Origin of the sequence: Polaromonas sp. CG_9.11 (assembly GCF_015752225.1) — a bacterium.
In the GTDB taxonomy this organism is placed as follows: domain Bacteria; phylum Pseudomonadota; class Gammaproteobacteria; order Burkholderiales; family Burkholderiaceae_C; genus Polaromonas.
The window spans coordinates 1-203,560 of sequence record NZ_JADOVE010000005.1; the positions used below are offsets into that span (position 1 = coordinate 1).

185 protein-coding genes, 4 pseudogenes and 1 riboswitch are annotated in these 203,560 nt (G+C 60.5%); of the genes and pseudogenes, 110 read left to right on the top strand and 79 right to left on the bottom strand.

From position 1 onward, the window contains the following. Nucleotides 1-64: 64 nt before the first annotated feature. The 4 genes from IWX85_RS05595 to IWX85_RS05610 all read left to right on the top strand — a co-directional run bounded on the left by IWX85_RS05595 (nucleotide 65) and on the right by IWX85_RS05610 (nucleotide 4,806). Nucleotides 65-1,465 carry a hypothetical protein gene (locus IWX85_RS05595; RefSeq protein WP_231379563.1) on the top strand — a complete coding sequence of 467 codons (1,401 nt, stop codon included), beginning with the start codon at nucleotides 65-67 and terminating at the stop codon, nucleotides 1,463-1,465. A 741-nt stretch (nucleotides 1,466-2,206) separates the two neighbouring features. Continuing rightward, entirely contained in the window at nucleotides 2,207-2,902 is a 696-nt protein-coding gene (locus IWX85_RS05600; protein ID WP_196869047.1) for a zinc-binding dehydrogenase, read from the top strand. A gap of 336 nt (nucleotides 2,903-3,238) precedes the next feature. Further along, entirely contained in the window at nucleotides 3,239-4,159 is a 921-nt protein-coding gene (locus IWX85_RS05605; RefSeq protein WP_196869048.1) for a hypothetical protein, read from the top strand. A 62-nt stretch (nucleotides 4,160-4,221) separates the two neighbouring features. Further along, nucleotides 4,222-4,806 (top strand): DUF2726 domain-containing protein, encoded by a 585-nt coding sequence (locus IWX85_RS05610; protein WP_196869049.1) that lies wholly within the window; start codon nucleotides 4,222-4,224, stop codon nucleotides 4,804-4,806. A gap of 193 nt (nucleotides 4,807-4,999) precedes the next feature. On the opposite strand, the gene IWX85_RS05615 is transcribed toward IWX85_RS05610, so the two are convergent. Continuing rightward, the gene (locus IWX85_RS05615; RefSeq protein WP_370584227.1) at nucleotides 5,000-11,515 is read right to left on the bottom strand and encodes a hypothetical protein; all 6,516 of its coding nucleotides are present in this window, start codon (nucleotides 11,513-11,515) and stop codon (nucleotides 5,000-5,002) included. A 308-nt stretch (nucleotides 11,516-11,823) separates the two neighbouring features. Here IWX85_RS05615 and IWX85_RS20325 point away from each other — a divergent pair, with 308 nt between their 5' ends. The 4 genes from IWX85_RS20325 to IWX85_RS05630 all read left to right on the top strand — a co-directional run bounded on the left by IWX85_RS20325 (nucleotide 11,824) and on the right by IWX85_RS05630 (nucleotide 15,603). After that, a complete protein-coding gene (locus IWX85_RS20325; RefSeq protein ID WP_231379564.1) occupies nucleotides 11,824-11,940 on the top strand; it encodes a DUF4113 domain-containing protein in 117 nt (38 codons plus the stop codon). Nucleotides 11,941-12,287: 347 nt separating this feature from the next. Beyond that, nucleotides 12,288-13,070, top strand: coding sequence for a hypothetical protein (locus IWX85_RS05620; RefSeq protein ID WP_196869050.1), 783 nt, complete (start codon nucleotides 12,288-12,290; stop codon nucleotides 13,068-13,070). A gap of 179 nt (nucleotides 13,071-13,249) precedes the next feature. Further along, nucleotides 13,250-14,425 carry a hypothetical protein gene (locus IWX85_RS05625; RefSeq protein ID WP_196869051.1) on the top strand — a complete coding sequence of 392 codons (1,176 nt, stop codon included), beginning with the start codon at nucleotides 13,250-13,252 and terminating at the stop codon, nucleotides 14,423-14,425. A 689-nt stretch (nucleotides 14,426-15,114) separates the two neighbouring features. Further along, nucleotides 15,115-15,603: a hypothetical protein gene (locus IWX85_RS05630; RefSeq protein WP_196869052.1), complete on the top strand. Its 489-nt coding sequence runs from the start codon at nucleotides 15,115-15,117 to the stop codon at nucleotides 15,601-15,603. A gap of 578 nt (nucleotides 15,604-16,181) precedes the next feature. On the opposite strand, the gene IWX85_RS05635 is transcribed toward IWX85_RS05630, so the two are convergent. From IWX85_RS05635 to IWX85_RS05710, 16 genes are all read right to left on the bottom strand, one after another. Then, entirely contained in the window at nucleotides 16,182-16,784 is a 603-nt protein-coding gene (locus tag IWX85_RS05635) for a hypothetical protein (RefSeq protein ID WP_196869053.1), read from the bottom strand. 73 nt (nucleotides 16,785-16,857) lie between these two features. Beyond that, complete coding sequence (locus IWX85_RS05640) at nucleotides 16,858-18,306, bottom strand: DUF6880 family protein (protein ID WP_196869054.1); 1,449 nt, start codon at nucleotides 18,304-18,306, stop codon at nucleotides 16,858-16,860. Nucleotides 18,307-18,347: 41 nt separating this feature from the next. Further along, nucleotides 18,348-20,447 carry a protease Lon-related BREX system protein BrxL gene (brxL, locus tag IWX85_RS05645; protein WP_231379565.1) on the bottom strand — a complete coding sequence of 700 codons (2,100 nt, stop codon included), beginning with the start codon at nucleotides 20,445-20,447 and terminating at the stop codon, nucleotides 18,348-18,350. Nucleotides 20,448-20,455: 8 nt separating this feature from the next. Then, complete coding sequence (pglZ, locus tag IWX85_RS05650; RefSeq protein ID WP_196869055.1) at nucleotides 20,456-23,062, bottom strand: BREX-1 system phosphatase PglZ type A; 2,607 nt, start codon at nucleotides 23,060-23,062, stop codon at nucleotides 20,456-20,458. A 55-nt stretch (nucleotides 23,063-23,117) separates the two neighbouring features. After that, complete coding sequence (locus IWX85_RS05655) at nucleotides 23,118-23,840, bottom strand: DUF1016 N-terminal domain-containing protein (protein ID WP_196869056.1); 723 nt, start codon at nucleotides 23,838-23,840, stop codon at nucleotides 23,118-23,120. A gap of 11 nt (nucleotides 23,841-23,851) precedes the next feature. Next, nucleotides 23,852-24,454, bottom strand: coding sequence for a Fic family protein (locus IWX85_RS05660; RefSeq protein ID WP_196869057.1), 603 nt, complete (start codon nucleotides 24,452-24,454; stop codon nucleotides 23,852-23,854). Further along, nucleotides 24,432-24,653, bottom strand: a complete 222-nt coding sequence (locus IWX85_RS05665; RefSeq protein WP_196869058.1) for an antitoxin VbhA family protein — start codon at nucleotides 24,651-24,653, stop codon at nucleotides 24,432-24,434. Before IWX85_RS05665 ends, IWX85_RS05660 begins: the two co-directional genes overlap by 23 nt. Nucleotides 24,654-24,656: 3 nt before the next feature. Then, nucleotides 24,657-28,256: a BREX-1 system adenine-specific DNA-methyltransferase PglX gene (gene pglX, locus IWX85_RS05670; protein ID WP_196869059.1), complete on the bottom strand. Its 3,600-nt coding sequence runs from the start codon at nucleotides 28,254-28,256 to the stop codon at nucleotides 24,657-24,659. Between the two features lie 92 nt (nucleotides 28,257-28,348). Further along, nucleotides 28,349-29,707, bottom strand: a complete 1,359-nt coding sequence (locus tag IWX85_RS05675; protein ID WP_196869060.1) for a type II toxin-antitoxin system HipA family toxin — start codon at nucleotides 29,705-29,707, stop codon at nucleotides 28,349-28,351. A 1-nt stretch (nucleotide 29,708) separates the two neighbouring features. Further along, nucleotides 29,709-29,924: a type II toxin-antitoxin system Y4mF family antitoxin gene (locus tag IWX85_RS05680; RefSeq protein WP_196869061.1), complete on the bottom strand. Its 216-nt coding sequence runs from the start codon at nucleotides 29,922-29,924 to the stop codon at nucleotides 29,709-29,711. 137 nt (nucleotides 29,925-30,061) lie between these two features. Continuing rightward, nucleotides 30,062-33,724 carry a BREX system P-loop protein BrxC gene (brxC, locus tag IWX85_RS05685; RefSeq protein WP_231379566.1) on the bottom strand — a complete coding sequence of 1,221 codons (3,663 nt, stop codon included), beginning with the start codon at nucleotides 33,722-33,724 and terminating at the stop codon, nucleotides 30,062-30,064. A 31-nt stretch (nucleotides 33,725-33,755) separates the two neighbouring features. Continuing rightward, nucleotides 33,756-34,343: a DUF1788 domain-containing protein gene (locus tag IWX85_RS05690; RefSeq protein WP_196869062.1), complete on the bottom strand. Its 588-nt coding sequence runs from the start codon at nucleotides 34,341-34,343 to the stop codon at nucleotides 33,756-33,758. Next, nucleotides 34,340-34,933, bottom strand: coding sequence for a DUF1819 family protein (locus tag IWX85_RS05695; RefSeq protein ID WP_196869063.1), 594 nt, complete (start codon nucleotides 34,931-34,933; stop codon nucleotides 34,340-34,342). The genes IWX85_RS05690 and IWX85_RS05695 overlap by 4 nt, the downstream gene beginning before the upstream one ends. Nucleotides 34,934-35,084: 151 nt before the next feature. After that, on the bottom strand, nucleotides 35,085-36,260 hold the full coding sequence (locus tag IWX85_RS05700; RefSeq protein WP_196869064.1) for a hypothetical protein: 1,176 nt from the start codon (nucleotides 36,258-36,260) through the stop codon (nucleotides 35,085-35,087). Nucleotides 36,261-36,791: 531 nt separating this feature from the next. Next, nucleotides 36,792-37,598: a hypothetical protein gene (locus tag IWX85_RS05705; protein WP_196869065.1), complete on the bottom strand. Its 807-nt coding sequence runs from the start codon at nucleotides 37,596-37,598 to the stop codon at nucleotides 36,792-36,794. 49 nt (nucleotides 37,599-37,647) lie between these two features. Then, nucleotides 37,648-39,117 (bottom strand): tyrosine-type recombinase/integrase, encoded by a 1,470-nt coding sequence (locus IWX85_RS05710; RefSeq protein ID WP_196869066.1) that lies wholly within the window; start codon nucleotides 39,115-39,117, stop codon nucleotides 37,648-37,650. A gap of 246 nt (nucleotides 39,118-39,363) precedes the next feature. Between IWX85_RS05710 and mutS the strand changes: the two genes are divergently transcribed. The 3 genes from mutS to IWX85_RS05725 all read left to right on the top strand — a co-directional run bounded on the left by mutS (nucleotide 39,364) and on the right by IWX85_RS05725 (nucleotide 43,723). Next, complete coding sequence (mutS, locus tag IWX85_RS05715; protein ID WP_196869067.1) at nucleotides 39,364-41,916, top strand: DNA mismatch repair protein MutS; 2,553 nt, start codon at nucleotides 39,364-39,366, stop codon at nucleotides 41,914-41,916. A gap of 41 nt (nucleotides 41,917-41,957) precedes the next feature. Next, nucleotides 41,958-42,785: a proteasome-type protease gene (locus tag IWX85_RS05720; protein ID WP_036810288.1), complete on the top strand. Its 828-nt coding sequence runs from the start codon at nucleotides 41,958-41,960 to the stop codon at nucleotides 42,783-42,785. Between the two features lie 95 nt (nucleotides 42,786-42,880). Further along, nucleotides 42,881-43,723 carry an alpha/beta hydrolase gene (locus tag IWX85_RS05725; RefSeq protein WP_036810284.1) on the top strand — a complete coding sequence of 281 codons (843 nt, stop codon included), beginning with the start codon at nucleotides 42,881-42,883 and terminating at the stop codon, nucleotides 43,721-43,723. 986 nt (nucleotides 43,724-44,709) lie between these two features. Here IWX85_RS05725 and IWX85_RS05730 read toward each other — a convergent pair. Continuing rightward, on the bottom strand, nucleotides 44,710-45,543 hold the full coding sequence (locus IWX85_RS05730; protein WP_036813628.1) for an undecaprenyl-diphosphate phosphatase: 834 nt from the start codon (nucleotides 45,541-45,543) through the stop codon (nucleotides 44,710-44,712). A 379-nt stretch (nucleotides 45,544-45,922) separates the two neighbouring features. Between IWX85_RS05730 and IWX85_RS20330 the strand changes: the two genes are divergently transcribed. Then, nucleotides 45,923-46,279, top strand: coding sequence for a DUF924 family protein (locus IWX85_RS20330; protein WP_231379567.1), 357 nt, complete (start codon nucleotides 45,923-45,925; stop codon nucleotides 46,277-46,279). Between the two features lie 8 nt (nucleotides 46,280-46,287). Beyond that, on the top strand, nucleotides 46,288-46,878 hold the full coding sequence (locus IWX85_RS05740) for a DUF3455 domain-containing protein (protein WP_051984330.1): 591 nt from the start codon (nucleotides 46,288-46,290) through the stop codon (nucleotides 46,876-46,878). Nucleotides 46,879-47,002: 124 nt separating this feature from the next. Here the strand turns inward: IWX85_RS05740 and IWX85_RS05745 are convergent, their stop codons facing one another. After that, a complete protein-coding gene (locus tag IWX85_RS05745; RefSeq protein WP_196869068.1) occupies nucleotides 47,003-47,560 on the bottom strand; it encodes a hypothetical protein in 558 nt (185 codons plus the stop codon). Between the two features lie 135 nt (nucleotides 47,561-47,695). Between IWX85_RS05745 and IWX85_RS05750 the strand changes: the two genes are divergently transcribed. The 7 genes from IWX85_RS05750 (at nucleotide 47,696) to IWX85_RS05785 (ending at nucleotide 53,574) form a co-directional block, all read left to right on the top strand. Beyond that, nucleotides 47,696-49,552 carry a glutamine--tRNA ligase/YqeY domain fusion protein gene (locus IWX85_RS05750; RefSeq protein ID WP_196869069.1) on the top strand — a complete coding sequence of 619 codons (1,857 nt, stop codon included), beginning with the start codon at nucleotides 47,696-47,698 and terminating at the stop codon, nucleotides 49,550-49,552. Nucleotides 49,553-49,571: 19 nt separating this feature from the next. Then, the gene (locus tag IWX85_RS05755; protein WP_196869070.1) at nucleotides 49,572-50,798 is read left to right on the top strand and encodes a DUF262 domain-containing protein; all 1,227 of its coding nucleotides are present in this window, start codon (nucleotides 49,572-49,574) and stop codon (nucleotides 50,796-50,798) included. Continuing rightward, nucleotides 50,795-51,334: a hypothetical protein gene (locus IWX85_RS05760; RefSeq protein ID WP_196869071.1), complete on the top strand. Its 540-nt coding sequence runs from the start codon at nucleotides 50,795-50,797 to the stop codon at nucleotides 51,332-51,334. Before IWX85_RS05755 ends, IWX85_RS05760 begins: the two co-directional genes overlap by 4 nt. A gap of 2 nt (nucleotides 51,335-51,336) precedes the next feature. Beyond that, on the top strand, nucleotides 51,337-52,203 hold the full coding sequence (locus tag IWX85_RS05765) for a GIY-YIG nuclease family protein (protein ID WP_196869072.1): 867 nt from the start codon (nucleotides 51,337-51,339) through the stop codon (nucleotides 52,201-52,203). A 108-nt stretch (nucleotides 52,204-52,311) separates the two neighbouring features. Beyond that, complete coding sequence (locus IWX85_RS05770) at nucleotides 52,312-52,947, top strand: nucleotidyltransferase domain-containing protein (RefSeq protein ID WP_231379568.1); 636 nt, start codon at nucleotides 52,312-52,314, stop codon at nucleotides 52,945-52,947. 149 nt (nucleotides 52,948-53,096) lie between these two features. Next, the gene (locus tag IWX85_RS05780; protein ID WP_081932685.1) at nucleotides 53,097-53,339 is read left to right on the top strand and encodes a DUF4160 domain-containing protein; all 243 of its coding nucleotides are present in this window, start codon (nucleotides 53,097-53,099) and stop codon (nucleotides 53,337-53,339) included. Beyond that, nucleotides 53,323-53,574 carry a DUF2442 domain-containing protein gene (locus IWX85_RS05785; protein WP_036810268.1) on the top strand — a complete coding sequence of 84 codons (252 nt, stop codon included), beginning with the start codon at nucleotides 53,323-53,325 and terminating at the stop codon, nucleotides 53,572-53,574. Before IWX85_RS05780 ends, IWX85_RS05785 begins: the two co-directional genes overlap by 17 nt. 419 nt (nucleotides 53,575-53,993) lie before the next feature. On the opposite strand, the gene IWX85_RS05790 is transcribed toward IWX85_RS05785, so the two are convergent. Both IWX85_RS05790 and IWX85_RS05795 read right to left on the bottom strand, forming a co-directional pair. Then, on the bottom strand, nucleotides 53,994-54,701 hold the full coding sequence (locus tag IWX85_RS05790) for an SOS response-associated peptidase (protein ID WP_196869075.1): 708 nt from the start codon (nucleotides 54,699-54,701) through the stop codon (nucleotides 53,994-53,996). A gap of 72 nt (nucleotides 54,702-54,773) precedes the next feature. Then, on the bottom strand, nucleotides 54,774-55,712 hold the full coding sequence (locus IWX85_RS05795; RefSeq protein ID WP_196869076.1) for a M14 family metallocarboxypeptidase: 939 nt from the start codon (nucleotides 55,710-55,712) through the stop codon (nucleotides 54,774-54,776). Nucleotides 55,713-55,774: 62 nt separating this feature from the next. Between IWX85_RS05795 and IWX85_RS05800 the strand changes: the two genes are divergently transcribed. From IWX85_RS05800 to IWX85_RS05810, 3 genes are all read left to right on the top strand, one after another. After that, the gene (locus tag IWX85_RS05800) at nucleotides 55,775-55,939 is read left to right on the top strand and encodes a hypothetical protein (RefSeq protein ID WP_196869077.1); all 165 of its coding nucleotides are present in this window, start codon (nucleotides 55,775-55,777) and stop codon (nucleotides 55,937-55,939) included. A 10-nt stretch (nucleotides 55,940-55,949) separates the two neighbouring features. After that, nucleotides 55,950-56,654 (top strand): phospholipase D family protein, encoded by a 705-nt coding sequence (locus IWX85_RS05805; protein ID WP_231379569.1) that lies wholly within the window; start codon nucleotides 55,950-55,952, stop codon nucleotides 56,652-56,654. A gap of 297 nt (nucleotides 56,655-56,951) precedes the next feature. Continuing rightward, the gene (locus tag IWX85_RS05810) at nucleotides 56,952-57,179 is read left to right on the top strand and encodes a hypothetical protein (RefSeq protein WP_036810258.1); all 228 of its coding nucleotides are present in this window, start codon (nucleotides 56,952-56,954) and stop codon (nucleotides 57,177-57,179) included. 28 nt (nucleotides 57,180-57,207) lie between these two features. Here the strand turns inward: IWX85_RS05810 and IWX85_RS05815 are convergent, their stop codons facing one another. Continuing rightward, a complete protein-coding gene (locus IWX85_RS05815) occupies nucleotides 57,208-57,678 on the bottom strand; it encodes a hypothetical protein (protein WP_051984329.1) in 471 nt (156 codons plus the stop codon). A 226-nt stretch (nucleotides 57,679-57,904) separates the two neighbouring features. Here IWX85_RS05815 and IWX85_RS05820 point away from each other — a divergent pair, with 226 nt between their 5' ends. From IWX85_RS05820 to IWX85_RS05830, 3 genes are all read left to right on the top strand, one after another. Then, nucleotides 57,905-58,798: a M23 family metallopeptidase gene (locus tag IWX85_RS05820; RefSeq protein WP_036810255.1), complete on the top strand. Its 894-nt coding sequence runs from the start codon at nucleotides 57,905-57,907 to the stop codon at nucleotides 58,796-58,798. Nucleotides 58,799-58,916: 118 nt separating this feature from the next. Next, nucleotides 58,917-59,522 (top strand): DUF938 domain-containing protein, encoded by a 606-nt coding sequence (locus tag IWX85_RS05825; protein WP_196869078.1) that lies wholly within the window; start codon nucleotides 58,917-58,919, stop codon nucleotides 59,520-59,522. Nucleotides 59,523-59,629: 107 nt separating this feature from the next. Beyond that, complete coding sequence (locus tag IWX85_RS05830; protein WP_196869079.1) at nucleotides 59,630-60,058, top strand: hypothetical protein; 429 nt, start codon at nucleotides 59,630-59,632, stop codon at nucleotides 60,056-60,058. Nucleotides 60,059-60,092: 34 nt separating this feature from the next. Here IWX85_RS05830 and IWX85_RS05835 read toward each other — a convergent pair whose 3' ends face one another. After that, complete coding sequence (locus IWX85_RS05835; protein ID WP_196869080.1) at nucleotides 60,093-61,049, bottom strand: YcjF family protein; 957 nt, start codon at nucleotides 61,047-61,049, stop codon at nucleotides 60,093-60,095. A 226-nt stretch (nucleotides 61,050-61,275) separates the two neighbouring features. Between IWX85_RS05835 and IWX85_RS05840 the strand changes: the two genes are divergently transcribed. The 4 genes from IWX85_RS05840 (at nucleotide 61,276) to IWX85_RS05855 (ending at nucleotide 64,994) form a co-directional block, all read left to right on the top strand. Further along, nucleotides 61,276-62,358, top strand: a complete 1,083-nt coding sequence (locus tag IWX85_RS05840; protein WP_196869081.1) for an SPFH and helix-turn-helix domain-containing protein — start codon at nucleotides 61,276-61,278, stop codon at nucleotides 62,356-62,358. A gap of 75 nt (nucleotides 62,359-62,433) precedes the next feature. After that, nucleotides 62,434-63,552, top strand: a complete 1,119-nt coding sequence (locus IWX85_RS05845; RefSeq protein WP_196869082.1) for a zinc ribbon domain-containing protein — start codon at nucleotides 62,434-62,436, stop codon at nucleotides 63,550-63,552. 165 nt (nucleotides 63,553-63,717) lie between these two features. Then, the gene (locus IWX85_RS05850) at nucleotides 63,718-64,428 is read left to right on the top strand and encodes a haloacid dehalogenase type II (protein ID WP_196869083.1); all 711 of its coding nucleotides are present in this window, start codon (nucleotides 63,718-63,720) and stop codon (nucleotides 64,426-64,428) included. Next, nucleotides 64,428-64,994: a pseudouridine synthase gene (locus tag IWX85_RS05855; protein WP_036810237.1), complete on the top strand. Its 567-nt coding sequence runs from the start codon at nucleotides 64,428-64,430 to the stop codon at nucleotides 64,992-64,994. The genes IWX85_RS05850 and IWX85_RS05855 overlap by 1 nt, the downstream gene beginning before the upstream one ends. 3 nt (nucleotides 64,995-64,997) lie before the next feature. Here IWX85_RS05855 and IWX85_RS05860 read toward each other — a convergent pair whose 3' ends face one another. Next, the gene (locus tag IWX85_RS05860; protein WP_196869179.1) at nucleotides 64,998-65,540 is read right to left on the bottom strand and encodes a DUF2242 domain-containing protein; all 543 of its coding nucleotides are present in this window, start codon (nucleotides 65,538-65,540) and stop codon (nucleotides 64,998-65,000) included. 163 nt (nucleotides 65,541-65,703) lie between these two features. On the opposite strand from IWX85_RS05860, the gene trxC reads away from it, so the two are divergent. After that, entirely contained in the window at nucleotides 65,704-66,141 is a 438-nt protein-coding gene (trxC, locus tag IWX85_RS05865) for a thioredoxin TrxC (RefSeq protein ID WP_196869084.1), read from the top strand. Between the two features lie 189 nt (nucleotides 66,142-66,330). Here trxC and IWX85_RS05870 read toward each other — a convergent pair whose 3' ends face one another. Continuing rightward, nucleotides 66,331-66,939: a hypothetical protein gene (locus tag IWX85_RS05870; RefSeq protein ID WP_036810231.1), complete on the bottom strand. Its 609-nt coding sequence runs from the start codon at nucleotides 66,937-66,939 to the stop codon at nucleotides 66,331-66,333. A 369-nt stretch (nucleotides 66,940-67,308) separates the two neighbouring features. Between IWX85_RS05870 and IWX85_RS05875 the strand changes: the two genes are divergently transcribed. Beyond that, the gene (locus tag IWX85_RS05875) at nucleotides 67,309-67,773 is read left to right on the top strand and encodes a TerB family tellurite resistance protein (RefSeq protein ID WP_036813614.1); all 465 of its coding nucleotides are present in this window, start codon (nucleotides 67,309-67,311) and stop codon (nucleotides 67,771-67,773) included. 68 nt (nucleotides 67,774-67,841) lie between these two features. Here IWX85_RS05875 and IWX85_RS05880 read toward each other — a convergent pair whose 3' ends face one another. Then, complete coding sequence (locus IWX85_RS05880; RefSeq protein WP_196869085.1) at nucleotides 67,842-68,258, bottom strand: TerB family tellurite resistance protein; 417 nt, start codon at nucleotides 68,256-68,258, stop codon at nucleotides 67,842-67,844. Between the two features lie 38 nt (nucleotides 68,259-68,296). Continuing rightward, nucleotides 68,297-68,644, bottom strand: coding sequence for a hypothetical protein (locus IWX85_RS05885; protein ID WP_036810225.1), 348 nt, complete (start codon nucleotides 68,642-68,644; stop codon nucleotides 68,297-68,299). A gap of 105 nt (nucleotides 68,645-68,749) precedes the next feature. Here IWX85_RS05885 and IWX85_RS05890 point away from each other — a divergent pair, with 105 nt between their 5' ends. Continuing rightward, complete coding sequence (locus tag IWX85_RS05890; protein WP_196869086.1) at nucleotides 68,750-69,637, top strand: LysR family transcriptional regulator; 888 nt, start codon at nucleotides 68,750-68,752, stop codon at nucleotides 69,635-69,637. 114 nt (nucleotides 69,638-69,751) lie between these two features. On the opposite strand, the gene IWX85_RS05895 is transcribed toward IWX85_RS05890, so the two are convergent. The 3 genes from IWX85_RS05895 to IWX85_RS05905 all read right to left on the bottom strand — a co-directional run bounded on the left by IWX85_RS05895 (nucleotide 69,752) and on the right by IWX85_RS05905 (nucleotide 72,924). Next, nucleotides 69,752-70,153 carry a SirB2 family protein gene (locus tag IWX85_RS05895; protein WP_036810220.1) on the bottom strand — a complete coding sequence of 134 codons (402 nt, stop codon included), beginning with the start codon at nucleotides 70,151-70,153 and terminating at the stop codon, nucleotides 69,752-69,754. A gap of 142 nt (nucleotides 70,154-70,295) precedes the next feature. Then, nucleotides 70,296-70,559: a DUF2249 domain-containing protein gene (locus tag IWX85_RS05900; protein WP_036810218.1), complete on the bottom strand. Its 264-nt coding sequence runs from the start codon at nucleotides 70,557-70,559 to the stop codon at nucleotides 70,296-70,298. A gap of 88 nt (nucleotides 70,560-70,647) precedes the next feature. Continuing rightward, entirely contained in the window at nucleotides 70,648-72,924 is a 2,277-nt protein-coding gene (locus tag IWX85_RS05905; protein WP_196869087.1) for a nitric-oxide reductase large subunit, read from the bottom strand. A 216-nt stretch (nucleotides 72,925-73,140) separates the two neighbouring features. On the opposite strand from IWX85_RS05905, the gene IWX85_RS05910 reads away from it, so the two are divergent. From IWX85_RS05910 to IWX85_RS05930, 5 genes and pseudogenes are all read left to right on the top strand, one after another. Continuing rightward, a complete protein-coding gene (locus IWX85_RS05910) occupies nucleotides 73,141-73,632 on the top strand; it encodes an Rrf2 family transcriptional regulator (RefSeq protein ID WP_196869088.1) in 492 nt (163 codons plus the stop codon). 202 nt (nucleotides 73,633-73,834) lie between these two features. Continuing rightward, nucleotides 73,835-75,235, top strand: a complete 1,401-nt coding sequence (nirK, locus tag IWX85_RS05915; protein WP_196869089.1) for a copper-containing nitrite reductase — start codon at nucleotides 73,835-73,837, stop codon at nucleotides 75,233-75,235. A gap of 205 nt (nucleotides 75,236-75,440) precedes the next feature. Continuing rightward, nucleotides 75,441-75,914 (top strand): annotated as a pseudogene (locus tag IWX85_RS05920) (type IIL restriction-modification enzyme MmeI); the annotation flags it as partial. Nucleotides 75,915-75,974: 60 nt separating this feature from the next. After that, nucleotides 75,975-76,595, top strand: coding sequence for a class I SAM-dependent methyltransferase (locus IWX85_RS05925; protein WP_196869091.1), 621 nt, complete (start codon nucleotides 75,975-75,977; stop codon nucleotides 76,593-76,595). Nucleotides 76,596-76,828: 233 nt separating this feature from the next. Beyond that, nucleotides 76,829-77,179, top strand: a complete 351-nt coding sequence (locus IWX85_RS05930) for a hypothetical protein (RefSeq protein WP_196869092.1) — start codon at nucleotides 76,829-76,831, stop codon at nucleotides 77,177-77,179. A gap of 35 nt (nucleotides 77,180-77,214) precedes the next feature. Here IWX85_RS05930 and IWX85_RS05935 read toward each other — a convergent pair whose 3' ends face one another. From IWX85_RS05935 to ettA, 3 genes are all read right to left on the bottom strand, one after another. Further along, nucleotides 77,215-79,557 (bottom strand): DUF1631 family protein, encoded by a 2,343-nt coding sequence (locus IWX85_RS05935; protein WP_196869093.1) that lies wholly within the window; start codon nucleotides 79,555-79,557, stop codon nucleotides 77,215-77,217. A gap of 88 nt (nucleotides 79,558-79,645) precedes the next feature. Further along, nucleotides 79,646-80,194: a DUF1415 domain-containing protein gene (locus IWX85_RS05940; RefSeq protein WP_036810199.1), complete on the bottom strand. Its 549-nt coding sequence runs from the start codon at nucleotides 80,192-80,194 to the stop codon at nucleotides 79,646-79,648. A 123-nt stretch (nucleotides 80,195-80,317) separates the two neighbouring features. Continuing rightward, nucleotides 80,318-81,979: an energy-dependent translational throttle protein EttA gene (gene ettA, locus IWX85_RS05945; protein ID WP_036810195.1), complete on the bottom strand. Its 1,662-nt coding sequence runs from the start codon at nucleotides 81,977-81,979 to the stop codon at nucleotides 80,318-80,320. 339 nt (nucleotides 81,980-82,318) lie between these two features. Between ettA and IWX85_RS05950 the strand changes: the two genes are divergently transcribed. From IWX85_RS05950 to IWX85_RS05960, 3 genes are all read left to right on the top strand, one after another. After that, on the top strand, nucleotides 82,319-84,055 hold the full coding sequence (locus IWX85_RS05950) for a DEAD/DEAH box helicase (RefSeq protein ID WP_196869094.1): 1,737 nt from the start codon (nucleotides 82,319-82,321) through the stop codon (nucleotides 84,053-84,055). A gap of 285 nt (nucleotides 84,056-84,340) precedes the next feature. After that, nucleotides 84,341-84,853 (top strand): hemerythrin domain-containing protein, encoded by a 513-nt coding sequence (locus tag IWX85_RS05955; RefSeq protein ID WP_036810189.1) that lies wholly within the window; start codon nucleotides 84,341-84,343, stop codon nucleotides 84,851-84,853. A gap of 13 nt (nucleotides 84,854-84,866) precedes the next feature. Further along, on the top strand, nucleotides 84,867-85,517 hold the full coding sequence (locus IWX85_RS05960) for a YitT family protein (RefSeq protein WP_196869095.1): 651 nt from the start codon (nucleotides 84,867-84,869) through the stop codon (nucleotides 85,515-85,517). 107 nt (nucleotides 85,518-85,624) lie between these two features. Here IWX85_RS05960 and IWX85_RS20805 read toward each other — a convergent pair whose 3' ends face one another. After that, nucleotides 85,625-87,148, bottom strand: coding sequence for a methyl-accepting chemotaxis protein (locus IWX85_RS20805; protein WP_196869096.1), 1,524 nt, complete (start codon nucleotides 87,146-87,148; stop codon nucleotides 85,625-85,627). Between the two features lie 12 nt (nucleotides 87,149-87,160). Here IWX85_RS20805 and IWX85_RS05970 point away from each other — a divergent pair, with 12 nt between their 5' ends. Both IWX85_RS05970 and IWX85_RS05975 read left to right on the top strand, forming a co-directional pair. Continuing rightward, on the top strand, nucleotides 87,161-87,469 hold the full coding sequence (locus IWX85_RS05970; RefSeq protein ID WP_196869097.1) for a hypothetical protein: 309 nt from the start codon (nucleotides 87,161-87,163) through the stop codon (nucleotides 87,467-87,469). Between the two features lie 144 nt (nucleotides 87,470-87,613). After that, nucleotides 87,614-88,396 (top strand): SDR family NAD(P)-dependent oxidoreductase, encoded by a 783-nt coding sequence (locus IWX85_RS05975; protein ID WP_036810182.1) that lies wholly within the window; start codon nucleotides 87,614-87,616, stop codon nucleotides 88,394-88,396. 4 nt (nucleotides 88,397-88,400) lie between these two features. Here the strand turns inward: IWX85_RS05975 and IWX85_RS05980 are convergent, their stop codons facing one another. The 3 genes from IWX85_RS05980 to IWX85_RS05990 all read right to left on the bottom strand — a co-directional run bounded on the left by IWX85_RS05980 (nucleotide 88,401) and on the right by IWX85_RS05990 (nucleotide 91,988). Further along, a complete protein-coding gene (locus IWX85_RS05980) occupies nucleotides 88,401-90,368 on the bottom strand; it encodes an ATP-binding protein (protein ID WP_196869098.1) in 1,968 nt (655 codons plus the stop codon). A gap of 8 nt (nucleotides 90,369-90,376) precedes the next feature. Then, nucleotides 90,377-90,910, bottom strand: coding sequence for a methanogen output domain 1-containing protein (locus tag IWX85_RS05985; protein WP_036810180.1), 534 nt, complete (start codon nucleotides 90,908-90,910; stop codon nucleotides 90,377-90,379). Nucleotides 90,911-91,268: 358 nt separating this feature from the next. Then, nucleotides 91,269-91,988: an HAD family hydrolase gene (locus tag IWX85_RS05990; protein ID WP_231379570.1), complete on the bottom strand. Its 720-nt coding sequence runs from the start codon at nucleotides 91,986-91,988 to the stop codon at nucleotides 91,269-91,271. Nucleotides 91,989-92,397: 409 nt separating this feature from the next. On the opposite strand from IWX85_RS05990, the gene IWX85_RS05995 reads away from it, so the two are divergent. Then, a complete protein-coding gene (locus IWX85_RS05995; RefSeq protein WP_051984325.1) occupies nucleotides 92,398-93,006 on the top strand; it encodes a hypothetical protein in 609 nt (202 codons plus the stop codon). Between the two features lie 46 nt (nucleotides 93,007-93,052). On the opposite strand, the gene IWX85_RS06000 is transcribed toward IWX85_RS05995, so the two are convergent. Both IWX85_RS06000 and IWX85_RS06005 read right to left on the bottom strand, forming a co-directional pair. Then, entirely contained in the window at nucleotides 93,053-93,295 is a 243-nt protein-coding gene (locus IWX85_RS06000; RefSeq protein ID WP_196869099.1) for a hypothetical protein, read from the bottom strand. Nucleotides 93,296-93,403: 108 nt separating this feature from the next. Beyond that, the gene (locus IWX85_RS06005) at nucleotides 93,404-93,862 is read right to left on the bottom strand and encodes a MarR family winged helix-turn-helix transcriptional regulator (protein ID WP_196869100.1); all 459 of its coding nucleotides are present in this window, start codon (nucleotides 93,860-93,862) and stop codon (nucleotides 93,404-93,406) included. 101 nt (nucleotides 93,863-93,963) lie between these two features. Here IWX85_RS06005 and IWX85_RS06010 point away from each other — a divergent pair, with 101 nt between their 5' ends. Further along, nucleotides 93,964-94,515, top strand: a complete 552-nt coding sequence (locus IWX85_RS06010; RefSeq protein ID WP_196869101.1) for a PaaI family thioesterase — start codon at nucleotides 93,964-93,966, stop codon at nucleotides 94,513-94,515. Nucleotides 94,516-94,740: 225 nt separating this feature from the next. Here IWX85_RS06010 and IWX85_RS20810 read toward each other — a convergent pair whose 3' ends face one another. Continuing rightward, nucleotides 94,741-95,496 carry a general secretion pathway protein GspB gene (locus tag IWX85_RS20810; RefSeq protein WP_036810176.1) on the bottom strand — a complete coding sequence of 252 codons (756 nt, stop codon included), beginning with the start codon at nucleotides 95,494-95,496 and terminating at the stop codon, nucleotides 94,741-94,743. A gap of 4 nt (nucleotides 95,497-95,500) precedes the next feature. Beyond that, nucleotides 95,501-97,225 carry an AAA family ATPase gene (locus IWX85_RS06020; RefSeq protein ID WP_196869102.1) on the bottom strand — a complete coding sequence of 575 codons (1,725 nt, stop codon included), beginning with the start codon at nucleotides 97,223-97,225 and terminating at the stop codon, nucleotides 95,501-95,503. Nucleotides 97,226-97,508: 283 nt separating this feature from the next. On the opposite strand from IWX85_RS06020, the gene IWX85_RS06025 reads away from it, so the two are divergent. The 13 genes from IWX85_RS06025 to IWX85_RS06085 all read left to right on the top strand — a co-directional run bounded on the left by IWX85_RS06025 (nucleotide 97,509) and on the right by IWX85_RS06085 (nucleotide 114,808). Then, nucleotides 97,509-98,729 (top strand): 6-phosphofructokinase, encoded by a 1,221-nt coding sequence (locus IWX85_RS06025; protein WP_196869103.1) that lies wholly within the window; start codon nucleotides 97,509-97,511, stop codon nucleotides 98,727-98,729. A gap of 61 nt (nucleotides 98,730-98,790) precedes the next feature. After that, nucleotides 98,791-99,201, top strand: coding sequence for a lactoylglutathione lyase (gene gloA, locus IWX85_RS06030; protein WP_036810169.1), 411 nt, complete (start codon nucleotides 98,791-98,793; stop codon nucleotides 99,199-99,201). 927 nt (nucleotides 99,202-100,128) lie between these two features. Continuing rightward, a complete protein-coding gene (locus tag IWX85_RS06035) occupies nucleotides 100,129-102,327 on the top strand; it encodes a multicopper oxidase family protein (RefSeq protein WP_196869104.1) in 2,199 nt (732 codons plus the stop codon). 15 nt (nucleotides 102,328-102,342) lie between these two features. After that, nucleotides 102,343-102,825: a hypothetical protein gene (locus IWX85_RS06040; protein WP_196869105.1), complete on the top strand. Its 483-nt coding sequence runs from the start codon at nucleotides 102,343-102,345 to the stop codon at nucleotides 102,823-102,825. 84 nt (nucleotides 102,826-102,909) lie between these two features. Then, complete coding sequence (locus IWX85_RS06045) at nucleotides 102,910-103,890, top strand: SCO family protein (RefSeq protein ID WP_196869106.1); 981 nt, start codon at nucleotides 102,910-102,912, stop codon at nucleotides 103,888-103,890. 306 nt (nucleotides 103,891-104,196) lie between these two features. Beyond that, entirely contained in the window at nucleotides 104,197-106,050 is a 1,854-nt protein-coding gene (locus tag IWX85_RS06050; RefSeq protein ID WP_196869107.1) for a hypothetical protein, read from the top strand. 634 nt (nucleotides 106,051-106,684) lie between these two features. Beyond that, nucleotides 106,685-108,448: a hypothetical protein gene (locus tag IWX85_RS06055; protein WP_231379571.1), complete on the top strand. Its 1,764-nt coding sequence runs from the start codon at nucleotides 106,685-106,687 to the stop codon at nucleotides 108,446-108,448. A gap of 188 nt (nucleotides 108,449-108,636) precedes the next feature. Further along, a complete protein-coding gene (locus IWX85_RS06060; protein ID WP_196869109.1) occupies nucleotides 108,637-110,763 on the top strand; it encodes a cytochrome-c peroxidase in 2,127 nt (708 codons plus the stop codon). Nucleotides 110,764-110,818: 55 nt separating this feature from the next. After that, complete coding sequence (locus IWX85_RS06065; RefSeq protein ID WP_036810154.1) at nucleotides 110,819-111,313, top strand: hypothetical protein; 495 nt, start codon at nucleotides 110,819-110,821, stop codon at nucleotides 111,311-111,313. Nucleotides 111,314-111,939: 626 nt separating this feature from the next. Next, complete coding sequence (locus IWX85_RS06070) at nucleotides 111,940-112,494, top strand: RNA polymerase sigma factor (RefSeq protein ID WP_036810151.1); 555 nt, start codon at nucleotides 111,940-111,942, stop codon at nucleotides 112,492-112,494. Beyond that, complete coding sequence (locus IWX85_RS06075; RefSeq protein WP_051984320.1) at nucleotides 112,495-113,118, top strand: hypothetical protein; 624 nt, start codon at nucleotides 112,495-112,497, stop codon at nucleotides 113,116-113,118. It begins immediately after the preceding gene. A 44-nt stretch (nucleotides 113,119-113,162) separates the two neighbouring features. After that, a complete protein-coding gene (locus tag IWX85_RS06080; protein WP_196869110.1) occupies nucleotides 113,163-114,380 on the top strand; it encodes a sulfite oxidase in 1,218 nt (405 codons plus the stop codon). A gap of 50 nt (nucleotides 114,381-114,430) precedes the next feature. Continuing rightward, complete coding sequence (locus IWX85_RS06085; protein ID WP_196869111.1) at nucleotides 114,431-114,808, top strand: cytochrome c; 378 nt, start codon at nucleotides 114,431-114,433, stop codon at nucleotides 114,806-114,808. Nucleotides 114,809-115,058: 250 nt separating this feature from the next. On the opposite strand, the gene eda is transcribed toward IWX85_RS06085, so the two are convergent. The 3 genes from eda to IWX85_RS06100 form a co-directional block, all read right to left on the bottom strand. After that, nucleotides 115,059-115,721, bottom strand: coding sequence for a bifunctional 4-hydroxy-2-oxoglutarate aldolase/2-dehydro-3-deoxy-phosphogluconate aldolase (gene eda / locus IWX85_RS06090; RefSeq protein WP_081932680.1), 663 nt, complete (start codon nucleotides 115,719-115,721; stop codon nucleotides 115,059-115,061). Continuing rightward, entirely contained in the window at nucleotides 115,706-117,553 is a 1,848-nt protein-coding gene (gene edd / locus IWX85_RS06095) for a phosphogluconate dehydratase (protein ID WP_196869112.1), read from the bottom strand. Before edd ends, eda begins: the two co-directional genes overlap by 16 nt. A 198-nt stretch (nucleotides 117,554-117,751) precedes the next feature. Beyond that, nucleotides 117,752-118,300, bottom strand: a complete 549-nt coding sequence (locus IWX85_RS06100) for an OmpA family protein (protein WP_196869113.1) — start codon at nucleotides 118,298-118,300, stop codon at nucleotides 117,752-117,754. 107 nt (nucleotides 118,301-118,407) lie between these two features. On the opposite strand from IWX85_RS06100, the gene IWX85_RS06105 reads away from it, so the two are divergent. The 3 genes from IWX85_RS06105 to pdxH all read left to right on the top strand — a co-directional run bounded on the left by IWX85_RS06105 (nucleotide 118,408) and on the right by pdxH (nucleotide 120,252). Further along, on the top strand, nucleotides 118,408-118,956 hold the full coding sequence (locus IWX85_RS06105; RefSeq protein ID WP_051984319.1) for a gamma-glutamylcyclotransferase: 549 nt from the start codon (nucleotides 118,408-118,410) through the stop codon (nucleotides 118,954-118,956). Between the two features lie 86 nt (nucleotides 118,957-119,042). Beyond that, on the top strand, nucleotides 119,043-119,558 hold the full coding sequence (locus IWX85_RS06110; protein ID WP_036810136.1) for a superoxide dismutase family protein: 516 nt from the start codon (nucleotides 119,043-119,045) through the stop codon (nucleotides 119,556-119,558). Nucleotides 119,559-119,604: 46 nt separating this feature from the next. After that, nucleotides 119,605-120,252, top strand: coding sequence for a pyridoxamine 5'-phosphate oxidase (pdxH, locus tag IWX85_RS06115; protein WP_036810133.1), 648 nt, complete (start codon nucleotides 119,605-119,607; stop codon nucleotides 120,250-120,252). A 175-nt stretch (nucleotides 120,253-120,427) separates the two neighbouring features. On the opposite strand, the gene folK is transcribed toward pdxH, so the two are convergent. The 4 genes from folK to hda form a co-directional block, all read right to left on the bottom strand. Then, on the bottom strand, nucleotides 120,428-120,967 hold the full coding sequence (gene folK / locus IWX85_RS06120) for a 2-amino-4-hydroxy-6-hydroxymethyldihydropteridine diphosphokinase (RefSeq protein WP_196869114.1): 540 nt from the start codon (nucleotides 120,965-120,967) through the stop codon (nucleotides 120,428-120,430). Between the two features lie 16 nt (nucleotides 120,968-120,983). Continuing rightward, nucleotides 120,984-122,630, bottom strand: coding sequence for a polynucleotide adenylyltransferase PcnB (pcnB, locus tag IWX85_RS06125; protein ID WP_196869115.1), 1,647 nt, complete (start codon nucleotides 122,628-122,630; stop codon nucleotides 120,984-120,986). A gap of 111 nt (nucleotides 122,631-122,741) precedes the next feature. Then, complete coding sequence (locus IWX85_RS06130; protein ID WP_231379572.1) at nucleotides 122,742-123,533, bottom strand: HAD family phosphatase; 792 nt, start codon at nucleotides 123,531-123,533, stop codon at nucleotides 122,742-122,744. Further along, nucleotides 123,530-124,216 (bottom strand): DnaA regulatory inactivator Hda, encoded by a 687-nt coding sequence (gene hda / locus IWX85_RS06135; protein ID WP_036810127.1) that lies wholly within the window; start codon nucleotides 124,214-124,216, stop codon nucleotides 123,530-123,532. The genes IWX85_RS06130 and hda overlap by 4 nt, the downstream gene beginning before the upstream one ends. 276 nt (nucleotides 124,217-124,492) lie before the next feature. On the opposite strand from hda, the gene purM reads away from it, so the two are divergent. Both purM and IWX85_RS06145 read left to right on the top strand, forming a co-directional pair. Beyond that, complete coding sequence (gene purM / locus IWX85_RS06140) at nucleotides 124,493-125,524, top strand: phosphoribosylformylglycinamidine cyclo-ligase (RefSeq protein WP_196869116.1); 1,032 nt, start codon at nucleotides 124,493-124,495, stop codon at nucleotides 125,522-125,524. Between the two features lie 273 nt (nucleotides 125,525-125,797). After that, nucleotides 125,798-126,166 (top strand): hypothetical protein, encoded by a 369-nt coding sequence (locus tag IWX85_RS06145; protein WP_231379573.1) that lies wholly within the window; start codon nucleotides 125,798-125,800, stop codon nucleotides 126,164-126,166. A gap of 178 nt (nucleotides 126,167-126,344) precedes the next feature. Here the strand turns inward: IWX85_RS06145 and IWX85_RS06150 are convergent, their stop codons facing one another. Beyond that, nucleotides 126,345-126,677, bottom strand: coding sequence for a type II toxin-antitoxin system PemK/MazF family toxin (locus IWX85_RS06150; RefSeq protein ID WP_231379574.1), 333 nt, complete (start codon nucleotides 126,675-126,677; stop codon nucleotides 126,345-126,347). Then, nucleotides 126,674-126,976: a hypothetical protein gene (locus IWX85_RS06155; RefSeq protein ID WP_196869118.1), complete on the bottom strand. Its 303-nt coding sequence runs from the start codon at nucleotides 126,974-126,976 to the stop codon at nucleotides 126,674-126,676. Before IWX85_RS06155 ends, IWX85_RS06150 begins: the two co-directional genes overlap by 4 nt. Nucleotides 126,977-127,031: 55 nt before the next feature. Here IWX85_RS06155 and IWX85_RS06160 point away from each other — a divergent pair, with 55 nt between their 5' ends. Both IWX85_RS06160 and IWX85_RS06165 read left to right on the top strand, forming a co-directional pair. Next, nucleotides 127,032-127,244, top strand: coding sequence for a hypothetical protein (locus IWX85_RS06160; protein ID WP_231379575.1), 213 nt, complete (start codon nucleotides 127,032-127,034; stop codon nucleotides 127,242-127,244). A 172-nt stretch (nucleotides 127,245-127,416) separates the two neighbouring features. Next, a complete protein-coding gene (locus IWX85_RS06165) occupies nucleotides 127,417-128,610 on the top strand; it encodes an MFS transporter (protein ID WP_196869119.1) in 1,194 nt (397 codons plus the stop codon). A 1-nt stretch (nucleotide 128,611) separates the two neighbouring features. Here the strand turns inward: IWX85_RS06165 and IWX85_RS06170 are convergent, their stop codons facing one another. The 3 genes from IWX85_RS06170 to murJ form a co-directional block, all read right to left on the bottom strand. Further along, nucleotides 128,612-129,475, bottom strand: a complete 864-nt coding sequence (locus IWX85_RS06170) for a CAP domain-containing protein (protein ID WP_196869120.1) — start codon at nucleotides 129,473-129,475, stop codon at nucleotides 128,612-128,614. Between the two features lie 197 nt (nucleotides 129,476-129,672). Beyond that, complete coding sequence (locus IWX85_RS06175) at nucleotides 129,673-130,524, bottom strand: SirB1 family protein (RefSeq protein WP_196869121.1); 852 nt, start codon at nucleotides 130,522-130,524, stop codon at nucleotides 129,673-129,675. A 92-nt stretch (nucleotides 130,525-130,616) separates the two neighbouring features. Further along, nucleotides 130,617-132,182 (bottom strand): murein biosynthesis integral membrane protein MurJ, encoded by a 1,566-nt coding sequence (murJ, locus tag IWX85_RS06180; RefSeq protein ID WP_196869122.1) that lies wholly within the window; start codon nucleotides 132,180-132,182, stop codon nucleotides 130,617-130,619. A gap of 190 nt (nucleotides 132,183-132,372) precedes the next feature. On the opposite strand from murJ, the gene IWX85_RS06185 reads away from it, so the two are divergent. The 7 genes from IWX85_RS06185 (at nucleotide 132,373) to rpsT (ending at nucleotide 139,848) form a co-directional block, all read left to right on the top strand. After that, nucleotides 132,373-134,499, top strand: coding sequence for a TonB-dependent receptor (locus tag IWX85_RS06185; protein ID WP_231379576.1), 2,127 nt, complete (start codon nucleotides 132,373-132,375; stop codon nucleotides 134,497-134,499). Between the two features lie 59 nt (nucleotides 134,500-134,558). Continuing rightward, on the top strand, nucleotides 134,559-135,224 hold the full coding sequence (locus IWX85_RS06190) for an ankyrin repeat domain-containing protein (RefSeq protein WP_196869123.1): 666 nt from the start codon (nucleotides 134,559-134,561) through the stop codon (nucleotides 135,222-135,224). Between the two features lie 231 nt (nucleotides 135,225-135,455). Continuing rightward, the gene (locus tag IWX85_RS06195; RefSeq protein WP_051984317.1) at nucleotides 135,456-137,216 is read left to right on the top strand and encodes a PQQ-binding-like beta-propeller repeat protein; all 1,761 of its coding nucleotides are present in this window, start codon (nucleotides 135,456-135,458) and stop codon (nucleotides 137,214-137,216) included. Between the two features lie 8 nt (nucleotides 137,217-137,224). Continuing rightward, a complete protein-coding gene (locus IWX85_RS06200) occupies nucleotides 137,225-137,851 on the top strand; it encodes a cytochrome c4 (RefSeq protein WP_196869124.1) in 627 nt (208 codons plus the stop codon). A 17-nt stretch (nucleotides 137,852-137,868) separates the two neighbouring features. Continuing rightward, the gene (locus IWX85_RS06205; protein ID WP_231379577.1) at nucleotides 137,869-138,429 is read left to right on the top strand and encodes a cytochrome b; all 561 of its coding nucleotides are present in this window, start codon (nucleotides 137,869-137,871) and stop codon (nucleotides 138,427-138,429) included. A gap of 39 nt (nucleotides 138,430-138,468) precedes the next feature. Continuing rightward, nucleotides 138,469-139,416 (top strand): beta-propeller fold lactonase family protein, encoded by a 948-nt coding sequence (locus IWX85_RS06210; protein ID WP_196869125.1) that lies wholly within the window; start codon nucleotides 138,469-138,471, stop codon nucleotides 139,414-139,416. A 111-nt stretch (nucleotides 139,417-139,527) separates the two neighbouring features. After that, the gene (gene rpsT, locus IWX85_RS06215) at nucleotides 139,528-139,848 is read left to right on the top strand and encodes a 30S ribosomal protein S20 (protein WP_196869126.1); all 321 of its coding nucleotides are present in this window, start codon (nucleotides 139,528-139,530) and stop codon (nucleotides 139,846-139,848) included. A gap of 138 nt (nucleotides 139,849-139,986) precedes the next feature. On the opposite strand, the gene IWX85_RS06220 is transcribed toward rpsT, so the two are convergent. Next, a complete protein-coding gene (locus tag IWX85_RS06220) occupies nucleotides 139,987-140,304 on the bottom strand; it encodes a DUF3579 domain-containing protein (RefSeq protein WP_036810102.1) in 318 nt (105 codons plus the stop codon). A gap of 241 nt (nucleotides 140,305-140,545) precedes the next feature. Between IWX85_RS06220 and IWX85_RS06225 the strand changes: the two genes are divergently transcribed. Together IWX85_RS06225 and argF are read left to right on the top strand one after the other, a co-directional pair. After that, on the top strand, nucleotides 140,546-141,760 hold the full coding sequence (locus tag IWX85_RS06225) for an aspartate aminotransferase family protein (RefSeq protein ID WP_036813554.1): 1,215 nt from the start codon (nucleotides 140,546-140,548) through the stop codon (nucleotides 141,758-141,760). A gap of 8 nt (nucleotides 141,761-141,768) precedes the next feature. Further along, on the top strand, nucleotides 141,769-142,698 hold the full coding sequence (argF, locus tag IWX85_RS06230; RefSeq protein WP_196869184.1) for an ornithine carbamoyltransferase: 930 nt from the start codon (nucleotides 141,769-141,771) through the stop codon (nucleotides 142,696-142,698). Nucleotides 142,699-142,726: 28 nt separating this feature from the next. Here argF and IWX85_RS06235 read toward each other — a convergent pair whose 3' ends face one another. The 5 genes from IWX85_RS06235 to IWX85_RS06255 all read right to left on the bottom strand — a co-directional run bounded on the left by IWX85_RS06235 (nucleotide 142,727) and on the right by IWX85_RS06255 (nucleotide 147,079). Next, the gene (locus IWX85_RS06235; protein WP_196869127.1) at nucleotides 142,727-142,963 is read right to left on the bottom strand and encodes a hypothetical protein; all 237 of its coding nucleotides are present in this window, start codon (nucleotides 142,961-142,963) and stop codon (nucleotides 142,727-142,729) included. 1 nt (nucleotide 142,964) lies between these two features. Further along, nucleotides 142,965-144,854 carry a ferrous iron transporter B gene (locus IWX85_RS06240; protein WP_196869128.1) on the bottom strand — a complete coding sequence of 630 codons (1,890 nt, stop codon included), beginning with the start codon at nucleotides 144,852-144,854 and terminating at the stop codon, nucleotides 142,965-142,967. Next, nucleotides 144,851-145,153 carry a FeoA family protein gene (locus IWX85_RS06245; protein ID WP_196869129.1) on the bottom strand — a complete coding sequence of 101 codons (303 nt, stop codon included), beginning with the start codon at nucleotides 145,151-145,153 and terminating at the stop codon, nucleotides 144,851-144,853. The genes IWX85_RS06240 and IWX85_RS06245 overlap by 4 nt, the downstream gene beginning before the upstream one ends. A 174-nt stretch (nucleotides 145,154-145,327) precedes the next feature. Then, nucleotides 145,328-146,080: an SDR family oxidoreductase gene (locus IWX85_RS06250; protein ID WP_196869130.1), complete on the bottom strand. Its 753-nt coding sequence runs from the start codon at nucleotides 146,078-146,080 to the stop codon at nucleotides 145,328-145,330. Nucleotides 146,081-146,338: 258 nt separating this feature from the next. Next, on the bottom strand, nucleotides 146,339-147,079 hold the full coding sequence (locus IWX85_RS06255; protein WP_196869131.1) for a hypothetical protein: 741 nt from the start codon (nucleotides 147,077-147,079) through the stop codon (nucleotides 146,339-146,341). Nucleotides 147,080-147,304: 225 nt separating this feature from the next. On the opposite strand from IWX85_RS06255, the gene kynB reads away from it, so the two are divergent. The 3 genes from kynB to kynA are packed head-to-tail and all read left to right on the top strand — an operon-like array spanning nucleotide 147,305 to nucleotide 150,126. Then, on the top strand, nucleotides 147,305-147,976 hold the full coding sequence (gene kynB, locus IWX85_RS06260) for an arylformamidase (RefSeq protein ID WP_196869132.1): 672 nt from the start codon (nucleotides 147,305-147,307) through the stop codon (nucleotides 147,974-147,976). A 22-nt stretch (nucleotides 147,977-147,998) separates the two neighbouring features. Next, nucleotides 147,999-149,276: a kynureninase gene (gene kynU, locus IWX85_RS06265; protein ID WP_196869133.1), complete on the top strand. Its 1,278-nt coding sequence runs from the start codon at nucleotides 147,999-148,001 to the stop codon at nucleotides 149,274-149,276. 1 nt (nucleotide 149,277) lies between these two features. Further along, complete coding sequence (gene kynA / locus IWX85_RS06270; RefSeq protein ID WP_196869134.1) at nucleotides 149,278-150,126, top strand: tryptophan 2,3-dioxygenase; 849 nt, start codon at nucleotides 149,278-149,280, stop codon at nucleotides 150,124-150,126. Nucleotides 150,127-150,157: 31 nt separating this feature from the next. Here kynA and IWX85_RS06275 read toward each other — a convergent pair whose 3' ends face one another. From IWX85_RS06275 to IWX85_RS06285, 3 genes are all read right to left on the bottom strand, one after another. Further along, a complete protein-coding gene (locus IWX85_RS06275; RefSeq protein ID WP_196869135.1) occupies nucleotides 150,158-151,180 on the bottom strand; it encodes a glycosyltransferase family 2 protein in 1,023 nt (340 codons plus the stop codon). 83 nt (nucleotides 151,181-151,263) lie between these two features. Beyond that, complete coding sequence (locus IWX85_RS06280) at nucleotides 151,264-151,650, bottom strand: hypothetical protein (RefSeq protein ID WP_196869136.1); 387 nt, start codon at nucleotides 151,648-151,650, stop codon at nucleotides 151,264-151,266. An 80-nt stretch (nucleotides 151,651-151,730) separates the two neighbouring features. Beyond that, the gene (locus IWX85_RS06285) at nucleotides 151,731-154,607 is read right to left on the bottom strand and encodes a DUF349 domain-containing protein (RefSeq protein ID WP_196869137.1); all 2,877 of its coding nucleotides are present in this window, start codon (nucleotides 154,605-154,607) and stop codon (nucleotides 151,731-151,733) included. On the opposite strand from IWX85_RS06285, the gene IWX85_RS06290 reads away from it, so the two are divergent. Further along, nucleotides 154,576-155,034 carry a hypothetical protein gene (locus tag IWX85_RS06290; protein ID WP_196869138.1) on the top strand — a complete coding sequence of 153 codons (459 nt, stop codon included), beginning with the start codon at nucleotides 154,576-154,578 and terminating at the stop codon, nucleotides 155,032-155,034. The genes IWX85_RS06285 and IWX85_RS06290 overlap by 32 nt on opposite strands. A gap of 158 nt (nucleotides 155,035-155,192) precedes the next feature. On the opposite strand, the gene IWX85_RS06295 is transcribed toward IWX85_RS06290, so the two are convergent. From IWX85_RS06295 to IWX85_RS06305, 4 genes are all read right to left on the bottom strand, one after another. After that, nucleotides 155,193-155,699, bottom strand: a complete 507-nt coding sequence (locus tag IWX85_RS06295) for a hypothetical protein (RefSeq protein ID WP_196869139.1) — start codon at nucleotides 155,697-155,699, stop codon at nucleotides 155,193-155,195. Next, on the bottom strand, nucleotides 155,650-155,766 hold the full coding sequence (locus tag IWX85_RS20345; RefSeq protein WP_370584230.1) for a hypothetical protein: 117 nt from the start codon (nucleotides 155,764-155,766) through the stop codon (nucleotides 155,650-155,652). Before IWX85_RS20345 ends, IWX85_RS06295 begins: the two co-directional genes overlap by 50 nt. Beyond that, a complete protein-coding gene (locus IWX85_RS06300; RefSeq protein WP_370584232.1) occupies nucleotides 155,712-156,014 on the bottom strand; it encodes a hypothetical protein in 303 nt (100 codons plus the stop codon). Before IWX85_RS06300 ends, IWX85_RS20345 begins: the two co-directional genes overlap by 55 nt. Nucleotides 156,015-156,105: 91 nt before the next feature. Next, nucleotides 156,106-156,489, bottom strand: a complete 384-nt coding sequence (locus IWX85_RS06305) for a hypothetical protein (protein ID WP_196869141.1) — start codon at nucleotides 156,487-156,489, stop codon at nucleotides 156,106-156,108. Between the two features lie 784 nt (nucleotides 156,490-157,273). Between IWX85_RS06305 and IWX85_RS06310 the strand changes: the two genes are divergently transcribed. The 19 genes from IWX85_RS06310 (at nucleotide 157,274) to tolA (ending at nucleotide 176,561) form a co-directional block, all read left to right on the top strand. Continuing rightward, entirely contained in the window at nucleotides 157,274-158,158 is an 885-nt protein-coding gene (locus IWX85_RS06310) for a lytic transglycosylase domain-containing protein (protein WP_196869142.1), read from the top strand. Between the two features lie 38 nt (nucleotides 158,159-158,196). After that, a riboswitch (ZMP/ZTP riboswitch) is annotated at nucleotides 158,197-158,327 on the top strand. Nucleotides 158,328-158,386: 59 nt separating this feature from the next. Next, nucleotides 158,387-159,631, top strand: coding sequence for a serine hydroxymethyltransferase (gene glyA, locus IWX85_RS06315; protein ID WP_196869143.1), 1,245 nt, complete (start codon nucleotides 158,387-158,389; stop codon nucleotides 159,629-159,631). Between the two features lie 100 nt (nucleotides 159,632-159,731). Then, the gene (gene nrdR / locus IWX85_RS06320; protein ID WP_196869144.1) at nucleotides 159,732-160,181 is read left to right on the top strand and encodes a transcriptional regulator NrdR; all 450 of its coding nucleotides are present in this window, start codon (nucleotides 159,732-159,734) and stop codon (nucleotides 160,179-160,181) included. A 140-nt stretch (nucleotides 160,182-160,321) separates the two neighbouring features. Further along, nucleotides 160,322-160,975 carry a type IV pilus modification protein PilV gene (gene pilV / locus IWX85_RS06325; RefSeq protein ID WP_196869145.1) on the top strand — a complete coding sequence of 218 codons (654 nt, stop codon included), beginning with the start codon at nucleotides 160,322-160,324 and terminating at the stop codon, nucleotides 160,973-160,975. Continuing rightward, complete coding sequence (locus IWX85_RS06330) at nucleotides 160,972-161,994, top strand: PilW family protein (protein ID WP_196869146.1); 1,023 nt, start codon at nucleotides 160,972-160,974, stop codon at nucleotides 161,992-161,994. The genes pilV and IWX85_RS06330 overlap by 4 nt, the downstream gene beginning before the upstream one ends. Beyond that, a complete protein-coding gene (locus IWX85_RS06335; RefSeq protein ID WP_196869147.1) occupies nucleotides 161,995-162,618 on the top strand; it encodes a PilX N-terminal domain-containing pilus assembly protein in 624 nt (207 codons plus the stop codon). A 16-nt stretch (nucleotides 162,619-162,634) separates the two neighbouring features. Further along, the gene (locus IWX85_RS06340) at nucleotides 162,635-167,131 is read left to right on the top strand and encodes a pilus assembly protein (RefSeq protein WP_231379579.1); all 4,497 of its coding nucleotides are present in this window, start codon (nucleotides 162,635-162,637) and stop codon (nucleotides 167,129-167,131) included. Then, nucleotides 167,128-167,640, top strand: a complete 513-nt coding sequence (locus tag IWX85_RS06345) for a type IV pilin protein (RefSeq protein ID WP_196869148.1) — start codon at nucleotides 167,128-167,130, stop codon at nucleotides 167,638-167,640. The genes IWX85_RS06340 and IWX85_RS06345 overlap by 4 nt, the downstream gene beginning before the upstream one ends. Continuing rightward, nucleotides 167,637-168,218: a GspH/FimT family pseudopilin gene (locus tag IWX85_RS06350; protein WP_196869149.1), complete on the top strand. Its 582-nt coding sequence runs from the start codon at nucleotides 167,637-167,639 to the stop codon at nucleotides 168,216-168,218. The genes IWX85_RS06345 and IWX85_RS06350 overlap by 4 nt, the downstream gene beginning before the upstream one ends. 2 nt (nucleotides 168,219-168,220) lie before the next feature. Further along, complete coding sequence (gene ribD / locus IWX85_RS06355) at nucleotides 168,221-169,339, top strand: bifunctional diaminohydroxyphosphoribosylaminopyrimidine deaminase/5-amino-6-(5-phosphoribosylamino)uracil reductase RibD (RefSeq protein ID WP_196869150.1); 1,119 nt, start codon at nucleotides 168,221-168,223, stop codon at nucleotides 169,337-169,339. 102 nt (nucleotides 169,340-169,441) lie between these two features. Continuing rightward, the gene (locus tag IWX85_RS06360) at nucleotides 169,442-170,098 is read left to right on the top strand and encodes a riboflavin synthase (protein ID WP_196869151.1); all 657 of its coding nucleotides are present in this window, start codon (nucleotides 169,442-169,444) and stop codon (nucleotides 170,096-170,098) included. Continuing rightward, nucleotides 170,099-171,226, top strand: a complete 1,128-nt coding sequence (gene ribBA / locus IWX85_RS06365) for a bifunctional 3,4-dihydroxy-2-butanone-4-phosphate synthase/GTP cyclohydrolase II (RefSeq protein WP_196869152.1) — start codon at nucleotides 170,099-170,101, stop codon at nucleotides 171,224-171,226. A gap of 12 nt (nucleotides 171,227-171,238) precedes the next feature. After that, a complete protein-coding gene (gene ribH, locus IWX85_RS06370; RefSeq protein WP_196869153.1) occupies nucleotides 171,239-171,703 on the top strand; it encodes a 6,7-dimethyl-8-ribityllumazine synthase in 465 nt (154 codons plus the stop codon). Nucleotides 171,704-171,735: 32 nt separating this feature from the next. Further along, nucleotides 171,736-172,257: a transcription antitermination factor NusB gene (gene nusB / locus IWX85_RS06375; protein WP_196869154.1), complete on the top strand. Its 522-nt coding sequence runs from the start codon at nucleotides 171,736-171,738 to the stop codon at nucleotides 172,255-172,257. A 35-nt stretch (nucleotides 172,258-172,292) separates the two neighbouring features. Further along, on the top strand, nucleotides 172,293-173,489 hold the full coding sequence (locus IWX85_RS06380; RefSeq protein ID WP_196869155.1) for a pyridoxal phosphate-dependent aminotransferase: 1,197 nt from the start codon (nucleotides 172,293-172,295) through the stop codon (nucleotides 173,487-173,489). 304 nt (nucleotides 173,490-173,793) lie between these two features. Next, nucleotides 173,794-174,210, top strand: a complete 417-nt coding sequence (gene ybgC / locus IWX85_RS06385; protein WP_370584231.1) for a tol-pal system-associated acyl-CoA thioesterase — start codon at nucleotides 173,794-173,796, stop codon at nucleotides 174,208-174,210. Between the two features lie 19 nt (nucleotides 174,211-174,229). Beyond that, the gene (tolQ, locus tag IWX85_RS06390) at nucleotides 174,230-174,922 is read left to right on the top strand and encodes a protein TolQ (protein ID WP_036810038.1); all 693 of its coding nucleotides are present in this window, start codon (nucleotides 174,230-174,232) and stop codon (nucleotides 174,920-174,922) included. An 18-nt stretch (nucleotides 174,923-174,940) separates the two neighbouring features. Beyond that, entirely contained in the window at nucleotides 174,941-175,375 is a 435-nt protein-coding gene (locus tag IWX85_RS06395; protein ID WP_196869156.1) for a biopolymer transporter ExbD, read from the top strand. Between the two features lie 37 nt (nucleotides 175,376-175,412). Then, nucleotides 175,413-176,561 (top strand): cell envelope integrity protein TolA, encoded by a 1,149-nt coding sequence (gene tolA, locus IWX85_RS06400; protein ID WP_036810032.1) that lies wholly within the window; start codon nucleotides 175,413-175,415, stop codon nucleotides 176,559-176,561. Between the two features lie 68 nt (nucleotides 176,562-176,629). Here tolA and dnaE read toward each other — a convergent pair whose 3' ends face one another. Further along, entirely contained in the window at nucleotides 176,630-180,142 is a 3,513-nt protein-coding gene (gene dnaE, locus IWX85_RS06405; RefSeq protein WP_196869157.1) for a DNA polymerase III subunit alpha, read from the bottom strand. Nucleotides 180,143-180,238: 96 nt separating this feature from the next. Here dnaE and IWX85_RS06410 point away from each other — a divergent pair, with 96 nt between their 5' ends. Both IWX85_RS06410 and egtB read left to right on the top strand, forming a co-directional pair. Next, complete coding sequence (locus IWX85_RS06410; RefSeq protein ID WP_051984313.1) at nucleotides 180,239-181,033, top strand: sulfurtransferase; 795 nt, start codon at nucleotides 180,239-180,241, stop codon at nucleotides 181,031-181,033. An 11-nt stretch (nucleotides 181,034-181,044) separates the two neighbouring features. Next, nucleotides 181,045-182,361 carry an ergothioneine biosynthesis protein EgtB gene (gene egtB, locus IWX85_RS06415; RefSeq protein ID WP_196869158.1) on the top strand — a complete coding sequence of 439 codons (1,317 nt, stop codon included), beginning with the start codon at nucleotides 181,045-181,047 and terminating at the stop codon, nucleotides 182,359-182,361. Here egtB and IWX85_RS06420 read toward each other — a convergent pair. The 6 genes and pseudogenes from IWX85_RS06420 to IWX85_RS06450 all read right to left on the bottom strand — a co-directional run bounded on the left by IWX85_RS06420 (nucleotide 182,352) and on the right by IWX85_RS06450 (nucleotide 185,105). Then, complete coding sequence (locus IWX85_RS06420; protein WP_196869159.1) at nucleotides 182,352-182,588, bottom strand: hypothetical protein; 237 nt, start codon at nucleotides 182,586-182,588, stop codon at nucleotides 182,352-182,354. The two genes, egtB and IWX85_RS06420, sit on opposite strands and share 10 nt — an antisense overlap. 36 nt (nucleotides 182,589-182,624) lie before the next feature. Further along, a pseudogene (locus tag IWX85_RS06425) lies at nucleotides 182,625-182,795 on the bottom strand (pirin-like C-terminal cupin domain-containing protein); the annotation flags it as partial. Nucleotides 182,796-182,859: 64 nt separating this feature from the next. Continuing rightward, a complete protein-coding gene (locus IWX85_RS06435; RefSeq protein WP_196869161.1) occupies nucleotides 182,860-183,267 on the bottom strand; it encodes an OsmC family protein in 408 nt (135 codons plus the stop codon). Between the two features lie 53 nt (nucleotides 183,268-183,320). Next, on the bottom strand, nucleotides 183,321-183,899 hold the full coding sequence (locus tag IWX85_RS06440) for a flavodoxin family protein (protein ID WP_196869162.1): 579 nt from the start codon (nucleotides 183,897-183,899) through the stop codon (nucleotides 183,321-183,323). After that, nucleotides 183,899-184,312 carry a DoxX family protein gene (locus IWX85_RS06445; protein WP_036810022.1) on the bottom strand — a complete coding sequence of 138 codons (414 nt, stop codon included), beginning with the start codon at nucleotides 184,310-184,312 and terminating at the stop codon, nucleotides 183,899-183,901. Before IWX85_RS06445 ends, IWX85_RS06440 begins: the two co-directional genes overlap by 1 nt. A gap of 91 nt (nucleotides 184,313-184,403) precedes the next feature. Further along, nucleotides 184,404-185,105, bottom strand: a complete 702-nt coding sequence (locus IWX85_RS06450; RefSeq protein WP_196869163.1) for a pirin family protein — start codon at nucleotides 185,103-185,105, stop codon at nucleotides 184,404-184,406. 108 nt (nucleotides 185,106-185,213) lie between these two features. On the opposite strand from IWX85_RS06450, the gene IWX85_RS06455 reads away from it, so the two are divergent. The 6 genes from IWX85_RS06455 to IWX85_RS06480 all read left to right on the top strand — a co-directional run bounded on the left by IWX85_RS06455 (nucleotide 185,214) and on the right by IWX85_RS06480 (nucleotide 191,324). Next, nucleotides 185,214-186,167 (top strand): LysR family transcriptional regulator, encoded by a 954-nt coding sequence (locus IWX85_RS06455; RefSeq protein ID WP_196869164.1) that lies wholly within the window; start codon nucleotides 185,214-185,216, stop codon nucleotides 186,165-186,167. A 132-nt stretch (nucleotides 186,168-186,299) separates the two neighbouring features. Beyond that, the gene (locus tag IWX85_RS06460; protein WP_196869165.1) at nucleotides 186,300-187,373 is read left to right on the top strand and encodes an NAD(P)/FAD-dependent oxidoreductase; all 1,074 of its coding nucleotides are present in this window, start codon (nucleotides 186,300-186,302) and stop codon (nucleotides 187,371-187,373) included. Between the two features lie 357 nt (nucleotides 187,374-187,730). Next, entirely contained in the window at nucleotides 187,731-188,756 is a 1,026-nt protein-coding gene (gene gluQRS / locus IWX85_RS06465) for a tRNA glutamyl-Q(34) synthetase GluQRS (protein WP_196869166.1), read from the top strand. Between the two features lies 1 nt (nucleotide 188,757). After that, complete coding sequence (locus tag IWX85_RS06470) at nucleotides 188,758-189,651, top strand: DMT family transporter (protein WP_196869167.1); 894 nt, start codon at nucleotides 188,758-188,760, stop codon at nucleotides 189,649-189,651. Between the two features lie 51 nt (nucleotides 189,652-189,702). Then, on the top strand, nucleotides 189,703-190,419 hold the full coding sequence (gene trmB, locus IWX85_RS06475; protein ID WP_196869168.1) for a tRNA (guanosine(46)-N7)-methyltransferase TrmB: 717 nt from the start codon (nucleotides 189,703-189,705) through the stop codon (nucleotides 190,417-190,419). Then, nucleotides 190,416-191,324 carry an RluA family pseudouridine synthase gene (locus IWX85_RS06480; RefSeq protein WP_196869169.1) on the top strand — a complete coding sequence of 303 codons (909 nt, stop codon included), beginning with the start codon at nucleotides 190,416-190,418 and terminating at the stop codon, nucleotides 191,322-191,324. The genes trmB and IWX85_RS06480 overlap by 4 nt, the downstream gene beginning before the upstream one ends. 446 nt (nucleotides 191,325-191,770) lie before the next feature. On the opposite strand, the gene IWX85_RS06485 is transcribed toward IWX85_RS06480, so the two are convergent. The 6 genes from IWX85_RS06485 to IWX85_RS06510 all read right to left on the bottom strand — a co-directional run bounded on the left by IWX85_RS06485 (nucleotide 191,771) and on the right by IWX85_RS06510 (nucleotide 199,820). After that, nucleotides 191,771-192,889: a transglutaminase-like domain-containing protein gene (locus IWX85_RS06485; protein WP_036810008.1), complete on the bottom strand. Its 1,119-nt coding sequence runs from the start codon at nucleotides 192,887-192,889 to the stop codon at nucleotides 191,771-191,773. Nucleotides 192,890-193,274: 385 nt separating this feature from the next. Further along, entirely contained in the window at nucleotides 193,275-193,802 is a 528-nt protein-coding gene (locus IWX85_RS06490; RefSeq protein ID WP_196869187.1) for a TlpA disulfide reductase family protein, read from the bottom strand. A 220-nt stretch (nucleotides 193,803-194,022) separates the two neighbouring features. Next, complete coding sequence (gene boxA / locus IWX85_RS06495; RefSeq protein WP_036810006.1) at nucleotides 194,023-195,306, bottom strand: benzoyl-CoA 2,3-epoxidase subunit BoxA; 1,284 nt, start codon at nucleotides 195,304-195,306, stop codon at nucleotides 194,023-194,025. 246 nt (nucleotides 195,307-195,552) lie between these two features. Then, complete coding sequence (boxB, locus tag IWX85_RS06500) at nucleotides 195,553-196,980, bottom strand: benzoyl-CoA 2,3-epoxidase subunit BoxB (protein WP_196869170.1); 1,428 nt, start codon at nucleotides 196,978-196,980, stop codon at nucleotides 195,553-195,555. Between the two features lie 91 nt (nucleotides 196,981-197,071). After that, complete coding sequence (gene boxC, locus IWX85_RS06505; RefSeq protein ID WP_196869171.1) at nucleotides 197,072-198,730, bottom strand: 2,3-epoxybenzoyl-CoA dihydrolase; 1,659 nt, start codon at nucleotides 198,728-198,730, stop codon at nucleotides 197,072-197,074. Nucleotides 198,731-198,845: 115 nt separating this feature from the next. Next, the gene (locus tag IWX85_RS06510; protein ID WP_196869172.1) at nucleotides 198,846-199,820 is read right to left on the bottom strand and encodes a helix-turn-helix transcriptional regulator; all 975 of its coding nucleotides are present in this window, start codon (nucleotides 199,818-199,820) and stop codon (nucleotides 198,846-198,848) included. Between the two features lie 88 nt (nucleotides 199,821-199,908). Between IWX85_RS06510 and IWX85_RS06515 the strand changes: the two genes are divergently transcribed. From IWX85_RS06515 to IWX85_RS06535, 5 genes and pseudogenes are all read left to right on the top strand, one after another. Further along, nucleotides 199,909-200,376 (top strand): DUF4863 family protein, encoded by a 468-nt coding sequence (locus IWX85_RS06515; protein WP_196869173.1) that lies wholly within the window; start codon nucleotides 199,909-199,911, stop codon nucleotides 200,374-200,376. A 22-nt stretch (nucleotides 200,377-200,398) separates the two neighbouring features. Next, nucleotides 200,399-200,734, top strand: a pseudogene (locus IWX85_RS06520) (3,4-dehydroadipyl-CoA semialdehyde dehydrogenase); the annotation flags it as partial. 47 nt (nucleotides 200,735-200,781) lie between these two features. Then, nucleotides 200,782-202,353 (top strand): benzoate-CoA ligase family protein, encoded by a 1,572-nt coding sequence (locus IWX85_RS06525; RefSeq protein ID WP_196869174.1) that lies wholly within the window; start codon nucleotides 200,782-200,784, stop codon nucleotides 202,351-202,353. Then, a complete protein-coding gene (locus IWX85_RS06530; protein WP_196869175.1) occupies nucleotides 202,350-203,183 on the top strand; it encodes an alpha/beta fold hydrolase in 834 nt (277 codons plus the stop codon). The genes IWX85_RS06525 and IWX85_RS06530 overlap by 4 nt, the downstream gene beginning before the upstream one ends. Continuing rightward, a pseudogene (locus IWX85_RS06535) lies at nucleotides 203,143-203,400 on the top strand (transposase); the annotation flags it as partial. The gene IWX85_RS06530 and the pseudogene IWX85_RS06535, both read left to right, overlap by 41 nt. Nucleotides 203,401-203,560 lie beyond the last annotated feature (160 nt).

Sequence of the window (203,560 nt, forward strand, 5' to 3'; positions counted from 1 at the left end):
GAGTGATGTGAATGCGGTGTTCTGGTCATGAAATGAAGCTGTCGGGCAGTTAGCCATCAAAGAATTGGATGCGACAACAATTCTGACACCCGGGGTGCGTGAGAGTGCTGGTCTCACCCAGCAGCAAGTGGCCGATGAAGTTCATCACCGACTCGGGCACGTGAATGAGCAGCGTAGTCGAGAAACGGGGTATCAGCGGATCGAGCGTACTGGGGACACCAGCCGCAAGTTCGCCACTCAAATTGCTCAAGTCCTGGCGGAAAAACTCGACCGAGATCCCTCTGAAATACTCTCCATTCTATGCGGAGGGGCACCAGAAGCACCCCCAGATAGTGTCGAAGAACTCGAGACGCAATTGCAATCTCAACTCGATGGTGGTCGGAACGAGATACTGAAACACGCGTTGAAACGATACGATGGAGATGATAAGCCCGTATATGAGCTTGCCCGTCACTTGGGCACTTGCATTGAAATTGCACACCTGGAAAACCGCCAGGCTGATTTCACTGAGCTGGCAGAAATAACTGGTTGGTCAGTCGAGAAATTGCTCCGTCCAACAAGTTCTCTAGGCCACTGGTTGCTGATCAAGAGTACCAAGTGGGGGCGCGAGACCGAGGTCATCCTGGGCGTAAGCGATGTTCTGCATCGTATCGAAACTGCCGGTGCGAAATGGCTTGATGCTCTTCATGAAAGTGACGCCAGGGTCTTGCTTACCAATGACGGCTTATGGCAAGGCGTCAGCCTTCAGCATCCTCGTCATGCGGCTTTGTCCGTCTCGTTCAGTTTTGTTCGGTGCACTCCATCAAGTTCCGGATTAACTTGGGTGAAACCTACCTGGTGGGATCACTTCTGGATTGATCGACTGGAGGGATGGGCCCAGAGGCACTCTAATTTTGTGAAGGGCTTCAAATCACAGACTGCGGGGCCGGAGGATTTGCGCAATCTGAGGCTTGTAGTCGCCAGCCGAACATTGCCTCGAGATATCACTACAGATTTTGACGAGCGCGACTGGCTGAAAACACTGATTGTGCACTGCGGGTCAATCGAAGATATGACCCCCCAAATACTTGAAAACTTTCGCCAAGAGGGCACTTCGCACGACTTGGTCACGAACTGGCTGAGCAGTGACTTGTGGCAAGCGCTGGAGCCTTATCTGCACCAAATGCCCATGAGCTGGTGGCGCATTCAGTCTAATGCTGGCGAAATCAGCTTAGTGCTGGAGCCGAGCCTGAGAGAAATGAACCTTCATGGAATGGATTTGACAAACTTCCCGCGCGGGGGAGTCAAGTTCATCATTTACCTTGCTGAAGAGCTTCCATCCGGAGACTTGCGGAAAGTTGCTTGGAGGGCCAAAAGCACCGAAGGCGTTACACAGGATCGTCTTCGGAAAAACCTTCATCGCTGCCAAGAAGAGATTTCAGTGGGCCCGCCACGCCCCGCTTGGCTAAAGCAAGCCAAAACCTAAACGCCAACCTTAGATTCCACGGGCTGCGCGGGCGATTGTCCCGGGCTGGCGGAGCTCGTCTCATCAATTCCGGGACTTGGAGTTTTAAATGATCAATATCTACCTTGAAAACGCGCCGAGCAAGTCTGGCGGCCCGTCTGGCGGCGGGCGTGGAAACAACCCTCCGCGTAAGTAAGCAGTATCAGGTGCCTGGCGGTTCATCCTCCAGGCATTCCGAGCGTGCCATGAAATCCAGTACAAGGGAAATCAAATGAATTTGCAGAAGCATGAACGAGAAGGGCTTTTTGCCGTCCGCCGCATTTGCCTGGGAATCAGTGCAGAGTTAAATCCGGCAGGGAAGCACCCTCAAATGATTGCTCGATTTGCTGGCAAGCAGATCCGCGTAACCGTATCCAGTTCTCCGTCATGCGCTCATTTCGTAGCAGCGCTAACGGTGCGCCTCGTTCGACGGCGTTTTTATGATATAGGCGTCAGCCTTCCTCGCCGCGAGCAGCAGTAGAAATTATCAACTCGCCGCGCGGCTGAAATTAAACACTGACCGAATTTAAAGCGTTAGCCCATGCTATATCCGGCGCACCGATAAAGCTATACGGGTCAACAGCAGTTCGCGCTAGAACTGCCGCATGGAGAACTCATTGTCCCGCACAGCGACGGTGAGGGTGTCATACAGGCTGTCGGAGTGGGAATCTCGGAAAGGGTGGCCAGCGCGTATGGCTATGGAATGGTCAATGGCAGCGGCCAATGGGTACTGCGGCTGAATTCATCGCCCTCCCCCAATCACAGGCTGTTGCGCTCCCACTGGGAGTTGACTTTGAAGTGGCAGCATGCATTGGTATCCCGGTATTGACGGCCTTGCAGGCAGTGCGTCTTGCGGGTCCGCTGGAGGGTAAAACCGTGCTGGTTACCGGGGCAGGTAACGTGGTCGGGAACTACATCACGCAGTTGGCTGTACGTCGTGGCGCAACAGTGATTGGAACAGCCGGGTCAGCCCACCGAAAGTCGCATGCCAGCGAGGCCGGCGCCTTCCACGTGCTGAATTACAAATCCGAGGCCATCGCGGAAAGGGTCAAGCAAATTACAGCCGGCCACGGCGTTGATGTAATTATTGACATGGACTTTGCTTCAACGGCTGGGCTTTTAGGCCAGGGCGTATTGAAGGCTCATGGCACGCTGGTCACCTACGGCTCAAATAGCGTTGGCGCAATTCCAGTCGACTTTCGGGCCATGCTGTTCGGTTCCTTTGGAATCAAGGCATTTCTCGTCTACGACCTGAATGACGCAGAACGCAAAATGATCACAGCAGAATTGACGGCAACGTTGGAGTCGAACTCGCTGGTCCACAAAATCGGTGCCACCTTCAGTCTGGATGAGATCGCCTTGGCGCATAAAGCAGTTGAAAACGGCACAAACATTGGAAGCGTGCAAATTGTGATGTGAGGTTGTGATCGAGGCGAGATCAAATTCAGTTTCACCCCTGAAAAAAGTGCTTGAATCTCGCTTTCCTGCTGTCGCGAAAAGCTCGAACAACGCTCAGCCAGTTGGCCATTCTTCACGGCGCCCAACACCATCAAGCCAACCACTGTAATTGGTTGGTCGCTGTGCGGATTTGGCTTTTTACGATGGCAGGCAGCTTTTCCTAGACCTCACTCAACGCCGCAGTGATGGATAGTCGCGATCAAAGCTGTGGATGTGTGCCCTCTGCGCCTTCTATCTGCTTTGCCTTGGATTCCTGCTCTACCATAGCCCAATCCCACCAGCCGCCCAAGGAAAGCCATGTTTTTAGGCATCGACGACAACACCGGTCTTGTTTACGAAAGCGCGAGCTCCGCACCCGATCGGCCAGTACTTCCGATTCCTACAGTTTCACGGGCAAAGATCATCGACGCAGCGTCGGATTGGAACCTGCTAGGCTCTGGATTTCGCGTTGACGCGCACGCTTGGCTTTTCCGTGAGGATTCGTTCGATGCGGTCACCAGAACTAGGCGCGGTAGGCTCTATCAGTCGATGATGGGAGCGCCATACCCTGATCATCAAAGCCGTGTAATGCCCTTGCCTTTCGAGCAGCTTGCTCGCGACGACATTGGTACAGATGGAAAACTGAATCGCCCGCTGAACGTCTACGCGGCGGCGACGACTTTGCTTGGGCGCGATAATCGAGGACTTGGCGCGACGCTTGCGCTGGGTACGAGCATAGCTGCCTCAGCCTGGCGCATAGTGGGCGTGGAGATCACGGCGTCAGGCGACGTTATGTTGACTCTTAAAGCGCTCTCCCCCTATGGGATCCTCCCAAAGCTGGAGGTAGCAAAAATCGACGGGAGATTTCGCGCCGAGGTTGCACAGTCGTTGCAGCGGGTCGTCGATTCAGCATTCAAAGAGTCGGCCTCGGCCGTCGTTGATCAATGCCGAGACGCCGCAGCTCTCATCGCGTCACGTTGGATTTGGCAACATTCGGGTGACGAAGAAATTCTGCGCAAAGATTTGGCTAAGGTGGCCGAGACATTGGCAGCGGATCCATGGAAGAAGTTCGCTGCTTCGAACATCGCGAAAACAATCGCCATCCTGCACTCGCGCGGGAAGAGCAACGAGCAGTTCGCCAAAGGCCTCCGGACACCGACCGAGGAGGACGCGGAGTTCGCCGTGCATGCCGTAGGATTCTTGCTTCGAGAGCTAGACTGGGTTCTATCGCCTTTCTGATCAAGCGTGCCCCCGTCTCGACCCGCTTTAATCAAATCCAAATTCCAAATTCAGGGAAAACCATGAGCACGACATCCAACTTGATAACCTTGCTCGTCGTCGCCGGGGCCGGAGCTATTGGCCTCGCGGTGTTGAGGGCGAAACTCGCGGGCCATCAGACTGTCCGGGCAAAGTTCAAGAGCAAGACGCTACTGACTCCGAACGAGTTGGAGTTTCTCGGCCGGCTCGAGGCAGCAGCGCCGGAATTGCGGTTCTTCGCCCAAGTGGCGATGGCGGCGCTGTTGGACCCAGCAGTTCCGCGAAGCGACGGAAAGGCCTACTACCGCCTGCGTGGCATGTTCTCGCAGAAAATCGTTGACTTCGTGGCGCAACGACGACTTGACGGGGCCATCATCGCCGTCATCGAGCTCGACGACCGCACTCACGACTCTGACAAGGACTCGAAGCGTGATGAGATGCTGCAAAGCGCGGGCTACCGCATCGTCCGTTGGAACTCGAAAAATAAGCCAGACGCGAGTGCAATTCGCGCCGAACTTTGCGCTGCATCGCTGCCAGAGACCACAGCCAGTGCCACGTTGGGCAAACAGCCAGCCGCGTCAGAGTCGCCTTGGGGCGGCAGGTCAGGCGCCGTTAAGCCTTCTGTCTGAGCACCGCATCGACTAAATCGTAGCAGTGGCCCATTTGGGCTTTCGTGAGTGCAAGTAAAGAATGACGGCGGAGCTCCAGAGAAGCTCGCTCATAAACATAATATTCACGACGTTGTCCGCACAAAAGTTTTTGTCATGAGCGATCTCGGCGTTGCGGTGTATCTACAAGTCCGTGATCAAGTCTGCTTCGGTTTCAATTGCCAATCGGTTGAATGCTGCGGCGGGATAGCCATTTATCGGGCAGGCCGGAAATCGCGCGGAACCGCGGATAGAAATCACGCCGTTGATCAGGGTCGAGAGTTGTAAGAGCTTCCTTGGCTTGTCGAGAGAGGCCTCGCGCCGACCAAATCTGGCCGCATTCGTCTACGACCACCATCAACGACCGATGGGTAAAGCCGCTGGTGTCGCCAACACGACCGCTCGATTTTCCTTTGTGATATTTTTGGAGTGTGAGCGATACGACAAGACTACGTTCGGACAATTTGAGCAGAGCAAGCAATGCGCCATGACTGATGTGCAATCGGTACCCAGTCTCACTCCAGGCATACTCACCCCGTCCGCCATCAGCACCCCAAGCTTCTGCGCGATATGTTATTTTCCCATCGATTAACCAGCGACGTATCACATTGTCATCCGCGACTGTCCCCAACAGGTCCAGCGTCCAATGCGATGGGAAAGGCCTGTCGAGTGCCGTGGTAGCACCATAAGGATCATGCCGATCGAGTTGGCGCTCGATGTTCGGTGTCTTTGCGACCCATTGCTGAACCGTGTGGCCGTCGCCACCGAAATGACGAGTAATTTCATCTTCATCGTCTGGCAACCATCTAAAGAAAGCTTCAGCTGACAGCATAGCCATAACCACCGCTCGAGCATCGCCGGCATTCGCCATAACGCTTTGAAGCGTGACAGTTGTGTCTTGTCCAATCGACCAACGTCCCGCGACTGGAAGCCAATCCGTCGCCACCTTGCCGTTTACCAAGCCAAGCAACGGGGCCAGCAAATTACTGTCTTCGCGGACAGTTCCTCGCTCACCACTCTCTGGCATGGGCATGTTTGCTTCCTTGGTAAGGTCGAGCGGAAATAGATCGGTGAGATCGGCAAGCCAAAGACCGTCGTCTCGGGACAACATGTACTCCCTCAGGAATGAGGCCCAAGCATCGCCGTGCCAATCCTCGCCGACAATCGCCCGTGTAGCCAGCAGATCACCGGCAACAAGCATGAGCGCATGCCATCCGAGATATCCTCCGTACGGATCTCGGTCCGGAAGATAACCCGACGACCAAGATCCGTCATGGCTGCTACGACGTGGGCAATCGGACATTCCTCGAACGTTTTTGTCCCACTGTCGAACCCATGAATTGATGCGGTCTTCCACCTCCCAGCCTGGACAGGCAAAAGCACGGCATAAGCGCTCGACCTGATTTTTGTTAAATTCATAGTCAAGGTGGAAGCCATTCTCCTGTTGCGGAGAGGCGTCTGGCCTCGGGGCATACCGGAACTCGCGATGGTTGGCTTGAGGAGCAGATGGAAAGGGTGATTGGTTTGCCGAGCCAAGCTTGGCCATAAGAACTTCGCGCTCTTCGGGTGCCAGTTCATGAGCAATCTGGCGAAGTATGTCTATTGCGAATGCACGGATTACGACGTGCGGAACCTCGGCAGAAAAGGCGATCCTTTCAAAAAATGCGCGATGGGAGCCGAATGCGCAAGCATCGTCTTTCGCTACGCGAGCGAGGGCTATCAACAGCCACAGCCGCGCATGCATTCCGTAGAAAGGGAGCTTCGCATCGCCGAAAGGCAAACTCCAGGTAGAACCAAAGCACTCGATCAGTCTTTCAATCACATCGAAGCGCCCGGCCGCCACCAAGCGCCTTACCGCATGAGCAGCACGCCAGCGCATCGCTGCAACGGGGTGGCCAAGCCTAGCCCACACAAGTCCAGCTACGAATATTGCCTCGTCGGACGGAACTGCAAATTGAGCGTCCCACGGCCCGTCTCCAACTTCAGTCGGCAGTTTTTCGGCTGTGTTCGCCAGAAACCTGTCGAGGCCCTCGGCCACTGCATCGGCACTGACGTCCGATGCCAGCTTTGCGGCAAGCGCAAGCCAGGCATTTCCGCCAAGGCTATGCGCAGTGCTCCGAAGCGCGGCAACTACGTGCTCGACAAGGGTTGCGCGATCGGCATGAAAATATTGCTCCAACCCCCGCCAGCCGCTCCATGCGTCGGTGCTTGAACTAGCGAGTTCGGCAGCGTGCTTGGTCGCCAAGCGCAGTCCCAATTTAGGCAGCGCATCGCGCATTGCCGCAGACGACTTGCCCCACGCCTCCAAGTGATCCTCCAGCGCAAGGATTTTTTCGGCCAGTGTGGCGGCCATTGCTTCAACGACCGCGCGGACAAACCCGAGACGCTCGGCGGGAGAGTTTGCTCGCTTGGCCAAATCAAGCAAAGTCAGAACCGGCCAGCGCCGTCCCGACTGGTCAATATCCTCGTTGAGTATCTGACGGTCGATATCGTCTGAATCCGTGAGGTCTACCGGAAAGAGGGTCGGCGGTTCTGTCGCTGTCGGCGTGGAAATGATCGCGTGCGATTCGGATTTGGGTTCAAGGCGAGCGAGCAGTCCCTCGATTCGTATTCGAGCTTGGGAAGCAACGGGAAGACAGCGCTCAGCGAGGTCATGTAGACCTTCGATCGTCTTCCTTGCTGGAGACAGTTGATCGTCGCGATCAATCTCGACCAGGAGCAGATCGAAGAACCATTCCCGTCGCTCTTGAGGCAGGCGGCAAATGACCTCCGACGCGAAGTCCGAGATATGCCACGTCCAAGTTTCGATTGGAGCAGCCAATCCAAACAGAGCGATTGCAGCTTCAACTGAAAGCTTCGAGCCACGAACGAGGGCAGTTAACGCTGGGCCGAGTGACAGTCCGAGCCGAGCGACGTCACGATCGTCTAGCCTCGCCAGCGTAGCTAACGTCGCCCTACCGGCAATCGGCACCATCGTTTTGGCGTATTCAGTCCAGGGAAATTTGTCATCCTCGTTCTGATTCAGTTCAAGGATGCGTGCAAGGGTGTGCCCCGCCGAAGGCGAAAGTTCGGGACCGGAATACTGGCCGGTCAGCTCGAGCAAGTGGTTTGTGCGATCGAAGTCATCTGATCCAATTGCCTCGGCAAGGTCGAGCGCACGGCGAAAATAGGCCGCAGCCTCTTCAGTACTGACTCGCCAGACTGCGCGAGCCAGATCACCGTAGGATGAGATTCTGGTTCCGACATCGGTATCAAGCTGGATCTTGCGCTCGAGGTGGCCGGCAAGGAGGAGCGCAGCATCATGGCATTGGGGGATGCGCGATAGTTGAGCGACGGTATGGGTGAGTTCCGACGTTAACAGGCCCGGGGCGCTCGTCGCCCACTCGACCATGTGTTTCGCAAGTGAGGCATCAAGCGAACCTAACGCGTCGGCGACGTCGAAAATTACTTGGAAACCGATTCGCGCAAGATAGACCTTCCCGTCCCGATATGGATAGTTGGATGACTGCTCAACCTCGCGGACTAGCCGGTCAAAGGCCGCGGCCACCACCTCCCTGCGCGCCCTCCCGCGCGGCGGAAGAATGATGTCGGCGATATCCTGCGCGTAGTTCAGCATCGGCAAGATCCGGTTGCTAAGGGTGCGTGAATAGTTCGATCGCTTTTCCTCATCGAGACCATCGCGCCTTTTACGCCGGCGTCTGGTTCCATCGAACTTCGGAGGTGCCAACTTCAGGTTGAGTGCCCTTTCGAAGGCCAGAGCGCCCCGCGATCGCGCACCTACAGGTACCAACCCGATGAATTCTGCCGGCGCTATGTCGATCAAGGCGGCTCGCTTTCCGCTCAAGGCGGCTCGAACACCGGCGGCCAACACGGTCACGTGGATCGCGCGGTCGCTCGGATAGTGGCTTGAATATTCATAGACAGTCGGCGATGTAAGTGCAGCTCCAGCGAGGATGGTCGCTGCCTCGCTCTCCAAGCCAAGCCCAATCGCCAGTGCCGATGCCAGAACACAGGCCATCGACAGGCCTTCGCTTTTACCATTTTTAGAAGGAGCGGCCGCAAGTGCTTTAATAAGCCTTCTTGCATGGGACAGGTCACGACCGACGAATGTGAGCGCAGCGGCGTAGAGTGCTCGAAATGGCAGCTGGCAATGCGATAACCGTGTTGCGACCCCCGTTTCGGGCGGATGCAGGGAATGTTGATGTCGATCCAGAAGATCAAATAAGTCCTGGAATTTAGCGAAGGCCGTGCTTTCGTCTTTACGGGCGAAGAACTCAGCAATACGCACGTCATTGCCCGCCAGCATTTCCACATAGGCGAAGCCAATATCGTCCCGCTGTTGTGAGATCGTCGAATCGATAAAGCGTGCGCTGCGTTTGGCCTGCGCAGCCCAATTGTGCCAATCGATTGATCGACGAGCGTGGCGACGGGCCTCGTCTCGGTCGCCGGCAAAGGCGTTCGCAAGCGCAAGAGCGGCGTGTTTTCCCCCAGGCCAGCCAACGTTGGTCGCGGAAAGCCGTCGTAAGGCTTCAGGGTCGCCTACCACAGCAGTGAGATCGGGATGCTCATATAGGAAGCGGTCGGATCGCTCATGTCCCGCAGCCACGAGCGACGCTTCTAGTAGCAGGCGTAGAAGATCGTCGCGCCGGTTAAGCTGTCCCGTCAGTGCTATCGCAGCAGTAATCCTCGATAAACGGATATCACGTGTGCTTACTTGTGAAGCACCTCGGGGAACACGCAGATCGTATGCCAGTTGGATGAGCTGATCGGCATTGCGTAGGGAAGTGAGTAGCGCTGGCAAAGCCCGGGCTGCATAATTTGAGATGACTTGACGTTCTTGCAGAGCGGCGATAACGCGATCTCGATCGGTTTGGCTCGCGCCGTAGTTCGAGCGGATCAAGGTCTCAGTCGGCTCGTCGCGGAACATCAGGCCATGTGGCGTTCGCTCAAGCAAAGGGGCAAGGTCGGCTGCAAAGCTTTCAACCTGCTCCGCGATCAGGCCGTGTGCTGCTGCGAGCTCATTAATGGGAACTGGGGGCACCAGCAAGGCAATTCCCGCGAGCAAAAGATCGATGTCGGCGTCGCTTGCACCGCGAGCCCGTGCAGTTTCGCGAGCGTCCTTGAGACGCTTGCGAAGCAGCACATCGAGTAGATCTAACGGCTCTCCCCGAGCGTCAGGGAAGGTCACGGGATCAAACGGCCGCCCGGTCGTGATTAGATTGTCTAGACAGCGTGGGTTGCGACCTGACCGTGTCAAAAGAGCAGCCAACTCGTCAGCCGAAGCATCCGGCACGCGTCGCCCCACGAGGACACGTACTTCTGTGTCAGTGAACAATGGAACGGGAAAAGGACGATATGAAGTATCGCCGGTTGCCAGCGCGAGTCTTTCAGTCCTGCATGATGCGATGATGCGAACGCCATTGATCGGGTCAACGCTGATACTGCGCATGAGAAGATGCGCGAATGATGATGTCGCGGTTTCCTGCGCGGCAAGCCCAGCGTGGTCAATCGCGTCCAATACCAGTGAAACATATGCATCGCGGCGTGTTTGCCGCGCCGTCGCTACTGATTGCGCAAGCCGTCGGCGGAACGCCCTCAGCAAGCCCGTTACGTTCGTTACTGGCAACAGAATGTCGCACAGGCCTTGCCCAGCCATAAGATTAGCAAGATGGACGAGCGTCCTTTCCGGAAGGTGCCGACCGTCGGCAGGATCCCGCCAGCGACCAGCGCCGAACCCATCGAAGAGCACCACAGGTCCATCGGCTCTCAATCGGTCGGCGAGGCCTTGCATCAAAACAGTCTTGCCCATGCCCCCGGCAGCATGGATGACGAGAGGAAGACCAGATTCGTGGGAGAGGAATGCAATTGCGTCAAGAACGTTACGCTGAATGACTTCCTTAACCTCCGGGAACGCGTCAGGCGTTGGATACAAAATTTCCTCGTGCTCCACTCCGAGTTCAGCCAATACAGCTATTCGATCAACTCGTTTGTCCGTCTCGCTTCCTGGGCCGGCCTTGATCCTTATGAGATTACGTAATTTGAGCAGGCGTTTTTCCGCATCCGGATCCCCTGCTTCGCTCCATGCAGCAAGTGTTGTTGAGATTGCACGCTCAGCCTCCGTCAAGCTTCCCTTGCTCCCGACTAATTCCATTCGCCGAAGCAGATTAGCAAAGGAATGGGGATATTCTTTTAAAGCCTGAATGATTTGTTCAGCTTGGCGGCCTACATCACCGAGTCCTTGGGTGCCTGCGACAACCAATGAGATCGCCTTACCTAAGTTCTCGTGGATTGGCCTATTCGTGGCAAATTCATACCGGACTACAGCATGAACATGGTCATCGCCATGCTTGGTACGAAGCTCCGCATCAGTGACGGCAAACTTGGCAAGAGTTGATGCCAAGTCAGCAGCTCGAACTGCCGTTTCGGCGCTTGCAATCGAATATTTGAACTGAACGACTGTGACTCGATGCGCCCGGGCAACATCGGTGGCGCCGTGGTAACGGACAAGATCGGCAATTTCGACCGCGCCGATACCCAAGCTTTGTTCATCTCGTTCATCGAAACCCTCAAGCGTGATTGCGGTAAGGTCGGTAGACGGCGGCAGGAGTTCAAGAGCTGTGCGCGCAGCCCAAGCTTCATGAAATGCATGGCCCGCCTTTGACGCTCGAACTTTATCGATTTCTATAGGCACTTTTTTTGAATCGGTTTCACTTATGGCCAGCGTGATTTACATGGTCTATGTGATTTTTTCATTTCAATTCCAACCATTTACCACAATCAAATGAATACCGAGTGCTTTTTGTATTGGGGCGACCAGTTGCGAACGCTTCATTGTCGCCCACAGAGCATGACATGTACATTCTCACCACAAGTTACAGCCGTTTCGTCATCGTTCCGCAGCATCGCCCACGTGCTGACACTGGCGCAATCTGTTCCGGATGAGTGTTGGGCCTGCAATCGATCTATCGGTCAGGGTAGCAATAGGCAAAGGCTTCCGTCATGCTAGTGAATATCCAGCCAAATCACATCCAGCAAGACGAACTGGAGCTGGACGACCTGATCGATACGACACGTCTTATGTCAGCCCTGGACACCATCAATCAGCGTTACGGCTGAGGCACCCTAAAGACGGCCAGCGCCTGCCTTGGCGGTCACAGACGGATCTCGTCGATAAAGCAGGAAAGGCGCATGCTCCGGTACACGATCTGTATTGCCAAAAAGCCGATTTTCATAGCGTAGTTGACCATTTCGAATGTATTTGAATGGAGCAAATACATCCGCGTCAACGCGAGAAAACAGCTCTTCATTGAACGCAATCGAAAAACTCGAAATCGAGTGCAAACAGCCAAACTGAAATGGCGTTTTCGGGTCGTTTCAGCCCCCGGAAATCATTGAAGTCTTGACAATTGAAGAGCACAAGTATTTGTGTGTCCTCCTTCTCTTCTAAGCACTTCAAGGCCAACATGAAATCCAACGATACCGCCCAAAATTCCAACGTTTTTGTCAGCAACTTGCCTCCGAAAGCAGGCATCCAATCTGGTTATGACGCGTCACTCTTGCCCTTCCCCAAATCAACATTGCCGAAAAAGCGTCAAAAGATTTCCGATCTGGGGAGTGAGGTTTTTAAGATTCTCACTAGGACCGGAGTCAAGTTTCGGGATCAAGACTTGCGTCTTGACTACAACCTCACCGAAAAAACAGATGCATTCAGCATGCTCATTACAAATCGCGATTTCGATGTGCATCAAACAGCGCCTCAGTCGATTGCGACGGCAATGATCATTTCCGCAATTGCCCTTCAAGCAGAAAAGTTTCGAACCACTTTCAGGTACGCAATTCCGAAGCGATTGTCATTCGAGGACGTACTGGAGGCAATGGACAAAATTGCCTGCGTAATTGGACCTCTTGCAGACTATCGAATCTTCGAGATGAATGTCGAAACGGCAGCGACAGGCATTCACCAATGTCGAGATCAAGACGCTGCGCTGTTTGATAAAGACGGCAAATGCAACAAAGCCGTGCTTCAATCGCAAGCCGAAAAATTGTCGGTGGTACGTGGCGAGGGCCCTGTAGAAACCATCGAATTCATCAATGATGCAAAGCCAATCGAAATTGCGCGCGCGGTTAAACGCGCTGGCGTATTCGATTTCTCTGTGGGCACCGTCCCAGTCAATAACGTGCGGTTCATGAATAAGCTCGAGAAGCATTTGAAACAACAGAGACTGTTTGCAGCAAAAGCACACTGAGCGCAATGGCTGTTAACCACCATCGAATCGGCATCACAGAATTCCGTCGATGGCCTCCCAAGCAGCCATCTGGATACAAAGGAACTCCGTTTCCTTGTATCCGAGAAATCATCTCCTCTATTCGGATAGCACAGTGCAGATAAATTGCAATCTTCGCCGGATACAAACGAAACCGCATCATGAACGAAATCGCCATTCCGCCACGCTGCATCTTTATTCGCCAAATGACAGCGGCACCCGTCGGCGTGAAGATTCCGGCACGAGTCCGTAAAGGCCGAGCTGAGACTCACACTTGGAACGTTGCCCAATGGATTAACGAACTCATCCGAGTCCCCGCAAACTCTCACCACGTCACCAACAAACTCGTCCCCGAGTCAATTTTCGGACTCGAGATTGATGAGCTTCCTGCGTATTGCGAGGAACTCTTGAAGAAAGCGGCCGCGCAAACGGAGACATATCGGCGCCGTGGAAAGACTCACGTCCGCAAGCAAAAAGCTACGCAACCGATCCTCCTGTGCGTTGTGGCTTCTTACCCTGAACCCGACATGCAGGACACCGACAAGCGCAGGAAATGGCTGGCCCTGACATCGGAGACGATGCAAGCTTGGTATGGAGACAATTTGATTTGTGGCATATCTCACTCCGATGAAGCGTTTTTTCATGGGCACTACCTTGTCCAGTCTGGCAACGGCGGTGGCACCCCAGTTCGTCACATGCATGCAGGGCACGCGGCTGCGGATGCAGAGCCAGTGAAATCCAAAAAAGGTCAGGCCTATCGCGCCGGGTGCCAAAACCTGCTCGACGAATTTTGGGAACGTGTTGGCAATCCCATGGGTTGGCTTCGCATGTCCCCCAATCCCCGCCCCAAAGGCCGCGTCAGCCGCTCGCAGGCACAACGCAATCGCCAGCATCAGCAAGAAAACGAAGCCGCAGAACTTCGAAAACGCAATCTCGATCTCGAACAGAAAGCGGAAGCGTTGGCGGCTGCGCAGGCGGTCCACCACGAAAACGAAAAATACTTCGACTCCGACCTTGCCGAGGGTGAGTCTTATCTAAATCGGCGACTGGCGGAGATCGATGCCGCAGATGATGCCTTGCAACGGCAACGTGAACTGGTAAATGCGATGAAGGACGAATACGAGTCAAACAAGGTGCGCATCGAGTCAGAGGCCGCGGTAATGTGGAAGGTTATTGGCGAGGCCGCAGCGACCACGAAGGCGTGGCAGGGAGAGGTGCGGGACCAGGTTGCTCTTGAAGCACGGGTGGCGAGGATGCGGGGGAAGGTCAGGCTGGGTGGTGGGAGTAGACGTGCGGGTGGCGAGGACGATGACGATTTGTCCGATGTGCCGTTTTGAATTGCTTGAGACGATCAATGATGGCCATAGGGCTGACCTCATTAAAACCGAAGCAGGGCCTGTGCCGCACTTGGTGTTATGCGCTGTACTGCGAAAAGCTTCATCACTTAAGGCCATCGTCTTCCCGGAATCTACTTCGACTCACTCGAAAAGCCGATATGTTGTATTTGAACAACGTTTTTCGCATTTTTTCGTTTAATTGATGGACAAGCAGAAATATTGCAACAGTAAAAACCGCATATCCCCTACATTTCATTATGTCAAATGCGTAAGCAATTGATCAGTTTTCCAGATGAAGCGGCTGATCGAGCTGTTAATTTGGAAAGATAGTCCCCGATATACGGGGGCGCTTAATCGCTGACACGGTGATTAGGTTACTAGTCGATGTTGAGTCACACCATGTCCCGAGGCATGGCTTGAAGGATTATGAGTGGGACCATTGGTTTCACTGCGCAAATATGGCTTGCGAAAAATTGCCTAGTTCGTGTTGGCAGCTGAAAACTTCCAACATTATCAAGTCGTTACTTGACACGCGTGTCCGGCGTTCGAAGTAACAAAACCAATCGAAGAGATAGAGACTACTGTCAGTTCGCGCTTTCAATGCGGCTGGTTAACTGTCTATGCGTAATGCTGCGCATGGACAACCGTCTTTGTCTTTTCACGTGTGAAACTGCTTGAAAGGAAAAATTATGCGCACTACAGAAAATGAAACTTTAAGCCTCGCTTCCCAAATCACGAGCGATTGCTTCTATGGCCAACAGGCCGCGATGTTCTCCAAAAGTCGGGCTGAAAGGTACGAGGCTGAGCACAACAGGTTGAAGCTCTCTAATGAAACGGAAAGAATGTTGATTTCCCTCGGCCGGCTTCAAGCGCTTCAAATGCATGGAAGGGCCATGCTTGCCGGAAAATTTAATAAGGCGGAATTTGCCGACCTCCTGAGTTGCTTCCAAAATGAGATCTTCTTTCCGGATGCAATTGACGACATTGCAGGGGCATTGGTGGATGACGCTGATGAAAATCAGTTTCTGGCTCAGAAAGTGGCACAACTTTCTCACTTGGAGCGCTACGCATTAGCGGATCTCCTTGAGTTGACTTGGTATGGGCAGAACGATGAAAGTGATGTCTTTGAGATCGCTGAATCTCTGGGAATGAAATTTGCAAATTCCAACAACCGATAGCCGAGCAAGTGCCGAATAAAGGGGGCCTTAGCTGGCCCCCATTTGATGAGGCAAATCGCACGACTCCCGGTTTTTTGGTAATGGTGTCACGCCATACTCTCGGCTGCCGAACAGGCAGTTAAAAAAATGCCCCGTCTTCAGGGCCTTCACGAACAAAATGCTGCGCGCGCAGCCTGGACGACCGCTTTGAATCGAGCGCTGAGAGCTTGGCATTTCGCCCCGCGTGCCGGGGTTCACAAATGCTTGGTGACCACCGCTTGCGGACGAGCACACTGCCCCGCGTGCGGGGATAGGAAGTACGTCACCATCTTGGTGAATTAGAAGTTAGTTTTGATCTGAGTAATCGGAATGAATATTTCGTCACCACAACGGTGATTTAGAAGAGACTTGGCAACGAGGCTTGGAAACAAGCAAATCACCCCGCTCGCGGGGATAGTTCGCCACCATCCTGGTGGATAGATGGGCCGGCCCCTTAAAAGGCTGGCCCATCGCCTTTGTGTGGTGTCAATGAAAAACAAATCAACATCTTTTTAAACCGTCAAGGTTTTCACAAAGGTTCGGGCCAGCTCGTGAAAAATTCAATTATTCGGGTCGTCAATTGGATCTGCGATCTGTAGCTTGAACTGATAGCCCTCGAAGGTCATCAGCATGTGGCCAAATTCTTTCCACGTCACTTCTCGTCCATCAATGATGAGCATCGGCGCACGCGAATCGAAAAGACTACCCTCATCGGACAAGTCAGCCTCTATGTGACCGCGCACCTCCATATCTTTGATCTGCAAACCATGTGCCGTATCGGCAAGGTAGCCGATTGCCAATGAACGACGGATTTTCTGAACCAGCCGACCCAACTGGGTAAATCTGTCCTCATATGGATCGGCAACCATCTGAAACCGGTAACCCGATGGTGTACCTACTTCCAACTCAAAGGCCTCCAGCACCACCATGTCCGCGCCCATTAACCGAGTCCGAAAATGAAATATGTGGCTCACACCGGCCACATCTAGCAGCGAAATAGGATCTATGCCGTGGTTGTCAAAATTGTCGATGCCGGAGCGCTCAGCAACATCCGCATTGAAGCACTTGGTACAGAACTCCTGGCTACCCGATTCCGCGGTGTAGTGAATCACTTCATGGCTCGCCACATGATTTCCGCAGCGTTGGCAAATGGTTAAATCCACGTATTTCCTTCGTCTAGCACCCAGTGCATGGTGCATTCCCTGGTCTGGACGGATGAGGCGATGTGCATAATCGCTACTCTGAGTCTGTATTCATTCGGCCAGCGCCAAACGCGGCTGACAGGCGTTCGCCTGGGGCATTCACCCGCGCCCAAAAGCCCACCTTACGTGAATTTTTTGCACGCACGCCAGCTTCATATTCCGCGTGCGAAACCAAAGGCGCCAGCGTTTCACACCCGGCATCGATCTCTTTTAATTTCCACCAGTACCGGGCTGCATGTCCATAGGCGGGGCTGTTGGCGCGCTCCAGAATACTATTGAGCAGTGCCCGATACAACACGCTTGCACCCCGCAAGCAATGATGCACAAGCAGGGCTTCGGCCATCGCTGGCAAGGCGCCGTAGTGGCGACCATCGACAAGGTTAGCCGACCCAATCAGTTTGGCTTCTGCATCCTGTACCTCATCGAGTGCAAGCAATAGCTGCGCAGCGACGCACGGGTCGGAACAAACAAGTGCCAGTTGTCTTGCATGTTCGTGCGCTTGCGAGTGGTCCGCCACTGGCAATAATTCAAGCCAACGCTGGTAGTCGTACACCGCAAGCGACTTTTCAAATAACTTCTTCCGTAGTTCTGCACTCTCCTGACCGCGCCCCAGCCGCGCCAAGGTGTCAGAAAGCAAGCTTTGGCGACGGCCCTCGAATTGTTCCCAGGAATCTTGCAGCCATGGCAAAGCCTCCTCGGGTCGATCCGCTTTTAGGTAAGCCGCCACAAACGATTCCTTTTGCAGGCCATTGGGCTTCGGGCTGTAACTGCATACTGACCGAACCAGCACTTCGGGGTCATGCAAGGCCTCGGACAGCAACGAAAGTGCGCCCGACAACCGGTACACACCAGACGGCAAACTGGCGCGACTGTTTACGGCCGCATCAGATGCAAGCGCACCGGCCAATTCCTGTTCAAATTTAGCCACCAGCAGGCGCAGACCCGCTTCATCGAGCAGCAGTTCGGCACGTCGCAACAATGGCTCCCGAGCACCGTATTCGTCGCCGCAGTAAAGTACGACGAGCCGCTCTGGCCACTCGTCCGCCGGGCTCTCGCAACGACGTGCTGCCTGGAGCCAATGCACACAGGCACTGCGAACCGCGTCACCAACACAACCGTCCGAATCATCGGCACGCTCAAACCATGAGGCGTCGGATTCAATGAACAATTCAAATAACGCCAATGCCGCCGGCGGATCTTTGGGGAGCAACTCACTTTTGACCTGCGTTAACCAAAGTTCCAGTTCCTGCCCAAAAGCGGGCGACTCCCGGTAGGCATAAAACTTTTTAGAGCGGCGCCAGGCAGACAGGGTCTTGCGAAATCCTGCCGCCATCTTGTCGGGACGGTCCATCAATTTCAAGCGCGCCAGTCGTTCGTTCACACCGTCGTATTGCGATGCCAATTCCAGCAACACGTCCACCAGAAGGCCAGACTTTTGGCGCTTCAAAAAGGTTGCTAGATCTTCAGTCGCTTGTTTTTCCATGGGGCTTGGTCATTATCAATGCAGGGGCAATAGCCAAACAGCTACTCGACACCCAGCGCCTTAAACACCGCATCCACAGGATCAGAATAGAAACTGGTCTGAAACTTTGCAAACAGTTCCCCGGGCACAGAAGGAATGTCAGTCACGCTGGACATCGGCAACAGAATGCGTTTTGCGCCGGCATCAAAGGCCACTTGCATGCTCTCCGCCAAATTACGAACTTGCACGATAGTTCCCCCAAGACTCATGTCCCCAAGCACTGCCAACTGCGACTGCACAGGCTTGGTGAGCGCAGCGGAGCACAGCGCAATGAAGCTTGCCAGCGTCAACGATTGCGGAACTCCAGTGTTTTGGAGTTCCACCAGATGACTGTGAAAGTCTCGTTCGCCTGGTTTGATCGATGCGCTGACTCTGGACGAGTTGGCTTTGAAATAGTCAAACGCCACCCGCATGGCATCACGTGGCGCTGAACCGGACACGTTGATCTTGCCGCCACCTGGAATGGACTGGATCTCCATGCGGTAAATGCCAGGCATCTCACTTGACCCCATGCTGATCGTGTGCAAAGTGCCTGGCTGCAAGCGCCCTTCCGGCACCAGCGCTCCACCAGATTGTTCGGGCACCGTGACGAATCGTTCCACACCATCTTCCAGGTCGATGTAACTGAAGTGGACGTCATAAAACTCCATACCGCCAATTTTCTTGAGCTGTTCTTTCACGCGGCGGCGGGCCTCCAACGCGTATTCCAGGCACTTGCGCACGGTGTCTTTTGTGTATTCTCCGTTCGGCGACACCAGCTTCAAAAGTCCCGAGGTAGTACGGCGCACGGCGATCGTGTCGCGCTGATTCAGGTTATTGCCCATCTTGAACCACTTGTCTATGGCATCGGCAAAGCTGTGCTTGCGCATCTCCCGCAGGTACTCAGCCAGGTAGTCAACGATCAGGCCGTACTGGTTCGTGAAGAACTCAGGACGCATCTTGGGGATTTCCCAGCCAGGCACATAGGCATGGAAGCGGTCGAAGAAGGCCGAGTCAATCATGGCTTCAGGGAACGGGGCCAGCAGGTGGGACGTCTTGACCAGCGACTCAACACTCTGGTTAATATTGCCGACGAACACCATGGATGCGCTGGCATTGATCGACTCCCTGCCCCGGCTGAAAGAACCGGAAGCCATGTAATCCTTCATGATCTGCACGCCATCGTGGTCTTTGAAGTTGATGCCTGCCACTTCGTCAAAAGCCACGCAGTCCCACAAGCCCACCAGCCCAACTTTACGGGCGCCCATATTGTAAAACAAATTGGCCACGGTGGTCTGCCCACCAGACACCAATATGCTGTTCGGGCTGATTTCTTTGTAGATGTGGCTCTTACCCGTGCCGCGCGGTCCCAACTCGCAGAAGTTGTAGTTGTTCTCTACCAGCGGAATCATGCGGGCCAGCAGGTGCCATTTCGCGCGTTCCTTGAAATGGCTGGGCTCCATGCCCGTCGAGCGAATCAATGCGTCAATCCATTGCTCGTCCGTGAAAGCCTTGCGAGCTTCGAACAAGGCAGCCATGTCCATGTTGGGCATCTGGATCGGCTTTAACTCAGTCACCGAAAACGGCGAGCCCTTCTGGTCTTCTTCAAAGTGGTACTTCAAAGTGATGATGCACCAGATACCCCCCACCAGCAGCTTTTCGAATTGGCGCACATAGGTGTCGGAAACTTCAGCGTTCTTCACACCCAGATTCGACAGCAGGGCCTCGTAAACGTCGCGCTTTTCATTGAGCTTGACGGTCACTTTGTCGATAACTTTGTAAGTACCGCTCTCTCGCACCTTGGACTTCACCTTTTCGGCCTCGTCTGGTCGCACGTAGTTTTCGGCAAGGATGCGTTTCACGTTTTGCAGGCCATTTTGAATAACGCCTTCATCGTTGCTCGCGCAGTACATGCCCAGCAGGTACTCCAGCACGTACACCGGGACGTTGGCACCTTCCTTGATCAGCTTGGTCAGATCCTTGCGAACCACCTTGCCGGCAAAGTGGGTGTTCAGCAAGTCATCCAAACTGCTATTCAAAGGGAATTCAGCCAAGGGCTCCAGTACGGTGTCGAGTTCGCTACCGAGCACGACCTCGGGTTCGTTTTCAGGGCTTGTCGTCATATCAATTCTTAAAAATCATTGCCAAAGGCCAAATCCACCTTGATGGGGAGTCGCAGCACTTCTACCTTGGTCGCTGCGTCTCGCATTACCAGGTCATAGCGTTTGTGGGGGTCATGGGTACCGCTTTGCACCGTCAGGTAAACCGAACGCTTGCGTTCATCCAGTAACTGCGAAATGCTGTCGAACGTCAGGGACTGCTCATCGCTGATCATCGCTTCCCCGTCACGCAACGACACGACCACGCTGCGGGCCAGCACGCGCTCAGAAACAGCGTCGGTCTGGATAAACTCAAACCGCTGGGTGTTCGTGACCACTTTGTTGGTGGAACCCAGCAAGCTGATGCTGACCGAACGGGTTTTAGCCCCGTCGGCATCACTCACACGCACAGTGATCAGTGGCACCACCACTTCTTGCGGCATGGCACTGCCGTGCACAAAGCGTGCGCCACCGGCAAAGTGGAACCGGCTGGCACCCTTGGGCACCCAGAAGTCCAGACTGCCTTCAGCAGTGGTACCGGCAGTGACCGAAGTGTTGCCACTCCAGGCCTTGGGCGTCACGCCCAGGTCTCGGCCAATCAGATAACGCTTTTTGGCAATCACGGTACCCGCTGGCTTGTCGTTTAACGCCGACTTATCGGCTACATCCAAGGCGGGCTCTTGGTACATGAAGCCGTGGTCGGCCGTTACTAGCACGTTGGATCCATTCAACGTGTTGATGATGAAGCCCAGCACGCTCGACAGCTCTTGAACCGTTTGCGCCGCCGCCTCAAACGTCTTGGTCTCTGAGGCTTGTTTGTCGCCAATCATGTCGATGCGGTCATGGTAGACATAGACCAAGCGGTGATCGCGCACCAGGTCCCGGCCCTTGTCCTTGCCTAGAGACATCAGGTCTTCTGCCTTGATGGCCAGGCCACCAAAAGGCTTGAGGTGGTCGCTGCGTTGCTCCAGCGTGGCCACGGTGTGTCCATCGGCCAGCACTTCCACCGTGTTGCCCTCCCTATAGGCAAGCGTCTGGTGGGGCAACAAGGCCGCCATGCCCAAAGCGGTGTAGCTGGGTAACACGCCCAACATGCCCTCCAGCGTTGCCTTGAAACGGTTCTTGCTATTGGTGTGCTGCACCAGTTCATGCGCCACTTCAAAACGGAAGGCGTCCGAGATCACCACAAACACTCGTTTCACAGCCCCCTCGTACAAAGGCAGCACTCTTTGTGCAAAGAAGTTCTGCTGGGGCGTGACCTCCGGTAGCTGCCAAGTAGCCAGTAGCCCCTGCGGCCCTTCGACGACCTTAGCCCATGCAGTGCCGAGATGGGGGATGTACCAGCCGGAGTAAACGCTTTCAATTAAAGCCCGCAACTCATGCAGCACCGCCCAACCCGTGGGCTCCACCGCATCGGCAGCATTGTGAAAGTGCCGGTACAACTGGTCGAAGCGAAACAGCGCATCACGGTACTGGGCAAAAGCCGCTGCTGCATCCGTAAAACTGAAGCCCGCAGCATGCATGGACTTTAATGAGAAAAAATCAGCGGCCGCCGTCAATGCGTCATAGCACGCCGCCAAAGCTCGGGTGTGGTCGTGGGCGCTGACAAGCAACGGATTTGCCCAATGGCCATCGCGGCGACGTGCAATGTGCACCCGCACCACGTCCATATTGGCACCAGCGCCGTCCACAATGCGCTTTTTAAGGTCTTGCACCACACGCAATTCGACCTCTTCAAACGTCATGCACTCGACCAATTGTTCAGCAGACTGGCCTGCCAACAAGCTGTTCAGCTCAAGCTCTTGAGCAATCGCCTGCGCCAAGGCGTTGTAACTACCGAATTGAGCAATGTCTGAGCGCCAACGGGCAACAAAAACTGAGGCATTTGCAGCCAGGGAGCGCTCGGGCAACACAAAGTGCGTTAATTGTCTAGGTGCATCGCCCACCAGGCTTCGGCAAAAGTCTGTCACCAAAATGCGCACCAGCAGATCCCGCAAAGTGGGGTTTGGGTCCATGTACCCCAGTTGCTGCTGCACCAGATCCCAAAAGGCGGGCAACAGATCATTCGCACCAACGTCCTGCCATGCTTTTGGCTGCGCAGCCAGGTCGGCCACACCGTCAATGACAAAACCTGCATAAAGCCGCTGCAACATCACGAACAATTCTGGCGAATCCGCCCTGACCAACACCGCCAACATCTTGCGATCCATATCTTGCGCCGAGTCTCCAGGCAAAACCAGCCGCTTGAGCTTTTCCACACGGTCCTTGGCGCGCAGAAACTTGGAGCGGTCTTTTAGGTGGCTGCGCAAGGAAAGTGTTGTCAGTCCCAAGTCTTCCAGCAAGATAGAAGTTGAATCAGCGCGGAATGACTTGGACCGCAGGCGTACGTCCAGCAGCCAGTCTTTGGTCGGCTCGGGCTCGGGTTGGGTGCTGTAGACCAACCAACGTCGATCAGGAGAACGTTCCATGTCCAGCTTGATACGCAGCGCGGGCGTTTCATCCAACCGAACGAGACGCACACCATCCAGCGCAAAATCACCCACAGCCGTTGAAAACTCTGCATCAACGTCATGCCAAAACACCACTGAGTGGCTGGAAAAAAAAGCCTTCAGGCTGTCGGAAATGCGTTGTTGGCTCATTGAAACAATTTTCTAGTTACTTCGCGCAAGGGCCCAACGACTGCAAGCCGATATTTCACGTCATGCATGCCCAACTCCATTTGGCGAGGACACATTGGCGCTTCACATCCAGCTTGTTGTGCGGCGCTGTCATGGCCATGAAGTCGAAGGTGTAGGGGTCTTTCAGCGTTTGCTGGGCCAAGTCGGACTGTGGCAATGTCAGTGGCAAGGTGTGAGAAAAATTGGTCACCGCCTTGCCAGTGCGGGCAAACAAGCTGGACTTGAGTTGCAGCGCCAGTATGTCGCGGCTCCAGCCGTGCTCAAGCGTTTGGCCGAGGTAAAAATTGGCATTGGCCACGTTGGCGCACTTGGTGAAAATATGAATATTGTGCTCCCAGGGAATTCGGGCCAGCACGGTGGCCAGCTCGCCATCGACACCGATCCACGGCGTATCCGACGTAAGGGCCAATTTGGCAACGGCCTGTTGCCAAATTGCGGGGTCGCAGTAAAAGCGAAAGAAGGCCCGGCAGTAGCGCAGGTTTTTTGAAGAGAAACCGCCGATTTCCGGAAAAGTTTGTTGCAGGTCTTTGCTGAAGGCGTCGATGAATCCACTGCCCCAGTTCGACCGTGCCTCCCGATCCACAATTTGCGCGCCCAGCTCGTAGTAGAGGGCGATCAGCCCGCTGTTGGCTGCCAACGCCACCCGCAGGCGTGTGGACGCTACGCGCTGCTTGATGGCGGCAAGCCACTCTTGGTACTCGGCCAGCGCACTGGGCGGCAGAGTTAGGGGATGGGTCATGCTGAGTGCCGTCATGTTGCGGTGCCAATGATGGAAGTGATCTCCCACAACAGCGCCTCTAGCGGCAAGGCATTGCCGTTGAAGCTGGCCATCATCACCTCGTACATCCTGGCTTGATCAACGGTCTCAAAGTCGATGAAATAGCCAGCCTGCTCTGCCAACAGCACACAAAAAACCCTTTGTGTGCGGCCATTGCCTTCGCGGAAAGGGTGCGCCGCGTTGATTTCACCCATGTAATGCGCCAAACGGGCCACAAAGCGCTCTGGGGTTAATCCACGCAATCCGTTTTCATTAGCTATTTTGCCAAGCTCGCCCGCCAAATAGCCCTCGATCATGGGGGCATGGGCAAATCGACTGCTGTCGCGGCTGATGTCTACCGTGCGGACCTCACCGGCCCACTCATACACGTCCTGAAATAGGTGGCGATGAAGGCCGCAGAGATGCAAAAAGTCAAAGCAGCCTGCAATCGGCTGCTCCAATAACTCCAGCATCCTCACCGCTGTGGCATCGGCCTCAAACGCATCCAATGCATCGTGATCGCGTATATCGGCCTTATTGCGCAGTACCGTGGTGCCGGGGTAAACGTACTCGTCAGCCGCGTCGTAACGAGACATGGCGTTTCATCACTTGTTGATGCAAATTGGCCGTGGTTTCCTGGCCTGCCATACACGCGTTCAGGCCACGCACCACCTCAGCGCTGGGCTGGAGCTTTTCGATTCGCATAGACGCCAGCACATTGCCAACCACCTTGCGGCGAACCTCTTGCTTGCTAATGGTTTTCATCGATAAATCCTTGTCGTAGTCAGTGTGCACCTATTACTCATCCCCCGCCCCACCCGTCACCGCCTTCACACTATCCAGCAAATCCCCAAACTTCCCATAGTTCACCTTCACCCCATCATCCAGATCCAGGGTGATGCGCATGTCGGCGTAGTGGCGCAGTTGTTCGTCGTAGGTCAGTAACTCGACGTGCTTTTTCTTGAGCTTTTCGATCTCTTTGTTCAGCTTGTTGCGCCCGGCCGTGGTGCTGGCGGCCTCTTGGTCTTTTTGCAGCATGGCTATACGGGCTTGCAGCTTGCCGGTGAGGGGCACGACGTATTCGGCGCGCAGGCGGGCGAGGGTGCCCTCGGTGTAGCGGTGCAGATAGACCAGGGCCTGGAAGGCACCTTGTTTGCCGCTGGAAAAGAGCCAGTAGATCGGGCGCTTTTTATAGGTTTGCAGGTGGTCTTTGAAGAACTTGTCGGCCAGGTAGCGGCGGATGGTCTCGTCTGGGGTTTCACTCGCCCCACTGGTCGATTTCTTGCCCAGGCTTTCGGCCAGCCAGGCCATGTTTTCTTCCAGGGTGTCAGCGCCCCAGACGGCCAGCAGGAATTCGCGCACGCGGCTGGCGGCATCGTCGGTGAACCAGAGTTCGTCGGTGAGCGGCACGATGCCATCGGCATCTGCGGGGAAGGTGGCGTAGCGGCTGGTATCAAAGCCGACGTTGCCGGCGTGGGCATAAATCAGACCGGGCTCGTCCAGGCTGTAGCGGCCCATCATGCAGCCGATGGCGTAGGAGATGAGGCGCTGGCAGTCTTTTTCGCGGTCGGCGCGAGCCAGGGTGATTTGGGATTCGGGGACTTCGGGGGTAAGTTCGCTATGAAGGTTGTAGGCATTTATGAATAGGCTATTGTTCTCCTCTTCAAGCTTTTTTGTCCCAAGTACCCTGTGTTGACTGATGGCACTCCACGAGTCCCATGCTTCACTTAATTTACTGGATTCTGCAAAACTCGCTAAAGCATTCGCTTTAAAGTTCCACGATGTCTCAAAGGAATCCCAGTCATCTTTAGATAATGAAACAAGTTTGTCAGCAAGCGACAAATCCATATTTTTCAATTTCTCAGGGAAGGGCATCGTCGCGAAATATCCAACATGGAAATGAAGGGTTGGATTTAAAACTTTAGCAATAAAGTTATAGAAGCAGTTATTCCCAGCAAGGAGGAAAATCCTCAAATCTGCTTTTGACTCAAAGATTACTGGAGCAACTACATTTGGAATGAAACCCGGCCCATCGAACCTAAAGGAGTTTGATGATGAAGTTACATCAGACCAGCTTACGCAATTTTTGAAATAGTAGTCAGTTCCCTGTGGGCGCGATTTGACCTTTCCTGAACTATCTTTAAAGTTTCGTATGTCGTGGCCGTCTTCCTTCCAATCGACCAACCATTCGTGGTTCCCATACCACTTTCTAAAGTCTCCACCTTTCAAATGAGGAAACCAACGACGTTGTGATTGCAATGCGCTATTTCTGCTTTCAATGTTGAAAGCGATGCCGTTGAATGAGACCTCTGACCACATTCGAAGAAATCTGTCGTTGTCGGCTGTTGCCAATCCTTGCCTTGGCTCGCACATTTCTCCCATACTAGGATTTGAAACAAACAGTTCACGGATTTTGTCGCCAATCCAATACGCCACTGGACTTCCTGGGATCTTGTTGAAATCGTCTGGGCGACTTACAAAGAACCATCCACAATTCGGATTAGAAATCGCTTCTAGCGTTTTTGGACCCTGATTGTCATATCCACCGAATTCAGTGAGCCGTATGTAGGATCCAGCATAACTAGCTACGTGTGATCGCATTAATGTGAAAGTACATAGTGGCACCCGCACTTCCCCTGATGCGTTGTACTCTAGGTGTACGAGAGACGCGAGATTAGTATCCTCAATGATTTTTCGACGAAGCGGCTCATGCGAGGAGATGAACATCCAGACCATCGGAGACATAAAGCCTAAGAATCCCGCGTCTTTCGCGAAGGTGATGTTTCGGACCATGAAGGCAGAGAAAACGTCACCATCAAAATCAGAGTAGTGGCGAACTAAAAAAGCTTTCAAACTGGGCTCAACAAACTTCCTACCCATATACGGCGGATTCGCCACCACCGCATCAAACTGCATCCCCAGCACCAACGCCTGCTGCACCAAAGGCAACACATCTTGCGCGGCAGCTTGGGCGTAGAGATCGCCAGTTTGCAGATATTGCTGCACTATTGATAGCAACTCACGCAGGTTCGACGAGGGCTGCTGGCCGATTTGTATCAAAGACCCAAAGGTTTTGGCATGCTCGAAGGTATCGATCAACCATCGAAGCTGGGCCACGTCGACACGCTCTGTGCCACCGGCATTGATGGCCTGGACGAGCGCAGCGGCATCCAGCCCTTTGCTCTCTTGCAGCGACAGCACATTGAGCTTGGGCGGCTCATTGAACAGGCGGCGGTCATCCGCGCGGGCTTTCATCAGCAGAGCAAAGCCTGCCATCTGCGCGGCGCGGTCGTCAATGTCCAGGCCGTAGAGGTTTTTCTCCAGAATCAGGCGCGGTATGGCGCGGGGCTGGTAGCCGCGCTCCAGGTAGATGGCCTTGAGCACGTCGTAGGCCACCACCAGAATGTGGCCGCTGCCGCAGGCCGGGTCTAGCACGGTGATGGTTTCGGGATTCAAGCTGCCGCCATCTTCATCCATGCGGGTCTGGATGAGGGCATCCAGCTGCGCTTGCACCTCGGGCGTTTGGCTTGCGGGCTGGATGTAATACGGCCATTGGCTGGCAAGCAGGCTGGCCGGGTTGGCCATGAGCCACAGGCGGCCCACGCTGTTTTGCACCAGGTACTGCACGATCCAGTTGGGGGTGAAGAGCTGGGTGGCGGCGGGTATGTCCTCAGATTTGACCACTTTGCCGATGACCTGGTCTTTCTTCTCGCTGATGTAGAACTGGTAGAGCCAGCCGATGATTTCGACCTCGGCCCAGTCTTCTTCAGGGATGGCCTGCACCAGCTTGGCGATGACGGAGTCGGTGCGCAGCAGGTTGTCGGGCAGCAGCAGCTCGGTGTCGTCGTCGATGCGCTCAAACAAGAAGGGCATGGCCACGCTCAGGGCGTTGCACTGGGCCACCAGCAGCATGCGGTAGAGCTCGCCGTCGCGGTTGCCGGCCAGCTTCATCTCGGTCACCAGCGCGGGTTTGAGGCCGGGCAGGCCGGACTCGGCCCCTAAACTTGTGCTTTGGGCCAGCTCGGCGGCGTGGGTCAGGATGTCGGGCAGGTTGCCCATGCTACTTGAGAGCGCCCGGTGGCCGTGGCCCAGGTAGTCGTGCAGCTCCATGTAGCGCAGCGCTGCAAAGCGGTTGAACCAGGTGTAGGCCACGGCCTCGCAGGTGTGGGCAAAGCCTTCGCGCCGCATGCGGGTGATGAGCTGGTCGCGCTGGGTGGCCACTTTGGCGGGCCAGGCTTGGCCGGCGATAAGGGTGACGTCGCCTTGGGTTTGGGCGGGGGCGACCTGTAGCTGGCCTGCTTTGTCGGACAAGCCCAGCAGGTTGGCGCGGGCGGTGACGGCGGCGATGAAGTCTTGGCGGGCCTGGGGGGCGTAGGACTTTAGTTTGGCTTTGTTCATGGGTTCTCTGGCAGCGATTCTTGGTTTTATGGGCTAAATTGGGCTTTAGCGCTTTAGTAGATTGCGTCGGTAGCTACTACTTTTATAGCAATTCACGACGTGCCCCCTGGGGCATCATGTTCGGGCTCGTCAGCACCAGTGGCCGTGAGGCGGCGAATGGTCAGGGCGCAGCGCTGGTCGATCAGCGTGACGATCTGGCCTACGATGGGGTGGCCGTTGCCTTGTTCTTCAAGGACTTTTTCAGTGGCGAGAGCCAAGTCGGGCAGCCGTTTGGCGATGTCGAGAATGCGCTTTTTAACCAGCGCCGGGGACAGCTGTGCATCGGTTGCAAACTGCGTCCAGTGCCGTGCCTGCACTTCGGAAAACTTGTACTTGCTGCCAATCTTCATGGCCATTTTGTCGGTGAGCCCTGGATAAACAGCGGTGCACAGCACGTCATACAAGGGGGCCAGAGAACCGGTTAATAAAGCGCCCTGTGGCGTGTACAGCAGCGAGAAGTTTTTGGAGTGCGCATCGTGGTTGCCCACCAGGGCGTTGAAGATCACGAAGTCCAGCAGCCGCAGTGTGCTGGGTGCACTGGGGCGGGTAGCACGGCGCAACAGTTCAAAGGCTTGCGCTAGATCGGGACCCCCTTCGTTTTGGTATTTGGTCTCTGGAGGGAATCCCAACGCTTGGCAGAAATCTTCCTGGTGCAGGCGCACTGAAAGGGTTGTTGAATGGATTGCGGAATCGGCCTGCGCATGCTGACGGTCATAGCGCTCCACCAGCAAGAATTGCCGCTGCTGCGGATCCTCTTCAATATGATGGATGACGGCATTGGCGACATCCAGCTTGAGCGCGCGGGCCAGCGCCATGCAAAAGCCTTCGTTGAAAACGCTGCCCTCAATGCCAGGAATGGCGGGCTTGAGAATGTGGGTGCTGGGCGAGCCGAATCGGGGCAAGCCAATCTGCACCACGCCAGACTCAAGACGCACCACGACGGGCAGTTTGTCTTGCGCGCCTGCCAGCGACAGGCGCATGTCCTGCTCGCCTGCGAGCATGGGGCGGCGCGGCATGTCGTCAAGCACCGAAATCAGGTCAGCGTTTACCAGCCATCGCACGGCGTCTTCGGTAACGCCGACCTGAGGTGTTTGGCCCGGTTCGAGCAGGGTGACGGCGCCAGCGCACTCACCTCCGATACCGTCAAGCAAGGCGAAGTCGTTTTGCCTTGAAACGTGCAATGCCTGAGCTACCAATTTGCGCATGTCGCCTTCGGGCAAAAGACCGGCGAAAAATGGTCGGGTAGCACGGTCATCAAACGGATCCGGCTGGAGCGGTAGCGACTGTGACATGGGCACAGCATCGGTCTGGGCCAACCATTCAGGTGCGTAGCTAAAACCCAAGCGCCCGTCAATTTGCGCCAATGTACCGACGAGGCGGCCGAACAGCCAGACCGTGAGCTGCTTGGGCATGTCAGAGCCCTTCGACCAAGACCTGGCCGCCCAGGGCGTGCAGCACGCTCAGCACCTTTTCTAACCGCACGGTGGGCTTGCCTGCCTCCAGCTCCACCACAAACCGCACCCCCACGCCAGCAGCCAATGCAAGCTGCGGTTGGGTCAGGCCCAGCCGTTTGCGGGCAGCCTGAGCGGCGTTGCCAAGCGCTGCTGGAGTGTTGACGAGTGTGGGCATGGTTATTTCCTGTTCGGGAAATTATCAATCACTAAATCGTCGATTACAAAAGAAATTTCCTGATCGGGAAGTTTCTAGCAAATTCAGACTTCTCACCAACAGACATTCCCGAACGGGAAACTTAAAATTGTTCACGACTACTGAATGCGCGCGATATGGCCAGCACGGATAGCTTCAAGCAACTCAGCTCTCAGCTTGGTAAGGTAGTCCTCCACATCGGCACCAGTCTCAAGGTACGTTTTAATGGACAAATCGGCTGCGCGGATGACCTTGGTGGTTTTGGCCACGGGTGCAGGCACGTTGGGCTGGCCGGTGGTGATTGGTTTGGTGACATCGCCCGGTGTGGCCACATGGGATACAGGTTTAGCCGCAGCGGCTGCCGCAGTTTCGATGATGGCAACGGCATCGTCCATGGCATCACCGCCCTGCCCTTGCAGGTACAGGATCTGGGCAATGCTTGTTTGGCTCGCAATGCGGGTCTTGAGCTCTTGCAGCAGGCGAAGGGCCTTGTTGCTGGTGTCAGGCGTCGCAGCCGTATTGGCGAGCTTGGCTTGCACTTCAGCGATTTTGCCGTCGATGGAGAGCAGCGCTCTTTCACGCTTTTCGTTGGCCAGCTGCTCATTGACTGCCGTAACCGCCGACACCAAGGGCTCAATGCGATTGACTTGCCCATAAGGGGTGGGGTTGTCACGGATCTGGGTGAGCTCTGCCAATGCTGTGGCCGCCTGGGGCACTTTGTTAAGCGCCTCTCGGTTGTCAGCAAACTGGTCCAACGCAGACAGAAGCTTTCGCCAAGCCGTGATTTGGGTTTTATAAAAGTTGACCAGGTCGTGCACACCATCAGCAGCGTCCAGCCAGTCTTCTTTTGCACTCAGCAATGCTTCGATGAAGGCAAAGCTGTCGCGAATGGCAAGCTGCTGGCCCAGGTTGGTCAAGATCTTGTCAATGGCTGCCTTGCCGGGGTAATGAGGCGAGGCGGCGGTAAGGGCATAGCTTTTGAGGTCTGATTGCCAGTCAGCCAGCTGCGCCCGGAAATCGGCGACCAAGCTGTCTTCTTCTTCACGGCCCAGCTTCTGGAACAAGTCTTTGTACAGATCGCGGGCACGCTTGAGCGCATGGGCATCGGCTACTTTGCGCTTGAGGATGGAGACCTGCTTAAACCGGTTTGACTTGGTCAACGGCTCAACGGCAGAGGCTGGGTCCAGGTCAGAGCCATCGACCATCAGTTTGATTTCACCCGCCATAAGCAGGCGTGTGACCAGCAACACCGTTTCCCACTCGGGCTTCCATCCCCAAGGGATGCCAGCAAAGCGGTCCACCACGTCGGACAGCAGAACTCGAGATTGGCTTGCTGCCAGTTGCAGGTAATCGCGCAGTTCCTGGATCGCAAGCCCGTTGCCTTCATCGCCATTCAGCGGGAGGCCTGGTTTGGAAACGTCGCCCACCAAGAGCAAGGCTTTTATTTCAGCAATCGGGTCGACCTGGCGAACCTTGAGGTAGGGCAGCTTGCTGTAGGTGTTGGTAACCAGATAGTTAAGCAGGTCGTCCAGCACCTTGTCGGGGCCATTGGCCTTTATTTCTACGGTCTGACCCAGGGCGAAGAATTGGCCTTCGGCGATCTTGGTAGAAAGCTGATGCACCAGGCGCTGGCGACGTTCGCGGTTTTCGTCTTTGCGATTTTGCAGAATGCTTTTGAGCGACGCTGTGGCTTGATCGGCCTTGGGGCTGACGATGTATTTTTCAATCTGTTGGTAAAGGGTGAGCTCGATATCCAAACGTTCCGCCTCATCCAGTCGCACGATGGCGCGGCCATTGCCTTCGCTGCTGCGCAGGATGCACCTGGCCGCAGAGAGCTTTTCATAGTCGTCACCCAGTGGCGTCAAAACTTCAAAACTCAGCACTTGATTGGCTTGCCGCCACGGGGCGCCGTCGAGAAGGCGATTGAATTCGTAATCAGCCTTGGTGTCACGGTGCCGAACCTTGGTCTGGTTGCTGAAGATCTCGTCATAAATCAGTTCGGCCAGCAGACGGGACTTTTCTGCGGCAGACACATCAACATGGCCGATCTCGCGGGCCACGTCGCGCTCTTCGTTGGTCAGGAAAAACCACAGGTCGCCATTGCGGCTGACCAGGCGCTGTTGCTCCAGGCGGGCCAGGCTCTCCTGAATCTTGCGTTTGAGGACCAGCTTGTCCGCATCGATTTCGTCAATGCACAGAGTGGCCAGGTTGTCGATGGTAGGTTTGACGATGTCGGGGATGTACCGGATGAGGAACATCGCCTTCAAAAGCTGGGCATCAAAGTGTTGCAGGGCTGGGTTGAGTGGCGCTTCATCAATAGAGCGCTTGGCCATGCCGTCAATAAAGCTCTCAATGGACGGATAGAAGTCGTACAGCGGGATGAGGATGTCAGTGCGCTTGCCCAGATTTTGCACGGCCGCATGTTGAAAAGCATCCAGCAAAGAACGCTCCCCGCGTGACAGGTGCTTGCCCGTGGCACCGACCTTGCGGATCGACTCGAAGATTTTTTGCAGCAGGGTGAACTGGTACGGGGCGAACGGGTAGAAGTCCACGAACTCAACCGCATCTTTGAAACCCCTGAGGCTGACCGCAGTGCCGACAAAGGAGATCTGGTTATTGATAACGTCGCCTTTGCTGGCAAAGGCATCGCGCAGCTTCACATGCGCGGCTTCAGTTTTGGTCAATAAGCGAGTACCGATGACTTCATCGGTGTTGCTGCTGGCCAGCGACAAGCGGGTGTGAAAGCGCCCCTGAATCTTGGAGAAATCCTGCGAGCGGGCTTTGTTGGCCTCGCCAATAGCGGCGTCAATGTCTTCCTGGCTGGTGACGATGACCCACGCCCTGCCCTTGCATTGGGTGCCCAACTGCTCGGTGATGGTCTGCAAGCTGAGCATCAAAGGTGAACTGGCGCCAATGAACTGGCCCACTTCGTCGACCAGAAAGATGACTTTGTGGTCGGCCGGTTTGGTCAGCAGGTAGTCGTTGACGATCTTGGCAAAGCCTTCGATGTTGATGCTGTAACTTTCCCTGGCACTGTCGAACCAGCGACCAGCGGAATCGGGCGTCATTTTGAGCGCTTTGGCCAGGCCTGCCACGATGTCGTCGCGCAAAAAATCCACAGCGTCGCGCTCTTTTTCCCAGGTATTGCCATTGAATTCGGCAAAGGTCTGCTTGAAGACGTCGAAGCTGCCCTTGGAAACCAGGTGGCGCTCCATGTCGGCAATGTGGGGGGCATCACCGGAGTAGCCCAGCTTTTCATTGAAGACGCGCAAGAACACTTGCAGGATCGCGTCCCGCTCGGCTTTGTTGTCAGCTTTGGCATCAATGTTGAACAGGATGACGTCGGTAGTGCCTTGGGTCGCACGCTGAATGTCGGCCAGCAGCATGGCGTCTTTGATCTTTTGGAGATCAAAAAACTGGTTGGCTCGCCGTTTCTCGCCAGTTTGGGGGTTGTTTGCTTCCAGGTTTTCCAACAGGTAAGAAAGGATTTTGATGAAGTGCGACTTGCCCGAACCGAAGAAGCCAGACACCCACACGCCCATCCGCTCCGTGATCGCAGCATCATTGGGACGGTCCATCGCCGCCAGGTAAGCATCAAAAAAGCGGCGCAGGTAATCGCTGATTTGCTTGGTGACAACGTACTCCTCCAGCTCCTGCCATACGCTGGCGGCATCCATCTGGTCGGCTTTGATGACGCCGTTGATCGGGCGGTCGATGGGCTTAAGAAATAGCTCGCGAATTTTCATTTGTATGCGCTTCTTCGGGTTGTCGATGTCTGGCAAAAGTTATGCGTGATCAGTGACGGGAGATCAATCAGGTGGACTCAGGTACCAATCGAAAAGCGCGGTAGTAATGGTCTTCTGCAAGGGTGTTAAAAAGTCGCAGGGAATGGCCGTCGTACTTGCCCGGAAAAAACATCAGCAATGGCGTGTCGCCCATGACAGGGTGCAGGGCAGAAAGCAGGGTGTGTGTTCGCAGCATGGGGTAGACCGCGCCCACGCCGGTCAGGATCATCAAATCAAGACTGGCAATGTCGTGCTGGGAAGCAATTTTTTGGGCCAGTTTGTCTTCTTTCAGCACCGAGCGCAGGGCTGCCAGGGTGCGGTCGTTGCCTTTGCTGGCCTGCATTTCCATGGCTTTGTCGAGCAGATTGCGCTCTTCCAGCAGCTCAGTGACCAGGCTCAGCAGGTCTACGGTAGCCGCCTTGATGTGCGGCACTTGTTTAGTCAACGCGGGAAACACCGTACCCGACAAGAAGCCGCGTACATCCATTTCGCGTTCGGGCGGATAGTCGAACACCCAGAACCCGATTTCATTACCCAAACCCTTGCTGTCCAAAAATTCTCTTGACGTGATGCGCGGCAGGATCTGATTCAGACGTTCGTCAAGACTCAAAATCATTGCGCGCGCTCCAGGCAATCAAGTACATAGGTTTCGTTTCGATCCGAGAGGTAGCGTCGCACTGCGGGGTGCAAAGAGCGCGGAGACAGTTTCATCGAGCGAGCGTTTTCCAAATATTTAGATTCCACCAAAATGCGGATGATGACCTGAAAAAGTTTGGCCTTGGTCGAATCAGACCAACCGGTAACGGCGGGATCTTGGTGAGCACACTCTGCCAGGAAGTCGTGCCAGTCCGAAGCGGCTATGAATAGTTCTAAACGCCGCTGGTGGGTGGCGTAGACATTTCGGACGAAATCGCCCAAAAGTTGGCTGTGTTTGACGGCGCCGGCCAGCAAAAGCTGGGTCACAACCTCGCTTTCGCGTTCGGTGATCATCGTCCAGGCTTGGGCATCCATAGCGGATAGGCGCTTGCGCAAAAGCGTAGCTTGTCGACGGGCGGTGGCTGGCGTCTTCTTTTGCAGGATGTTTTCCACCTCAATCGCATATGCCCATGCAACTTCGTCGGGACGAGAGAGCAGCAACGCCGCTACTCGCTTGCTTTCAAGTGGCATCAGGGAACCGGCGGAGATTTCAGCGTTGTAAGGCGGCATAACCTAGCATTCTTATTGCAGATGACTGGCAAACGCAATATCGCTACTGAGCCTCCTGAGATTTGACATTAAAGCTGCAAATCATAGGGCTGAACTGTTGAGTTGCGCGCAACAATGATGGATATGTGCAGCCGACCCCTCATGGGTGACGCTAAGCACGCATCCCAAGTGAGGGCGAGGGTCTGGCAGCGACCTTCTCTTTCTTAGCCTCAAACTGAATACTTTGATTCAAGCCAGTGACGTCTAGGTGGTATTCATCTTCCAATAAATGCATTAGCCACTGGCGGTACTCATGCTCAGTGTCCATAAGCGCCGCCCAGGCTTCTTTGACGCCTAGGTTCTTAGCGTTTTTTACACGATGACTGAGCCGATACACCCCCGCCACTCCGACCGGGGTTCCAACTTGTGAGATGACAACGAATTTGTTCTCGACCACACCTTCATGGTCAAACACCTCAATATCAGCGCAAGTGGCTGCCTTGAGTGTGAGGTGGGAAACTCCAACCTCGTCGTCTGACAATTTCCCGCCGTACTTGCGAACATGCAGTTGATACAGCGGCAGAGATCCAACGTCAATATACGGTTCATCCGTTGTGTAGTTTGGATAACGAACAAGTGGCTTATCCCAGACCATGATCACTTCGTAAAGAAACCCTTTTCTCAGCAAAGTGTCTACAGCCCTTTCGAGTTTTAGATGGTCGTAATTCAGCACCAAATCGCACCCTTCCAATGAAAGTCTTGGGTAAGCGGCCACTTGAAAGGTGTGCGTTTTGCTTTCACGCTCCTGATCTTCGTCCCATTCATAACGAACGAAGATCCCTTCTTGACTCAAGGGGGGCAAGGGATGTTGAACGGTTGTTGCGCCAACGGGCAAGTGAGCGTACAGCCAAAGCAACATCCGGATGCATTCGGGACGCTCATTGCACAGTTTTAGGATGTTTGACTCATTGGTTTTACGGTTGACAAATTCGACTATCGATCGATCAAACCAGGCTCGAACTTCAATGGCCTCGTCAAAGTCATGGAGCTTGAACCGCACAGCTGCACGCTGCGCCTTTGCATCGCCCAGACCCAAGCGCAGATCGGCGATGACTCCTGCGTTAATCAATTGGGTCACATATCTTTCAGCGGATGTTTTGCCACATTTAAGATAGTTCTCAAGCGCCTGTATGCCTGCTGAAGAAGAAACGCCGTCCTCAGCGGTACACATGGCGATGACCAGATACGCGCCGATCGCCTTGGTATCAAGTTCCGGGTTTGAAAGCAAGTCGATTGCCCGTTTCGGGATGCAAAAGGAACCGCTGCCGTTTTTTGTCATATTGGTCATTGCTCATCTACTTTTAGTTGTCGATGTGCCAATGATGCAGCGAAACAGCTCTTAGCAAAGGCGAAAAGCGTCGCAGATAGGCAGTCTAGTTTTGACGTCGTCGGGCGTGGCTGGAAGTTGATCTCTTTTTGCGATGATCTGTTTTATGAGCAGCAATCAACGGCTTGAACATGGTCTGTTCAAGGAAGTCCACGCTTTCTGAGTATTCTGCGTGCGCTTGGTTGCTGTGAGGTACTGGTATTGGTGTTTGGTGGGATTGCATTGCTCCATGTCTTTGTAAGTCATTCCCGCCTTCTCGGCGCTATCTCTTTTAATTCTGCACCGATTCGCAACCGTCAGCGCATCGCGCGGTGACTTACATATCCGTCATTGACAAGATTGAAAAGTATTGAGAGCCATTGAAAACTATTGAGATTTATTGAGTAATATTGAAGCCGACGGCTTGTATCCAAATTGATGCTTTTTGCCCGATGTAAATCGGCAGGGATACGGTTTAAATACAACCCTTGAGCACCAATGCGTGCGCTGGCGTCAAATTGATCCCTGGGTCAATTTGACGCCAGCGCGCACAAGCGGGCCATGCGCTATGTTTAAAGCCAACGCAATCACCTCTTCAACTGCAAGGGTGGCTTCTGACACTGCATTAACGATCTTCGTATCTTCGACTTTCTTTTTGACTATTTGACGCTCAAGCTTCAGTGCGCCGAACCATAGTTTTGCAAATGCCTTGTGCTCTGACGGCTTTTCCCACAGATCGCGAGCTGCTTCGGCGGGCGATACCCATTTAATTTTGAGTACGCCATCGAGAGCACCTTTAATTAGCAATTCTTTTGCGGCCACATCCGATCCCCAGCCCCAAGCCTTCGCAACAAAAACTACAGAATCGCGACCGGAAGTGTTGTCCAACCGTACAAAGAATGGGGCTGGGCTGGAAATCCAAGCCATGAGGCCGCTCGCTAAGGAAGTTTGGAATGTGTCGTATCCTGAATGTTCGGTTTGATATTTACGCAGATCTCCAATCTTGTACGTGACAGGTTGATTGGAGCCAATGGCCTCGCCGTCCGAAAGCTTGATCATCCGCGGCCCTTTAAATTTGCTTTCCTTGCCCTTGAGCAGCGGAATCCGCTTGCGCAACTCACCCAGCTGCTTGCCAGAAATGCAGAGGTAAATGGCGGCAAGCTCGGCAGGTAACGTGGTGTCGTCATGCATAACTGCAAGCTCGGCCCTGATCCGAGTTTCAGCCATCAACTGGCCCACATCCTTCTTGACACGTCCGCCGGTCTTCGGACGCTTCTCTTCAGCTCTAGTGCCAATGTCAGGCGCCGTGACTTTCACCATGCTTCACTCCTTTGGCCAATACCTGTGCATTACTCGTTGCTGGTCAATGTTAAACCGCGCGCCTCGACTTCTTGATCGGGCCAGGTTTGATCAAAGTATCCGACTCGTCACTCATTGATTTAACGCCGCGCGGCCTGAGGGCATTGAACACCTGCGGAGCCGTCCTCATGATCATTTCCTCGATTTTTTCCATTCGTGAGACAACATCACCCCACTCCGGAGTCGTATAGCGACCCAAAGTGTCGCCGCCGCCTGTCGAATGGCCCAGCATTCGCTTAACCTGCCGATCAATCAGTCCTAGTTTTTCGCATGCCGCACCAAACGTCCGTCGCAGATCGTGTCCGCGCACAACCTTGATGCCAGCCGCATCCCTAACCGTCTTCATGGCTACAGAAGGATCGGAGTAATGTCCGGTCAAAGAGTTGGGCATCCGGGCCGGAAAAACCCAAATGTCGTCAGGCTTCTGCATTTCCCTGCGAAGTTTTAGAAGCTCATAGGCGAACGGGCCGATCGGAAACTCATGATCCTGGCGATTTTTCGCATCGTTGACCCGGGCAACTTTCTGATCCATGTCCACCCATCGCTGCGTGAACGTCTCCTCATGGCTCAATTTGTCATACCACTTCATCGTGCGGCATTCATCGCCGCGCAGGCCCCAGAGAAAATCTAGCAGCAGGTAATCAGCCGCCAGTGGATTAGATTCGCGATACTCCCAGGCGGCCTTGATGAACGGACCAACAGTGGTTGCAAACGAAAGAGGATTTCGTACGCCCTTTTTGGCATAGTCTTTCTCGAGTTGGTCGTGGTCCCGATATTTTTTCTTGGTTTGCAAGATCGTGAACGGGTTGTAAGTCAACGACGGTGTGCGACCTTCAGAGTGGGCGTTGTGCGTCTCGTTTTCGATCGCGTTGTTCACGGCCGCAGTTGCCCATCGGCCCATGGCCTCCGCCGCTGTCTTGTGCCCGTTGGTCACTGCATGCAGGTCAAAGCGGTCCAAAACTTCTCTTCCTGTCACGAGACGCACCTTGCGGTCTTCCCAATCCTGGAACTTGTCGCGAGCATTCTTGAGCGAGGAAAGGGAATTAGGCTTGATGGGCTTCGAGCGCCCCGTCAGGTCTTTGATGTACTCGTCCCATACTTGCCCTAGCGTGAGCTCGCTGGCCTCGATCCTGTCCGCAATCGATTTGGGGTTGGCCCGATGCTTTTTAGCAGTGGCAATGAGCCCATCTGCCAGAACTCTGGCAGTCTCCAAATCTATCAAGACGGCATCGCCCTTTTTGCCCTTAGCAAGCCCAACCGGGATCTTCATATTTTTACCGGCAACCTGCTTTTCAACAAGGTAGACCGAAGATCGCTTGCCCACTCGAATTGCAAACCCCGGCGGAGCGTCTCGGTGTCCGTCGTACACGAGATAATTAGGGCCACTTGCGGCCGGCCAATCCTTGTATTTCACCCCCACCATGGGGACCTTATCGATAGACATCTGAGATACCAGGGTCTGCGTAAGATCAAGCTTCATGAGTTGCGCCTTTCAAATCGCTTTTGGCGGACGCCCACACTCGGAGTCCGCCAAAGACAGCCTAATTATGTGCGATTTGATTTATTTGGCGGTAAATTGGTGGACTTTTTGGCGGACTGATATGCTTTCACATGGATCACAGTGGGGCAATATAGATTGATAGGGAAAATGAAGAATCGTTTAGAAATTGATGAAAAACAAGCGCCTTCAGAGAGGGAAACGAAAGTTTTTTCAGCACACACCCCGATGATGGCCCAGTACCACGCCATCAAGGCCGATTACCCCGACACGCTGGTGTTCTACCGCATGGGTGACTTCTACGAGGTGTTCTATGCCGACGCCGAAAAGGCCGCGCGCCTGCTCGACATCACGCTGACCCGGCGCGGCCAGTCGGCCGGCGAGCCGGTGGTGATGGCCGGCGTACCGTTTCATTCGCTGGAGAATTACCTGGCCAAGCTGATCAAGCTCGGCGAATCGGTGGCCATTTGCGAGCAGGTCGGCGACGTGGCCACAGCCAAGGGGCCGGTCGAGCGCAAGGTGGTGCGCGTGGTCACGCCGGGCACGCTGCTGGACGCGGAACTGCTCGACGACAAGACCGAATCGATCCTGCTGGCGGTGCATCAGGGTGCACGCAACACCTGCGGGCTGGCCTGGCTCAGCGTGACGCAGGGCGAGATCCACCTGGCGCACTGCGCCAGCAGCGAACTGGAAACCTGGCTGGCGCGCATCGCCCCGAGTGAACTGCTTTACAACGTCGAGGTGACGCCGGCGTTCGAGCAGCGCCTGAAAACCTGGCGTTGCGCCGCCAGCGCCCGGCCGTCCTGGCAGTTCGACGCGGCCTTGGGCGCACGCCGACTTCTGGAGCAGCTCAAGGTGGCTTCGCTGGCGGCGTGGCAAGCTGAAGCGCTGGGCGAAGCGCATGCTGCCGCCTCGGCACTGCTGGGCTATGCCGAGCACACCCAGGGCCGCGCACTGTCGCACGTGCAGGGCCTGCAGGTGGTGCGTTCCGGCGAGTTGATCGACTTGCCACAGACGACCCGGCGCAACCTCGAACTCACGCAGACCCTGCGCGGCGAAGGCGCGCCCACATTGCTCTCGCTGCTCGACACCTGCGCCACCGGCATGGGCAGCCGGGCGCTGAAAAGCTGGCTGCTCAGCCCGCGCCGCGACCGCGCCCAGGCTGCCGGCCGGCTCGAAGCGATTGCGCAGTTGCGCGCCAACGCCCAGCAAACCCTGCGCGCGCAGCTCAAGGGCAGCAGCGACGTCGAGCGCATCACGGCCCGCATCGCGCTGCGCCAGGTGCGCCCGCGCGAACTCATCGCACTGCAGCTGACGCTACAAAAAGCAGAGCTGCTGGTGCCCGTGGACCATGCGCAAACGTCACTTTTGACCACTATTTTTGAAGATTTGCAGCCACCCTCCGGCTGCGCCGGGTTGCTGCGCCAGTTCATCCTGGACGAGCCGGCGGCGCTGGTGCGCGACGGCGGCGTCATCAACCAGGGCTGCGACGCCGAACTGGACGAACTGCGTGCCATCCAGACCAACTGCGATGGCTTTTTGCTGGCGCTGGAAAGCCGCGAAAAGGCCAGGACCGGCATTGCCAACCTGCGCGTGCAGTTCAACAAGGTGCACGGCTTTTACATCGAGGTCACGCAGGGCCAGCTCGACAAGGTGCCCGCCGACTACCGGCGGCGCCAGACACTGAAAAATGCCGAACGCTACATCACGCCAGAGCTCAAAGCCTTCGAGGACAAGGCGCTGTCGGCCTCGGCGCGGGCGCTGGAGCGCGAAAAGTGGCTGTACGAGCAACTGCTCGACCAGCTGCAGGCCTTCATCCCCGCGCTGAGCCGGCTGGCGCGCGCCATTGCCGCGCTCGATGCGCTGTGTGCGCTGGCCGAGCGCTCGCTGACGCTGGGCTGGTGCGCCCCGGTGTTCGTCAAGGAGCCCTGCATCGACATCGGCCAGGGCCGGCATCCGGTGGTGGAAAGCCGGCTGGCCGAGACGGGCGGCGGCGCCTTCATCGCCAACGACTGCAACCTGACCGGCAAGAGCCGGATGCAGATCATCACCGGTCCCAACATGGGCGGCAAATCGACCTACATGCGCCAGGTCGCGCTGATCGTGCTGCTGGCCAGCATCGGCTCCTACGTGCCCGCCAGCCATTGCCGGCTCGGGCCGATCGACGCGATTCACACGCGCATCGGCGCGGCCGACGACGTGGCCAACGCGCAATCGACCTTCATGCTGGAGATGCTGGAGGCCGCGCAGATCCTGCATGCCGCCACGCCGCATTCGCTGGTGCTGATGGACGAGATCGGGCGCGGCACCTCGACCTTCGACGGCCTGGCGCTGGCCGGCGGCATTGCCGCCCACCTGCACAACAAGTCGCAGGCGTTCACGCTGTTTGCCACGCATTATTTCGAGCTGACCGGGTTTCCGGCACAGCACCACGGCGCGGTCAATGTGCATGTCAGCGCGGTCGACTCGGGCAGCGACATCGTGTTTTTGCACCACATTGAACCCGGCCCGGCCAGCAAGAGCTATGGCATTGCCGTGGCCAAGCTGGCCGGCGTGCCCGCCGCCGTCGTCAACCATGCGCGCCATGCGCTGGCCGCGCTGGAAACCCAGCAAAGCCAGGCCAGCGCGCAGGTCGACCTGTTTGCCCTGCCGCCGGAGCTGCCGGCGGCCGGGCCTTCCGCCATTGACACGGCACTGGCCTCCATAAATCCTGATATCTTGAGCCCCCGGGAAGCGCTTGATGCGCTGTACCGGCTTAAAAAGCTTGCGAACGCCGCCTGAACCCCAGGCATCCCATGTACTCCCAAAATCCTTTCCACGCCATGACTTACTGCGTCGCCATCAAACTCAATGCCGGACTGGTCTTCCTGTCCGATTCCCGAACCAACGCGGGCCTGGACCACATCAGCACCTTTCGCAAGATGATCGTCTATGAAAAGCCCGGCGACCGCTTCATGGTGCTGCTGACCGCCGGCAACCTGTCGATCTCGCAGTCGGTGCGCGAGATCCTGCAGACCGAGGAAATACGCGATCCGGCTGGCGGCGAGCCGATCACCATCTGGAACGCCAAGAGCATGTTCGACGCCGCCCGCGTGCTCGGCTCGGCCATACGCCGCGTTTACGAGCACGACGCCCGGGCGCTGCGCAACGACGATGTCGGCTTCAACGTGTCGCTGGTCTTCGGCGGCCAGATCAAGGGCGAAGGCATGCGCCTGTTCCAGGTGTATTCGCCCGGCAACTTCATCGAGGCCACCGAAGAGACGCCCTACTTCCAGGTCGGCGAATCAAAATACGGCAAGCCGGTGCTCGACCGGGTCATCCGGCCTGAAACGCCGCTGGACGAGGCCGCCAAGTGCGCGCTGGTGTCGATGGACTCGACCATGAAGTCCAACCTGTCGGTCGGCCTGCCGCTCGACCTGGTGGTGTACGAAGCCGACAGCTTGAAAAGCGACAAGATCGTCTGCATTGACCAGGACAACCCTTACTACCAGATGATGCACAACAGCTGGGGACACAAGCTGCGCCAGGTGTTCGACAGCATCGAAGACCCGGTGTGGGACGATGCGCACACCGAAACGCCCATCAAGATGCCGGCCGGCCGCCATGCCGTGCTGAAAAAGATCAGCACGCCGCAGGAAAAACTGATCTAGGCCTTTCCTTCATCATCGCGCCTTCGTTGCCCCTTCACCGACATTTACCTCCGGGAAAAACCGCGGCCAGCGCGCTGCGGCTCCCCCTTATTCCCGTGCCCAAAAGTCCCCAACCCCTCATCATTTTTTCCCATGGCAACAGCTTTCCGGCCAGCACCTACGGCGTGCTGTTCCAGAGCCTGAAGGCACGGGGTTTTCAAATCCAGGCGATTGAAAAATTCGGCCATGACCCCCGCTACCCCGTGACCAGCAACTGGCCGAACCTGGTGCAGCAACTGGCCGACTTTGCCAGCCAGGAAGTTGAAAAGTCCGGCCAGCCGGCCTTTCTGGTCGGCCATTCGCTGGGCGGCTTCCTGAGCCTGATGTGCGCTGCCCGCCACCCCGAACTCGGTGGCCAGAAAGTCGCCGGCGTGCTGATGGTCGACTCGCCGGTGCTGGGCGGCTGGCGCGCCAAGGCGCTGAGCGTGGCCAAGCGGGCCAAACTGGTCGGCTCAATCTCGCCGGGCGCCATCAGCCGCAAGCGCCGCCACCAGTGGCTGGGCCGGGACGAGGTGCTGGCGCACTTTCGCAGCAAGAAAGCCTTTGCCCGCTGGGACGAACAGGTGCTGCGCGACTACATCGACCACGGCACCCACGACGAAGGCGGCAGCGCGCAGGGCCAGCGCCTGCTGAGCTTTGACCGCGACGTGGAAACGGCGATCTACAACACCCTGCCCGACAACCTGGAGCAGCTGCTGAAAACGCATCCGCTGCAATGCCCGTCGGCCTTCATCGGCGGGCGCCAGTCGGTCGAGATGAAGCAGGTCGGCATGGCGATGACGCAGAAAATCACCCAGGGCCGCATCATGATGCTTGACGGCAGCCACCTGTTTCCGATGGAAAAGCCGCTGGCCACGGCCGCGGCCATCGAAGCGGCGCTGCTGAACTTCATGGGCTGAAGCCGGCTTTCGAGGCATTCTGTCTGCTCCAGGCCAGGCGCTTGCGGCCTGCTATGCAATAAATAGCTGTAAAGCTTTACGCAGCTTGCGCAAAACCGGTTTTTCATTATATTTTTTTTAACTGCGAACGCTTACGGTTTAATCGCTGTTTTTTTCTTGGGCTTTGGGTGGTTTCTTCTTTGGTTTGAGGGGTGAGCGCCTTCCCGGCGGGGGGTAACTTTCTTTTCTGGCAAAAAAGAAAGTCACCAAAGAAAGTTGCCCTGGGAGCGGGTTAGAGCTGAACGCTCTGACGGGCCGTCGCTTCGCTGGGCCCTGAGTTCTTTGATCGCTGGCTGGCAGCCAATGCCAATGGCTGGCTGGTTCTACCGCTCGTTCGCCAACAGCTTCACGCTCTGCTTGATCTGCTTGGCTTGCGCTTCGCTGTTTGCTGTCGGCAACGCCTTTTTTCTTTCTGGTGGTTCAGTGGCTGTGGAACCACCATTGCCCTTTTTGCTGTCCGCCCCCCGCCTGCCCTAACCAAGAAAAAATTTAGGACAAGAATCTGCCAGAAGTGCTTGAAGCACAAAGGAAACGATCAAGCAGAGCGTGAAGCTGTTGGCGAACGAACGGCAGAACCAGCCAGCCGCCGAAATTGCTAACCGCCATCAAATCAAGGTGCCAAGGGCCCAGCGAAGCGAAGGCCCGTCAGAGCGTTCAGCTCTAACCCGCTCCCAGGGCAACTTTCTTTGGTGACTTTCTTTTTTGCCAGAAAAGAAAGTTACCCCCCGCCGGGAAGGCGCTCACCCCTCAAACCAAAGAAGAAGCCTCCAAAAACCCAAAACCAAAGAACAGAAACCGCAAGCGTCAGCAGTTCTTCCCCCCGCCGGAAAGGCGCTCCAAGCCTGAACACCCGAAAACATCAAGCCTGCGCATCGCCAATCGAGGCCAACACCAGGGATCGACAAGGCCGTTGACCTGCAGCAAGGGAAGCAGTCGCTATTTCTTGCTCAAGCAGCCCAGGTCACCAGCCCGCTCCAGGCGGTGCCCAGCACCACGATGCCAAACGCGATGCGGTACCAGGCAAAGGGCACGAAGTCGTGGGTGGCGATGTAGCGCAGCAGCCAGCGAATGCACAGCCAAGCGCTCAAAAAGGAAAACAGCAGACCGACGCCAAACAGTGGCACATCGGCCACGGACAGCAGCGCACGCTCCTTGAACAGGCTGTAGGCGCCGGCGCCAATCAGCGTCGGAATCGCCAGGTAGAACGAGAAATCAGTCGCCGCCTTGCGCGACAGGCCCAGCAGCATGCCGCCGATGATGGTCGAGCCGCTGCGGCTGGTGCCCGGAATCATCGCCAGGCATTGCACCAGCCCGACCTTGAGCGCGTCCATCGTCGTCATCGACTCGACATCGTGGATACGAATGGCCGACGGGTTGCGCTTTTGGCGCTTCTCGGCCCACAAAATGATGAAGCCGCCGACGATGAAGGCACTGGCCACCACCACCGGCGTGAACAGATTCGCCTTGATGGCCTTGCCGAACAGCAGCCCCAGCACCACGGCAGGTATAAAGGCCACCAGGACATTCAGCGCAAACTGCTGCGCCTGCTTTTCGTTCGGCAGCGCGATCAGGGTGCTGCGGATTTTTTGCCAGTACACCAGGATCACCGCAAAAATGGCGCCGGTCTGGATGGCAATGTCGAACACCTTGGCCTTGTCGTCGTCAAAGCCCAGCAGTGCGCCGGCCAGGATCAGGTGGCCGGTCGATGAAATGGGAAGAAATTCGGTCAGTCCTTCGACGATGCCCATGATGGCGGCTTTGATCAACAGTGCAATATCCACGCTGGCTCCATTCAAAATGGGGCTGATTATCGCTGTTGCCAGCAGTCCATTCGCAAGCGCCATGTCCGCCCGGGCCGGCCGCTGCCAAGCGCGCAGGACCATGACCCCGCAACGCGCGCCGCCTGCGTCGCAACCCGCACTTGCCTGTGGAGTCCTCGACTGGTGGCCGGGCGATGGCTGGGCGCTGGACTGGCGGTCCGAAGACCTGAACCAGCGCTGGTGCTCCTGTCCGTCCAGTTCATCAGCAACGTGTTGCTCGGCACCGCCCGGGCTTTTGACGGCGATGCGCCTGTGCGGCAACTGGCACTGACCACCCTGGCGCAGCAAGAAGTCCGGCCAGTGCCGTGGGTCGGCCGGGCGTTTTTTGTACATTCCGACGATGCATGCCGAAGTCCTGGCCCTGCAGGACGAATGCATAGCCAGTTTTTCACAGTGGGTGGCCGCCTTGCCGGCAGCGTGCAAGCCCAGGCTGCAGGGCAAGCTCGACGTTGCATTCACGCACCACGGCCTCATCACGCGTTTCGGCTGTGTTCCGTACCGCAATGCGGTGCTGCACCGCACCAGCAGCGCCGAGGAAAACGACTTCCTGCGCAATGGCCCGCGCTTCGGGCAACAAGCGGTGCAAGCCGTCCCGTTCATTTCACATGCTGGAAATGCCCCCTCAGGGAGTCAGCGCAGCGTCCTACTGTCGTGCTTGGCGCCTTGCGGTTTACTGGACCTCACAACAACTACTTGAGGATACTGATGAAAAACGCACACATTCCCGTCGGCATGCGCAGCAAAAGCGCCGTATTGGCGCTGGCTTTCGTAACCGGTTCGGTCGCACTGCTGGCCGGATGCGCCGGTGTCAAGGCGCCGCCCAAGGAATACACCCAGGATCGGCTGGACGACCAGATCCAGGTGCCATCAGGCCATGTGGTGGCGCTTGAAACCACGGCGGTCGGCCTCCTCAACTACGAATGCAAGGCGAACCCGGCCATGGGCGGCGCCATTGGCTGGGTGCTCGCCAGCCCACAGGCTGAGCTGATGGACCGCACCGGCAAGACCGTCGCCAGGTACTCCGGCCCGCCAGCCACCTGGACGCACACCGACGGCTCCAGCGTCGTCGGCACGCAGGTCGCCATTGCACCGCGCCCGGGTGCCACCAACCTGTCCTACCAGTTGTCCAAGGGCATGCCCGGTGCAGCGCCAGGCGCCATGCAGAACATCACCTACATCCAGCGCATCAAGACCAAGGGCGGACAAGACCTGAGCAAGGCCTGCACGCAGACCGATGTCGGCGACAAGCTGACGCTGCCTTACCAGGCTGACTACATTTTCTGGAAAGCGGCTTGACAGGGCCCATGCAAGGGCGTGTGACCATTGCATGCTCTTCATAACGCCCCGACAGGCGTAAAAAAGCCCGCAGGCTTCAGGCCTTGCGGGCTTTTATTCTGTTGACCGGCGGTGCGTGGCCTGGTCAGCGGCGGTCGTCGTGCCGGTCGCCGCGATAGCCGTCACGCTGGTAGTACACCTGGCCATACCCCTGCCCGTAGCCATTGCCCTGCACATAGTTTCCGCCATCATGGCGACCATGGTGGCCATGGCGACGTTCGCGTTCGTAATAAATCGGCTGCGGGGCCAGGTACACCGGCGCTGGTCTCACGAACACAGGACGGGGTTGGTAGTAGTTCGGAGGGGGCTCCAAATACACCGGCTGCTGCTGTTGCTGGTAGTAGCGCGGAGCGGGCTGAACATACACAGGTTGCGGCTGTTGCTGGTAGTAGCGCGGAGCGGGCTGAACATACACAGGTTGCGGCTGAACGTAAACCGGCTGGGGCTGGACATAAATGGGCTGCGGGTACACCGACCCCACGTTGCCCACGTTCACCACCGAGCCCGGTATGCCCACACCCACCGACCAGCTGACACTGTCGCGAGCCTGGGCAGCGCCTGCAAAGCCCAACGCGGCCACTGCCAGCGTGGCGGCGGCGCCTGCCAGGATGGAAGAGCGGGTGGTCCGGATGCTTGTCTTCATGAACTTCTCCTAAAGAAAGGACGCAAAAGGCCCATGTCATGAATTAAACGCGCCATATCGCGAGCCGCCTACTGCACGCACAGTTAAGAAGGTTGCCAAATGTAACGTCAACTTTCTACCCCCTAGAATCAGGCGATGACCTCACCCGCCCCCTCCAAGGCCGTCGCGCCTGCCCCTGCCGCCCTTGACCAGGAAGCCCACAAGCCCAGCAACTTCCTGCGCCAGATCATCGAAAAAGACCTGGCCGAAGGCACCTATGCCACCCGCCGCTGGGGTGGCAGCCCCGGCGACGCCGCCCACCATGCCAGCGGCCAGCCGGACCCCGCCAGGGTGCGCCTGCGCTTTCCGCCCGAGCCCAACGGCTACCTGCACATCGGCCATGCCAAGAGCATCTGCCTGAACTTTGGCCTGGCGCGCGACTATGGCGGCGTGTGCCACCTGCGTTTTGACGACACCAACCCGGAAAAGGAAGACACCGAATACGTAGATTCCATTAAGGACGCGGTGCACTGGCTGGGTTTTGACTGGTCCACCCATGGCGAAACCAACCTGTACCAGGCCAGCGACTACTTCGACTTCATGTACCGCGCCGCCGAATACCTGATCGAATCCGGCCACGCCTATGTTGATGAGCTGACCGCCGAAGAGATGCGCCTGAGCCGTGGCGACTTCGGCAAGCCCGGCACCGACAGCCCATTCCGCAGCCGCACGCCGGCCGAAAACCTGGCCCGCTTCCGCGAAATGCAGGGCGGCCAGCTGCCCGATGGCGCCGCCGTATTGCGCGCCAAAATCGACATGGCCAGCCCTAACATCAACCTGCGCGACCCGGCCATCTACCGCATCCGCCGCGCGCATCACCACAACACCGGCGACAAATGGTGCATCTACCCGATGTACACCTTTGCCCACCCGATCGAGGACGCGCTGGAGCAGATCACCCACAGCATCTGCACGCTCGAATTCGAAGACCAGCGCCCGTTTTACGACTGGCTGCTCGACCGCCTGGCTGAACAGACAACATTGCCCGATGGGCAAGTGGTGGGCGGCCTGATTGCCACGCCGCACCCGCGCCAGTACGAGTTTGCCCGCCTCAACCTGACCTATGTGCTGACCAGCAAGCGCAAGCTGGCGCAACTGGTGAACGAAAAGCGCGTCAGCGGCTGGGACGACCCGCGCATGCCCACCATCGTTGGCCTGCGCCGGCGCGGCTACACGCCGGAAAGCCTGCAACTGTTCGCCGAACGCATCGGCGTGACCAAGAGCGACAGCTGGATCGACTACAGCACGCTCGAAGGCTGCTTGCGCGAAAAGCTTGAACTCACAGCCCACCGGGGCATGGCGGTGCTGAATCCCGTCAAGCTGGTGCTGACGAACTGGGATGAGGTCATGGGCGCCGGCCACTTGGAGCCTTGCACCCTGCCCGCCCTGCCCCACCCGGCCGAAGGCACCGAATCGCCCGTTCGCCACTTCACGATTGGCAAGGAAGTCTGGATCGAGCGCGAAGACTACGAAGAAGTCCCGCCCAAGGGCTACAAGCGCCTGTTCCCCGGCAACAAGGTGCGCCTGAAAGGCGGCTACGTCATCGAATGCACCGGCGCCACCAAAGACGCTGACGGCAACATCACCGAAGTGCTGGCCACCGTCGTGCCTGACACCAAGAGCGGCACCCCCGGCGCAGACAGCGTCAAGGTCAAAGCCGCGATTACCTGGGTCGGCGTGGCCGACGGCATAAAAGCCGAAGTGCGCATGTACGACCGTCTTTTTCTGGATGCCCAGCCGGATGCGGGTGGCAAGGACTTTATTGAGAGTTTGAACCCGAATAGCCTGAAAATGGTCAACGCCATCGTCGAACCGTCATTGGCTAATGCCAAGACGGACGACAAGTTTCAGTTTGAGCGGCATGGGTATTTTGTAGCGGACTGCGTGGACCATGCAGCGGGGAAGCCGGTGTTTAATTTGGCGGTGGGATTGAAGGATTCTTGGGCGAAGTAAAAACCAACAGGGGGAAAACATGGAACCATCACATCAGCAAGCGTCATTTGATGACGAGGATTATCAAGATGAAGAAGCTCTAATCCAAGAAGATGCAAGTGCGTTGCTCGCCGGCAAAAACTACGATGCTGTCGTAACAGCTACAGACTGGACTGTCGAAACGCTTATTTCTCAGCTAAAGAAGAGAAACATCAAGCTTGACCCAAGTTTTCAACGGCGGGACGCATGGACATTAAAACGAAAAAGCGAATTCATTGAGTCTCTATTTCTTGGGCTACCAGTTCCACAAGTGGTGCTTGCAGAAAGCAAAGATCGAAAAGGCTCATATATTGTCTTGGATGGCAAGCAAAGGTTGCTTACCTTACGGCAATTTAGCGCAACGTCGCAAGATCCAGAGTTCAAACAACTCAGACTAAGTGGACTGGCCCTACGTGCTGATTTAAACGGCGTTGCGATGGTAGATGCAACTGACAATCCCGATTTTGAAGACGATCTCAGATTTTTTGAAAATCAAACGATTCGAACTGTCGTTCTAAGAAATTGGCCTTCAGAGGACTACCTTTATCTAGTCTTCCTACGATTGAATAGCGGAAGTCTCCCACTATCACCGCAAGAGTTGCGACAAGTAGTTAGTCCAGGAAGCTTTACCGATTTCGCAACGGACTTCACGTCGAAGAGTGCTGCTGTAATGGGTTTGTTCAATTCCAACCAACAGCCTGACTTTCGCATGCGAGATGTAGAACTCTCAATTCGCTATTTTGGTCTAGTCAACTACCTAGACGGTTATACGGGGAACTTGAAACTTTTCCTAGATGAGACCAGTCAGAAGCTAAATACTGAATGGGACAGCTTAGAAAAAAACGTACGTGGACAGAGCCTCGAACTTGAGAACGCAATTCAAGTTACTTGGGAAGTATTTTCAGAGAATGCGTTTCGAAAATGGAACGGCAAAGACTTTGAACGCCGTTTTAATCGTGCTGTTTTCGATGTCATGGTTTACTTTTTTCGGGATAGTAGCACTCGATTGAAAGCGCTGGAAAACCGCGAAGCGGTTATCAAGGGTTTTAAGAGCTTGTGTGAACAGTCAGGGCCGTTTAGGACATCGATTGAAACCACCACAAAAAGCATTGGTGCTCTTTCAACTCGGCTTCAGTTATGGGGTAAAAAACTTTCTGAGATTTTGGATATTGAAGTTCCAATACCTAAGCTCGACAAAAATACCGGTCGAATTACTTTAGCGTCATGAGCACAATACCGCGATTTGCGGAGTTGATTGAACGAGTTGACGACTTACATTTCAGATTCGTTCCACCGCTAGATCCAACTGGCACTTACTCGGATGCCGAATATGACGCTATGAGTGCGTTTAGGCTACTGGTTCACGCAGAAATTGAGCGTTTCATCGAATCTTTAGTTGAGGACGCCTTAACGCGATTTACGCAAAAAATAAGTTCTTGGAAGATTTCAGGCTGTAATTCGCAATTAGTAGATTCGTTAGTCGCTTATATAGACAGAGAATTGAGAAAATCAGTGAAAGCTAATAATGGCGTCAAGTCCAAAAATATTTTAGAAATGCTCAAGCCGATCGGACTAAATGGAACATATTTAGACAACGTTTGGCTCCAAACCATGAATACCTATGGCGAGGTTCGCGGAGGGCACGCACACAACTCACGACGTGCGGTTACCCCAATTGATCCTCAAACTGAGCAAAATTTAGTTTATGTCCAAATCCTTCCTGAACTACAAAAACTTGAACTTTTAGTTGGCTCATTAAATTGATCATGCGCCCCCAAACCATCCAAATCTTCCTCCCCGCCGGTGATCCGCGCGGCATGCGCGTGGCGGAGATCACGACGCGCATTGTTCGCGTGATCGAAGTGCCGCGCAGCCAGTTGGCAGGCTTCCTCAAGATGCCCGAGGCGCAGCAGGTTGGCGTCTACTTTTTGATGGGCGAATTATCCGAAGCCGGGTTGCCGCGCGCCTACATCGGCCAGTCTGGCAATGTGGGCAACCGGCTGGTGCAGCACAACCAGAACAAAGACTTCTGGAACCGCGCACTGGTGGTTATCTCTCTCACCAACAGCATGACGCAAACGCACGCGCTGTTTCTGGAATGGTTTGCGATTGCAGAGGCCACCAAGGCCGGACGGTACTACCTGGAGAACGGCAACACCGGCTCGCAGCCCTACACCCCCGCACCGCTGCAAGCCGACTGCCATGAGATTCACGAGACCGCCGCCACCCTGCTTGCCACGCTGGGACAGCCCATTTTTGAACCGCTGATCAATGCGCTAACGCCGAAGGGCGAGGCAGAACTGTTCTATTGCAAAGGCTCGGGTGCTGATGGCGTGGGTGAGTACACCGCCGAGGGTTTTGTCGTGCTCAAAGGCTCACGTGGTCGGCTGGAAAACGTGGCCTCCATCCAAGGCAAAGCCAATGAGCGCTTTCGCGAGAAACTTTTAGTGGAAGGCATTCTTGCAGCCAACGGCGGCGGCGTGGTGCTGACCCGCGATTATTTGTTCTCCAGCCCCAGCATGGCCGCCGTGGCCTTGCAAGGCCGCTCTGCTAACGGTTGGATGGAATGGAAAGACGCCAAAGGCAGAACGCTGGATGAAGTGAAGCGGCAGTCGATAGCCACCTCAAACTGATATTTACTACGGTTTTGATAGCTGCTTACGCTTACTCTATATGCGCTAAGAGCCTTTTTCATCTAAATTAACCAGAAGAATCCCAATTAGGGTACGATGCACCCCAATATGGGTATTTCAACAACGCAACCTGATTCCTCATCCATCGCAGACGCCCTCTTCCCCAAGGTGCGCCAGCGGGTTCTGGCGGTGCTGTTTGGCGCGCCGGACCGCAGCTTCTACGCCAACGAGGTGATTGCGCTGGCGCAATCGGGCACGGGCGCAGTGCAGCGCGAGCTGGCGGGTTTGAGCGCGGCAGGCTTGCTGACCGTCAGTAAGCAGGGCAACCAGAAACATTACCAGGCCAACGCAGCCGCACCCGTGTTTGCCGAGTTGCGTGGGCTGGTGCTCAAGACCACCGGTTTGGCCGATGTGCTGCGCGCTGCGCTGGTGCCGCTGGCCGCGCAAATTGAACAGGCCTTTGTGTTTGGCTCGATCGCCAAGCAGACCCATACCGCGCAGAGTGATGTCGATTTGCTGGTGGTCAGTGACTCGCTCGGTTATGGCGATGTGTTCGCGGCGTTGGAGGTTGCCACCCAAACCCTTAGCCGCACCATCAACCCGACCCTTTATACGCCTGCTGATTTTGCGGCGCGGCTGCAGAACGACAATGCCTTTGTCACCCGCGTGATGCAACAACCCAAAATCTGGCTGATAGGCCAGGAAATCACTCTGCCGCATGGCCAACAACACACCACTGGATGACCTCAGCGGCGCCGGCAAAGCGCTCAAAAATGAAATACGCATCTCGCTGGAACGGGTCAGCGGCAAACCGATAACACCATCAGATCGAGTAAGGACAAAAAGCTTCAATGTTTTTAGCTGTATCCAGCTGACGAGAAAGGTTCAACCCCATGCCTGTCGTTTTCCGCTATAGGGCTTATCGATTTTTCTTCTATTCCAATGAAGGCAATCCGCGTGAATCCATGCACGTTCATGTGCGAAGTCCGGACGGCGAGGCAAAGTTTTGGTTGACACCGACGGTTTATCTGGCAGACAGTGATGGATTTGACGCACGTATATTGAGAGAATTACTTAACGTTGTAACTGCACACAAAGAATTGATTGAAAGGACCTGGAATGAACATTTCTCCTAAAGCCGTTCGCTTTGATGACGACAACTTGTGGGTCAGCCTGTCGGATGGACGGACAATTGCAGCCCCGCTGGCCTGGTTCCCCCGCTTGCTGGAAGCAGCGCCTGAACAAAGAGCGCAAGTTGAACTGAGCAAGAACGGCTTGCACTGGGATGCGCTGGATGAAGATATTTCGGTTGCTGGCTTGCTGGCAGGCCAGCCTGACTTGTCTCGCCGGGATTTGCATCAATCTGCATGATCTTCGTTAACTCACTATTGATCATGGATTGCGGATCACGTCCGCAATGACAAAAGAGAATACAAAGCGCTTCGAGGAAGCTGCGTAGTTACGATTATTTATTCTTCAGCCCCAGCATGGCCGCCGTGGCCTTGCAAGGCCACGGCGGCCAACGGATGGATGGAGTGGAAAGACGCCAAGGGCAAAACGCTGGATGAAGTGAAACGGCAGGCGATAGCCACTTCAAACTAATGTTCACTACGTTTTTGATAGCTGCTTACGCTTGTTCTATAAGCGGCAAGAGCCTTTTTCATCTAAATTAATCAGAAAAATCCTAACCAGACGCAGCTGAACTGGCAGGCCTGCGTCGCACCGGCAATGCCCGTCTTGAGCCAAGACGCAGCAGGCCTCATGAGACGCCCAACCCTCGCCGCAACCGCTCATTGGCGGCTTTTCTCCATCGGGTTAGCCGTCAGCCAATTGGCCGGATAGGCCCGCATGAACTCTTTGGCTTTTTCAGGGCGGGCGCCCAGCCAGGCGTCGTAGGCGCCTTCATTCAAGATCGCCAGCATGCGTTTTTCATTGCCGGCTTGCTGGTAGCGGTTCATCAGCGCGTGGCTGTTGGCGTTGACGGTCAGCAAGGTGTAGCTGACGATGACTTCGCCCTCGGCCCCCGTCCAGCTTTCCCACAAGCCTGCCACGCCCATGGGCGCGCCGTCTACCCGGTTAATGCGGGTGGGCACGGCCTTGCCGCTGCGCCAGTCGTCTTCCACGAACGCCCTCATCGGCACGATGCAGCGCTGCCCGGCCAGCCAGGCATCGCGAAAGTTGTTGGACGTGGTCACGGTTTCGGAACGGGCGTTGACCAGCTTGGTCGAACGCAGCTTGGCGTCAGAAGCCGACTTGACCCAGCGCGGCACCAGGCCAAACTGTCCGGCGCTCAGTTCACGCTTTGGCGGCTCGCGCGGCGGCGGGTCAGCGTCTGTGGCTTCTTCGGCGGGTTCGGTTTCATGGGCTGTGGCTACGCGGATAAAAACACCCGGTTGGCGCGGCCACACTTCGCGCCCCACGGCGACAGCAGGGGCATCCACACGGAACGCATCGGGGTAAAGCAAGGCGCTGTGAACGCTTTCGTAACGGGTACTCATACGCTGATGCTATCTCAGCGCAGCCGTCAATCGATCAGGTCATGACTGGAGCGATTGGCCTTGCGGTCGGTACTAAACGCTCTGACTGCAGGCGAATTCCACCGCTGCACACACCGCCGCCACTTGCGCATCAATGCACTGCCCGGGGCTTGCGTTGGGGCTGTCGGGGTAGACCTCGGTGGTGGTGGTGTGGCGCGCACCCGTGATGCCGGCGCACAGGCCCAGCGGTTTCATCGCGTACCGGATCACGCCAGGCGCCACCACAGGCGAGCCAATAATTTCATTTTTGTCGTCTGCGGGCGCAATGTGCGTGACGCGGCTGACCGCGTCGATGATGGCCTGCTGAAAGGCAGGCTGGGGGTTGTCGGTGTCGTCCACCAGGTAAAACCCGTCGGGGATGCTGCCAGGTGCAAACTGCTTTCCGTCGCGCGCGGCCAGCGCCGGGCGGTATTCCGATTCGTCGGTGTCGGTGGTTTCGTGCAGGTCGATATGCGCGGCAAACTGGCCCTGCAGCGGCGCCACCAGGCGCATGAGCGCGGCAGATTCCTGCGCGGGCGTGCCGTCACGAAATGCGCGGTTGGGGTCGAGGGCATCGAAATTCCAGCGCTGGAAGCGCTCATACCCCCACGGGCTGACGCACGGCACCACCAGCAGGTTCACCCGGCCGGCAAAGCCCGCCGCGTGCGCCTCGACAAAGCGCAGCGCACCGTGCACGCCGCTGGTTTCGTAACCATGCACGCCCCCGGTGACCAGTACGCTGGGCAGGCCGGGCTGCCAGTGGCGGCTGCGAATCGCCAACAGCGGAAATCGTTCTATCGGGTGGTGTTCGTCGGCATAGCGCACTTCGCCATACGGCTCAACATCAAACCGGCCCCGCAGCGCATCGATGGCGCTGAGCACGTCGGCGGCATAGCTGCGCTGGCGCACATGGCGCGCACGCCACAGCGCCCGCTCTGCAATGCCCCAGGGTTGGTCAGGCGTGCCTATGGGATGGAAATGGTTTTTTTGCATGGGCGTGGGTTGGTTATTCAAACGGGCTCGGGCGTGGTACGGCGCATTTATAGAATACCGCGATGAAGGAATGGGTCCATACGCCCGGCCTGGGCCCCGAGGTCTGGGGGGTGCGGGACCTGTGCCACAACAAACGCAATCTGGGCGAATACAAGGGCTTGCTGGAGATTGATCTGTCTCTGGTGGCAGACTTGATAGAACTCACACAAAAGTGGCCGATGCGCTGAACGCGCCGCCTTGAATCTGAAAACAACAGACGGCATGGCAAAGTTTCTGAACAGCAGCGCGACCAACTATTTCCTCGACGAGTTAATCAAAGGCGCTTCAGACCGATTGATTCTGATCAGCCCCTTACTCAAGCTCAACGACCGCATGAAAGAACTGCTGGCCGACAAGAACTGGCTGAAGATCGACATGCGCATCGCCTATGGCAAGAGCGAGTTGCAGCCGCAGGAAATCGAATGGCTGCGTGGGCTGACCTTTATTCGCACCATCTTTTGCAAGAGCCTGCATGCCAAGTGCTACATAAACGAGGAAATGTGCATCGTCACCAGCCTGAACCTGTATGAGTTCAGCCAGGTCAACAACAATGAAATGGGCAGCCTGATCCAGCGGGCTGACGACAGCCCGCTGTACAACGACGCCCATGAGGAAGCCCAGCGCATCATCGGCATCAGCGACGAGGTGCGTATTTTGGGGGAACGGATCAGCCGCGAACCCGTGGCGACTGCGGTTGCAGCCCCGTTCCCACCCACCCGAGCGCGAAGACGACAAAAATGCAGAAGCCAGCCATGCGCACGGGAAGCTGACTTCCTCCAAGATCGCGCAAAAGCTGGGCCTGAAGACCGCCCCGTTTCTGGACCGGGCCACCGAACAGGGCTATCTGGTGATAGACAACGGCCAGCACTTCGTGAGCGCCCAAGGCGAGCAAGTCGGCGTTGATTTCATCGCCAAGTCACGCTTTGGCCCCTACTTTTTGTGGCCGCACGACTTTTTACCTGCTTTGATGGGCAGGCCGTAATCGCTACAGTATTGATAGCTGCTTGCGCCCGTCCAGCATGCGCTAGAGCATTTTTTTATTGAAAAACACAAGGCTTGCAGCGCCGTCAGCACGTCCGCACAACAGGCCCCAAGTCAACCTCAACTGGCGTCCTTTGCCGACACGTTATGGCCGGCAGCTGCCTCAGAATATGCTTTAGCGGCTTTCCGCCTATTCTTCAACCTCTCAAGGAAATTGCCATGCCCCAGTTCGCCATGATCACCGGTGATGTCACCTATACCCCGGGTGACGGTGTGCCCATCGAAATCCCGCGTGTCCGCGTGGAAGTGGAACTGGCGCCCGACAGCGCCACGCTGAGCTGGGAAGCCGCCGAAGGCATCGCTGGCCTGACCGCCATTCCACGCACCCAGTTCGACGACTATGTGCGCGACGGCAAGATCACCATGGCGGCGGAGCAAGCCAGCTGATCAGTGCCCGTGGCGCCGGCTACGGGCTTCAACGCTGCCGGCGCTGGTTGTGGTTCTTCACGGCACCTGGCGAAGCTTGCCATTGCCGCACAACTGCCGCCAGCCTTGGCGCGCACAGCAGCCACAGCATGCCCAGCCCCAGCAGCCCGCCCTGCGCCAGGTTGTAGTCGGCGGCCAGTTGCTCCCACGAAGCGCCGGCCAGCAGCCGGCCAAAAGCCACTTCGAAGCCCATCATCAGCATCAGCCACAGCACGCCGACGGCCCACTGGGCACGCGGGCTGGCGGCCTTGAGCCATGGGCTGCCGAACCACGCAATCAGGCCAATCAGGATGCAGCCGGTGACGGTGCCAATCTGCCGCGCGGTGAAGTCGCCGACCAGCGGGGCAATGACCAGCGTGCGAACGGTGCCGTTGACGACCTCGGCCACGATGATCAGCGCCAGCAAGGCCAGCGCGCGCAGCGCAAGCGGCAGGGTCAGAGAAAACCGGTGGTGGTTCATGGGCGCGGCCTTTCGGTGCGGGATTCAGGCTCAGAAAAAAAAACCGGAAGCAGCGGCAGGGCTTTCACGGCGCCGCAGTAAAGGAAAAAATGCCCTTGATGGTACGGCCCTGGACGATTTAAAAAGTACGACGAGCAGCCCGTCCTTCCTCACACAACGCCTGCATGACCGGTCCATGAACACAGCCATAATGAATCTTCAGCCTTCTCCTTCAGCCCCTACCCCCATGCCCACTGACCATTCCAGACTTGCCCCTTCACCGCTGAACCGCCGCGCTGCCCTGCTGGGCGCTGTCGGCCTGCTGGCGCTGCCCGCGTCGCCGCCTGCAACCGCCGCTGCACCGCCGGCCCCCGAGGTCTGGCCGAACGCCTTGCAGGTGCCCGGCGGCGTGGCGCGGCTGTCACTGGGTCCGGCGGCGGCGCGTCCGGTGGCACAGGCAGGCGAGATGCCGCTGCTGGTGCTGGGCGATGTCATCGAATGGACGGCGCTGGTCGGCATTCCCTTGTCGGCAGCGCCGGGCCGGGCAAGCATCACGGTGCAGGCCGCAGAAGGCAGCGGCCCGCGCCAGGTCGTCTACACCGTGGCGCCCAAGCGCTACACCGAGCAGCGCCTGAAGGTCGCGCCGGGCACGGTGGACCTGTCGCCTGACAACCAGGCCCGGTATGAACGCGAGCGAGCGCACCAGGCCACGGTGATGGCGACCTTCAGCGAACCCCTGCCGCAGGCCAGCGCCTTGCGCATGCGCGTTCCGGTGCCGGGGCGGCGCTCCAGTTCCTTCGGCCTGCGGCGCGTCTTCAACGGCCAGTCACGCAATCCGCACAGCGGCATGGACATCGCGGCCAGCACGGGCACGCCGGTCGTGGCGCCGCTGCCCGGCCGTGTCATCGACACCGGCGACTATTTCTTCAACGGCAACACCGTGTGGCTGGACCACGGCGGCGGGCTGCTGAGCATGTACTGCCACCTGAGCGCCATTGGCGTGGCTACAGGCGATGTGCTGAAAACCGGCGAAAGCCTGGGTGCGGTGGGTGCCACCGGCCGCGTGACCGGGCCGCACCTGCACTGGGGCGTGATGCTGAACCGCACGATGGTGGACCCGGCGCTGTTCCTGCCGGCCTGAACGGCACGCCCCGGCTTCACAACCTGATGCTGCTCTTTTTTTCATAGCTGCTTGCGCAAGCCCATCAAGCGCAAATGCCACTTTTAACCAAAAAACCCGAGTTTAAGCGCTCCTGACCATGGCCACACCCGACTTCAGCCCCGCCGCCGACCGCAACAAGCAGCCCATCCTGACCATGCTTCGCCATGTTTTGCCCCACACGGGCAGCGCGCTGGAAATCGCCTCGGGCACCGGCCAGCATGTCGCCTGGTTTGCGGCCGGCCTGCCGCGCTGGACCTGGCAGCCCACCGACGTGCAGCCCGCCGCGCTGGACAGCACTGCCGCCTGGGTGGCCCGGCACGGCCTGACGAATGTCCTGCCGCCCTTGCGGCTCGATGTCATGTCGGACGACTGGCTGCCCGGGGATGCGCGCTTTGACGCCATCGTCTGCGCCAACATGCTGCACATCGCGCCGTGGGCCACCTGCGCCGCCCTGATGCAGGGCAGCGCACGGCACCTGGCGACCGGCGGCGTGCTGATCACCTACGGCCCCTACCTGGAGCACGATGTTCCCACCGCTGCAGGCAACCTGGCGTTCGACCAGAGTTTGCGTGCGCAGGATGCCGCCTGGGGACTGCGCCGCCGCGAAGACGTGGAAGGTGAAGCGGCGCGGGCCGGCCTGCAACTGGCGGCACGGCATGCGATGCCGTCCAACAACCTGCTGCTGGTGTGGGCCCGGGCATAGCCATGCTGTCGGTGAATGTAAAAGCGTTTTTCCTACGCAAGGTGTAGCAGCCGCTGACAGCCCGCGCCTGACCCTGAGGCTAACTTGACAGCACGGAGACTTCTGTCATGCAACTGCAAACCCTTGAACCCCCGGACGACATTGCCTTTTTCATCGTGGAAGGCACGCACCGGATTGCGACCATCTCGATAAATGACTACGGCTTTTTGTTGTCCGCCCGGATGGCGCAGACCTATTTGGGTCGAGCCGAACAGGTGCTTGACAACAAACGGGGATTTGACAGGGTGTTTTTTACCGAAGTCAGCACGCTGAAGAACACTGCCGCGTCAATGGGTCGTGAATACGCGCAGTTTGAAACCTTTTGCGCCAACTGCGACCGGTTTGACCGCATGGCAATCCGGAACTGGCGTGAATGGCTGTCCAAATGCGCCGTCCACGCCATCTCGCGCGGCTACCGCGCAAGGGTCAGCCACCATCTGGCCTACAAGATCCGCCTGTTTCACTCAAGACTGAGCGCGGTGTTGACCGAAACCTAGCAAACTTTCATGAAGACGGCGGACGGACCAGCGCTTACTTGCCGCGCACCATCGCCATGACCTGGCCCGCATCCAGCGTGGCTGCCTTTTGCTGGATTTGCGGCAGGTAGTCGGTTTGCAACTTCTTCGCCGGCGCCAGCAGCCCCTGGTAGGTTTCGCGCAGCAATGCCGTGTTCATGACCCGGCCGCCGGCGTAGTAGCGCTTGGCCAGCTGGCCCAGCGCATAGGTGGTGGCAAACGAAAACGCCATGCTGGTGCCGGCGCTGCCGACCTGGCCGATGGTTTTGCCGGCCAGCTTGCCGAGCAGGCCGCCCAGCAGCTTGCGGCCGAACTGCTCCAGGTACTGCGAGGTCAGGCCCACGCCGGCGGCGGCGATGAATTCCTTCACATGCCCCTGGTCCAGCGTCACGCCATGCGCCTTGCCGATGCCATAGACCATCTTGACCTGCAGCGGAATGATGGCCATCGACGTCCACGACTGCGGCAGCAATTCGAGTGCGCCATTGACCAGCGCATGGTTCAGGATGGAGCGGTCCAGTTCTGCTTCATTGGCGGTGGACGGCAGAGCGGCCATCGATGGCGAAGGCACAGGAAGCGCGGTGTCGGGCTGGTCGATTTCAGCCAGTGCCGCCGCCTGCACGTCAAAAGCCCGGGTCTGGGCCGGGTCCAGCGCCAGTTGCTGGCGCAAGTCGGCCAGGAAACTGCGCTCTGCATCGGTCTGCTGGCCGTCGGCATCGCAGACGCAGACCGCCATTTCGTAGGCCAGCTGGCGGTGGCTGGGGTCGCTCAGTTTTTGCACGGCGGCGTCAAGCTTGATGCGCTTGAGCAGCACGTCCTGGTACAGCCGCGCCAGGTTGGGCGCATTGGCTTCGGTGGACAGCGACTCGGCGATGCGGCGGATTTCCTCGCGTTCGGCGTCGGCCTTGCTGCCGTCGGCAAAGGCAGCAAACAGGGCGATGGAAAGCAGCGCTTCTTGCTGTTCAGGGGTCATGGGAGGTTCTCTTTCAAGCTGGGGTTGGCAACAAGGCAGGGCCCGCATGCCATCAATGGCACTGCACGCATCAGGCGGCGGGCCGTGTGGTCATAATAAAACCGGGCACGCCGGACCGGCCGCGCCCGGCGGATTTCTCATCGGGTCTGGTGTGGATTTAAGCTGCCGGCCAGACCTGTTTCATTTCGCCTGCAACCCGACACCACCCGACAGAAAAGGACGCCCCATGAGCCTGCTCCACCTTCTCAAGAACCAGCTGATCGAGGTCATCGAATGGACCGATGACTCGCGCGACACGCTGTCCTACCGCTGGCCGGGCGAGGACAAGGAAATCAAGAACGGCGCGCAGCTCATCGTGCGCGAATCGCAGCAGGTGCAGTTTGTCGCCGCCGGCCAGTACGCCGACCTGTTCCATCCGGGCAAGCACACCCTCGGCACTGAAAACGTTCCCGTCCTGTCGACCATCATGGGCTGGAAATACGGTTTCCAGTCGCCGTTCAAGTGCGACATCTACTACCTGAACACGCGCCTTTTTACCGGCAACAAATGGGGCACGGCCAACCCGGTGATGATGCGCGACCAGGATTTCGGCGTGGTGCGGCTGCGGGCTTTCGGCACCTACGACTTTCGCATTGTCGAGTCGGCAAAGTTCCTGCGGGAAGTGGCCGGCACCGACCAGAACTTCCGGCTGGACGAGTTTGCCGACACCATGCGCTCGCGCATCGTCAGCGTCTTCACCGAAGCACTGGCGCGCGCCGGCGTTCCGGCGCTGGACGTGGCGCAGCGCTATGGCGAACTGGGCGATGCGCTGCTGCCGCTGGTCAACCCGGCCATGCGCGGGAAGTACGGCCTGGAAATCACCAGCTTCGTGCTGGAAAACGTGTCGGTACCGCCCGAGGTCGAGCAGGCCATCGACAAGCGCTCCAGCATGGGCGTGATCGGCAACCTGAACGACTATGTGAAGTACCAGATGGGTCTGTCGCTGGGCCAGGGCGGCGAAGCCGGCGCAGCCGCCACGATGCCCGCGCAGATGGCGATGGGCTTTGGCATGGCGCAGGAAATGGTGCGCGGCATGCAGGGCGGCGGCATGGCACCCGTACCGGCACCGGCAGCGCCCGCCGCCAGCCCGCCGCCGGCCGCTGCCGCCGCCGGGCTGGACGTGCTGACGCCCGAGCAGGCAGCGCAAGGGCTGGGCGTGTCGGTGGAAGACGTGATGGCGTCCATCCACGCGGGCGAGCTGAAGGCGCGCAAGATCGGCAGCGCCTGGCGCATCGCCAGGCCTTCGCTGGAAGAATTTTTGCGCGGCTGACACCCCGGTCTTTTCATTCCTGCCGGCCGCCTTCACGGGGGCAGCCCCGACCACGCTGACACCGAAAAGAACAACATGGCGCCATCCGACCAGCCCGCCACCGTGGGCAAACACCCCTGCCCCGAGTGCGGCGCCGACCTGCAATGGAATGCCGCCCGGCAGGCGCTGGCCTGCCCCTATTGCGGCACGGTCGTGCCGTATGCGCCGGGCCAGGCGCTGCCGGACGCCAGCGCCGTCGAGCAGGACCTGCAGCAAGCCTTGAGCCACCCCGCCAGCGGGCGCGGCTGGAGCGGTGCGGCCGCACAGGAAAAGCGCGAGGTGCAGTGCCAGAGCTGCCACGCCATTTCGGTGTTTGTCGACGGCAAGGTCGCCAGGCGCTGCGACTTTTGCGGCTCGCCGTCGATCATCGAGCACTTGTCGCTGAATGACGCCATCACGCCGCAAAGCCTGCTGCCGTTCAAGGTCAGCGAAGCGCAGATGCGCACCCGCCTTCGCCAGTGGTATGGCTCGCGCTGGTTCGCGCCCGGCAAGCTCAAATCGGCCGCACTGACCGACACGCTGAGCGGCGTGTACCTGCCCTACTGGACCTTTGATGCCCAGGCCAGTGCCCGCTGGCGCGCCGACGCCGGCCACTATTACTACGAGACCGAAAGCTACCAGGACAGCAAAGGCCAGCGGCAAACCCGCCAGGTGCGGCAGGTGCGCTGGGTGCCGGCGGCGGGCAGCCTGGCACATTTCTTTGACGACGAGCTGGTGCCCGGCACGGCCGGTGTGCATCCGGCGCTGCTGCGGCAGATCGAACCTTTTCCAACGCTGACCGACCTGCAAGCCTATTCGCCCGAATTTGTGCGTGGCTGGACGGTGGAGCGCTACCAGATCGACCTGGGCAAGGCCGAAAAGCGCAACCAGGACGCGATGCAGCAACACCTGCAGGTGCTGTGCGGCCGCCAGGTGCCGGGCGACACCTTTCGCAACCTGCAGGTCGATGCGCAGTTTCAGGGCCGCACCTTCAAGCACATCCTGGTGCCGGTCTGGCTGGTCAGCTACACCTACGGCGCGCGCAGCTTTCAGGTGGTGGGCAACGGCTACACCGGCGCCATGGCTGGCGAACAGCCCTACAGCTGGGTGAAGATCGGCTTTGCCGTGCTGGCCGTGCTGCTGCTGATTTTGCTGCTCGTGTCCCTCAACCAATGAGCGCCAGGGTTATGCCTGCCAACTGTGAATGGCCCTGTGGACAAGTCACTGGACAAGTCCCGAAAGCCGCGCCAGCCGTGGCTTGGCGCGGCATGCCCAAAAAACAGGCAGGCGTGATGCCGGCCATCAGGTGCCCGCTGGCAACCGGCTGCCGATAATGGCGCCATGAACTCCCTCCCCTTTCCCGCGCCCCAGGTCCTGGCCTTTGATGTTTTCGGCACCGTGGTGGACTGGCACAGCGGCATTGCCCGCGAAGTGCAGGCCCTGCGGCCGTCGATAGACGGCAACGCTTTCGCGCTCGCCTGGCGCGCTGGCTACCAGCCGGCCATGCGCCGGGTGATGTCGGGCGAACTCGGCTGGACGCTGATCGACGACCTGCACCGGCTGATTCTTGACGGGCTGCTGGCGCCGTTCGGCCTTGACGACCTGAGCGAGGCCGAGTTGCAACACCTGAACAAGGCCTGGCACCGGCTGGACCCGTGGCCCGACGTGGTGCAGGGACTGACGCGCCTGAAGTCGCGGCACATGATTTGCACGCTGTCCAACGGCAACATCGGCCTGCTGGCCGACATGGCCAAGCACGGCGGCCTGCCGTGGGACTGCATTTTGTCGGCCGAGGTGTTTCGCGCCTACAAGCCCGACCCGGCGACCTATCTGGGGGTGGCCGGGGTGTTCGACGTGGCGCCGTCCGAGGTGATGCTGGTGGCCGCCCACCAGGACGACCTGGCCGCCGCGCGCGCCTGCGGCCTGCAGACCGCCTACATCGAGCGTCCGGCGGAGTTTGGCGCGGACCAGCCCAAGGATGTGTCGCCCTGCCCGGCCAATACCCGGCACGCCCGCGACTTTATGGCGCTGGCTGACCAGCTGGGCGGCTGATGGGCTTGCCCGGGCTGATCGTCTTCAACAAGCCCTATGGCGTGCTCAGCCAGTTCACGCCGGAAGGGCGCTGGCGCGGATTGAAGGATTTCATCGACCTGCCGGGTGTGTATGTGGCCGGCCGGCTCGATGCCGACAGCGAAGGCCTGCTGCTGCTGACCCGCGACGGAAAGCTGCAGGCGCGCATTGCCGACCCGCGCTTCAAGATGGAGAAAACCTACTGGGTCCAGGTGGAAGGCGTGCCCGGCGAAGCCGCGCTGCAAAGCCTGCGCCGGGGCGTTGCGCTGAACGACGGCTTGAGCCTGCCGGCACGTGCCAGCCTGATGCCGGCGCCGCCCGCGCTGTGGCCGCGCGATCCGCCGGTTCGCGTCCGGCAGTCGATTCCCACCGGCTGGATTGAACTTAGCATTCGCGAAGGGCGCAACCGCCAGGTGCGCCGCATGACGGCAGCGGTGGGATTTCCGACGCTGCGCCTGATTCGCGCTGCCGTCGGCCCTTATTCGCTCGACGGCCTGGCGCAAGGCCACTGGCGCGAAGCTGATGCAGGCCTGGCCGCGGCCGCTTGAAGATCAGTTGCCGGCGTCGTCGACCACCAGGTAACGCCTGACCAGGTCAAAAAAGCGGTCATAAAACGCGTCCGATGAAATGGTCCGGCTGCCGACCTTGACCATGGCATCGTTGCTGGAGCTGAAGGGAAGCGAGACTGAACCGAGCGCGCCCACGCCCAGGCTGGCCGAATTGTTGCTTTTCTTCAGGGCGTAGACATCCTGCAGCGCGGTGACGAAACCCAGGCTGACCTTGCCGTCAGGGGTATCCGGCGCGCAGACGACGCGAATTTCCATCAGCAGGTGCGACTCGGGCTCGGGCTGGAAGCTCTTGCGGCCTTCGACCATATCTTCCCGGGCCGAACTGATGATGTAACCCTGGCTCAGCAAGGCCCGCCTGGACGCCTCGCAGGTTTGCGCAGCGGTGGAATCGAACAGCCGGGAATAGGTCACGGTCGAGCTGAATTCCTCCTGCGACGCAAATGATTTCACCGGGCTGGCACAACCGCCCAGCAAGCCAGCCAGGCCTGCAACCATGACCAGCGCGACGGTTGCGCTGCGGCGCATGTTGAAAAATTTCAAAACCAGTCACTCCTTGCGTGTCAAAAACGCATTTTCCTCCAATCAGCCCAAGACAATAGTCCATCGGCGTCATCCCCTCTTTTACGCTCAAGACGTGATGCCTTGACAGGCGCTTGAAATGCCGGCGCCCGCCCCCAAGCTTGGGAGGATGACCGATTCACTTCACATCGTTTGCCCGCATTGCCACACCACCAACCGGGTTCGCACCGACCAGCTTGGCAGCGCGCCGACCTGCGGCAGCTGCAAGCAGGCGCTGTTCACCGCGCATTCGGCTGCGCTGGACGAGGCGGCGTTTGACCGGCACATCAGCCGCAACCAGATTCCGGTGCTGGTCGATTTCTGGGCGCCGTGGTGCGGCCCGTGCCGCCAGATGGCGCCGGCCTATGAGCAGGCGGCCACGCAGCTGGAGCCGCAGGTGCGGCTGGCAAAGGTTGATACCGAAGCCGTTCCCAGCCTGGGAACGCGCTTCAACATTCGCAGCATCCCGACGCTGGCGCTGTTCCGGGATGGCCGCGAGATTGCCCGTCAACCGGGCGCCATGGGCGCGGCGGACATCGTGCGCTGGGTGCAATCGAACCTGCGCTAAAGCCAAGGCTTTGGGCCGCCTGGGCCGGGCTTACTTTGCTATTATTTGTATAGCTACCAAAGATTCTTCAGCCAGCGCGACAGCCTTTTTTTATACTAAAAAGCCATGAAGCCCGGCCTTGGTGGACCGAACCGCCTGGCTGATGCCAATCCATTCAGGCGGCGCAATGTCGCCACGTCACGCGGCGGTTCAACCGCGATTGCGACGGTCGTTGTGGATCATTCGCTCCACCTCGTCGCGCAGGGCATTGAGCTCATTGCGCAACTGGCGGCGTTCCTGCTGCGTCACCACGCCGTCGGACTTGAAGAAGACCTCGTGGCGTGCTATTTCCCGCTCCCGGCTCTGCAGCCTTCGCGCTTCACGCGGGCCGATGCGACCGGCGCGCACGCCTTCGTCGATGCGCTGGCTGATCTGCTGCTCGCGGCTGTCAATGCCGGGGGTGTTGGCGGCATTGGCCGGCGGGCGCACCACGTTGTTGTTGGCCATCATGCGTTCAACGTCGGCATTGAGCGCGCTCAGCTCGTTGCGCAACTGCTGGCGTTCCTGCGGCGTTGCCATGCCGTTGGACTTGTACTGCGCCTCGCGCATCTGGATGTCGCGGTCGCGGCGAATCAGTATCTGCGCTTCATAAGGCGTAATGTGGCCCGACGCCATACCCTGCTGGATGCGCGCGGTGATGGCTTGCTGCGTCTGGTCGATGCGCGGAGTGTGGGTGCCTTGGGCCATGGCCGGGGATATTCCCACACCGGCGAACATGGCGGATGCGAGAAGGGAAGCGGTGAAGAATTTCGATTTCATAAGGTTCTCCAATGGACGAATTGACTTGCCTAAAGCTTTTGTCTCTAGCTGCAAAGGCCGGAAGCGTTCCGGCGGTTTGCAAAAAACAGCAGGAACTGCGCCTGAATCGCCGCTTTTCCAAGACTCTTTGTGATTCAGTAAGGTCATTGTTGCCTTGCATTTGTTAACGCGATGTAAGGAAAACAGAGGTTTACCCGTTATTTACCGCATGACTACAGCGTGTCCTGATGCGGTTTTTATTTACGAGCCTTGCAACCGCAACGTTACATATAGCCATGGAACCGCGGGAACTCGTCCCAAGTTCATGGAGTCGCATTCTGCTGGCTAACGCCCAAGCGGTGCAGCTGCCCCATTTTTTTGGAAAAACCCATGCTCAGAACCCTCAAAGATTTGTTTGACGCTTTTACTGGTCCGGCCGGGGAAAGCGCCCAGGCGCGCGACCATGCCCTCAAGCTGGCCACCGCCGTGCTGCTGGTGGAAGTGATGCGCGCCGACCCCGCCAGCCATGCCGAAGAACGCCAGGCAGTGCTGTCCAGCCTGCGTGAAAAGTTTGCGCTGCTTGACGAAGAACTGGCACTGCTGGTCGAACTGGCGGACCTGACCGCGCGCAATGCCTCGGACTACCACCAGTTCACCACGCGCGTCAACGACAGCCTGGGGCATCCGGAAAAAATCCGCATGGTGGAGCACATGTGGCAGATCGCTTATGCCGATGACCATCTGCATGCGAACGAAAACCACCTGATCAGCAAGATCGCCGGACTGTTGCACGTCACCCACGGCGAATACATCGGTGCCAAGCTTCGGGCCAAGGAAACAGTCAACGTGGCCTGAAGGCGTCTTCCAGGGCCGGGTCTCAGGCGGCACGCTGCCATGCGGTTTCTATTTTTCGGACTTTGGTTTCACTGGGGGGCGGCTTGGAGCGCTTGCCGGGGCAAGCCCCATTGCAGCAGGGCGGCGGCCAGCACCACCGACTCGCTGTCGGCCAGGCAATGGTCGGCCTTGACCAGGGAAATGCACAGCGCCATCACCAGGCTCTGAAGCGCGGGGTTGTCCACCTCGCCCAGCACCTGGCGCAACGGATCGGGACGGACTTGTGACAGGTCGGCCCAGCACATGCCGGCTGAAAACGCCATCAGGTCTTCACAAAAGGTATGCACCACCGCATGCAGTTCGGTGCGGCTCAGGCCAAGTTGCGCATGCACGTCGAGCCGTTCGAGCAGGGCCAGCTCCGAAGGGCACTGGTGGCCATCTGCCAGCATGGCCAGGGCCAGAATCCGGGCGGCGGCTTGTGGGCTGTTGCGGGGATAGCTGCGCATGGGGTGTTCCTTGGGTGTCGGTGGAGGGATGGAAAGCGTCAGAGGTCGGTGGCGAACAGTGCCTGGCGCGGCTGCATGCGCTCGCGCACCTGGCTGCGCTGCACGCTGCGAACGATGCGCCGCGCTGCCCGGGCCAGCGCGCCTTCGAGCGCTGCGCGCCAGTTGGCGGCTGTTGCGGTGCTGATGATGCGGCCGCTGCCCTGCGTGGTGAACTCGACCTGGCAGCGCTTGTCAATGCCGCCGCGCGGACCGTTCACATCCGACAGCCGGATGTTTGCCTGCGGCACCAGCCAGCTCAAGCGGCGCAGCACGAAACGGACGCGCTGCTCGGCCAGGGCCTGGAATTGACGGCCTTCGGTGTCGCGGGATTCAAAAATGACTTGCATCGCAGTGCTCCAGAGGTGGGGATTAAAAAAGAAATCAAGAATAGGGGTTGGATTTATTCCTTAAAAGCAGATAATTATTGAATAAAACTTCTGAAAAACCTGACAATGAGCATTCTCTTCAGCTACCGGCATCTCTACTATTTCTGGGTGGTTGCCAAGGAAGGCGGCATGGTGCGGGCCGCCGAACGCCTGGGCATGGCGGTGCAGACCGTGAGCACGCAGGTGCGCGAGCTGGAGCGCTCGCTGGGTTTTGCACTGCTCAAGCCCGCCGGGCGCGGCCTGGCGCTGACCGAAGCCGGCCTGGCCGCCATGCGCCAGGCTGAGCAGATATTTCAGCTGGGCGAACAATTGCCGGCGGCGCTGCGCGAGGCCACCGGTTCGCCGGCCGTTCGGCTGACGCTCGGCGTGTCCGACACGCTGCCCAAGCTGGCTGTCAGGCTCCTGATGCAGCCGGTCATGCAGGCGCCGGGCCTGCGGCTGCTGTGCCATGAAGACAAATTCGATGACCTGCTCGGCGACCTGGCACTGCACCGGCTCGACGTGGTGCTGGCCGACCGGCCGGCGCCGTCCAGTCCCAACCTCAAGCTGTACAGCCATTCGCTGGGCTCGTCCACGCTGGCCTGGTATGCGCCGCCGGCCTGGCAGGCAGCGGCGCTGCAGGACTTTCCACGCTCGCTGGCCAGCGTGCCGGTGCTGCTGCCGAGCGGCCACGCCGACGTGCGCACCGCGCTCGACCTGTGGTTTGAACGGCTGGGCATCCGGCCCCACATCGTGGGCGAGTTCGAGGACAGCGCGCTGCTCAAGACCTTTGGCGCCAGCGGCATGGGCGTTTTTCCGGCGGCCGAGCTGGTGCATGAAGAACTGACCAGCCGCTATGGCGTGGCGCGTGTTGGCGCCTGTGATGGCGTGGCGGAGCATTTCTTTGCCATTGCCGCGCACAAGAAAGTGCTGCATCCCTTGGTCCGGATGCTGCTGGACGGGCCGGAAAAGTGAGGCCGTCAGCCCGTCAGGTCCAGCTTTTCAATGCAGCTTTTCAATTTTAATTTGATAGCAAACTATTGATACGGATATTGCGGAAATGCCATTTTTTACCTGAAAATCGGCCCTTCAGCCGCCCAATCCCGCAGCCTGCCACACCACATCCGCCTGCCGCGTCCGCGCCACTGCCACGATGTAGGCAAAGGTGGCCAGCGCCGCCAGCAGTGCAAACGTCCGCACGCCCCGGGTCTTGCCGCGCTTGAGGGCGATGGTGCCCAGCACGACGTAGGCCACCAGCGCCAGCACCTTGGCCGTCAGCCAGTTCTGCACAAACGGGTACTGGCCGCTCCAGAAGACCAGCACCAGCGCCGACGCCAGCAGCAACGTATCGACGACGTGCGGCACGATTTTCACCCAACGCCGCTGCAGCATTGGCGAGTCCAGCAGCATCCACAGTCCCCGCAGCAGGAAAAAGCTGCCACTCAGAAAGGCGAAGGTGATGTGCAGGTGCTTGATGGCGAGGTAGTTCACGGGCGGGTCCGGTGAGTTCGTTTGTGGGGACTGAAACCGCAAAACAGCACTACCAGGTCAGCCTGTCTTTAACCTGCGTCCTGGCACCTTGCGGACGGGATGGGAAAGCTGTCATTCTAGAAGCGCAGCCCTGCGTGCGACGTCAGGCGACCACCTTGAAATCAATCACGATCTCGCCCGGCTGGCGCTGGACATACGTGATGGCCACGCCGGCACCGAAGCGGGCGTTGATCTGCGACAGCAGCGGCAAGGGGTCGTGGTCGTTGCAAAAGCGCATGGTTTCGCCGGACTGCAGCGAATCGAGCGCACCAAAAATGGCGGCATGGCGAAAGCGCTTGGCAACGCCGCGCGCATCAAAGGGATAGACGCCTTCGGACATCACAGGAAGGGAGCAGTTGTGGCTCATGAAGATTCTCCTGGAGGATTTCAAAGGAATGAAAAGATGATGGCTGAAGAGGCCATGATGGCCGGCCTCTTCAGCAAACTCCAGGCGCTCAGGCCCGTTTGGTCAGGCTTGCACCCGCCAGCACCGGCTGCTTGTTTCCGCCGGTCAGCAGGCGGATGGCAAACCAGGCCAGGAACACGGTGCCGATGGCAAACACGATGTCGCCCGGAACGCGCATCCACACCAGGGTTTCCATGATGGGCGAATGCACAAACTCGGCCGAACGGGCAAACCACATGCCCTGGGTGATGCTGGCCCAGGCCTGGTAGATGCCGGCGGGCACGAGCGAGATGAACACCATCATGCCCAGACCGATATTGAGGCACCAGAACATAGGCGCCAGCAGCTTGTCGGACCAGGCATGGCGTGGCGACAGGCCGCGCAGGCAAAACAGCAGCAGGCCGATGCCCAGCATGCCGTAGACACCGAACAGCGCGGCATGCCCATGGGCTGCCGTCATGTTCAGGCCCTGCATGTAGTACAGCGCAATCGGCGTGTTGATGGAAAAGCCCAGCAAGCCGGCGCCGACGACGTTCCAGAATCCCACGGCAATGAAGCACAGGATGGGCCACTTGTAGGCTTGCACCCAGGGCGCCGACTTGGAGCGCTGGTAGTTGCGATAGGCTTCGACGCCAATCATCGCCAGCGGCACCACTTCGAGCGCCGAGAACATCGCGCCAATCGCAATCACGAAGGTCGGCGTGCCGGTGAAATACAGGTGGTGTAGCGTGCCCAGGATGCCGCCGAACAGGAACACGATGGTTTCCAGCACGATGGCGGTGTTGGCGGTGGCGGCATGGATCAGGCCCAGGCGGGTGAACAACAGCGCAATGACGGCGGTGGCAAACACTTCGAAGAAGCCTTCGACCCACAGGTGGACCAGCCACCAGCGCCAGTACTCGACCATCGAGTAATGGGTGGTCTGGCCCCAGGTCAATGACGTGGCGTAAAAGCCGCCGATGCACAGCGCGGCCAGGAACACCATGGCGATCAGGCCGCGGCTTTCCGACGGCTTCTTCAGCGCGGGCAGGAGTCCGCGACCGAGCAAGGTGACCCAGAACAGCAGGCCGATGAATAGCAGGATTTGCCAGACGCGGCCCATGCTGGTGAATTCAAGGCCCTGGTTGCCGACCCAGAAGCTGAAGTCGGTGCCCAGGTGCTGCAAGGTGCCGATCCAGCCGGTGACGGTCGAGCCGACGACGATGAACAGCAGCGCATAAAACAACACATCGACGCCGAGCTTCTGGTACTTGGGCTCATGGCCGGAAATGGCCGGGGCAATGTAAAGACCGGTGGCCAGCCAGGCGGTGGCAATCCACAGCACGGCAAATTGCGTGTGAATGGTGCGGCTCACGGTGAACGGCAGGATCTCGCCCAGCGGGAAGCCGAAGAAGCTCTGGCCTTCGACTGCATAGTGGGCGGTGATGACGCCCATGCCGACCTGCGCCAGGATCAGGCCGATCACCACGTAGAAATACTTGCGCGTGGCCTTCATCGACGGCGTCGGCTTCAAGTCAAACAGCGGATCGGTCTTGGCGGGCTTCGGATCACTCTCTTCCTTGGAAGTCGAGTGGTAAAAAATCATGCCGGCAATGGCCGCGATCATGAAGATGATGCTGGCAATCGACCAGATGCCCGCGCCGGCGGTGGGCGTGTTGTCCACCAGCGGCTCATGCGGCCAGTTGCTGGTGTAGCTGATGTCGGTTTCGTTCGGCCGGTCCGTGGCGGCGGACCATGAGGACCAGAAAATGAAGGCCGGAAGCGCTTTCAGGTCGTCCGCGTCAGGCAGCAGGCCTGAACTCATGGCGTACTGCTCGCGCAGCTTGTCGAGCGACGGCGCATCGCCGAACAGGTCGGTGTAGTGGCGTGCGACCTGCTGCACGGCCTCGGTGCGCTCGGGCGACAGGGTGATGGCGCCGGTGGCGGCGTCATAGGTGTTGCCGCGCATCTCGACCTTGAGCCGGGCGTTGAGTTCGGCCTGCTGGCCGACGCTCAGCGCCTCGAAGGTCTTGCCGAAATCGCGTTGTGCCCAGACGCCGCGCAAGGCCAGTGCCTCGCGGTGCAGCCAGTCGGCCGACCAGTCGGGCGCTAGGTAGCTGCCGTGCCCCCAGACCGAACCGAGCTGCTGGCCGCCGGCCGAGAGCCAGGCTTTCTGGCCGCGCTGGACCTGTCCTTCGGAGAACAACACCGTTCCCTGGGTGCTGATGACTTGTTTGGGAACCGGCGGTGCTGTCAGGTAAATCTCTGTTCCGACCCAGCCCAACACGGCAAAGGACAGCACACAGATGACAGCAAGCCAGGTCCAGAGTTTGCGCGTTGCTTGCATGGCAAATTTCCTTGGTGGTTACGGTTGAAAAATTCGAAAACACTTCAAACTTATTAAAATGCATTCTAATTGCATCTTTTAAAAAGATGAAACATAAATACATATTTATTCCTTGGCTGGTTGAAAATATCTGGCCATCTCTAAAATCGCGCTGGTGTTCAACGCTGCTGGCCTGACGCGTTGCCTTCGTTTTCCCCACCGGATCCTCATCACGCCATGCGACTGACCACCTACACCGACTACGCCCTGCGCACCCTGATGTACCTTGCCGCCAACCGCGACCGGTTGGTGACCATTCAGGACATTGCCAATGCCCACAACATTGCCAAAAACCATCTGACCAAGGTCGTGCACCAGCTCGGCATTTTGGGCGAGGTCGAGTCGTTGCGGGGCCGCAACGGCGGACTCAGGCTGGGCAAGGAACCGTCGCTCATCAACATTGGCGCCGTGGTGCGCAGCACCGAACCCGATTTCTACATGGCCGAATGTTTCGATCCCGCCAAAAACCACTGCATGCTGACGACCGCCTGCAAGCTCAAGGGCGTGCTGTACAGCGCCACGGCTGCCTACCTGGCCGTGCTTGATGGCGTGACGCTTGAAGACCTGATGGCCCAGGGCGGCAGCCGTATGGAAAACCCTGCCACATTCCAGTCGATCCCCATCCTGAGGCAGCCAGCGCCACCGCCCGGCAGAAGAAAAACGGGTTGAAAAGCCCATGCGCCCAGCGCGCCCGATAGGTTGACTTGGATCAAATTAAAACATTCATTTAATATCTATGATTAATCCAGGCAGGCCGATGAATCTGAGACACACAACCACTGCATTTCGCACCATTCGGGTGGCGGCACGGGGAAAGCAAACCACTGGCCTGCTTTTGCGTTAGACAACAACGTCATTCAAGGTGATAAAAATGAAAGTTACATTCCTGAAAAATGCGGTCGCAGCTGCGGTCGTCAGTGTTGCAAGCCTGTCAGCCAGCTTTGCCGCCACCCCCCATGGCCAACACGACACCGGCGTCAAGGCCATACCCAACGTGACTTTTACCCTGCGCACCGACATTGCCGACGGCAAGCTGGTGTTTATCGGCGAAACCGGCGCCATCAAGGGCAAGGTCAATCCGCAACTGGCCGTGGCAGAAGGCGCCATCGTGCAGATCAACCTGATCAATGGCGACGGTGCGACGCACGACATCAGCGTGCCTGACTTCAAGGCGTCATCAAACCAGCTCAACACCAAGGGCGCCAGCACCACCATCGTGTTCCAGGCCAACAAGAAGGGTGAATTCAAATACATCTGCACGTTGCCAGGCCATGTGCAGGCCGGCATGATCGGCCAGATCATGGTCGGCGACGGCGCCCCCACACCCAAGGCGCTAGGTGCAGAAGTCTCGCGCAGCCCGATGGAAGTCAGCACGCCGATAGGCGCCCGTGGTCCGCAAAGCCTGACGGTGGACCTGGAAACCACCGAAGTCCTGGGTCAGCTGGATGACGGAACCACCTATAAATACTGGACCTTCAACAACAAGGTGCCCGGTCCCTTCATCCGCGTGCGCCAGGGCGACACCGTGACGGTGAACATGGCCAATGCCGCCGACAGCAAGATGATCCATTCGGTCGACTTTCATGCCGTGACCGGCCCTGGCGGCGGCGCAGCGGTGACGCAGGCTGCACCCGGCACCAGCAAGAGCTTCACCTTCAAAGCGCTCAACCCGGGCCTGTTTGTGTACCACTGCGCCACGCCGATGGTCGCCCAGCACATTTCCAACGGCATGTACGGCATGATCCTGGTCGAACCCGAAGGCGGCCTGCCCCAGGTAGACCGCGAGTTCTATGTCATGCAGGGTGAGCTCTACACCGCCCAGGCGCACGGCACGCAGGGAGAAAACGAGTTTTCCCTTGAAAAAATGCTGAAGGAGCAACCCGAGCACATGATGTTCAACGGCACGATGGGCGCGCTGACCAAGACACACCGCATGGAAGCAAAAGTTGGTGAAACCATGCGTATTTTCTTCGGTGTCGGCGGCCCCAATGCCACGTCGAGCTTCCATGTGATTGGCGAAGTGTTCGACCGGGTCTACAACCTGGCCGACCTGACATCGCCGCCACTCAAAAACGTGCAAACCATCAGCGTGCCGCCTGGCGGCGCATCGATGGTCGAGTTCAAGGTGGAAGTGCCGGGCCGCTACATCCTGGTGGACCATGCCTTGTCACGGCTTGAAAAAGGCCTGGCTGGTTTCCTGTACGTGACCGGTCCTGAAAATCATTCGGTGTTCCATACCGCCGAAAAAATGGATCCGAATTCAGGGCATTGAACCAAGGGGACGGCAGCCTGCCCGCCTTTCGCTTCAGGAGGGGGCAGGCCACTTTGAAAGCGCGGCAGTTTTTGGCGCGCTTTTTCATGCATTCAAACAAAAATCAACATTAAATAAGCTTTCGGCGCAAGCAGTACGGGCGCAGGCAGCTATCAAATAAGAAGCGAAGTCTTTTACTCCACATGCGTCCTTCTTTACTGAGTCCTCATTGACCGACCTGTACGACAGGTTGACCATGCCGCCTGGGCTGGTCAAGGTGCAGCAAGAGTTCGACGCCCTCGTGGACGCGGCCTGTACGCTGGAAGGTGGCAAGAAAACAAGGAAGAACGACGCCGCGCAGGTCGCCTTTCTGTTCAGGCTGTGCCGGGAGCAGACCAGCCGGCTGCCTGCCCGAAAAAGCCAAACCCAGGCGTCAAGCAAAGGGCGTTTGAGCCTACAGAATGCGGGTTTATGCTTCGCTGAACCGACCTGCGTGGCCACCAAAAAACCATTTCCAGATACGATACAAACCATAACAGGTATGAAAAAAACCAAATCACGAACCAGTTCCCGTCTGGCCGACGCCTTTATTCCCAAGGTTCGGCATCGGATACCGGCGGAGCTTTTATGCCAATCAGGTGTTTGCCCTGGCCTGGTCAGGCCGTGGGGCGGTTCAGCGGGAGCTGGCAGTGCTGTCTGAAGCGGGCTTGCTCACTGTCGGCAAGCCAGCCAACCCGAAGCACTTGCAAGCCAACACCGCATGACGTCCTGGTACGACCGCTACATCCTGCCGCCGGCGCTGGACTTTGCCTGTGGCCTGCCCATGATCAGCCGCCAGCGCCAGCTCATCGTGCCGCTGGCGCGGGGCCGGGTACTGGAAATCGGCATTGGCACCGGGCTGAACATGCCGTGGTATGACAAAACCCGTGTCACCCACATCACTGGGCTAGACCCGGCACTGCAGTTGCATCCGCGGGCGCGCGAGCGCATCGCCGAGGCCGGGCTGGAGGTGGAACTGGTGGGCCTGTCGGCCGAACAGATCCCACGGCCCGATGCGAGCTTTGACACGGTACTGGTCACCTACACGCTGTGCACAATTCCCGACCCGCTGGCGGCGCTGCGGGAAATGCGTCGGGTGCTGGCACCTGGTGGACAGTTGCTGTTTTGCGAGCACGGGCGAGCGCCCGATGCATCGGTGCGGCGCTGGCAGGAGCGGCTACAGCCGCTGTGGGGCAAAGTAGCGGGCGGCTGCCATTTGGGGCGCGACATTCCGGCCCTGTTGCATGAGGCTGGCTTCACTCTGGCGGACCTGCACACCCGCTACCTGCCCGGTCCCCGGCCCTTCACCTTTCACTACTGGGGTGAAACGATGCCAGGGTGAGCCCTGCCGTCGCAGGTCAACGCATTGCTCGGACGCTGTAAATTTTTAAGCGGCCTGTAGAACACGGCGAGCCTGGAAGCAGCCAACGACTCGCTGCGTAGGGCTTTCAAACATCGTTATATGGTCATTCACAGCCTGGTGTAATTTGGCTTGGGTTCGCAGGGCAATTCGCCTGGCCATCTCCTGCTTCAATTTAGCTGCGGTCTGTAGCCAAGCAGGCAGGGAAGCTCGATTTGGTCCATTCGTTCAACGACCCAAGCCTTCACAACCCAAGCCTTCACAACCCAAGCGTTTGCGACGCGGCGCCGAGGACGAAAATTCTCGCCTGGCTGCTTTGGTTTAACCCTGCGCGGCTCCATTCAACCCTGGCCTGCATCAGATCAACACAGCTTGGGGAAAACCGGCTTGCGGCTCAGGCCCACCGCGCCGGTTCCTGGGGATGGATTTGGGATGCGGAATTCGTGGGCAAGCTCAACTCAAACACCATGGAAAGCGCGCAAGCGAAGGGGATGATTAACTTTACAACACCGGCTGGCAGTGTCGGCATGATGAGGCTCTCTTCGCGCAGTGATGGTCATCCGTAGACCGCATCAATCGCGTTTGCGTTTCAAAACAGGCCTCAGTCAAGCTGAAATTTGCCCTTGTCCTGCACGCTATTTTGCATGGCCGTGCGTGCAACGCTGTCGAGCGCGCCCTCGACCACGCCTTGCTGGCTAACAATCTTGACCAGGTCCAGCATGAGCAGGTTGCGCAGGACGCGGGAGGTCATCGAATGTTTGCGCCCTCCCTGGCTGGTGAACATGAACAGGGTGCCCAGGGGGCTGACCCAGGTCAGTTCCGCGCGCAGCCACTGCATGTCCACAAGCAGGTCAATCCAGTCGCCCAGGTCAAGCTCTATTTTCCCGTTAAGTTCGGCCTGGGTGGCAAGGCCTCTGTCTTCAGGCTCTGACAGGCTGGCTTCGGTCCATGTCTGTGTCGGATCGTCCTGGTCATCCATGAAACCGGAGTTCTGAACCTCTGACGGCGCCAGCCACAACGGCATCGGATCGGAATTTTCGACAAACATCCTGCCCAGCGAATGGCTGCTTTTTTCAGGCTGTGCTGACAGGCCGGACATCGCCTTGAGTGCGGCACGGTGGACCAGCATGAGTTCATCGAAAAACGGCCGGGACTGCTCGACCGGAAAATCGATGGACATCAGCCCCTGCCGGAGCGACTCAAGCAGATCCGGGATCAACGAGAGGAGTCGTCTGCGATGCCTCGAGGCCTGCTCGACATTCAGGCTCCAGAGAACACCGTCCAGCGTCAGCTTGAATGTCGATGGGCCGCTGTCGGAAGTTTTTCCCAGCACGGCCAGCCGCTCCTGGGCCAGGACCTGCGACCAGGGTCCGGTGAGGAAGGCCGTGATGAGGCGGTTGTCGTCGATGAAATCGGGACGGGCCCTGATTTCAGCGGCGATCTTGACGGCCATCAGGTTACGTTGTTCGGCCTGGAGAAGGGACTGGACCGCAAGGCGTTGCGCCTTTCGGTTTTCAGGCGTATTGCGGTTTTGCCTGCGTTCGAAATTGTCAAGCAATCTGGCGAAATCCTCGGAATCACCGACCTTCTCGTCTGCGAGCAGGACGGCGACTTCGCGCAGGTGCTGGAAAAATTCCGGAAAGCCGGCTGCCGTTTCGCTCGCATAGCCCAGGCTTGAGCGGGTGATAGCGTCCAGCAGCCTTCTTGCCGGATGGCTTTTGTCGCTGAAAAACCGGGGATCGGTCACCGCCAGTCGCAAAAACGCCGGTTCCGCATTTGCAAGCATTTGCCGGACCGGCGTCAGGAGCCGCTCGTCGCTGGCCATCTGCTCAATCATCAGTCCGACCACTTCAATGGCCAACGACTGGCCCAGCGTCTTGGCATCGGTCTTGAGCCGGGCCCGCAGATTTGCCACCGGCGCCGGGGGCGACGGCCGGGTCAATTTCATCTTGGTAGAAACCAGGCCCATTTCTTCCAGTTCGGTCAGTGCATCGAGCGCGGCAGGCACCGTATGGGAAAAATCCTGTTGGGTCAGTTCTTCAACGCCGAACTCGGAAAAGGAAGTCGGTTCATGGTCCGAATCGTCATAGTCCCCCAGCAGCAGGTGGTGCAGATGGTCCAGCGTGAGCAAGGGCCTGCGCCCGGCAGGCGCTAAAGTGTTTTCCTCCGCAGGCTCGCCTTTGGGAATGTCGATGTGCGCCAAAATTGACGGGTGAGGTGCCGCTTCCACAACTTTTCTGGGCGGCCAGCCGCCTGAAGTCCTGGCTTGTGGAGCACCCATGACCCCATAGGCCGCCGGAGCAATGCCCTGGCCGGCGAGGAAATCATTCAGCAACACATACAGCGACTGAAGTTCCTCGCCCATGATCCTGGCGCCATCGAGCAGCCAGTAGGCCCGCGTCTGGGCTGACACAGGAAGGGACTGCAGCAATTCGATCAAGGCCAGCGCGATGACTTCCGGGCGCAAGGGGTTGCTGTCGGTCTTGACCACCAGCAGTCCCTGCGCGGTGCTCAGGCGTGCAGAGAAACTGGCCAGACCGGCTTCACAGCCCAGTTTGACCAGTTGCTGCATGCGCGCATTTTCCACGGCTTGCTGGACCTGGCTGTCACCCATCAGTTCGAGGTCATCAAAGCTGACCGACGACAGCGAACGGCCGGTGGGGACGTTTTTTTTGCTGGCACTTTTGGGGCTGCCGTCCGCAGCCATGGCCTTTTCCAATCGTTCGGGAAAGCCTTGTTCGATGCTGATCCGGTTCTTTTTGAGGACCGTGATGGCATCCTGAAGCTGGCGTCGATCCCAGGAGTCGGCTGCAACTATGGCGCGCTCGTACATTGCATCCGCAAGCTTGGTGGTCCAGCTATCAATGAAAAAAGGACTCTGCCTGAGGACTTCGTCAACGCATGACTGAAAGGCCGCACTGGGAGCTTGTATTGGGTTCGTCATGGCGTCAACCACCTCACTTCAAACAAAAGTTTGCAAAACAAATCAGCATCCTCGGGCAACAGCCCGTTCTGTTTGGCATGGGTCAAGTTCAAGAATGCGGGCCCAGGCCCAAGGCCTGCCAGCCGGAGTGCCCGAGTTTTTCAAGCGTCCGGATGTTTTCTTCAAAAATGGCTTCGGCACGGGGAAACGACTCCACAGCGCGCTCCATGCTTTCCTCGCGCAGCAAATGAATCATCGCAAATGGCGCGCGGTTGGTGTAGTTGCCAATGTCGTCCGCTTCGGTGCCGTCAAACTGGAACTTTGGATGAAAACTCGCCAGTTGCACCACGCCTTCAAGTCCATGCTCGTCCAGCACGCCTTCGGCAATTTCCATGAAATCGTTGAAATCCAGAAAATCATCAAAGAGCGTCGGGTGGATCAGCAGCGTTGTATCGAGCTCCCCGGCGGGCGTATTGACCAGCCGGTCAAGTTCGCTGTCCAGTTCTTCCAGCAGGTCGTCGGCATGGCGGGCCTGGCTCACCACCAGCCGAACCTGGTTCTTGACATACACCGCCTTGGCAAACGGGCAAAGGTTCAGGCCGATCACCGCTTGTTCAAGCCAGTGACGGGTGGTGGCGAGCACTTTTTCGTCAGTCATAGCAGCAGGCCATCAGGGCATCTTTGTTCAAGCAGGGGTCGTGGAACCGGTTTGACCGGGTCGCAGGCGCAGTCCCCCCTTCGCAGGACAGCAAGCTACACGCAGTGAACGCCGGTGGGGGCATCAATGCAATGCCTTGAAACGCATGCGCTTGGGCTTGGCACCCTCCTCGCCGAGTCGTTTCTTCTTGTCTGCTTCGTATTCCTGGTAGTTGCCGTCAAAGAACGTCCACTGGCTGTCGCCTTCGGCTGCCAGGATGTGGGTGGCGATGCGGTCCAGGAACCAGCGGTCATGGCTGATGACCATGATGGAGCCGGCGAACTCCAGCAGCGCGTCTTCCAGTGCGCGCAGGGTTTCCACGTCCAGGTCGTTCGACGGCTCATCGAGCATCAGCACGTTGCCCCCGGCAATCAGGGTCTTGGCCAGGTGCAGTCGTCCGCGCTCGCCGCCCGAGAGGGTGCCCACGCGCTTTTGCTGGTCCCCACCATTGAAGTTGAAGCGGCCGGCGTAGGCACGGCTGGGCATCTGGAACTTGCCGACATTCAGGATGTCCAGGCCGCCCGAGATGTCTTCCCAGACGGTTTTTTCATTCGCCAGGTCGTCCCGGTTCTGGTCCACGAAGGCCATGCGGACGGTCGAGCCGATCACGACCTCGCCGCTGTCCGGTTTTTCCTTGCCGGCAATCAGCTTGAACAGCGTCGATTTGCCAGCGCCGTTGGGCCCGATGATGCCGACGATCGCGCCGGCGGGAATGGTGAAGCTCAGGTTGTCGATCAGCACGCGGTCGCCAAATGACTTGGTGACGTTATGAAACTCAATGACCTGGTGACCCAGGCGCTCGGCTACCGGAATGAAAATCTCGTTGGTTTCAACGCGTTTCTGGTATTCAAAATCAGACAGTTCCTCAAAGCGTGCCAGCCGTGATTTGCTCTTGGCCTGACGCGCCTTGGGGTTCTGGCGCGACCATTCGAGTTCTTTTTTCAGGGCCTTGGCGCGGGCTTCCTCGCCTTTTTGCTCCAGCGCCAGGCGGTCCCCCTTCTGGCTCAGCCAGGAACTGTAGTTGCCTTTCCAGGGAATGCCATGGCCCCGGTCAAGTTCCAGAATCCATTCGGCGGCGTTGTCCAGGAAGTAACGGTCATGGGTGATGGCGACGACGGTGCCAGGGTAGCGTTGCAAAAACTGCTCCAGCCAGTCCACCGATTCGGCATCCAGGTGATTGGTGGGTTCGTCAAGCAGCAGCATGTCGGGCTTGGACAGCAGCATGCTGCACAGGGCGACGCGGCGCTTTTCACCACCCGAAAGCAGGCCGACTTTGGCGTCCCAGGGCGGCAGGCGCAGCGCGTCGGCGGCAATTTCAAGCTGGTGTTCGGAATCGGTTCCCGCCGTGGCGATGATCGCCTCCAGACGTGCCTGTTCGGTGGCCAGCGCATCGAAGTCGGCATCGGGCTCGCCATAGGCGATATACACCGCTTCGAGTTGTGCCTTGGCAGCAAACACTGCGCCCATGCTGGCTTCGACGCTTTCGCGCACCGTGTGCTCGGGATCGAGCTTGGGTTCTTGCGGCAGGTAGCCGATGTTCAGGCCAGGCATTGGCGTGGCTTCACCTTCAATTTCTCTGTCCAGCCCGGCCATGATCTTGAGCAGGGTCGACTTGCCGGAGCCATTCACGCCCAGCACGCCGATCTTGGCGCCCGGAAAAAAGCTCAGGGACACGTCTTTGAGAATCTGTCGTTTGGGCGGCACGATTTTGCCGACCTTGTTCATGGTGAATACGTACTGGGCCATCAGATCACTTTGTTAAATAAAACGGATAAGGATAAATTGCAGGCCCGCCAGTTGGCAAATGAATGCAAGATTGTGCGGGCTTGGCGGCATGCCTGAGTGCGCCATTAGAGGCGAAATTCAGGCGTTGATCCATTGATTATCGTTCCGTGCAACAATGGCGGGGTTGCAGGGCTCCAGTTGCCTTCAACATTCGGGCACATCCAGGGACAGGTTTAGCAACCCAGCTGTGATGTTTTTCAGCCCGGTTCCCTGATCCCATCTGCCTATGACTGGCGGGTTGCCTTCAAACCAAGGCGCCCAACAGGCCGATCAAGAAGCGCCCCAGCGGCGCAAAAATCCATGAAATTTGAAGAATTGAACCTGGCCCCGGCCATTTTGAAGGCCGTGCTTGAGCAGGGCTACGACACGCCTACGCCGATCCAGGCACAGGCCATTCCAGCCGTGCTTGCGGGCAGCGACCTGCTGGGCGGCGCCCAGACCGGCACCGGCAAGACCGCAGCCTTCACCCTGCCACTGCTGCAGCGCCTGTCAAGCGAACCCCGCGTGACCAACCGGCGCGGCGTCAATGCCGTTCGCGCTCTGATCATGACCCCGACGCGCGAACTCGCCGCGCAGGTCGAAGAAAGCGTTCGCACCTATGGCAAATACCTCGACCTCACCTCGATGGTGATGTTCGGCGGTGTCGGCATGGGCGCGCAGATCGAAAAACTGCGCCGTGGCGTTGATATTCTGGTTGCTACCCCGGGCCGCCTGCTGGACCATGCGAGCCAGGGCACACTGGACCTGAGCCAGGTGCAGATCCTGATCCTCGACGAAGCCGACCGCATGCTGGACATGGGCTTCATCCACGATATCAAGAAGGTCCTGGCGCTGGTGCCCAAGCAGAAGCAGACGCTGTTGTTTTCCGCCACCTTCAGCGATGAAATCCGCGAACTGGCCAACGGCCTGCTGCGCAATCCGCTGTCGATCCAGGTCACGCCGCGCAATACCACGGTGCAGCGCATCACGCAGACCATCCACCCGGTCGGCCGCAGCAAGAAGAAAGCCCTGCTGACGCACATCATCAACGAGCACAACTGGAGCCAGGTGCTGGTCTTCACGCGCACCAAGTTCGGCGCCAACAATGTCGCCGAGCACCTGACCAAGGCAGGGATTCCCGCCATGGCGCTGCATGGCAACAAGAGCCAGACCGCCCGCACGCAAGCACTTCAAGGATTCAAGAACGGCGACATCCGCGCGCTGGTAGCGACCGACATTGCCGCACGCGGCATCGACATCGACGAACTGCCGCATGTCGTGAACTATGAAATTCCGAACGTCAGCGAAGACTATGTCCACCGCATCGGCCGCACCGGCCGCGCCGGCAACAGCGGCGAAGCCGTCAGCCTGGTGTGCCTGGACGAAGAAGGCTTCATGCAGGACATCGAGCGCTTCACCAAGCAGAACATCGAGAACGTCATTGTTCCCGGCTTCGAAGCCGAGCCCGGAGAACGCGCCGAGCCGCTGGCCATGGGCCGCCAGACCATCTGGGGCGGCCTGGGCAAGCCGCCAAGCCGCGACGTGATGCAGGCCGCCGCCAAGGCCGCCAGATCTGAAATGATGACCCGCATCCGCGACACCAAGGGCGCCCAGCCTGCGCGTGGCGGCAATGCCGGTCCGGCCGGTCGCGGTCCCCGCGCCCCTGCGGGCAACAGCGCAGGGGCTGGCCGCGGCGGCAATGGCGGCAATGGCGGCGGTTTCGGCGGCAACGGTGGCGGCAATGCCGACCGCCGTGGACCGGCCCAGCCACGCCAGAACGCCGGCTATCCGCAAGGCGGCCAGCCGGCGTTCAGCCAGCCCAGAAGCGCGCATGCCCCGGCACCGCGCCAGCGTGACCATGAGCCGCGCAACGACTTTGACAGCCAGCAACCGGCCAGCCATGCCTCTTCGGGCTTTCCGTCGTCGGGCCAGCCCAGCGGCAACCGTAACAACTTCCGTGGCGGTCCGCGCACCGGCGGCGGCGGTGCGGGTGGCGCAGGCGGCCGCAGCAACGGACCTCGCCGCTCAGGCGGTCCCGGTTCGTTCACCGGCCGCTAGGCAGGCTTTGGCGGCGGGCTGATTCAGGGCGTCAAGCGCCGTCCGGCATGCATCGCCCGGCAACCCTTTGTGGTTGCCGGGCGATTTTCGTTTTCAGGACGAAATTTATAAGAAATATGCTTTCTGCGCAATTTCAGCAAGCATCAACAGCTATCAAAACAATAGCATTTCGAGTATCCTTGCCGGCGCGGGGCTGGCGACATGGCCGCTTCATGACCTGGATCAGCCCCTGTCGGCGCGCAATTCATTAATCTGGCGGTTTTCAAAAACAGGAGCTTTCCTTTCATGCCATCACTCCAATGGTCCGATGCGCTGGTGCTTGACCTGCCTGCCATGGACGACACGCACCGCGAATTTGTCGATCTGCTGGCGCTGGTAGAAACCGCTGGCGACGAAACGCTGCAGCCGCACTGGCGCACGCTGGTGGACCATACCGACGAGCACTTTGGCCGCGAAGACCAGTGGATGCAGGCCACCCGCTTTGCATCCACCAGCTGCCACAGCGTGCAGCACCAGGTGGTGTTGCAGGTGATGCGTGAAGGCATTGCCCTGGCCGAGGCGGGCGACCTGGATGCCATCCGCCAGATGGCCCGCGAACTCGCCCTCTGGTTCCTGCAGCATGCCCAGTCCATGGATGCGGCGCTGGCCCTGCACCTGCGCAGCGTCGGCTTTGACCCGCTGACCGGCACGGTCGCCATGCCGCAGGTCCTGCCCGCCAGGCTCCTCCACGGCTGTGGCGGCGCCAGCTGCCCGGACAGCGAAACTGCAGAACCCGTGGTGCAGGCGGCATGTCCATGACCCGGCCAATCGCATGAACGCAGCCGCTGAGACGGTGGCGGACAAGGACAAGGGCAAGGACACGCTGCCCGTCACACGCCACCGCTGGTACGAAGACATCCAGGCGCTGGTTATTGGCACGCTGTTCGTGGCACTGGGCGTGGTGATGTTCGGCGCCGCCGGGCTGCTGACGGGCGGCACGGCGGGGATAGCCTTTTTGATTCACTATGCCGGCGGCATGAGCTTTAGCCTGGCGTTTTTCGTCATCAACCTGCCTTTTTATGTGTTTGCCTGGAAACGCATGGGCAAGGCCTTCACCGCCAAGACCTTCGCAGCCGTCGGGCTGTTGTCGCTGTTCGTCCATTTCCTGCCGCAGGGCGTGCATTTTGACGTGTTGTCGCCACCCTTGGCGGCGGTACTCGGCGGGTTGCTGTGCGGCACCGGCATGCTGATGCTGTTTCGCCACCGCGCCAGTTTGGGCGGACTCAATGTGCTGGTGCTTTACCTGCAGGAGCGTCTGGGCTGGCGCGCCGGCAAAGTGCAGATGGCCATGGACGCGCTGATCGTGCTGGGCGCGTTGATGGTGGCAGACGGCGAACGGGTTGCGTTGTCGGTGCTGGGGGCGGTGGTCCTGAACATGACACTCGCCATCAACCACCGGCCCGGCCGCTACATGGCGATCTGATGCCCGGCAGCGTTCTGATGAGCGCTCTTGAAACTCGTCTCAATCACCCGCGCCTGTGAGTGAAGCCGTTGCAAAGCGCCGGGCGGACAAGCTCGCACTGCTCGGTTTTAGGCTGGCGCTGACACGGCCATACCCGGCCTAGCCAGCGGCGCCTGCCTCGGGATCGATGCCTTGGTGGCGCTGGCGGTTCGTCCGGCCGGGCGGAACTGCTGTGCCGGTTCCAGCCGGAACACGCTGATCACCTGGCTCAGGCCGTCAGCCTGTTCCCGAAGCGACGCCGCAGCCGCAGCCGCTTCCTCGACCAGCACGGCGTTTTGCTGCGTCACCTGGTCCATCTGCGTGATCGCCTGGTTGACCTGGCCGATGCCGCTGTTCTGCTCCTGGCTGGCGGCCGTGATCTCGGCCATGATGTCCGTCACGCGCCGCACGCTGTCGACGATCTCGTGCATGGTCTTGCCTGCCTCGGCCACCTGCCGGCTGCCCTCCCCGACCTTGTCGACCGAATCGTCAATCAGCGTCTTGATCTCCTTGGCCGCTGTCGCACTTCGCTGCGCCAGGTTCCTGACTTCGGCCGCCACGACGGCAAAGCCCCGGCCCTGCTCACCGGCCCTAGCGGCTTCGACTGCCGCATTGAGCGCCAGGATGTTGGTCTGAAAGGCGATGCCGTCGATCACGCCGATGATCTCCACGATCTTGCGCGACGAGGTATTGATCGCGCCCATCGTGCCGACCACCTGCGCGACCACGTTTCCTCCCTTGACGGCCACGCCCGAGGCGGTCACGGCCAGTTCATTGGCCAGGCGGGCGTTGTCGGCGTTTTGCCTGACGGTCGAGGTCAGCTCTTCCATCGAGGCAGCGGTTTCCCCCAGCGAACTCGCCTGCTCCTCGGTGCGGCTGGACAGGTCCTGATTGCCGGCGGCAATCTGGGTGGAGGCCGTGGCGATGGCCTGCGCCCCCTGGCTGATGTCGGCCATGGCCTTGCGCAGCGCGTTCAGGACGCGTTCCAGGTCCCTGCCGCTCTGGCTATGCGGCGCCATGGTGGCCGACAGATCAATGGTTCCCGCCTCATCAGCGCAAAGTGACATCACGCGCACGTCCAGTTCGGCAGATTGCAGCAGTTCGCGCTGCATCAAAATGGCCAGATAGGCCAGCACGCCCGCCTCGACCACCACATAGGCCGCATGGCCCACGACGATGCCAAGCCCTGGCGTGGTAAAGCAGATCACGCCATACCCCAGTTCCTGCAGGTAGTTGAAGCTCAGGTGATGCACGGCGATGACGGCAGCCGCAACCCAGATGACGCGCCAGTCCCGGTAGACCAGCAAAAAGGCGAGCAGCACAAAAATGCCGAAGTGAAGCTCGGTCATTCCCGCAGCCTGGTGCACATGCAGTCCGGCAAACACCATGCATGCGGCGGCGATGGATGACCGCGTCATCAGCGAACCGGGCGAACCAAAAACCAGGGCGGTGGGAACGATGGCCGCAGGCAAGCCAACCAGCAGCGCCCACCGAAGGGTGTCGTGCCAGGCAGACAATCCCAGGGCGATGACGAACAGCACCCACAACACAGGCAGCATGATCCGGTCTGCCCTTCGGTAATGGGTATTGAGGTAGTTTTCAGTTTCGTTCATGTCGGTTTTTCGGTGGAAATTGGGATCACGCTGGCTGCACAGCAATTGGCTTCAATGTCAGCCAAGGTCTGGTTTGCTTTTGGCTACTGGACGATCGAGAAAATTTCATGCAGTGCTGTCAAGGCCAGGACTGAAAAAATCGGTGTCGATAATTTGTTGGTGATTTCCGGGTTTAAAAAAAAATTGCATCCCTTGTTCACAGGGTTTTTTGTTTTTCGACTTTCAGGCCGCAGCACATTCAATACAGTCCAGCGTTTGAAGTGGTCACAGCCCAAAGGCCTGTCCAATCGTGCTATCGGCCAACCAGGCAGAAAACTTTAAAAAAATATCAGGAACACACTGCACGCAAGCGACCGGATCGTGCTGAAAAGACTGCAATGACGGCTGGCGGCGCTTCCAAGCGTCTGCAACGCGTGCGCAGTATGCTGCAAATTCGATAGCACAAAGCTCATATACCATAAGCGCATGGACACTCAATCATCAAAAATTAACTTTGGCCTGGCAGGCCGCGTCTGCATCGTCACCGGTGGCGCGCAGGGCATCGGCGAAGCCTGCATCCGCCGCTTTGCCCGCGAAGGCGCGCAGCTTGTCATTGCCGACATCGACGACGCCCGGGGCACCGCGCTGGCGGCCGAACTTGGCGGCGCGTATGTGCATTGCGATGTGGGCGACAAGGCCCAGGTCGATGCACTGGTGGCCCAGGCCATGGCCGCGCATGGCCGCATCGACGTGCTGGTCAACAACGCCGGGATTTTCAGGGCAGCTGATTTCCTGGAGGTGACCGAGGCCGATTTCGATGCCGTGCTGCGCGTCAACCTCAAGGGCGCTTTCCTGGTGGGCCAGGCGGTGGCCCGCGAGATGGCCAAGGCCGGCCGGGGCAGCATTGTCAACATGAGCTCGGTCAACGGCGTGCTGGCCATCCCGACGATTGCCAGCTACAACGTCAGCAAGGGCGGCATCAACCAGCTGACGCGGGTGATGGCGCTGTCGCTGGCCGACAAGGGAATTCGCGTGAATGCCGTGGCGCCGGGCACCATTGCCACCGAACTGGCCGCCAAAGCCGTGCTGACCAGCGAAGAGGCCAAGGCCCGCATCATGAGCCGCACGCCCATGCGGCGCCTGGGCGTGCCCTCGGAGATTGCCGACACAGTGGCCTACCTGGCCAGCGACGCCGCCAGCTACATCACCGGCGAGATCGTGGTGGCCGATGGCGGGCGCATGACGCTGAACTACACGGTGGAGGTCTAGGCGCCTAGGCGTCCATCGACTCGACAAGTTCCATGATCTGGTTGACATCGGCCGGCTTGACCAGGTGGTGGTCAAACCCGGCTTCCCGGGTTCTTGCCCGGTCTTCGGACTGGCCATAGCCGGTCAGGGCGATCAGGACGGTCGCCGCGCCGATGTCCGGCCGGGCGCGCAACTGCCTTGCCACCGCATAGCCATCCAGGTCCGGCAGGCCGATGTCCAGGAAAATGATGTCCGGCTCAAAGCTGGCCGCCAGCGCAATCGCGTCCAGGCCGCTGAAAGTAACCGCCACTTCATGGCCCAGCAAACGCAGCAGCTCCCCCAGCATCGAGGCGGCATCGTGGTTGTCGTCCACCACCAGAATTTTTCGCATGCCCCCTTGCAACGGCGGCGCAGGCCCGGCCTCAAGCCGGCCCGTTTCGGGCGCGGCAGCCTTGGGCAGCAGGATGCGCAATTCGGTGCCCTTGTCCAGACCGTCACTGAACGCCGCCACGCTCCCGCCATGCTGCTCAACCAGCCGGTGCACCAGCGACAGGCCGATGCCCAGGCCACCCTCGGAACGGGCAACCGATCTTTCGGACTGGGTGAACACCTTGAAGATGTGCGGCAACACGGCCGGCTCGATGCCCATGCCGTTGTCTGTGACCCGGAGTTCGACCTGCGTTGGATGCGCCAGGACGCTCAGGTCTATCAGCCCGCCGCGCGGGGTGTACTTCGCGGCGTTGTTGAGCAGGTTGCTGATGACCTGGGTCAGGCGCTGCATGTCGCCATTCACATGCACCGGCTCGGCTGCAAGCTCGATGCGCAAGCGATGCTCTTTTTCCCGCATCAGCGGCTCGCTCATCTCGGCCGCGCGGCCAATGACGCTGGCCACGTCCAGCAACTCATTTTTCAGTGCAATCTTGCCGGTCGAAATTCTTGCCACGTCCAGCAGTTCGTCCACCAGGCGGGTCAGATGCGCCACTTGCCGCGCCATGATGTCGAGGGCTTGCTTGCGGGTTTCCGGGCTGCTGTGCGGCATGGCCTGCAGTTCAAGCGCCGAACGGATCGGCGCCAGCGGGTTTCTCAGTTCATGGCCCAGCATCGCCAGGAACTCGTCCTTGCGCCGGTGTTCGCCTTCGAGCTCAAGGTTGCGCGCCGCCACATGCTGCTCGAGCCGCCGTCGCTCGCTGATGTCGTGAAATACCAGCACGGCCCCCATGATGCTGCCATTGGCATGGTGAATCGGCGCGCCCGAATCATCGATCGGCACTTCGGTGCCGTCCTTGCGGATCAGCACCGTGTGGTTGGCGAGAGCGACGATTTTCCCTTCGCGGATGACCTTGTCCACCGGGCTTTCTATGGGCAACCGGTTGGTTTCATCGACCAGGCGACACACCTCGGCCAGCGGCCTTCCTACCGCTTCTTCCCGGGACCACCCCGTCAGGCTTTGCGCCACTGGATTGAGAAAGGTGACGATCGACCGGGTATCGGTGGCAATCACCGCATCACCGATACCCGCCAGGGTCACCTCAAGCTGCTCGCGCTGCCCGATGAGTTCAAGTTCAGCCCGCTGCCGGCGCTGTACTTCCTGCGACAGTTTGTCGATTTGCTGATTCAAGGCAATGAATTGCGCTGCCGCGTTCTGCCTGGGCGTCAGCCGCAGCAGCAACCGGGAGGGCAGGAGTCCTTTTCTGGGGGCATAGAGCGCGCCTTCAACACGGAACCCGACATCCGCGCCGCCGGGCACCATGAATGTCAGCGTACCTGGCAAAAAATTCCGGGTTCGGCCGCAGGCGCGCAGGTAGCCATCGAGTTGCGCCCGGGGTTCGGCACAGATGTCGGCCAGAGCGGTCTGCCCGTTGCAAACCGCGTGCGTTCCCAGTTGATTCCGGGCAGACTGGTTGGCGAACAGGAAGATGCCTTGGGCATCGACCAGGACAAGCGCCTCGGGAAACAGGTCGAGCGTTGAACAGTCGGTGTCGGTTTCGCGCATGGACGAGACTAGCTGGCGAAGTATTCCCGACCTTCTTGCGCCTCGACTTGTCCCACCGCAGGCTCCAGGTGCACGACGACCCGGCACTGCGCCGCACCTTGCGCAATGGTTTGCTGCAGTTCCACCCGTGCGTAGCCTGTGTTTTCCGCCGAGATCACCCCGAACACGTTGGAGGTCATCATGCACATCGAAGGGCGGCCCAGCACCTTTTCGCCAAACGGACAGGCCCGGTTGCCCAGAACGATTTTTTCCCTGGTTTGCTCGACGACAAAGAAATCACCCTGAATGCGCCGTTTGAGGTCCACCAGCACCTCGGCGACCTGGTTTGCGTCCAGGGTTTCAACCCCCAGGGCATTCCGATACTCCTGATTGATCTGGTCACCAATCCGCTGCCCCACCACGCTGATGAAGCCCGATGCTTGCTCCAGACCGACCACATCTTCCAGCGTGCCGGACAGTTCGCGTATCAGGGTTCTGAGAAACACGTCGCGCTCAAGACGGATGGGAAGGTTTTGAAGGGGAGCAGCCACTGGAGAATTCATGAAAAAACGCCCTAGGTGGATGTCCGGACAACTTGTGCGGACGCGTTGGACTAATTCAAGAAAAATTCTAGCTGAAGGCAACTAGAACGCTTGTCAGCAAAAATCCCTGAAAAGAAATGCGTCAACCTCGACGGCGAAAAACAAAGCATGCGTTCATCAGGAAATTGGCCCTGAAGGACAAGTCGACATGCCGACATGCCGACAGTGGCCAGCGTGGGCGCCACGGACCCTGCGTGAACCGGCTGCCGGGTGACGCCGGCATCGATGCACAAGCCGACCCGTGCGAAAGGACCAAAGCTGGCCGCCAACCCGAGGCCAGCAAGTCACCCGAAGGCCTGCCGGGTCGGCCCAGCCGTGTTCAGGGCGGTCCTGCGGATGCGCGGGATGGCGCACGGTGCAGCATGGGCTGGAACACCGGGTCATCGTAGGCGCGAAAGGTTTCGAATGCCGGGTGCGGCTTGCTGGCCCGGATCAAGGCGCGCATGTCAGCCCGGCTGGCGGCAGCGGCATCGCGGTCGAACCGGTCGCCGATCATCAGCGCGCGCCGCGCCTGCACCCCCGTCTGGCGAAGGATGGACAGCAGGCCGGCCGGGTCGGGCTTGAGCCGGGCCACTTCTGCGTCGGTGGCGCAGACCACCGGCGCGGCCTGCAGGCCAAGGGCCGCCAGCTTGTCAAGGGCCGGATAGTCGGAAAACACGGCAACCAGCTTGCCTGCACTGCGCAGGCCGGCAAACAGCATGTCCAGGTGCGGGTAGCGGCAGGCGGCCAGCAAGGGCAGCGGCTGGCGCTCCATCCATTCCATCGTCAAGGCGCGCACCTCGTCCTCGGTCTTGTGGTGCTGCGCGGCTGTCCGGGCATATTGCAGGCGCATGAAGTCTGGTTCCGGCCGGTCGCCCAGTGCTTCACGCACCTGGCGAAACGTGCGCAGGGTCCGGAGCGTGTCCAGACTGCGGGCCTGCCAGGTGGCCGCCAGCAGACGGCGCAGCATGGCAAGGCGCAGGCGACGCGGGTCGTACAGCGTTCCATCCACGTCGAACACGACCAGGTCGATATCTTTCCAGTTCAGCAGTGGTTTCAAGAGGATTTTCTCCAGGGCGATGTTCAACGGCTCACCGGGGGTCACAGCGGTTCGGCGGTCAGGGCGCCCGCCGGGGATGCTGATTGTGCACAGGATTCGCGGTCACATTTCAGAGTCCCGGGACAGCGGATGGAAACGGACCGTCCATGGTTTCAGGCCACCCTGGGAATCCATGCGGTGCAAACCAGTGCGACAGACGCCGGCCGCCTTCTGGCGGCAAACCATCAGGGCGCACACGCAAGGGCTGGGCAGGCTGCCCCAGTGCTGCACGACCAGGACCTTGCGGCGGAACCGATCCCTTGTCCCTCCGGCTGATTTCAGGATGGCGCCTTATCTTGTCGTTCGGCCGGGGCCTACAGTCACTCGGGCAGGGCTGCGGCACAGTAGGCGTTTTACAAGGAGACTGACGGTGAAAAAATGGAAACTGGTCCTCAGCCAGGGCCTGCTTGCAGGCAGTCTTGCCAGCCTGATTTCCACAGCGGTGCTGGCACTTGCCGGCCGCCGCGAGTCAGGCAGCGCAGCAGCGCCCCTGAATGCCGTCAGCCACTGGTACTGGGGTGACGAAGCGCTGCGCCAGCAGCAAGCCGACCTGGCCCACACGGCGGCAGGCTACCTGACGCACCATGTCGCGGCCACGTTCTGGGCGACGCTGTATGCGGCGCTTGCCAGCAACCGGCCGGCCTTGCGCACCACGCCCGGCGTCGTCCTGGGTGCGGCAGCCACCAGCGCCACCGCCTGTCTGGTCGATTTCAATTTCACCCCGCAGCGCTTCACGCCCGGCTACGAGCATCGCCTGTCAACGGGCGCGCTGCTGGCGGTCCATGCCGCGCTTGCCATCGGCCTGGCCGCCGGCGCCCTGGCCCTGCGTGACCAGTACCATGACGACGAGCGGCGGAAAACCCGGGAGCCCGAGGCGGACGAAGCTTGCGCGCCGCGCATTGTTCGCCATGTCAGAGCCGGCCGTGCCCGGTATGTCGAAGCCGACGAACGAAGCAGGTACCTGAAAAACCTCCCTTGAAACCTTGCGACGCCAGCACTGCGGCGCCAGCGCATGCATTGCTTAGCTATGCTTTAAATAGCATACTTTGCTTTACCGCATTGCGCAAACGGTCGCCAGCCTGCAGGTCATCCAAGTAGCGCACCGGTGCGGCAATGGCTTCGGAGATCGCGGGGTTCATGGTGAGGTACTTTCGGTTGATGGGATTCCAACCCGGTTTGGGTGTCCTGAGCTGCTCCAGGCGGCGCAGCAGTAAACGGCCAACCGGCGCCATCAGCAGCAGGCCGCTGCGCGGGTCAACAGCAGTCATCGAAGGCTGAGGCTGCCCATGGTCAGCGCAAAGCCATCGCCGGCCGACAGCAGCACCGGCCAGACGGCGATGCGCCTGGGGGCAGGCGGTGCGCCAGGATCAGTGGATTCATTCATCGTCGGCGCCGGTGACGGTGCCGGCAGCCGCCAGCAGTTCGAGGGATTCATTGATCAGGCCGTGCAGCGCCAGCACGCGGCCGGCGCCCAGACGCTGGTTCAGGCTTTCCTGGGCGACCTTCCAGTGACCCAGCGCCTCTTCGCGCTTGGCGCGGCCGGACGGCGTGATGGTCACGGTCCGGCTGCGCGCATCGCTGCCGGCGGCCAGTTCGAGCCAGCCGGCATCAACCAGCGGCTTGAGGTTGCGCGTCAGGGTGGACGCGCTCATCTTCATGCGCTTTGCCAGTTCGCCCGGCCGCAGCGGGCCGAGCTTGAGCACATGGCTGAGCAGCGAATACTGCGTGGTCTTGAGTCCGGCGCCCGCCATTTCCACATCGTAATGCTGGGCCACCCGGCGCATCAGCTGGCGCAGCTTGAAATGGGTGCAGCCCAGGGTTTTTAATAAAGCCATGAGATCGGCCTCAGGCAGGTCTTGAACAGAGTCTGGCTTACCGTGCATAATTCAATTGTAGCTGCAACTGTTGCATATGCAAACTAAATTAGAGGAACAATATGACTCGCCAGCAGGACACATTAACCGAGTGGAGGGAAGAAAGCGCGGCGGTGCGCGTCAAGCTGCTGGCCGGCGGCGGCAAGCCCGGCCTGGCCAGCCGTGAAGGGGTGGCCGGCAAGACCGGCATGCAGATCATGCAAGCCATGCTGGCCGGCGAACTGCCCTACCCGCACATCGCCGAAACGCTGGACTTCGCGCTGATTGCGGTCGAGCCCGGCAAGGCGACATTCCAGGGTACGCCGCAACTCAAGCACTACAACCCTCTGGGCACGGTGCATGGCGGCTGGTATGCCACGCTGCTCGATTCGGCGGTCGGCTGCGCGGTGCACACCCTGATGCCGGCGGGCCGGGGCTACACCACGGCCGAACTGAGCATCAACATCGTTCGGGCGGCCTCGCACGAAACCGGGCCGCTGCGAGCCATCGGCACGGTGATCCACTGCGGCAAGCAGCTGGCCACGGCCGATGGCCGCATCGTCGGGCCGGACGGCAAGCTGTATGCCCATGCCACGACCACCTGTCTGGTGTTTGAATTGCCGACCCGGCAGTGAAGCGGTCAGGCAAAAGCACCCTGCCCCCGCTTCACGGCGTTCAGGGCGTTCAGGGCGTTCAGGGCATTTGGCTGATTTCTGCTACTTTATTCATAGCTTCTTGTGCATGCCAGTCGGGCGCAACACCCCGGTTTTGTTAATAAATGGCATGGCTGGTGAAACGCATGCGTGCCAAGCCATGCCAGGCGGCCAGGCAGCGGCCGTTCAGGCAAGCGGGCAAAAAAATCAATGCACCACGCGAAACCGTGTGCCCCGAAAACTGAAGACCGAACTTTTGACCTGGATTTCCACCAGCGTTACCTCGGGGGCGGCCAGGCTGCCCTGCGGGAGCACCTGGTTGTTGACCAGCAGCAGTCGCTGCCCCGGGTTTTTGGAATAAACCGATCCGGTGATGGCCAGCGCGGGAATCTGGCGGCGAATGTCTTCGGACAGTGCACTGAGCAGTGGGATGGCGACCGGGGCGTCCTGGGGGCCCGGTACCTTGGCGACCGCAGGTGCGGGTGCGGGTGCGGGACTGGGCCGGGGCGGCGTCTGCGTTGAAACGGCAGGCGCTGGCGGCGCTGGTTTGGACACGGGCCTGGGCGCGGCTGCGACCACGGCGGGCGGCGCTGTGGCTGCTGCCCGAGGCGCCGCCCCTGCAGGCGGGCGTGCAGAAGGTGGTGCGGGCCTGGGGGAAACAGGTGCTGGCGCTGGCGTCGGGACTGGCTGCGCCGGCGCTGCGGGCACCGTGGGCATGGCCACGGGGGGTTCGACCGCAGCCAGTCGCACGCCGCCGGCAGGCGTTTGCCAGACCCATGCGCCTGCAGCGATGCCACCCAGGGCCAGCACTGCGGCGGCGGCCAGGCCGAGGCGATGCCGCGCGCCGAGGCCGGCCGGGATGGAGGGGGTCGCCACATGGCGCGACTGCAGGCTGGGCACGGCACCGCGTTCACGTTCACGTTCGCGTTCGGCCCGTTTGAGGGCATCGAGGATGTAGGACATGGGCTTATCGGGCAGATGGCAGGTTGGTGAGCAGGCGCGGCGTATCCGCATTCGTGGCATTGTCGATCTGCATGAAAGTCAGGGGGCCGGGTTCTCCGTCGGCATCGAGGCCCTCTGCACGCTGAAAGGCCCGAATGCGCGCCCTGAGGGCCGCGTCCAGAACGGGCGAGGCAGTGGAAGCGGTCAGCGCGGGCGCGCCTTCGAGCTCGGCCAGTTGACTCGAAAGCTGGCGGACGACCGGGGCGGCGCTGTTGCCTTGCAGGCCGATGGTGTAGCCCGGCGGCGGGCGCCAGTAGGTGGCGAACTCGCCGCGCCACAGCCGGCCCAGCGACACCCGCCTGACCGTGTGCAGGCCGGCGGCTCCCTGCAATGTCGCGGTCTGGGCGTCCAGCCCCACAAGGACAGCATGCACCGGCGGGCCATTGCCTGTGCGCAGCGTCAGGATGCCGGGGCGGCCGAGCTGGCGCAGCAGCGGCAGGCTGAGGCTGTCGGTGCGGTAACACTGCAACTGCTGGGCGCTGGCGGCCTGACAGGGGTCGCCGTCGGCCGGGGCCAGTTTCCAGGCGAGCGCCAGCGTGCGCCAGGCCACGTTGATGTCGCTCGGCAGTTGCGGCAGCAAATCCTCGATCTCCTGGACGGGCCTCACGGCCGGTGGCGCCAGGCGCAGCGCCGACGATGCACCCGCCTGGGGCGCTGGCGAGGCTGGCGAGGATGCGGCCAGCGTGGCTGGCAAGGCAGAGACCTTGGCGGGGGCCGACGGCGCAGGCTTTTGTGCGGGCTTCAAGACCATGAAACCCGCCAGCGCTGCCCCGGCCAGCAAGGCCAGCCCACCCAGCGCGTAGGCGCTTGGCCGCCTGCCGGCGCCCGGCGCATGCCCGCCTTCCAGCCCGAACACCTCGGCCGCCGCCTTGTCGATCACCTGTCGGTTCACGCGAAACAGGCCATTGGCCCAGGCCCCGAGCAGGGCGCGCCCGCACAGCAGGTTGATGCGGCGCGGCACGCCACGCGCCAGGCGGTGGATGCGCTGGAGCGCGCGGCGGTCAAACGGCAGCGGGCCGGCGAACCCGGCCACCGCCAGGCGGTGCTCGACGTACTGCGCGCTCTCCGCTTCGGTCAGCGCGTCAAGGTGAAAGCGGGCAATCACGCGCTGCGCCAGTTGCTCCATCTCGGGGCGGGCCAGCAGGGTGCGCAGTTCGGGCTGGCCGATCAGCACGATCTGCAGCAGCTTGCGTTCGCTGGTTTCCAGGTTGGTCAGCAGGCGCAGTTGCTCCAGCACATCGGCGCTGAGGTTCTGCGCCTCGTCAATGATCAGCACGCTGCTTTGCCCGCTGGCGTGCGCCTGCAGCAAAAAGACATTCAGCGCGTCGATGTAGTCCTTGGCCGTGGGCGGGCCTGAAGCCTGCGCTGCCGCCGCCGTGATGTGAAACTCCTCGCAGACCGACTGCAGCAGCTCGGTCACGGTGAGCTTGGGGTTGAAGATGTAGGCGACATGGCAGCCGGCGGGAATCTGCTCCATGAAGCAGCGGCAAATCGTGGTCTTGCCGGTGCCAATGTCGCCCGTGAGCAGCACAAAGCCGCCCCCCGTGCCGCTGGCGGCGCCTTGTGGCCCGGCCACGCCATAGAGCAGATGCGCCAGCGCTTCGCGGTGGCGCTCGCTCATGAACAGGTAACGCGGGTCGGGTGCGATGGAAAACGGGTCTTGGCTCAAGCCGAAATGGTGCGCATACATAAGTTGCAAGCATAGCGGGCACCGGCCGGTGCGTTAACCCCACCGTGGGCATGATGGTTGCAGGGCGTCTGTGGCCGCCGGATCGCCAACGGCTTTCGACTGAATTTGATATCAAACAAGGCGTTTGCGCAGGTTGGCGTTGCGCGGACAGCTATGTTTTTAATAGCACAATCGTTTTGCGTCGTCTCCGATCCGCCGCGATGTGTACGATCAACCTTCGACACGCAACTGGCCAGCCTCCGGTACATGATGGCTCGGGACGGCCATTCAAAAGGAAAAACCCATGGCATCCGGAAAAATTCTCGTCGCCCAGGGCGGCGGCCCGACGGCGGTGATCAACCAGTCGCTGGTCGGCGTGGCGCTGGAGGCGCGGCGTTTTGGCGAGGTGCAGCGCATCTACGGCGCGCGACACGGGGTGCGCGGCATCGTCAATGAAGATTTCGTCGACCTGACGCAGGAAACCAGCCACAACCTCGAACTGGTCGCCAACACGCCGTCGTCGGCGCTGGGCTCGACGCGCGACAAGCCCGACATGCGCTACTGCCAGGAAATCTTCAAGGTGCTGCAAGCGCACCAGATCGAGCACTTCTTCTACATCGGCGGCAACGACTCGTCGGACACTGTGCGCATTGTCAGCCTGGAGGCGCAAAAGGCCGGCTACCCGCTGCGCAGCATTCACATCCCCAAGACCATCGACAACGACCTGGTGGGCAACGACCACACGCCGGGCTTTCCATCGGCTGCGCGCTTCGTGGCACAGGCCTTTGCCGGCGCCAACCTGGACAATGCCGCCCTGCCCGGCGTGTACGTGGGTGTGGTAATGGGTCGGCACGCCGGATTCCTGACCGCTGCATCGGCACTGGGCAAGAAGTTTCCCGACGACGGCCCGCACTTGATCTACCTGCCCGAGCGCACCTTTGTGCTGGAGAATTTCCTGGCCGACGTGAAGGCGACGTATGCACGCTTCAAGCGTTGCGTGGTCGCCGTGTCCGAAGGCATCCACGATGCCTCGGGCGCGCCGATTGCCAGCCTGCTGGCCCAAGACCTGGAGATTGATGCCCACGGCAATGTGCAGCTGTCGGGCAATGGCGCACTGGCCGACCTGCTGTGCGCGGAGATCAAGTCCAGGCTCGGCATCAAGCGGGTGCGCGGCGACACCTTTGGTTATTTGCAGCGCTCGTTCATCGGCTGCGTGTCCGACGTGGACCAGCGCGAAGCCCGCGAGGTCGGCGAAAAGGCTGTGCAGTTCGCCATGTGGGGCACGCAGGACGGCTCGGTCGCCATCAAGCGCACCGGCTTTTATTCGGTCGATTACGAACTGCTGCCTCTTGAAGCCGTGGCCGGCAAGACGCGGGTGATGGAGGATGAATTCATCAGCGCCAGCGGCACCGACGTGACCGACGCCTTCAGGATGTATTTGCGCCCGCTGCTCGGCTCCGGCATGCCCGACGCGTTCAGGCTGCGCCACCATCCGGTGGCCAAGGTGCTGAACCCCGGCCGCTGAAGCGTCGTGCCGTGCGGCAGCGCAGCCTGCAAGCTTCTCCCGCCCATTCCATAATCCGCTGATGCGACTACTCCACACCATGCTCCGCGTTGGCAACCTTCAGCGCTCGATTGATTTTTACACCCAGGTCCTGGGCATGCAGCTGCTGCGCCAGTCTGAAAACCCGGACTACAAATACAGCCTGGCCTTTGTCGGTTACGAAGGCAATCCGGCGCAGGCCGAGATCGAGCTGACCTACAACTGGGGCACCGAGGCCTACGAGATGGGCACGGCTTACGGCCACATCGCACTGGGCGTTCCCGACGCCCATGGCGCCTGCGAAAAGATCAAGGCGGCCGGCGGCAACGTCACGCGTGAAGCCGGCCCGGTCAAGGGCGGCAGCACGGTGATTGCGTTCGTGACCGACCCGGACGGCTACAAGATCGAGCTGATCCAGCGCGCCGAAGCGGCCGGTGGCGCGGGCCTGCGCTAGCCAGGCACTGACGCACTGACTGCTATATTTTTAATAGCGGCTCACACCTATCCCGCCTGCGCCAAAGGCCAATCCGGCTTATAAAGCCCTGACTTTGGGTAAATGGGTCCGCTTGCATTGCGAAGCCCTCCTTGGCCATGCTTCGCGGCCAGATGCCGGCCGGTCTTTCCCAACCCACGCACTGTGCGCGTCACCTGGGGCCACCCCGGTACGCGCCACAGCGTCAGCCTTGTGATGCGCCGTTCACGGCCTTGCGCCTCTCGCTTGGCAGTTCGTCATGCCAGGCCATTCTTTTGATCAAACCCGACGAAATCCACATGGATCAGTTGGCAAATGGCGGATGTCACTTTTCATGCGTGGCACGCACGGGCCAAAATCACCACAGCCCCCTACCAATCCAAAGTAGAAACCAAATGTTTTTCAGCATTTAAAAATGTAAAACAATTTTTTTCAAAAAAAATACACTACTTTACGCAAGCGACATGAAAGCGTGATGTCAAAGCCATTGCCCGGTTGCTGCCATGCATGGCAATCGAGATGGCACCACGCTTGATTTCTCTCTGAAACAGAGCGTTCCTGCTAATTTTTAGCTCGCGCGATCGGGCATGGAATTCCATTCGCGCTTCACGCCACCAGGCCTTGCACCTGCAATTCCGGAACTGTTGTTTTCGTGCTTAAACGCCTTTCCCGGGGTTACCCGGTAAGGGTTTTTTGCAAATCGTAAGAAACGTACCTTTCGTTTAGCAATCGCCCAAAGGTTTTTTTCAAACCTAGACTTCCTCCAGTCCTACAGCTTTTGCAAAAAAAACCTGACATCACTGAATTCCTCGAATTTCCCGAATTCTTTGATGGATCTCGGCCTTGACGCACCAGTGAGTGAACAACTTCAGCGAATGTTTTTTCATCCATTCCAGAAAAGGGCGCGAAATGTACTTACCAACCAACGCTTCAGCGCAACAGTTGCGGCAAGCACAGCAGGCGCAGCGCAATCGACAGGACATCATCAAGGCCTTGTCCCACGGCCAAGTGTCAAGGCGTGATTTGTTCAAATGGGGCTTGTTCACGGCCGGCGGTGGCCTGGCGCTGAAAAACGGGCTGAACCCGTTCATCGGCAATGCCTACGGCGAGATCCCCACCGGCGTGCCGCGCAGTCCGGGGTTTGGTGCCGCCGCCTTCGAATGGGCAATGCCACGCTGCGACCTGATGGAGCGAAAGGACATCAGCGCACTCAGCCCGGCACCGCAAAGGGCGGCAAACACCGCACCGACCAAGGTGGCCGGACCCGATGGAATCCTGGTGGACGGACCGATGGAAGGCCGCCCCCCCGGCCCGATCTGGGCGCACCAGGGATGGGATCTGTTTGCGCCCCGGGTGGCGGTGGAGCAATGGCAAAAAGGCGCAGAGACCTGCTATGACTACAACCCCGGCGTGTCGTCCCGCCACAACTGCGATATCGACAATAACCTTCCCTTCAAGCCTTGCTTTCATGGCCGGATGCCGTCGCAGAGCTTGCAATCCCTGTGGACCTTTGGCGGCACGGTGCCGCCCAAGCTGCTACAGGGCCGTTATGGCGAGCCCATCTTGTTCCGGCACCACAACGCCTTGCCGACAAAGGTCACGGCCAACAACGGATTCGGGCGCAACACCATGACCACCCACGAGCACAACGGCCACCACGGCGCCGAGAGCGACGGGTTTACCGGTGCCTTCTTTTTCCCCGGCCAGTACTACGACTACCACTGGCCCATCGTCCACGCCGGCTTTCGCACCATCAATGTCAACGCCACCGACCCGAAGTGCGGCGCGCCAAACGGCAGTGGCGGCATCACCAGGCTGCCGGGTGACTGGCGAGAAACCATGAGCACGCACTGGTTTCATGACCACATGTTCAGCTTCACCTCACAGAATGTCTACAAGGGCATCGCGGCGATGTTCAACCTGTACAGCTCGCTGGACCGCGGCAACGAAGCCATCAATGACGGGGTCAACCTGCGGCTGCCCAGCGGCACGGCGAAGGACTGGGGCAACCTCGAGTACGACGTCAACATCATGCTGTGCGACAAGGCCTTTGGCGGGGACGGCCAGCTGGCGTTTGACATCTTCAACTTCGACGGCTTCCTGGGCGACATGATGACGGTCAACCTCGCCTACAAGCCGCATTTCTATGTAGAGCGGCGCAAATACCGGTTCCGCTTTTTGAATGGCTCGGTGGCACGGTTCTTCAAGCTCGCCCTGAGCAATGGCGCGCCGATGATCCAGATCGGAAATGATGGCAATCTGCTGCCCAGGGCCGTGCAGCTGAGCGAACTGGACGAGATGGGAATTGCGGAACGCTTCGACATCGTCATCGACTTTTCCAACTACAGCGACGGCACCAAGCTGCACCTGGTGAACCTGGCGGAGCACCAGGACGGCAGACGCGTTTCCAAGAACTTGTCACTCAGTGAAGCCCTGTCCGGGAGGTCTGATGATCCTTGTGTCGGCAAATTCCTTGAATTCCGGGTGCGCGGCACGACCCGCGCCGTTGACAAAAGCCGGGACTTCAGCGCCCCCGGCGGCATGAACCTCATCCCCAATCCGGACCTGAGCAAGATACCGGTCGCCCGCCAGCGCACGTTTGAATTCGGCCGCGGCGCTTCGCGGACCACGAATGACCCGGTGTCATCGGCGCTTGGCCCCTGGGGCGTGAAAACCGATGGCGGCGCCATGCTGGCGGCGGACTTCGGCCGCGTTTCCGCCGCGCCCAAGGCCGGCACCCGTGAAATCTGGACGCTGGTCAACGGCGGCGGGGGCTGGGACCATCCCATCCACATCCACTTCGAGGAAGGGCAGGTGCTGGCACGCGATGGGAAGGCCAGCAACGTTCCCCTCTGGGAGCGAGGCCGCAAGGACGTTTACCGCCTGCGGCCCGGGGGCAGCATCACGATCACGATGCAGTTCCGGGACTGGGGCGGCATGTTCATGGAGCATTGCCACAACACGGTGCATGAAGACAACGCCATGCTGCTGCGCTGGGAAATCGACGCCAGCGGGTCTTCCGTACTGAACCCGCTGCCGACGCCCATCCCCAAGCCGACAGGCGTGGAGTTCCTGCCGCCGACCGAAACCCTGCGGACCGCCCGCTGATTAAGGAGACCGATCATGCGTAACGCTCAGTCATTGAAGAGATTCGCGCGTCCCATCCTGGTGGCCGCGATGGCGCTCCCGCTCATGGTTTCCCCGCTTTTCGTGCACGCCGCGGTGCAGGGCCCCACGGTGCCGGTCAACGTTGACGGAAGCATCAGCACCGATACCGAGACCATCGGCTTTGCAGGGCAGATGACGATTTCCACCCGCATCATCGAAGACCCGGTGTTCAGCGGCCCCACCTTGCTTGAGCTGAACATCGATTTCAGCAACGTCAAGGGGGCGGGCAAGGCCAGCGGCAAGAAATTCGCAACCGAGGCGCAGGTGATCGTGCACCGGCCCCTGCTGGCTTTTGATGAGATCGAGGTCATCTTTCCCTACACCGCTGGAAACGAGGTGCATGCGGCGCGCATGGCAAAGGCCATCATCAGCGTGAACTACAACGCCAGATCCGGCTTTGCATTGACCTCGAAGATCAAACGGGTGCCAGCGGATTGACCCGGCCACAACAGCCCTGACAACCCCAGCCTGCGCGCCACCGGACCGGCCTGCCCATCCCCGAGGAACCTCAAGGAACCCACCATGCACATCCTCCTACCATGCTGGAAGGACAGGGCAAAGGCATTGCTGGCCGTGGCAGCCATGGCCCTTTCCTTTCATGGCGCGCTGGCAGCCACGAAGTGGGGGTCGGACTATTTTCCCGACATCGTGCTGACCACCCAGGACGGCGCAAAAGTCCACTTCTACGACGACCTGGTCAAGGGGAAGTTCGTCGCTGTGAATGTGATCTATACCAGTTGCCAGGACGAATGCCCGCTGGAGACGGCACGCATGGCAGAAGTGCAGCGCCTGCTGGGCGACCGGATGGGCAGGGACATCTTTTTTCTCTCGATCAGCATCGACCCGGAAAAAGACACGCCGAAAGTGCTCAAGGCCTATTCCGAAAAGTTTGGCGTCGGTCCGGGCTGGCTGTTCCTGACCGGCAAAAAGGAAGACATCAAGGTGCTGACGCGCAAGTTGGGCCTGTCCCGCAGCAGCGACGCCGTCAGCAAGGATGGCCATGCCAGCAGCCTGATGCTGGGCAATGACCCGAACGGCCAGTGGATGCGCAACTCGGCGGTTGACAACCCGCGCTTCCTGGTCTCGACCATGGCCGGGTTCTTTGGCTGGAAGGACACGCTGCCCACGGCCAGCTATGCCCAGGCGCGCCCGATCGACATTGGCCGGGCCCAGTTCACGTTCGAAAGCCGCTGCGCCTCGTGCCACACCATAGGCGAAGGCGACCGCATCGGGCCGGACCTGGGCCAGGTCACGGCCCGCCGCAGCCCGGCCTGGCTGGCCCGCTACCTGAAGGAGCCGGAAAAGGTGCTGGCCGAGGGGGACCCGACCGCCGTCATCCTTTCCAGGCGCTACCAGCAGGTCCGCATGCCGAACCTGCGCCTGGGCGACGAGGATGTGACGGCCCTGCTCCGCTACCTGGACGAGCAAGGCAAGGCCAAAGCCACGGCACAGCAGACAACCCTGCCTCAACACAACCTGACGCACAAGCCAGCCGGCCGCTGAAAACCAACGTTCAAAAGCCTGAAATTTGCTTTGCCCATCGAGTGAGAGAGGAGAAATAGACAAAAAATGTCACTTACTGCACCACCTCCTCCCGGCAAGACAGGCTGGCACGCCGTCCGGCAATGTCACTCACCCACCGCTGAACCGATATCGGTTCATTTTGAGTCACCACCACCGCGCCCTCCGACCCTGGTGGGTCGCGCTGGCAAGCCAGCCTGTGCCAATGACGAACCGCAAGGGCGCTCCTTGCCCACCCCAGCCAGGCGCGAATCCAGCGATAGCTTTTTTCACCATGGGACAAATATCATGAAAGCCTTCAACCTGAAAATTATCGTTTTTTCAATTGCTGCTGCGCTTGCGGGCCAGGCAGCGCATGCCGTCCTGGAAAGAACCGGTCCGATCGACGCGGCCAACGGCTTTCCGCGCTGGTACATGGACACCACTGGTTTGAATTTTGAGCTGTGCCTCCCATTGACGCCCGCCGAACTGTCGGGCGGCCATTGCCTGTTGCTTCCCGGCGACGCCCCGGCCACGCCCGAGGTGTTCCCGGGACAGTTCTTCGATGAGCACTTCTGGTGGCAAGCCGGAGCCGCATTGACGCCGGCCACTGGCGGCAAGGCGCTGCTGGTGCTTGGACTGGAGGCAGCCTTTTCGGCAGATGTCGCGCCCGGCAACCAGATCGCTTTTTCCCGCATACGGGTCCGCCTGGCGCCGGTGCCGGTGACGGGCACTTACCGCTTCATTCACCCCTACGGCGAGGAATCGGTTGTCGGCACGCGGGGCGAACGGATCTTTTTTACCGACGATGTGGGCATCGGCGCACCCGGCGATTTCACCGGCGCCACCAAGGGACGCCTCGGTCCGTTCTTGCTTCCATCGCAATCCGCTGGCGCTGCCGAGATTGCGCCGGTAGCCGGTCCGGTGCCCGGCAAACTCTATATCGCCGATCCTGCACGCATCGGCCCGGTCACTGGCAGCCCGTTGCCTGACTTCCTGGGCAGCGACGGGATCATGCACAACCACAACATCTTTCGCATCGAGGGCCCCAGGGGATCAAACCTTGGGGGCATCGGCGTGGATTTCATAGAAACGACAGGCTTTAGCCTGATGGGCCGAATTTATACCGGCCAGGTTCCCAGCCTGGTGGCCCCCGACCGTGCCACGTACACGCGCAGCGGGGGCGATCAGAAAGTCGATGTCTTTGCGACGGCCTACCGCTCCGCGGCAAGTCGCCTGCCGGGCAGTGTCCGGCCTGCCGGCGTTGCGCCCGTGACCTCGTTCTTCAACGCGCCTTGCGGCACCACCCTGGACGCCGCCGGCAACCTCATCGCCTACACCCCGCCTGCTTCGAACGCGCTTGAGACGCAGATGGTGGCCCAGAAAAATTCCCGTTGGGGACAGTCGCGTATTGCTTCGGGGCTTGCGATTCCCGATTCCGTGTGCCTGAAGGACAACTCGGGGGTGAACATCAACGGCCAGTCCACGCCCGCCTACCATCCGCTGCCGCTCAATGACACCGTCAAGGTGACCGATGTGTTGTTCGACCCCGTGAACGCGACACTGACCGTCAAGGCGATGTCAAGCGACCAGGTGGCCCCGCCGACCCTGACGGTGGCCGATTACAACATTCCGCTGAGTTTTGGCGTGGCCAATATCTCGGGCGTCACATCGCCGCCAGCAAAAATCCGGGTGCTTTCATCAATAGGCGGAATGGGTGAGTCGAATGATGTGGCCACCGGCAACGCCGGCACCCCCTTGATCTCGCAGGCCCCTGTGTCCACGGCGCCTCCTGCGCCCGTTGTCACGCCGCCGCCACCCCCGCCGCCGCCCCCGGTGGTCGTCATTCCGAATCCGTCCGAGACTGTCACCGTCACGGGGGCCGATTACGTGGTCAGCAAGAATCGCTGGAAAGTGGTCGGCACCACCAGCGTTGCCACTGCCCACAATTTCACGCTCAAGCTGGCGGGCGTGGTGGGCGGGGCGCCGTGCAATGCCAGCGGCCGGGTGATCGGGACCACCACTTCGGTCGGCAATGCCTATTCATTCGACTTCCTGAACGCCACCGGCCCACAGGATCCACGAACCACCAACTGCACGGCGGTCAAGGTCGAGTCGGCGCTCGGCAATGTGACGCCGAACACAACATTCCGGCTTAAATAACCAAGGGGCTTTGCCGGCGTTCAGCAAAGCCATGCTGAACGCCGGCGAACAAATGGTGCTCCCTGTCCGTGCAAGACCTCGATCTGACCGGCGCTGTGCCAGTGGACTGCTTGGCGCAGTTGAGCACCCTGCACAGCCGACGGTCCAAACAGCCAAAAAAACATCAACCCACCAGCAATCGGCCTGAACCCTGGCAATTCAGCCGCCTTGCCCATCGATCAGGGAGTTCACATGACCACCCACCGTCCAGGCTTAATTTCCGGTGCCGGCATTGCCCGCCAACCGCTGGCGCATGCCAGCGCATCGGCCGAACCCGCGACCACAAGACCGCCTGCGCCACCTGGCATTTCAGCGTGGGCGCTGACAGCCGCCCTAACAACCAGCGCAGCCCGGGTTTCGGGCAGGGCAAGGCGAAGGCCATGGCGCAGCATGCCGACCGGCTTCTTGGCAGCCTGCGACACACGGTAGCGGGCCGTCAAAGCTCAACGTTCGGTGCCTCCATTTGAATAGCCAGCAGGCTCAGGCTTGCTACTGGCCGATGCGTTCACTGGCCCGCTTCGACCACCAACAATGACCAGCAATACAGGGGTTTGTCATGCAAACGAAAAGTTCATCTCGGTCGAGCTGCTGGCCCATGTGGTCAGAAATGCGCGCAAGCGTCGCTGAAAAATACATGAAGGGCTCTGGCAACAGTGCGCTGCCCCTCACGCACTGCTGTCAGCGCTCCGGCCGTTGGGCGGCGTTGTCGGGCCTGGCCGCGCTTGCCGCTGGCCTCACGATCGTCGTGTCAGGCACGGCATCAGCGCAGGTGGTCAGCAATCCGCCACTGTTGCCGCAGGATGTCACCGTATTTCCAGAGCGCGACTTCACGTCGATCGCAGGTTTTGCGCCCAATGCCGACGTGCTCGTGCAGGTCAGGCGCGGCGGTGTGGTCAGCGATGCCGTGGGACGAACGGACGTGAGCGGCTTTCTCGAAGTGAACCATCCGGGCGGCGTGTGCTGGAGGAATGTCACGCCCGACATTGTCCCGGCGGACGTGGTGCGGGTGACCTACCGCGATACCAACAACAACCGCTCCCTGAACCCCGTTCCGGTCAAGGACTCTGGCGCAGCGACCACGACGCAGAACGTCACGGCGACACAGGCCTACGATGCTGGAAACAATACCGTCGTGGTCAAGGGCAAGGCGCAACTTGCCAATGGCACGCCCATTCCGCTGACCCGGCTCGAGGTCAGGATTGTCAACCCTGAATTTATCGGTGCGCCGGGCAGCCGCATCGGAAAGCGCGACATTCGCGCCGACAGCGCTGGCGGGCGCATCGACGGCACCAACGGGAATCCAATCCCCGGGACCCGCGGAGCGCTCGCCTATGACGGCACCACCAGCAGCTTCACCGCCATTTTCAGCGGCCTGAACGCTGACGAGCGCCTGCTGGTCGTCGAAGGACAGACACGGGTGATGGGATGGCAGCAGACCACGGCGAACGGCGACCGGCTCGGCATGACGATCTACGAGGTCGGTGCGCTCGGTGGTCCCGGCATCGGCGGCTGCCCGCCCGGTCCCAACGGCGTGGTTCCACCGCAGAACCCGACATCGCCGGTGCCCTACAACCCGGCGTATCTGCTGGACGCTGCTGTTCCGGCGAATCAGGGGTCACTCAAGGATGTCACGGTGTTTCCGGAGCGCGACTTCATCTCGATCGATGGCTTTGCGGCAGGCAGCGAACTGCAGGTCGTGGTGCGTCGGGGCAACAGCAACGCACCGATCATCGGCACGGCGCGCGGCATTGTCGGCAGGGGCGGCCTGTTCGAGGTCAACCATCCGGGCGGTGTCTGCTGGACCGGGCAGACGCCCGACATCAAGCCGGGGGACTGGATCGACGTGTTCAAGGTCTACAACATGAGCTTCAACAGCGGGCAGACGCAGCAGGTGATCGACACCAGGGTCGCGAAAGCCGCCTTCGTCACCACCCTGCCGACCGGTGAGGTGGTGGTGCGGGTCAACGGCACGGCCAAAAATTCCAGCGGCGCACCGCTGGCCCTGGCCCTGACCGAGCAGCGCATCATCAACCCGGACTTCAACAACACCCGGATCGGGCGCCGCGACATTCGGGCCGACACCACCGGCGGGCGGGTCGAAAACATCCCCGGCGCCACCGGGCGGCTGCTGCGCACCGGTGACGCGAACAGTCCCGACTGGCGGGCGATCTACACCGGGCTGAATGCCACCGAACAGCAACTGGCCGTGGCCGGACAAAGCCGCGCGATGGCCTGGCACTCGACCAACGGCAACGGTGACCGGTTCGGCATGACGATTTTTGAATTCGGCGAGGTTGGCGGACCTGGCATGGGCGGGTGCCCCGCAACGGGCAGCGCTTCGATCGCGATTCCTTGGTAGCTATTGCGGCATCGGCCACAGCGCACCGGCTCTTTTTTCCATGCCAAACGCGTAGAAAAACTTGGCAACCGGGCACTGGGGCCACGCGGCATTGGGCACCCACCGAGAAAACATGAACCGACTGCAGTGCGCCTGAAGCATGGCAAATCGGCCGCCATATCCATCTTTTCATTGATCAAGGAGTTCTCATGACCCCCCACCCTCCTGGCCTGATGCCTGGTGCCGGCGCTGCCGGCCAGCCGTTTGCGCCCGCAAAAGCATCGACCGCGACACGGGCCCTGTCGCTTCTGCTGGCCGCCAAGTCACGGCTGAAAACGCTGCTTTTCATTGGCGGCGCATCGGCTGTGCTTGTGTTTGCTGCCGGGACGCCGCAGGCTGACGAGCCGCTGAGATCCATGGCACTCAAGACCGTTGACGTACCCGGCCCCTCGAACGACGTTCTTGACGAATTCGTGGACGACAAGTCCGCCGCCATCCAACTGGGCAAGGCGCTGTTCTGGGACCCCCGGGTCGGCAGCGACAACAAGACCGCCTGCGCCACCTGCCATTTCAGCGCGGGTGCCGACACCCGCGAAAAAAACCAGCTGAGCCCGGGTTTGTTGAGGCGGCTGTCGGGCTCGATGGCCGCCAATCCTGACTGGACGTTTCAACTGGGAAGCGGCCCGAACCGTCAGTTCACGGCCAGCGAACTCGACTCGATCAGCAGCGGCGACTTTCCCTTTACCCGGTTCTCCATGCAGGAAAGCAACGATCCGGCACAGCGGATCGACATCAATGATGTGGCCTCGTCGCAGGGCGTCTTCCATGGCAGCTTCGACAGGGTCAATGCCACCAAGAAAGGTGCGGCGGCTGACAGCTGCAACTATTCCCGCGACCCGGACGGCTTTCACATGGGGGCGGTCAACACCCGCCGGGTGGAACCGCGCAATTCGCCCAGCGTGATCAACGCCGTCTTCAACTTCCGAAATTTCTGGGATGGCCGCGGCAACAACGTTTTCAACGGCGGCGACCCGTTCGGCCTCAGGAACCAGAATTCCATGGTCTGGAAAAAAGAAAACGGCATTGTGCGCAAGGTCAGTGTGGGCATCCAGTCGTCATCGCTGGCGTCGCAGGGGTCCGGTCCGCCCCTGTCGGGAACGGAAATGAGCTGCAGTGACCGCACCTTTGTCCATCTGGGGCAAAAGCTGCTGGACCAGGACATTTTGAGCGGCCAGGTCATAGCGCCGGACGACAGCGTGCTGGGCAGGTTTGCAACCGGCGGTCGCCCCACGTACCGCACGCTCGTCAAAAAAGCCTTCAGGCAGGCCTACTGGCAGTCACCCAACATCGTGCGCTTCACCCAGGCCGATGCCAGGGAGCGCAAGTCGATGGACTTGAAGCACCCGGTGCGTTTTGACAAAAACGTGGACGAGAAAATCAGCCAGCTGGAGGCCAATTTCACGCTGTTCTTTTCCCTGGCCATCCAGATGTATGAAACCACGCTGGTGTCCGATGACAGCCGGTTCGACCAGTTTGCAGCCGGCGACGCTTCGAAGCTCAACCCCAGCGAGCGTGCCGGTTTTGCCATTTTCCAGGGCAAGGGACGCTGCATCAACTGCCACGGCGGCGCCGAACTGACCAACGCATCGTTTCGGCATGTCACCAATCAGCGGCTGGAAACCATGGTGATGGCCACCGGCAAGACCAAGACGTATGACGCCGGTTTCTACAACATCGGTGTGCGGCCCACACTGGACGATATCGGCATTGGCGGCAATGACGGAATTGGATTGCCCTTGTCGGAGAGCATGCTTTTTGCAGTGAAAGGACCGGCTGGCAAGGCGCAAGCGGCCAGCTTGCTTGGCAACGGATTCGATCCTGACAGGTATGGCGTGCCCGGCATCCAGGATGTGGCGGTGAATGGCGCATTCAAGACACCGGGGCTGCGCAATGTCGAGCTCACCGGCCCTTATTTTCACAACGGCGGGAAAGCAACGCTGATGCAGGTGGTGGACTTCTACAACCGGGGCGGAGACTTCGGCAGGGAGAACCGTGAGGACCTGGCACCGGACATCCAGCCGCTGGGCCTGAGCGAAACAGAGAAGGCAGACCTGGTGCGCTTCCTGATGTCCTTGACGGACGAGCGCGTCCGGATGGAAAAAGCGCCTTTCGACCACCCTTCGCTTTGCCTGCCCAACGGACATTCGGCCAGCGCATATGCTTCGCCCAACGGCATCAATGCGGGGGATGAAACCCTGTGCATCAAGGAGGTGGGCCGCAAGGGCAGAACGACTGGAATTTTGCCCTTCATGAAGTTGTCGCCACTCTCGCATTGACGCACTGGCTGGCCACCGGGCATGCCATTTCCCCGATTTTACCCAGGAGATTTTCATGAAGAAAGCATTCATCTCGGCCGCTGTCGGTGCTCTGGCGAGCGGCCTCATCCTGCCCGCGATGGCCGCCGACGGCCGAATCGAATTCCATGGCGGTATCGGCTCGACGCCCTTCGCGTCCGTCAGCGGCGTGCCGGCCCCCAACGACGTGCGCGGCATTGCGCCCGGCGGGCGTCCCTGGGTGATCGACAAGCTGCGGGCGGCGATCCGCGCCGACGGCAGCATCTCGGTCAAGGGTGAAGGGCTGCTGCTCGCCGGGGGCAACAGCATCGGCCTGCCTGGACTGCCCCGCCAGGTGGTGGCGACGCTGTTCTGCGGTGCAACGGAACTGAACTCGCCCGCTGCCGACCTTGACGCCGACGGAAATTTCGCGATACGCGGAACGCTTCAGGGCGCAGTGCCCAGTCCCTGCGTGACGCCCACCCTGCTGATCCGCAATTTCACAGCCAACGGACCCGGCCCCTGGTTTGCAGGTGGCATTCCGGAAAACTGAAACGGCTGCCGGACGCCGTCGGTATCGGGCTGCTGCAGCCAGGCGCCGCCGCCCGATTGCTATTTTTTTAATAGCTTTCCAGGCTTATGGCGCTTGCGCCAGAGCACAGTTTGGCCCTTATATTTAACGGCTCAACTCATTCACAGGCCGGAACCCGATGACACCCCGTTTTGGGCTCCTTCCCCCACTGGGGGAAAGGCAGGGAGGAAGACTGACGCAGGTACCGTCACAAAAATCACCTTCGGGAGCAGCCGTCTCCCCAACCCTTTCCCAAGGGACAGGGAGCAGGAAGGGACGGCATACGGACTGGGGATGCTGAGTGGTTGTGATGAATTGGCCGATCAGCCGCACGATCCGGCTCACGCCGCCTGACGTTGCCGGTGGTGCCCGACCTGCTGGCCAGCGCCCGGCTCAGCCCACGCATCACCACGCTGCCGCGCAGGGTGTGCAAGTGCTATCTTGGGGTGACCGCGATGAGCAGACAACGACCGCACTGACTGCCTTCATGGCGCAGGCGCTGCATTGGCGTCCTGACCGGCCCGCCGCACAGGAAAAACCAGGGGAAACCCTTAGCAAAAAAGTCAAAACTCAGGGAATAAAGTCGCGCTCCCAGCGCTCTTTTACACATGATCCAGACGGCCGAGTCCCGGTACAACCAATGGGTGCGCGAGCACTACCGCTTTTTGCTGCGCAGCGCCTGGGGCCTGACGGGTTCGCGCGCCATTGCCGAGGACGTGGTGCAGGACTGCTTTACCAGCGCCTGGGAATACCGAAGCCAGCTGCGCCAGCCCGAACTGGCGCGCGCCTGGCTGTTTCGCATCATGCGCCGGCATGTGCTGCGCCATGTGGTGCCGGGCCCGCAACGGCTGGATGAATACTATGGCGAGTTCGATGCCGCCGAGCCGCAGGCCAGCAGCGAGCGGCTGGACAACCAGCGCGACGTGGTGCAGGCCCTGGGCCGCATTGCCCCGATTCACCGCGAGGTGCTGGTGCTGTTTTACTTTGACGACATGCCGACGGCGCAAATGGCCGAGGCGCTGGACATCGCGCCGGGCACCGTGCTGTCACGCCTGTCGCGCGCCCGCGAGGCGCTGAAGGCGGTGTTGGATGTGCCCGCCCGGCCGACTGCGCCCGACGCCGCCGCACCGGCCTCCAGCGTGCGCCAGTTCAGAAAGGTTTGAATGACAGACTTTGAGCTTCCACCAGACAGCGCCTTTGACCTGCGCGTCCGCGCCGAGATGGCGCTGGCCTTTGACCCCGGCCAGCCGCCGGCGCATCTGTTCAGGCACACGCCGCTGCTGTCGCGGCGCGGCTTTCAGCGCAGCCTGGCGGCGCTGCTGCTGGCGGCCACCGGCGCCGGCACGGTGTTTGCGATGCGCCCGCCCGCGCTGGTGCGCGAGGCCATCGAGCACGAATATTACGAACGCACGCTGCGCGGCAGCTTCATGCCAACCCGCCAGCTGCTGATGCACCTGGGGTTGAACCAGCAGCAGCCGGTTCCCGGCTATCCCCAGCTGATGCGGCCCTGCGACATCGACGGCCGCCTGGCCTACCACCTGACCACCTTCATTGAAAAAGGCGGCATGGTCACCGTGTTTGCCTTTGACCAGCCGGTGGCGCTCAAGGCCGGCAGCGGCTGGTGGAACGACATGTACTGGCAGGTCATTGACTCGCGCCAGGGCCGGCCGCTGGTGCTGGTGGCGCAGAAAAAAAAGGCGCTGGCCGTGGCGAACAACCATCTTGGCAAGCCTGACGGACAAGCCGCCAAGTTGCGTGACCCAGCAGAATCTCCAGTTTTTCAGTAACCTGTTTTTTTTCGATGTTTTTTTAATAACCCACGGAGACACGCATGATTGACACCCCCAGCTCTTTGCCCCGCCGCCACCTGCTGACCCGAAGCGCCACCGCGCTGGCAGCCGCCGGCCTGGCCACCTGGAGCCACGGCGCCATGGCGCAGTCGGCCAGTGCAGCTGCCGCCAAGCCGCTGCCCACCGACCTCGCCTGGAAAGACCTGGACAGCGTCATTGTTCACAGCGGCACCACCATCGAGACCAGGCGCGGGGCCTTTGGCACCAGCGTCATCACGCCGGCCGAGCAGCTCTACCTGCGCAACAACCTGCCCACGCCCGACGCCTCCATCGTGGCCAACCGCGACGCCTGGGTATTGACGGTGGGCGGCGTGCAGCGTCCGCGCACGCTCACCGTGGGCGACCTCAAGACCATGGGCCTGGAGACGGTTGCCATGGTGTTGCAGTGTTCGGGCAACGGCCGGGGCTTTTTCCCCTCCAAGCCCAGCGGCACCGGCTGGACGGTGGGCGCGGCCGGCTGCGTGATCTGGAGCGGTGTGCCGGTGCGCGCAGTGGTCCAGGCGCTGGGCGGCGTCAGCCCCGGCATGAACTACATGACCAGCACCGGTGGCGAGAAGCTGCCCGCGGGGCTTGACCCGAAAAGCATCATCGTCGAGCGCTCGGTGCCCGCTGCCGCCATGCAGGACGCATTGCTGGCCTGGGAGATGAACGGCGCGCCGATTCCGCTGGCCCACGGCGGCCCGCTGCGCCTGATCGTGCCGGGTTTTACCGGCGTGAACAGCATCAAATATGTCAAGCAACTGGCCTTCACCGCCAAGGAAAGCGATGCCCGAATCATGGCGCACGGTTACCGCCTCACGCCCCCTGGCCAGAAAGCCGATCCGAGCCAGCCATCGGTGCAGGAAATGTCGGTCAAGTCCTGGGTCAACTCGCCCAGCCCCGACGACGGCGCGCAGCGCGAAGGCTGGATGCAGATCAACGGCGTGGCCTTTGGCGGCATGCATGCCGTCAAAGGCGTGGAAGTGACGATTGACGGTGGCAAAACGTGGCAACAAGCACGCCTGGTTGGCCCGGATCTGGGCAAATACGCCTGGCGCCAGTTCGTGCTGCCGGCGCACTTTGAACGCGGCAACTATGTCGTCACCAGCCGCGCCACCGACATGGCCGGCAACGTGCAACCCGAAACACGCGGCGAAAACGTCAGCGGCTACAACAACGCCAGCTGGCTGGACCACGCCGTGAAGGTCAGCGTGGCGTGATGCTTTTCAACCTGCCCCCACTTTTCAAACGTTCCAGGCCCGGCGATTCCATGACCTCATTCACATTGCTTTCCAGGCTTGCATCGCGGCCTGCGCGTCTGTTGCTGTCCGCAAGCCTGCTGCTGGCGGCCGCCCTGGCCAGCCTGCCAACCCGCGCTGCCGAAGACGCCGACAAGATGGCGCTGGGCAAAAAGCTGTTTACCGCTGGTGCCGTGCCGGCCTGCGCCCTGTGCCACACGCTGAAGGATGCCGGCAGTGAAGGCGCGGTCGGGCCGGTGTTCGACGACCTCAAGCCCAACGCGACGCGGGTGAAAAAAGCGCTGTACGACGGCCTGGGCGCCATGCCTTCGTACAAGGCCACCTTGACAGAGGCCCAAATCGACGCGCTGTCGTATTACGTGTCCAGGGCATCGGGCGCGGAGAAATAAGCCCCAGCCGGCCAACCCGGAATCAACGGGGCTTTCACGGGCGTTGTCAGCTATTTTTTTGATAGCTGTCAGCGCCCGTTCCTTATGCGCAAATGGCTTATTTCATTAAAAATCGCAACGATTCATGCCGTCATGCTGCGCAACTCGGCATCGGCGTCTTCATCGCAGGGCCGCAGGCCTTGGCGATGCAGTGGCGATGAGGCATGAAGATGCCTTGCCACGCTGCGTTCGCCATGACACATGGCCGTCTTCACGCCACCCGGCGCGTCAGCAGGCAGGCCTGACGGGCCAACTCGGTCATGCGGTCCCAGTCGCCGCACGCCAAAGCATCGGCGGGCGTGAGCCACGAGCCGCCGACGCAGGCCACGTTGGGCAGCGCCAGAAACTCGGCGGCATTGGCCATTGACACGCCGCCCGTGGGGCAAAACGTCACATCGCCAAACGGCCCGCCCCAGGCCTTGAGCATGGCCGTGCCGCCAGCCTGCAGCGCCGGAAAAAACTTCAGTTCGGTCAAGCCGTCTTCCTGCGCCATCATGATTTCGCTGCCGGTGGCCACGCCGGGCAGCAATGGCAGACCGGCATCGCGGCACGCCTGGCCGACCGCATGGGTGTAGCCGGGGCTGACGACAAAGCGCGCGCCGGCCATGGCGCAGGCCTGGGCATCGGCGGCGCTGCGCACGGTGCCTGCGCCCACCACCGCCTCGGGCACGTCGCGTGCAATCGCCTCGATGCAGGCCAGCGCCTGCGGCGTGCGCAGGGTGACTTCGAGCATGCGAATGCCGCCCGCCACCAGGGCGCGGGCCAGCAACACCGCCTGGCCGACATCGTTCAGTACGATGACCGGAATCACGGGCGCATCCTGCATCACCTGCAGGGCACTGAGTTTTTGGCTGATATTCATCGTGACATCCATGACATGGCTCCTTCTTCTGCGGTCAATGCACGGGCACGCATGCCAGAGAACAATCCCCGGCCCATGCCGACGCCGTTGCGCTGGCGCAGGTCATCCGGCATCACGCTGACGGATCGTGCGGCCCATTCGGCCTTGTCCACCAGTACCTGCAGCTCGCCGGTGAGTCCATCAACGCGGATCACATCCCCGTCCAGCACCTTGGCCAGCGGACCGCCCGCCGCCGCTTCCGGCGACACATGAATGGCCGCCGGCACCTTGCCCGACGCACCGCTCATGCGGCCATCGGTCACCAGCGCCACCCTGAAGCCCTTGCCCTGCAGCACGGCCAGCGGCGGCGTGAGCTTGTGCAATTCGGGCATGCCGTTGGCCTGCGGCCCCTGCCAGCGCACCACGCAGACCACGCCGTTGGCGGCATGGGACAGGCACACGCGCTCCAGTTCACCGGCATTGAAGGCCGCCAGCAAGGCTTCCTGCGAATCAAACACCCGGGCCGGTGCTTCAATCACATGCCGGTCGTCGGGAACGGCAGACACCTTGATCACGCTGCGGCCGAGGTTGCCGGTCAGCAGCTTGAGCCCGCCGGTGGGGCTGAAGGGTCGGTCTGCAGGCCGCACGATGGAATCGTCCTTCGAGTCGCCCACGTCATGCCAGGCCAGCGCTGCGCCGTCCATCACCGGGATGCGGGCATATTCGCGGATGCCGCCTGCGCGCACTGTCAATACGTCCTCATGCATCAGGCCGGCGTCCAGCAGTTCCCGAATCACCAGCCCCGGCCCGCCGGCGGCCTGGAAGTCGTTCACATCGGCGCTGCCGTTGGGATAGACATGCGTCAGCAGCGGCACGACATCGGACAGCGCCGAAAAGTCATTCCAGTCGATCACGATGCCCGCCGATTGCGCCACCGCCACCCAGTGAATCAGGTGGTTGGTCGAGCCGCCAGTGGCCAGCAGCGCCACCATGGCGTTGACGATGGCACGTTCATCGACGACCTGGCCGATGGGCGCAAAGCGCTTGGCCTTGGTGATGCCGAGCACGGTGCGCGCCGCCTCGCGCGTGAGTTCGTCGCGCAGCGCGTCGCCGGGCTGGACAAACGCCGTGCCGGGCACATGCAGGCCCATCGCTTCCATCAGCATCTGGTTGCTGTTGGCCGTGCCGTAGAAGGTGCAGGTGCCGGGGCTGTGGTAGGACTTGAGTTCGCCTTCCAGCAGCGCATCGCGCCCGACCAGGCCCTGCGCGGCCTGTTCGCGGATGCGGGCTTTTTCCTTGTTCGGCAGGCCCGAGGGCATGGGGCCGGCGGGTACGAACACCATCGGCAGGTGGCCGAATTGCAGCGCGCCAATCAAGAGGCCCGGAACGATCTTGTCGCACACGCCAAGCAGCAGTGCAGCATCGAACATGTCATGCGACAGTGCGATAGCCGTGCCCATGGCGATCACGTCGCGGCTGAACAGGCTCAACTCCATGCCGCTGGTGCCTTGCGTCACGCCATCGCACATGGCCGGCACGCCGCCCGCCACCTGCGCCGTGGCGCCCTGCCTGCGCGCCTCGTCCTTGATCAGCGCCGGATAGCCGAGCAGCGGCGTGTGCGCCGACAGCATGTCGTTGTAGGCGGTGACGATGCCGATGTTGGGCCGGCGCTCTGTCACGATCTTGAAGCGGTCGTCCAGCGGCATGCCGGCCACCGCATGCGCGATGTTGGCGCAGCCCATGCGGTCCATGCTGGGCGGGCGGCTGCTGTCGGCCTGCAGTTGTGCCAGATAGGCATTGCGCGTCGGCCGGCTGCGCTCTTGAATGTGGGCGGTGATGTCTGAAACGGCGGAATGAAGCGCCATGATGAAACCTTTCAATCTAGCCATCCCGGACACGGGGATGTAACTTTATTACGGCGTCTATGGTAACTAATATCGCGGCTGTTTTAGCCCGGAATGGTTACTTTGCGGTTACCAAACGAAGTGCAGGCAAAAAAAATCCGCAGGGCGCAAAGCGCTGCGGATTCATGCCGCCTGCCATGCAGGCCGGGAGGGTGCGCGTTACTGCAGGCTGATTTCAACGCGGCGGGCTTCGGCATCGCTTGCCGAGGTATTGCCGGCAATCTGCTCGGGCTTTTTAAGTTCGATCTGGCTTTCAGGCACGCCCGATGCCATCAGCGCGTCACGCACCGCCAACGCGCGCTGCTTGGCCAGCTCGGCATTTTGCGCCGCGTCGCCGGTCGCGTCGTGAAAGCCTGAAATGGCGACCTTGCGGCCAGCCTGCGCACCCTTGACCACATCAAGCAGTGCTTCGCTGGCGCCGGCGGCCAGGTCGGCCTTGCCCGACGCAAAGTAGAACTTGACGATGCCCTGTTCGACCTTGACGCTGGCTGCGTCGGAAGCCGCCTGCGTCGTTGCAGCGGAGGATGCGGGAACGGCTGCCATGCCGGGCGCAGCGACCACCTGGACAGCCGGGGCATCTGCAACCTTGGCCGAAACGCCGCGATGCTTCACGCCAAACACCAGCACAGAGGAAACCACGATGGCAATCAATCCAAATACCAGAAACAGTGCCACGCGTTGCTGGCTGTCGTCATCCTGAGAAAACATGGGAAACTTCCTTTTAAAAAAACCTGCCAATATTGTAGAGTGAGGCTGTGACTACTCTAGCAAATGCACCTTGCGAATTGGCTTACAACACCCGGGATCCCGCCGCCATGCTCGACGCTGCGATCCGGCAATGGGGTGGCCAGGCTGACTTGTGGGTTTTCGGCTATGCATCACTGATCTGGCGGCCTGAATTCGAATCGTCCGAAGAGCGTTTTGCCACCCTGCACGGCTACCACCGTGCGCTGAAAATGTGGAGCCGCGTCAACCGCGGCACGCCTGCGCTGCCGGGACTGGTGTTTGGCCTGCTGTCGGGCGGCAGTTGCAAGGGAATGGCCTATCGGCTACCCAGGGAACATGTGCACGATGCCTTGTCCGCCCTGTGGGCACGCGAAATGCCCAACGGCGTCTATGACCCGAAGTGGCTGCGATGCCGTACGGCGCAGGGTGATATCAAGGCACTGGCTTTCACGCTGTCCCGGCGCAGCCCCAACCATACCGGCGTGCTGAGCGAAGACCACTACCGGCAGATATTTTCCAGTGCTTGCGGCCGTTACGGCACGACGCGCGACTATGCCCAGCTGACTTATGACAAACTGCGCACGCTGGGCATTGACGACCAGGCGCTTGGCAGGCTGCTGCAGCTGGCCGGCCACTGACAGGCAGCGTGCATTCGGCGGCGCTGGCGTGAATCGTCACACGCGCCGGCATTCCAGCTTGGACAACACAACCCCGGGGAGACTTCATGACACGCACTTTCATTCTGCTGGCCAGCCTGCTGGCACTTGGCGCCTGCGCCAGCACCACCACGGGTCCGCGCGCCGTGGCCCAGCTGCAAAGCACCGCCGGCAATACGGCCAGCGGCTCGGTCACCTTTATCCAGAGCGGCGACAAGGTACTGGTTTCCGGCACGGTCAGCGGACTCAAGGCGAATGCCGAACACGGCTTTCACCTGCATGAAAAAGGCGACTGCTCCAGCGGCGACGGCATGAGCGCGGGCGGCCACTTCAATCCGGACGGCCAGCCCCACGGCAAGCATTCCGGCATGACGCATCACGCAGGCGACCTGCCCAGCCTCAAGGCCGATGCCAGCGGTGTCGCGAGATTCAGCTTCGAGTCCAAGAGCATTTCCGTTGGCAGCGGCACCGGCAACATCATTGGCCGGGGACTGATCGTTCACCGCGATCCCGATGACTACACCACCCAGCCCACCGGCAACTCCGGACCGCGCCTGGCCTGCGCCGTGGTAACCCCAGGCTGAGCGTGACCCGGGCATAAATATGGCACCGGACTTTATACTCCGGTCCATGCTCGATCACACTTCCATCGCCGACCTTCGCAAAAGCTACGAGCGCGCCGAACTCAACGAAGACGCCTCGCAGGCCGACCCCCTCATGCAATTCGACCAGTGGCTAGGCGAAGCCATCTCGGCCCAGGTGCCCGAACCCAATGCGATGACGCTGGCCACCGTGGGCAGCAATTTGCGCCCGTCCACCCGCGTGGTGCTGATCAAGGGCTTTGATGCGCAGGGCATTGTTTGGTACACCAACTACGCCAGCCGCAAGGGTCTGGAACTGGCCGGCAATCCGTATGCGGCGCTGCAGTTCCACTGGGTCGAGCTGGAACGGGTGGTGCGCATCGAAGGCGTGGTGGAAAAAGTGCCTGCCGAAGAAAGCGATGCCTATTTCAACAGCCGGCCGCTCGACTCGCGCATTGGCGCCTGGGCCAGCCCGCAAAGTGAAGTGATATCCGGCCGTGGCGTGCTGGTGGCCAATGCCGCCCGGTACGGCGCCAGGTTCATGCTGAATCCGCCGCGCCCGACGCACTGGGGCGGCTACCGCCTCAAGCCGGACAACTGGCAGTTCTGGCAAGGCCGCAAAAGCCGTTTGCACGACCGCCTGCGCTATACGCTGCTAAGCGATGCCGGCTGGCTGCGCGAACGCCTGGCGCCTTAGCCTTGCCACCACTTTACCGCCGTCATTCCCGCGAAGGCGGGCATGACGGACCCGTTTTTTTAGCCTGAAACAAGCCACTTGCGCAAGTGGATCTTACGCAGATAGCTATTAATTCAGTAGCAATAACTGCCGGATTTCGTAAGTGCGATGATGGCCAAGTCAGACCGACTTCGCCTTAAACCAGCCCACTGCCCAGCTGCTCGATAGCCTGGTGCTTCACGGCCTGCAACTGCTCAGCGCTAACTTGCTGCGGCGCAATCTCGGCCAGCGGCACCAGCACAAAGGCGCGCTGGTGCATGCGCGGATGCGGCACAGACAGCCGGGGCGACTCAATGCGCGCGCTGCCATACAGCAACAGGTCCAGGTCCAGGGTGCGAGGCGCATTGCGGTACGGCCTCTCGCGCCCGGACTGCAGTTCCAGTTGCTGCAACCCGTCAAGCAACGCGCAGGCATTCAGGCCGGTTTCAATTTCCACCACGGCATTCAGGTAGTCGGCTCCGGGCGCTGGCGCTTCATTGCCGGAATCGGTGTCCAGCGGTGCGGTTTTATAAAGTCCTGACTGTTGGTGCACTTGCGTCAGGGGCAGACTTTCAAGGGCCTGCACCGCCTGGCGCAACGCAGCACCGGCGTCGCCCAGGTTGGCGCCCAGCGCGACGTAAGCCGTGACCGGTTCACGCCTAGCAGCTATTTTTTCATCGGGGCTGTCTGTGGACATGGCGCAGCGTTTGCGCTCAGTCGCCGGTCGCCGGGGAAGCCCCGGCGGATGGGGGCGACTCGCTGCCGCCGTCCTGGCCCTCGGCCGCACGGCTGGCGGGCTTGCGGCGGCGGCGGCGTTTCTTGGCGGGGGCGGCATCGCCTTCCTGCAAGGGCAGCTCCAGCCCGTCAGCGTCGCCCGGGCTGCTGCCGGATGACAACGCTGGCGCCATATTGGCAGGTCGACCGCCATCGGCATCAGCCCGCTTGACACGCGCACGCGGCGTCTGCGGCTTTTTCTGCTGCGTTTCGCGAATCGCCTCGATCATGTCGTGGCGCTCGTCGTCGTAAGCGGTGCTGAATTTCTCCCACCATTCGCCCAGCGCCGGGTCGATCTCGCCGATCTGGCCGCGCAGACGCAAAAAGTCGAAGCCGGCGCGAAAGCGCGGCTGCTCCAGCAGCGAATACGGCGCATTGCCCACGCGTTTTTCAAAACGCGGCTGCATGGTCCAGATTTCGCGCATGTCGATGCCCAGCTTGCCGCGACCCGAGACATCGCCAATCCTGGCGTTGAAGGCTTCGTCAATCGCATCCTGCAGCGCCGGCATCGGGGGTTCATTGCGCTTGAGGCGCCGGTCCCAGCCACTGCGCACATCGGCCCAGAGCACACACGACAGCAAAAAGCTGGGCGCGACCGGCTTGCCTTCGGCGACGCGGCGGTCGGTATCTTGCAGCGCCAGTTTCAGGAAGGGGTCGTCGGACATTTCAACCACCACATCAAGCAGCGGGTAAATGCCGGTGCCCATGCCCAGTGCCTTGAGCTGCGCGATGCTGGCCAGCGAATGGCCGGTTTGCAGCAATTTGAGCATTTCGTCGAACAGTCGCGACTGCGGCACGTCGGCCAACAGACCACACATGTCCTTCAGCGGCGCCGCCGTTTTCTCCTCGAATTTGAAGCCGAGTGCATTGAGCTTGGCGCCAAAACGCACGGCGCGGATGATGCGCACCGGGTCCTCGCGGTAGCGCAGCGCCGGATTGCCGATCATGCGGACAATTTTCTTCTTCGAGTCGCCAATGCCGTTGTGGTAATCGACAACAACCTGCGTTTCCGGGTCGTAATACATGGCGTTGATGGTGAAGTCGCGCCGCGCAGCGTCTTCTTCCATCGGTCCCCAGACGTTGTCGCGCAGCACCCGGCCCGACGCATGCACGGCATGCTTCATGCCGGCGAGTTCGCTCTTGCTGGTGCGCTCGTTGCCGCCGACCTGCTCGGCCAGGGCGCTGTCCATGTGGGCGCGAAAGGTCGAGACCTCGATCACTTCATGTTCGCGGCCCCGGCCGTAGATGACGTGGACGATGCGAAAGCGCCGGCCAATGATGAAGGCGCGGCGAAACAGCGACTTGACCTGTTCGGGCGTGGCGTCGGTGGCCACGTCGAAGTCTTTCGGTCGCAGGCCGACCAGCAGGTCGCGCACCGCGCCGCCGACGATATAGGCCTGGAAACCCGCCTGCTTGAGCACATGCACCACGTCCATGGCGCGTTCGTCCACCAGCTTGACATTGATGCCGTGGTCCTTGAACTCGATGTCGTGGCGCTTGCCGAAGGGGGACTTTGGAACCCGCTTTGAAGGGGATTCGGCGCTGTCGGATTTACCGAACAGCTTGTCGATGAATTTTTTGATCATGAAATTTAAAGTTTTGAGGGAGATGCCGCCCCTTGGCAGCAAGCGTTGTCCCTGCCTTTTCCAGGCCGGAGGCGGCCGCCGCTGCCCGGCGGCAAGCGCCATCCGTGGCGCTTAAAACAGGTCAAGTATGCGCCATCCGCGTTCGGTTGCCAGTACCCGCAGGCGCGGGTCCGGGTTGGTGGCGACCGGTTCGGTGACCTTTTCCAGCAGCGCCAGGTCGTTCATCGAATCGGTGTAAAAAGTCGTGTGCACATCGCCCCAAGCCAGGCGGCGGGCGGCCAGCCATTGTTCCATGCGGGCAACCTTTCCTTCTCTGGCCGATGGCGTGCCCCTGATCTCGCCCGTCAGGTTGCCTTGGGCGTCGCGCTCCAGTTCGACCGCGATCAGTTCGGACACGCCAAAGGCATCAGCAATCGGACGCGTCACGAATTCGTTGGTGGCCGTCACGATGACCAGTTCGTCGCCGGCCGCGCGGTGCCGACCGACCAGTTCCAGCGCCTGGCTTTTGATGGCCTTGTGTACGATCTCACTCATGAAGCGGGCATGAGCCGCTATAGAATTGATAGCTCCCTGCTCGCGGATGGCCTGCGTGGCAAAACGCACATAGTCATGAATGTCAAGCGTTCCGGCACGGTACTCCTCGAAAAACTCGGCATTGCGGCGCTTGAATTCGGTGGCATCGCACCAGCCCAGCGCAATCGTGAACTCGCCCCACTCGTAGTCGGAGTCAATCGGGATCAGGGTGTGGTCCAGGTCAAACAATGCCAGCTTCACACGTGCCCCCACGCTTTTCACTTCGTGTAATGCGCTGCCCCCCGGGGGGACTGTGCTTGCTTGGGGCGGCCCGGCGCGGCGCACGTCGCGCCCATCGCCCGCAATGTCAACATTCACCTCAACCGTCATTCCGTCTCCAGCATGGTTTTGATCAGCGGGATGGTGATGGCCCGCTTGGTTTGCAGCGCGTAGCTGTCGAGCTTGTCGAGCAGTTGCATCAGGCTGCCCAGGTCGCGTGAAAAACGCGTCAGCATGAAATCCACCACCTCGTCACTGAGCAAAAAGCCCCGCGCGTCGGCTTCCTGCTTGATCACGGCGCGCCGCTCGTCGTCACTCAGCGCCTGCAGGGCAAACACATGGCCCCAACCCAGGCGGGTCCGCAGGTCTTCGCGCAGCGGCAGGTCGGCCGGCGGCACGTTGCCGGCAGCCACCACCCAGCGCGGCTGGCCGTCGTCGGTGCTCAGCGCATTGACGAACCAGTTGAAGGCCGTGCGCTGCTGCGCTGCGTTGTAGAGATGGCATTCGTCCATGATCACGGCGGACCAGGCTTCGTTGAACTCGGGCGGTTCCAGCATGGAGGCATCCATCCAGCCGCTGGAGGCGCCCTGGTCACGCAGGGCTTCGCTGACGGCCTTGAGCAGATGCGTCTTGCCGCTGGCTTCATCGCCCCAGAGATAGGTCGGTACCGGCGAATCTGGCGGACTTTGCGCCCACGACGCCAGTTGCCGGACCGCCGCTTCATTCGGTCCGATGAAAAAATTGGCAAACGACGGGTCGGAGGCGAGTCCGATGTCCAGGGCAAGTTGTTTCATGGCTGGCTTGGCGGGCCGCAACCCGGTTTCAAAGGGCATGCGAACGGCGCCTGGCGGCTGGTGCGCGGGTCGTGCACCTGGTCGCGGCGCGTTTGGGAGTCAGGGTAGGTTGCATGAAGCCTTGGAATGCGCTGGCCCGCAGGGGACCGGCAGAAGCTAGGGGGTATAGCCTTTAGAATCGCAGGCTGGATTCTATCGGGCTTGGCCAGCGCGCTCCCGACCACCGCCCTGCCCCTTCGAGCTGTCCCGGCTCCCACCGCATTACTTCCCGACACCATGACCCCTACCCCCCTTTCCTACAAAGACGCCGGCGTTGACATCGACGCGGGCGATGCCTTGGTTGAACGCATCAAGCCGCTGGCCAAAAAGACCATGCGCGAAGGCGTGATGGCCGGCATTGGCGGCTTTGGCGCGCTGTTCGAAGTGCCCAAGCGCTACCAGGAGCCGGTGCTGGTCTCTGGCACCGACGGTGTGGGCACCAAGCTCAAGCTGGCGTTTGAGTGGAACATGCACGACACCGTCGGCATCGACCTGGTCGCCATGAGCGTCAACGACGTGCTGGTGCAAGGCGCCGAGCCACTGTTTTTCCTCGACTATTTCGCCTGCGGAAAGCTCGACATCGACACCGCTGCGGCCGTGATCGGCGGCATTGCCAAAGGCTGCGAGCTTTCGGGCTGCGCCCTGATCGGTGGCGAAACCGCTGAAATGCCCGGCATGTACCCGGCCGGTGAATACGACCTGGCTGGCTTTGCCGTCGGTGCGGTGGAAAAGTCCAAGATCCTGACCGGCAAGGACGTGACGCCGGGCGACGTGGTGCTCGGCCTGGCGTCAAGCGGCGTGCATTCCAACGGTTTCAGCCTGGTGCGCAAGTGCATTGAGCGCGCCGGCAGTGCCCTGCCCGCCACGCTGGACGGCAAGCCGTTCAAAGAGGCGCTGATGGAGCCGACCCGCCTGTACGTGAAAAACGTGCTGGCCGCGCTGGCCGCGCACCCGATCAAGGCGCTGGCACACATCACCGGTGGCGGCCTGCTGGAGAACATTCCACGCGTGCTGCCCGAAGGCACGGCGGCGCAGCTGGTCAAGGGCAGCTGGCCGCAGACCGAGCTGTTCGCCTGGCTGCAAAAAACTGCCGGTATTGACGACATCGAGATGAACCGTACCTTCAACAACGGCATCGGCATGGTGGTGGTCATCGACGCCACCAGCGCAGCGGCTTGCGCGGCCATGCTGCGTGAGGCGGGGGAGACGGTTTACGAAATTGGCGTGATTGCGGCGCGCGGCGAGGACTCCAGCGTTACTGTGGGCTGAAAATATAAGGCTGGTGCTTGTGACGGCCGCGCCAGAATGGGCCAATGGGAATGTAGCGATGCAAGACCCTGAAATTTTCCTCAAAACGCATGTTTTCAAAGCGACCAGTTTATGTTTCGCCCCAACAAGCGCGTAATCTGGTTCTTCCCTGCAGCATACGGGGCGCCTCTCGCAATCTATCTTGCGACCTTTGGTTCCGTGTTGTCCTCGGATCACCAGCGATGGGCTGAATTTTGATCAGCCATGTCAGGTGTTTATGCGCCGATAGTCGCGGTGACAACCTTGGCCGTGTTGCTTGCCCAAGTCGGATTGCAAAAGCAGGTCAATGATCATTCGTACAACCAAGCGCATTTTGAGCAAGCCAGGGCAGATATTGAGTTTTACGCAATCCAGCTTGCCGGAAAGCTAGAGCAGATCGCATTGCCTGGCCAAACATTCCGTTCGGTACAGCATTCGAACTTTCAGCCCAGAACGGCTATTGAACTTGACTCAGATTCTCTGCACACGCTAGCAGCAAGTATCGACGCGGCAATGCCAGGCGTCATGGGCATGTGGTTTGGTGTTTATCCAATATTGGCCGGTCTGGCTTCGAGAGACGAGGCAACGTTTCGCATGGCCCTGAATTCGTCAATGCAGAAGTGAATTGCACTGCTTAGTTTTGAGACCTGCGTCGCTCTCGATAACTATCACCGCGTTACAACTGAGGGCCGACTTACCGTTGTGTATCGGTTTAGCCCGCTCCTGGAGCCAATGTGCCGGTGACCGGAGCTCGGGGCGAGACGCAACCCGTGGTCAGGTCTTGCATGGCATATTTCCCCATTCACAAGCCATGCACCCTGCGCACGCCATCTTCCACAACTGCCATATCTTCCGCGCTAAGCGCTCCCAGTAGTTTGCCAATGCGGGTTTTATCAATCGTGCGAATCTGATGGCACAGGGCCATGGAATTTGCCTTGCCCGCAGAGGGCACTGGAACGATTAACGGAACAAGCGCCCGTGGGGATGAGGTCAGAGGCACCACACCCACGGTGCGCAGTTGCCGGTTGTAGGCCGTCAGGGTCAACACCACGCAAGGCCGGGCATTGCCCTGTTGTTCGCTGCCGACGGTGGGGTCAAGATTGACGCGATAGATGCTGCCGCGCTCAATGTTCATGCGGTCGGCTCAGACAAGCCGTCAAGCGACGTCACATCCCACAGCAACGCATCGGCTCTGGCTTCGGCGAAATCGGGATGGGTGGCGAACTCGCTGGCCACGGATTCGAGGCTTTGCTCGCGACGTTCAAGGATGCTTTCCATCAGGGATTGCACTGTCTTGCTGCGTTCGCTGGAAGGCACCAACGCATTGAAGCGTTGCAAAACTTCAGCCGCAATGGAATAGGAAGCACGTAAGGCTGGCATAAAAATCCTGGTTATGCAGTAATACTGCATAAAGAATACGGCAACAACCATCATCCGTCAAGATCAGTTTTTTAAGCTCGGGACGCTGACCGAAAGGAGAAAAAACGCCATGAAAACCAAAATGGTTAAACGAGAAATTGACTTGCATAATCTGCCGCCGTTCAGCGATGAAGCGCGCGCCAGAATGAGCCTGCTGGCCAGAATGACGGACAGCGACATCGACTGCAGCGACACTCCGCCGCTGGGCGACGATTTCTGGAAGATCGCCGTATGCAATCCTTTCTACAAGCCGACCAAGCAGGTGACGACCCGTACGGGTTGATTCTGATGTTTTGCTGTGGCTCTAAGGCCAGGGCAAGGGTTATCAAACGGGGATCAACGCCATCTTGCGTCAGGCAATGCGGCGGGCCATTCACGACAAGGCTTGAGCTGGAAGACGCAAGCATTGGAGTGAGCGCGGTTGGTTACGGCTATTTATGGCTATATTTACGGCTATGTCTCATGCACCCCGCCTGCCCGCCGCCATCTGGGCGCTCGGCTTTGTCAGCCTCTTGATGGACATTTCTTCTGAAATGATCCACAGCTTGCTGCCGGTGTTCATGGTCACGGTGCTGGGCACCAGCATGTGGGCTGTCGGGCTGATCGAAGGCGCTGCCGAGGCGACGGCCCTGATCGCCAAGGTGTTTTCAGGCGTTCTCAGCGACTACTGGGGCAAGCGAAAGCCGCTGGCGGTGCTGGGCTACGGCCTGGGCGCAGCGTCCAAACCGCTGTTTGCGCTGGCATCCACGACCGGCCTGGTGCTCGCCGCGCGACTGATCGACCGCGTCGGCAAGGGCATTCGCGGCGCGCCGCGCGATGCGCTGGTGGCCGACCTGGCACCGCCTGGCATGCGCGGCGCGGCGTTCGGCCTGCGCCAGTCGCTCGACACCGTGGGCGCCTTCGTCGGCCCGCTGATCGCCATGGGCCTGATGCTGCTATGGGCAAATGACTTCCGGGCGATTTTCTGGGTGGCGATGGTGCCAGGCTTCATGGCGGTGGCGCTGCTGCTGTTCGGCGTGCAGGAGCCCCAGCGGGCTCGCCTACCGAACGAGACGCCGCGCGTTAACCCCATCAGCCAGGCCAACTTGCACCGCCTGAGCGCGGCTTACTGGCGCGTGGTGGCCATTGGCGCGGTGTTCACACTGGCCCGCTTTAGCGAAGCCTTCCTGGTGTTGCGAGCCCTGCAGGGCGGCTTGCCGGTGGCCTATACGCCGCTGGTGTTGATTGGAATGAACATCGTCTATGCCCTGGGTGCCTACCCTTTTGGCAAGCTGTCGGATGCCGTCAGCCACCGCGCGCTGCTGGCCTGGGGCCTGGGGGTGCTGATCGCCGCCGATGCGGTGCTGGCCTCCGGCAGCAGCCTGGCCTGGGTGTCGGCCGGCATTTTGCTGTGGGGCCTGCACATGGCGATGACCCAGGGCCTGCTGGCCACCATGGTGGCCGAAGTGGCGCCGGCCGACCTGCGCGGCACGGCTTTTGGGTTTTTCAATTTGATGAGCGGGCTGGCAATGCTGCTGGCCAGCACTGTGGCGGGCGTGCTGTGGGACCAGCTGGGCGCGCCAGCCACGTTCGCGGCGGGCGCCTTGTTCAGCCTGGCGGCGCTGGCGCTGCTGTGGCGCTGGCGCGGTGCGCATCGCATCCCGAAATAATCTAGCGTGGCGTGCCGAACACCTGGGTCCAGTAGATCACGCCATCACTTTCGGGATTCACGGCATACGCTGCGCCCATTTCAGTGAAATGGGGGTCCATGATGTTGGCGCAATGGTGCGGACTGGACAGCCAGGCGGACATCACCTGTTGGGGCGAGCCTTGTCCGGCTGCAATATTTTCTCCGACGCGCTGCCACGCGTACCCTTCACGCCCGGCGCGGTCGCCAACCTGGCCTCCGTCCTTTCCGCTATGGCGAAAATAGTTTCGATTGGCCATGTCGCGGCTGTGGACATGCGCCGCAGCCGCGATCTGCGCATTCCAGGTGACAAGCGGCGCGGGGCTGAATGGCTGGTCGCCGCATGTTCTTGGCTTGGCGCGCGCCATGTTGGCAAGGCGCAAAACTTCCCTGCCCGCTTCACGCCACTCGTCCAGGTCGGGGGAAAGCAACGGCCGTGCGAGCACGATCCGCCAAGTGGCGGCGTCGCGCGAAATTCCGATTTCGGCGTAGCGCGTGCTCAACAAAGGCCGGCAAAAGCGCTGTGTGATCAGTTTCATGACCGCGCTGGCGCTGGCAGGTCCTGACACCGTGATTGTCTGGACCTGGGCCGCCTGATACCCGCGCGCCTTCAATTCGTCGTTCAACGGGCCGCCAGAGGCGCCCTGCACGCCGGACAAGGCAGGCGAAGGCGCCAGCGGGCCGGTGGCGGCGGTCTGTCTGCCCTCACAGGTTTGGGGTGCATTTCGGTAGGCATTGATCAAGCCGACAAGCTCGCCGTCTTCCTGCGCGAAGGCTGTGTTGGCGACCAGCGTGGCGACGCATGCTGTTTGGCAAGCGCAGCGGATAAATCCGGGTTTTAAAGGCATCGTTGGCTCCAGGGTGCTGGATGTTCAGGACGCGGAAAAGGCTGGACCGTGATGAACCTGCCTTTGTCATGGCGTTCTCGGATCAGGCCGCCTTAAACGGGCATCCCGAAAGCCTTTTGTTTTAACAACTGGTGGTCAATGCCTGTTCGAACTTGACCGTGAGGCGCTGCGTGCAGTCAGTTCAACAACTGCAGGCCTCAATGGCCAGCGCGGCGCAGCTGGCTGACGCGCTGGGCAATCGCGTCGGTGTCCTGCGCATCGTCGGCATGCGCCAGGTAGATTTCCAGGTCGGCAACCGCTGAACCCACGTCGCCCTGCGCCGCCCAGGCCAGCCCCCGGTCGCGGTATTCGGTCCAGGCGTCGGGCTGCAGCACGATGAGCCGGTCCTGCACGGCAATCAGGCGCGGCCAGTCTTCCTGGGTTTTATGGATGTCCTGCAGGTTGCGCAGCATGCGGGCAATGATCTCTCGGGGCGGCGCCGACTGCAGGTACAGCCCCATCGGCACTTCAAATTCTTCGCTGACGGGGCTGCGTTGCCGGAAAGGCTCCAACCGCTCGGCCAGTTCCTCACGGCTCAGCGACTGGCCGTTGAACGGATCGATCACCACCTGGCCCTTGGGCAGGTTGACCTTGACCATGAAATGCCCCGGAAAGGCCACGCCGCGCGCATTCAGGCCCATGCCGACGGCCAGTTCGAGCCACAGCACGGCCAACGTGATCGGGATGCCGCGGCGCGTGCGCATCACCGTGTTCAGGTAGCTGTTGTCGGGGTCGTAGTAGTCGTTGATGTTGCCGCCAAAGCCCAGGTCGCGGAAAAAGAACTGGTTCAGCGCGCGCAGGCGCTGCAGTTCAGGGGCGTCACCGGGCAGGCGGCGCTTGAGGCGGGCCAGCAACTGGTCAACATCGCCCAGCACCTGCTCGACATCCAGGTCGGGGTATTCGTCCTGCGCCAGGCTGACGGCAGCTTCCAGCAGGGGAAAATGCGCATCGCTTTGCACCAGGCTGGAAAAGTATTGAAGTGGCGTTGGAACGGCGAAATTTAATGACATGGCGCTACTTTCTCACAAACCGAATCCAAAGGGGTATCAGTAAATACCGTCGCTTTCGGTGGGTCAAGTCCAAACCTGTCCACCCAGGCCGTTCAGCGCTTAAGTAATTGACGCAATTTAAGGCCTGACACACGTAGAACTATGAAATATATAGCAGCCGACGCAACCAGGACAAGCGCAAGCAGACCAATTCGCTGAAAATACTGGTGCTTCAGGCCGATCCAGTTCACGCCATCGGCGGCCCACAGCAAAAACACCGCCAACAGCGCACTGGCCGAAAAAACCTGCAGGCCAAACAGCACCCAGCCCGGCGCCGGTGCATAGCTGCCGCGCCGGATCAGCCCGACCAGCAGGCTCAGCGCATTGATCAGCGCACCGATGCCAATCGCCAGCGCCAGCCCGGCATGCTGGAAATACGGCACCAGCGCCAGGTTGAGCAGCTGCGTGATGACCAGCACGACCACGGCGATCTTCACCGGCGTCTTGATGTTCTGGCTGGCATAAAAACCCGGTGCCAGCACCTTGATGGCCACCAGTCCGAGCAAGCCGGCGCCGTAGCCCATCAGCGCGCTGGTGGTCTGCTGCACATCTCGGTCGGTGAACGCGCCGTAGTGGTAGAGCGTGGCCACCAGTGGCTCCGAGAACGTCAGCAGCGCCACCGCGCAGGGCACGGCCAGCAGCACGACGATGCGCAGCCCCCAGTCGAGCATGGCCGAGTATCGGGCGGTGTCGCCCGCCCCCCTGGCCGCCGCCAGTTGCGGCGTCAGCACGACACCGATGGCCACGCCCAGCATGGCGGTCGGAAATTCCATCAGCCGGTCGGCATAGGTCAGCCAGCTGACGCTGCCGGGCGCCAGGTGCGAGGCAATCTGGGTGTTGATGAGCAGCGAGATTTGGGCGACGCTCACGCCCAGCAGGGCCGGCAACATCAGCTTGGCGATGTTCTTGCTCCCGGGCTCGGCCCATGCCGCCCGCAGCGCCGACAGGCTGAAGCCGATGTTCGGCAGCAGGCCCAGCCTGAGCAGCGCCGGCACCTGCAGGCCCAGCTGCAGCACGCCGCCCAGCATCACGCCGACGCCCAGCGCATACACCGGCTCAATGCCCAGCGACTTGAACCACGGCGCGCCCAACCACGCAGCGCCGATCATCGACACATTGAGCAGCACCGGCGTGGCGGCCGGAATGGCAAAGCGCCGCCAGGTGTTGAGCACGCCCGACGACAACGCCACCAGCGACATGAAGGCGATGTACGGGAACATCCAGCGCGTCATGACCACAGCGGCGTCATAGCCGCGTGGATCCTGCTGCAAACCGCTGGCCATGGCCCAGACCAGCAGCGGCGCGGCCGCCACGCCGATGATGCAGGTCAGCAGCAGCACCCAGAACAGCAGCGTGCCAACGCGGTCGATGAGCAGCTTGGTGGCGGCTTCTCCATGCTGCGCCTTGTTCGCCGCCAGCACCGGCACAAAAGCCTGGCTGAAGGCGCCTTCGGCAAACAGGCGGCGAAACAGATTGGGAATGCGAAAGGCCACATTGAAGGCATCGGTCATGGCGCTGGCACCAAACGACGAAGCAATCAACAACTCCCGCACCAGGCCGGTGATGCGGGACAGCAAGGTGAACAGGGAAACGGTGGAGGCGGATTTGAAAAGTGACACGGCAGGAGTTTATGCGCTGCTTACACAAGCAACGTCCGACAACAAATTTTTCGGGAACAAGCCATGCGGACATCGGCCCGGCGCAAGTAACATCAAAAAAACGTTTTTCCTCTGGCGCGCCAAGCCCGAACGGAGTTCACTTCGTCAATTCATGCCTTCATCCGCCACGCAACATTCAGCGACCGCACACATGATCAACTCCTGCCCAGCACGCCCGTTCATGCCGTCCCGCGCCTTCGCCCCTTTCTGGCCCATGCGCCATGGCGTCGGGCTGGCCTGCGCCACCTTGCTTGCCATCTCCTTGGTGCCAGCAGCAGCCCGGGCGCAGGAAGGCGCGAACCCCGCGTTGCAAGAGGTCGTCGTCAGCGCCAGTCGGGCCGAGCAGCGCCGCTTCGATGCGCCCGGCGCGATTGACGCGGTGCAGGTCGATCCGTTTCGCACCGCTTCCCCGCTGGTCAACCTGTCCGAGCTGATGGGCAGCGTGCCCGGCCTGCAGATTCGCGACCGGCAGAACTTCGCGCAGGATTTGCAGGTGTCGGTGCGCGGCTTTGGCACGCGCTCGACCTTTGGCGTGCGCGGCGTGCGCATCCTGGTCGACGGCATTCCGGCGACCATGCCCGACGGCCAGGGCCAGGCCGCCACCGCCAGCCTGAACTCGGCCAAACGCATCGAACTGCTGCGCGGCCCACTGGCCCAGCTCTACGGCAATGCGGCGGGCGGCGTGCTGCAGGTGTTCACCAAAGACCCGCCGGTGACGCCGGACAAGCCGGAATACAGCCTGTCCGCCGGCGCCGGCTCTGACGGGCAGCGCCATATCGCGGGCGGCATTGCGGGCGGCAGCGACACGCTGGGCGGACTGCTCGATGTGTCGCGCTATTCGACGGACGGTTTTCGCGACCACAGCGCGGCCCGGCGCGAGCAACTCAATGCCAAGGTCGTCGCCAGGCCGTCGGCAGACACCACGCTGACCGGCATCGTCAACCTGTTCCGCCAGCCGCTGGCCGAAGACCCGCTCGGGCTGACGCGTTCGCAGTTCCTGCAAAACCCGCGCCAGGTGGTGCCGGGCGCCCGCACCTTCAACACCCGCAAGACCATTGAACAAGACCAGGCCGGGCTGGTGGTCGAGCACAAGCTGAACGCCAGCGACACGCTCAACGCACGCATCTATGGCGGCAAGCGCAAGGTGGACCAGAAACTGGCCTTCCAGACCAATGGCGTGGTGAACCTCGACCGCAGCTACGGCGGCGTCGGCGCCAGCTGGACGCATGCGATGCAGGTCAACCAGTTGCCGGTGCGCTGGACCGTGGGGGTTGAGGCCGACCAGTTGCGCGAAACGCGAAAGGGCTTTGACAACATCGGCGGCAACAACGGGCCGCTGCGCCGCAACGAAGACGACACGGCACGCAACACCGATGTGTTCGGCCAGCTCGACTGGACGTTCTCGCCCGACTGGCAGGCGATTGCCGGCGTTCGTGCCAGCCGGGTGAAGTTCAGCGTCGATGACCGCTTCAATCCGGTGGCCAGCAGCACCAGCGGCAGCGTCCAGTACGACAACACCAGCCCGGTCATCGGCCTGGTCTTGCATGCCGCAGAAACACTCAATGTGTACGCCAACCTGGGCACCGGATTCGAAACCCCGACGCTGGCCGAAAGCGCCTACCGCCCGGGCGGCGCGCCCGGGCCGAACTTTGCACTGAAGCCATCCAAAAGCACACAGGGCGAAATCGGCGTCAAGCTGCGCAGTGGCCCGCACAGTGTTGACGCGGCGCTGTTCGAGGCCAGAAGCAAGGACGAAATCGTGTCGTCGCAGTCGAGCGGCGGCCGGGCGATTTTCCAGAACGCCGACCGCACCACCCGGCGCGGCCTGGAAACGTCGTGGTCGGCCCACTGGGCGGGCGGCCTGGACACGCGCCTGGCCTACACGCTGCTCAATGCACGCTTCGAGTCGGCCTACGCCGGCGCGCAAGGCCCGGTGCCCGCCGGCAACCGCCTGCCCGGCGCGCCACGGCACAGCCTGTTCGCCGATGTGCAGGCCCGCATCACCGAATCGGTCAAGGCCGGGCTGGAAACGCGTCTGGAGAGCAAGACCTATGTGAACGACCTGAACAACGACGCAGCGCCAGGCTACGCCGTCCTCAATGCGAGCCTGAGCCGCGAATTCCGCTTCAATGGCGCCAAGATGCTGCTGTACGGCCGCATCGACAACCTGCTCGACAAGGCCTATGCCGGCTCGCTGATCGTCAACGACAACAACGGCCGATATTTCGAGGCAGCGCCGGGGCGCCGGCTGTTTGTCGGTGTCCGCAGCCTGTTTTAAGCTGCCATGGGCTGGGCTTTCCAGCATTTCAATGTTGCCACTTTCAACGAGGAGATGTCATGAAAACCGTTGTAACCGTGAAGGGATTCTTGGCCGTGTGGCTGTCGGGCGCGGCACTCATGTCTGCTTTTGCACAGCAGGGTGCGGACAAGATCAACATCAATGGTGAACTGGTTCTGGCGGCCAAGAACGGACGCACGGAACGCGTGGCGGCCCTGCTCGCCGACGGCGCGGCCATCAATTCACGCGACCGCAATGGCGACTCGCCACTCAACATGGCGGCCAGCAAAGGCAATGAGGCGCTGATGGATGTGCTGCTGCGCGCCGGCGCCGATGTCAATTTGGCCAACATCTCGGGCGTCACGCCGTTGATGGGCGCGGCCTTCAAGGGCAACGCCTCGATGGTCCGCAAGCTCATGGCGGCGGGCGCCAGGATCGATCCGCTGGACCGTGTCAGAAAAAATGCCGCCATCTATGCCGCCGGCGTGGGCTGCAATGAATGCCTGGCAGAACTCCTGCGCGCAGGCGCCCCGGTCAATGCCCGCCTGGACAACGACGAGACGCTGCTGATGTGGGCCGCCGGCTACGGCCATGCGCAAACCGTGCGTTTTCTCCTTGATCAGGGTGCTGACCGCAGTTTGAAAGACAACCGTGGGAAAACCGCCGCCGACATGGCGCGCGAAGGCAATTTCAGCGATGCCGCCCAGCTGCTGGAAGCCAGCTGAAGCCGTAGCTTGGGGTCACGACCCTGGACTGCGTCGCGTATTCAATTGCAACAATCGAAAGGAAGTTGGCTTCTTCCCCTGAAAAGACCCCACAGGCACATAATTTTCAGTCGATCCATGCATTTGTTGAATTGAAACCGGGGCAGCGTCGTTCCGCTGCATGTGCTGGCCACCCACTGAAGCATGGTTCGTCGTCAGACTGACGGCGGGGACCATGCTTTAGGAGGCAATATGATTCGACTCCAACAGACCGCAGGGCTGGCCGCCCTGCTTGCCTTGTCCCTGACAGCTGGCGCGCAGGCGCAGGAAATACAACAGCAAAAAGGCAAGACCGGCGCGCCAGCGACCATCAAGGCCCTCAGCGTCTCGCAGGGACAGCTCAACAACTCAGGCCAGCAGGACAAGGACTGGCTGCAAACCAACGGCTCCTACGCGCAAACCCGTTATTACCCCGGCCAGCAGATCAACACCGGCAACGTCAAAAACCTCAGGCCTGAGTTCAGCTTCCAGACCGAGGTGCGCGAGTCCATGGAAACCGCGCCCATCGTGGTCGATGGCGTGATGTTCATGACCACCTCGTTCAACCATGTCTATGCACTGGACGCCACGACGGGCCAGGAGTTCTGGCATTACAAGCACAAGATGGGCCCGTTCACCACCTTCTGCTGCGGGCCCAACAACCGCGGTGTTGCCATTGAAGGCGGCAAGCTGTTCATGGGCACACTCGATGCCAAGCTGGTGGCGCTCGACGCCCAAAGCGGCAAGCTGCTGTGGGAAACCGAGATTGCCGATCCTGAAAAAGGCTACAGTGAAACCATGTCGCCGACTGTGGTCGAGGGCAAGGTGCTGATCGGCACCAATGGCGGCGAATACGGCATTCGCGGCTTCGTCAAGGCCTTTGACGCCAAGGACGGCAAGCTGCTCTGGACCTTCCACACCATCCCCGAGAAGGGCCATGAAGGCGTGTGGGCCGAAAACGATGCCACCGGCCGCAACATGCACCGCGACATTCCGGCCGAGAAAGCAGAACTCGCAAGGGACAGCAGCTTCTACCAGACCCTGGGCGGCGGCGTCTGGATGAATCCGGCGGTTGACTTGAAGACCCGGACGATCTTTTTTGTCGTCGGCAATCCTTCGCCCGACCTGTACGGCGCGGTGCGGCCGGGCGACAACCTGTACACCGATTCGCTGGTGGCCGTGGACCTGGACAGCGGCAAATACAAGTGGCACTACCAGTATGTCGCCCATGACGTGTGGGATCTGGACGCAGTCAGCCCACCCATCCTGATGGACGTGAAGGACAAGACCGGAAAGATGGTTCCGGCGGTGCTGCATGGCGGCAAGACCGGCCATGTTTATGTGAATGACCGCAGGGATGGCTCGCTGATCCGTTTTTCCGAAGCCATGATCCCGCAGGAAAACATGTGGGTGTTGCCCACGGAGCAAGGCGCGCGCATGCTGCCCGGCGCCAACGGCGGCGTGGAGTGGTCGCCGATGGCGGTCAACGAGAAGCTTCGCATGGCGTATGCGCTCAACCTGCACCAGCCCATGACGTACCACGTGGAAAAGGCAGCCTATCCGGGCGGCAAGCTGTGGCTGGGCGGTGCCTTCAAGACCATCGAGGGCGAGGAGCAATGGGGACGCGTCGCGGCCGTCCATGTCGACACCGGCAAGATGGCCTGGAAGTTCGATACCGCACAGCCGTTGATCGGTGGTGCGCTGGCCACGGCAGGCAACCTGCTGTTCTATGGCGAGGGCAACGGACTGTTCCGCGCACTCGATGCCCGCAACGGCAAGCTGTTGTGGGAATACCAGTGCGGCGCTGGCGCCAACGCAATGCCAGTGTCTTACACGGTCAAGGACCGGCAGTATGTGGCCATGGGTTGCGGCGGCAATACCCAGCTCGACTTCAAACGCGGCAATACGATGTTTGTCTATGCGCTGCCTAAAAACGTTGCTGCTGCAGGCCGGACCGTGGCCAGCCAGCGCTAGCCCAATCCATGCAGCAACTGACAAAACACCTCAAGGCAGGCAGCTTGAAATCATCGGGGATTTCGGCGCTGGCCCTGGCCGGCCTTTTGGCTGGACTGGCCTGGTTACCGGCTGCCGCGCAGGACATTGAAGCCGGCCGCGCCAAGGCGCAGGCGTGCGCAGCCTGTCATGGTGCCGATGGCAATTCAAGCGCTGGAAATTACCCCAACCTTGCCGGCCAGACCTGGCGTTATATCTACATCCAGCTCAAGGACTTCAAGGAAGGCCGTCGCAACGATCCGGTGATGAGCCCGATGGCAGCGCCATTGAGCCGCAACGACATGATCAACATCGCCAACTACTTTGCCGCGCAAACCGCGACGCCGTCGAGCTACAAGACAGATGACGCGAAAGTAAAGCTGGGCAAGGCCAAGGCTGACGAAACCCTGTGCGCCATGTGCCACCTCGGCGGCTTCTCCGGCCAGAACGAAATCCCGCGCGTTGCAGGCCAGCAATACGATTACGTCGTCAAGCAGCTGAAAGATTTCAAGGCCCGCAGCCGCACCAACGATGCGGGCAACATGACCAGCGTGGCGCAAACCCTGAGCGAGGCCGACATCGAAAACCTGGCGCACTACATCACCAGCCTGCGCTAGACAGGCAGGACCCGGACATGGACATGGACATGGAAGCACGCTATACCCGCACGGCCATGTTGCTGCACTGGCTTGTCGCGCTACTGCTGCTGGGCCAGTTTGCCTTTGGGTGGTATCTGCAGGACATTGCGCGCGGCACTCCGGCGCGCGGCTATTTTGTCAACCTGCACAAGAGTTGCGGCCTGCTGATCGGATTGCTGATCCTGGTTCGGCTGGGCTGGCGCCTGTCGCATACACCGCCTGCGCTTCCAGACACCATTCCGACGTGGCAACAGCAAGCAGCGCTGGCAAGCCATTACCTGCTGTATGTCTTGATGCTGGTGATGCCGCTTTCCGGCTACATGGCTTCAAATTTCAGCCGATTCGGGATCAAATTCTTCAATGTCATCCAGTTCGCGCCCTGGGGCATCGACAGCAAGCTGGTGTACGGAATTTTCAACCAGACGCACATCGTCACATCGTGGCTGCTGCTGGCGCTGGTGACCGTGCATGTGCTTGCCGCGATCAAACACCTGCTGGTGGACCATGATTCCGTGTTTTCCCGCATGCTGCCACAGCGCTTGCCAGTTCGGCGATAAAGCACGGATTTTTCAACCTTTCACGTTCCGGAGTCGCTCATGAAGATTCGCCAGCACCTGGCAGGACTGACCGCAGCGGGGCTGCTGGTCTGGTCGGTGGCAATCAGCGCCGCGCCGTTTGCCTATGTGCCGAACGAAGGATCGGGCACGGTTTCGGTGATCGACACCGCCAGCGACGAAGTGGTCGCGACCATCCCGGCCGGCAAAAAACCGCGCGGGCTGGCCATCAGCGGCGACTGGCTCTATGTCAGCGACCAGCCGAACAACCGGCTGCAGGTGATCGACCTGAAAATGCGCGCCGCCGCCGGGACCATTGCACTTGGCGAGTCGCCCGAAGGGGTGTATGCGTCGCCCGATGGCCGCTGGATTGCCGCCGCCATCGAGGAAAGCAATGCCGTGGCCGTCACCGATACCCAGACCAACAAGGTGGCGTTCACGCTCCAGGTCAAAGGGCGAAATCCTGAACACGCGGTCTTCAGCCCTGACGGCACAAAACTGTTTGTCAGCGCAGAGGAAGGCGAAGCGGTAGACATCATTGACTTGGCAACGCGCGAGCAGGTGGCGCAGGTGACCGTGGGCGCGCGACCGCGCGGCATTGGATTTTTGCCCGATGGCAGCCGCGCCTACGTGGCCACCGAAAACAGCAACGAGGTCTATGTGATTGACACTGCTACCAGCAAGTTGGTCACGCACATCAAGGCAGGCCAGCGCTCGAACGGCATCAGCGTGCACCCCGACGGCAGCCGGGTCTATGTTTCCAATGGCGGCGAGGCCAGCGTGTCGGTGATCGACACGCGTGACAACCGCATTGTTGCCACCATTGCGGTGGGCCAGCGCCCCTGGAACATGGCCATCACGCCCGACGGGAAAAAGCTCTATGTCGCCAATGGCCGCTCCAACAGCGTCTCGGTTATTGACACCGTCCGGAATCTCCGACTTCGCGATATTGCCGTGGGCGCGCTCCCCTGGGGCGTCGTCATCAAGTAGTTGGGTGCAAGCAAACTGCGCAGCAGACCCAGACGAAATGCCCTCTATCGTATAATCGCGGGCTTTGCTGCATCATCCACAGACTCCTCCCAGGATTAAAGGAAATTTATTATGGCAACCGCCAAACCCAAGAAAAAGAACCCCCGTCTCGCCTCCGGCCGCAAGCGCGTCCGCCAGGACGTCAAACTCAATGCCGCGAACACCTCGCTGCGTTCCAAATACCGCACCGCTGTCAAGAACGTCGAAAAGGCCGTCCTGGCCGGCGACAAAGACAAAGCCAAGGACATGTTCGCCAAGGCGCAAAGCATTGTGGACACGATTTCCGACAAGGGCATCTTCCACAAGAACAAGGCAGCGCGCGACAAGAGCCGCCTGTCCGCCAAGGTCAAAGCCCTGGCCCTGAAGCCCGCCCCAGAAACCGCAACCGCCTGATCATTCAGGCAAATCGCCCGGACTGACCTTTTCAAAGAGCCAGTCTGCCGTTTTGTCGGGTGCGCTGCAGCCAAAGTAAAAAAACCGCCTTCGGGCGGTTTTTTTATGGGTGCAGAGATCAGTTGCCAGAAAAAAACGTCAGCGTTTTGGCACGTCGGGCAGCAAGCAAGCCTCGGCCATCTGCAGGTTGTTGTCCTTGGCGAAATTGAGTGCAAAATCCCAGGCCATCGGTTCGGCATCGCGCAGTTCGGCATTCACCACAACACATTTGATGCCGTTGACGACCGTGGGAACGCACCAGGGCGAATAGGTCAGATGGCTGCCTGGCCGTGGCCCGCCAGGGCGGAACTGGCTCATCACGCCGCACAGCCTGTCAGCCCAGTCGCTGGGGCGGAAGGTTTTGCCATCATGCGTAATGCCCTGGATAAAGACTTCTTTGGGGGAATTGGAGACCATCGGATGGAAGGTTTTTGCACGGGCCAGGGGCGAGGATAAACCCCATGCTGCGCCGCACAACAATTCTATCTTATATAAGACTCAGAACCCGTACCGACACTTGGCGCTGATTTCCCGAGGGTGCATGACAGTGATGCGACATCGTCAACAAGGCCTGTGAAGAGTGCGCCTAAAATCAATTTAAACGCGCTGATTCTTTGTCCCTGCCAACTTGCCGTTTGCCAATTTCCCGGAGTTTTCCATGACCGCCGCCCTTTCTGATCACATCGAAGCTGCCTCCCCGCATGTAATGAACACCTACGGCCGCTTGCCGATCGCCCTCTCGCATGGCCAGGGCTGCCGTGTCTGGGATGTCAACGGCAAGTCCTACCTTGATGCGTTGGGCGGTATTGCGGTCAACACGGTGGGCCACAACCATCCAAAACTGGTGGCCGCATTGCGCGACCAGGTCGGCAAGATCATCCACAGTTCCAACTACTACCATGTGCCGCTGCAGGAAACGCTGGCGGCCAAACTGGTGGAACTGTCGGGTCTTGAAAACGTTTTTTTCTGCTCGACCGGCCTGGAAGCGAACGAAGCCGCGCTCAAGCTGGCGCGCAAGTTCGGCCACGACAAGGGCATTGAGCGCCCCGAGATCGTGGTCTATGAAAAAGCCTTTCACGGCCGCAGCATCGCCACGCTGAGCGCCACCGGCAACCCGAAGGTGCAGGCCGGTTTTGGCCCGCTGGTGGAAGGCTTCATTCGCGTGCCGATCAACAACATCGACGAACTGAAAGCGGCCACAGAGGGCAACCCAAACGTGGTGGCGGTATTTTTTGAAGCCATCCAGGGCGAAGGCGGCGTGCACCCGATGGACAACGAATATTTGCAACAGGTGCGTGCCCTGTGCGACGAACGCGACTGGCTGCTGATGATCGACGAGGTGCAGTGCGGCATGGGGCGCACCGGCAAATGGTTTGCACACCAGTGGGCCGGCATCAAGCCCGATGTCATGCCGCTGGCCAAGGGTCTGGGCTCGGGCGTGCCCATTGGCGCAGTGGTCGCCGGCCCCAAGGCCGCGCATATCTTTGCGCCCGGCAACCATGGCACGACCTTTGGCGGCAATCCGCTGGCCATGCGGGCCGGCGTGGAAACCATCCGCATCATGGAAGAAGAAGGCCTGATGGCCAATGCGGTGATGGTGGGCAACCATTTGCGGACCGCGTTCACCCGGGAACTCGGCAGCTTGCCAGGCTTCAGGGAAATTCGCGGTCTTGGCCTGATGCTCGGCATTGAACTGACGAAACCCTGCGGCTTACTGGTTGGCCGCGCTGCCGAAAACGGCCTGCTGATCAGTGTTACCGCCGACACCGTGATCCGCCTGGTGCCTTCGCTCATCATGACCATGGCCGAGGCCGATGAAGTCGTGGCGATCCTGTGTCCGCTGATCAAGCAACTGCTGCAGGAAGGTGCATAACCATGAGCATGTCCGGTCCCCCTACACCGCTCAAGCATTACCTGCAGTTCAGCGACCTGAGCGCCGATGACTATGCCTACCTGTTCGAGCGGGCGGCCTTCATCAAGAAAAAGTTCAAGGCCTACGAAAGGCACCAGCCGCTGATCGACCGCACCCTGGTGATGATTTTCGAGAAAGCCTCGACCCGCACCCGCGTCAGCTTCGAGGCCGGCATGTACCAGCTGGGCGGCACGGTGGTGAACCTGACCACCGAAGGCAGCCAGCTGGGCCGCGCCGAGCCGATCGAGGACAGCGCCAAGGTCATCAGCCGCATGGTCGACCTGGTGATGATCCGCACCTTCGAGCAAACCAAGATCGAGCGTTTTGCCGAGCATTCGCGGGTGCCGGTCATCAATGGCCTGACCAACGAATTCCACCCCTGCCAGATCCTGGCAGACATCTTCACCTACATTGAACACCGGGGTTCCATCCAGGGCAAGACGGTGGCCTGGGTCGGCGACGGCAACAACATGGCCAACACCTGGCTGCAGGCCAGCGAAATCCTGGGCTTCAAGGTGCACCTGAGCACGCCCGGCGGCTACGAGGTGGACCAGTCGATCGCCGGCATCCGATCGAGTGAAAGCTACCAGGTCTTCAAGGACCCGATGCGGGCCTGCGCCGGCGCCGACCTGGTCACCACCGACGTCTGGACCAGCATGGGCTACGAGGCGGAAAACGAAGCCCGAAAAACAGCCTTTGCCGACTGGTGCGTGGACAGCGACATGATGCGCGCCGCCAAACCCGATGCGCTGTTCATGCACTGCCTGCCGGCGCACCGGGGCGAAGAAGTCGAAGCCGAGGTGATCGACGGCCCGCAATCGGTGGTCTGGGATGAGGCGGAGAATCGCATGCATGTGCAAAAAGCCCTGATGGAATTCTTGCTGCTCGGACGCCTGTAGCAACGCAATAGCGTTGAAAGTCCCGACGTTAACGATCCGGCTTCATCCACAGCGGCTGGCGTTGCCCTTCAGCGCCATCCGCTGCAGGGCGTTTTCCCGTCGTGGCGCAGCCGCCGCAACTGCTGCAAGCGCCGCAACCGGGTTTTTCACCCAGCTTTTTTTGTACCCGCCCGAGCCGTCGCCGCAGGCCGGCAGGCAGCCAGTACCACAGCGCATAGGCAGCGGCGAAAGCCACCATGACTCCGGCAATCCATTGCTGCAACATCTCAAGCACCTCCCCACCACAAAGTCAGTCGATAAGTGATCAAGCTGGCGCCATAGGCCAGTCCAAACATGTAGCCCGCCATGAAAAAGGCGTAGCGCCAGCTGTTGGTTTCGCGCCGCACCGTGACCAGGGTCGAAATGCATTGCGGCGCAAACACATACCAGACCAGCAGCGACAGGGCCGTGGCCAGCGACCAGCTGTGGGCAATCACCGGCCCCAATGCCGATGCCACGTCTTCACCCGTGGCCGACAGCGCATACACCGTTCCCAGCGCGCCGACGGCCACTTCGCGCGCGGCCAGGCCTGGCACCAGTGCAATCGCAATCTGCCAGTTAAAACCGATGGGCGCAAAAATCACCTGCAACGCGTGCCCCAGCCGTCCGGCCAGGCTGTACTGGATGGCCGGGCCGACAGCGCCCTCCGGCGGTGCCGGAAACGTGGACAAAAACCACAGGATCACCGTCAGTGCCAGGATGATGCCGCCGACGCGCTTGAGGAAAATCGCCGCTCGTTCTTGCAGCCCCATCGCCAGCTGGCGCAGGCTGGGCACACGGTAGGCAGGCAACTCCATGATCAGCGGCGTGGGCCGTGCATGGCCGCGCCAGAGCTTGAACACCGCTGCCACCGCCATGGCGCTGGCAATGCCGCCAACATACAGCGCAAACATGACCAGCCCCTGCAGGTTGAAGATGCCCGCCACTGTGCGTTCGGGAATGAAGGCGCCAATCAAGAGCGCATACACCGGCAGCCGTGCCGAGCAGGTCATCAGCGGCGCGATCATGATGGTTACCAGCCGGTCGCGCCAGTGGGTAATCGTGCGCGTCGCCATCACGCCGGGAATCGCGCAGGCAAAGCTCGACAGCAGCGGAATGAAGGAGCGGCCCGACAGTCCGACGCTGCCCATCATCCGGTCGAGCAGGAAGGCCGCGCGCGGCAGGTAGCCCGAATCCTCCAGCGCCAGGATGAACAGGAACAGGATCAGGATCTGCGGCAGGAACACCAGCACGCCGCCCGCGCCCGCCAGGATGCCGTCGGTCAGCAGGCTTTGCAGCACGCCTTCGGGCACATGACTTCGCAGCAGGCCGGACAGGCCATCGACGGCCGACTTGATCAGCGCCATCGGCAGCGTGGCCCAGCTGAACACGGCCTGGAACATCAGGAACAAGATCACGCACAGCAGCCCCATGCCCCACAGCGGATGCAGCACCACCCGGTCGATGAGGTCATTGGCATGCAGGCTGTCTGGGGGAGATTGCACCGCCAGGCGCATGATGCGGCGCACCTCCAGCTGGGTGTCCATGACCTGATCGAAGGTCGGCGCCTGCCAGGCGGCGGCGCTGTTGGCGTTCGCGCCCTGCCCCGGCCAGTCGTCCAAAAAATGCAACAGTTCGCGGGCGCCGTCGTGGTGCACGCCGACGGTTTCGACCACCGGTATGCCCAGTTCACGCGACAGCGCCTCGCGGTCGATCACGATGTTGGCACGCCGGGCGGCATCGCTCATGTTGAGCGCCAGCACCATCGGCAGCCCCAGTGCCCGCGCTTCCAGCACCAGCCGCAGGTTGAGCTGCAGGTTGGTCGCGTCGGCCACGCACACCAGCCGGTCCGGCAACGGCTCGCCGGGCCGCCGGCCGATGACGATGTCGCGGGTCACCGCCTCGTCGGCGCTCAGGGCGTTCAGGCTGTAGGCGCCGGGCAGATCAAGCACCATCACGCGCTGGCCCGAGGCGGTCAACGCCCGGCCTTCCTTGCGCTCGACGGTCACGCCGGCATAGTTCGCAACCTTCTGGCGGCTGCCCGTCAGCAGGTTGAACAGCGCGGTCTTGCCGCAGTTGGGATTGCCCAGCAGCGCCACCCGAAGCGGACCACCCATGGCAGTGCCAGCCGCTGTCATGCAGCGCAGCCAGCAACAGCGGCCAGCGGACCGACGCGAATCAGCGCGGCCTCATGGCTGCGCAGCGCAAACGTCGTGTGCCCTACCCGCACTGCCAGCGGGTCGTTGCCCGGAAAACCCCGCGCCATGACCTGCACCGGCTCGCCGGGCAGAAAGCCGATTTCCAGCAGGCGCAACAAGACTTCACGCTCTTCTGCATCGCCTGCCGGCATCAGCCTGAGCACCTGCGCGGGCAGCCGTCGTGGCAATTCGTCGAGTCCGATGTCTGCCGTACCAGAGGGGAAATGGGCCAAAGTCATGGTTGCCGCACTTTATTAAATGATAATTATTCTCATTGTAAGAGTGGCGAGCGCCGCAGCGTTGCGGGTCATCCTGAATCACCTTGATCCAGATCATCTTGCCAGACCGCAGCACCCGCTTACTTGCGCTGTGCAGCCGTCAAGGATGTTTGGTGAAATGCTTTGCCGGCAGCATCAGCCCCGGCCGACAAACGGCATTTTCGTCGCCATGATGGTCATGAAGGGGATGTTGGTGGACAGCGGCAGTGCGGCCATGTGCACTACCGCATTTGCCACTTCGCTCGCGTCCATCATCGGCTCGATGGCGATTTCGCCATTGGCCTGTGGAACGCCGGTCGCCATGCGCGCGGACAACTCGGTCAGGGCGTTGCCGATGTCGATCTGCCCGCAGGCGATGTTGTACTTTCGCCCGTCGAGCGAAATCGTCCTGGTCAGGCCGGTGATGGCATGCTTGGTCGCCGTATAGGGCGCCGAGTTTGGCCGGGGCGCATGGGCCGAGATCGAGCCGTTGTTGATGATGCGGCCGCCCTGCGGCAGCTGGTCCTTCATCAGCCGGAAGGCGCCTTGCGCGCACAAGAATGAGCCGGTCAGGTTGATATTGACGACGTTTTGCCACTGGTCATAGCTCAGGTCTTCAAAGCTGGCGCGTGGTGAATTGACGCCGGCGTTGTTGAACAGCACGTCGAGGCGGCCAAACTTTTGCTTGATGGTCGCAAACAGGGCATCGACCGACGCGGGCAGGCTCACATCGGTGGCCACCGGCAAGGCGCGGTCGCTGCCCGACGCCGCCGCCGCCTCGTTGAGCGGCTCGATGCGACGCCCGGCCAGCACCACGTGATAGCCTTCGCGCAGCAGCGCCAGCGCCACCGCCCTGCCGATGCCGGTGCCAGCGCCGGTCACCAGGGCCACTTTTTCATTCGATGTCATGGGATGCCTTTGTTGTGTATGGGTCAATGTATAACGACGCAGCCCGGTGGCCGTGCAAATGGCGATTCTCGCCCATTGTTGCCAAAATCATGAACCCCGCGAACCAGCCCATGGCAGTCAAACGCCAGACAACTTGAAGGCTCTGCGACAACCGCTCAATAAAATAAACGCTCCGCGCAGCTTTCCAAGATCTATGGCCTGTGAGATATACCCGCCATCAGGTCAAGGGCCGAAACTGACAATTTTTTGGTCTGCCGCTTAATCAGCTCGCCGCCAGCGACCGGAAGCTGGACACACCTCGGCCCGTGCGCCGTTCAGCCAGACCTGCTCCTCATCCATCAGCAGCGAAGACGCTGTACCGATGTCGAAGTCAATCCCGAGTGCGTGCGCCACATCGGCTTGCTCGATGGGCAATTCCCAGGTCAGAAATACCTGCGTGCAGTCACGGCCGGGCGGGAAATCGGCCGCGTCAAAGCCGCTGCTGTCGCGCGCAATGACCGCATGCGGCTGGCCGGTGTCGAAGATCACCGCCGTTCCCCGGGTCAGGGGAATCCGATGGCCGCTTGACGGGAAATGCAGGTCCAGGCCCTTGTCGTCGCTCAAAAAAAGATTGCAAAATGCAGCGCCGCCGTACTGCGCACCGTCATGGTGGTACCGTGCGCCCCGGCAGGCCATCAGGGCGACGTCACAGGTGGCCAACAGGTCAGGCAAACCAGGCATGGCCGTCCAGTCGGACACCGCTTGTACCCACTGCCGGTAGTCTGGCCAACGCGCCCGGGCGCGCGGCAATGGCAAGGTCTCGACGTCTCCGGGGGCCAGGCCCAGGCGCAGCGATATGTCCCTGTCCCAGTCGGCCACCAGCCTTACAGGGAGCACAGGCACATCAAGCATGCCTGACAGCACAACGCTGCTGACGCTTCGGCCACGAATGGCCTCGCCGCTCCAGAAATAGGAAACAGGCCGGTGCTGCAGCAAAAGCGGCTCAGAAGGGTGGATCATCCAGACCAGTGTAGTCACGACGCTATAGCAGGCAAGCAGGCTTGGCGCAGGAGCGGGTCAAAACGCGGGTCAAGAAAGCCCCCTTTTTTTTCAACCCCATCGCCGGCTTGCTGCTTCACCGATGCCATGCAACTGCCCGCCCCACAGCCGTGTCAGGACGGATTTCCCGAAATCAGTTGGAAATAACCGACACCACGGTTTTTTCTTAAGTGCTACCTTTGCCGCATGACGCAACCCGCTTCCCCTTTTGCAGCCGCTGCTGCCCCCGCCAGGCGCCTGAAACTCTGGGACATCTCGCCTGTGGTGGACGAGCGCTCCGATGTCTTTCCCGGCGACACCGCCTATTCGCAACACGTGCATTTTTCGCTCTCGCCCGTTTGCCCGGTCAACGTCAGCCGCATCACGCTGTCGCCGCACACTGGCGCGCATGCGGATGCGCCGCTGCACTACGCCAGCGGCGCATCGGCGATTGGCGCGGTCGATCTGCAGCCTTACCTCGGGCCGTGCCGCGTCATCCATTGCCTGGACAGCGGCCCGCTGGTCGAGCCCGCGCACCTTGCTCACGCGCTTGAAAACCTGCCCGCCCGCGTTCTGCTGCGCACCGCGCGCGCTGCCAGCCAGTCATGGGCATCATTTACTGCCTTGTCGCCCGCCACGCTTGCGCTGCTAGCTAGCAAAAACATAGCACTGGTCGGCATCGACACGCCCAGCGTCGATCCGGCCACCAGCCAGCACCTGCCCTGCCACCAGCTGCTGCTGGAGCGCGGCCTGCGGGTGCTGGAAAACCTGGTCCTTGACGACGTGCCCGAAGGCGACTATGAACTCATCGCCCTGCCGCTCAAGCTGATGCAGGCCGACGCCTCGCCGGTGCGCGCCATCCTGCGCGAACTGCCCTGAAAACCCGGAAAGACCTCGCGCCATGACCCCCACCCTGCAAGACTGCCGCGCCCTGGATGCGCAAGACCCGCTGCGCGCGCTGCGCCAGCAGTTCACCCTGCCCGAAGGCTTGATTTACCTCGACGGCAATTCGCTCGGCGTGCTGCCTGCCAACACCGCCGCCCGCGTGGCCGAGGCGGTGACCCAGGAATGGGGCCAGGGCCTGATCCGCTCCTGGAACAGCGCCGGCTGGTTCGATGCGCCACAGCGCCTGGGCGACAAGATTGCACGACTGGTGGGCGCCGCGCCCGGCGAGGTCGTGGCCACCGACAGCACCTCGGTCAACCTCTACAAGGTGCTGAGCGCCGCGCTCAACATCGCCCGGGAGGATGCGCCCGGCCGCAGGGTGCTGGTCAGCGAACGCAGCAACTTTCCGACCGACCTCTACATCGCCGAGTCGCTGTGCCGGGAACGCGGCTTGCGCCTGCTGCTGGTCGAGCCCGAGGACATGGCCGGTGCCCTGACAGCCGAAGTCGCCGTGCTGATGCTGACGCATGTGAACTACCGTACTGGCGCGATGCACGACATGGCGGCCCTGACAAACGCCGCGCACGCAGCCGGCATCCTCGCCGTCTGGGACCTGGCGCACAGCGCCGGCGCCGTGCCGGTGGACCTGAGCGGGGCGCAGGCCGACTTCGCCGTGGGCTGCGGCTACAAATACCTGAACGGCGGCCCCGGCGCGCCCGCCTTTGCCTGGGCACATCCACAGCACGCCAGCCGCTTCTGGCAGCCACTGGCCGGCTGGTGGGGCCATGCCGCGCCCTTCGAGTTCACACCCGACTACCGCCCGGCCCCCGGCATCACGCGCTTTTTGTGCGGCACGCAGCCGATCCTCAGCCTGACGGCGCTCGACTGCGGGCTGGACACCGTGCTGGCGGCCGAACCGCTGGGCGGCATGCCAGCCCTGCGCGCCAAGTCGCTGGCGCTGAGCGACCTGTTCATCACGCTGGTCGAAGCGCGCTGCGCGGGCCACGGCCTCGGGCTGGCGACGCCGCGCGACCCGGCGCAGCGCGGCTCGCAGGTCTGTCTGACGCGCCCCGAAGGCGCCTATGCCATCGTGCAGGCGCTGATTGCCCGGGGCGTGATCGGCGACTTCCGGGCCGGTGACGGCAACCGGCACCTGGACATCCTGCGCTTTGGCTTGACACCGCTGTACATCGGCTTTGCAGACGTGTGGCAGGCGGTCGAGCATTTGCGGCAAGTGCTGGAAACCGGCGAATGGCAGCAAGCCCGGTTCAACCAGAAGCAGGCGGTGACCTGACATGAACCCAGCTGCCCAACCCGCCGACATTGTTCGCGAAGAAAAAGCGCAGCTCGACTTCAGCCGAAGCATGAGCTATGGCGACTATTTGCACCTGGACGCCATCCTCGGCGCGCAGCAGCCGCTGTCGCCGGCGCATGACGAGATGCTGTTCATCATCCAGCACCAGACCAGCGAACTCTGGATGAAGCTGATGCTGCACGAGCTGCATGCGGCGATTGCCAATGTGGCACAGGACGAACTCGGCAGCGCCTTCAAGAAGCTGGCCCGTGTCAGCCGCATCATGGAGCAGCTGGTGCACGCCTGGGACGTGCTGGCCACCATGACGCCGCCCGAATACAGCGCCATTCGCCCCTACCTGGCCCATTCCAGCGGTTTTCAGAGCGCGCAATACCGCTGCATCGAGTTTGCGCTAGGCAACAAGAACGCCGCCATGCTCAAGCCCCATGCCCACCGGCCCGACCTGCTGGCGCTGGTTCAAACTGCTTTTGAAGCGCCTTCGCTGTACGACGAAGCGCTGCGCCTCCTGGCCCGGCGCGGCCTGCCGGTGCCCGCCAGCCATACCGGGCGCGACTGGACCCAGGCTTACCAGGAAAACGATGCGGTGCAAAGCGCCTGGCTGACGGTGTACCGCGACCCGAAGCAGTATTGGGACCTGTACCAGCTGGGCGAGGAACTGACCGACCTGGAGGACGCCTTCAGGCTCTGGCGCTTTCGCCATGTCACCACGGTCGAGCGCGTCATCGGCTTCAAGCGCGGTACCGGCGGGACCGGCGGCGTGCGTTATTTGCGCAAGATGCTGGACATGGTGCTGTTTCCGGAAATCTGGAAGCTGCGCACCGATTTGTAGCCGCCCCTGCTGCAGAATCTTCAGGCACTGCTCAGCCAGAGGCCACTTGATCGGCCACTACAGCCGCCGTTGCAGCAGATGCAGCAGTTACAGCGGCGGCGGCTGTCGCCAGCCCCATCCCTCGTTGCGCAGACAGCGCCGGCTTTTGCAAAATCAGCTGCAGCTTGCCAGTGGCCCAGCCAAAACTCCATATCCACTCGGCCAGCAAGGCCTTTCCCTGGGGCCGCCGCAAGGCCCGCGACAGCAAGGCCTTGGCGCCTGAAGGCAGCGACCGCACGATTGAAAACAGATGCCGGGGCAGGCTGAGCCGGCCCATCGCCGTTCGATAGTGATGGTGCAGGCGGGTGGTGTCGCGCCCCCAGCTCTGCCCCTGGCGAAACCGCGCCATGAGCGCCGACTTTTCCCGGTAGTGAACCAGCGCTTCGGGTTCAAAGTGCAGTGCATAGCCGGCCAGTTGCGCCCGCCAGCAATATTCCCCGTCGTGAACGATAGGAAAATCAACATTCAGCGGACCCAGCTTTTCATAAATCGAGCGACTCAGGCCAAAACCACAGGCGCTTGCCGAGAAAAAATGCGGGGCCACCGGCATGCGAAAAAGCCCCGCGGACTGGTAGCCCTCGCCATGCGGCGGATGCAGCCAGTCGGCGTTCAGCTTGCGGTGGTCCAGCCGCGCCAGTACAAAGTCATGCACCGTCAGGGCACGGCCCATGGCAGCAAGCCAGCCTGGCGCGACTTCATCGTCGGCCTCGCAAAAGACAAACGCATTGCCGGTGGCGGCCTGGATGCCCGTGTTGTAGGAATGCGGCACGCCCAGCCGGGGCGTGCCGGGCACATGCGCCTCGACGATTTTCAGCACGGGAAACCGCGCCCGGTAGGCCTCGACCATGGCCATCGAATCATCGGTCGAGCCGTTGTTGACGACGATCAGTTCCCAGCCGCCCGGCCAGTCCTGGACGGTGAGCGCTTCAAGCTGGACTGCAAGGGTAGCTGCGCCGTTGAAGCATGGAAGGATGACACTCAATTTCCGGGCATCGGGTATTGGTCTGTTGTGCATGCTGTAGCGCTTATGGTTGGGTATTCACTGAATTATTGAATCCCGAAACCCTTTTAACAATATGACGCGTTAGCCCGTTTGACCTATTCCCCAAGGGCCGAAACAAGCCAGGCATTTCCACGCCAAAGGCATTCAGACGCCAGCGTCCATCCGGATTCAGGGCCGGGGTTCACGGATGACATGACCAGCTCAAATTTCAAGAATAAAAAGCGCTTTGCGCACGCCTGATATACGCAATCAGCTATGTATTCAATAGCGTTTTTCACCGCGGCGGGCTGCAGGTTTAGCGCCATCAGTCGCTTGAAGAGGTCTTCTTTCGTGTCCACATCAATACGGCGTGTCGTGGCGCCTCGTTGTCGTTCTGCAGCACCGGCGGCGGCTTTGCGCCTGATCCCGAATTGATTGAGCCAACGAACAAGCCGGACCGCCGGGACTTCATTGTTGAAAAAGTCCCGGCGGCCCGGCTTCATGGCGCGGGAAGAAATGACGGCTGCACAGCGCAGCCGTTGAAGCCCGATTGACGCGGTCGCGCCCAACCCGGCTTACCCGTTCAGCGCTTGAGCAAGGCCTTGAGGGCGTTCTGCAGGCGTCGGGCATTGCCGGCGTCGAACTCGGCGGCCAGCACCCTGGCGGTGTCTTCGCCCCAGGTCTCGGCCGGCGCTGGCGCATTGCGGCGGGTCAGCAACTGCAGTTGCAGCATGCGGCGCGCGCTGATGTGCTCGGCCGGCGTTGGCAGTTCGGCAGCCATTTCCAGGCGCAGCAACGATTCGGCGGCATCTTTTCCGGCCGGGGCGCCCAGCGCTTTCACCCAGCTGATGCGCACCGCAGGCGCGACCTGCTTGCCCAGTTCCTGCGCGGCGGGCAGTTGCTCGGGGTCGCGCTTTTCCCACGCGGTCAGCAGGTGGGTCAGCACTTCGCCGTGCGCCTGCATGGCGAGCTTTTTCAGCGCATGGTTGGCGGCCTCGAAAGCCTCGCGCTGGGCGCGGAAGGCGGCATCGCCCAGGCGCGGACCGCGATCTTCGAAGGCCGGACGCTCGCTGCGTTCGCTGAAACGCTCGGTGCGTTCGGGACGGTAAGGCTCGAACTTGTTGTCGGTGCTCTGGCGCGGGCCGCTGGGCTTGCCGCCCGGACGCGCGTCCTTGCGGTCGCCGAACTTGCCGCCACGGCCAGCAGGACCGGCGGGTTCGGCCTTGCGCATGCCGGGACGGTCGTCACCGCGCATGGCGACGACAGGCTTGGCGGCAGGCTTCGGCGCGGGCACAGGTTCGGCAGGCTCGGTGGCGGGCTGTGCGGATTCGGAAAAATCGTCCTCAATGGCTTCAGCGGTCGGGTTGCCGTCGGCATCGACGGCGGGCTCAATTGCTATGCTTTCCGTAGCTGCATCGCCTTGTGCACCCTGCGCAGAAGGGTTATTTTGTTCAGAATCCAATGGCTTCACGCCGCTGGCGGCAGCGTCGGCCACGTCGGCAGCGGTCTTGGCATCGGCTGCGGCGGCGGCTACCTGTCCGCGCACGGCGGCCTCCAGCGCCTTGGCGGCAGCATGGATTTTTTGCGCATCGCCGCTGGCAGTCGCCAGTTCGACGGCCTTGGCGGCATCCAGCACGTAGCGGTCGTGTTCGCCCAGCGCGGAAGCAGCTTTTTCGCGCTCGACAGTCTTGCGCTGGAAGGCGTCGTCAATCGGCTTGCGGAAGGCGTCCCACAACTTTTGTTCCTGCTTGCGCTCGATCGGCACGCTTTGCGCTTCATGCTGCCAGCGCTGCTGCAGCGACTTGACGGCATCGATGCGCAGCTGTGGCTCGGCGCCCAGCGCTTGCGCTTCCTCAATCATGGCCCGGCGGCGCGCCAGGCTGGCGCCTCGGGCGGCGGTCAGGCCGGCATCGGCCTGGTCCATGGCGGCTTTCCACAGCGGCTGGACTTCGGCAAATGCCTTGTCACCCAGGTGGCCGGCTTCGCGCCATTTTTCAACAAAGCCGTTCAGGCTGCGAATGTGCATCTTCCAGTCGCTGTTGTCCTTGTGGGCTTCAGCCCAGACCAGCACTTCGTCGATCAGCGCCTGGCGCTGGGCCTTGTGCGCTTCGGCCTGTTCCTTGACCTTTTCCAGCCAGGCTTCGACGACCTTGTGCGCTTCGTTGCAGGCGTCGTCAAAACGCTTCCACAGCGCATGGTTGGGTGTGCCGCCCTGGTCGCTGGTTTTCCACTGCTCGCGCATGTGGCGCAGCGCGTCCTGCTGCTTGCGGCCGCCCAGCGGCTTGACGAGCAGCGCCTCGGCCTTGACAACCAGTTCCTCGCGGATCTGGTCGGCACGCCAGCGCTGCCAGCCTTCCAGTTCGCCAGCGGCGGTCAGCGCGGCATGCGCGGCGGCCTCCAGCTTGCTGTCGATGTTGCGGATGTTGTCCTTCAGCGCCTGGCGCAGTTCGGCGGCGACCTTGGGCGTGGACTTGCCGTGGCCTTCGGTGACTTCATGCTCCAGCCTGGCAAGTGCCTGCTGCACAAAAGCGGACGACTTGGCGCGCAGGTCGTTCAGCGCGGCCGGGTCCATCCGCGTCTTGGGCGCGCGGGCCGGCTGGCCGGTGTCGGCAGCCCCCTGCTGTTCGGATTTCGAGGTCGGCAGGCCGCGCGCAGCGCGCAGCTCGTCGGCCCAGACCGGCACGGCCGGCAGTGGCGCGGCACTGTCCTCGGCGGCTTTCATGGCCACGGCCAGGGCGCTTTGAAAAGCTTCCCAGACGGCCAGCAGCTGGCCGCGCGAGGCATCGAGCAGCGGCGGGAACTTGGCATCGACGCTGGCCCAGTTGGCGTCCTGCGCCAGTTCGTCGGCCTGTGCCTGCCAGTGCGCCACGTCGGTGCGCAGCGTGTCGAGCACGGCCACGGCATCGCGCCACGGCTTGATCGACAGCACTTCGATGCGCTGGGCAATCAGCACGGCGGCTTCGCGCTGCACCTGGGTGCGGTGCTGCAGGTCTTCAATCGTCTTGACGCGCTCGGCCAGTTGCACCTTCAGGCCGGCCAGCGGCTCCTTGGACAGCGGCGCGCCGGCCTTGGCGGCGTCGCGCTGCCAGGCCAGGGCATTGGCCAGGTTGAGCTTGGGCAACGCCAGCAGCGCCTGGGCTTTTTCAGCCCATTCGACGGCCACGGCTTCCTGGCCCTTGCTGCGCCGGGCTTCATCGAGCTTTTCCTTCAGCGGCTTGGCCGCGCCCTTGTCGCGGTTGGCCAGGTCCTTGTACACCTCGGCCATCTGCTCGACGCTGGGGTCGGTGGCCAGCCACTGGCGAATGCGGGAAGCCCGCTCGCCCGATGTGGAGGCAGAAAAAGCGCCGCCCGTCAGGCCGTCCAGCGGATGGGCTTCGGCGGCTTTGGCGGTACCGGATTTCACGGCAGCGGCCAGCGTGGTGTCGGCTTTGGAAGATTTGGACAAGGGAAAGCGCAGCATAGTTGACAATCGTTTCGGAAAAAAAGCCGCCAGCAACAGCACCTGCGCCACGCATTCAAAGCCCCCGACGGGCGTGCCTGCCGGCAGCGTCAAGAGTCAGGGGGCGAAGAACAGGAAGTTCTGTCAGCGAAGAAAAATTTGGTTTGTGGCTTGCAAGGCCTGGCTACCTACAGCTTTAGACATTAAAGCAATCCGCGTATTTTCGCTGTTTTTACGGCATTGCCAAATTAAGTTCGGCATGCGATGCCCATTTGGCGTCTGGCCGTACGGCGCGGGCAGCGCCCAGGAACAGCCTGACGGGCGGAAAATCACGAGAAACCAGGCAATCCTTGAGCGCCTGGCCGCGCCTGACAGCCAGCTGGCGCAGGCCCTCGCCGCTGACCGGAATGCCGCAAACCAGCAGCTTTCCATCTCGCCGACCCGCTGAATGTTTACCAGGCCGACCAGGTTGGGCGGCTCGCTTTGCCGGTATAACGCCTTGAGTAGCGCCGGGTATTGGTCCGGGCTGAAGCTGGGGAGTTCGGTCGCTGCGGCGCCCTGCCGGGCCTGCTGGCGACGCTTTGGGGCGCACGCTCGCTCGGCCAGCTACTCGCGCTGAAAGGCGTCGCGCTTGGCGTCCAGACTGTCGATTCCAACCGCCGTCAGCTGCTGTGCCGGGCGATCAGCCAGCGCCTTGGGAATGACATTCAGAATCACCGTGATGATGACCAGGCCGATGCTGAACTGCGGGTGATTGAGCGAACCGCCATTGACATCCACCCTACCCACCTGAATGCGCCAAGGTTGGTCGAAAGCTGCTGCAGTCTGCTTTTCTGCATCATTTTGGCCTGTTGCGCTTGCTGGACCTGCACTTGCAGCTACGCTTTTTGTAGTACCCGGCTGGCTGACCGACAGCCGGTTGCGCCACGCTGTCCGGTCGCGCGCCACCGACAGCGTGGGCACGCTCAGCGCCACTGCCGACAGCTTGACCCGCCGCTGCAGCGGTCGCACATCGTCCAGCGCAAGGTGCAGGCGGTCAAAAGCCAGCAGCTCGGGACCGGCGTCAGGGGAGTTGCCCGGCCTCCAGCAGACTGATCTTTTCAGCCGTGACACTTGCGGAAATCGTCACGGCCGGTGCGAGATTTTGCTCGAAACCGAGCTTGAGTTCGACCTGCAGCACAGCGCTTTGCAACCGGAACGGCAGGCTGTCGGGCCAGTACGCCGATAGGGCTGCAAATCAAGATCAGGCAGCTGGAGCGTCGTCTCGGTCTGACGCATCGGCGCAAACGGCGTGGCCACGGCCGCCGTGTCAAACCGGCTGCCGTTGCGCACGGAACCCAGCCGGTGCGCTGTCTTGATCTCGCGCTGCGAGGGCAGATTAATCAGGAATGGCACCGCAACATGCAGGTCCCTCAGGGCATGCGTCATGTGGACCGATTCATCCACAACGCCCAGCCGGCCGCCGTTTGGCACCAGTTTGTAAAGTGCAAACCGCCCGCCGCTGCCAGCCGGTTGCGATTCAGCCGTTTTGAACCGCGCCAGGATGTCGTCGATGTCCTGGCGGCCCTGGCCGAAATAGGTCAGAGAGCGCCGGTTCCTCGAGCCTCAGTGCATCTGTCACAGGCGCCAGCCGCAGCAGCGACGCCAGTTCCGCATCTATATAGTGGCGCCGGATTTTCAGCTGGGGAACGGCCTGTGGCGAAGCCGGCCGGAGAGTGTCCGGATCGACCTCGGTGACCGCCAGGTCATGAAGCGTCAGGTCCAGCGACCAAGGCCTGAAATCCACTGAACCGACACTCACATGGCACGCAAGTTTTTCAGAACCCCGGCGTTCGAGCCTCGACGTGACGATCAGCGGAGCGACGGTACAAGCCACCGCCCGAACCAACAGCCCGATGCCCATGGACCAGGCCGCACATTGAAGTCAGCGGGGTGAGTGAAGCACGGAGCCAGAGCGGGGCACAAAAGTTGTTTTGACGGTTTCGCCGCACTGAATTGTTTTAATTGACAGCCGAAACTGCGTGATTTTTTGACCCCTAACCGGAAAGGTCAATGTCCTGTCGTGAAGTGGGTTGCCGGAAAAAAGAGAAACCCCGGTCAGCATCACCGACCGGGGTTGATGGCGGGCATAAAACCCATGCCATCTGGCTTCGCAAAAGGAGAGATGAATCGTCTCGCAGTGCGATGGAAGCAAGTGATTGCTTCCGGGTATTACCGGGACTGGTTACCCGGTTGGTGTCCGAAAAACCCGGACAACTGAAGGTTAAGGCCGCAACATCTCGCCCGCAAGCCTAATTTTTCAATCACGCAAACCGGGGTGATTGAAATTTTCTTAGTCCTCTTCTGGCTGCAGCCGAAAAAACTCAGTGCGGATCGACGCCAGACGTTACATGAAGCAAGCATTGCAAAGAAACACTGTAGAGCGTCGAATAAGGCGTTTTTTCAACAAAAAGGCCTTTTGTAACCACTTTTAAGAATATCAATCAAATTCTTTATGATTGACAGGTTATTTGACCAGAAATTAGAATGCCCACAAGTTCTACAAAGATAAGGGCTTACCCGAACGCGCTGCCTTCCCTGGCAGTATCAACGAGGGTCAACAACCAGCAGGCGTCTGCCTGGTTTGATGGCGACCCAATCAAAGCCTGCGCCACCCCACAAGGTTTGCATGCAAAGAAAGGAGTGCTATGACAGCGCTAGTGAATAACCGTCTTGACTTCAACGTCAAGGCTTGTCTGAAGAATGCGAAAAGCGGCCTGGGGACGGTTGCAGACGACATTGCCCGCGGATTTTTTGTGATCACGCACAGCAGTTTTGCCCTGATTGGATTGGCTGTTGCCTTTGCCGTGGTCACTCTGATGGCCCGTCCCGACCTGCGCGACACAGGCGAGATCAAGCTCATGGCCTGGCTGCAAGAGCGACGCGGCGTCGTGGTCGAACCGGAAAGCTTCACGCCCAGGGAACCGGTGGTGGCCGAGCGTCCGGTGGCCGACAAGCCCAAGGTCCTTTCGAGCCAGCAGGCGGCGGTCGCCTCCTGGATAAGCAAAAAGTACTCGGTGGCGCAGGAGCCCGTCGGGGCACTGGTGGCCGAAGCCTTCGAAATCGGCCACAACGTCAAGCTAGATCCGACACTGATCCTGGCGATCATGGCGATTGAGTCGGGCTTCAACCCGTTCGCCCAAAGCCCGGTCGGCGCCCAGGGCCTGATGCAGGTCATGACGCAGGTTCACCATGACAAATACGCCAAGATCGGCGGCCGGCTCGCAGCCTTTGACCCGGTGGCCAACCTGCGTGTCGGCGTCAAGGTACTGCAGGAGTGCATCACGCGCGCCGGCTCCATTGAAGGCGGGCTGAAATACTATGTTGGCGCCGCCAACCTGGAAAGCGACGGCGGCTATGCCAGCAAGGTGATGGCTGAACGCGCCCGCCTGCTGGCCGTGGTGGGCGGCAAGCGCCCGCCCACGACCACACCGCGTTTTGTTGCAGCGCCAGCACCTGCGCAAACCACATCGGTGTCCTTTCCCGCCAAACCGAAGACTTCAGACGAAGTTGCGCAATTGGACCAGTCCTGAGGGAGCGAACAAGCCGGCTGGGCGCCCTGCGCTACACTAGCGCGGTGCGCGACTGGCGATAGGCATCCAGGTTTTCAACCATTGATGCGGACGTGGGACACCACGGGGAAGCGCACCGTTTGCGGCCATCGGGCCAAAAAGCGTTCAGCCGTTCGCCTGGGCAGCCCTTGCTTCCTCGGCTCTGCAACAGAGCCAAAGGACAAGGAACCGAAGTCTTGAAGGACTGCCATGTACCATCGCAATATTCTCATCGAACAGACCGACCCCGAAATCTTTGCGGCCATCCAGGCTGAAAACGCCCGGCAAGAGCATCACATCGAGTTGATTGCCAGCGAAAACTATGCCTCGCCCGCCGTCATGGCTGCGCAAGGCTCGCAGCTCACCAACAAATACGCCGAAGGCTACCCCGGCCGCCGCTATTACGGTGGTTGCGAACATGTCGATGTGGCCGAGCAACTCGCCATCGACCGCGTCAAGCAGATTTTTGGCGCCGACGCCGCCAACGTCCAGCCGCATTGCGGCGCTTCGGCCAACGAGGCGGTGTTCCTCGCTTTCCTCAAGCCTGGCGACACCATCATGGGCATGAGCCTGGCCGAAGGCGGCCACCTGACCCACGGCATGCCGCTGAACATGAGCGGCAAGTGGTTCAACGTGGTGTCCTACGGTCTGAATGACAAGGAAGAAATTGACTACGACGCCATGGAGCGCAAGGCCCATGAAAGCAAGCCAAAGCTGATCATTGCAGGCGCCTCTGCCTACAGCCTGCGCATTGACTTTGAGCGTTTCGCCAAGGTCGCCAAGGACGTCGGCGCGATTTTCCTGGTTGACATGGCGCATTACGCCGGTTTGATTGCCGCCGGCATCTACCCCAACCCTGTGCCGCATGCCGACGTGGTGACGTCGACCACCCACAAGAGCCTGCGCGGCCCGCGCGGCGGCATCATCCTGATGAAGGCGCAGCACGAAAAAGCCATCAACAGCGCCATCTTTCCCGGCTTGCAAGGTGGACCGCTGATGCACGTGATTGCTGCCAAGGCCATCGCCTTCAAGGAAGCACTGTCGCCCGAGTTCAAGACGTACCAGCAGCAAGTCCTGAAAAATGCGCAGACCGTGGCTGAAACCCTGACCGAACGCGGCCTGCGCATCGTCAGCGGCCGCACCGAAAGCCATGTCATGCTGGTTGACCTGCGCGCCAAGGGCATCACTGGCAAGGAAGCCGAGGCCGTGCTGGGCAGCGCCCACATGACCATCAACAAAAACGCGATTCCGAACGATCCGGAAAAGCCGATGGTCACCAGCGGCGTGCGCATCGGCACGCCGGCCATGACCACGCGCGGCTTCAAGGACGAGGAAGCGCGCATGACGGCCCACCTGATTGCCGACGTGCTCGACAACCCGCGCGATGCGGTCAACATCGAGGCAGTGCGCGTCAAGGTTCATGCCCTGACAAGCCGCTTCCCGGTTTACGGCTGACTCACATGACAGGTAAAACAGCTATTCATTTGATAGCTGCTTGCGCCCGCGGCTGTTGCGCCAACGGCCTCAAACGCTTAAATGCTTGACCAGAGGACTTATGAAATGTCCTTTTTGCGGCCATCTTGAAACTCAGGTGGTCGAAACCCGGATTTCAGAAGACGCCGACTTCATACGCCGCCGCCGCCAGTGCGGCGCCTGCGAAAAGCGCTTCACAACCTATGAACGCGCTGATGTCAGCTTTCCGTCCATCGTCAAGAAAGACGGCCGCCGTACCGACTACCAGCGCAGCAAAATCCTGGGTTCAATGACCCTGGCCCTGCGCAAACGCCCTGTCAGCACCGCGCAGATCGATGCAGCGGTTGAGCAGATCGAGGAAAAGCTGCTGAGCCTGGGCTTGCGCGAGGTGGCTTCGAGCCGTCTGGGCGAATTGGTCATGCTGGAACTCAAGAAGCTCGACAAGATTGCCTACATCCGGTTTGCCAGCGTGTACCGCAGTTTTGAGGACATTGACGAGTTCAGGATACTGGTGGATGAGGTGGGGCGTTAAGGTCCGACAGTGGTTGGTGACCGTTTGCAGGACCGTTTTAGATATCATCGCGGCGGGTTTTCATTCCAAACGGTCAACTGAACTGGACAGACGGTGCAAGCTTCTTGCCGTTTGTTCTTGATGTCACATACCATTACAGTATGAAACGTCTTGAAGCCGTCGGTTCGTTAAAGGTAGATTCGTGCGGTTGCAGAAAACCAGCATCGTCGTACTCCACGGTCCGGCGCTCCAACGGTTTTTCCCTGATTGAAGTACTTATTTCCATCATCATTTTGTCGTTTGGTCTATTGGGCATGGTAGGGCTGCAAGCTGCCGCGTTGCAGGCCAACCGCGAGGCACGGCTCCAGTCTTCAGCCAGTGTTCTAGCACGTGAGATGGCGGAAATGATGCGTGGAAACAAGGACATCGGCCTTCTTTCAACCGCTAACCCTTATTTAGGCGACTTCACCAGCCCCCTGGCACCAACCACTGCGTCCTACTGCCTTAATGTTGCGAGTTCAACGGCCTGTGCCAGCAACACCGCAATTGCAGACGCACAGATGACTGAGTGGCTGGCGAGGGTGGCAAGCGAACTGCCTGGCGCTCGTGTAAGGGTCTGCATTGATTCCGCACCATTTGATACCAATGGCATTCCACAATGGGCATGCACTGCCAGCAGCACAGACGCAACAGCAATGATCAAAATGGGCTGGACCCGTGGCTCGACAAACCGTTCTTCAAGCGGCGACGCGGCCCTCGACAGGGCTACAACCCCCGCCATTGTTCTTCCGATCACACCTGGCAGCAGCTCATGAAAAGCTTGCATGCTCAGCTTGCCCCTTCCCCGCGCCGATGGAAGTCTTCACAGTCAATCCGGGACAGAGGGTTTACCCTTGTCGAACTGCTGGTTGCAATGGCCATCAGTTCTGTCATTGTGATTGCCGCAATATCCGCACTCATCGTCAGCCGTCAAGGATTCGTCACCGTCGATGCCGCATCACAACTCAGGGACAACGCCCGATTCGCAACAGACCTGATGCATCGGCTGGGCGTTCAGGCTGGCTATGAGGACTTCATCTATGCAACGACCAACCGGCTTATAAATGTCACCGGTGTTGCCAGTAATCCCGACCCATCCATATCCGGATTTAACAACTCAACACCGAGTACATCAGATCCATTCAACACTGCTACGGTCCGTACAACTGGGCTCGGTTTTGGAAGCGATATTCTTATCTTGCGCTATCAGGCCACAGAGACATTCCCAGGTTCAGGCGTATCCGATAGAAGCATGATCGATTGCGCAGGCAATCCATCCACTGCCATCCCCATCAACCGGGACGACCGCATCACCAGTGTTCTGTATGTCGACCTCAGCCAAGGTGAGCCTTCTCTAATGTGCAGTACAGGACCTTTAACCGCTCAACCAATCATTCAGGGCGTAGAAAACTTTCAGGTTCTTTACGGTGTTGACAACGTGACACCCAACACTGCGCCCGCTGCCGGAGCCACTACAGACTCTGTAGCAGACCGCTTCCTTCGCGCTGACCAGATCGTGGTGCCCAGTGATCCGGTTGGAACCAATGCGAACTGGCGGCGCGTACGAAGTTTGCGCATTGGCATGGTTATTCGCGGCCCGACTGCTTCGGCGCAAGACTCGGCGGCTCAGACCTTTTTCCCGTTGGGTCAGTCCAGGGCGTCCTCAAGCGGAAGCGCTGGGTCGGCCATGTCATCCACCAACGATCCAGGAACGATATTTTCTCCAGGTGCAGACAGCAGAATGCGCCAGGTGGTCACCTTCACGGTTCACCTTCGCAATGAACAAGGGCTTTGAATGAGACCCGAAACACGAATAACTTGCTACGTTTTAGAAAGCAGCGCCCAACGCGGCGCTTCACTCATCATGGTCATGATCGTCCTGACCATTGTTTCGTTGCTGGGCATCTCGGCAATCCAGGTTTCCATGATGAGCGAACGCGGGGCACGCAATGACAGGGATCAAATGCTTGCCTGGCAGTCTGCCGAAGCCGGGTTGATGGACGCCGAAAACGATCTGTTTGGTCCCGGCACATCCTCGCGACGCGCAACTTTCACGCCAGACACCAACTCACTAGCTTTTATTGACGGCTGCGGAACCACAGGCAACAGTAAAGGGTTGTGCCGTCTGGTGACCGCAGGAAAGCCCTCATGGCTGACGGTTGATTTCACCAACACCAGCAGTTCTGCCAAAACGACAGCCTACGGCACCTATACCGGGCGTACCTTCACCGCAGGGGGCGCAGGGGTGCAGCCTGCACAAGCTCCGCGCTACATCATTGAAGCGATCAAGGATCCCGGTGATACCAACGCCCTGATGTGCAAAGACGACGAATGCAAATATGTGTTCCGCGTGACCGCCATGGGTTTTGGTCCCCGCGCTGATATTCAGGCGGTCTTGCAAATGACCTACAGAGATTGAAAAAATCGCGCCCATCATGCAAAACAGTTCTCGCATTCATTCGCAAACCTCGGTGCATTTAGCGAATTTCCCCGTCGCATTCAAGTCATCAAAGCAGTCGATGCTGGCATTCGCGCTGCGCAAGCGTTGGTTGCCACTGGCCGTATTGCTGTCAATGGTCCTGGTCGCGACGTTGGTGGTAGGGCAAAGTGCGCCCCCCAGCATTCCTGTCATCAACCTGTCCACTGACCCGCTTTTTTCTGCGGCCGGCGGTGACAAGCCCGTAATGGCGCTGGCCCTGTCGGTGGAATACCCGACCGTCGGCGCGCAGTACTTGCCGCCAGTGTCCAATGCGACAACAGACGCGACCTACAGCAATCTGAATGAGTATTTGGGATATTACGATGCGGAAAGCTGCTACAGCTATAACAACACGCCCACTGAAATCCCAGCCACAGGGCTGAGTGCATCTGACTACAAACGCTTTGACCGCAGCGGTTCCGCAGGAACGGGTACGACACTTCATATGTGCACCAATGCCTTTAGTGGCAATTTTTTGAATTGGGCGTCCAACTCTGCGATTGACATGTTGCGCTTGGCACTATCAGGCGGTGACCGCTACATAGATACGGCCAGCTTGACAATCCTGCAACGGGCGGTAATTCCTAACGGCGATCCCGTCTGCATGTGGAACAGCAGCAACTTTCCTGGCAAGCAACTGCAAAAAGATGGCGGTGGTTCTGGAAAGTATTGGGGTGCCGTTCCCACTGCATTGGTGACCCAGGCTGCGGGAAGTGACATTTGGGTGGGAAATACCCTGAACCGTATTTACTTCGGTACCGGCAAAACCGGGGGATGTGGAGACACGGGGGCATATATCCTTGGCACGTCGACAAACTCATCGAATGTCGGTCCAATCACCGACTCATCCACCGCATTACCCGGCGATGCAGTGAGTTGCGCATCCGAAAATGCCACCTGTAGTTTTTCAGGTGTGAAAGAAGTTTGGTATGGCGCCAGCATCACTACTGGCAACGGCAAAAAAACGGTCACTACGAATTACTGGAAAGTAGCACCTGCATCCAATGGTCTTTCTTGCTCAAACAACATTTTTGGTGATCCGATAAGCGGGACTGCTAAAAATTGCTATACGAGAGCTAGCAATTGGGTACCGCCTACCTCAGCGTCCACACTTAACTCAGACGGTTTCTTCTACTCGCGAGTGCAAGTGTGCAATGCATCTGGCAGCCCTCTCGTTCTCCAGGATGTACGTGATTACGGGCTCTGCAAGCAATACCCCAGCGGTTACTTCAAGCCAACCGGCAGCATCCAGAAATACAGCGATCAGCTGAGACTGGCCGCATTTGGTTACCTGATGGACCAGACCGCCAGCTACAGCGGAGGCCGTTACGGAGGGGTGTTGCGTGCCCCAATGAAGTTCGTGGGATCAAAGACGTTTGACACGGCAGGACAGGACAATACCCCGACGGGTGGTAACCCAAAAACGGAATGGAACGCGAGTACTGGCGTATTCAACACAAACCCAGACAACGACGCGACACAGACAACGCCTATCAGTGGCGTTATCAATTACCTGAACAAATTTGGCCGAACTGGACCCACGCCTGGACGCTACAAAATCTATGACCCGGTGGGCGAGTTGTATTACGAAACCCTGCGCTATTTGCAAGGTCTGCAGCCAACGCCAGCAGCTGTCAGCGGGCTTACTTCGCCAACCGATGCAATCTACGATGGATTTCCAGTCACGAAAACCTGGACCGATCCTTATGGCGATGGGCGCTCTGCCACGACCGACTATGCATGCCTAAAAAGCAATATTGTGGTGATTGGCGATGTAAATACCCATGACGGCAACAACCTTCCGGCAGTCAGCATCGCCAATAATATTCCTGACATCAGCGCCTGGACCAGTGTGGTCCAAAAATTTGAAAAAAATACCAGTTCAACCTACTTCGACGGACAGGGCATCTCAAGAACTACTGGAAATCCTAACAACCCCACTAACGGAAACCCGCCGGGCAATCAAATTGTCGGAACTGCGTATTGGGCACACACGCATGACATTCGGGGTACAGACTGGATCGCAAGTCCGAGCCTTCAGCGGCCAGGCCTGCGCACCAAAACGTTTTTCTTTGACGTAAATGAATATGCAAACTCCAACAGCACGGCATACAGACAAAACAACAACCAGTTTTTTACGGCGGCCAAGTATGGTGGATTCGAATCCGATGCAGGAAATCTGGGTGGCAAACCGTACAACACTTTCGGCAATCCCTTCAAAAGCCAAAATAGCACCAATGACAATGACGTGTGGCAAGACTCAACCCGTCCCGGTGAAGCCAGTACGTACTACCTCCAGAGTAGTGCACGGGGTGTGTTGAACGCTTTCGACAGCATTTTCAGCCGGGCATCTACCAGCGCCCGAAGTATTGCCGGAGCCGCAACTTCGGGCAGATCACTGACGCCAACAGGCAGTAATTCAACTTACCAAGCTGCTTTCGATACCTCTGACTGGAGTGGTGATGTGTTGTCAGTGCCACTCAACTTGACCGGTACCAGCACCGTGACGGTAGGGTCAGCGACATGGAGCGCTGCCGAAAGGCTGGGCCTCCTGCCGACGCCAGCGATCAGCCGCAATATCGTGATTGGCATGCCAGGAGCAACGGCCAATCCGGTGGCTACCGCATTCACCTGGGCGGCTATTGGCGCCGCTATGCAAACCAATCTTGCCAAATTGACACCTGCTTCCGCTACCGACAGCCTGGGTGAGGCCCGTGTGAACTACCTTCGTGGCGACAGGTCTAATGAAGGAGCGTCTTTCCGACGCCGCAACAAACTTCTTGGTGACATTTTGAATTCAGGCATTGTTGCTTCAGGCAAGCCCACGGCAAGCGTGTCGTCCACAAGTGCGTATGCAACATTTTCAAGCGAAAATGCCAGTCGAACCCCGACGCTGTTTGTAGGTGCCAACGACGGCATGCTGCATGCCTTCAACTCAACCAATGGTGACGAGATTTTTGGCTACATTCCGAGTTGGATGGGGACCAAACTGGCTGCACTGACAAGCAAAACCTACTTGAGCAACCATCAGGCATATGTGGATGGCACGCCAGCGGTGGCAGAGGCACAGGTTGGCTCATCCGGTACAGCAAGCGACTGGAAAACTGTACTGGTTTCGGGTACTGGTGCCGGTGGCTCAGGAGTCTTTGCCCTTGACGTAACAGACCCGGGACGCTTTTCAGCGTCAAATGTCATGTGGGAATTTACCCGGGCCGACGACGTGGACCTTGGTTATGTCGTGGGCAGGCCTCAAATTCTCAAATTGCGCACCAGTGCCCCTAGTCAGGCAACCGCTACTTACCGGTGGTTTGCGGTAGTTGCCAGTGGCGTGAACAACTATTTGCCCGACAGTCTTTTTAATGGTGCTTTCAGCCCATCCGGTAATCCGGCCCTGTTTTTACTTGCTCTGGATAAGCCTGTGGGAGCGGCATGGTCTTATGGAACCAATTATTACAAGATATCCCTGCCTGCTGACAGTATTTTGAATGCCAATAACGGCACAGGGCTGATCAATTTTCAGCCAATCTTCGGGGGCAACGTCGGAGAGCTTACTCAGGTATATATGGGAGACCTGCATGGCAAGCTCTGGAAGCTCGACTTTGCGGCGCGTGGCGCTAGTGAATGGACTATGGACAAACTGTCACCTTACAAGAAAGGCAGTTCAGCCCCCTTCATACCCTATCCCCTATACATAGCCAAAACGGCAGACAATACAACCGGTTTGATTCAACCTATTTCCATGGCTCCTGCTGTAGTACCAGGCCCCAACCTAAACGGCATCAGCACAAATTACATTACTTTTGCGACGGGTAAGTACCTTGAAGCATCCGACAAAACATCATCGATCAGCAATTCGATTTATGAGGTTTTTGATAACGGATCAACTGCCGCAGACAGTAGCCCGGCAGGGGCCAGCATTATTTCAGGCCGTGGGCGCCTGACACCGGGCACTATAAATACATCTACTGGCGTAGTAAGCACCCCGGCTTTTAAGTGGGGGCGTGCTGCCAGTGACACAGATGCCAGTCAGCGTTCAGGAATCTATGTCGACTTATCCATCACCGGAGAGCGCGGAATTACCAATCCAAAGGTAGCAGGAGACTATCTGCTTCTCAACAGCCTGATTCCAGCCTCGGCGGGCGCCACAGGCTCTTGCACAGCCGCTGGTGGTGACGGCAGACAGTACCGAATTAATTACCTTACAGGAAAAGGCACGGTGGAAAACTCAACCACCGGCCTGCTTGGCGAACCTCTCCTCATTAATTTGCCATCTGCAAGCACCTACACGATCAGCTCAACCACAGGCCAACGGACCAAGACCGTTGTACAGCAGGTAATTCAGCCAGGATCTCTTGGCGTAGCAACGGGCAGTTTGGTCACCAACACGGTTGTCACAGGCCGCCTTAGCTGGCGGCAGATCAACAACTACCAAAACTTGAAGAACGTCCCATGAAAACAGCGCACAGTCAAGGCTTTACCCTGATCGAATTGATGATCGTAGTAGCCATTGTCGCCATCTTGGCATCCATAGCCTACCCGTCATATAGGAGTTCCATATTAAAGGGAAACCGCGCTCAGGGCCGTACCGCACTTGCAGAGTTGATGCAGCAACAGGAGCGCTATATGACGCAAAGAAATTGCTATCTGGGTTTCACCACTTCTACCACTTTTACAGCCACTGTCACCGCGCCCTCGCCTTCTACAGCTTGCGTCGGCGTGACGGCATTGTCGGTTCCATTTAAAACATTTTCTGGGGAAAGCCAGTCAAGTGCTGCCTACAGAATGTATACGGACACTTGTCCTGCTACCGGCGGTACGCTTTCTATTGCAGAATGCGTTCGTGTAAATGCACAGCCTGTTGGCAGTGACCCTGACGCTGGCGTTCTGTGGATGACCAGTACGGGAACCAAGGGTTGTACCGGGACGGTCAGCACATCAAACCCTGCGCTTTGCTGGCCATGATCCGGAACAAAAAGGGGAATCTGGGTTTTACCCTGATTGAGTTGATGGTCACGTTGGCTATCGGCGTAATATTGACGATGGTGGCCATTCCCAGCATGACGACCTATAAGCGCAACGCCGAACTTACATCGGCAACCAACACACTGCTTTCAGCAATCAATGCTGCTCGCGGCGAAGCCATGAAACGGGGCATGAATGCGATGGTATTGCCGGTCGATGGCACCAATTGGAGTAGTGGCTGGGTAGTGTTTGTTGATACTGACAGATCACAAACATACTCAAATAACATTGATTCAACTATTTTGGCTCAAGGTAGTCCTGCCAGCTACATCACGGTCACCGGCAATCAAACTGCAGGCTTGGCCTCGCCTTATGTTCTTTTTGATTCCTCTGGTTATTCAAAAACCAAAGCCGGTGGGTTTGGCGCGCTGACGCTTAGCCTTGCTCGCAATGATGTCACAGGTTCTTTGGTTTATGAGCAAACACGCCGAATCAAAATCGCAAATACAGGTCGTGTTCGGACATGCAAGCAGGTCAATTCCGGGGACACCACCTGTTCGGCAACCGCTACAGACTAATCATGAATTCAGCAATTGCCTCTGATAAAAACACCATTTACTTGGCTCTGAATTTGGCACAGAGTGCGCGTCTCGTCACTTCGCCCAACCCACTTGTGGGATGTCTTCTGGTTAGTCCAGATGACATAATTTTTGGCCGAGGCCACACCCAAGCCGCAGGCGGCCCGCATGCCGAAATCATGGCCCTTCGGGATGCGGCCGCTCAAGGCCATTCGGTCGAAGGCGCCACCGCCTACGTCACCCTCGAACCCTGCTCCCACCACGGCCGCACCGGTCCCTGTTGCGATGCACTCATTGCAGCAGGCATCAAAAAAGTCGTTGCCTCCATCGCCGACCCCAATCCACTGGTAAGTGGCCAGGGCTTTGCACGCCTGCGCGCCGCCGGCATCGAAGTCGAAGTCGGCCCCGGAGCCGCGGAATCACGCGAACTGAACATCGGTTTTTTCAGCCGTATGATCCGCAAAACCCCCTGGGTGCGCCTGAAAATGGCCGCTTCGCTGGATGGCACGACGGCGCTGTCCAACGGGCAGAGCCAGTGGATCACCTCGCCTGAAGCGCGGGCCGACGGCCACGTCTGGCGCGCGCGCGCCTGCGCTGTGCTGACAGGCATCGGCACCGTGCTTGAAGACAACCCGCGCCTCGATGTGCGCGAAGTGGCCACGCCCCGCCAGCCACACATTGTGGTGGTGGACAGCCGGCTGCAAACGCCGCTGGATGCTCATCTTTTCATAGCTGATCGCACCTGCATCATCTACGCTGCAGTTTCAAATGATGCAAAAAAGGCAGCGCTTGAAGCACGTGGTGCCACGGTCGTCATGCTGCCCGACGCCAACGGAAAAGTCGATCTGGCGGCCATGATGAAAGACTTGGGAGCCCGCGAAATCAACGAGCTGCATGTCGAGGCCGGCAGCAAGCTCAATGGCTCGCTGATCCGCGCAGGACTGGTCGATGAATTCTTGCTTTACCTGGCGCCCAAGCTGCTTGGACCAGGTCAGGGCATGGCGGCGTTTGGTCCCTTGGAGTCGCTGGCTGATGCGGTTGCACTGCAGTTTCAGTCCGTTGACAGGGTGGGGGCAGACTTGCGCATCGTGGCTCGCGTCGCTGGACGCGACCAGTTCTAAGCGTCTTCCAGGCCGAGGCGTTCCAAGGCTATCCGCAAGCCTTTTCAACGCCTTTACGGCACACCCGGGCATTCCACCTCTTTTCCCTGCGAAAATATCCGCATGTTTACCGGAATCATCACCGGCATGGGGCGCATCATCGCCATCCATCGCCTAGGCAACTCTACACTCCATGGCTTGCGTCTTACCATTGAGACCCCTCCGGGTTATCTCGATGATGTGGGCTTGGGCGACAGCATTGCGCTTAACGGCGCGTGCATGACGGCCACGACGCTGGACCCGGCCCAACACCAATTCACCATCGACATCTCCGCCGAATCGCTGGACAAGACCTGCGGCCTGGCGGAACCGGGCGTCATCAACCTCGAAAAAGCCTTGCGCGCCCATGACCGGCTCGGCGGCCATATCGTGTCGGGCCATGTCGATGGCATCGGCCATGTCACGTATTTCGCCCAGGTGGGTGAAAGCTGGGAGCTGCGCATCCGTGCACCGCAGTCGCTGGGCAAGTACCTGGCCTATAAAGGCTCGATCACCGTCAACGGCGTGAGCCTGACGGTGAACCGGGTGCAGGACCTGCCGGGCCATGCGCCAGAGGCGCCGGGCTGCGAGATCAGCATCAACCTGATTCCCCATACCGTCGAAAATACCGCGCTGGGCCAGTTGACCCAGGGCTCGCCGGTCAACCTGGAAATCGACCTGATCGCGCGCTATGTTGAGCGCATGCTGCAGGACTCTCCCCTCAAACAAGCAACCCTCTAAATGACCCCTTTGATTTCCCCTGTTGAAGACATCATTGCCGACATGCGTGCCGGCCGCATGGTCATTCTGGTTGATGAAGAAGACCGCGAAAACGAAGGCGACCTGGTGCTGGCCGCCGACCATGTGACGCCTGAGGCCATCAACTTCATGGCCCGGTTTGGCCGCGGCCTGATTTGCCTGACACTGACACGCGAGCGCTGCGAACTGCTGAAGCTTCCGCCCATGGCAACGCGCAACGGCGCGCAGTATTCGACGGCGTTCACGGTGTCGATCGAAGCGGCCGAAGGCGTGACCACCGGCATTTCGGCCGCTGACCGTTCCCGCACGGTGCAGGCCGCCGTGACCCCTGGCGCGACGTTCAGCGACCTGGTCCAGCCTGGCCACATATTCCCCCTGCAGGCCGTCGATGGCGGCGTGCTGATGCGCGCTGGCCACACCGAGGCGGGTTGCGATCTGGCGGCTATGGCCGGCTGCTCGCCGGCAGGGGTGATCTGCGAGATCATGAATGACGACGGCACCATGGCCCGGCTGCCGGACCTGCAGGTGTTCGCCGCCACGCATGGCCTGAAGATTGGCACGATAGCCGACCTGATCGAACACCGCAGCCGCACCGAATCGCTGCTGGAAAAGGTCGGTAGCCGTAACCTGAAGACGGCCTGCGGCGAATTTTCCGCCTACGCCTTCCGCGACAAGACCAGCCACGACCTGCACCTGGCGCTGGTCAAGGGGCAATGGGCCGCTGACGACACCGTGGCGGTGCGCGTGCACGAGCCACTGTCGGTGCTCGACTTACTCGAAACCGGTCGCACCATGCATTCATGGAGCCTGGACCAGAGCCTGAAGCACATTGAGGCCGAAGGCCGGGGCGTGGTGGTGTTGCTGAACTGCGGCGAAAGCGCGGCCCAGCTGATGGCGCAGTTTGAAGGCACGGCCCGCGCAGCCCAGGCGCCCGAGCGCGGCCGCATGGACTTGCGCACCTACGGTGTGGGCGCGCAGATTCTGCGCGAATGCGGTGTGCAGAAAATGCAACTGATGGGCAATCCGCGCCGCATGCCGAGCATGAATGGCTATGGCCTGGAGATTGTGGGCTACATCGGCAAGCCCCAGACCCAGCCTGAAACCGTTTAAGGAAAGCGCAGCATGCTCAATGCAGACAAAGGCCTGGGCGAAAAGCTCGACGGCAAAAAACTCTCGATTGGCATCGTCCAGGCGCGCTTCAACGAAGGCATCACCAATATCCTGGCGGCAGCCTGTCTTCAGGAACTCGAAGCGCTGGGCGTGAAAGAAAACAACATCACGCATGTCAAGGTACCCGGCGCGCTGGAAGTGCCCTGCGCCCTGCAAGCGCTGGCAGAAACCGAGAGCTTCGACGCGCTGATTGCCCTGGGCTGCATCATTCGAGGCGAAACCTACCATTTCGAACTGGTCGCCAATGAAAGCGGTTCGGCCGTGACGCGACTGGCGCTGGACTACCAATTGCCGATTGCCAATGCGATCCTGACGGTCGAAAACCTGGCGCAAGCCGAGGCGCGTCAGGAAGAAAAAGGCCGCGATGCGGCACGCGTGGCGGTTGAAATGGCGAATCTGCTCAACGCGCTGGCCTGAACATCCCTTCCACAAAATTTCAACGGAGCTTCATGGCTGAACCCTTCATCAAAACCAAACGACCACCGCAAACCCGCACCGGCCTGACCGATACCGGGGTGAAAAAGGCCGCTGACAAATCGGCGCGAACCCGGGCGCGCGAGTTTGCGCTGCAGGGCCTGTACCAGCACCTGGTCGGACAGAACCCGGCCGACTCGATTGATGCTTTCACCCGCGACCTGGTCGGATTCCACAAGGCCGATTCTGCCCATTTCGATGCCTTGCTGCATGGCTGCATTGAATCGGAACCAACGCTCGACGCCGCCATCATTCCCTTGCTGGACCGGAAAATGGCCGAGATTTCCCCGGTGGAACATGCCATTTTGTGGATTGGCGCCTATGAATTCACGCATTGCCTGGACGTGCCTTACCGCGTCGTGATCAACGAATGCATCGAGCTGACCAAGGCGTTTGGCGGCACCGACGGCCACAAGTACGTCAATGGCGTGCTGCACAAGATGGCGCCTTCGCTGCGCGCGGCAGAAGTCGCGGCCGACCAAGCGCGCCTGGCCTGAAAACTTGTCTTTTGCTCCTCTTTGAAAGCCCCGTCTTGAAAATTTCCCAGCGGGCCGCCCGCATCGAGCCCTTCTACGTCATGGAGGTGGCCAAGGCTGCCGGTGCGCTGGCGCAGCAGGTGGCCCATACTGCCTCGCCGATGATTTTCCTGAACATCGGCGAGCCTGACTTCACCGCGCCGCCGCTCGTGCAGCAAGCGGCCAGCCGTGCGATTGCACAAGGCAAGACGCAATATACGCAGGCGATGGGCCTGCCCGCCTTGCGCGAGCGCATCAGCGGCTGGTATGCGTCGCGCTTTGGTGCCGACGTGGCGCCCGGCCGCATCGTCATCACGGCGGGCGCATCGGCCGCGTTGCAGCTTGCGTGCCTGGCCTTGATCGAGTCAGGCGATGAAATCCTGATGCCGGACCCGAGCTATCCGTGCAACCGGCATTTTGTCAGCGCCGCCGAAGGCACGTCGGTGCTGATTCCCACCACGGCCGACGAACGTTTCCAGCTGACCCGCGAGAAGGTCGAAGCCGCCTGGAACGACAAAACGCGCGGCGTGCTGCTGGCGTCGCCCTCGAACCCGACCGGCACCTCGATCGCGCCCGAAGAACTCCAAAGCATTCACGAATTTGTTCACAGCCGGGGCGGCATCACACTGATCGACGAGATTTACCTGGGGCTCAGCTACGAGGAACACTTTGGCCATTCGGCACTGGCCTTGCCCGGCGAACTTGGCCAGAGCGTGATCAGCATCAACAGTTTCAGCAAATACTTCAACATGACCGGCTGGCGCCTGGGCTGGCTGGTGGTGCCCGAAGCGCTGGCGCCAGTCATTGAGCGCATTGCGCAAAACTTGTTCATTTGTGCCAGCACGGTCGCCCAGCAGGCCGCGCTGGCCTGCTTCGAGCCAGAAAGTCTGGCCGAGTACGAACGCCGTCGGGCTGCATTCAAGGCCAGGCGCGACTACTTCATTCCCGAACTCAACCGCCTGGGCCTGCGCGTGCCAGTCATGCCCGACGGTGCGTTCTACGCGTATGCCGACTGCACCGAAGCCGCGGCCCGGCTCGGCGTGACCGGCAGCTGGGATTTCGCTTTCGCATTGATGGAACGCGCGCACCTGGCCGTCACGCCAGGCAGGGATTTCGGCCATGCCGCGCCCGAGCAGTTCGTGCGGTTTTCGACGGCCAGTTCAATGGACCAACTCAAAGAAGCCGTGGCCCGGCTTGAGTCCGTCCTGGGCTAGCCAACAGATGAGCCAACCCAGCATTCGCGGGTCCGCAGGCGAAATAGCGCCTTCCACGAACAGCAAGCCGCACGAAGCGGCGCGCGTGAATGCCCCCGCTCCAAACCAGCAGGGGCCGCAGGACCGGCTTTGCCGGACTGCAGGCGCAGCAGCCCCCTCGGGGGGCAGCGAACCACACGCAGTGGCGAGCATGAATGCGCCCGCTCCGGACCAGCAGGGGCCGCGGAACCGGCTTTGCCGGGCCGCAGGCGCAGCGGCCCCCTCGGGGGGCAGCGAACCACACGCAGTGGGGAGCGTGGGGGCCATATTCCAGTGGCCTGTCCGGGTCTACTGGGAAGACACCGATGCCGGCGGCATCGTGTTTTATGCCAATTACCTGAAATTCTTTGAACGTTCGCGCACCGAGTGGCTCAGATCACTCGGTATTCAACAGCAGAACCTGAAAGACAGCAGCGGATGCATGTTTGTGGTGACAGACACCACGCTGCGCTACCACCGCCCTTCCCGCCTTGACGATGAACTGGTGGTGACTGCCAGATTGTATGAAATGGGTCGCGCGTCCATGACCCTCAAGCAGCAGGCGCTATTAAAATCAGAGCAGGTAGACGGCCAGCCCGCAACCTTGCTGTGCGAAGGTACGATACGCATCGGCTGGGTCCACGGCACCAGCCTGCAACCCCGGCGCATTCCTGTTTCCATTCTGGAACGCTTGAAAAACTGATGACAAAAAAAGCTTCAACATGAACCAAGACCTTTCCATTGTCAGCCTTCTCCTCCATGCCAGCTGGGTTGTCCAGGCCGTCGTCGCCCTGCTGATTGGCATTTCGATTGCCAGCTGGGCAGCGATTTTCCGCAAAATCGTGGCGCTCAAGCGCGCCCAGCAACTCAATGATGAGTTTGACCGGGGCTTCTGGTCGGGCACCAGCCTGAACGACCTGTTTGCCGGCGCGGCACAAAACGCCAAGACCTCGGGTTCGATGGAACGCATCTTTGCCAGTGGCATGCGCGAATACCAAAAGCTGCGCGAGCGCCACATCAGCGACGCCGGCACGCTGCTCGACGGCGCGCGGCGCGCCATGCGCGCCAGCTACCAGCGCGAGATGGATGCGATCGAGGCGAATTTGTCGTTTCTGGCCACCGTCGGCTCGGTGTCGCCCTATGTCGGCCTGTTCGGCACGGTCTGGGGCATCATGCACGCCTTTACCGGACTCGCGGCGATGGAATCGGTGACGCTGGCCACTGTGGCGCCCGGCATTGCCGAAGCGCTGGTGGCCACGGCGATTGCGCTGTTCGCAGCGATTCCTGCCGTGGTGGCCTACAACCGCTTTGCGCACGACATCGACCGCATCGCCAACCGGCTGGAAACCTTCATTGAAGAGTTTTCGAATATTTTGCAGCGAAATTTGGGCGCGCAATCGCCTTCAGGTCACTAACCCGCCAAGGAAACCGCCATGCCAGCAGTCAGTTCACGCGGCCGGGGGCGCCGCACCATCAGTGAAATCAACATGGTGCCCTTTATCGACGTGATGCTGGTGCTGCTGATCATCTTCATGGTGACGGCGCCGCTGATCACGCCGAGCATGATTGCCCTGCCCAAGGTTGGCCAGGCGTCCAAGCAGCCCCAGAGCCCGGTGCGCATCGACATCCAGAAAGACGAAAGCGTCCAGATCCGCTTCAAGACCGACACGGTGCCCAGCACCGTACGCGGCGTGGCGGTCGATATCGTCAGTCGAGAGCCCGGCGTGAAAGCACAAGGCGCCGAGGCCGTGCCGGTGGTGATCAGCGCCGACAAGTCGATCAAGTACGAAACCGTGGTGCAGGTCATGGACACGCTGCAAAAAGCCGGTGTGGGCCGTGTCGGACTGTCGGTGCAAACCAGCAAGTAATTCACCCCGCACAACCGCAAGCCTCCCCCAGAAAGCCATGTCCAGTAACGCAGACCGCCTTGAATTTGCCCCGCCGCGCGACAAGGGTTCGCCGCGCGCGTTCGGGCTGGCGTTGCTGGTCCATGCCCTGCTGATTGCCGCGCTGACCTGGGGCGTGAACTGGAAGCGCACAGACGACGCGGCATCGTTTGAAGCAGAACTCTGGTCTGGCGTGCCGCAACCCGCCGCACCTCGGCAGATTCAGTCCCCACCGCCACCACCGCCCGCACCCGAGCCAGCACCGCCAGTCCTACCCACGCCAGCGCCGCCGCCCCGCCCGGCTCCGCCCGTGGCCAAAGCGCCCGAAGTCAAGGAAACGCCGCCGCTACCGGATGTGGACATTGCGTTGGAAAAAGAAAAGAAACGCAAGCTGCTCCAGCAGCAAAAAGAGGCTGAAGTGCTGAAGTCGCAAAAGCTGCAGGAAAAACGCGAGGCTGAACTGCAGGCCAAGCAAGCCAGGGAACTGGAGCGAAAGAAGGAAAAAGAACAGCAAGCCCGGGAGGAACTGGCAGAGCGCAAGGCCCGGGAAGTGGCTGAAAAGGCCGAGGCAAAAAAGCAGGAAGCCCGACAACTGGCCATCGACAAGGAAAAAGAAAAAGAGAAACGCACCGCCGTCGCCAATGCCGCCGCAGCAGCAGAGAAACAAAAGCAGGCAGCCGCTGAAAAACAAAAGGCCGCTGCCGCCGCTGCCACGGCTGAGGCCAATGCCGAAAAGCAGAAAGAGGCAGCCGCTGCCGCTGCGGCCGCGAAACAAAAGGCCGCTGCTGCCGCTGGCGCGGAAAAAGCCCGCCAGGCGGCCATTCAGAAACGCATCATGGACATGGCCGGTGCGGGAAATTCCGACGGGCCGTCTGGCGCGGGCGCTGCCAAAGCCAGCGGTCCTTCGGCGGGTTACGCCGGCAAGGTCAGGGCGCGGGTCCTGCCGAATGTGGTGTTCAACGACGACATCCCTGGCAACCCTGTGGCAGAAGTCACGGTCGCCACGACCGCGGACGGCACCATCATGAGCCAGAAATTGAGCAAATCCAGTGGCAACAAGGCCTGGGATGATGCCGTGCTCAAGGCCATCGTTCGCACCGGCTCGCTGCCGCGCGATGTCGATGGCCGGGTGCCGACACCCATGATCATCGAATTCCGGCCCAACTAGGCCGGACGGGTCATCACTATCAAATAGATAGCTGATAGCGCCCGTATATCGTGCACAAAAGCACTATTTCATTCATAAACGATGCGTGCCAGGCCGTTGTCGGCCTGCGCCGTCCAGCTGGCCAGCGCCGCGTCGGTCGGGAAAAACCGGGCGGCATCGCCCAGCTGCAGCTCAGCCGTCGCACCCTGGCGGCGCAGGCTCAGCCGCACCGGCAGGCCACGCAGCGGCTCTGACACATCGGCCAGGCCGCTCGGGCGCGGCGGAAAGTCCCGGACCAGCCTGAAGATGTCCGGCGCCGTGCCGTTGACGGCGACGCGCAGGAACTTGCCGAAACGGCAGCGCGCCGATTCCAGGTCCCAGACCTGCGTGAGCTTGAAGCGCCGGCCAAAGCGCTCGGACGCGCCCTGCAGCGTGCCCTGCACGACCACCAGTTCGTCTTCCTTCAGCAAATGGCGGTTGGCGTTGTAGGTCGCCTCGTCCACCGAGGCTTCCAGCACATCGGTCTTGTCATCCAGCTTGAAGATGATCAGCTTGCCACGGTTGCCGTTGATGATGCGCAGGTCGGTGACGATGCCGGCCAGCAATTGCGAGTCGCGCGAGTCGATCAGGTCGTCGATCTTTCGCTTGGCGAACTGCCGCACTTCAGGCTCCACCTCGTCGAACAGGTGGCCCGACAGGTAAAAGCCGATGGCGGTTTTCTCCAGCACCAGCCGCGCCTTGACGCCAAACATCGGCGCCTCGACCAGTTCCGGCTCCTGCGTGCTGGACGCATGCGAGTCGGACATGTCGAACAGCCCGCCCTGGTTGGCGTTGGCCTGCGTGGCGGCGGAGAAATCAAAGGCGCGCTCGACGGACGCCATCAGCTCGGCGCGGTTCAGGTGCAGCTTGTCAAAGGCGCCGCCCTTGATCAGCGCTTCCACCGTGCGCTTGTTCATCTTGCTGCGGTCCACGCGCAAGCAAAAGTCAAACAGCGAGGTGAACGGGCCGCCTTCCTTGCGGGCGGCGACGATGGCGGCAATGGCCTGCTGGCCAGTGCCCTTGATCGCGCCCAGGCCGTAGCGCACCGACCTGGCGGTGATTGGCTCGAAGCGGTAGTCGCCCTGGTTGATGTCGGGCACCTCGAACGTCAGCCCCATCTCGTGCGCGTCGCCAAACAGGATTTTCAGCTTGTCGGTGTCGTCCATTTCAACGGTCATGTTGGCCGCAAAGAACTCGGCCGGGAAATGCACCTTGAGCCAGGCGGTGTGGTAGGCCAGCAGCGCGTAGGCGGCGGAGTGCGACTTGTTAAAGCCGTAGCCCGCGAACTTTTCCATCAGGTCGAACACCTCGTCGGCCTTTTCCTCGCCCAGGCCATTGATGCCGGCGCCCTTGCGGAAGATTTCCCGGTGCTGGGCCATCTCCTTTTCGTCCTTCTTGCCCATCGCGCGGCGCAGCATGTCGGCGCCGCCCAGCGAATAGCCGCCCAGGATCTGCGCGGTCTGCATCACCTGCTCCTGGTACACCATGATGCCGTAGGTTTCCTCCAGCATCGGCTTGACGCGCGGGTCCGGGTATTCGGGCACTTCCTTGCCCTGCTTGCGGGCAATGTAGGTCGGAATCAGGTCCATCGGGCCGGGACGGTAGAGCGCGTTCATCGCGATCAGGTCTTCGAGCCGGTCGGGCCGCGCGTCTTTCAGCATGCGCTGCATGCCGATACTTTCAAACTGGAACACGGCTTCGGTCTTGCCGTCGGCAAACAGCCGGTACACGCGCGCATCGTCGAGCGGCAGGTCTTCAAACTTGAAGTCTTTTTGCGCCGGGTAGCGGGCGATGATGAATTCGCGCGCAATTTCCAGGATGGTCAACGTCGCCAGCCCCAAAAAGTCGAACTTAACGAGGCCGATCGCCTCCACGTCGTTCTTGTCGAACTGGCTGACCGCCGATGTGCTGCCCGGCTGCAGGTAGAGCGGGCAAAAGTCGGTCAGCTTGCCCGGCGCGATCAGCACGCCGCCGGCATGCATGCCGACGTTGCGCGTCAGGCCTTCGAGCTTGCGCGCCAGTTCCAGCAAGGTGCGAACGTCTTCTTCCTTGGCTTCGCGCTCAGCCAGCACCGGCTCGGCTTCCAGCGCATAGACCATCTTGTCGTTTTTCTTGCGGTCGGCCGGCACCAGCTGCAGCGTGACGGCCTGGCCGGGCTTGTTGGGAATCAGCTTGGAAATGCCGTCGCAAAAGCCGTAGGGAAAGTCCAGCACCCGGCCCACGTCGCGAATCGCCGCGCGCGCTGCCATGGTGCCAAAGGTGACGATCTGGCTGACGGCGGTGTGGCCGTACTTGTCCTTCACGTAGTCAATGACGCGGTCGCGGTTGCTCTGGCAAAAGTCGATGTCAAAGTCGGGCATCGAGACGCGTTCAGGGTTCAAAAACCGCTCGAACAGCAGGTTGTAGCGCAGCGGATCGAGATCGGTAATTTTCAGTGCATAGGCCACCAGAGAGCCGGCACCGGAACCGCGTCCCGGCCCCACCGGGCAGCCGTTGGCCTTGGCCCACTGGATAAAGTCGCCGACGATCAGGAAGTAGCCGGGGAAGCCCATCTTCAGGATGGTGTTGATCTCGAACTCCAGCCGCGCCACGTATTCGGGCCGCTTGGCATCGCGAACGGCCGGACTCGGGTACAGGTGCAGCAGCCGCTCTTCCAGCCCCTCGAAGGACGTGTGCCGAAAATAGTCTTCAGGCAGCATGCGGGCGCCATTGACCTCGGGCGTCGGGAATTCGGGCAGCATCGGCTTGCCCAGCTCCAGTGTCAGGTTGCAGCGCTTGGCAATTTCAACGGTGTTGGCCAGCGCCGACGGCACATCGGCAAACAGCGCCTCCATCTGCGCCGCTGACTTGAAATACTGCTCGCGGGTGAACTTGCGCACCCGGCGCGCATTGCCCAGGATCTCGCCTTCCGAAATGCAGACCCGCGCTTCATGCGCCTCGTAGTCGTCGTAGGTCAAAAACTGGACCGGGTGCGTGGCCACCACCGGAAGCGTCAGTTGCGCCGCCAGCTGCACCGCGGCCCTGACATGGCGTTCGTCGTCGGCATGCCCAGAGCGCTGCAGCTCCAGGTAAAAGCGCTGCACAAACATGTTGGACAGGTGCAACGCGCATTCAGCGGCCCGGGCGCTATCGCCCTGCACCAAGGCCTGGCCCACGGCGCCGCGCTGCGCGCCCGACAGCGCGATCAGGCCTTCATTGAGTTCCTGCAACCACTGCAGCTTGACGACCGCCTGGTCGCGCACCACATTTTGGGTCCACGCGCGGGTGATCAGCTCGCACAGGTTGAGGTAGCCCTGGTTGTCCTGGACCAGCAGCAAGAGGCGCGACGCCGGCGCGCTGGCTTCCTTGCCGGGCGATTCGAGCCAGATGTCGGCGCCGATCAGCGGTTTGACACCCACCTTGCGCCCTTCCTTGTAAAACTTGACCGTGCCAAACAGGTTGCTCAGGTCGGTGATGGCCAGCGCGGGTTGCTGGTCGGCGGCGGCGGCTTCAACAATTTCATCGATGCGGTTGGTACCGTCAACGACTGAAAACTCGGTGTGGATTCTTAGATGGACAAACATGCGGTTCATTTTAGGTCTGGGGATGCGGCCCGGTTGCCGCCGCCCTGCCAGCGCGCCCGGGCCATGCGCCGGAGCGCCTGCCTACAATTGCGCATCATGAAAATTCTGAATATTGCTGCCTACCGTTTTGTGGCGCTGGACCGCTTGCCCGAACTGAAGGACGCGATCGCGCAGGCGCTGGCGGCGCGCCACATCAAGGGAACCGTGCTCCTGGCCAAAGAAGGCATCAATCTTTTCCTGGCTGCCGACAGCACCGCCATTCATGATTTTTTGGCATGGCTGCAACGGGATGCGCGTTTCCAGGACCTTGACATCAAGCAAAGCTGGTCGGCGGCCCAGCCTTTCGGCAAGCTGCTGGTCAAGGTCAAACCGGAAATCATCCGCATGAACCATCCGGCCATCCAGCCCGCAGCAGGCCGCGCGCCAGCGGTGGACGCGCCCACGCTCAGGCGCTGGCTGGACCAGGGCCAGGATGATCACGGACGGCCGGTGGCGATGCTGGATACGCGCAACACCTATGAAGTCGAGGCGGGCACTTTCCGGCAGGCCATCGACTGGCGCCTGGCCAAATTCACCGAATTCCCGCAGGCGGTGCAGGACCACAGCGACGCGCTGGCCGGCAAGACCATCGTGAGCTTTTGCACCGGCGGCATCCGCTGCGAGAAAGCGGCGATTTACCTGCGCGAAGCCGGCATTGAGCATGTTTACCAGCTCGACGGCGGCATCCTCAAATACTTTGAGGAATGTGGCCCGGCACATTTTGACGGCGAATGCTTTGTCTTTGACGACAGGCGCGGAGTGGATTCAGCACTCAACCCCCGCGTCGATATTGAGGCATCGTCTGACAGCCACACCGCACACACCGTGGGATGCTTGGCAGCCCGAACCTGACGGAACCCACCATGCCTTCCTTTCAAACTGCACGCCCCATCGCCGCAGCGTCAGCGCCGCTGGCACTGCGCTTCGAGCACGTTCGCGCCCAAACCGTGCAACTGGTCAAGCCGCTGAGTGCCGAGGACTGCCAGCTGCAGTCCATGCCCGACGCCAGCCCGGCCAAATGGCACCTGGCCCACCTGACCTGGTTTTTTGAAACTTTCGTGCTGGAACGCTTCGAGCCGGATTTCAAGCCCTTTGACGCTGGCTTTCGCGTCCTGTTCAACAGCTATTACAACGGCGTGGGCGACAAATACCCACGCCCGCAGCGCGGCTTGATCAGCCGGCCGTCGCTGGACGAAGTGCTGGCATACCGGGCGCAGGTCGATGCGCGCGTGCAGGACGTCGTGTCCAGGGCCGGTGATGCCGACCACGCGGAACTGGCGCAGCTCATACGCCTGGGCCTGCAGCACGAGCAGCAGCACCAGGAACTGCTCTTGTCCGACATCCAGCATGCGCTGTCGTTCAACCCGCAGCGCCCGGCTTATGCCAGGCGCTGGCCGCTGGCGAGCACCGCGCCGCAGCCGGTGCGCTGGCATGGCTATGACGGCGGCCTGGTCGCGCATGGCTTTGACGCCGCTCTGGACGGCGCATTTGCGTTTGACAATGAAACCCCCCGCCATCCGGCCTATGTGGCGCCGTTCGAGCTGGCCAGCCGGCTGGTCACCAACGGCGAAATGATCGAATTCATGGCGGACGGCGGCTACCAGCGGCCGGAACTCTGGCTGTCGATGGGATGGGACTGGGTGCAGGCCGGGCAGCGGCAGCTTCCGCTGTACTGGCAGGAAGACGACGCTGGCAACTACCGCCATTTCACGCTGCAGGGGCTGCAGGACGTTGACCCGAACACGCCCGCCTGCCACCTCAGTTATTTTGAAGCCGATGCGCTGGCGCGCTGGGCCGGGGCGCGGCTGCCGACCGAGTTTGAATGGGAACTGGCCGCACGCCGGCTGCCCGCTTCAAGCGCAACGTCGGGAAATTTTGTGGAAACCGGGGCCTACCATCCGCTGCCGCAGCAGCACGCCAGCCTGGCGTCACCGGCCCAGATGTTCGGCGATGTGTGGGAATGGACGCAGTCCAACTACAACCCCTACCCGGGCTACCAGCCGTGGGAGGGGCTGGTCGGCGAATACAACGGCAAGTTCATGTGCAACCAGTTCGTGCTGCGTGGCGGCTCCTGCGCCACGCAGCAAAGCCATATTCGCGCCAGCTACCGCAATTTTTTTCCGCCCGACGCGCAATGGCAGTTCAGCGGCGTGCGGCTGGCGCGCGACGTTCAGGGCTGAAAATCCGTCGCGCGTATTTCCGGCGTTCCGGGGATCTCCGGCATCACGGGCGTCTCAGGCGTTGCCGGTATTTCCGGCATGTCTGGTGTTGAAGGAATTTCCGGATAGTCGGGCTTAACTGGCATTTCGGGCACTGCAGGCGCAGGGGCTATTTCAGGGGTGGCAGGCGTCACTGGCGGGATTTCGGGCTGTGCTGGCGTGGGGGATATTTCAGGGAGGGTTGGCATGGTCGCGGTTGGAAAGGTTGGGGGGCTGTCCCGCCCCTACGGCCTGCGCTCGGGCAGGGAAATGAATTCTTCGTCGCCGGCGACCTGGCCCATGCGCTGGGCTGCCCAGTCATCGCCGGCCTGGGCTATGCGCTCTTTGCGGCTGGAGACAAAATTCCACCAAATGAAGCGATGCCCGTCACCGATTGCCGGCTGGCCGCCGGCAACAGGCGGCTGACCAGAAAGCCTCCGCCCAGGTCGTTGCCCTGTCCGATCAATGTGAGCTTGATGCTCATGGCAGCCGCTCCATCCGGGTGGTAATTTCAGTCGTGACCGTGGTCATGAGCTTGTGGACCGGGCATTTCCGGGCCACCGCTTCAAGTTCCTTGAGTTGTGCATCGCTCAAGGCGCCGTGCAGCTTCAGGGTGGTGGTCAGGCGGTAAATGCCCTTGCGCTCGTCCGCATCGTCACGCTCGACCCGCGTCTGGATGTCATCGACCGGAATGCCTTTCTTGCGGGCATACCATATCACCGTCAAGGCCTTGCAGGCACCCAGCGCGGCATCGTAGAGGTCATGCGGGCTGGGGCCGGTGTCGTCGCCGCCTTCGGCCTTGCTGGTGTCGGTCACCAGTTCGTGGCTGCGGACATGCACCGTCTGCGCCAGCGTGGCGCTGCGGTCAAGCAGGAGTTCAATCGTCATACAGTTTCCTTATGAAAAATTGACAAGGGCTGTGGTGCCGCGGCACCGGCACATCAGCGGTGAAAACGGCCTGCCACAGCCGCCACACGCTCGCCGAAACTGCGCGCCGTTTCCAGGTCGCCCTGCGCCATTTCACCAGCGCCGGCGTCCGAAGGCGAATGCGCCATCGCGCCGGAGTAAGAACCGAGAAAGTTCGGGTCGTTGCGCTGCGCGGCCTTGCTGTTGCTGGGCAGGATGCCCTGGCTGATCCAGATGCCGCCGTGCTGCATGGCCAGGGTGAACAGGTAGATCAGCGTGGACGACTTGTCGCCGTTGGGCGCCGCACTGTTGGTGAAACCGGCAAACAGCTTGTCCTTCCAGGACTCGGTGTACCAGGGTTTGGACGACGCGTCGGCAAACTTCTTGAACTGCCAGCTGACGCTGCCCATGTAGGTCGGCGAGCCCATGATGATGGCATCGGCGGCAGCCAGCGCCTCCCAGCCGCCTGCCGGCAGGTTGCCTTCGCCATCAATGGCAATGAGTTCGGCACCGGCCCCCGCCGCAACGGCTTGCGCCATGCGTTGGGTGTGGCCGTAGCCGGAGTGGTAGATGACGACCACGACCGGGTCGCTGGAAGCGGCGACGCTGGCCATCACGCACCCCGCCGGTTGCCGTCAACACTCCAGGCGCCAGCGCCCCAGGCGGCCACTGTCAGCAAGCCGCCGACCACGGCGATGTTCTTGAAGAAAGACTGCTGCTGCGCCATGACCTGCTCGGCGGGCACGGCCCAGAAATTGTGAAAGATGAAGGTGATGACAACGGTGAAAAAGGCGATGCCGAGCGCTGCCCAGCGCGTCTGCCAGCCGATCAACAGGAGCAGCCCCAGCCCCAGTTCCACACCGATGGCGGCGGCGGCGGCCAGCTCTTGAAACGGCACGCCCTTGGAGGCAATGTAGTCTGCAGTTTTGGCAAAACCGCCGATCTTGCTGAAACCGGCTGGAATGAACAACAGTGCCAGCAGCATGCGGCCGATGAGCGAAAGGGGATTTTGAAGCGAAACGAACATGTTGAATCCTTGAAAAAGTGAATGCAATGATGAATCAAAAAAAGCCGCCGGGCAAGCCGGCTGCGCGTCTGGCGGTGATCCGCCTTGCCTTTCAGGGCGCCAGGTCGAACACCAGCACCTCGGCGGCCTGGCCTTTTGCCAGGCGCAGGCGGTCTTCTGCCTGGAGCAGCGCGGCGTCGCCGGCGTGAAGCACCTGCCCGTTAACCTCCAGCTGGCCGCGCACCAGATGCACATAGGCCTTGCGCTGGGGATCCAGCGCCAGCACGGCCGACTCCTCACCATCGAACAGGCCGGCATGCAGCCGGGCATCCGCATGGATCAGCACCGAGCCCTGCGCACCCTCGGGCGAGGCCACCAGCCGCAGCGCGCCACGCTTGTCCAGTTCGGCAAAGGTTTTCTGCTCGTAGCCGGGCGCAATGCCGGTGACGTTGGGCTCGATCCAGATCTGCAGGAAATGGGTGGTCTGGCCCTCGGCATGGTTGAACTCGCTGTGCTGCACGCCGGTGCCCGCACTCATGCGCTGCACGTCGCCGGGCGGAATGCCCTTGACGTTGCCCAGGCTGTCCTTGTGCGCCAGCTCGCCGCTCAGCACGTAGCTGATGATTTCCATGTTCTGGTGGCTGTGCGTGCCAAAGCCCCGGCCGGCGGCCACGCGGTCTTCATTGATGACGCGCAGGTTGCCAAAGCCCATGTGCGCCGGGTCGTGGTAGCCGGCGAATGAGAAGGAATGGAAGGACTTGAGCCAGCCGTGGTCGGCATAGCCGCGTTCGCCCGAGGGCCGTAATGTCATCATGAGGTGCGCCTTTCAAGGTGCGTTGCAATGCCTTGACTTTAGGTGCCGCCAGCGCTTGCATCGTTGCGCCGGTTTGCTGGCATCATTCAAATATTTTGAAGGATTTTCATGCTGGCGCCCCAAAATCTTGTGCGCGACGCGCTGACGCCCGAAGTCATCCGTCTGATCGACACCATCCACCGCACAGGCAGCATGGCGGCCGCCGCACGCGCGCTGGGCGTGGTGCCCAGCGCCCTGACCTACCGCATCCGGCAGGTCGAGGACGCGCTCGACGTGCTGCTGTTTGACCGCTCGACGCGCCAGGCCAGGCTGACCGTGGCGGGCCAGGAACTGCTGCGTGAAGGCAACCGCCTGCTGCTCGAGCTCGACGCCATTGCCAACCGCGTCAAGCGCGTGGCCACGGGCTGGGAGCCACAACTCACGCTGGCGGTGGACAGCGTGGTTTCGCGCACCACTGTGCTCGAACTGTGCGAAGCCTTTCTTGCCTTGAATCCGCCGACGCGCCTGAAGATCCGAGAGGAAGCGCTGTCGGGAACGCTCGAAGCGTTGACCTCGGGCCAGGCCGACCTGGCCATTGGCGTGGCGGTGGAACCGGCGCCCAACCTGTCGGTGCAAAGCCGGCCGCTGGGCACCCTTCACTTCGTCTATGCCGTCGCGCCGCACCATCCGCTGGCGCAGGCCGCCGAGCCGGTGCCTGACGCGCAGCTGTTGCTTCACCGCGCCGTGGTGGTCGCCGATTCGGTCAGGCAGGGCAGCGGCGTGACCAGCGGGTTGCTGGGCGGGCAAGACGTTTTCACCGTTCCGGGCATGCCCGAAAAGCTCGCTGCGCAGTTGCGCGGACTGGGCGGCGGCTTTTTGCCGGAATACCTGGCGCGGCCGCACATTCAAGCCGGACGCCTGGTCAAAAAACAGATGCAGCGCGCCACGCGGATGATTCCGATGCGCTACGCCTGGCGCTGCGCAACGCCCGGCGCCGAAGGGCGGGCGCTGCAATGGTGGCTGCAGCAGCTCGGCCATCCGGCCACCCGCAAGGCGCTGCTGGAGCCCGCCCACCCACTATAAATCCGTGCCGGCGGGCGCCAAGCACCGGCTGCGGTGTAGAGTGTGCGCATGGCATTGGCTGATGCCTGACTTTTCGTCACGATGCCATTTCTTCCCGACCTTTTCCTTCACCTCAGAAAAAGTAAAAAAGTCATGACAAACAAACCCTTCACCGCTGCTTTCTTTGAACCTGCCGTACAGCGTCACATCGCCGTCGTGGGTGCCGGCATTGCCGGCGTCACCTGCGCGCGAACGCTGGTCCAGGCCGGGCACCGCGTCACAGTCTTTGAAAAAAGCAAGGGCGCCGGCGGGCGCATGTCCACCCGGACCACCGAATTTGGCGGTTTTGACCATGGCGCGCAGTATTTCACCGTGCGCGACGAACGCTTCGAAAAAGCCCTGGCCACTGCTTCCGGGCTGGTGCGGCCCTGGAGCGCCAACAGCGTGCAAGTGCTGGACGACCTGGGACGCGTCGTGGCGGCGTCGCTGCCCGCCAAGGAAGCCCACTGGGTGGCCAAGCCGGGCATGAATGCGCTGGTGCGCCAGTGGGCCCAGCCTTTGGCAGATGCTGGCCAGCTGGTGCTGGACACGCGCGTGGTCTATATCGAGGAAGACAAGCTAGACCCCAAGCGCTGGCAGTTGCAGACCGATGGCCCGGGCGCCGGCGTGCATTCCGGCTTTGATGCCGTGGTGCTGGCGATTCCCGCACCGCAAGCGCATGCCCTGCTGCGCGATTCGGAACAGGCCGCGCCGCTGCTGGCCGACGTGGCAGGCGTGAACGTGGCACCCTGCTGGACGCTGATGGTGGCGTTTCCACAGGCGCAGCAGCCCACGCTGCAAAGCCTGGGCCCGCAGTGGAACGTGGCCCGCAGCACCCACCACCGGATTGCCTGGCTGGCGCGCGAGTCGTCCAAGCCCGGGCGCGGCCCTATCGAACGCTGGACGGTACAGGCCAGCCCCGCGTGGTCGCAGCGCCACCTCGAAGACGACGCCGAGCGCGTCAAGGCCAAGCTGCTCAAGGCGTTCACCGAAGTGACCGGCATCCGCGCCGAGCCCCCCTACGCGTCAGTGCACCGCTGGCGCTATGCCCAGACCACCAAGCCGCTCGGCAAGACGCATGCGTGGGATGCCGAATCGCGCATCGGCGCCTGCGGCGACTGGTGCCTGGGCCACCGGGTCGAGGACGGCTTCGTGTCCGGACTGGAAATGGCACTGGCGATTCTTTGACAGGTTGAGGCGATGCCGACCGGAGCCGCGAACGAAGCGACCAGCGTGGAGGCATTTCTTACCACCCAGCAGGCACCGTGGAACCAGTTTTGCGAGGCCGAAAACTCAGCCGCTCACCAAGACAAAGAGTTATGCGAAGCGGGCGGCTGTAATGCGGCGCAGGCGGGCGCGACGAGCGTAGCGGCATCCTCTCCAACCCAGCAGGGGCCACGGATCTGGCTTTGCCAGTCCGCAGGCGCAGCAGCCCCCTACGGGGGGCAGGAAGCTACACGCAGTGAGCGACCGTGGGGGCAACATTCTCGGGCCACAGGCGCAGCGGCCCCCTCGGGGGGCAGCGAACCACACGCAGTGGGGAGCGTGGGGGTCAAATACATTGGCCGCTTCGCCCCCTCGCCGACCGGACCGCTGCACGCCGGTTCACTGGTTGCCGCGCTGGCCAGCTGGCTGGACGCGCGCGCACGCAGCGGGCAATGGCTGGTGCGCATCGAAGACGTCGACACGCCGCGCTGCCTGCCCGGCGCCGACCTGGCCATCCTGTCTCAACTGGCCGCCTGCGGGCTGGTGCCCGACGCGCCGCCGGTTCACCAGTCGCAGCGTGGCGCGCTGTATCAGCAGGCACTCGATCGGCTCGTGCAAGGCGCCAAAGCCTATCCCTGCGGCTGCACACGGCTGGACATTGCCCGCGCGCTGGCCGCTTCGGGACATTCCAGGCAGCGGCATGGCGAACTGGTCTATCCGGGCACCTGCCGGCCAGGCCTTGACGGACGGCCTGCGCGCGCCTGGCGCTTGCAGGTTGATAAAAATGAATCAAAACCCGCTCTTGCGCAGGCAGGAAAAGCGCAAGCAGCTATTGATTTCATAGTCAACCCTGCCAGCAAGTCGGTTGAAGCGCACGTGCGCTGGCACGACCGGCGGCTCGGCTGGCAAGGCCAGAATGTGAGCCGCGAGGTGGGCGATTTCGTGCTCAGGCGCGCCGATGGCCTGTGGGCCTACCAGCTGGCCGTGGTGGTCGATGACGCCGTGCAAGGCATCACCGATGTGGTGCGCGGCGCCGACCTGGCCGACAACACGGCACGGCAAATCCTGCTGCAGGGCGCGTTGGGCCTGGCTGTGCCGCGCTACCTGCACACGCCGCTGGTGCTGGGTGCGAACGGCGAAAAATTGTCGAAACAAAATGGCGCGCAGGCGCTAGACACCCGGGACCCGCTCGCAGCGCTGAACCGGGCGGCTGTCGTGCTGGGGCTGAAGGCGCAGACTGGCCCGGTGGCCGATGCGCTGGCCCGCTGGGTGAACGCCTGGCAGGACACGCTGGCTCTTCCTGCGCACGGTCCGGCGCCCGGCACTGGCCTTTTTGCGAACCCTCCCTGCCAGGAGGTGCAGTGACATGACCCCATCACGCATCCTTTTCCTCACCGCAGGGGCCATGGCCGCCTTTGCCGGCAATTCATTGCTCTGCCGGATGGCGCTGAAAGAAACCGGCATCGATGCCGCGTCGTTCACCGCCATCCGTCTGGTGTCCGGCGCGCTGGTGCTCTGGGCGGTGGTGCGCAGCACGCGCAGCACGCGCGGCGCGCAGGCGGGCAAGGGCAACTGGCTGTCGGCCCTGGCACTGTTTTCGTATGCCGCCTGCTTTTCATTTGCCTACGTCAGCCTGCCCACAGGAACCGGTGCGCTGCTGCTGTTCGGCGCGGTCCAGGCCCTGATGATCGGCTACGGCATCTGGTCGGGTGAACGACTGCGGCCCTTGCAAATCACTGGATTGGCACTGGCCTTTGGCGGGCTGGCCGGCCTGCTGCTGCCCGGCGTGTCCGCACCGCCGCTGGCCGGTTCGGTGCTGATGCTGCTGGCCGGCATGTCATGGGGAATCTATTCGCTGCGCGGCAAGGGCGCGGGCGACCCGACGCGGGTGACCGCTGGCAACTTTTTGCGGGCGGCGCCGCTGGCGGTGGGGCTGGGCCTGGTCATGCTGCTGTCCCGGGGCGCGTCGCTGGACGCGGCGGGTTTCTGGCTGGCGGTGGCGTCGGGTGCATTGACCTCGGGCATCGGCTACGCGGTCTGGTACAGCGCCCTGCCCGCGCTGAAAGCCACGAGCGCGGCCAGCGTGCAGCTAAGCGTTCCGGTGCTGGCCGCGATCGGCGGCATCGCCTTTCTGGGCGAGCCGCTGACGATGCGCCTGGCGTTGGCATCAAGCGCCATTCTGGGCGGTATCGCGCTGGTGGTGCTGCAACAGCGCGCCTTGCCCGAGCTTGTGCCGGACGGGCAGAAGGCGGCGCACTAAAATCGCTGGGTGATTGAATCTCCCCCCCCCATCCCGCCCGCCACGCCCGCCATGTCGGACCTTCACGAAGGCGCTCCCGCCGACGTGAGCCATCCCCGCACCATCCGCAGTTTCGTGCGCCGCACCGGCCGCACCACCGTCGGCCAGGCCAAGGCCTTCGCCGATGTCGGCCCGAAGTTCCTGCTGGCCTACACCGGCACCCCCATGGACTTCGCAGCCGTTTACGAACGCGACGTACCGACGGTTCTTGAAATCGGCTTTGGCATGGGCGAAGCCACCGCGCACATCGCGGCCCTGATGCCAGAAAAGAATTTCCTGTGCTGCGAAGTGCACACGCCCGGCGTCGGCGCGCTGCTCAAGCGCATCGACGAGCAGGCACTTGGCAACATCCGCATCCTGCAGCATGACGCGGTCGAGGTGATCGACCACCTGCTGCCGCTGGCCAGCCTGGACGGCGCGCACATCTTTTTCCCCGACCCGTGGCACAAGACCAAGCACAACAAGCGCCGGCTGATCCAGGCGCCCCTGATCGCCAAGCTGGCCGCGCGCCTCAAGCCAGGCGGCTACCTGCACTGCGCGACCGACTGGCAGCCGTATGCCGAGCAGATTCTGGAAGTGCTCGCCGCCGAGCCCCTGCTGGTCAACACGGCTGGCGCGGGCAGCGATGGCTACGCGCCCAAACCCGGCTACCGCCCGCTGACCAAGTTTGAGAACCGGGGCATCAAGCTCGGCCACGGTGTGTGGGACCTGGTGTTCACGCGCGCGTGAGCCAATTGCTGGCCCATGGCGGGTTGCCGACGCGTCACGGCGTCGGCCCGAGCTGCGTCAGCCTGCCGGCGGGCAGCTGGCCGACCTTCACCGATTTTTTGGCCGAACGTTTTCCGGCCATCACGCGGACCACCTGGCTGGAGCGCATGGCCGCCGGTCTGGTGGCTGACGAGTTTGGCGACCCGGTGACGGCCCAGCGCCCGTTCCAAGGCCACATGCGGCTGTACTACTACCGCGCCCTGCCCTTGGAGGCGCGCATTCCGTTCGAAGCCGCCGTGCTGTTCCAGGACGAGCACCTGGTGGTGGCCGACAAGCCGCATTTCCTGCCGGTCACGCCTTCGGGCCATTACCTGCAGGAAACACTGCTGGTGCGGCTGAAAAACCAGCTGGGCATCGACAGCCTGACGCCCATCCACCGCATTGACCGCGAAACCGCCGGCCTGGTGCTGTTTTCCGTCCGGCCGGCAGAACGCGACGCCTACCAGGCGCTGTTCCGGCGGCATGAAATCGTCAAGCATTACGAAGCGCTGGCGCCGTGGCGCCCCGAACTGCGGTTTCCCCTGCAGCGCAAATCACGCATCGTGCAAGACCAGCCTTTTTTCCGGCAGCGCGAAGTGCCGGGCGAAGCCAACAGCGAGACACATATCGATGTATTGCAGATCCGGGGCGAACAGGCGCTGTATGCGCTGAGCCCCGTGACCGGAAAAAAGCATCAGCTGCGGGTGCACATGAATGCGCTGGGCCTGCCGATCCGCAACGACCGGATGTACCCGCCAGTCGACGTGACGCCTGACGATGATTACGCGCGGCCGTTGCAGTTGCTCGCCAAGTCAATTGCGTTCACCGACCCGCTGAGCGGCGAGTCGCGCCGGTTTGAAAGCCGGCTCGGTTTATTCCTGGAATAAGGCAAATACTCTCATTTTGGTAGCTGCTCGCGCTTATGCAGCAAGCGCGAAACGCCTGTTTGGCATAAGTCGCAGATGTCGGGTTAGGCTTCGCCAACCCGACTTGTATCGTGCCAGCAGTGCTTGAGGCACAAAAGTAACGATCAAGCAGAGCGTGAAGCTGTTGGCGAACGAGCGGTCAAACCAGCAAGCCAAGGCATGGGCCCCTGGCTGCCGATCAGAGAACCCAGGGCCCAGCGAAGCGATGGCCCGTCAGAGCGTTCAGCTCTTCCCCGAATCAAGGCAACTTTCTTTGGTGACTTTCTTTTTTGCCAGAAAAGAAAGTCACCCCCGCCGGGAAGGCGCTCACCCCTCAAACCACAGTAGAAATTACCCAAAGGCAAAGGAACAAGAACAGAAAACGCAGCCATCAATGCGCAAGCGTCAGCAATTATCAAAAATCAGCCTCAAGCCTTGATTTCCCGCGCCGTGATCTGGTACTTGAAATCATCTGGCGCATACGAGTCAAAGCGTCCGGCAGCGTTTTCAGCCACCGGGTACATGAAGAACCCCAGCGGGCTAGCCTTGGCGTTCGGCAGCGACACGTCATGCGCGGTGTTGTAGGCCATCCAGTTGCCTTCCCAGCCGCCGAACAGCGCCTTGTTGACCGGCGCCACCACCGGGCTGATGGTGTTCTTGATCCAGTCGGCCGTTTCCATGCGCATGACCTTGGCGACATCGGCCGGGTCCATCGCCACCCAGCCGTAGCCCTTCAGGTAGGCTTCGCTGCGGCAGTGCTGCGCGCCCTTCAGGCTGGCCGGATTGCCCGACAGTTCCTTGTAGCCAAAGGCTGACGGCACCAGCCGGATGCCGTACACGTCGCGCGCCGGGATGCCAACGGCGCGGCACAGGCCGACAAAGATCGCATTCAGGTCGGCGCACTTGCCGCCCAGGTTGCCGGTTTCCAGCATGGTCCGGATGTCGCCTTCGCCGCAGCCGCGCACCTTGGGCTCGCGGTAGGTATTGGTGACCACCCAGTCGTAGATTTGCTGGACTTTTTGCACGTCGGTCCTGGCGCCCTGCGTCGCTTCCAGCGCGGTGGTGCGCACGATGCCATCGGTCGGGATCAGGTCGGTGGGCCGGGTGAAATAACGCAGCGTGTCGGCATCCTCGGCAGGGGCGGTCTTTTGCGACCAGTCGGTTGCCCGGTTTTGCGTCTGCACGCGGCTGATGAGTTCGACAAACGGCCTGGCCTCGCCAGCGGCAAAGTCAACGTACAGCATCTTGGCGCCCTCCTGGCCGTCTTGCATGAACTTGCCCGTGCCATTGCTGGAGAAACTGCTTTCCAGCGAACGCTGGTAGTCGCTGTTGACCGACGGAATCGGCAACCACACGCGGGTGGCGCCATTCAGCTGGGCAATGTCCACCCGGGTCGTGACCTCGAACGCACGCCAGGCGCCGCTTTGCGGTGCAAACAGGGTGCGCGAGGCAGCCAGGGGCGACTGGGCAAAGTTAAGGCCTGGCAGGGAAGCGGCCAGGGCGGCGGCGGCCGTGTTTTTCAGCAAGGTGCGGCGTAGGGTGGTCATCGATGAACTCCTGGGAAGGATGGTGAAAGGGTCACAGCACCGGGGCAGGTGAAGAAGCACCGGGAAGTGGTGCCGGGGTGGGCGGCTGTTGCAGGGCAGCGCGCCAGTCATGGGCAGCCCTTGATTATCGCTGGAGCCGATGCAACCGCTCGTGCGGCTTGTCACGCGGGGTTATTCGAGCATTCTGTAATTCCATTTCCAAATCACGCCGATATGTCGTGGCTTCGCCTTGCCGTGCTACAGCACTGCCTGCGGCTTCGCGCCTGATCGCGGAATGATTTGGAAATGGAATAAGGACAGCGTCGTGTGTATCAGCTCAACATTTGCTGGTCAATTCGCAGGGCCGAAATGCCATGCCATGGCAGAAAGCTGGAAAGACCCAGGGTCACAGCAGGCTGGCGATCAGCTTCCCGGCTGCCTGGCCAGTCCAGTCCAGTTCGCCCTGCACCCGGTGCCTTGGCCGGCCCCGGCGGTCCAGGGTCAGCGTGGTCGGAAAAATCCTGACACCCCATTGCCGCGCGGCCTGGCCATCGACATCGAGCAGCACCGGCAGCATGATGCCGGCCTGCTGCGCGAACTGCAGGGCGCTGGCCGGTTTTTCCTTGAAGTTGATGGCCAGCACCAGCAGCTTGTCGGCGCCCTGCAGGGCGGCTGCCTGCTGGAGCGAAGGCATCTCGGCGCGGCAGGGTTCGCACCAGCTGGCCCAGAAGTTGAGCAGCACCGCCCGGCCCCGGAAGTCGGCAGGTCGCCAGGTCTTGCCGGTGGTATCGACCAGCGCGAAAGCATCCACCGGACCGCCCCACGGGCTGACCTGGTAAGCCTCGCCGGAGACGGCCTGCGGCAACACGGCAGCGCCGAGGGTGGCAAGCGCGGCCTGCACAAGGGAACGGCGTGAGCGAAGGGCGGAAAACATGTCGGGCATGGGTGTCAAGCTTAACGGGGAATTTGCAGCAGCCCGGACCTTGCAGGGAAAGCGCTGGAGCGAAAGTTCGCTGCCTCACCACACAGCGCACAAGGCGCCTGACCGCTTCTTGCTACTTAATTTATAGCTTCTTTTGCATACCAGTCGTGCGCCAGAGGCCTATTTGATGCAAAAACCCGACCGACTGGACGGAACGAATGCGCTCCAGCCTTCAATAGGTTTCCAGATGCAGCCGCCCTTGAGTCTTGAGCGCCGCGCCGACCGTTTGCCACTCCAGGCCAGCCTGCTGCGCCACATCGCGCAGCGCCAGCACCACGCCCTCCTCCATGCTTTTCAGGCCGCAGACATAAAAGAAGGTCGAAGCATCCTGCAGCAGCAGCGCCAGGTCGGCCGCTCGCTCGCGCATCACGTCCTGCACATAGCGCTTGGGTTGACCCGGCGTGCGCGAAAACGCAAAGTTGATGTCGATGAAATCCTTGGGCAGGCTTTGCAGCGGGCCAAAGTAAGGCAGCTCTTCCTGGGTGCGGGCGCCGAAAAAAAGCATCAGCTTGCCCGCCTCGAACTTGCCCGACTTGCGCAGCCGCCGGCGCCACTCGGTCATTGCCCGCATTGGCGCGCTGCCAGTGCCTGTGCAGATCATCACGATGTTCGAGCGCGGATGGTTGGGCATCAAAAAGCTCGCGCCAAACGGGCCAATCACCTCGACCCGGTCACCCACCTGCAAATCGCACATGTAGTTCGAGCCGACGCCGCGCACCGGATTGCCCTGGTGGTCTTCAAGCACCCGCTTGATCGTCAGCGACAGGTTGTTGTAGCCGGGACGCTCGCCGTTGCGCGGACTGGCAATGGAATACTGGCGCGCATGGTGCGGCCGGCCGTTGGCATCAACCCCCGGCGCCACGATGCCGATGGACTGGCCTTCAAGCACCGGGAAAGGCATCTTGCCGAAGTCCAGCACGATGTGGTGCGTGTCGTAATCGTCGCTGCCAATCTCGGTCACCCGCACATTGCCTGTCACGGTGGCGGTGATGAATTTTTCAGCCGCTTTCGGGCCGTACAGATTGAGGTAGGCATGCGCGGCCGACCAGGGCGGCAGGCTTGCGCCGGACTGGGCGCTGTTGAAAACCGTCTCGCCACTGGCGGCGGCAGGCAGCGCAGGCGCCACCGGTTCGATGTCGGGAATGGCACCGGCTGCCACGCCTTCTGCCGCCAGTTCTTCGGGGGTGAGTTCGGCCGGCAACTCGTCCCAGCCCAGTTGCGCCTCCAGGCTGTAGGCCTTGATGCGCGGCAGGGTACGCCAGTTGTCAATCGAGCCGGTCGGGCATGGCGAAATGCAGGCCATGCAGAAATTGCACTTTTCAGCATCGACCACGTAGTTCATCGAGTCATGCGTGATGGCCTGCACCGGGCAGGTCGCTTCGCAGGTGTTGCAGCGAATGCAGATTTCCGGGTCGATCAGATGCTGCTTGATGACGTGTATTTCGGTCATGTCCATGGCGGTTTCCGATAAGGGCTTGGTGGCAACTACGCTTCAAACGTCAATAATAAAGCGCGAAATAAGGAAGCAAAAGGCCGTCACGCCAGGCCACCCGCTTGAGGTATCACAGTTCGCAAAGCAGGAAACAGAACGGTACCAAATCCCCGCCGTCCAAATTCCGGACGCGGAACCGGCTTCGCCGGGCCGCAGGCGGAGCGGCCCCCTCGGGGGGCAGCGAACCACGCGAAGCGACAAGCGTGGGGGTCAATTAAATCGGACATAGTCGTAATCCACGGGCTGGCGGTTGATGCCCATGACCGGCGGCGCAATCCAGTTGGCGAACTTGCCGGGCTCGATGCAGCGGCCCATCAGGCTGGCGACGTAGGCGCGGTCTTCGCTGCTGGGCAGCCACTGGTTGACGCAGGCATTCCACTCGGCGTCAAGCACCACGCGGCCATCGGGCGACACCTTGACTTTGGACAGCGAGCCGATGTTGCGGTGAAACGCCTTGTGCGGCACCTTGAGCCGTGTCGCAATGCCGGCCTTGGCCAGCACCTTGTTCCAGCGCTCGACGCCGGCCACCGAGTCACGGATGTAGTCGTCGCGCAGCACTTCATTGAGCGCGTTGAGCATTGGCACTTCCTTTTCGGCCAGCTGGCCGTCCTTGACCTCGATGACCTGGTAGGTCTGGCCCTTGAGCACATGGTCATCGACACGCTTGCCTTCTTCGTAGCGGCCTTTGAGGCCCGAACTGTAGAAAGTGGCGGCATTGCTCGACTCGTCGGCGCCGAACAGGTCGATGGTGACGCTGTAGTGGAAGTTGATGTAGCGCTGGAGGGTCGGCAGGTCGATCACGCCGGCAGCGCGCAGCTTGCCCACGTCGTCGGTCTTGAGCTCGTTCATCTTTTGCGCGGTGCGCTGGATGACGCGGGAAATGCCGCTTTCGCCGACAAACATGTGGTGCGCTTCCTCGGTCAGCATGAACTTGGTGGTGCGGGCCAGCGGGTCAAAAGCGCTTTCGGCCAGCGCGGCCAGCTGGAACTTGCCGTCGCGGTCGGTAAAGTAGGTGAACATGAAAAAGCTCAGCCAGTCCGGCGTCTTTTCGTTGAAGGCACCCAGGATGCGGGGGTTGTTCTCGTCGCCACTGCGGCGCTCCAGCAGGCCTTCGGCTTCATCGCGGCCGTCGCGGCCGAAATGCTTGTGCAGCAGATATACCATGGCCCACAGGTGGCGGCCTTCCTCAACATTGATCTGGTAGAGGTTACGCAGGTCGTACATGCTGGGTGCGGTCAGGCCGAGGTGGCGCTGCTGCTCGACCGATGCCGGCTCGGTGTCGCCCTGGGTGACGATGATGCGGCGCAGGTTGGCGCGGTGTTCGCCGGGCACGTCGGTCCAGGCTTTTTCGCCCTTGTGGTCGCCAAAATGAATGTCGCGATCGGCGCTGCCGGGGTTCAGGAAAATGCCCCAGCGGTAGTCGCGCATCTTGACATGGCCAAACTGCGCCCAGCCTTGCGGATCGACGCTGACGGCGGTGCGCAGGTACACGTCGGAGTTGGTCGAGCCTTCGGGGCCGATGTCATCCCACCAGTTGAGGAAGTTGGGCTGCCACTGCTCCAGCGCGCGCTTGAGCGTGCGGTCTTCGCCGAGGTTGACGTTGTTGGGAATCGTTTCGCTGTAATTAATGCTGGACATGAGGGTCTCCAAAAATAACGGACGGATTCGGGGGAAAAAATTTCGGTTGCGGCGCGCCACCGGACCACGCCGCACAACGAGGGGATTGCGGTTAGACGCGGTTCCAGTCGAACTGGGATTTTTCGCCCTTGCCATACACCTTGAGTGCGCCTTTTTCACCGACGGCGTTGGGCCGCTGGAATATCCAGTTTTGCCAGGCAGTCAGACGGCCAAAAATTCGGGTGAACATGTTTTCGGGGCCGTTGAAGCGCAGGTTGGCTTCCATGCCGGTCAGCGCATCGGGCGACATTGACACGCGCTCTTCGATGGCAATCCGCACTTCGTCGGTCCAGTCGATGTCGTCGGGGTTGGCCGTCACCAGGCCGACCGCAAAGGCGGCGTCAGCATCGAGCGGCTGGCCGGCCTTGGCGCGCACGGCTTCCAAGGCCGGCTGCTCGTCGTAGAAGCGGCGGCCCAGGCGGCTCTGGCCGGTGACCATCGGGTACAGGCCAAAGTTGGTGTCGGCCACGGTGATTTTGGGTGCGCGTTCTTCATCATCCGGCAGCGCCAGGTGGTAGCTGCGGTCGCAGGCCAGCGCCAATTCAAGATAAGTGCCGACAAAACACGAACCGGGCTCGATCAGCGCAAACAGGCTGCGCGACGACAAGTCAAGGCGGCTCAGCGTGCGGCGCAGCAGTCCAATGGTTTCACGCACCAGCCAGTGTTTCTGGTTCGCCAGCAACACGTCATCCATGGCCAGCACGGCGGCCGCATCGCCTGCGGTCTTTATCAGCCAGACACCGATGTCAAGTTCGTTGGTGCGCATCATCAAAATCGCGTCTTCGAGTTCGCGCGCCAACACCAGCGGGAACCAATCGGCGCCCAGCGCTTCAATGCCAGCTATGTCGCAGGGCTGGACGCCCGCAGGGGACTTGATGGTCCAGGTGGCCGTGCGTTTGGTGCGGTTCATCTCCACCCTCACGTTCGAATAACGCAGTGCATCCGCTTCGACGGTTCGATTCAGGGCCTTGAGCACCACGCCCTTGCCATCGGCGGGGCGGTCGCTCTGTTCGGCCAGTGCCAGCGCGCGGGTTTGTACTTTCTGGGCAAAATCGACGGCCTTGGCAATGTCGTCGACCAGACGCCAGTCCTTGGCCTTCTGGCCGCGCACGCCTTCAACGCTGGTGCAAAACAGGTCTGCCAGGTCATGGCGCACATGGCGCTTGTCGGTCACGCGGGTCAGGCCGCCAGTGCCGGGCAGCACGCCGAGCAATGGCACTTCGGGCAGGCTGACGGCGCTGGAGCGGTCGTCGATCAAAATAATTTCGTCGCAGGCCAGCGCCAGCTCATAACCACCGCCAGCGCAAGCGCCATTGACGGCCGCCAGGAACTTCAGGCCGCTGTAACGGGAGGAATCCTCCAGCCCGTTGCGGGTTTCGTTGGTGAACTTGCAGAAGTTCACCTTCCAGGAATGGCTGCTCACGCCCAGCATGAAGATGTTGGCGCCGGAGCAAAAAACTTTTTCCTTGGCGCTGGTGACGACCACGGTGCGCACTTCCGGATGCTCGAACCGGATGCGGCTGATGGCGTCGTTCAATTCAATATCGACCCCGAGGTCGTAGCTGTTGAGCTTGAGCTTGTAGCCAGGACGCAGGCCGCCGTTTTCATCAATGTCCACCGCCAGCGTGGCAACAGGGCCATTGAAGCTGAGTTTCCAGTGCTTGTACTGCGCGGGGTCAGTCTGGTATTCGACACGGGTGGCAGTGGTCATGGGTTCAGGTCTCCAGTTTGATGCATGAAAATGCATTCATTGAAAGTCAATATACGCATGATAATGCAACCAACAAAAAACAAACAAGCATTTTTATGCAGATTTTTGTAAACGATCAAACCGGCAACTGCAACGCCTCCCGAACGGTCTGACGCAACACCTGATAAGTCAAGTCAAGACTCTGAGCGCTGGTATCTACCTTGAACTGCGCCTTTGAATAGAAAGCCGCACGCCCCGAAAGAATGCCCTTGAGGTCTTCCATGGCCTGCTTGCTGGCCGCCATGGGCCGCAAGTCACCCTGCGCCAACACCCGCTTCATGTGGTCTTCGGGGTCGGCCTGCAGCCAGACCGTGGTGCAGTGCGACAGCAACTGGTTGAACGTGGCCGGGTCCGACACCAGGCCGCCGGGCGTGGCAATGACCGCTTCCGGGTAAATCTGGATGGTTTCTTCCAGGGCCCGGCGTTCATAGCGGCGGTAGGCATTCATGCCATACAGCGCCTGGATTTCCGAGACGCTGCAGCCGGCAAATTTTTCGATCTCACGGCTCAGTTCGACAAACGGAAACCCCAGGTCTTCAGCCAGCAGCGCACCCAGCGTTGACTTGCCGGCGCCACGCAACCCAATCAGCGCGACCTGCGAACTGATGGCAGTGTTGCCACTGCCAGTGCCCAGCAACTCGCCGACGGCAATGCGCACCCGCCGCAGCGCCACCTCGTCGCGGCCTTCGAGCAACTCGCGAATCAGCAGCCATTCGGGTGACAAGGTCGTCACGTCGCCAATCAGTTCGGCCAGTGAACAGTGCAGCGCGCGGGCCACCTGCAGCAGCACCAATATGGAGGCATTGCCTTCGCCGTATTCCAGGTTTGCCAAATGTCTTTCGGACACATCGGCGGCGATTGACACGGCTTTTCGGGTCATTCCGCGCCGCGACCGCAAGGCCTTGACCCGTTCACCCAGCGAAACCAGGAAAGGATTTTTCTCATCAGTTTCAGCCGCATTGAGCACTGGAAGCGGCGCTTCGACGAAATCATTCGTCGGTACAAAGGAAACAGGTACTAACCCTGATACATGCAATATATTGCTTGACATGATGTTTTTTAAGAATTATGGTTCATACAAGCACAATAATTCATATTGCGTGAATTGACAAGTTCAACACACTATACGGAGAACACGCATGCCGCCTGCAGAATTCCGAGAACAAATCACGCAACTGACAGCCCAACTGGCCGGCCGCCCGCTGGATGCCGAACTGGATGCGTGGCTCAACGCCGAGCATGGCGTCGACAGCAGCACCTACTGTCAGCTCAAGCAGTCGTGCATGACCGGCGCTGCCGAAGGCTGGATGTGCGACCGCGCGGGTGGCGGCATTCGTTACGGTCGCATTTTCAAGCAGGCTGATGACCTGCACGGCTTTTCGGTCGATGTAGTGGACATGAAGGACATCGCCGGCCCGCACCATGCGCATCCGCTGGGCGAGATCGACCTGATCATGCCGATTGATGAAGGCGCGCAGTTTGACGGCAGCCCCGCCGGCTGGCTGGTTTGTCCACCCGGCAGTGCGCACCAGCCCACCGTGTCCAGCGGACGCGCGCTGGTGCTGTACCTCTTGCCTCAGGGCAGCATCGAATTCAGCCGGCAATGATTTTTCAGGAAAAAATCTCTTTATGAGTGCACAGGCCGAAGTGCTGCACGATGGCGCCAGTCATCAACTGGTTGAAGCCGATGCAACGCTGGCCTGCTGCGTCGGACCCGCGCTGCTGACGTGTTCGTATGGCAGCGATGGCGACGCGCTGGCCACCACGGCCCTTGAGCTTGCCGACAGCCATGGCCGCGTGCATGTGATCTCGCTTGACATGGCCGTACTGCAGAGCGGCCACCGCAACGTCATGCTGCAGTCGCTGCATGGCGGACCGGGCCGCGCAGGCGGCGGTGAAGAATTCGGCGGGCTGCGCGCCCTGAACTTGTGCCACCGCCGCAGCGCCGTGCAGGCGCATTTGTAGGGCAGACGCCCCCGCGCTCTGAAGCAAAAGACAAGGAGACAAACCCCATGCGCATCCCATCCCACATCCCGGCGCCCGGCACGACGTTCAACTTCGCGCAGCACCTGATTGCCCGCAACACCTCGCGCCCCGCCAAGACGGCCTATATCGACGATGCTGGAACCCTGAGCTACGGCGAATTGGCGGAGCGCATCCGTCGTCTGGCCGCTGCACTGCTGGCCGCTGGCGTGCGCCGCGAAGAGCGGGTGCTGCTGCTGATGCACGACTGCAGCGACTGGCCGGTCAGCTTTTTGGGCGCGATGTATGCCGGCATCGTGCCGGTCGCGGTCAACACGCTGCTGACGGCTGATGACTATGCCTTCACGCTGGCGCACAGCCGCGCCCAGGCCGTGCTGGTGTCGGGTGCGCTACTGCCGATGCTGCAGGAGGCCATGGGCAAGGGCGCGCATGAGATCAAGACCGTTATCGTTTCGCACCCCGGTGCCGACTTGCCTGAAGGCAGCGTGGCGCTCGATGCGCTGATCCAGCAGCACCTGCCGCTGGCCCAGGCCGCCGCCACCAGCCCCGATGATCCGGGCTTCTGGCTGTATTCCTCGGGCTCCACCGGCAAGCCCAAAGGCACGCTGCACACGCAGGCCAATCCTTACTGGACGGCAGAGCTCTACGGCAAACCCATCCTGGGCCTGACCGAGCGCGATGTGTGCTTTTCCGCCGCCAAGCTGTTCTTTGCCTACGGGCTGGGCAACGGCCTGAGCTTTCCGCTCAGCGTCGGCGCCACGGTGGTGCTGATGGCCGAGCGCCCGACGCCGGCGGCCACCTTCAAGCGCTGGATTGACCACCAACCCACGGTGTTCTTTGGCGCGCCCACCGGCTTTGCCGGCATGCTGGCCGCGCCCGGCCTGCCCAATAAAAACCAGGTGTCGCTGCGCATGGCGTCTTCAGCCGGCGAAGCCTTGCCCGCCGATTTGGGCGAGCGCTTCACCGCCCACTTTGGCATCGAGATCATCGACGGCATTGGCTCGACCGAGATGCTGCATATCTATCTGTCCAATCTGCCGGGCAAGGTTCGCTACGGCACCACCGGCTGGCCGGTTCCTGGCTACCAAGTGGAACTGCGCGGCGATGACGGCCGCCCGGTTCCTGATGGCGACACCGGTGACTTGTACGTCCAAGGGCCAAGCGCGGCGCTGCTGTACTGGGGCAACCGCGAAAAATCCCGCGAAACTTTTCAGGGCGGCTGGACCAAAAGCGGCGACAAGTATGTTCGCAACGCCGACGGCACCTATACCTATTCGGGCCGCAGCGACGACATGCTCAAGGTCAGCGGCATTTACGTCTCGCCCTTCGAGGTCGAGGCCACGCTGTCGCAGCACCCTGCCATTCTGGAGGCGGCCGTCATTGGCGTGGCGGATGCCGATGGCCTGACCAAGACCAAGGCCTTTGTCGTGCTCAAGTCCGGCCAGCTGGTCAGCGAAGACGAACTCAAGGCCTTCGTGAAAGAGCGGCTGGCGCCCTACAAGTACCCGCGCACGATCGAATTTCTGGCCGAACTGCCCAAGACCGCCACCGGCAAGATCCAGCGCTTCAAGCTGCGCGACCTGCAAGGCCCGGCCCAATGACGCTGGCGGCGAAGTTCATCGACATTCACTGGGCAGGCTGCAGCCTTCGCATTGAGCACCAGTGGATTGCCCGCGAAAAGTCTGACCAGCCGCTGATCGTCTTATTGCATGAAGGCCTGGGGTCAGTCTCGATGTGGCGGGAGTTTCCGCAGCGCCTGTGCGAGGCGGCAGGCTGCCGGGGGTTGGTGTATTCGCGCCCCGGCTATGGCCGCTCGACGCCGCACACAGCGGAAGAGACACTGGGAACGGACTTCATGCACCGGCAAGCGCGGGAAGTGCTGCCTGCCCTGATGGAGGCGCTGGGCATTGACGCCACGACAGACAAGCCTTGGCTATTGGGCCACAGCGACGGCGGCTCCATCGCCCTGCTCTACGCGGCCCGTTTTGCGCAGCGTATTGCAGGTGCCATCGTGCTCGCACCGCATATTCGGGTGGAAGAAGTATCCGTCAGCAGCATTGCCAAAGCGCGCACCGCCTATCTAAAAACCGACCTGCGCCAGCGCCTGTCCCGCCACCATGACGACCCGGATTCAGCCTTCTGGGGCTGGAGCGATATCTGGCTGCGCTCCGACTTCATGCACTGGTCTATCGAAGAAGAAATCAGCACCATCACCTGCCCGCTGCTGGCCGTGCAGGGACTGGACGACGAATACGGAACGTTGGAACAAATTCGTGGCATCGCGCGCCGCGTTCCGCAAACCCAATTGCTCGAACTGCCTGAATGCGGCCATTCCCCCCACCGCGACCAGCCCGACAAGCTGATCGCCGCCCTCGCTGCTTTCATTCACCAGCCCTCTACAGGCTTCGTCAGGCAAGGTTCAACGCCATAGGCTCAATCGTGGCGGAGATCGCCAGGCCAACAACGCGTTGTGGACCGTTGCAATGGTTCGTATGCGAAGCGACGCGCGCACGCGGCAATATGTAGAGCGGCGTACCGGTGAAGGCCTGTCAAAAAAGGAAATTCACCGTTGCTTGAAACGCCACATTGTTCGGGAGCTGTACCCTCTCATCTTGGCTGATTTAAAAGACGCTGCATTTATTGCTTGATATAGGAGCGTCAATGCCTGCAGCGAGACGCTGCTCTGTTGGCGCCGATTGAATATTGACCAGCTGGGGGTGCGGCGGAAATCTTGGACTGGTTTATGCCGGAATTCCAAGGCTATCCCGGTATTCGAGGGGACTAAGTGAGCCGAGGGATATTTTGATC

Bases quoted from the DNA above. Each gene is read 5' to 3' on its own strand.
- IWX85_RS05910 (WP_196869088.1), top strand. From the start codon at position 73,141: ATGCGACTGACCACCTACACCGACTACGCCCTGCGCACCCTGATGTAC.
- IWX85_RS06200 (WP_196869124.1), top strand. From the start codon at position 137,225: ATGCAGCAACTGACAAAACACCTCAAGGCAGGCAGCTTGAAATCATCG.
- IWX85_RS06335 (WP_196869147.1), top strand. From the start codon at position 161,995: ATGAGACCCGAAACACGAATAACTTGCTACGTTTTAGAAAGCAGCGCC.
- IWX85_RS05800 (WP_196869077.1), top strand. From the start codon at position 55,775: ATGAAGGAATGGGTCCATACGCCCGGCCTGGGCCCCGAGGTCTGGGGG.
- egtB (WP_196869158.1), top strand. From the start codon at position 181,045: ATGCCTTCCTTTCAAACTGCACGCCCCATCGCCGCAGCGTCAGCGCCG.
- ribBA (WP_196869152.1), top strand. From the start codon at position 170,099: ATGACCCCTTTGATTTCCCCTGTTGAAGACATCATTGCCGACATGCGT.
- IWX85_RS05750 (WP_196869069.1), top strand. From the start codon at position 47,696: ATGACCTCACCCGCCCCCTCCAAGGCCGTCGCGCCTGCCCCTGCCGCC.
- hda (WP_036810127.1), bottom strand. From the start codon at position 124,216: ATGAAACAACTTGCCCTGGACATCGGACTCGCCTCCGACCCGTCGTTT.
- pglX (WP_196869059.1), bottom strand. From the start codon at position 28,256: ATGAACAAAGCCAAACTAAAGTCCTACGCCCCCCAGGCCCGCCAAGAC.
- ettA (WP_036810195.1), bottom strand. From the start codon at position 81,979: ATGGCCCAGTACGTATTCACCATGAACAAGGTCGGCAAAATCGTGCCG.
- IWX85_RS06330 (WP_196869146.1), top strand. From the start codon at position 160,972: ATGAAAAGCTTGCATGCTCAGCTTGCCCCTTCCCCGCGCCGATGGAAG.
- kynU (WP_196869133.1), top strand. From the start codon at position 147,999: ATGACCCCCACCCTGCAAGACTGCCGCGCCCTGGATGCGCAAGACCCG.
- IWX85_RS06445 (WP_036810022.1), bottom strand. From the start codon at position 184,312: ATGTTCGTTTCGCTTCAAAATCCCCTTTCGCTCATCGGCCGCATGCTG.
- boxA (WP_036810006.1), bottom strand. From the start codon at position 195,306: ATGGACATGACCGAAATACACGTCATCAAGCAGCATCTGATCGACCCG.
- IWX85_RS05890 (WP_196869086.1), top strand. From the start codon at position 68,750: ATGAGCATTCTCTTCAGCTACCGGCATCTCTACTATTTCTGGGTGGTT.
- IWX85_RS06065 (WP_036810154.1), top strand. From the start codon at position 110,819: ATGAAGAAAGCATTCATCTCGGCCGCTGTCGGTGCTCTGGCGAGCGGC.
- IWX85_RS06210 (WP_196869125.1), top strand. From the start codon at position 138,469: ATGAAGATTCGCCAGCACCTGGCAGGACTGACCGCAGCGGGGCTGCTG.
- kynB (WP_196869132.1), top strand. From the start codon at position 147,305: ATGACGCAACCCGCTTCCCCTTTTGCAGCCGCTGCTGCCCCCGCCAGG.
- IWX85_RS06395 (WP_196869156.1), top strand. From the start codon at position 174,941: ATGCCAGCAGTCAGTTCACGCGGCCGGGGGCGCCGCACCATCAGTGAA.
- IWX85_RS06460 (WP_196869165.1), top strand. From the start codon at position 186,300: ATGACAAACAAACCCTTCACCGCTGCTTTCTTTGAACCTGCCGTACAG.
- IWX85_RS05900 (WP_036810218.1), bottom strand. From the start codon at position 70,559: ATGAGCCACAACTGCTCCCTTCCTGTGATGTCCGAAGGCGTCTATCCC.
- eda (WP_081932680.1), bottom strand. From the start codon at position 115,721: ATGGATGTCACGATGAATATCAGCCAAAAACTCAGTGCCCTGCAGGTG.
- IWX85_RS05955 (WP_036810189.1), top strand. From the start codon at position 84,341: ATGCCATCACTCCAATGGTCCGATGCGCTGGTGCTTGACCTGCCTGCC.
- pdxH (WP_036810133.1), top strand. From the start codon at position 119,605: ATGCTCGATCACACTTCCATCGCCGACCTTCGCAAAAGCTACGAGCGC.
- IWX85_RS06310 (WP_196869142.1), top strand. From the start codon at position 157,274: ATGACAGCGCTAGTGAATAACCGTCTTGACTTCAACGTCAAGGCTTGT.
- nusB (WP_196869154.1), top strand. From the start codon at position 171,736: ATGGCTGAACCCTTCATCAAAACCAAACGACCACCGCAAACCCGCACC.
- IWX85_RS06045 (WP_196869106.1), top strand. From the start codon at position 102,910: ATGCACATCCTCCTACCATGCTGGAAGGACAGGGCAAAGGCATTGCTG.
- IWX85_RS05960 (WP_196869095.1), top strand. From the start codon at position 84,867: ATGAACGCAGCCGCTGAGACGGTGGCGGACAAGGACAAGGGCAAGGAC.
- IWX85_RS05950 (WP_196869094.1), top strand. From the start codon at position 82,319: ATGAAATTTGAAGAATTGAACCTGGCCCCGGCCATTTTGAAGGCCGTG.
- IWX85_RS05600 (WP_196869047.1), top strand. From the start codon at position 2,207: ATGGGTACTGCGGCTGAATTCATCGCCCTCCCCCAATCACAGGCTGTT.
- brxL (WP_231379565.1), bottom strand. From the start codon at position 20,447: ATGACGACAAGCCCTGAAAACGAACCCGAGGTCGTGCTCGGTAGCGAA.
- nirK (WP_196869089.1), top strand. From the start codon at position 73,835: ATGAAAGTTACATTCCTGAAAAATGCGGTCGCAGCTGCGGTCGTCAGT.
- IWX85_RS06035 (WP_196869104.1), top strand. From the start codon at position 100,129: ATGTACTTACCAACCAACGCTTCAGCGCAACAGTTGCGGCAAGCACAG.
- IWX85_RS05885 (WP_036810225.1), bottom strand. From the start codon at position 68,644: ATGCAAGTCATTTTTGAATCCCGCGACACCGAAGGCCGTCAATTCCAG.
- IWX85_RS05815 (WP_051984329.1), bottom strand. From the start codon at position 57,678: ATGAACCACCACCGGTTTTCTCTGACCCTGCCGCTTGCGCTGCGCGCG.
- IWX85_RS05660 (WP_196869057.1), bottom strand. From the start codon at position 24,454: ATGTCTCGTTACGACGCGGCTGACGAGTACGTTTACCCCGGCACCACG.
- gloA (WP_036810169.1), top strand. From the start codon at position 98,791: ATGCGACTACTCCACACCATGCTCCGCGTTGGCAACCTTCAGCGCTCG.
- IWX85_RS06225 (WP_036813554.1), top strand. From the start codon at position 140,546: ATGACCGCCGCCCTTTCTGATCACATCGAAGCTGCCTCCCCGCATGTA.
- pglZ (WP_196869055.1), bottom strand. From the start codon at position 23,062: ATGAGCCAACAACGCATTTCCGACAGCCTGAAGGCTTTTTTTTCCAGC.
- IWX85_RS06155 (WP_196869118.1), bottom strand. From the start codon at position 126,976: ATGATGGTTGTTGCCGTATTCTTTATGCAGTATTACTGCATAACCAGG.
- ribH (WP_196869153.1), top strand. From the start codon at position 171,239: ATGCTCAATGCAGACAAAGGCCTGGGCGAAAAGCTCGACGGCAAAAAA.
- IWX85_RS06455 (WP_196869164.1), top strand. From the start codon at position 185,214: ATGCTGGCGCCCCAAAATCTTGTGCGCGACGCGCTGACGCCCGAAGTC.
- IWX85_RS05790 (WP_196869075.1), bottom strand. From the start codon at position 54,701: ATGAGTACCCGTTACGAAAGCGTTCACAGCGCCTTGCTTTACCCCGAT.
- folK (WP_196869114.1), bottom strand. From the start codon at position 120,967: ATGTCCACAGACAGCCCCGATGAAAAAATAGCTGCTAGGCGTGAACCG.
- IWX85_RS06350 (WP_196869149.1), top strand. From the start codon at position 167,637: ATGATCCGGAACAAAAAGGGGAATCTGGGTTTTACCCTGATTGAGTTG.
- IWX85_RS06360 (WP_196869151.1), top strand. From the start codon at position 169,442: ATGTTTACCGGAATCATCACCGGCATGGGGCGCATCATCGCCATCCAT.
- IWX85_RS05605 (WP_196869048.1), top strand. From the start codon at position 3,239: ATGTTTTTAGGCATCGACGACAACACCGGTCTTGTTTACGAAAGCGCG.
- IWX85_RS06240 (WP_196869128.1), bottom strand. From the start codon at position 144,854: ATGACAGCGGCTGGCACTGCCATGGGTGGTCCGCTTCGGGTGGCGCTG.
- IWX85_RS05630 (WP_196869052.1), top strand. From the start codon at position 15,115: ATGCGCACTACAGAAAATGAAACTTTAAGCCTCGCTTCCCAAATCACG.
- IWX85_RS05880 (WP_196869085.1), bottom strand. From the start codon at position 68,258: ATGCGCAGCTATCCCCGCAACAGCCCACAAGCCGCCGCCCGGATTCTG.
- IWX85_RS06275 (WP_196869135.1), bottom strand. From the start codon at position 151,180: ATGCACAACAGACCAATACCCGATGCCCGGAAATTGAGTGTCATCCTT.
- IWX85_RS06060 (WP_196869109.1), top strand. From the start codon at position 108,637: ATGACCCCCCACCCTCCTGGCCTGATGCCTGGTGCCGGCGCTGCCGGC.
- IWX85_RS06245 (WP_196869129.1), bottom strand. From the start codon at position 145,153: ATGACTTTGGCCCATTTCCCCTCTGGTACGGCAGACATCGGACTCGAC.
- tolQ (WP_036810038.1), top strand. From the start codon at position 174,230: ATGAACCAAGACCTTTCCATTGTCAGCCTTCTCCTCCATGCCAGCTGG.
- IWX85_RS05760 (WP_196869071.1), top strand. From the start codon at position 50,795: ATGAGCACAATACCGCGATTTGCGGAGTTGATTGAACGAGTTGACGAC.
- IWX85_RS06195 (WP_051984317.1), top strand. From the start codon at position 135,456: ATGATTCGACTCCAACAGACCGCAGGGCTGGCCGCCCTGCTTGCCTTG.
- IWX85_RS06255 (WP_196869131.1), bottom strand. From the start codon at position 147,079: ATGATCCACCCTTCTGAGCCGCTTTTGCTGCAGCACCGGCCTGTTTCC.
- IWX85_RS06340 (WP_231379579.1), top strand. From the start codon at position 162,635: ATGCAAAACAGTTCTCGCATTCATTCGCAAACCTCGGTGCATTTAGCG.
- IWX85_RS05985 (WP_036810180.1), bottom strand. From the start codon at position 90,910: ATGAATTCTCCAGTGGCTGCTCCCCTTCAAAACCTTCCCATCCGTCTT.
- IWX85_RS06220 (WP_036810102.1), bottom strand. From the start codon at position 140,304: ATGGTCTCCAATTCCCCCAAAGAAGTCTTTATCCAGGGCATTACGCAT.
- IWX85_RS05870 (WP_036810231.1), bottom strand. From the start codon at position 66,939: ATGAAATCGAAATTCTTCACCGCTTCCCTTCTCGCATCCGCCATGTTC.
- IWX85_RS06510 (WP_196869172.1), bottom strand. From the start codon at position 199,820: ATGTCAAGCAATATATTGCATGTATCAGGGTTAGTACCTGTTTCCTTT.
- IWX85_RS06305 (WP_196869141.1), bottom strand. From the start codon at position 156,489: ATGGGCATCGGGCTGTTGGTTCGGGCGGTGGCTTGTACCGTCGCTCCG.
- IWX85_RS06525 (WP_196869174.1), top strand. From the start codon at position 200,782: ATGCGCATCCCATCCCACATCCCGGCGCCCGGCACGACGTTCAACTTC.
- IWX85_RS05905 (WP_196869087.1), bottom strand. From the start codon at position 72,924: ATGCAAGCAACGCGCAAACTCTGGACCTGGCTTGCTGTCATCTGTGTG.
- IWX85_RS06490 (WP_196869187.1), bottom strand. From the start codon at position 193,802: ATGTTTTCCGCCCTTCGCTCACGCCGTTCCCTTGTGCAGGCCGCGCTT.
- rpsT (WP_196869126.1), top strand. From the start codon at position 139,528: ATGGCAACCGCCAAACCCAAGAAAAAGAACCCCCGTCTCGCCTCCGGC.
- IWX85_RS20325 (WP_231379564.1), top strand. From the start codon at position 11,824: ATGCTAGTGAATATCCAGCCAAATCACATCCAGCAAGACGAACTGGAG.
- edd (WP_196869112.1), bottom strand. From the start codon at position 117,553: ATGGCGCTTCATTCCGCCGTTTCAGACATCACCGCCCACATTCAAGAG.
- IWX85_RS05795 (WP_196869076.1), bottom strand. From the start codon at position 55,712: ATGCAAAAAAACCATTTCCATCCCATAGGCACGCCTGACCAACCCTGG.
- pilV (WP_196869145.1), top strand. From the start codon at position 160,322: ATGAAACGTCTTGAAGCCGTCGGTTCGTTAAAGGTAGATTCGTGCGGT.
- argF (WP_196869184.1), top strand. From the start codon at position 141,769: ATGTCCGGTCCCCCTACACCGCTCAAGCATTACCTGCAGTTCAGCGAC.
- IWX85_RS06085 (WP_196869111.1), top strand. From the start codon at position 114,431: ATGACCTCATTCACATTGCTTTCCAGGCTTGCATCGCGGCCTGCGCGT.
- IWX85_RS05855 (WP_036810237.1), top strand. From the start codon at position 64,428: ATGGGCTTGCCCGGGCTGATCGTCTTCAACAAGCCCTATGGCGTGCTC.
- IWX85_RS05680 (WP_196869061.1), bottom strand. From the start codon at position 29,924: ATGCCCACACTCGTCAACACTCCAGCAGCGCTTGGCAACGCCGCTCAG.
- boxC (WP_196869171.1), bottom strand. From the start codon at position 198,730: ATGACCACTGCCACCCGTGTCGAATACCAGACTGACCCCGCGCAGTAC.
- IWX85_RS20805 (WP_196869096.1), bottom strand. From the start codon at position 87,148: ATGAACGAAACTGAAAACTACCTCAATACCCATTACCGAAGGGCAGAC.
- trmB (WP_196869168.1), top strand. From the start codon at position 189,703: ATGTCGGACCTTCACGAAGGCGCTCCCGCCGACGTGAGCCATCCCCGC.
- IWX85_RS05700 (WP_196869064.1), bottom strand. From the start codon at position 36,260: ATGACCAATATGACAAAAAACGGCAGCGGTTCCTTTTGCATCCCGAAA.
- IWX85_RS06160 (WP_231379575.1), top strand. From the start codon at position 127,032: ATGAAAACCAAAATGGTTAAACGAGAAATTGACTTGCATAATCTGCCG.
- IWX85_RS06055 (WP_231379571.1), top strand. From the start codon at position 106,685: ATGTGGTCAGAAATGCGCGCAAGCGTCGCTGAAAAATACATGAAGGGC.
- IWX85_RS06050 (WP_196869107.1), top strand. From the start codon at position 104,197: ATGAAAGCCTTCAACCTGAAAATTATCGTTTTTTCAATTGCTGCTGCG.
- IWX85_RS06130 (WP_231379572.1), bottom strand. From the start codon at position 123,533: ATGACGGTTGAGGTGAATGTTGACATTGCGGGCGATGGGCGCGACGTG.
- IWX85_RS06070 (WP_036810151.1), top strand. From the start codon at position 111,940: ATGATCCAGACGGCCGAGTCCCGGTACAACCAATGGGTGCGCGAGCAC.
- IWX85_RS05810 (WP_036810258.1), top strand. From the start codon at position 56,952: ATGCCCCAGTTCGCCATGATCACCGGTGATGTCACCTATACCCCGGGT.
- IWX85_RS06530 (WP_196869175.1), top strand. From the start codon at position 202,350: ATGACGCTGGCGGCGAAGTTCATCGACATTCACTGGGCAGGCTGCAGC.
- IWX85_RS05835 (WP_196869080.1), bottom strand. From the start codon at position 61,049: ATGACCCCTGAACAGCAAGAAGCGCTGCTTTCCATCGCCCTGTTTGCT.
- mutS (WP_196869067.1), top strand. From the start codon at position 39,364: ATGATGGCCCAGTACCACGCCATCAAGGCCGATTACCCCGACACGCTG.
- IWX85_RS05740 (WP_051984330.1), top strand. From the start codon at position 46,288: ATGAAAAACGCACACATTCCCGTCGGCATGCGCAGCAAAAGCGCCGTA.
- ribD (WP_196869150.1), top strand. From the start codon at position 168,221: ATGAATTCAGCAATTGCCTCTGATAAAAACACCATTTACTTGGCTCTG.
- IWX85_RS05820 (WP_036810255.1), top strand. From the start codon at position 57,905: ATGCCCACTGACCATTCCAGACTTGCCCCTTCACCGCTGAACCGCCGC.
- IWX85_RS05690 (WP_196869062.1), bottom strand. From the start codon at position 34,343: ATGATTTTGAGTCTTGACGAACGTCTGAATCAGATCCTGCCGCGCATC.
- IWX85_RS05935 (WP_196869093.1), bottom strand. From the start codon at position 79,557: ATGACGAACCCAATACAAGCTCCCAGTGCGGCCTTTCAGTCATGCGTT.
- boxB (WP_196869170.1), bottom strand. From the start codon at position 196,980: ATGTCCAGCATTAATTACAGCGAAACGATTCCCAACAACGTCAACCTC.
- IWX85_RS06345 (WP_196869148.1), top strand. From the start codon at position 167,128: ATGAAAACAGCGCACAGTCAAGGCTTTACCCTGATCGAATTGATGATC.
- IWX85_RS06110 (WP_036810136.1), top strand. From the start codon at position 119,043: ATGACACGCACTTTCATTCTGCTGGCCAGCCTGCTGGCACTTGGCGCC.
- IWX85_RS20810 (WP_036810176.1), bottom strand. From the start codon at position 95,496: ATGTCCTACATCCTCGATGCCCTCAAACGGGCCGAACGCGAACGTGAA.
- IWX85_RS05655 (WP_196869056.1), bottom strand. From the start codon at position 23,840: ATGACCCATCCCCTAACTCTGCCGCCCAGTGCGCTGGCCGAGTACCAA.
- nrdR (WP_196869144.1), top strand. From the start codon at position 159,732: ATGAAATGTCCTTTTTGCGGCCATCTTGAAACTCAGGTGGTCGAAACC.
- IWX85_RS05770 (WP_231379568.1), top strand. From the start codon at position 52,312: ATGGGTATTTCAACAACGCAACCTGATTCCTCATCCATCGCAGACGCC.
- pcnB (WP_196869115.1), bottom strand. From the start codon at position 122,630: ATGATCAAAAAATTCATCGACAAGCTGTTCGGTAAATCCGACAGCGCC.
- IWX85_RS05830 (WP_196869079.1), top strand. From the start codon at position 59,630: ATGCAACTGCAAACCCTTGAACCCCCGGACGACATTGCCTTTTTCATC.
- IWX85_RS06080 (WP_196869110.1), top strand. From the start codon at position 113,163: ATGATTGACACCCCCAGCTCTTTGCCCCGCCGCCACCTGCTGACCCGA.
- IWX85_RS05765 (WP_196869072.1), top strand. From the start codon at position 51,337: ATGCGCCCCCAAACCATCCAAATCTTCCTCCCCGCCGGTGATCCGCGC.
- IWX85_RS06150 (WP_231379574.1), bottom strand. From the start codon at position 126,677: ATGAACATTGAGCGCGGCAGCATCTATCGCGTCAATCTTGACCCCACC.
- IWX85_RS05845 (WP_196869082.1), top strand. From the start codon at position 62,434: ATGGCGCCATCCGACCAGCCCGCCACCGTGGGCAAACACCCCTGCCCC.
- IWX85_RS06235 (WP_196869127.1), bottom strand. From the start codon at position 142,963: ATGTTGCAGCAATGGATTGCCGGAGTCATGGTGGCTTTCGCCGCTGCC.
- IWX85_RS05975 (WP_036810182.1), top strand. From the start codon at position 87,614: ATGGACACTCAATCATCAAAAATTAACTTTGGCCTGGCAGGCCGCGTC.
- IWX85_RS06450 (WP_196869163.1), bottom strand. From the start codon at position 185,105: ATGATGACATTACGGCCCTCGGGCGAACGCGGCTATGCCGACCACGGC.
- IWX85_RS05825 (WP_196869078.1), top strand. From the start codon at position 58,917: ATGGCCACACCCGACTTCAGCCCCGCCGCCGACCGCAACAAGCAGCCC.
- IWX85_RS06250 (WP_196869130.1), bottom strand. From the start codon at position 146,080: ATGACATCGAATGAAAAAGTGGCCCTGGTGACCGGCGCTGGCACCGGC.
- IWX85_RS06170 (WP_196869120.1), bottom strand. From the start codon at position 129,475: ATGCCTTTAAAACCCGGATTTATCCGCTGCGCTTGCCAAACAGCATGC.
- IWX85_RS05705 (WP_196869065.1), bottom strand. From the start codon at position 37,598: ATGGTGAAAGTCACGGCGCCTGACATTGGCACTAGAGCTGAAGAGAAG.
- IWX85_RS06410 (WP_051984313.1), top strand. From the start codon at position 180,239: ATGAAAATTCTGAATATTGCTGCCTACCGTTTTGTGGCGCTGGACCGC.
- IWX85_RS06175 (WP_196869121.1), bottom strand. From the start codon at position 130,524: ATGTCATTAAATTTCGCCGTTCCAACGCCACTTCAATACTTTTCCAGC.
- IWX85_RS05610 (WP_196869049.1), top strand. From the start codon at position 4,222: ATGAGCACGACATCCAACTTGATAACCTTGCTCGTCGTCGCCGGGGCC.
- IWX85_RS05625 (WP_196869051.1), top strand. From the start codon at position 13,250: ATGAACGAAATCGCCATTCCGCCACGCTGCATCTTTATTCGCCAAATG.
- IWX85_RS06300 (WP_370584232.1), bottom strand. From the start codon at position 156,014: ATGACGCATGCCCTGAGGGACCTGCATGTTGCGGTGCCATTCCTGATT.
- IWX85_RS05675 (WP_196869060.1), bottom strand. From the start codon at position 29,707: ATGCCCAAGCAGCTCACGGTCTGGCTGTTCGGCCGCCTCGTCGGTACA.
- IWX85_RS05940 (WP_036810199.1), bottom strand. From the start codon at position 80,194: ATGACTGACGAAAAAGTGCTCGCCACCACCCGTCACTGGCTTGAACAA.
- IWX85_RS05755 (WP_196869070.1), top strand. From the start codon at position 49,572: ATGGAACCATCACATCAGCAAGCGTCATTTGATGACGAGGATTATCAA.
- IWX85_RS06515 (WP_196869173.1), top strand. From the start codon at position 199,909: ATGCCGCCTGCAGAATTCCGAGAACAAATCACGCAACTGACAGCCCAA.
- IWX85_RS05980 (WP_196869098.1), bottom strand. From the start codon at position 90,368: ATGCGCGAAACCGACACCGACTGTTCAACGCTCGACCTGTTTCCCGAG.
- IWX85_RS05780 (WP_081932685.1), top strand. From the start codon at position 53,097: ATGCCTGTCGTTTTCCGCTATAGGGCTTATCGATTTTTCTTCTATTCC.
- glyA (WP_196869143.1), top strand. From the start codon at position 158,387: ATGTACCATCGCAATATTCTCATCGAACAGACCGACCCCGAAATCTTT.
- IWX85_RS06010 (WP_196869101.1), top strand. From the start codon at position 93,964: ATGACTCGCCAGCAGGACACATTAACCGAGTGGAGGGAAGAAAGCGCG.
- IWX85_RS06020 (WP_196869102.1), bottom strand. From the start codon at position 97,225: ATGTATGCGCACCATTTCGGCTTGAGCCAAGACCCGTTTTCCATCGCA.
- IWX85_RS06470 (WP_196869167.1), top strand. From the start codon at position 188,758: ATGACCCCATCACGCATCCTTTTCCTCACCGCAGGGGCCATGGCCGCC.
- kynA (WP_196869134.1), top strand. From the start codon at position 149,278: ATGAACCCAGCTGCCCAACCCGCCGACATTGTTCGCGAAGAAAAAGCG.
- IWX85_RS06025 (WP_196869103.1), top strand. From the start codon at position 97,509: ATGGCATCCGGAAAAATTCTCGTCGCCCAGGGCGGCGGCCCGACGGCG.
- IWX85_RS05710 (WP_196869066.1), bottom strand. From the start codon at position 39,117: ATGAAGCTTGATCTTACGCAGACCCTGGTATCTCAGATGTCTATCGAT.
- trxC (WP_196869084.1), top strand. From the start codon at position 65,704: ATGACCGATTCACTTCACATCGTTTGCCCGCATTGCCACACCACCAAC.
- IWX85_RS06285 (WP_196869137.1), bottom strand. From the start codon at position 154,607: ATGCTGCGCTTTCCCTTGTCCAAATCTTCCAAAGCCGACACCACGCTG.
- IWX85_RS05720 (WP_036810288.1), top strand. From the start codon at position 41,958: ATGACTTACTGCGTCGCCATCAAACTCAATGCCGGACTGGTCTTCCTG.
- IWX85_RS06040 (WP_196869105.1), top strand. From the start codon at position 102,343: ATGCGTAACGCTCAGTCATTGAAGAGATTCGCGCGTCCCATCCTGGTG.
- IWX85_RS20330 (WP_231379567.1), top strand. From the start codon at position 45,923: ATGCATGCCGAAGTCCTGGCCCTGCAGGACGAATGCATAGCCAGTTTT.
- IWX85_RS06435 (WP_196869161.1), bottom strand. From the start codon at position 183,267: ATGACGATTGAACTCCTGCTTGACCGCAGCGCCACGCTGGCGCAGACG.
- IWX85_RS06280 (WP_196869136.1), bottom strand. From the start codon at position 151,650: ATGAAGCCGGGCCGCCGGGACTTTTTCAACAATGAAGTCCCGGCGGTC.
- IWX85_RS06420 (WP_196869159.1), bottom strand. From the start codon at position 182,588: ATGCCAACCCTCCCTGAAATATCCCCCACGCCAGCACAGCCCGAAATC.
- IWX85_RS05640 (WP_196869054.1), bottom strand. From the start codon at position 18,306: ATGGAAAAACAAGCGACTGAAGATCTAGCAACCTTTTTGAAGCGCCAA.
- IWX85_RS06105 (WP_051984319.1), top strand. From the start codon at position 118,408: ATGCTCGACGCTGCGATCCGGCAATGGGGTGGCCAGGCTGACTTGTGG.
- IWX85_RS06000 (WP_196869099.1), bottom strand. From the start codon at position 93,295: ATGACTGCTGTTGACCCGCGCAGCGGCCTGCTGCTGATGGCGCCGGTT.
- IWX85_RS05840 (WP_196869081.1), top strand. From the start codon at position 61,276: ATGAGCCTGCTCCACCTTCTCAAGAACCAGCTGATCGAGGTCATCGAA.
- IWX85_RS06165 (WP_196869119.1), top strand. From the start codon at position 127,417: ATGTCTCATGCACCCCGCCTGCCCGCCGCCATCTGGGCGCTCGGCTTT.
- IWX85_RS05620 (WP_196869050.1), top strand. From the start codon at position 12,288: ATGAAATCCAACGATACCGCCCAAAATTCCAACGTTTTTGTCAGCAAC.
- purM (WP_196869116.1), top strand. From the start codon at position 124,493: ATGACCCCTACCCCCCTTTCCTACAAAGACGCCGGCGTTGACATCGAC.
- IWX85_RS05875 (WP_036813614.1), top strand. From the start codon at position 67,309: ATGCTCAGAACCCTCAAAGATTTGTTTGACGCTTTTACTGGTCCGGCC.
- IWX85_RS06005 (WP_196869100.1), bottom strand. From the start codon at position 93,862: ATGGCTTTATTAAAAACCCTGGGCTGCACCCATTTCAAGCTGCGCCAG.
- IWX85_RS06100 (WP_196869113.1), bottom strand. From the start codon at position 118,300: ATGTTTTCTCAGGATGACGACAGCCAGCAACGCGTGGCACTGTTTCTG.
- tolA (WP_036810032.1), top strand. From the start codon at position 175,413: ATGTCCAGTAACGCAGACCGCCTTGAATTTGCCCCGCCGCGCGACAAG.
- IWX85_RS06075 (WP_051984320.1), top strand. From the start codon at position 112,495: ATGACAGACTTTGAGCTTCCACCAGACAGCGCCTTTGACCTGCGCGTC.
- IWX85_RS06185 (WP_231379576.1), top strand. From the start codon at position 132,373: ATGATCAACTCCTGCCCAGCACGCCCGTTCATGCCGTCCCGCGCCTTC.
- IWX85_RS06485 (WP_036810008.1), bottom strand. From the start codon at position 192,889: ATGACCACCCTACGCCGCACCTTGCTGAAAAACACGGCCGCCGCCGCC.
- IWX85_RS05850 (WP_196869083.1), top strand. From the start codon at position 63,718: ATGAACTCCCTCCCCTTTCCCGCGCCCCAGGTCCTGGCCTTTGATGTT.
- IWX85_RS05925 (WP_196869091.1), top strand. From the start codon at position 75,975: ATGACGTCCTGGTACGACCGCTACATCCTGCCGCCGGCGCTGGACTTT.
- IWX85_RS05785 (WP_036810268.1), top strand. From the start codon at position 53,323: ATGAACATTTCTCCTAAAGCCGTTCGCTTTGATGACGACAACTTGTGG.
- IWX85_RS06205 (WP_231379577.1), top strand. From the start codon at position 137,869: ATGGACATGGACATGGAAGCACGCTATACCCGCACGGCCATGTTGCTG.
- IWX85_RS06440 (WP_196869162.1), bottom strand. From the start codon at position 183,899: ATGGCCAGCGTCGCCGCTTCCAGCGACCCGGTCGTGGTCGTCATCTAC.
- IWX85_RS05695 (WP_196869063.1), bottom strand. From the start codon at position 34,933: ATGCCGCCTTACAACGCTGAAATCTCCGCCGGTTCCCTGATGCCACTT.
- IWX85_RS06190 (WP_196869123.1), top strand. From the start codon at position 134,559: ATGAAAACCGTTGTAACCGTGAAGGGATTCTTGGCCGTGTGGCTGTCG.
- dnaE (WP_196869157.1), bottom strand. From the start codon at position 180,142: ATGTTTGTCCATCTAAGAATCCACACCGAGTTTTCAGTCGTTGACGGT.
- IWX85_RS05745 (WP_196869068.1), bottom strand. From the start codon at position 47,560: ATGAAGACAAGCATCCGGACCACCCGCTCTTCCATCCTGGCAGGCGCC.
- IWX85_RS05860 (WP_196869179.1), bottom strand. From the start codon at position 65,540: ATGCGCCGCAGCGCAACCGTCGCGCTGGTCATGGTTGCAGGCCTGGCT.